This window comes from Allobosea sp. TBD101 (assembly GCF_059817965.1).
In genome coordinates this window covers 770,448-999,547 of record NZ_CM187543.1, presented here as the reverse complement: position 1 = coordinate 999,547, position 229,100 = coordinate 770,448, and the positions used below count along the sequence as shown (strand labels likewise).

205 protein-coding genes, 1 tRNA gene, 2 pseudogenes and 1 riboswitch (2 of these 209 cut by a window edge) are annotated in these 229,100 nt (G+C 64.4%); of the genes and pseudogenes, 134 read left to right on the top strand and 74 right to left on the bottom strand.

The window, feature by feature from the left end; all coding sequences use genetic code 11:
- The 3 genes from AC6RIC_RS04725 to AC6RIC_RS04715 form a co-directional block, all read left to right on the top strand.
- On the top strand, positions 1-1,024 hold the 3' end of the coding sequence (locus AC6RIC_RS04725) for a DEAD/DEAH box helicase family protein (RefSeq protein WP_499735291.1). It extends 1,544 nt beyond the left edge of the window; 1,024 of the gene's 2,568 nt are visible here — the last part of the coding sequence; the start codon falls outside the window, past its left edge; it ends in the stop codon at positions 1,022-1,024.
- Positions 1,024-1,323, top strand: coding sequence for a hypothetical protein (locus AC6RIC_RS04720; RefSeq protein ID WP_499735292.1), 300 nt, complete (start codon positions 1,024-1,026; stop codon positions 1,321-1,323). The genes AC6RIC_RS04725 and AC6RIC_RS04720 overlap by 1 nt, the downstream gene beginning before the upstream one ends.
- Positions 1,324-1,491: 168 nt before the next feature.
- Positions 1,492-2,070 (top strand): recombinase family protein, encoded by a 579-nt coding sequence (locus AC6RIC_RS04715; protein WP_499735293.1) that lies wholly within the window; start codon positions 1,492-1,494, stop codon positions 2,068-2,070.
- Between the two features lie 312 nt (positions 2,071-2,382).
- Here AC6RIC_RS04715 and AC6RIC_RS04710 read toward each other — a convergent pair whose 3' ends face one another.
- The 3 genes from AC6RIC_RS04710 to AC6RIC_RS04700 are packed head-to-tail and all read right to left on the bottom strand — an operon-like array spanning position 2,383 to position 3,664.
- Positions 2,383-2,604, bottom strand: a complete 222-nt coding sequence (locus AC6RIC_RS04710) for a hypothetical protein (protein WP_499735318.1) — start codon at positions 2,602-2,604, stop codon at positions 2,383-2,385.
- Positions 2,601-3,233, bottom strand: coding sequence for a hypothetical protein (locus AC6RIC_RS04705; protein WP_499735317.1), 633 nt, complete (start codon positions 3,231-3,233; stop codon positions 2,601-2,603). Before AC6RIC_RS04705 ends, AC6RIC_RS04710 begins: the two co-directional genes overlap by 4 nt.
- Positions 3,233-3,664, bottom strand: a complete 432-nt coding sequence (locus AC6RIC_RS04700) for a hypothetical protein (RefSeq protein WP_499735316.1) — start codon at positions 3,662-3,664, stop codon at positions 3,233-3,235. The genes AC6RIC_RS04705 and AC6RIC_RS04700 overlap by 1 nt, the downstream gene beginning before the upstream one ends.
- A gap of 191 nt (positions 3,665-3,855) precedes the next feature.
- Here AC6RIC_RS04700 and AC6RIC_RS04695 point away from each other — a divergent pair, with 191 nt between their 5' ends.
- The 3 genes from AC6RIC_RS04695 to AC6RIC_RS04685 all read left to right on the top strand — a co-directional run bounded on the left by AC6RIC_RS04695 (position 3,856) and on the right by AC6RIC_RS04685 (position 5,762).
- Positions 3,856-4,038 (top strand): hypothetical protein, encoded by a 183-nt coding sequence (locus tag AC6RIC_RS04695; RefSeq protein ID WP_499735315.1) that lies wholly within the window; start codon positions 3,856-3,858, stop codon positions 4,036-4,038.
- 261 nt (positions 4,039-4,299) lie between these two features.
- Positions 4,300-4,620 (top strand): YciI family protein, encoded by a 321-nt coding sequence (locus tag AC6RIC_RS04690; RefSeq protein ID WP_499735314.1) that lies wholly within the window; start codon positions 4,300-4,302, stop codon positions 4,618-4,620.
- An 869-nt stretch (positions 4,621-5,489) separates the two neighbouring features.
- Positions 5,490-5,762, top strand: a complete 273-nt coding sequence (locus AC6RIC_RS04685; protein WP_499735313.1) for a hypothetical protein — start codon at positions 5,490-5,492, stop codon at positions 5,760-5,762.
- A 108-nt stretch (positions 5,763-5,870) separates the two neighbouring features.
- On the opposite strand, the gene AC6RIC_RS04680 is transcribed toward AC6RIC_RS04685, so the two are convergent.
- Together AC6RIC_RS04680 and AC6RIC_RS04675 are read right to left on the bottom strand one after the other, a co-directional pair.
- Complete coding sequence (locus AC6RIC_RS04680) at positions 5,871-6,686, bottom strand: class I SAM-dependent methyltransferase (RefSeq protein WP_499735312.1); 816 nt, start codon at positions 6,684-6,686, stop codon at positions 5,871-5,873.
- 550 nt (positions 6,687-7,236) lie between these two features.
- Complete coding sequence (locus AC6RIC_RS04675; protein ID WP_499735311.1) at positions 7,237-8,004, bottom strand: dienelactone hydrolase family protein; 768 nt, start codon at positions 8,002-8,004, stop codon at positions 7,237-7,239.
- A 610-nt stretch (positions 8,005-8,614) separates the two neighbouring features.
- Here AC6RIC_RS04675 and AC6RIC_RS04670 point away from each other — a divergent pair.
- The 6 genes and pseudogenes from AC6RIC_RS04670 (at position 8,615) to AC6RIC_RS04645 (ending at position 15,443) form a co-directional block, all read left to right on the top strand.
- Entirely contained in the window at positions 8,615-10,297 is a 1,683-nt protein-coding gene (locus AC6RIC_RS04670) for a BTAD domain-containing putative transcriptional regulator (RefSeq protein WP_499735310.1), read from the top strand.
- A 104-nt stretch (positions 10,298-10,401) separates the two neighbouring features.
- Positions 10,402-12,415: pseudogene (gene recD2, locus AC6RIC_RS04665) on the top strand (SF1B family DNA helicase RecD2); the annotation flags it as partial.
- Positions 12,416-12,542: 127 nt separating this feature from the next.
- A complete protein-coding gene (locus tag AC6RIC_RS04660; RefSeq protein WP_499735309.1) occupies positions 12,543-13,394 on the top strand; it encodes a DNA N-6-adenine-methyltransferase in 852 nt (283 codons plus the stop codon).
- Positions 13,395-13,533: 139 nt separating this feature from the next.
- Entirely contained in the window at positions 13,534-14,724 is a 1,191-nt protein-coding gene (locus AC6RIC_RS04655) for a hypothetical protein (protein WP_499735308.1), read from the top strand.
- A complete protein-coding gene (locus tag AC6RIC_RS04650; protein WP_499735307.1) occupies positions 14,724-14,963 on the top strand; it encodes a hypothetical protein in 240 nt (79 codons plus the stop codon). The genes AC6RIC_RS04655 and AC6RIC_RS04650 overlap by 1 nt, the downstream gene beginning before the upstream one ends.
- 3 nt (positions 14,964-14,966) lie before the next feature.
- Positions 14,967-15,443: a hypothetical protein gene (locus AC6RIC_RS04645; protein ID WP_499735306.1), complete on the top strand. Its 477-nt coding sequence runs from the start codon at positions 14,967-14,969 to the stop codon at positions 15,441-15,443.
- Between the two features lie 56 nt (positions 15,444-15,499).
- On the opposite strand, the gene AC6RIC_RS04640 is transcribed toward AC6RIC_RS04645, so the two are convergent.
- Entirely contained in the window at positions 15,500-15,760 is a 261-nt protein-coding gene (locus AC6RIC_RS04640; protein WP_499735305.1) for a hypothetical protein, read from the bottom strand.
- 191 nt (positions 15,761-15,951) lie between these two features.
- On the opposite strand from AC6RIC_RS04640, the gene AC6RIC_RS04635 reads away from it, so the two are divergent.
- A complete protein-coding gene (locus tag AC6RIC_RS04635; protein ID WP_499735304.1) occupies positions 15,952-16,161 on the top strand; it encodes a hypervirulence associated TUDOR domain-containing protein in 210 nt (69 codons plus the stop codon).
- Complete coding sequence (locus tag AC6RIC_RS04630) at positions 16,161-16,736, top strand: DUF488 domain-containing protein (RefSeq protein ID WP_499735303.1); 576 nt, start codon at positions 16,161-16,163, stop codon at positions 16,734-16,736. Before AC6RIC_RS04635 ends, AC6RIC_RS04630 begins: the two co-directional genes overlap by 1 nt.
- Positions 16,737-16,796: 60 nt before the next feature.
- On the opposite strand, the gene AC6RIC_RS04625 is transcribed toward AC6RIC_RS04630, so the two are convergent.
- A complete protein-coding gene (locus AC6RIC_RS04625; RefSeq protein ID WP_499735302.1) occupies positions 16,797-17,006 on the bottom strand; it encodes a hypothetical protein in 210 nt (69 codons plus the stop codon).
- A 329-nt stretch (positions 17,007-17,335) separates the two neighbouring features.
- On the opposite strand from AC6RIC_RS04625, the gene AC6RIC_RS04620 reads away from it, so the two are divergent.
- Positions 17,336-17,680, top strand: coding sequence for a hypothetical protein (locus AC6RIC_RS04620; RefSeq protein ID WP_499735301.1), 345 nt, complete (start codon positions 17,336-17,338; stop codon positions 17,678-17,680).
- A 46-nt stretch (positions 17,681-17,726) separates the two neighbouring features.
- On the opposite strand, the gene AC6RIC_RS04615 is transcribed toward AC6RIC_RS04620, so the two are convergent.
- Positions 17,727-17,978 carry a hypothetical protein gene (locus AC6RIC_RS04615; protein ID WP_499735300.1) on the bottom strand — a complete coding sequence of 84 codons (252 nt, stop codon included), beginning with the start codon at positions 17,976-17,978 and terminating at the stop codon, positions 17,727-17,729.
- Between AC6RIC_RS04615 and AC6RIC_RS04610 the strand changes: the two genes are divergently transcribed.
- From AC6RIC_RS04610 to AC6RIC_RS04600, 3 genes are all read left to right on the top strand, one after another.
- Positions 17,977-18,969: a hypothetical protein gene (locus AC6RIC_RS04610; RefSeq protein WP_499735299.1), complete on the top strand. Its 993-nt coding sequence runs from the start codon at positions 17,977-17,979 to the stop codon at positions 18,967-18,969. The two genes, AC6RIC_RS04615 and AC6RIC_RS04610, sit on opposite strands and share 2 nt — an antisense overlap.
- A 483-nt stretch (positions 18,970-19,452) precedes the next feature.
- Positions 19,453-20,616, top strand: coding sequence for a hypothetical protein (locus tag AC6RIC_RS04605; protein ID WP_499735298.1), 1,164 nt, complete (start codon positions 19,453-19,455; stop codon positions 20,614-20,616).
- Positions 20,617-20,719: 103 nt separating this feature from the next.
- Positions 20,720-21,550 (top strand): hypothetical protein, encoded by an 831-nt coding sequence (locus tag AC6RIC_RS04600; RefSeq protein ID WP_499735297.1) that lies wholly within the window; start codon positions 20,720-20,722, stop codon positions 21,548-21,550.
- On the opposite strand, the gene AC6RIC_RS04595 is transcribed toward AC6RIC_RS04600, so the two are convergent.
- The 6 genes from AC6RIC_RS04595 to AC6RIC_RS04570 all read right to left on the bottom strand — a co-directional run bounded on the left by AC6RIC_RS04595 (position 21,544) and on the right by AC6RIC_RS04570 (position 27,372).
- Positions 21,544-21,747, bottom strand: a complete 204-nt coding sequence (locus AC6RIC_RS04595) for a hypothetical protein (protein WP_499735296.1) — start codon at positions 21,745-21,747, stop codon at positions 21,544-21,546. The two genes, AC6RIC_RS04600 and AC6RIC_RS04595, sit on opposite strands and share 7 nt — an antisense overlap.
- Positions 21,748-22,083: 336 nt before the next feature.
- Positions 22,084-22,938 (bottom strand): hypothetical protein, encoded by an 855-nt coding sequence (locus AC6RIC_RS04590; protein ID WP_499735295.1) that lies wholly within the window; start codon positions 22,936-22,938, stop codon positions 22,084-22,086.
- Positions 22,935-23,321, bottom strand: a complete 387-nt coding sequence (locus tag AC6RIC_RS04585; RefSeq protein WP_499735294.1) for a hypothetical protein — start codon at positions 23,319-23,321, stop codon at positions 22,935-22,937. The genes AC6RIC_RS04590 and AC6RIC_RS04585 overlap by 4 nt, the downstream gene beginning before the upstream one ends.
- A 437-nt stretch (positions 23,322-23,758) precedes the next feature.
- Positions 23,759-24,337, bottom strand: a complete 579-nt coding sequence (locus tag AC6RIC_RS04580) for a recombinase family protein (protein WP_499735293.1) — start codon at positions 24,335-24,337, stop codon at positions 23,759-23,761.
- A 168-nt stretch (positions 24,338-24,505) separates the two neighbouring features.
- Positions 24,506-24,805 (bottom strand): hypothetical protein, encoded by a 300-nt coding sequence (locus AC6RIC_RS04575; protein WP_499735292.1) that lies wholly within the window; start codon positions 24,803-24,805, stop codon positions 24,506-24,508.
- A complete protein-coding gene (locus AC6RIC_RS04570) occupies positions 24,805-27,372 on the bottom strand; it encodes a DEAD/DEAH box helicase family protein (protein ID WP_499735291.1) in 2,568 nt (855 codons plus the stop codon). The genes AC6RIC_RS04575 and AC6RIC_RS04570 overlap by 1 nt, the downstream gene beginning before the upstream one ends.
- A 688-nt stretch (positions 27,373-28,060) precedes the next feature.
- Here AC6RIC_RS04570 and AC6RIC_RS04565 point away from each other — a divergent pair.
- From AC6RIC_RS04565 to ltaE, 5 genes are all read left to right on the top strand, one after another.
- Positions 28,061-29,560 carry a M81 family metallopeptidase gene (locus AC6RIC_RS04565; protein WP_499735290.1) on the top strand — a complete coding sequence of 500 codons (1,500 nt, stop codon included), beginning with the start codon at positions 28,061-28,063 and terminating at the stop codon, positions 29,558-29,560.
- 23 nt (positions 29,561-29,583) lie between these two features.
- Positions 29,584-30,744, top strand: a complete 1,161-nt coding sequence (locus AC6RIC_RS04560) for a M20 aminoacylase family protein (RefSeq protein ID WP_488849554.1) — start codon at positions 29,584-29,586, stop codon at positions 30,742-30,744.
- Between the two features lie 10 nt (positions 30,745-30,754).
- Entirely contained in the window at positions 30,755-31,891 is a 1,137-nt protein-coding gene (locus tag AC6RIC_RS04555; RefSeq protein ID WP_499735289.1) for a M20/M25/M40 family metallo-hydrolase, read from the top strand.
- Between the two features lie 351 nt (positions 31,892-32,242).
- Entirely contained in the window at positions 32,243-33,622 is a 1,380-nt protein-coding gene (locus tag AC6RIC_RS04550) for an L-serine ammonia-lyase (protein WP_499735288.1), read from the top strand.
- Positions 33,623-33,701: 79 nt separating this feature from the next.
- On the top strand, positions 33,702-34,745 hold the full coding sequence (ltaE, locus tag AC6RIC_RS04545) for a low-specificity L-threonine aldolase (RefSeq protein ID WP_499735287.1): 1,044 nt from the start codon (positions 33,702-33,704) through the stop codon (positions 34,743-34,745).
- A 24-nt stretch (positions 34,746-34,769) separates the two neighbouring features.
- On the opposite strand, the gene AC6RIC_RS04540 is transcribed toward ltaE, so the two are convergent.
- Genes AC6RIC_RS04540 through AC6RIC_RS04525 form a run of 4 tightly spaced genes read right to left on the bottom strand, consistent with a single transcriptional unit; the run spans position 34,770 to position 38,267 of the window.
- The gene (locus AC6RIC_RS04540; RefSeq protein ID WP_499735286.1) at positions 34,770-35,603 is read right to left on the bottom strand and encodes a metal ABC transporter permease; all 834 of its coding nucleotides are present in this window, start codon (positions 35,601-35,603) and stop codon (positions 34,770-34,772) included.
- Positions 35,603-36,460: an iron/manganese ABC transporter permease subunit SitC gene (gene sitC / locus AC6RIC_RS04535; protein ID WP_499735285.1), complete on the bottom strand. Its 858-nt coding sequence runs from the start codon at positions 36,458-36,460 to the stop codon at positions 35,603-35,605. The genes AC6RIC_RS04540 and sitC overlap by 1 nt, the downstream gene beginning before the upstream one ends.
- On the bottom strand, positions 36,457-37,362 hold the full coding sequence (locus tag AC6RIC_RS04530; RefSeq protein ID WP_499735284.1) for a manganese/iron ABC transporter ATP-binding protein: 906 nt from the start codon (positions 37,360-37,362) through the stop codon (positions 36,457-36,459). The genes sitC and AC6RIC_RS04530 overlap by 4 nt, the downstream gene beginning before the upstream one ends.
- Complete coding sequence (locus tag AC6RIC_RS04525; RefSeq protein ID WP_499735283.1) at positions 37,359-38,267, bottom strand: metal ABC transporter substrate-binding protein; 909 nt, start codon at positions 38,265-38,267, stop codon at positions 37,359-37,361. Before AC6RIC_RS04525 ends, AC6RIC_RS04530 begins: the two co-directional genes overlap by 4 nt.
- A 717-nt stretch (positions 38,268-38,984) precedes the next feature.
- Here AC6RIC_RS04525 and AC6RIC_RS04520 point away from each other — a divergent pair.
- From AC6RIC_RS04520 to AC6RIC_RS04500, 5 genes are all read left to right on the top strand, one after another.
- Positions 38,985-40,199, top strand: coding sequence for an HlyD family secretion protein (locus tag AC6RIC_RS04520; RefSeq protein WP_499735282.1), 1,215 nt, complete (start codon positions 38,985-38,987; stop codon positions 40,197-40,199).
- Positions 40,200-40,255: 56 nt separating this feature from the next.
- Positions 40,256-42,151: a glycosyltransferase gene (locus AC6RIC_RS04515; RefSeq protein WP_454658934.1), complete on the top strand. Its 1,896-nt coding sequence runs from the start codon at positions 40,256-40,258 to the stop codon at positions 42,149-42,151.
- Between the two features lie 509 nt (positions 42,152-42,660).
- Complete coding sequence (locus tag AC6RIC_RS04510; RefSeq protein WP_147020835.1) at positions 42,661-42,867, top strand: hypothetical protein; 207 nt, start codon at positions 42,661-42,663, stop codon at positions 42,865-42,867.
- A 163-nt stretch (positions 42,868-43,030) separates the two neighbouring features.
- On the top strand, positions 43,031-44,191 hold the full coding sequence (locus tag AC6RIC_RS04505; RefSeq protein WP_454654976.1) for an efflux RND transporter periplasmic adaptor subunit: 1,161 nt from the start codon (positions 43,031-43,033) through the stop codon (positions 44,189-44,191).
- Between the two features lie 4 nt (positions 44,192-44,195).
- Positions 44,196-47,330 (top strand): efflux RND transporter permease subunit, encoded by a 3,135-nt coding sequence (locus AC6RIC_RS04500; RefSeq protein WP_454654974.1) that lies wholly within the window; start codon positions 44,196-44,198, stop codon positions 47,328-47,330.
- Between the two features lie 25 nt (positions 47,331-47,355).
- Here the strand turns inward: AC6RIC_RS04500 and AC6RIC_RS04495 are convergent, their stop codons facing one another.
- The 3 genes from AC6RIC_RS04495 to AC6RIC_RS04485 form a co-directional block, all read right to left on the bottom strand.
- Positions 47,356-47,646, bottom strand: a complete 291-nt coding sequence (locus AC6RIC_RS04495; RefSeq protein WP_499735281.1) for a hypothetical protein — start codon at positions 47,644-47,646, stop codon at positions 47,356-47,358.
- Positions 47,647-48,019: 373 nt separating this feature from the next.
- Entirely contained in the window at positions 48,020-48,928 is a 909-nt protein-coding gene (locus tag AC6RIC_RS04490) for a LysR family transcriptional regulator (RefSeq protein WP_499735280.1), read from the bottom strand.
- A complete protein-coding gene (locus AC6RIC_RS04485) occupies positions 48,925-49,800 on the bottom strand; it encodes a LysR family transcriptional regulator (RefSeq protein ID WP_499735279.1) in 876 nt (291 codons plus the stop codon). Before AC6RIC_RS04485 ends, AC6RIC_RS04490 begins: the two co-directional genes overlap by 4 nt.
- 119 nt (positions 49,801-49,919) lie before the next feature.
- Here AC6RIC_RS04485 and AC6RIC_RS04480 point away from each other — a divergent pair, with 119 nt between their 5' ends.
- Genes AC6RIC_RS04480 through AC6RIC_RS04465 form a run of 4 tightly spaced genes read left to right on the top strand, consistent with a single transcriptional unit; the run spans position 49,920 to position 54,199 of the window.
- Positions 49,920-51,446, top strand: coding sequence for an ABC transporter substrate-binding protein (locus AC6RIC_RS04480; protein ID WP_499735278.1), 1,527 nt, complete (start codon positions 49,920-49,922; stop codon positions 51,444-51,446).
- Between the two features lie 43 nt (positions 51,447-51,489).
- The gene (locus tag AC6RIC_RS04475; RefSeq protein ID WP_499735277.1) at positions 51,490-52,425 is read left to right on the top strand and encodes an ABC transporter permease; all 936 of its coding nucleotides are present in this window, start codon (positions 51,490-51,492) and stop codon (positions 52,423-52,425) included.
- 4 nt (positions 52,426-52,429) lie between these two features.
- Entirely contained in the window at positions 52,430-53,242 is an 813-nt protein-coding gene (locus AC6RIC_RS04470) for an ABC transporter permease (protein WP_499735276.1), read from the top strand.
- Between the two features lie 36 nt (positions 53,243-53,278).
- Complete coding sequence (locus AC6RIC_RS04465) at positions 53,279-54,199, top strand: serine hydrolase (RefSeq protein ID WP_499735275.1); 921 nt, start codon at positions 53,279-53,281, stop codon at positions 54,197-54,199.
- 356 nt (positions 54,200-54,555) lie between these two features.
- On the opposite strand, the gene AC6RIC_RS04460 is transcribed toward AC6RIC_RS04465, so the two are convergent.
- Complete coding sequence (locus AC6RIC_RS04460; RefSeq protein WP_499735274.1) at positions 54,556-55,047, bottom strand: hypothetical protein; 492 nt, start codon at positions 55,045-55,047, stop codon at positions 54,556-54,558.
- Between the two features lie 389 nt (positions 55,048-55,436).
- Between AC6RIC_RS04460 and AC6RIC_RS04455 the strand changes: the two genes are divergently transcribed.
- From AC6RIC_RS04455 to AC6RIC_RS04430, 6 genes and pseudogenes are all read left to right on the top strand, one after another.
- A complete protein-coding gene (locus AC6RIC_RS04455) occupies positions 55,437-59,273 on the top strand; it encodes a peptidoglycan-binding protein (protein WP_499735273.1) in 3,837 nt (1,278 codons plus the stop codon).
- 2,081 nt (positions 59,274-61,354) lie between these two features.
- Positions 61,355-65,194, top strand: coding sequence for an SIR2 family protein (locus AC6RIC_RS04450; RefSeq protein ID WP_499735272.1), 3,840 nt, complete (start codon positions 61,355-61,357; stop codon positions 65,192-65,194).
- 344 nt (positions 65,195-65,538) lie between these two features.
- Positions 65,539-65,615 (top strand) — tRNA-Arg (locus AC6RIC_RS04445).
- 546 nt (positions 65,616-66,161) lie between these two features.
- Positions 66,162-68,378 (top strand): ParB/RepB/Spo0J family partition protein, encoded by a 2,217-nt coding sequence (locus tag AC6RIC_RS04440; RefSeq protein WP_499735271.1) that lies wholly within the window; start codon positions 66,162-66,164, stop codon positions 68,376-68,378.
- 123 nt (positions 68,379-68,501) lie between these two features.
- Complete coding sequence (locus AC6RIC_RS04435; RefSeq protein WP_499735270.1) at positions 68,502-68,840, top strand: hypothetical protein; 339 nt, start codon at positions 68,502-68,504, stop codon at positions 68,838-68,840.
- Positions 68,837-69,160: pseudogene (locus AC6RIC_RS04430) on the top strand (DUF2958 domain-containing protein); the annotation flags it as partial. The gene AC6RIC_RS04435 and the pseudogene AC6RIC_RS04430, both read left to right, overlap by 4 nt.
- A 366-nt stretch (positions 69,161-69,526) precedes the next feature.
- On the opposite strand, the gene AC6RIC_RS04425 reads toward AC6RIC_RS04430, so the two are convergent.
- The 5 genes from AC6RIC_RS04425 to AC6RIC_RS04405 form a co-directional block, all read right to left on the bottom strand.
- Entirely contained in the window at positions 69,527-70,798 is a 1,272-nt protein-coding gene (locus tag AC6RIC_RS04425) for an aspartate aminotransferase family protein (protein WP_499735269.1), read from the bottom strand.
- Between the two features lie 51 nt (positions 70,799-70,849).
- Entirely contained in the window at positions 70,850-71,728 is an 879-nt protein-coding gene (locus tag AC6RIC_RS04420) for a LysR substrate-binding domain-containing protein (RefSeq protein ID WP_499735268.1), read from the bottom strand.
- A gap of 63 nt (positions 71,729-71,791) precedes the next feature.
- A complete protein-coding gene (locus AC6RIC_RS04415) occupies positions 71,792-72,775 on the bottom strand; it encodes an extracellular solute-binding protein (protein ID WP_499735267.1) in 984 nt (327 codons plus the stop codon).
- A 23-nt stretch (positions 72,776-72,798) separates the two neighbouring features.
- Complete coding sequence (locus AC6RIC_RS04410; protein ID WP_499735266.1) at positions 72,799-74,451, bottom strand: ABC transporter permease; 1,653 nt, start codon at positions 74,449-74,451, stop codon at positions 72,799-72,801.
- A gap of 11 nt (positions 74,452-74,462) precedes the next feature.
- Entirely contained in the window at positions 74,463-75,530 is a 1,068-nt protein-coding gene (locus tag AC6RIC_RS04405; protein WP_499735265.1) for an ABC transporter ATP-binding protein, read from the bottom strand.
- 123 nt (positions 75,531-75,653) lie between these two features.
- Between AC6RIC_RS04405 and AC6RIC_RS04400 the strand changes: the two genes are divergently transcribed.
- Positions 75,654-75,845: an L-2-amino-thiazoline-4-carboxylic acid hydrolase gene (locus AC6RIC_RS04400; RefSeq protein WP_499735264.1), complete on the top strand. Its 192-nt coding sequence runs from the start codon at positions 75,654-75,656 to the stop codon at positions 75,843-75,845.
- A 334-nt stretch (positions 75,846-76,179) separates the two neighbouring features.
- On the opposite strand, the gene AC6RIC_RS04395 is transcribed toward AC6RIC_RS04400, so the two are convergent.
- A complete protein-coding gene (locus AC6RIC_RS04395; RefSeq protein WP_499735263.1) occupies positions 76,180-76,617 on the bottom strand; it encodes a PAS domain-containing protein in 438 nt (145 codons plus the stop codon).
- A gap of 95 nt (positions 76,618-76,712) precedes the next feature.
- Between AC6RIC_RS04395 and AC6RIC_RS04390 the strand changes: the two genes are divergently transcribed.
- A complete protein-coding gene (locus tag AC6RIC_RS04390; RefSeq protein ID WP_499735262.1) occupies positions 76,713-76,979 on the top strand; it encodes a helix-turn-helix domain-containing protein in 267 nt (88 codons plus the stop codon).
- Between the two features lie 816 nt (positions 76,980-77,795).
- Positions 77,796-78,107 carry a DUF736 domain-containing protein gene (locus AC6RIC_RS04385; protein ID WP_499735261.1) on the top strand — a complete coding sequence of 104 codons (312 nt, stop codon included), beginning with the start codon at positions 77,796-77,798 and terminating at the stop codon, positions 78,105-78,107.
- A gap of 143 nt (positions 78,108-78,250) precedes the next feature.
- On the opposite strand, the gene AC6RIC_RS04380 is transcribed toward AC6RIC_RS04385, so the two are convergent.
- The 3 genes from AC6RIC_RS04380 to AC6RIC_RS04370 form a co-directional block, all read right to left on the bottom strand.
- Positions 78,251-78,532, bottom strand: coding sequence for a type II toxin-antitoxin system RelE family toxin (locus AC6RIC_RS04380; RefSeq protein ID WP_499735260.1), 282 nt, complete (start codon positions 78,530-78,532; stop codon positions 78,251-78,253).
- Positions 78,522-78,767, bottom strand: a complete 246-nt coding sequence (locus AC6RIC_RS04375; protein WP_499735259.1) for a type II toxin-antitoxin system Phd/YefM family antitoxin — start codon at positions 78,765-78,767, stop codon at positions 78,522-78,524. Before AC6RIC_RS04375 ends, AC6RIC_RS04380 begins: the two co-directional genes overlap by 11 nt.
- A gap of 185 nt (positions 78,768-78,952) precedes the next feature.
- Complete coding sequence (locus AC6RIC_RS04370) at positions 78,953-79,153, bottom strand: type II toxin-antitoxin system VapB family antitoxin (protein WP_499735258.1); 201 nt, start codon at positions 79,151-79,153, stop codon at positions 78,953-78,955.
- 459 nt (positions 79,154-79,612) lie between these two features.
- Here AC6RIC_RS04370 and AC6RIC_RS04365 point away from each other — a divergent pair, with 459 nt between their 5' ends.
- The 12 genes from AC6RIC_RS04365 to AC6RIC_RS04310 all read left to right on the top strand — a co-directional run bounded on the left by AC6RIC_RS04365 (position 79,613) and on the right by AC6RIC_RS04310 (position 90,337).
- Positions 79,613-80,809: a DUF932 domain-containing protein gene (locus AC6RIC_RS04365; RefSeq protein ID WP_499736552.1), complete on the top strand. Its 1,197-nt coding sequence runs from the start codon at positions 79,613-79,615 to the stop codon at positions 80,807-80,809.
- Between the two features lie 158 nt (positions 80,810-80,967).
- Entirely contained in the window at positions 80,968-81,930 is a 963-nt protein-coding gene (locus AC6RIC_RS04360) for a DUF2285 domain-containing protein (RefSeq protein WP_499735257.1), read from the top strand.
- Between the two features lie 70 nt (positions 81,931-82,000).
- Positions 82,001-82,231, top strand: a complete 231-nt coding sequence (locus tag AC6RIC_RS04355; RefSeq protein WP_499735256.1) for a helix-turn-helix transcriptional regulator — start codon at positions 82,001-82,003, stop codon at positions 82,229-82,231.
- A gap of 15 nt (positions 82,232-82,246) precedes the next feature.
- Entirely contained in the window at positions 82,247-83,107 is an 861-nt protein-coding gene (locus AC6RIC_RS04350) for a replication initiator protein A (protein WP_499735255.1), read from the top strand.
- 202 nt (positions 83,108-83,309) lie between these two features.
- Positions 83,310-83,945: a ParA family partition ATPase gene (parA, locus tag AC6RIC_RS04345; RefSeq protein WP_499735254.1), complete on the top strand. Its 636-nt coding sequence runs from the start codon at positions 83,310-83,312 to the stop codon at positions 83,943-83,945.
- Complete coding sequence (locus AC6RIC_RS04340; RefSeq protein WP_499735253.1) at positions 83,942-84,217, top strand: ribbon-helix-helix domain-containing protein; 276 nt, start codon at positions 83,942-83,944, stop codon at positions 84,215-84,217. The genes parA and AC6RIC_RS04340 overlap by 4 nt, the downstream gene beginning before the upstream one ends.
- Positions 84,214-84,684: a DUF2840 domain-containing protein gene (locus tag AC6RIC_RS04335; protein ID WP_499735252.1), complete on the top strand. Its 471-nt coding sequence runs from the start codon at positions 84,214-84,216 to the stop codon at positions 84,682-84,684. The genes AC6RIC_RS04340 and AC6RIC_RS04335 overlap by 4 nt, the downstream gene beginning before the upstream one ends.
- The gene (locus tag AC6RIC_RS04330) at positions 84,681-85,241 is read left to right on the top strand and encodes a S26 family signal peptidase (RefSeq protein WP_499735251.1); all 561 of its coding nucleotides are present in this window, start codon (positions 84,681-84,683) and stop codon (positions 85,239-85,241) included. The genes AC6RIC_RS04335 and AC6RIC_RS04330 overlap by 4 nt, the downstream gene beginning before the upstream one ends.
- Before the next feature lie 34 nt (positions 85,242-85,275).
- Positions 85,276-85,605 (top strand): DUF736 domain-containing protein, encoded by a 330-nt coding sequence (locus AC6RIC_RS04325; RefSeq protein WP_499735250.1) that lies wholly within the window; start codon positions 85,276-85,278, stop codon positions 85,603-85,605.
- Positions 85,606-85,864: 259 nt separating this feature from the next.
- The gene (locus AC6RIC_RS04320; protein ID WP_499735249.1) at positions 85,865-86,536 is read left to right on the top strand and encodes a lytic transglycosylase domain-containing protein; all 672 of its coding nucleotides are present in this window, start codon (positions 85,865-85,867) and stop codon (positions 86,534-86,536) included.
- Between the two features lie 221 nt (positions 86,537-86,757).
- Positions 86,758-88,722, top strand: coding sequence for a DUF3363 domain-containing protein (locus tag AC6RIC_RS04315; protein ID WP_499735248.1), 1,965 nt, complete (start codon positions 86,758-86,760; stop codon positions 88,720-88,722).
- A gap of 259 nt (positions 88,723-88,981) precedes the next feature.
- Entirely contained in the window at positions 88,982-90,337 is a 1,356-nt protein-coding gene (locus AC6RIC_RS04310; protein ID WP_499735247.1) for a phospholipase D family protein, read from the top strand.
- Between the two features lie 148 nt (positions 90,338-90,485).
- Here AC6RIC_RS04310 and AC6RIC_RS04305 read toward each other — a convergent pair whose 3' ends face one another.
- The 4 genes from AC6RIC_RS04305 to AC6RIC_RS04290 are packed head-to-tail and all read right to left on the bottom strand — an operon-like array spanning position 90,486 to position 95,452.
- Positions 90,486-91,118, bottom strand: a complete 633-nt coding sequence (locus tag AC6RIC_RS04305; RefSeq protein ID WP_499735246.1) for a hypothetical protein — start codon at positions 91,116-91,118, stop codon at positions 90,486-90,488.
- Complete coding sequence (locus tag AC6RIC_RS04300; RefSeq protein WP_499735245.1) at positions 91,115-94,384, bottom strand: DEAD/DEAH box helicase; 3,270 nt, start codon at positions 94,382-94,384, stop codon at positions 91,115-91,117. Before AC6RIC_RS04300 ends, AC6RIC_RS04305 begins: the two co-directional genes overlap by 4 nt.
- Complete coding sequence (locus tag AC6RIC_RS04295; protein ID WP_499735244.1) at positions 94,371-95,171, bottom strand: hypothetical protein; 801 nt, start codon at positions 95,169-95,171, stop codon at positions 94,371-94,373. Before AC6RIC_RS04295 ends, AC6RIC_RS04300 begins: the two co-directional genes overlap by 14 nt.
- A complete protein-coding gene (locus AC6RIC_RS04290; protein ID WP_499735243.1) occupies positions 95,168-95,452 on the bottom strand; it encodes a hypothetical protein in 285 nt (94 codons plus the stop codon). The genes AC6RIC_RS04295 and AC6RIC_RS04290 overlap by 4 nt, the downstream gene beginning before the upstream one ends.
- A 158-nt stretch (positions 95,453-95,610) precedes the next feature.
- On the opposite strand from AC6RIC_RS04290, the gene AC6RIC_RS04285 reads away from it, so the two are divergent.
- A complete protein-coding gene (locus AC6RIC_RS04285) occupies positions 95,611-96,351 on the top strand; it encodes a hypothetical protein (RefSeq protein WP_499735242.1) in 741 nt (246 codons plus the stop codon).
- A 95-nt stretch (positions 96,352-96,446) separates the two neighbouring features.
- Here the strand turns inward: AC6RIC_RS04285 and AC6RIC_RS04280 are convergent, their stop codons facing one another.
- Positions 96,447-98,573: a hypothetical protein gene (locus tag AC6RIC_RS04280; RefSeq protein ID WP_499735241.1), complete on the bottom strand. Its 2,127-nt coding sequence runs from the start codon at positions 98,571-98,573 to the stop codon at positions 96,447-96,449.
- A 491-nt stretch (positions 98,574-99,064) separates the two neighbouring features.
- Positions 99,065-100,234, bottom strand: coding sequence for an ATP-binding protein (locus tag AC6RIC_RS04275; RefSeq protein WP_499735240.1), 1,170 nt, complete (start codon positions 100,232-100,234; stop codon positions 99,065-99,067).
- Between the two features lie 264 nt (positions 100,235-100,498).
- Between AC6RIC_RS04275 and AC6RIC_RS04270 the strand changes: the two genes are divergently transcribed.
- From AC6RIC_RS04270 to AC6RIC_RS04210, 13 genes are all read left to right on the top strand, one after another.
- Positions 100,499-102,499 carry a conjugal transfer protein TraG gene (locus AC6RIC_RS04270; RefSeq protein WP_499735239.1) on the top strand — a complete coding sequence of 667 codons (2,001 nt, stop codon included), beginning with the start codon at positions 100,499-100,501 and terminating at the stop codon, positions 102,497-102,499.
- The gene (locus tag AC6RIC_RS04265) at positions 102,496-102,984 is read left to right on the top strand and encodes a CopG family transcriptional regulator (RefSeq protein ID WP_499735238.1); all 489 of its coding nucleotides are present in this window, start codon (positions 102,496-102,498) and stop codon (positions 102,982-102,984) included. The genes AC6RIC_RS04270 and AC6RIC_RS04265 overlap by 4 nt, the downstream gene beginning before the upstream one ends.
- On the top strand, positions 102,981-103,952 hold the full coding sequence (gene trbB / locus AC6RIC_RS04260) for a P-type conjugative transfer ATPase TrbB (protein WP_499735237.1): 972 nt from the start codon (positions 102,981-102,983) through the stop codon (positions 103,950-103,952). Before AC6RIC_RS04265 ends, trbB begins: the two co-directional genes overlap by 4 nt.
- Before the next feature lie 134 nt (positions 103,953-104,086).
- A complete protein-coding gene (locus AC6RIC_RS04255; RefSeq protein ID WP_499736551.1) occupies positions 104,087-104,383 on the top strand; it encodes a TrbC/VirB2 family type IV secretion system protein in 297 nt (98 codons plus the stop codon).
- Entirely contained in the window at positions 104,383-104,646 is a 264-nt protein-coding gene (locus AC6RIC_RS04250; protein WP_499735236.1) for a VirB3 family type IV secretion system protein, read from the top strand. The genes AC6RIC_RS04255 and AC6RIC_RS04250 overlap by 1 nt, the downstream gene beginning before the upstream one ends.
- A 4-nt stretch (positions 104,647-104,650) precedes the next feature.
- Positions 104,651-107,083 (top strand): conjugal transfer protein TrbE, encoded by a 2,433-nt coding sequence (trbE, locus tag AC6RIC_RS04245; protein ID WP_499735235.1) that lies wholly within the window; start codon positions 104,651-104,653, stop codon positions 107,081-107,083.
- The gene (gene trbJ / locus AC6RIC_RS04240) at positions 107,080-107,808 is read left to right on the top strand and encodes a P-type conjugative transfer protein TrbJ (protein ID WP_499735234.1); all 729 of its coding nucleotides are present in this window, start codon (positions 107,080-107,082) and stop codon (positions 107,806-107,808) included. Before trbE ends, trbJ begins: the two co-directional genes overlap by 4 nt.
- An 11-nt stretch (positions 107,809-107,819) precedes the next feature.
- Entirely contained in the window at positions 107,820-108,164 is a 345-nt protein-coding gene (locus AC6RIC_RS04235; RefSeq protein ID WP_499735233.1) for a hypothetical protein, read from the top strand.
- 6 nt (positions 108,165-108,170) lie between these two features.
- Positions 108,171-109,520, top strand: coding sequence for a P-type conjugative transfer protein TrbL (trbL, locus tag AC6RIC_RS04230; protein ID WP_499735232.1), 1,350 nt, complete (start codon positions 108,171-108,173; stop codon positions 109,518-109,520).
- Positions 109,521-109,523: 3 nt separating this feature from the next.
- Complete coding sequence (gene trbF, locus AC6RIC_RS04225) at positions 109,524-110,219, top strand: conjugal transfer protein TrbF (protein ID WP_499735231.1); 696 nt, start codon at positions 109,524-109,526, stop codon at positions 110,217-110,219.
- A 12-nt stretch (positions 110,220-110,231) separates the two neighbouring features.
- Entirely contained in the window at positions 110,232-111,224 is a 993-nt protein-coding gene (gene trbG / locus AC6RIC_RS04220; protein WP_499735230.1) for a P-type conjugative transfer protein TrbG, read from the top strand.
- The gene (locus AC6RIC_RS04215) at positions 111,221-112,495 is read left to right on the top strand and encodes a TraB/TrbI/VirB10 family type IV secretion system protein (protein ID WP_499735229.1); all 1,275 of its coding nucleotides are present in this window, start codon (positions 111,221-111,223) and stop codon (positions 112,493-112,495) included. The genes trbG and AC6RIC_RS04215 overlap by 4 nt, the downstream gene beginning before the upstream one ends.
- Positions 112,492-112,752, top strand: coding sequence for a DUF2274 domain-containing protein (locus AC6RIC_RS04210; protein WP_499735228.1), 261 nt, complete (start codon positions 112,492-112,494; stop codon positions 112,750-112,752). Before AC6RIC_RS04215 ends, AC6RIC_RS04210 begins: the two co-directional genes overlap by 4 nt.
- Here AC6RIC_RS04210 and AC6RIC_RS04205 read toward each other — a convergent pair.
- From AC6RIC_RS04205 to AC6RIC_RS04185, 5 genes are all read right to left on the bottom strand, one after another.
- Complete coding sequence (locus AC6RIC_RS04205; protein WP_499735227.1) at positions 112,717-113,598, bottom strand: LysR family transcriptional regulator; 882 nt, start codon at positions 113,596-113,598, stop codon at positions 112,717-112,719. The two genes, AC6RIC_RS04210 and AC6RIC_RS04205, sit on opposite strands and share 36 nt — an antisense overlap.
- An 86-nt stretch (positions 113,599-113,684) precedes the next feature.
- A complete protein-coding gene (locus AC6RIC_RS04200) occupies positions 113,685-115,187 on the bottom strand; it encodes an FAD-binding oxidoreductase (protein WP_499735226.1) in 1,503 nt (500 codons plus the stop codon).
- Between the two features lie 3 nt (positions 115,188-115,190).
- Complete coding sequence (locus AC6RIC_RS04195) at positions 115,191-116,627, bottom strand: aldehyde dehydrogenase family protein (RefSeq protein ID WP_499736550.1); 1,437 nt, start codon at positions 116,625-116,627, stop codon at positions 115,191-115,193.
- A gap of 127 nt (positions 116,628-116,754) precedes the next feature.
- Positions 116,755-117,822, bottom strand: coding sequence for an Ldh family oxidoreductase (locus tag AC6RIC_RS04190; protein ID WP_499735225.1), 1,068 nt, complete (start codon positions 117,820-117,822; stop codon positions 116,755-116,757).
- Positions 117,823-118,441: 619 nt separating this feature from the next.
- Positions 118,442-119,224 (bottom strand): HpcH/HpaI aldolase family protein, encoded by a 783-nt coding sequence (locus tag AC6RIC_RS04185; RefSeq protein ID WP_499735224.1) that lies wholly within the window; start codon positions 119,222-119,224, stop codon positions 118,442-118,444.
- A gap of 508 nt (positions 119,225-119,732) precedes the next feature.
- Here AC6RIC_RS04185 and AC6RIC_RS04180 point away from each other — a divergent pair.
- From AC6RIC_RS04180 to AC6RIC_RS04110, 15 genes are all read left to right on the top strand, one after another.
- Positions 119,733-120,494 carry an amino acid ABC transporter ATP-binding protein gene (locus AC6RIC_RS04180; RefSeq protein ID WP_499735223.1) on the top strand — a complete coding sequence of 254 codons (762 nt, stop codon included), beginning with the start codon at positions 119,733-119,735 and terminating at the stop codon, positions 120,492-120,494.
- A 30-nt stretch (positions 120,495-120,524) separates the two neighbouring features.
- Positions 120,525-121,196 carry an amino acid ABC transporter permease gene (locus AC6RIC_RS04175; protein ID WP_499735222.1) on the top strand — a complete coding sequence of 224 codons (672 nt, stop codon included), beginning with the start codon at positions 120,525-120,527 and terminating at the stop codon, positions 121,194-121,196.
- A 2-nt stretch (positions 121,197-121,198) separates the two neighbouring features.
- On the top strand, positions 121,199-122,440 hold the full coding sequence (locus AC6RIC_RS04170) for an NAD(P)/FAD-dependent oxidoreductase (RefSeq protein ID WP_499735221.1): 1,242 nt from the start codon (positions 121,199-121,201) through the stop codon (positions 122,438-122,440).
- 16 nt (positions 122,441-122,456) lie between these two features.
- The gene (locus tag AC6RIC_RS04165) at positions 122,457-122,816 is read left to right on the top strand and encodes a Rid family hydrolase (protein WP_499735220.1); all 360 of its coding nucleotides are present in this window, start codon (positions 122,457-122,459) and stop codon (positions 122,814-122,816) included.
- 53 nt (positions 122,817-122,869) lie between these two features.
- Positions 122,870-123,949 (top strand): phosphotransferase, encoded by a 1,080-nt coding sequence (locus tag AC6RIC_RS04160; protein ID WP_499735219.1) that lies wholly within the window; start codon positions 122,870-122,872, stop codon positions 123,947-123,949.
- Entirely contained in the window at positions 123,946-125,280 is a 1,335-nt protein-coding gene (locus AC6RIC_RS04155; RefSeq protein ID WP_499735218.1) for an aspartate aminotransferase family protein, read from the top strand. The genes AC6RIC_RS04160 and AC6RIC_RS04155 overlap by 4 nt, the downstream gene beginning before the upstream one ends.
- A gap of 157 nt (positions 125,281-125,437) precedes the next feature.
- Complete coding sequence (locus tag AC6RIC_RS04150) at positions 125,438-126,217, top strand: transporter substrate-binding domain-containing protein (protein ID WP_499735217.1); 780 nt, start codon at positions 125,438-125,440, stop codon at positions 126,215-126,217.
- A gap of 172 nt (positions 126,218-126,389) precedes the next feature.
- Positions 126,390-127,910, top strand: a complete 1,521-nt coding sequence (gene argH / locus AC6RIC_RS04145; RefSeq protein ID WP_499735216.1) for an argininosuccinate lyase — start codon at positions 126,390-126,392, stop codon at positions 127,908-127,910.
- A gap of 113 nt (positions 127,911-128,023) precedes the next feature.
- Positions 128,024-128,950 (top strand): 2-hydroxyacid dehydrogenase, encoded by a 927-nt coding sequence (locus tag AC6RIC_RS04140; RefSeq protein ID WP_499735215.1) that lies wholly within the window; start codon positions 128,024-128,026, stop codon positions 128,948-128,950.
- A gap of 252 nt (positions 128,951-129,202) precedes the next feature.
- Positions 129,203-130,273 carry a D-alanine--D-alanine ligase family protein gene (locus tag AC6RIC_RS04135; protein WP_499735214.1) on the top strand — a complete coding sequence of 357 codons (1,071 nt, stop codon included), beginning with the start codon at positions 129,203-129,205 and terminating at the stop codon, positions 130,271-130,273.
- 716 nt (positions 130,274-130,989) lie between these two features.
- Positions 130,990-131,694 carry a GntR family transcriptional regulator gene (locus tag AC6RIC_RS04130; protein ID WP_499735213.1) on the top strand — a complete coding sequence of 235 codons (705 nt, stop codon included), beginning with the start codon at positions 130,990-130,992 and terminating at the stop codon, positions 131,692-131,694.
- A gap of 371 nt (positions 131,695-132,065) precedes the next feature.
- The gene (tnpA, locus tag AC6RIC_RS04125; RefSeq protein WP_499735212.1) at positions 132,066-132,485 is read left to right on the top strand and encodes an IS66-like element accessory protein TnpA; all 420 of its coding nucleotides are present in this window, start codon (positions 132,066-132,068) and stop codon (positions 132,483-132,485) included.
- Positions 132,482-132,829 carry an IS66 family insertion sequence element accessory protein TnpB gene (tnpB, locus tag AC6RIC_RS04120; RefSeq protein WP_499735211.1) on the top strand — a complete coding sequence of 116 codons (348 nt, stop codon included), beginning with the start codon at positions 132,482-132,484 and terminating at the stop codon, positions 132,827-132,829. The genes tnpA and tnpB overlap by 4 nt, the downstream gene beginning before the upstream one ends.
- A gap of 100 nt (positions 132,830-132,929) precedes the next feature.
- Complete coding sequence (tnpC, locus tag AC6RIC_RS04115) at positions 132,930-134,510, top strand: IS66 family transposase (protein ID WP_499735210.1); 1,581 nt, start codon at positions 132,930-132,932, stop codon at positions 134,508-134,510.
- Positions 134,507-135,139, top strand: coding sequence for a plasmid pRiA4b ORF-3 family protein (locus AC6RIC_RS04110; protein WP_499735209.1), 633 nt, complete (start codon positions 134,507-134,509; stop codon positions 135,137-135,139). The genes tnpC and AC6RIC_RS04110 overlap by 4 nt, the downstream gene beginning before the upstream one ends.
- 533 nt (positions 135,140-135,672) lie before the next feature.
- Here the strand turns inward: AC6RIC_RS04110 and AC6RIC_RS04105 are convergent.
- Together AC6RIC_RS04105 and AC6RIC_RS04100 are read right to left on the bottom strand one after the other, a co-directional pair.
- Positions 135,673-136,965, bottom strand: a complete 1,293-nt coding sequence (locus tag AC6RIC_RS04105) for a tyrosine-type recombinase/integrase (protein WP_499735208.1) — start codon at positions 136,963-136,965, stop codon at positions 135,673-135,675.
- A 209-nt stretch (positions 136,966-137,174) separates the two neighbouring features.
- On the bottom strand, positions 137,175-138,362 hold the full coding sequence (locus tag AC6RIC_RS04100) for a recombinase family protein (RefSeq protein ID WP_499735207.1): 1,188 nt from the start codon (positions 138,360-138,362) through the stop codon (positions 137,175-137,177).
- On the opposite strand from AC6RIC_RS04100, the gene AC6RIC_RS04095 reads away from it, so the two are divergent.
- Genes AC6RIC_RS04095 through AC6RIC_RS04085 form a run of 3 tightly spaced genes read left to right on the top strand, consistent with a single transcriptional unit; the run spans position 138,361 to position 139,373 of the window.
- Positions 138,361-138,528, top strand: coding sequence for a type II secretion system protein GspG (locus AC6RIC_RS04095; protein ID WP_499735206.1), 168 nt, complete (start codon positions 138,361-138,363; stop codon positions 138,526-138,528). The two genes, AC6RIC_RS04100 and AC6RIC_RS04095, sit on opposite strands and share 2 nt — an antisense overlap.
- Positions 138,512-139,009 carry a GspH/FimT family pseudopilin gene (locus AC6RIC_RS04090; RefSeq protein ID WP_499735205.1) on the top strand — a complete coding sequence of 166 codons (498 nt, stop codon included), beginning with the start codon at positions 138,512-138,514 and terminating at the stop codon, positions 139,007-139,009. Before AC6RIC_RS04095 ends, AC6RIC_RS04090 begins: the two co-directional genes overlap by 17 nt.
- Positions 138,999-139,373 (top strand): hypothetical protein, encoded by a 375-nt coding sequence (locus tag AC6RIC_RS04085; protein WP_499735204.1) that lies wholly within the window; start codon positions 138,999-139,001, stop codon positions 139,371-139,373. Before AC6RIC_RS04090 ends, AC6RIC_RS04085 begins: the two co-directional genes overlap by 11 nt.
- On the opposite strand, the gene AC6RIC_RS04080 is transcribed toward AC6RIC_RS04085, so the two are convergent.
- The 5 genes from AC6RIC_RS04080 to AC6RIC_RS04060 form a co-directional block, all read right to left on the bottom strand.
- Positions 139,328-139,996, bottom strand: coding sequence for a bestrophin-like domain (locus AC6RIC_RS04080; RefSeq protein WP_499735203.1), 669 nt, complete (start codon positions 139,994-139,996; stop codon positions 139,328-139,330). The two genes, AC6RIC_RS04085 and AC6RIC_RS04080, sit on opposite strands and share 46 nt — an antisense overlap.
- 216 nt (positions 139,997-140,212) lie before the next feature.
- Complete coding sequence (gene istB / locus AC6RIC_RS04075; RefSeq protein WP_499732768.1) at positions 140,213-140,941, bottom strand: IS21-like element helper ATPase IstB; 729 nt, start codon at positions 140,939-140,941, stop codon at positions 140,213-140,215.
- Positions 140,941-142,440: an IS21 family transposase gene (gene istA, locus AC6RIC_RS04070; protein ID WP_499732769.1), complete on the bottom strand. Its 1,500-nt coding sequence runs from the start codon at positions 142,438-142,440 to the stop codon at positions 140,941-140,943. The genes istB and istA overlap by 1 nt, the downstream gene beginning before the upstream one ends.
- Before the next feature lie 59 nt (positions 142,441-142,499).
- On the bottom strand, positions 142,500-146,747 hold the full coding sequence (locus AC6RIC_RS04065; RefSeq protein WP_499735202.1) for a beta strand repeat-containing protein: 4,248 nt from the start codon (positions 146,745-146,747) through the stop codon (positions 142,500-142,502).
- Between the two features lie 111 nt (positions 146,748-146,858).
- Positions 146,859-148,382 (bottom strand): ShlB/FhaC/HecB family hemolysin secretion/activation protein, encoded by a 1,524-nt coding sequence (locus AC6RIC_RS04060; protein ID WP_499735201.1) that lies wholly within the window; start codon positions 148,380-148,382, stop codon positions 146,859-146,861.
- Positions 148,383-149,522: 1,140 nt separating this feature from the next.
- Here AC6RIC_RS04060 and AC6RIC_RS04055 point away from each other — a divergent pair.
- Genes AC6RIC_RS04055 through AC6RIC_RS04040 form a run of 4 tightly spaced genes read left to right on the top strand, consistent with a single transcriptional unit; the run spans position 149,523 to position 153,002 of the window.
- Positions 149,523-149,918, top strand: a complete 396-nt coding sequence (locus tag AC6RIC_RS04055) for a hypothetical protein (RefSeq protein WP_499735200.1) — start codon at positions 149,523-149,525, stop codon at positions 149,916-149,918.
- A 16-nt stretch (positions 149,919-149,934) separates the two neighbouring features.
- Positions 149,935-150,570, top strand: coding sequence for a L,D-transpeptidase (locus tag AC6RIC_RS04050; RefSeq protein ID WP_454654908.1), 636 nt, complete (start codon positions 149,935-149,937; stop codon positions 150,568-150,570).
- Positions 150,571-150,614: 44 nt separating this feature from the next.
- Positions 150,615-151,640, top strand: coding sequence for an amino acid ABC transporter substrate-binding protein (locus AC6RIC_RS04045; RefSeq protein WP_499735199.1), 1,026 nt, complete (start codon positions 150,615-150,617; stop codon positions 151,638-151,640).
- A gap of 12 nt (positions 151,641-151,652) precedes the next feature.
- On the top strand, positions 151,653-153,002 hold the full coding sequence (locus tag AC6RIC_RS04040; RefSeq protein ID WP_499735198.1) for a porin: 1,350 nt from the start codon (positions 151,653-151,655) through the stop codon (positions 153,000-153,002).
- A 62-nt stretch (positions 153,003-153,064) separates the two neighbouring features.
- Here the strand turns inward: AC6RIC_RS04040 and AC6RIC_RS04035 are convergent, their stop codons facing one another.
- The 6 genes from AC6RIC_RS04035 to AC6RIC_RS04010 form a co-directional block, all read right to left on the bottom strand.
- The gene (locus AC6RIC_RS04035) at positions 153,065-154,003 is read right to left on the bottom strand and encodes a LysR substrate-binding domain-containing protein (protein ID WP_499735197.1); all 939 of its coding nucleotides are present in this window, start codon (positions 154,001-154,003) and stop codon (positions 153,065-153,067) included.
- 195 nt (positions 154,004-154,198) lie between these two features.
- Positions 154,199-154,969: an ABC transporter ATP-binding protein gene (locus tag AC6RIC_RS04030; protein WP_499735196.1), complete on the bottom strand. Its 771-nt coding sequence runs from the start codon at positions 154,967-154,969 to the stop codon at positions 154,199-154,201.
- A complete protein-coding gene (locus AC6RIC_RS04025) occupies positions 154,966-155,829 on the bottom strand; it encodes an ABC transporter ATP-binding protein (RefSeq protein ID WP_499735195.1) in 864 nt (287 codons plus the stop codon). Before AC6RIC_RS04025 ends, AC6RIC_RS04030 begins: the two co-directional genes overlap by 4 nt.
- Positions 155,830-155,840: 11 nt before the next feature.
- Positions 155,841-156,758, bottom strand: a complete 918-nt coding sequence (gene nikC / locus AC6RIC_RS04020) for a nickel transporter permease (RefSeq protein ID WP_499735194.1) — start codon at positions 156,756-156,758, stop codon at positions 155,841-155,843.
- Complete coding sequence (locus tag AC6RIC_RS04015; RefSeq protein WP_488848011.1) at positions 156,755-157,816, bottom strand: ABC transporter permease; 1,062 nt, start codon at positions 157,814-157,816, stop codon at positions 156,755-156,757. The genes nikC and AC6RIC_RS04015 overlap by 4 nt, the downstream gene beginning before the upstream one ends.
- A 3-nt stretch (positions 157,817-157,819) precedes the next feature.
- Positions 157,820-159,415: an ABC transporter substrate-binding protein gene (locus AC6RIC_RS04010; RefSeq protein ID WP_499735193.1), complete on the bottom strand. Its 1,596-nt coding sequence runs from the start codon at positions 159,413-159,415 to the stop codon at positions 157,820-157,822.
- Between the two features lie 249 nt (positions 159,416-159,664).
- Here AC6RIC_RS04010 and AC6RIC_RS04005 point away from each other — a divergent pair, with 249 nt between their 5' ends.
- Together AC6RIC_RS04005 and AC6RIC_RS04000 are read left to right on the top strand one after the other, a co-directional pair.
- The gene (locus AC6RIC_RS04005; RefSeq protein WP_499735192.1) at positions 159,665-160,645 is read left to right on the top strand and encodes an alpha/beta hydrolase family protein; all 981 of its coding nucleotides are present in this window, start codon (positions 159,665-159,667) and stop codon (positions 160,643-160,645) included.
- A 122-nt stretch (positions 160,646-160,767) separates the two neighbouring features.
- A riboswitch (glycine riboswitch) is annotated at positions 160,768-160,864 on the top strand.
- 134 nt (positions 160,865-160,998) lie between these two features.
- Complete coding sequence (locus AC6RIC_RS04000; RefSeq protein WP_499735191.1) at positions 160,999-162,258, top strand: D-amino acid dehydrogenase; 1,260 nt, start codon at positions 160,999-161,001, stop codon at positions 162,256-162,258.
- A 63-nt stretch (positions 162,259-162,321) separates the two neighbouring features.
- On the opposite strand, the gene AC6RIC_RS03995 is transcribed toward AC6RIC_RS04000, so the two are convergent.
- The gene (locus AC6RIC_RS03995; RefSeq protein ID WP_499735190.1) at positions 162,322-164,898 is read right to left on the bottom strand and encodes a bifunctional acetate--CoA ligase family protein/GNAT family N-acetyltransferase; all 2,577 of its coding nucleotides are present in this window, start codon (positions 164,896-164,898) and stop codon (positions 162,322-162,324) included.
- A gap of 146 nt (positions 164,899-165,044) precedes the next feature.
- On the opposite strand from AC6RIC_RS03995, the gene AC6RIC_RS03990 reads away from it, so the two are divergent.
- From AC6RIC_RS03990 to AC6RIC_RS03980, 3 genes are all read left to right on the top strand, one after another.
- Positions 165,045-165,656: an IMPACT family protein gene (locus tag AC6RIC_RS03990; protein WP_454654896.1), complete on the top strand. Its 612-nt coding sequence runs from the start codon at positions 165,045-165,047 to the stop codon at positions 165,654-165,656.
- Between the two features lie 107 nt (positions 165,657-165,763).
- Positions 165,764-166,621: a LysR family transcriptional regulator gene (locus AC6RIC_RS03985; RefSeq protein WP_499735189.1), complete on the top strand. Its 858-nt coding sequence runs from the start codon at positions 165,764-165,766 to the stop codon at positions 166,619-166,621.
- 110 nt (positions 166,622-166,731) lie between these two features.
- Positions 166,732-168,141 (top strand): amidohydrolase family protein, encoded by a 1,410-nt coding sequence (locus AC6RIC_RS03980; RefSeq protein WP_499735188.1) that lies wholly within the window; start codon positions 166,732-166,734, stop codon positions 168,139-168,141.
- Positions 168,142-168,171: 30 nt separating this feature from the next.
- Here the strand turns inward: AC6RIC_RS03980 and AC6RIC_RS03975 are convergent, their stop codons facing one another.
- Both AC6RIC_RS03975 and AC6RIC_RS03970 read right to left on the bottom strand, forming a co-directional pair.
- Complete coding sequence (locus AC6RIC_RS03975; protein ID WP_499735187.1) at positions 168,172-168,558, bottom strand: DUF6455 family protein; 387 nt, start codon at positions 168,556-168,558, stop codon at positions 168,172-168,174.
- Positions 168,559-168,632: 74 nt separating this feature from the next.
- Positions 168,633-169,319: a FadR/GntR family transcriptional regulator gene (locus AC6RIC_RS03970; RefSeq protein ID WP_499735186.1), complete on the bottom strand. Its 687-nt coding sequence runs from the start codon at positions 169,317-169,319 to the stop codon at positions 168,633-168,635.
- Positions 169,320-169,405: 86 nt separating this feature from the next.
- On the opposite strand from AC6RIC_RS03970, the gene AC6RIC_RS03965 reads away from it, so the two are divergent.
- Positions 169,406-170,152 (top strand): sulfite exporter TauE/SafE family protein, encoded by a 747-nt coding sequence (locus AC6RIC_RS03965; protein ID WP_499735185.1) that lies wholly within the window; start codon positions 169,406-169,408, stop codon positions 170,150-170,152.
- On the opposite strand, the gene AC6RIC_RS03960 is transcribed toward AC6RIC_RS03965, so the two are convergent.
- Positions 170,142-173,060: an FAD-binding and (Fe-S)-binding domain-containing protein gene (locus AC6RIC_RS03960; RefSeq protein ID WP_499735184.1), complete on the bottom strand. Its 2,919-nt coding sequence runs from the start codon at positions 173,058-173,060 to the stop codon at positions 170,142-170,144. The two genes, AC6RIC_RS03965 and AC6RIC_RS03960, sit on opposite strands and share 11 nt — an antisense overlap.
- Positions 173,061-173,306: 246 nt before the next feature.
- On the opposite strand from AC6RIC_RS03960, the gene AC6RIC_RS03955 reads away from it, so the two are divergent.
- Positions 173,307-174,500, top strand: a complete 1,194-nt coding sequence (locus AC6RIC_RS03955) for a pyridoxal-phosphate-dependent aminotransferase family protein (RefSeq protein WP_499735183.1) — start codon at positions 173,307-173,309, stop codon at positions 174,498-174,500.
- A 36-nt stretch (positions 174,501-174,536) separates the two neighbouring features.
- Here AC6RIC_RS03955 and AC6RIC_RS03950 read toward each other — a convergent pair whose 3' ends face one another.
- From AC6RIC_RS03950 to AC6RIC_RS03935, 4 genes are all read right to left on the bottom strand, one after another.
- On the bottom strand, positions 174,537-175,286 hold the full coding sequence (locus AC6RIC_RS03950; RefSeq protein WP_499735182.1) for an SDR family NAD(P)-dependent oxidoreductase: 750 nt from the start codon (positions 175,284-175,286) through the stop codon (positions 174,537-174,539).
- Positions 175,287-175,398: 112 nt separating this feature from the next.
- Positions 175,399-177,099, bottom strand: coding sequence for an SUMF1/EgtB/PvdO family nonheme iron enzyme (locus AC6RIC_RS03945; protein ID WP_499735181.1), 1,701 nt, complete (start codon positions 177,097-177,099; stop codon positions 175,399-175,401).
- A gap of 21 nt (positions 177,100-177,120) precedes the next feature.
- Positions 177,121-177,564: a DUF4399 domain-containing protein gene (locus AC6RIC_RS03940; protein WP_499735180.1), complete on the bottom strand. Its 444-nt coding sequence runs from the start codon at positions 177,562-177,564 to the stop codon at positions 177,121-177,123.
- Positions 177,564-178,823 (bottom strand): DUF4399 domain-containing protein, encoded by a 1,260-nt coding sequence (locus tag AC6RIC_RS03935; RefSeq protein ID WP_499735179.1) that lies wholly within the window; start codon positions 178,821-178,823, stop codon positions 177,564-177,566. The genes AC6RIC_RS03940 and AC6RIC_RS03935 overlap by 1 nt, the downstream gene beginning before the upstream one ends.
- A 169-nt stretch (positions 178,824-178,992) precedes the next feature.
- Here AC6RIC_RS03935 and AC6RIC_RS03930 point away from each other — a divergent pair, with 169 nt between their 5' ends.
- Together AC6RIC_RS03930 and AC6RIC_RS03925 are read left to right on the top strand one after the other, a co-directional pair.
- Positions 178,993-180,450, top strand: coding sequence for a caspase family protein (locus AC6RIC_RS03930; protein WP_499735178.1), 1,458 nt, complete (start codon positions 178,993-178,995; stop codon positions 180,448-180,450).
- Positions 180,451-180,499: 49 nt separating this feature from the next.
- Positions 180,500-181,681, top strand: a complete 1,182-nt coding sequence (locus AC6RIC_RS03925; RefSeq protein WP_499735177.1) for an OmpA family protein — start codon at positions 180,500-180,502, stop codon at positions 181,679-181,681.
- Here the strand turns inward: AC6RIC_RS03925 and acnA are convergent.
- On the bottom strand, positions 181,662-184,277 hold the full coding sequence (acnA, locus tag AC6RIC_RS03920) for an aconitate hydratase AcnA (RefSeq protein ID WP_499735176.1): 2,616 nt from the start codon (positions 184,275-184,277) through the stop codon (positions 181,662-181,664). The two genes, AC6RIC_RS03925 and acnA, sit on opposite strands and share 20 nt — an antisense overlap.
- On the opposite strand from acnA, the gene AC6RIC_RS03915 reads away from it, so the two are divergent.
- A complete protein-coding gene (locus AC6RIC_RS03915; RefSeq protein WP_499735175.1) occupies positions 184,264-184,518 on the top strand; it encodes a hypothetical protein in 255 nt (84 codons plus the stop codon). The two genes, acnA and AC6RIC_RS03915, sit on opposite strands and share 14 nt — an antisense overlap.
- On the opposite strand, the gene AC6RIC_RS03910 is transcribed toward AC6RIC_RS03915, so the two are convergent.
- On the bottom strand, positions 184,506-185,420 hold the full coding sequence (locus AC6RIC_RS03910) for a GntR family transcriptional regulator (RefSeq protein WP_454654876.1): 915 nt from the start codon (positions 185,418-185,420) through the stop codon (positions 184,506-184,508). The two genes, AC6RIC_RS03915 and AC6RIC_RS03910, sit on opposite strands and share 13 nt — an antisense overlap.
- Before the next feature lie 204 nt (positions 185,421-185,624).
- Between AC6RIC_RS03910 and AC6RIC_RS03905 the strand changes: the two genes are divergently transcribed.
- The 5 genes from AC6RIC_RS03905 to AC6RIC_RS03885 all read left to right on the top strand — a co-directional run bounded on the left by AC6RIC_RS03905 (position 185,625) and on the right by AC6RIC_RS03885 (position 190,698).
- The gene (locus AC6RIC_RS03905) at positions 185,625-186,407 is read left to right on the top strand and encodes a transporter substrate-binding domain-containing protein (RefSeq protein WP_499735174.1); all 783 of its coding nucleotides are present in this window, start codon (positions 185,625-185,627) and stop codon (positions 186,405-186,407) included.
- 130 nt (positions 186,408-186,537) lie between these two features.
- Positions 186,538-187,248, top strand: coding sequence for a GntR family transcriptional regulator (locus AC6RIC_RS03900; protein ID WP_499735173.1), 711 nt, complete (start codon positions 186,538-186,540; stop codon positions 187,246-187,248).
- Between the two features lie 115 nt (positions 187,249-187,363).
- Complete coding sequence (locus AC6RIC_RS03895; RefSeq protein ID WP_454654871.1) at positions 187,364-188,323, top strand: dihydrodipicolinate synthase family protein; 960 nt, start codon at positions 187,364-187,366, stop codon at positions 188,321-188,323.
- A 121-nt stretch (positions 188,324-188,444) separates the two neighbouring features.
- Entirely contained in the window at positions 188,445-189,686 is a 1,242-nt protein-coding gene (locus tag AC6RIC_RS03890) for an NAD(P)/FAD-dependent oxidoreductase (protein WP_499735172.1), read from the top strand.
- 10 nt (positions 189,687-189,696) lie between these two features.
- Complete coding sequence (locus AC6RIC_RS03885) at positions 189,697-190,698, top strand: 4-hydroxyproline epimerase (protein ID WP_499735171.1); 1,002 nt, start codon at positions 189,697-189,699, stop codon at positions 190,696-190,698.
- Between the two features lie 49 nt (positions 190,699-190,747).
- Here AC6RIC_RS03885 and AC6RIC_RS03880 read toward each other — a convergent pair whose 3' ends face one another.
- Entirely contained in the window at positions 190,748-191,524 is a 777-nt protein-coding gene (locus tag AC6RIC_RS03880; protein ID WP_499735170.1) for a DeoR/GlpR family DNA-binding transcription regulator, read from the bottom strand.
- 140 nt (positions 191,525-191,664) lie between these two features.
- Here AC6RIC_RS03880 and AC6RIC_RS03875 point away from each other — a divergent pair, with 140 nt between their 5' ends.
- The 4 genes from AC6RIC_RS03875 to AC6RIC_RS03860 all read left to right on the top strand — a co-directional run bounded on the left by AC6RIC_RS03875 (position 191,665) and on the right by AC6RIC_RS03860 (position 196,308).
- Positions 191,665-192,459, top strand: a complete 795-nt coding sequence (locus tag AC6RIC_RS03875; protein ID WP_499735169.1) for an inositol monophosphatase family protein — start codon at positions 191,665-191,667, stop codon at positions 192,457-192,459.
- A 71-nt stretch (positions 192,460-192,530) separates the two neighbouring features.
- Positions 192,531-193,589 (top strand): ABC transporter ATP-binding protein, encoded by a 1,059-nt coding sequence (locus tag AC6RIC_RS03870; protein ID WP_499735168.1) that lies wholly within the window; start codon positions 192,531-192,533, stop codon positions 193,587-193,589.
- Positions 193,586-195,226 (top strand): ABC transporter permease, encoded by a 1,641-nt coding sequence (locus AC6RIC_RS03865; protein ID WP_499735167.1) that lies wholly within the window; start codon positions 193,586-193,588, stop codon positions 195,224-195,226. The genes AC6RIC_RS03870 and AC6RIC_RS03865 overlap by 4 nt, the downstream gene beginning before the upstream one ends.
- Positions 195,227-195,309: 83 nt before the next feature.
- A complete protein-coding gene (locus tag AC6RIC_RS03860) occupies positions 195,310-196,308 on the top strand; it encodes an extracellular solute-binding protein (RefSeq protein ID WP_454654863.1) in 999 nt (332 codons plus the stop codon).
- Positions 196,309-196,387: 79 nt separating this feature from the next.
- Here AC6RIC_RS03860 and AC6RIC_RS03855 read toward each other — a convergent pair whose 3' ends face one another.
- From AC6RIC_RS03855 to cyoA, 5 genes are read right to left on the bottom strand one after another with little or no spacing between them, the layout of a single operon-like run.
- Entirely contained in the window at positions 196,388-197,128 is a 741-nt protein-coding gene (locus tag AC6RIC_RS03855; protein ID WP_499735166.1) for an SURF1 family protein, read from the bottom strand.
- A gap of 10 nt (positions 197,129-197,138) precedes the next feature.
- A complete protein-coding gene (gene cyoD / locus AC6RIC_RS03850) occupies positions 197,139-197,522 on the bottom strand; it encodes a cytochrome o ubiquinol oxidase subunit IV (RefSeq protein ID WP_499735165.1) in 384 nt (127 codons plus the stop codon).
- Entirely contained in the window at positions 197,519-198,151 is a 633-nt protein-coding gene (gene cyoC, locus AC6RIC_RS03845; protein ID WP_499735164.1) for a cytochrome o ubiquinol oxidase subunit III, read from the bottom strand. The genes cyoD and cyoC overlap by 4 nt, the downstream gene beginning before the upstream one ends.
- A gap of 9 nt (positions 198,152-198,160) precedes the next feature.
- Positions 198,161-200,158, bottom strand: coding sequence for a cytochrome o ubiquinol oxidase subunit I (gene cyoB, locus AC6RIC_RS03840; protein WP_499735163.1), 1,998 nt, complete (start codon positions 200,156-200,158; stop codon positions 198,161-198,163).
- A gap of 12 nt (positions 200,159-200,170) precedes the next feature.
- Positions 200,171-201,253, bottom strand: coding sequence for a ubiquinol oxidase subunit II (gene cyoA, locus AC6RIC_RS03835; protein ID WP_499735162.1), 1,083 nt, complete (start codon positions 201,251-201,253; stop codon positions 200,171-200,173).
- Between the two features lie 185 nt (positions 201,254-201,438).
- On the opposite strand from cyoA, the gene AC6RIC_RS03830 reads away from it, so the two are divergent.
- A complete protein-coding gene (locus tag AC6RIC_RS03830; RefSeq protein ID WP_499735161.1) occupies positions 201,439-202,764 on the top strand; it encodes an MFS transporter in 1,326 nt (441 codons plus the stop codon).
- Between the two features lie 266 nt (positions 202,765-203,030).
- Here the strand turns inward: AC6RIC_RS03830 and AC6RIC_RS03825 are convergent, their stop codons facing one another.
- Positions 203,031-203,936, bottom strand: coding sequence for a LysR substrate-binding domain-containing protein (locus tag AC6RIC_RS03825; RefSeq protein WP_499735160.1), 906 nt, complete (start codon positions 203,934-203,936; stop codon positions 203,031-203,033).
- 120 nt (positions 203,937-204,056) lie between these two features.
- Between AC6RIC_RS03825 and AC6RIC_RS03820 the strand changes: the two genes are divergently transcribed.
- The 24 genes from AC6RIC_RS03820 (at position 204,057) to AC6RIC_RS03705 (ending at position 225,212) form a co-directional block, all read left to right on the top strand.
- The gene (locus tag AC6RIC_RS03820) at positions 204,057-205,091 is read left to right on the top strand and encodes an ABC transporter substrate-binding protein (RefSeq protein ID WP_499735159.1); all 1,035 of its coding nucleotides are present in this window, start codon (positions 204,057-204,059) and stop codon (positions 205,089-205,091) included.
- A 162-nt stretch (positions 205,092-205,253) separates the two neighbouring features.
- On the top strand, positions 205,254-206,297 hold the full coding sequence (locus tag AC6RIC_RS03815; RefSeq protein ID WP_499735158.1) for an ABC transporter ATP-binding protein: 1,044 nt from the start codon (positions 205,254-205,256) through the stop codon (positions 206,295-206,297).
- Entirely contained in the window at positions 206,294-207,160 is an 867-nt protein-coding gene (locus tag AC6RIC_RS03810; RefSeq protein ID WP_336810417.1) for an ABC transporter permease, read from the top strand. The genes AC6RIC_RS03815 and AC6RIC_RS03810 overlap by 4 nt, the downstream gene beginning before the upstream one ends.
- On the top strand, positions 207,157-207,957 hold the full coding sequence (locus AC6RIC_RS03805; protein ID WP_499735157.1) for an ABC transporter permease: 801 nt from the start codon (positions 207,157-207,159) through the stop codon (positions 207,955-207,957). The genes AC6RIC_RS03810 and AC6RIC_RS03805 overlap by 4 nt, the downstream gene beginning before the upstream one ends.
- A 5-nt stretch (positions 207,958-207,962) precedes the next feature.
- Entirely contained in the window at positions 207,963-209,090 is a 1,128-nt protein-coding gene (locus AC6RIC_RS03800) for an NAD(P)/FAD-dependent oxidoreductase (RefSeq protein WP_499735156.1), read from the top strand.
- Positions 209,071-209,379 (top strand): (2Fe-2S)-binding protein, encoded by a 309-nt coding sequence (locus AC6RIC_RS03795; RefSeq protein WP_499735155.1) that lies wholly within the window; start codon positions 209,071-209,073, stop codon positions 209,377-209,379. Before AC6RIC_RS03800 ends, AC6RIC_RS03795 begins: the two co-directional genes overlap by 20 nt.
- Positions 209,376-210,830, top strand: coding sequence for an FAD/NAD(P)-dependent oxidoreductase (locus tag AC6RIC_RS03790; protein ID WP_499735154.1), 1,455 nt, complete (start codon positions 209,376-209,378; stop codon positions 210,828-210,830). Before AC6RIC_RS03795 ends, AC6RIC_RS03790 begins: the two co-directional genes overlap by 4 nt.
- The gene (locus AC6RIC_RS03785; protein ID WP_499735153.1) at positions 210,827-211,954 is read left to right on the top strand and encodes an NAD(P)/FAD-dependent oxidoreductase; all 1,128 of its coding nucleotides are present in this window, start codon (positions 210,827-210,829) and stop codon (positions 211,952-211,954) included. The genes AC6RIC_RS03790 and AC6RIC_RS03785 overlap by 4 nt, the downstream gene beginning before the upstream one ends.
- Positions 211,955-211,976: 22 nt before the next feature.
- Positions 211,977-212,321, top strand: a complete 345-nt coding sequence (locus tag AC6RIC_RS03780) for a RidA family protein (RefSeq protein WP_047574586.1) — start codon at positions 211,977-211,979, stop codon at positions 212,319-212,321.
- 132 nt (positions 212,322-212,453) lie between these two features.
- On the top strand, positions 212,454-213,611 hold the full coding sequence (locus AC6RIC_RS03775) for an acyl-CoA dehydrogenase family protein (protein ID WP_499735152.1): 1,158 nt from the start codon (positions 212,454-212,456) through the stop codon (positions 213,609-213,611).
- Positions 213,612-213,784: 173 nt separating this feature from the next.
- A complete protein-coding gene (locus tag AC6RIC_RS03770; RefSeq protein ID WP_499735151.1) occupies positions 213,785-214,477 on the top strand; it encodes a Crp/Fnr family transcriptional regulator in 693 nt (230 codons plus the stop codon).
- Positions 214,478-214,625: 148 nt separating this feature from the next.
- Positions 214,626-215,078, top strand: a complete 453-nt coding sequence (locus AC6RIC_RS03765) for a c-type cytochrome (protein ID WP_113587314.1) — start codon at positions 214,626-214,628, stop codon at positions 215,076-215,078.
- Positions 215,079-215,118: 40 nt separating this feature from the next.
- Positions 215,119-216,465, top strand: coding sequence for a cbb3-type cytochrome c oxidase subunit I (locus AC6RIC_RS03760; RefSeq protein ID WP_499736549.1), 1,347 nt, complete (start codon positions 215,119-215,121; stop codon positions 216,463-216,465).
- Between the two features lie 69 nt (positions 216,466-216,534).
- Complete coding sequence (locus AC6RIC_RS03755) at positions 216,535-217,347, top strand: CbbQ/NirQ/NorQ/GpvN family protein (RefSeq protein WP_499736548.1); 813 nt, start codon at positions 216,535-216,537, stop codon at positions 217,345-217,347.
- An 11-nt stretch (positions 217,348-217,358) separates the two neighbouring features.
- Positions 217,359-219,251 carry a nitric oxide reductase activation protein NorD gene (locus tag AC6RIC_RS03750; RefSeq protein ID WP_499735150.1) on the top strand — a complete coding sequence of 631 codons (1,893 nt, stop codon included), beginning with the start codon at positions 217,359-217,361 and terminating at the stop codon, positions 219,249-219,251.
- A gap of 165 nt (positions 219,252-219,416) precedes the next feature.
- A complete protein-coding gene (locus AC6RIC_RS03745; RefSeq protein ID WP_291653205.1) occupies positions 219,417-219,572 on the top strand; it encodes a hypothetical protein in 156 nt (51 codons plus the stop codon).
- A gap of 102 nt (positions 219,573-219,674) precedes the next feature.
- Complete coding sequence (locus tag AC6RIC_RS03740; RefSeq protein ID WP_454654833.1) at positions 219,675-219,983, top strand: DUF2249 domain-containing protein; 309 nt, start codon at positions 219,675-219,677, stop codon at positions 219,981-219,983.
- Positions 219,984-220,007: 24 nt separating this feature from the next.
- Positions 220,008-221,405: a hypothetical protein gene (locus AC6RIC_RS03735; protein ID WP_499735149.1), complete on the top strand. Its 1,398-nt coding sequence runs from the start codon at positions 220,008-220,010 to the stop codon at positions 221,403-221,405.
- Positions 221,368-221,910, top strand: coding sequence for a DUF2249 domain-containing protein (locus tag AC6RIC_RS03730; RefSeq protein ID WP_454654830.1), 543 nt, complete (start codon positions 221,368-221,370; stop codon positions 221,908-221,910). Before AC6RIC_RS03735 ends, AC6RIC_RS03730 begins: the two co-directional genes overlap by 38 nt.
- A complete protein-coding gene (locus AC6RIC_RS03725; protein WP_499735148.1) occupies positions 221,907-222,191 on the top strand; it encodes a metal-sulfur cluster assembly factor in 285 nt (94 codons plus the stop codon). Before AC6RIC_RS03730 ends, AC6RIC_RS03725 begins: the two co-directional genes overlap by 4 nt.
- A gap of 131 nt (positions 222,192-222,322) precedes the next feature.
- Positions 222,323-223,450 carry a copper-containing nitrite reductase gene (gene nirK, locus AC6RIC_RS03720; protein ID WP_454658930.1) on the top strand — a complete coding sequence of 376 codons (1,128 nt, stop codon included), beginning with the start codon at positions 222,323-222,325 and terminating at the stop codon, positions 223,448-223,450.
- 61 nt (positions 223,451-223,511) lie between these two features.
- The gene (locus AC6RIC_RS03715; RefSeq protein WP_499735147.1) at positions 223,512-224,399 is read left to right on the top strand and encodes an SUMF1/EgtB/PvdO family nonheme iron enzyme; all 888 of its coding nucleotides are present in this window, start codon (positions 223,512-223,514) and stop codon (positions 224,397-224,399) included.
- Positions 224,396-224,947, top strand: coding sequence for a cytochrome c oxidase subunit 3 family protein (locus tag AC6RIC_RS03710; protein ID WP_499735146.1), 552 nt, complete (start codon positions 224,396-224,398; stop codon positions 224,945-224,947). The genes AC6RIC_RS03715 and AC6RIC_RS03710 overlap by 4 nt, the downstream gene beginning before the upstream one ends.
- A 4-nt stretch (positions 224,948-224,951) precedes the next feature.
- Complete coding sequence (locus AC6RIC_RS03705) at positions 224,952-225,212, top strand: hypothetical protein (RefSeq protein ID WP_499735145.1); 261 nt, start codon at positions 224,952-224,954, stop codon at positions 225,210-225,212.
- Positions 225,213-225,321: 109 nt separating this feature from the next.
- Here the strand turns inward: AC6RIC_RS03705 and hemN are convergent, their stop codons facing one another.
- Together hemN and AC6RIC_RS03695 are read right to left on the bottom strand one after the other, a co-directional pair.
- Positions 225,322-226,665, bottom strand: a complete 1,344-nt coding sequence (gene hemN / locus AC6RIC_RS03700) for an oxygen-independent coproporphyrinogen III oxidase (RefSeq protein ID WP_499735144.1) — start codon at positions 226,663-226,665, stop codon at positions 225,322-225,324.
- Between the two features lie 109 nt (positions 226,666-226,774).
- The gene (locus AC6RIC_RS03695; RefSeq protein ID WP_499735143.1) at positions 226,775-228,016 is read right to left on the bottom strand and encodes an ROK family protein; all 1,242 of its coding nucleotides are present in this window, start codon (positions 228,014-228,016) and stop codon (positions 226,775-226,777) included.
- Between the two features lie 165 nt (positions 228,017-228,181).
- On the opposite strand from AC6RIC_RS03695, the gene AC6RIC_RS03690 reads away from it, so the two are divergent.
- Positions 228,182-229,100, top strand: partial view of a sugar ABC transporter substrate-binding protein gene (locus tag AC6RIC_RS03690; protein ID WP_499735142.1) — the 5' portion only. The gene runs 341 nt beyond the window's last position; 919 of the gene's 1,260 nt are visible here — the first part of the coding sequence; the start codon lies at positions 228,182-228,184; its stop codon lies off the right edge, out of view.

Sequence of the window (229,100 nt, the reverse complement as noted above, 5' to 3'; positions counted from 1 at the left end):
CGGCACGGCCTTCGCGACGATCTACGACAAAACGCCACTCGGCCACATCGACTACCAGGACGACGACGCCTTCGTCGCCGAACTGCGTCGGCTCCACCAGGATGTGGTGGCGAAGGAAGACGCGGGCCTGTTCGCGCCTGCCTGCTTCGATGCAATCCGGTCGGACGAGACCGCGCGCGGGCTCGCCAATGTCACCTATCTGCGCGGCATCTGGCTCGACAATGACGGCGGCGACCTGACCCCGGACGCCTTTGCCGACCTCTTCCCGTACCTGCGCATCGTGGTCTGGAACACGGCGTCTTCGACGCCCGAGAAGCCGCGCTGGCGCGTGTTCATCCCGACCACCTGCGCGATGTCGGTCGAGGTGCACAAGCTGATCATCGCGGAGATCGTCCGGGTCCTGAACAACGCCGGATATTGGGGCAAGCGGAAGCTGGAGACGGACAAGCGCATCAAGGTGCGCCGCTGCCATGGCTTCGACGAGAGCAAGTTCGTCGCGAACTCGCTGTTCTACCTGCCCTGCCGGGCCAAGCATCCGAAGGGGTCGTTTTTTACTGACTTCAGTGTCGATGATCCGGGGCGCGGGCCGCTCTCCGTCCATGACTGGCTCGACCACGTCATCGGCAAGTGGAAGCCGGAGCCCGAGATCAGCCCGATCCTGCCGCTGACCAACTCCTCGATCGTGCTGCCAGACCCTGCGCCGACATCGTCACCACCCACGAAGCTCCAGGTCATGCGCGAGCAGTTGGAGCAGGATCATCGTCAGAGCATGGCCGGACGCCAGGAGGAGAAGGTCATGCGGGCGATGGAGGCGTGGCGTTCGACACCGCCCGGAATGGGCCACCACAACTTCTTCGTCCTGGGCGCGGCGCTCTGGCGGGCCGGGCTCGAACCGCATGAGGTCAGGCTGAAGCTCCAGGAGGCGGTGCTGTTGGCGAACTCGCCACCGAAGAGGCTTCGCGAGATCAGCGGCATCATCAAGAAGCTGGAGAGGTCAGGGACCTTCGGTCGGAGGGGCGCGTGATGCCGACGCTCTATCGGACCTTCAAGGTCAAAGAGGTTTATGCGGAGTGGGAACGCATCGAGGAAGCCCTAAGGCCGATCGGCGTGCCGGTGGATCAGATATGCTTCCTGGAGGAGGCCATCGACTCGCTCGCCTATGGCATGGTCGAGCGCGCGCGTACGCTTGGGATAGAAGCCCATCTTGCCGCGATGCAGCCGGTCGAGATCGCAGACTGGATATGCGAACCGTTCGAGGTCGATGTGTCGTTCCTCTGTCCCGATGAGACCCAGGCCGTCTTGTTCAGGACCATGGTTCTGTGAAGTTCAGCCCGGCCTGGATCGTCCAGGTCGGGCAAGATCGCCGTCTCACATGGTCAGGGTCTTCTGCGTCGTCGCAGGTCATTCCGAAGACCGTCTCGCACAAATCGTTTGCCAGTTTGAGAATGCATGAGACGCTCAGGTCTTAGGGTTGTGTGAGACGGAGCGGCAATGGCGGGGATACTGGTCGGGTATTGCAGGACAAGTTCAGCCGAACAGCAGGCTGGACTTGAGGCACAGGAACGGGACCTGAAGGCGGCTGGCGTCGAGAAGCTGTTCTCCGAACAGGTCTCGTCGGTTGCGAAGCGCGATAGGCTGGAAGCCGCGATCGACTTCTGTCGAGAGGGAGACACCCTGACCGTCACCCGCCCCGACCGGCTCAGTCGCGGCGTCGCCGATCTCCTCGGCATCATCGAGCGTCTGGAGAAGAAGGATGTTGCCCTCCGCATCTTGTCGTTCGGGGGCGGCGTGCTCGACACGTCCAACGCAACATCGAAACTGATCCTGACCGTGCTGGCCGCCACAGCGGCCTGGGAACGCGCGGTCATGCTTGAACGGCAGCTTGAAGGGATCGCCAAGGCCAAGGCCGAGGGCAAGTACAAGGGGCGCGCCCCGACCGCGCGCAGGCAGGCAGAAACAGTCCGGGCTCTCCACGCCGAAGGAGTGAAGGTTGCCGAGATCGTCAGGCAAATCGGGATCAGCCGCGCCAGCGTCTATCGATGCCTGGGCCAGAACTCCGCTGTCACGTAGACGAGTTCTGACCGCGAGTTCTGCGACATCGTCCGCTGCGAAAATCCCCGACGATCCCGCCCACATCAGCAGCGTCGCGGAAACGACCGTTTGTGAGACGAGGGCGATGAGGGTCGGAAGGGGATGGTTGCTGAAACGGTCCCGGCCACGTTCGGCGATCGTCGCCAGCCCCGTGTTTGCAGGGAATGCAGTGAATATCTGCTGCCCTTTCAAGAAGTCTTGGAGTGGCAGCAGAAAGTGACAAAAGGCCGTAGGCATAAATGTCGCGCTCGTGAAGCTTGTCCGTGGCTGAAACCAGCGGATAGCTCGTTCTTATGAACGGTAGCCCTTGTAGACCTCAACGGCTCGGGCAAAAGCTCTCTGAGCCTCATCGATTTCACGATACGATTCGGTCTGGTGGCAGAACTGATCGTCGTAGACCTCGACCAGGAACGGCTGAGACGGCTCGACTGCCATGTGCTCGCACTCCTCCTGGGTGAGCCGCGACAGCTTGAAATCGAGTTCGCCGGATACAGCTTGGCTGATGATCTTCATTGAACCGTCCTCTCCCTGATCCGGCGCTTGTATTGGCCCGCCCCCTTGAGGGTGATGCTGCGCGCTTCGACGGCTGAATCGATCCGCGCGAGTGCCGCATGTGATTCTGCGTGGGTGTAGCTCGCCTGCGCCACCCAATGGGTCAGCTTGATTTGCTTGCCGTTTTTATTGTGGATGTGCGACGCCAAGATGGTTCCTCGCCCGACCGGCAGAAGCGTGGAGGCGCGAGGATCGCTTTTCCTGATCCAATCCAGACCGGTCAGGAATTCCAGCGTTTCATCATCGTCGGTATCGAAATCCTCCGGCGCGCCAAGGTTCTCGGCGATCCAGGTCTCGCACTCGACCGTGAGGCCGAACGTCGAGCCGTCGTTGAACTCAGGCCACACCATCTCGAAGACGAAGCCTCGTAGCACCAGTTCGTCCATGACCGTCTCGGCGTCCGGCAGGTTCATTTCGAGCCAAGCCCAATCGACGTGCGGGAAAAACGTGTCCACATCGGCTCTTTGGAACCGACCTTCGACGGTGCCGACGAGAACGGCCTTGATGCCGTTGATCAACGCCGGGCCGGGCTCGAAGCCCCACTGAAGGGGCTCCTGGCGCATCTTGGGGCGAAGGTGAAGGGGCTGCATCAGGCGGCCTCCCCATGTGCCTGAGCCATGTAGGCGATGACCCGGTCGTAGTCGTGCTGCGTCCGGCACAGCAGGCGGCGGGAGCGGCCGAGCCCCTTGCCGCGTGGCTGGCTCATCGTGGCTTCACCGAACCCGTCACGTTCGAGGCCGATGTTGTCGAACCCCGGCATGGGCTCCACAACCAGCCACTCTTCTTCAGCCTCGACGATGTTCAGGTGCCCGGTGATTTCGTAGCCGATAACTTCCGACCCCTGACGGTTCACACTCCAGCCGCTAGACGGTTGGAAGTACGCGACCCGGCCATCCTCCATTGTGACGTTGTCGGGGTTGTACCGCTCCAGGTCCGCCTTGGACATGTAGGTCCCCTGGATGCAGTTCGCCCTGACCTGCATGACCTTGCATACCGTCTGCGTTTTCAACTTCATCGCCATATTTCAACTCCATACCGTGACAGACCACTTCGCCTCGTGGTCCTTTGAGACCAAAGATACCCAAAATTATGGAGTCGGCAAGACGATATTTGGTCTGCTTGGTCTGATAGGCGATTACTGGTTAATGCGGATATTGATTGCCTTAATGGGTCTGTGAGGTAAGATCGGTTCAGTCAAATCATGAGGGCAAGATGGCCGAGACAAAGAAGAAGGAACACAAGAACCGCGAGGGAAAGCAGTCTCTGACCGTCTGGATGACGCCGGAGGTCGTAAAGCTCGCGAAGATCGGCGCTCTCCTCGACGACAGCACGATCGAGCAGTTCGTCGAGTTGGCCTTGCGCGCGGAAATCGCGAAGCGCGGCATGAAGCTGTGAGCGCGGTTGTCGGAGGTGTTCGGACGTTCGACTTCGCGCTTTGAAAGGCCCTCGTTCAACTGCTGAACTGCGCTGCGCCTGGGAGTTGGATCGAAACCCTGGCCAACCAGCAGCTATGCCGGAGATATGGAGGACGACCCACGAGCGTCCGCTCAGTCCGACGCTCCAGGCTATACCTGTAGCGAACCGCTGACACGATCCTGTCGGAGATTGCGTTTCCCATGGTAGTTTAAGCGACCGCCAACATGGAGGGCCAACGCCATGCTTTTCGCTGTTTTCCTTCGCGACAACCCCGAGCGCCTGCATCTCCGGCAAGCCCATGTTGACGAGCATCTCGACTATGTGGCTGCTCAGGGCACCAAGGTTCTCGCGGGTGGCGCTCTACGTCCCAAGCCCGAGGACGCACCTCAAGGCGCGCTTTGGCTCGTGAACGCCGAGAACAAGGAAGCCGCTCAGGCCATCATCGAAGGCGATCCGTTCTTCAAGTTGGGTCTGAGGCAATCGGTGGACATCTATCACTGGTCAAAGGGTGTCTGGTCCGAGCCGTTTGCGCAGTGCATGAGTGCTCTCGAAGGCACCTGACGGGCGCATCAAGAGCGCACTCTGCGAGGCCATGCAGTCGTTGCAGGTCTTGGTGGGCATAGTCAAATGTGACTGGCAGACACGCGAGATTTGCCTCTGCCTCGCGCCACAGCCGAACCGCCACGCGGCTTTTTTGCGACGGTCAGAAGCGATACGGCGCAAGTCGTCGATGATTGCCGTAGGCAGCCTCCTCGTCGTCACCCGTTCGACCGCGCCGCTGATCGCCTGATATCGTCCAGCCTAATGGGGCATCCGACGTGGTTGGCTCCGTCCGCAGGGAAATCCCGGATTGTCAAACCGCCGTCAGCAGCGTCGCGGAAACGATCGTTATTGCGAGGGAGGGGTAAGCGGTTGCCACAAATGGTGGCTATCAGGTTGGCCGGGCGGACGGCATTGAGCCAACTGGCAGGCAAACTCTAATGTCAATGTCGCCTTCAACACGGCTATGGCATCCGCGCGCCAGCGCTTTTGCCCGCTTCGAGCGGTTTGATTTGAATGTTCTGGCAGTTTAGCTCGTTGAACTTGCAAGGCGTGTTCAAGACGAGGGTAGACTCGACGCTGATTCACCTCAACCATCCAACGAAGAAGCCCCGGCCGTGGAGGGCCAGGGTTTCTGATCGGGTCTCGTCTTACAACTTGATCCAATTACACCCGGTGCCCCCTCTCTTTCTCCCCCTAAAGAGGTCCCCCCAGACCCCCCTAAGAAATACACCCCCTCTAATCTCACCCAGCAGGAGCCTCCTTCGTCGGCTCCTGCTGCCGGTGGCGAGCCGTTGCCCGCCGATTGGAAGCCCAAGCTCCAACACCACAGCTTGGCGATCCTGATGTGCCGTCGAGCCCTCGGGCCGGAAATCGGTAGGACCGTACCGATGTTCGATGACTTCCTCTGGCGCTTCGCCTGGAGATTCTGCGATCAGCAGGCGTCGCAGTTCGCGGGCTGGGCTCGAACGTGGCCACGCCGAAGCCCAGATTGGGATATGCGTTTCTCGGAATGGCTGCGGCGCGAGTTTTCGGACCTCCGCAAGGCCAAAGACGAGCCGACGCTACGACCCGACCAAAACATGTTCGCTGAGCCGCTTTCACTCAGCCACGCTGCGGCGTGCTTTGAGATGGGGATCGATTTCGACCCGGACGAAGCTTAACTGCTGGAGGCTAAGCGGTGAGCCGGACGCGTGAGCCGGGGAAACCCGCCTCGCTTCATCATATTACTCGCAATCAATTTCCGATCATTCGCGGCTTCAGGCCGACACCTACGGGCGCAGCGCCCAGACGCAGCATTGCGGCGCAGAAATGACCTGAGCGCGCGCGGCCTCGACAGCAGCAAACAACTGCTCCTCTAGTTTCTCTGGATCGATGGTCGGGTAGGCTAACTTCGAATTAGCGATACGCGGCAGCATTGATAGAAACGTCATCGCGCCCCAGCGGATCAACGATGAGCCTGGACCTCCTACGATTGATTCCCAAATCATTTGAGGGGGTGAGAGCCCGGCTTTTTCGAAAACTTCGATCAGACGACCGCCAACGTCATAGCTCTTCAGTTGGTCTCGAAATGCTGCAATCAGGCAGTCCATGATTTGTTTGTAGAGATCAATCTCTGGCACCGTATGCGCCATGACATAAAGCGCGGGCTCATGAAACGCGACGATCCCGCCCGACCGTACCGCTGCTGCGGCATTGCGCACCATGGCCAACGGATCAGGTTGGTGAACGAGAACATATCGACCGATCGCAGCGTCGAAGAGTCGTCCGTTGGGCAAGCGGTCGTCTGATGTCGCTACGAATTCGATCTGAACATGACCTGCTGCGGCTGCCCTAGATTTGGCAATCTCTATCGCGCGCGGCTCACGATCTATGGCGAGAACCGATCCATTCGGGCCGACCACTTGAGCGAGCAGCATCGAGACATCGCCAATACCACAGCCGATATCAAGCACTCGCATTCCTGAGCAGACGCCGCTTTCGCTTAAAAGTCTTCTGGTGATGCTTCCGATCAATTCAGCCTGAAGCTGAAGGCGGTTGAGTTCGAAATCGCTGTGCCCGAGAACATAGCTGGATGCATTGGTCATCGCGAAACCCGCTGAATACAAAAGCCTGCCATGGGTTGAAGGAACAAAGTCAAAGCAAAATTCAAACTCCGATGACTGAGCCCGCGAACCTGTCTGCGTGTCACCGGATCGCGTGACAACAAGACGTTTTCGCATCGGCACCTGACGCCGCGTCGAATCGATCCAGTGCTATTGACCCCATCGGGGAGACTGCGACGGCCCGGCCCTCTGTATCGACCTGCTTAAAGCTGTTTTACGCTAGGGAAGCGACGAATGCCCTCACAAAAGAAGCGTGCGCCAGCATTGAGCCCGGCCTGAATCCTCCGCCATCACCGCGCCGGGGGGTGACGGGAGCTTCGGCGATGATCCGTCTCAATGCCGCACGCCCTCCTCGTCGATCATTTCCACCTTGAAGCTCAGCATCCCCCAGGCTACGCCATGAAGAGCCGCGTTCTTCGTCCGCTTTCGATCGATGCGTGCGGAATTCGACGAGAATAGAGCGTGCAGATGCCGTATTCGGCCCGATGTTGCGAACTGAAGGCATATGGTCCAATCTCCGCCCATCTCGGGGCTACCGGACGAAACCTCCCTGAATTAACATCTCACGAACTGCGCGCCGCGACTGTTCGAGACCGGCAGGATCGTGCCCGACAGTCGTTCCACGCTCGACGCACGGATCAGTCGCGTACGTGAAGGGCTTGTTGGTTGCGCTATTGACGAGGATGCCTCCCTCGTCCTCCCGGATAAGAGGACAATTCCGGGTGGTCTGAGCCTGAGGCACCTTGGTCGGTGTTCCCGAAGGAGCGTCAAAGACGTGGTGCGCGCCCTCGATCTCCAGCATCGTGGCATCCTGGCCTGCGTCGCGCAGCCTAGCTACGAGTTCACGGCATTCCTTGATCGGGATGTAGTCGTCGGCTGTGCCATGGATCACCCGCACCGGACCCGTCAGCTTCATATTCTCTCTGAACTCGCGATTACACGTCGGGTAAAAAGCGATGTACAGCGCATAGCGAGCCTTTGCTCCCTTGGCGTGGATGCGCTGAAAGCGCTCCATTGCGGCCCAATGAGCGGCGCCGCCTCCCCGCGAGATGCCGAGAACGGCGATGTGGGCAGGGTCAATTCTCGGGTGGGCAGCAAGGAGATCGAGTGACCGGTAGGCGTCCACCACCATCGCTAAACGGCTCAACACGTCCTGATCGGCTTGCGTGCTCGCGATGCCGCGTCCCGTAAAGCTATCGACCATGAAGGTCGCGATGCCCATCTTGTTGAGTTCGGCGACCCACGCCTGAATGTTGCCCCCGATCCCTCCAGAACCGTGCAGAAGGACGACGGCTGGCAAGCGGTCGTTTCCGGGGCGCGGCAACCGGAGTTCCCCCGACAGAGTGACCGTGGGAGCGCCTGAAGCACCAGTCAGAAACTGCCGGTCAGTCGGCGTCTCAGAGATCACAGGATGAAGCTCTACCCGCGAGACGAATTGCGCTCTCGCGTATCCCGGAAGCGCAACAATCAAAGCAAGCGCGACAGCGTACCACCTCATGGTGACCTCCCTCTCTCCGTTTTGCGTCGTCAATACGCATAGACAGGGGTAAGCTGCTGCCGTCTGTCGAGCGTCAAAACAACGTCAGAATTCTCCGATGAGCACCACGAAAACGGAGTGCGGGTCCAAATTGGAGGTGTCCCTGCTTGGCCCTCTCGTTTTGGCGATGGGTGGACAGACATTGCCGCCAATCCCGAGGAAGATGCAGGCCCTGGTCGCTTATTTGGCAGCCAAGCCTAGCCGAGTTGTCCCTCGCGAATGGCTTGCCTACCTACTTTGGCCAGACTGTCTGGCCGATACGGGACGGCACCGCCTGAGAACAGGTCTGCTGGCGCTCAGAACTGCGCTCGGTCCAGCATCTTCGCAATTCATCGCGTCTGATGCTGATGGTCTTGGACTTGCGCGAGGATTCGTGAGTGTCGATCTCGACCAGTTCGCTCGAAGCGTTAAGTCGTCGAAACCAGACGAGCTTGAAGCTGGCGCAGAACTCTACCGGAGCGATTTTCTCGCTCAGTTTCCTGCCATCTCGCCCGCGTTCGATGAATGGGCGCAGTGTCAGCGCGCTTCATACGCCGAGGGCGTCACAGGGCTGTTGACGCGCCTCTGTCGATTGAAGAGCGAAGCTGGTGAACATGGAAAGGCGACGGAATTAGCGCTCCGGCTTCTTAATCTCGATCGCCTCTCTGACGAAGCATATCGCGTGCTGATGCAGGTGCTGATGCGAGCCGGTCGGCATGCGAGCGCCCTCCAGCACTATCGGGATTGCGTGCGCCTGCTGCAACATGAATTGGGCGTTTCCCCATCGCCAGAAACCGTCTCCCTTGCTCGACAGATCGAAGCAGCCGTCAACCGCACGGAACACGACGAGGCTATTCGCGGCGCGGCGCGCGAAGGCGTTCATCTATGCGGGTCGCCTAAGCCGTCGATCGTCGTACTTCCATTCATGAATATCGGCGGAGATCATGGCCAGGATTACTTCGTCGATGGGATGGTCGAGGAGATCACGATAGCGCTCAGTCGGTCCAAATGGCTGCTAGTAGCCTCCCGAAACTCGGCTTTTCGATATAAGGACAATACAGGCGATCCGGCACGGATTGGTCGCGAACTAGGTGTTCGTTACGTTCTGACCGGCTCCATGAGGCGAGACAAAGAGCGGCTGCGGACGACGGTTCAACTCGTCGAATCTGAAACAGGCGCGCATGTCTGGGCCGACCGGTTCAACGAGACGACCGATGACGTGTTCTCGCTCCAGGAGAACGTGGCCCATGCTGTTGTCGCCGCAATTGAACCGCGTTTGCAGCAGCATGCAATGAACGCGGTAGCCTACCAGCCAACCGCCAACCTCAACGCTTATGACAAGTACCTGCTCGGCCTTCATCGACTGTACGCAGGAGGTAAGGATGATCTCCGCGCCGCATTGGATCATATGCTCTCCGCCATTCACGAGGACCGGGGCTTTGCACTCGCGAAAGCTGGTGCGGCTCGTGTTGTCATGATGCGCTTCAACCAAGGATTGGCGGACGGTGCTGAAGTGCAACTTGGGACCTCGCTCGCCGTAGAGGCAATACGAGAAGGGAACGACGACGCAGGCGCGCTTCGAAGTGCGGGTCATGCCGTTGCTTACCTGTCCGGCAACAGAAGCCTCGGTCTGGAGGCAGTGCGACGTGCATACGCTTTGAGCCCGTATTCTGCACAGGTATGCTACAGCAGCGGTTCGGTTCACTATTACTCAGGACATGATGACATCGCGATTGAACATCTCAGCCGTTCATTGCGCCTGAGCCCTCGCGATCCCGAAGTTCACTACATTCACGCCATGCTCGGATGGGCGCATCTAGCGCGAGGACAGTTGGAATCAGCACTCGGCTGCGCGGAACAGGCGATCGCGCTGAGCCCGGCCTATACTACCGCTTATCGGGTCCGGTGTGCCGCCCTTTCAATGCTTGGGCGGGGGCCTGAAGCGCAAGCATCGGCGCTGAAACTCAGGGAGCTTGATCCGACCTTTCGCTTATCGAAACACCCGTTCCCAAGGTGTGACGACGACGCGAAGAGGAGCTTAATTCTTCACCTGCGGCTTGTTGGGCTACCTGAATAGAGCGGCACAGCGCAGCCGGACGCACATAAGTAACCTGCGCTGGCCCCGCTGCCGGTCCACCCAGACCTCCTGCCTAGTCCCGGCAGAGGGATGTGGCAACGTTCGACGGTCACGCCGCGACGATCGGTGCGGGCGAGTTCGTGACGGCCTCGGGCACCTGGATCACCGATCGCACCCATGGCTTGCAGTTCAAGGCGCAGGTCATGAAGGCCAAGCCGCCAACCGAAGAAATACCTCGCATCCGGGCAGATGCGGGGAATCGGCCCGGCGATGGCCAAGCGGATCGTCGCCCTGTTCGGCGACGCCACCTTCGACATCATCGAGGCCCAGCCGGATCGGCTGAAGGAGGTCGTCGGGATCGGCCCGAAGCGGGCCGAACGGATCGTGGCGGGCTGGGCCGAGCAGAAGGCCGTCCGGGAGATCATGATCTTCCTGCATGCTCACGGCGTCGGCACGGCGCGGGCTGTCCGCATCTTCAAAACCTACGGGCATGACGCGATCGCGGTGATGACCGATGATCCCTATCGGCTCGCCCGTGACATTCGCGGCATCGGCTTTCGCACGGCGGACTCGATCGCGGCGAAGCTCGGCATGGAAAAGACCGCGCCGCAACGCTTGCGGGCTGGCATCTCCTTCGCGCTCCAGGAGGCGATGGATGAAGGTCATTGCGGCCTACCGCAAGCTGACCTCGTCAAACTGGCCGAAAAACTCCTGGAGGTCGATGCTTCCCTGATCGAGACCGCGATCCGGGTCGAGTTGGAGCGTGGCGACATCGTCCCGGACACGATCGAAGACGCGCGCTGCATCTTCCTGAAGGGCCTGCACGCCGCCGAGCAAGCGATTGCGCGGCGTCTTCGCGATCTCGCGGCTGGCGCAGCCCGGTGGCCCGCGATCGACCTCGACAAAGCCATGCCCTGGATCGAGAAGCGGACCGGGAAGGCCCTGGCTCCCTCCCAGATCGACGCCGTCCGTCTGGTTCTCGCCAGCAAGGTCGCGGTGATCACAGGCGGCCCCGGCACCGGCAAGACCACCCTTCTGGACGCCATCCTGCGCATCCTGATCGCCAAGGGCGTGCGGGTTCTGCTGGCCGCTCCTACTGGCCGCGCCGCCAAGCGGATGACCGAGCAGACCGGGATCGAGGCCAAGACCCTGCATCGCCTGCTGGAGGTTGACCCGACCAATGGTGGCTTCAAGAAGGGGCTGGAGAGCCCGCTCATCTGCGACCTCCTGGTGGTCGATGAGACCAGCATGGTGGACGTGCCGCTCATGAACGCGTTGCTGAAAGCGGTGCCACCCGGCGCGGGCCTGCTCCTGGTCGGAGACGTGGATCAGTTGCCATCGGTTGGGCCGGGGCAGGTCTTGAGCGACATCATCGCATCCCAGGCGCTTCCGACCGCCCGCCTGACCGAGGTGTTCCGGCAGGCCGCGACCAGCCGCATCATCGTCAACGCCCACCGGATCAACCAGGGGCAGATGCCGGAGAGCGCCGCGCCCGGCCAGGATAGTGACTACTTCTTCGTTCAGATCGACACGCCCGAAGTCGGCGTTGCGAAGATTCAGGAGATCGTGCGCGACCGGATTCCGCGACGGTTCGGGCTCGATCCGATTGCCGATGTGCAGGTGTTGTGCCCGATGAACCGGGGCCTGCTCGGCGCGCGGAACCTCAATGTCGAACTCCAGCGGCTGCTCAACCCGAACCCCACGGCCTCGGTCGAGCGCTTCGGCTGGACCTTTGCGGTCGGCGACCGCGTCATGCAGACGATCAACGACTACGACCGCGAAGTGTTCAATGGCGACCTTGGCAGGGTCATCGGCATCGACGACGAAGAGGGCGCACTGACCGCCGAGTTCGACGGACGCGTCGTATCCTACCCATTCGGCGAACTGGACACGCTCGTGCTGGCCTACGCCACGACGATCCACAAATCCCAGGGCTCGGAATACCCCGCCGTCGTGATCCCGGCCACGACCCAGCACTACATGATGCTGGCCCGCAACGTCCTCTATACGGGCGTGACACGCGGAAAGCGGCTGGTCGTCATCGTCGGCCAGAAGCGCGCCCTGGCGATGTCGGTCAGGGCTGGCGGAAAGCGCCGATGGACGAAACTGCGGGAATGACTCGGATCGGATTGACCGGGGCGAGAGCACCTGCTCTAGCGACCGAAAGTCGGCGCGATCATCGGAAGAAAAATACCGGAAAATGAGGATCGGTGATGTGGTGCGCGACGCCCGGAAGTCGCAAGGCATGACGCTGTCCGAATTGGCCCAGCGTTCGTCGTGCAGCGTCTCTAGCCTGTTTGAGTTGGAGACGAACGGGCTGGGCACGGTCGCGCTGATGGAACGCGTCGTGAAGGTCCTCGATCTGAAGTTCGTCGGCTTGCCGGGTCACGGTCCGGTGTTCGAACGCCTTCGCCTGCGCCGGGAATCCCTTGGGCTGACCAAGTCGGAAGTCGCTGCCCAGGCAGGCGTCTCACCTGACGCGCTCGCACGTCTAGAGCGCGGCGAAGCCCGCATAGCGACGATGGAGCGTGTCGCGAAACGACTCGCGCCGAAATTGCGGCCCCGAGCGCCGGAGATTTCCCGATATGGCGGTGGCGTCAGGAATGAGCGTTTGACCGATCACAGCGTCTGGCAGCGGATCGAACAAGCCATCGGTGTGTCCCCGATCGACCTCGACCCCTGCGGCCACGCGCTCTCGCCTGTCCGTGCAAAACGCCGATACTCGGTCGAAGACGATGGGCTCAAGCAGCAATGGGTTGCCGATTGGGCCTACGTGAACCCGCCCTACGCATTCACCGCCGCCTTCATCACCAAGGCCGTCGCGGAATGGCAGGCAGATCGCCTCAAGAACGCGATCTTGCTGCTACCCGCGAACACGCAACTGGCCGTTTTTCACGACAGGCTCGTCGGGAACGCGGATATTCTGCTGTTGCGGTCACGGCTTCAATTTCTCGATGAGACCGGCCAGCGGCTCGGGAAAATCCCGTTCGGCCACTATATCGCGATGCTAGGCGGCACAGGCGAAATCCTCGACCGGCTCATGACAGGCTTCCCATCTGTCCATTTGCCCAGGAATGCGCGCCGGACATTTGGCTGACCTTTGCTATTCTCCGCCGCCATGATTCTGGGATTGCATTAACGACCGAGTGATGATGTCGGCCCGGTTCGCCAACATTCGTTCGACAAAACTGGAAACTCCTTCAGGATTTTCTCCACGCAGGCAACGTGGAGAATGCATGGGACAACAGATCGAGCAGCGGCCCTTTCGGGTTCAGGAATTCCGTGGCTACGCGCTGAATTTTGCGGCGCGCCTTGAAGCCAGCGTTCCAACCACCATCCTGAGGCTCCTCCAGGCGAGGAGTCACCTGAGCCGACAGGTGTTTTTCGCCGCCGCCGCCGAGATTGACCTCGACCGTCCCGAAGCCTTCCTGGCTCAGATCGAGGTGCGCGCAGCCGATGTACTGGCTGACTTCCACGGCCTCGCGCCAGATGCGCGGATTGCGCGGGCGTTGGCTTTGATGACGCCCCGAAGGACGCTCGAATGCGTCTTCGGGGCATGCCCGGATGGCCTGTTGGGGCTTTTCGGCAGGCTCGGAAGTCAGCCCCTGTACGGCCCGGAAAGCTACAGGCTGGCCTTCGAGTTGTTCTCCCGGCCCGAGCACAAACGTCGTGCAAAAGTCCTCGGACAGCTTCCTGGGCAAGTGCGTCCCGAGCATCTCTTCGTGGTGGCCGGGCTTGCCGACGTTCTGGTCCATCGTGCGACGGCCGAAAGAGTTCGGCGCAGCGAAGTTCAGGCTCTGAACAGCTTCGCCACGATGATCGCGGACCTGTGCGATGCGACGCCGCCCGCGATCAAACAGAGCCTCGATGCGCTGGCGGTCGGAACCCAGGGCGTCAAGATGACTGAGTGGGTCCAGAACTGGCTTGCCCGTCAGGTTCGCCTTCCCGTCGATCCGCCGATCCCGGCGGACGATCCCGATTTCCGGCTGCGGATCGGTAGCGATCTGAGTTCCCTGGGGCGTCGTTTCCGCAATTGCGCCGGTCAACGTCTGGGCTTCACGCTCGTTGGTGACCACCTGATTTTCGAATGGAGCCGCGATGGCGAGCAGGCCCTCATCGAGTTGGTGCGCCTGTCGTCGGGCGCAGAGGTCAGATGGTACTGCACTGACGCCCTGCGGGCTCGCAATCGCCGTATCAGCCCGGCCGTGGCGATTGCCATCCAGGAGAAGCTCGATCAATACGGCATCCTGTATCAGCCCCTGATGCTGCGCCCGAGCCCGCAGAAGCCCCTCCACGATCTGATCGATTACTACGTTCGACCGGCATGGGACGAGCATTTCGGCGCGGCGCAGGAAGCTGGCGACGACGATCTCGACCGGATGCTCGATGAACTCGACGACGAGGTGAACAGCCGGGAGGCCGCCTGATGGACGCGGCCATTGTTCAGGTCCAGCAGGCTCCTGCGCGCGAGGTCGTTCGAGATCGCGGTGGAGTGATCATCGGCGTGATCGAGCGCCAGCATCTCGTTGGCAGGCTGATCGCCCGCGATCGCCACGGCAGCGTCGTCGGAGCTTATGACGAGCGCTCGCGGACGACGCGCGACGCGCATGGTCGGCTGGTCGGGCAGGCCAACCTGCTCCCGGTGTTGCTTTTCCAGGGACGCTGATCGATGCGGACCCTTCTGGTCCTCGCTGCCCTGGGCTGGGCGATGTCGCTGCCCTGGAGCGCCCTGTTCGGCTACCTCGCCCTGATCGTCGCTGCGATCGTGGTCCTGTGGTTTCTCTCGATTTCGATAGAACGCCACGTCGTCTCGCCGAGGCGCGATCGCAACATCATCGACCACCACTACGTCGCGGCGCTTGAGAGCATGGTCGCCGAAACCGAGGCGGAAGTGGAAACAATGCGAGGCGAGATCGAGCGGCTTCGTTTGGCTGCTGCTGCTTCGGAGCCTGATCCGAAGACTGCCCTTTACGGACGGGTAGGACTCAGCCCTTCCGCACCGGAATGGCTTGTCGCGGCGGCACGCCGAGCCTATCGGGTAGCGCTCCACCCTGATCGTCATCCCGTGCATTGGAAAAAGGAGGCCCAGCATCGCTTCCAATTGGCCGAGCGCGTCTTCGACGAGATAACCGAAATCGGTCTGTAAAGAGCGAGAGGTTGCGAGGCACATCGCTTGGGGCGAGCCGTGTCGCAACTGAGTTTTTAGCTGTTGCTGGCGTTTCCTAGTGCCTCGATTTTGGACACGACAAATTCATAGGTCTTCGATTCCTCCAGAAGCGCCATGTCGATATCGCCGTTCCTCAAGGCTTCCAGCATCTTGGCTTTGAATGTCGCCGCAGATGCTTCGCCTTCCTGCTCGGCTATGTGCTTCATTGCGAACGCAAGGCACAAATAGATCGAGTTCAAGACGATCTTGATCTGCTCCATACCTGTTCCGCTGACGTTTTCGGTCTCATCGGCCATTTTTCGTCTCCATTGAGAATTCTGCAACTGAACGCAGGAGCAAACTTTCTCCCGCTCGCATCACTCCCGAGCATGGTAGCCAACGAGCGACTTCGCCGAACTGTTCCTCCCAATCCCACACCGCTGTTGCGCGCCGAAGCTCCCGGAACAACTGCTCCGACGCCGCATTTTCTCAACGAAGGCAGGGTGTCATGATGAAGTTCAAGGTGGGCGATCACGTCCGGTGGAATTCCGAAGCCGGGTTGGTGAGCGGCAGGATCACCAAGGTGCATCACTCCGATTTCGACTACAAAGGCCATCGGCATCACGCCTCCGAGGATAAGCCGCAATACGAGATCAAGAGCGACAAGACTGACCATGTCGCCGCCCATAAAGGTACCGCTCTGACGAAGATCGGCTGATGGTTGCTCAGTTCACCACCATCGGCCATTCCAATCGCACCTTTGCCGAGTTCTCGACGATGTTGCGGGAGGCCGATGTCAATCTGCTGGTCGATGTACGCGCATTTCCGCGATCGCGAACCAACCCGGCCTTCAACATCGATCGGCTGCCGGACGACCTGGGGCGTTTCCAGATTGGCTATCGCCATATGCCGGAACTCGGCGGGCGAAGGCCGAAACAGAACGCCGTGGAGGACGACATCAACGGGTTGTGGCGCGTGCAGAGCTTCCACAACTACGCCGACTACGCGCTGGGCGACGAATTCGGCGATGCCTTCGAGGAATTGCTTCACCTCGGCGTCGATCGCCGTTTGTCGTTGATGTGCTCGGAGGCCGTCTGGTGGCGCTGCCATCGTCGGATCATCACCGACTACCTGCTGCTGAACGGCCAACCTGCTGATCACCTGATGGGACCGGGTCAGGTCGAACATGCCACGCCGACGCCGGGAGCCCGAAGAGCCGCCGAGGGAAAGGTGATCTATCCGCTACGAGAGCCCGACGACGAGGGCAGTCCGAAGGCGGACCTCGACCGTTGACGATCGCCGAGCGTGTCGAGATCGCGCAGAGGCAGATCACGACGAAGAGCGGCTCTGCGATCAATGAACTTCAGGCCGAGGAAATACTCGCGTCCCGAACCGCATGATGAATTCGAAGGCGTCGTAGTAGCTCCCGAACCGGTATTCCTGCCCTTCTCCTTGCGAGAGTTGATCGAAGGCCACGGACCCCGAGCATTTCGCTTTGATCCAGAGACGGCGCTCCGTATTCATGGCGTGGAAATGGTCCTCTCCCAGGTTCAGACGGGTCATGCCCCTCTGCTCCACGACGTAGGGATGGCGAAGGTCTTTCTCGGCTTTGAGAGTTGCGGCAAGCTGGCGCAACGACTGTCTGAACGCGTTTGTCATCCCATATTTAGTTTAGGGGGCTCATCGCCAATAAATAGATCATGCCCAACTCATGCTGTTCGGCCCATCGGTGCCAAAAGGTCTCGTGCCCTGGTTGCGCGTGGCGTTACGCGCTTCATGTCTCTCGCCGCATCCTTGCCTGCGAGCCGCAGCGGCTCCACGCACTGACGGTCGAGCGAGCAGTCCTTGGGCCGCACGATATCGACCGATTGAGGAGGTCGGCGCATAACGCCGTGGCCTATCAGAGGCGTCGCTACCGAGGGTGGCGCGGCGTTGGGGTATGGGGCTGGTACGGGGATGCCGATTTCCACGGCATCGTTGAGCTTGGTTCGATTTCGACCACCGAGTTCGTGCACACGTTCCGGCGACGCGGAGAGGTGCGGCTACGGCCAATCGAGATCGAGAACATCCGTACTGAAGTTTATGCGGCGGCCCTGTCGGTCTCGACTTCGACTGCCGGTGACAAAGGCCGATATCAGCCTCTGAAGGTCGCCATCGAGCCCGTGGCGACGACCAGGAAGGCTGCTGTGCCGGTCATCTATGATGTGATGGTCGAGGCCATGCCTGTACTCGTATGAGGGCGACGAGTTCCGCCAGTCGCTCACCCACCATCACAGCCAAAGTTCAGAGCATCTGTGGGCCGGGCCGTGGTACCGAGCTTTGAGAATTGAACGCGGCGACCGCTCGCTCGACGATTGGCGCGCCAGGATCAGCCCTCCACATGGCGACGATAATCTCGCCCAGCCGGTTTTGAGCAGCCAAGCGATATGGCGGTGCGATCGGCGTGGAATGGTTGATTTCGATCCACGCGGCGTCGAACACCTCGACCAGATTGGTCATATCCTCTTCATCGGCGACAAGGGTTCGAAACGGCATGCAGTCCGCCTATGACGGCGGCGTAGGTCAAGCAAGCCCTCCACCTTTCGACCAAGGTCGAAGACCACCTTGCGCGCTTGCCAGCGGAGCAAGAGATAATTTCCACGCATTGCATGTGACATGGATGTTGAGACTGCGTCAGGGCGTCGCCTATCCTCCTGGCGTGACCTCGATCCCTCCCTCCTGGGCTCACCTTCAGCCCGCATCGGTCAAGGCCCTGCTGGAGCCCCCAGGCAGGCTGCCAAAGGCGTTGCGGATCACGCCCGACGACGTGCCGGTAGAGATCGCGCTCGCGGTGCCGATGGTGATCGCGGCGCGGCTGCTGCTGGAACTGGCGGTGAAGCAGGGCGGGCTGGTTCTCACCGCCGCTGGTTTCCTGAAGCGTGCCGATGTCTGGCACGTCTTCGACCAGACGGAATGGCCGGGCTCCAACAAGACGCTCACGCTCTCGATGAACAAGGTCATCAACGAGCAGGACGCCCTTGGCGTCTTCTTCACCCGCATCGCCTTGCAGGTGGCTGGGCTGCTGCGGAAACGCGCCGGGGTCCTCAAGGCGACCAGAGTGGCGAAGTCCATGCTTGCCGAAGAGGCCGCTCCCGCGCTGTTGGGCGAATTATTCCAGGCCGTCTTTTGGGAGATGAACCTCCAGGATTTCGACCGGAACCCGCTGATTTTCTGGCCGCAGCACCATGTTGGTCTGGTTCTCTGGTGCCTGTCGGTGACGGCCCATAAATGGTCAAGCGCCGAGCATCTCACCCCGATTTGCACAATGATGGAGACCATCGACGAGCCGGTCGCTCGCGACCTTCCCGGTTTCGCCATGGTCACCCGTGTCCTTCGGCCTCTGACGTGGCTCGGCCTCATGGAAAGCCGGACCCAGAAGCGTGTCTCGGGCTGGGTTTACGACGAGGATTTCCGAAAGACGCCGCTCTTCGACCAGATGCTGAGCTTCAACGTGGAGATGATCGACGACGCGGACGTGCGGCATTGAGCCGGATGTTGGCAAGATGCCGAGCAACAAGAACCCCACCTTTGTTGGAGCGGGGCAAGGTGTTAGAGGAGTTCGTGAGTCTCGAACCGATGCAACCTGAGACGGATATTCCGGTGGGTCAAGCGGGCGGCCGCATCTTTGAGGTCCGCTGCTAGGCAGCCTTGAACATCCATTGGTCGGGCTTGCGGTTTTCGCTTCCCTGGTCGAATTCGCGCGCATTCAAGAACCTTCGTGCGGCCAATTTCCGCCCCAAACCCCTGCGATGGAAAGCTGCCTCATCCGGGGCGGTGCGGCGGTCAAGGCCACATCTGGAAGCCGTCTCGGAGCCGCAATTTCCGAGGCGGCTTTCTCGTCAGCGATAGATCAGCACCGCCACGAACGCTTCTCCCTTCTCAATGGCTTGATGGCCGAGGCGGTCCTCTACTCAGGATGCTCTGCATTCCACACTTCGGTATACTGCGTGAACAACCGGAGAAGTGGCTGATGCTGTCGCCCTCGATCGTCAATCGCCTGATGTTGAGCCGATTTCTGTTCAACAATGCGATGGAGCACGCCCGCGCTCACAACCAGTTCGCTCCATTCATGACCGCCAACTTGCTTCAGGACGCTTTAGAAATTTTCCTCCTGGCGGCTGCTGAGCACGTGAACGCAAAGGTCGCGAAATCGAACGACTTCTCGACCTACCTAGACAGGATCGACGAAAAAATCGCGCCGAAGGCCCTGCCGTTTCGGCTCCGCCTGATCCAGCTAAACAAGATCAGAGTGAATTCGAAGCACGACGCCATCGCACCAGACCCGAAGGAGATTGAGGGGCTGACGACCGTGGCGCACGAGTTCCTCCGCGAGGCCACCGATCTGGTGTTCGGCGTCGATTACACCTCAATCAATCTAATAAGCCTGATCGAGGATACTGAGACCAAAGCGCTGCTCGAAGAAGCTGATGTCGCGTATCAAAATAAGGAATTCAAGGACACTCTGATTGCCTGTCGCAAGGCGTTTTACGTGATGTTTGAGAAGCGGTACGATATCAGGAAATTCGAGACGGGTGACGACATGTGGCTCAACCTCGGCTCGGACGCGCCTTACTACGCTCGGTCGAAGCAATACATCGACGAGAGCGTGAGGAACCCCTTTGACTACATTGTCCTGGACATTTCGAAGATTGACAACGACCTCCTCAAGGACCGCATTGACCCGGTCATATTCTGGAATATTTGGCGGCTCACGCCATCGGTGTATCGACCGGAAGGCGGCGATTGGCTGGTCAAGAACGACCTGGACAAGTTTCACGGCGCGCTGGAGCAGAACGCCACGTACGTCCTTGAAAACCTTGTGGAAATCATTCTTAGGAGACAGGAACGGAACAAGTCATCGCGCTTCGCTAAGGACGCGCCAAGGTTTTACCTCGGTGTGAAGACAAAGAACGCGAAGGTTTACAAGAAGGCCGATAGCCAATGCGAGACATTCACCCTACTTCCCGACGATGCGACGGAAGTCGATGTGTCATCGTCTGTGCCTTCGTTACGCGATGGCGACGGCTATTTCTGGGAGATTACCTACTTCAAGAATAAGGCGTTCATCATGGGCTACATGTCCGAGGGCGATCTTGACTTCGAGCCTGCCCCGCCCCCCCGTGTCGAATGCTGACGACAGCCCTGCGCGACGCGCTCGGAATGGAAGACCCGTAGCCTTTGACGATCGGCAATTTCTCCACGATATCGGACGTGAATTATCAGGATACGATTCTGTGATGAAGCGTTTCTTCCATTGGATGTCTGAGCATGGTGAGCGGTTGCTGTTCAGCCTGCTCGGACTGATCTTCATCAGTTTTTCAATCCTGACGCTTTGGCAGCGCGACATCACGTCAGCTTCAGCCTCGTTCGGATTGGGCTTCCTTAGCTTTATCTACGCCAACGTTGCCCGCTTCAAGAAATTCAAAGGCTTTGGTTTTGAAGCAGAGCTTTGGGAAGACAAAAAGAAGGAAGCCGAGAATTTGATCGAGCGACTGAAGGCGGTCGTTTCGATCTACACCCAGAAAGTCGTCATGGCGAAGGTTAAATCCGGTCGCCTCGGCGGTGGCCCTGAGTGGGAGCAGCGCTGGAAGCTATATGATGAACTTGTGCAGCGCCATCAAGACCTTGGCCAAACCATCGATTTCTCTGAACTCAAGCGAGATGTGGATACCTATTTCATTTTCGATATGACGATGCCACAGTATCAGAAATGCAGGCATTCATTGCAGGCCGCTGCCGGAAGAGCGCGAGAGGCGATCAATAAGAAATTCGGGAGCCCAGTGGTTGATAACATCGGCTACAGCGCAGAGTTTCAGAAGCTTCGGGCAATCGAAGTCGAGATCGACGATCCATTCACGATATCGCAGCGAGAAAATCTCGCAGAGCACATAATGAATGTTGTTATCGAAGCGAAAGATGCTTTCCAGCGCGACTTCGACGTGCACCTCACCATAGACAGCGCAGTGCTGGACCGGCTGGAGGTTATTTCGAAGGTCTACGAGAACCGTCCCATCAAAGTTACTCCGCAACTCATTGGGTGGGCCGACAGGACCGACGAAGGTCACTGACAGCGCTGGATGCGGCTATGCTGCGGCGAACGAGCACCAGCGCTGCGGATGAGGTTGCTCAGCAAGGCGTCCACAAAGACTTTGGTGTCCTCAACGACCGCAGCGGCCTGCTCGCCTGGGGCCTCTGATTGGACCACGGCGAGATCACGCTCGACACCATTATAGCGATGGAGTTCACCCTCGCGTTCCGGCGACATGGAGAGATTCACCTGCGGCTGATCCGCGATGACGATGTCCGCATCGAAGTGTATCGGGCGGTGCAGTCAATTCGGCGACCCGAGCGTATCACAGATCGGGCCGGTATCAGTCGCTCAAGATTGCGATCGCGCCGATGACGACGAGGAGGCGTTCCATTCCAACGGTAGCTCCCCTCGTCATCGCCCCTCTCCCTATTCTCCTGTTCTGGTCTGACGGTCGCACCTTGGCGATGCATCGGTTCGATTAGCCTTCGTTGCGAAGGACCCGCATCGCCTTCTTATCGTCGGCGCGCCTCGCTTGCTCAGGGAGGTAATAGCAGAAGGGCACCTTGGACATCAGCGGAACCTCATCTTGAACCAGAATGCCTTATCAGCGTCCCTGAACGCGTAGAGTTGCTGAGCCGGATGGAGATGGCGGTGCCATCCCCATACTTTTAGGATTTCGAACGACCTCCACGCCGTCGCGTCTCGGTTCCCGTCCACGATCACGTCGTAAAGGCCACCGTTTTCGGTGAAGAATGCGTCTAGGTCTTCGCGGTGCCGTCTTTCATGCTCGTCCGTCATCTCGACGAGATGCGAGTAGCCCCAATGCCGGGCAAAAGACCGCCATTCGTCGATGGTGGCGAACATCGCCACTCCGAACTGCTTGCTGAACTCTTCAGCCTTTTCCGGATCGCGGAAGGCGACGGTTTTGTATCGATTGACCCCCGTAGAGAACCAATGCCAATCCCGGCCTTTCACGAGCCGGTTGACCTTCATCCACTGCTTGTCTTCTTCGTTGATCGGGCTTCGCCGAGACGCGACGTGATAAGGCATCAGGCGCTGAAGGAGGCGCGCCTTGAACGTCGCTTTGAGTTGGTTACTAACCCCGAGAGTCCTGATCTGCTTGAGGAGTTCGAGGCCCGGTTCGAATCCGATTTCCAGCTTGTCAGCCAAAATCATCGCGAAGTCGTCCGCCTTTTTCTCAAACAAGCCGTGCTCAACACAGTCATGTATGGTTTCGAGTAAAGAGAAAACCTGATCGACCGCAGGCACGAATGCGGGGGCATCGTTGAAGCGATACTCTAACAGAGCCCAAGTGCGCCCGGTCTCTCTCCCGCACGCCTCCGAGGAAATCAGGCCGTTAATATGGGCGGTATGGTGGCTCTTTACGACCGCAATGGCCTCGTTCAGGGCAAGCAGTTCGGTCATGATGACACCGCATCAGTTTTCGAGAGCGGCTGCATCCTCAGCGCGCCGATACGAGGCATAGGCTTGCGGCGCGGATATTGGCGCATGATGTCCTGAAATTCGGCGCGCTTCTCGATCCACCATTTTGCGCTGATGCGATTTTGACTTTCCGCTATCCAAGATTCGATCTCAACAATCTTATCCCGCAGTGGCCGACAATGTTCGGCGATACCTTCGGCCGTGCCCGGCCATTTTTGGCGAGCCTCGACACCGGATCGAAGTTCGTCTTGTGCGCAAGCCAGATGCCAGACGAAGTCGGCCCGAATGTCGCGCGCCCAATCCTCCCGTGCATCGGACCCGGTAAGCCGACCGAGCGAATGCTCGCGCTCGATGAAGTCGCGCATTTCATGACTTAGGCCCATCAGAACACCTATTTCGCCCGCAATTGAGTGGCGAGAAGGTACCGGATGCGGCCACCCGCTCTATCGCTACCGACCAATCCGGGGCAGAAACTGGCAGGTAGGGAGAGAGCCGCTTGGAGCCTGAAAGGCAGAAAACGATATGTTGTCAGACAGTTACTGCTGCTCGGCCGTCGAGCAGCCTTAGGGGTGTTGTAGGCGACGACGAGGATGGCGTTTTCGATCGGGCGGCGCGATTTGCCGCGCAATTGCTCTCGAACAATGCCGCGTCGCTAACATGCCGAGTTCGTGTTTAGGACCACGCCCTGAACTCTCGCCCCACCCTCGCAATAACGGTCGTTTCCGCGACGCTGCTGATGTGGGCGGGATCGTCGGGGATTTTCGCAGCGGACGATGTCGCAGAACTCGCGGTCAGAACTCGTCTACGTGACAGCGGAGTTCTGGCCCAGGCATCGATAGACGCTGGCGCGGCTGATCCCGATTTGCCTGACGATCTCGGCAACCTTCACTCCTTCGGCGTGGAGAGCCCGGACTGTTTCTGCCTGCCTGCGCGCGGTCGGGGCGCGCCCCTTGTACTTGCCCTCGGCCTTGGCCTTGGCGATCCCTTCAAGCTGCCGTTCAAGCATGACCGCGCGTTCCCAGGCCGCTGTGGCGGCCAGCACGGTCAGGATCAGTTTCGATGTTGCGTTGGACGTGTCGAGCACGCCGCCCCCGAACGACAAGATGCGGAGGGCAACATCCTTCTTCTCCAGACGCTCGATGATGCCGAGGAGATCGGCGACGCCGCGACTGAGCCGGTCGGGGCGGGTGACGGTCAGGGTGTCTCCCTCTCGACAGAAGTCGATCGCGGCTTCCAGCCTATCGCGCTTCGCAACCGACGAGACCTGTTCGGAGAACAGCTTCTCGACGCCAGCCGCCTTCAGGTCCCGTTCCTGTGCCTCAAGTCCAGCCTGCTGTTCGGCTGAACTTGTCCTGCAATACCCGACCAGTATCCCCGCCATTGCCGCTCCGTCTCACACAACCCTAAGACCTGAGCGTCTCATGCATTCTCAAACTGGCAAACGATTTGTGCGAGACGGTCTTCGGAATGACCTGCGACGACGCAGAAGACCCTGACCATGTGAGACGGCGATCTTGCCCGACCTGGACGATCCAGGCCGGGCTGAACTTCACAGAACCATGGTCCTGAACAAGACGGCCTGGGTCTCATCGGGACAGAGGAACGACACATCGACCTCGAACGGTTCGCATATCCAGTCTGCGATCTCGACCGGCTGCATCGCGGCAAGATGGGCTTCTATCCCAAGCGTACGCGCGCGCTCGACCATGCCATAGGCGAGCGAGTCGATGGCCTCCTCCAGGAAGCATATCTGATCCACCGGCACGCCGATCGGCCTTAGGGCTTCCTCGATGCGTTCCCACTCCGCATAAACCTCTTTGACCTTGAAGGTCCGATAGAGCGTCGGCATCACGCGCCCCTCCGACCGAAGGTCCCTGACCTCTCCAGCTTCTTGATGATGCCGCTGATCTCGCGAAGCCTCTTCGGTGGCGAGTTCGCCAACAGCACCGCCTCCTGGAGCTTCAGCCTGACCTCATGCGGTTCGAGCCCGGCCCGCCAGAGCGCCGCGCCCAGGACGAAGAAGTTGTGGTGGCCCATTCCGGGCGGTGTCGAACGCCACGCCTCCATCGCCCGCATGACCTTCTCCTCCTGGCGTCCGGCCATGCTCTGACGATGATCCTGCTCCAACTGCTCGCGCATGACCTGGAGCTTCGTGGGTGGTGACGATGTCGGCGCAGGGTCTGGCAGCACGATCGAGGAGTTGGTCAGCGGCAGGATCGGGCTGATCTCGGGCTCCGGCTTCCACTTGCCGATGACGTGGTCGAGCCAGTCATGGACGGAGAGCGGCCCGCGCCCCGGATCATCGACACTGAAGTCAGTAAAAAACGACCCCTTCGGATGCTTGGCCCGGCAGGGCAGGTAGAACAGCGAGTTCGCGACGAACTTGCTCTCGTCGAAGCCATGGCAGCGGCGCACCTTGATGCGCTTGTCCGTCTCCAGCTTCCGCTTGCCCCAATATCCGGCGTTGTTCAGGACCCGGACGATCTCCGCGATGATCAGCTTGTGCACCTCGACCGACATCGCGCAGGTGGTCGGGATGAACACGCGCCAGCGCGGCTTCTCGGGCGTCGAAGACGCCGTGTTCCAGACCACGATGCGCAGGTACGGGAAGAGGTCGGCAAAGGCGTCCGGGGTCAGGTCGCCGCCGTCATTGTCGAGCCAGATGCCGCGCAGATAGGTGACATTGGCGAGCCCGCGCGCGGTCTCGTCCGACCGGATTGCATCGAAGCAGGCAGGCGCGAACAGGCCCGCGTCTTCCTTCGCCACCACATCCTGGTGGAGCCGACGCAGTTCGGCGACGAAGGCGTCGTCGTCCTGGTAGTCGATGTGGCCGAGTGGCGTTTTGTCGTAGATCGTCGCGAAGGCCGTGCCGCTGAGAGGCGATATCGGTGTAACGTAATCCCTTTCTATAGAAGCAATATCGTTACAGCCGAACGCACCTGGATTGAGATCGGGATAGCCGTTCATGGCGAAGTCGGTCCCGTTGAGCCGGTCGAGTTCGGCGAGAAGGGCTTTGTGCTTCTCGTCCCGGCAGGACTTGGTCCTCTCGCTGCCGCTCTTGTGCTGGCGAGGCCGTCCGGCCTTGCCCTTGCGCGGCACCACATCGAGACCGGGCAGCGGCGCGACGGTCGCGCCGGGGAAGAGATCGGCGAGCCATTCGGCGGTGTCGCGATCCATCACCACGACCCGCTTCGCGGTCTGATCCGCCGGGTTGCGGATCGAGGAGCGCATCACCGCCTGATAGACCGCCGTCCGGTAGTGGGCGGTGCGGACCTCGTCGCCATCGATTCCAAACTCGGCCAGGAAGCGGAAGTGCTGCGGCGGCGGGTTCAGCGCCGAGATCACCACGATGTTGTGGAAGTGCTGATACTGGTTCAGGCCATGCGGCGTGTTCGGCAAACGCTGAGCCCCGGCGACCCCGAAGAAGCTGTCCTTCACGTCCTTGTTGCCCATCCAGAGGAAGGGCTCGTCCCCGAACTGGTCGAGGACCGCGATCCCGACCTTGTCGCCGAGCTTGATCGCGCCGCCTACGCCGTCCTCGACCTGCTTGTCGCGGAAGCGCTTCGACCACGCCTCGTCGCAGGCATGGAAGATCGTGATCCGGCTCCCGTGCTCATGCCGGGTATAGCGAAGATCGCGAAGCAGACGCCCCGCCACCGGCTGCATCTTGCAGCCCTGGGCCGCGAACAGCTTATAGGCCATGGTCTCCTCGATACAGGCCGAGGCCAGGATCACCCGCTTGAAGCCCGCAAAGATGCTCGGCTTCAGCACCGCGTAGGTGTTGAGGGTGCTGTCGGTCTTCTCGCCCCGGATCAAGCGGCGGTACTGCTTCTGATCGACATGGACCTGCCAGTGCTCCGAGACGAGGCGGCGCGCCAGGGGCTGGAGCTTCTCCAGCAGCACGTCGCCATCCTCGTTGTCGGCAATCTTGCCGATGACCTTCGCCGCGTTGTCGTCGCGGCACCTCAACCGGGCATGGGCCGGACCACGCGGGTCCAGGACCAGATGGCTGGTGATCAGCGAATGGGTGACGGGGAGTTCGTACGGGTCGAACACATCGACCGCCGGGACCTCGTCGAACAGCAGCACCCAATCGTCGGGCCGATGCACGTAAGGCAGCCTGATGAACGCCTCGTGCGTGATGAACACGATCTCGCCCTGGTCGGGCTTGGCTTGCCTCAGGTGCTGCACAACCGCGCCGACTACAAAGCCGGAGCCCCTGCCGCCGTGGAAGCGTGTCACCGGATAGCTCGGTCCGATCTGCTCAAGCTCGTCTGCGACGGTGTTGTCGATGAGGTCCTTCGTCGGCTGGACGATGAGGGTCTTCAGGCCCTTCCGGGCAAGGCGGTCGGCATAGCGCACCAAGGCACGCGTCTTGCCCGCCCCCGCCAGGGCGTTCAGGTAATGGATGGACATAAAAACAACGATCCTAAAATAAAACCCGCGAGGGGTGGCGGCACCTCGCGGGTTCAGTGGTCAAGGATCGTTGGCGACACGCACGAACTAAGGTCGGGCGGCAATTGCCCGACAGGTATATTTAGCGTCGCCACAACACTCGACCCCGCCAGGGGCCTGAGCGGCAAATCCGCTCTGTCCGTACTTATCCATGAAGCGGCTTCGCCCTGGCAATAAACTTCGCTCAACGCTCAAGCGCGGTCTCCGCCATCACGAAGCCAACGCCTCGCCCGGTTGACCGCAGCCCATTGCGCCGCGCTCTCGCGCCCGGCATAACCCTCTGAACTTGCTCGCTCAGCGAGGAGGCAGGCAGGCGTCGGAGATTTTCGGGCGCGCCATTATCATCAATCAATTCAATTGATCAGATTGAACCCTGAGACAGGCTCGGGGTTTTTTCGTTTCGGGGAACGGCAAAAGACGCTTTGCCCTCAGCAACGACGGCGCGCATCGACACCCCCGTCGCCTTGGCATGCCTCGCACCTCACGCCCGAGGCGCGGCCACGCCCGCTGTATGTTTCGCGGACCTTTCCCGAGCACCAGCCAAAGCCAAGCGCAGTCCCGCCATTTCACCATGGCCGGCCCGGCGCTTTTGCGTGTTGGAGAGCGCTGCCGCCTGTGATTACCTCGGCAGCAACCGGGGAGGGAACGGATGCCACGCCGCATCGCATTTGGTGGTTTTCTGCACGAAACCAATACCTTCGCGCCCAGCAAAGCGGGGATGGAAGCCTTCCTGCAAGGCGGTGGCTGGCCGCCCCTGGCGCGGGGCGAGGCGATCTTTGCAGCCGTGAAGGATGTCAATGTCAGCGCCGCCGGCTTCGTCGACAGTGCCCGCGGCCGGGATTGGGAGCTCGTGCCGACGCTCTGGTGCGCGGCCAGCCCCTCCGCCCATGTCACGGCCGAGGCCTTCGAGGCCCTCGCGGGCGAACTGGTGGAGCGCATCGCCGCGGCGCTGCCGCTCGACGGCGTCTATCTCGACCTGCACGGCGCCATGGTCACCGAGAATCACGATGACGGCGAAGGCGAATTGCTGCGGCGGGTCCGCGTCGCGGTCGGGCCGGATGTTCCGCTGGTCGTGAGCCTCGACCTGCACGGCAATGTCACGCCGCTGATGATGGCGATGGCCGACGCGCTCGTCGCCTTCCGCACCTACCCCCATGTCGACATGGCGCTGACCGGCCGCCGCTCCGCCGAGGTTTTGGCGCATCTCTTCGAGACGGGGGCTCGCCCGGCCAAGGCCTTCCGCCAGGTTCCCTACCTCATTCCCATCGCCTGGCAGGCGACAGCGATGGAGCCCTGCCGCACCATCTATGCCGAGTTGGCCGCGCTCGAAGGCGAGGCGGTCCCGACCCTGTCCTTCCTGCCCGGCTTTCCGGCCGCGGATTTCCCCGATTGCGGCGCGACCGTCCTCGCCTATGGCGCGACGCAGGCCGATGCCGACCGCGCCGCCGATGCCGTCCTTGCCCGGGTCATGGCCAGCGAGGCCGCGTTCAAGGGCCGGGTCTTCTCGCCCGAGGACGGCGTGGCGGAGGCGATGCGGCTCGCCGGGACCGCGACGAAGCCGGTCGTCATCTCCGACACTCAGGACAACCCCGGCGCCGGCGGCGATTCCGATACGATGGGCATGGCGCATGCACTGGTGCAGGGAGGCGCCGCGCGTGCGGCCATCGGCGTCATCGTAGACCCCGCGGCTGCCGCTGCCGCCCATGCCGCTGGCGAAGGCGCGACGATCTCGCTGTCGCTCGGCGCAAAGTCGGGCATCCCCGGCGACCGGCCGCTGACCGGCGCGTTTCTGGTCGAGACGCTGTCGGACGGGTGTTTTGTCGCGCCGGGTCCGTTCTACGGGGGCTCGCGCATGAATCTGGGCCCGAGCGCCTGCCTGCGCATCGGCGATGTCCGCATCGTCGTCGGCTCGCGCAAGGCGCAGATGGCCGATCAGGCCATGTATCGTCAGGTCGGCATCGAGCCGACCGAGCAGGCCATCCTCGTCAACAAGAGCTCGGTGCATTTCCGCGCCGATTTTGAACCGATCGCGGAGACGATCCTCGTCTGCGCCGCGCCGGGGCCGATGCCGGTCGACCCCGCCGCCCTGCCCTGGCGCCGGCTGCGTCCGGGCCTGCGCACCTCGCCCCTCGGCCAGCCCTTCGCCTGAACCATCCGATCCCTGGAGTCGTCATGCCCGCCCTGCCTGAGATCCTGTCCTTCACGGACGAACTCGTCGCCATCCGTCGCGATCTCCATGCCCATCCCGAGATCGGCTTCGAGGAGGTCAGGACCTCGAACATCGTTGCGGAGAAGCTCGCCGCGTGGGGCATCGAGGTTCATCGCGGCATCGGCAAGACCGGCCTGGTCGGCATCCTCCACGGCACCGGCGGGCCCGGCCGGCGCATCGGCCTGCGTGCCGACATGGATGCGCTGCCGATCCAGGAAATCACCAATCTGCCCTGGCGCTCGACCGTCGCGGGCAAGATGCACGCCTGCGGTCATGACGGGCACACGACCATGCTGCTCGGCGCGGCCCGCTATCTCTCGGAGAATCGCGGCTTCAAGGGCACGGCGGTCTTCGTCTTCCAGCCGGCCGAGGAAGGGCTTGGCGGCGCGCGCAGCATGATCGCCGAGAAGCTGTTCGAGCGTTTTCCCTGCGACGAGATCTACGGCTTGCACAACTCGCCCGATCTCGATCCCGGCCAGATCTCGATCTTCCCCGGCCCGGCCATGGCCGGCGCCGATTTCTTCGACATCAAGATCACCGGCCGCGGCAGCCACGGCGCGATGCCGCATATGGGGCGCGATCCGATCGTGGTCGCGATGAGCCTCGCCAATGCGCTGCAGACCATCGTCAGCCGTAACGCCGACCCGCGCGAGGCCGCCGTACTCTCGATTACGCAGATCCATGCCGGCTCGGCCTATAACGTGATCCCCGAGGAGGCCGTGCTCGCCGGCACGATCCGGACCTTCTCGCCCGAGATCGGCGCGCTGGTCCGCGAGCGCATGCGCGAGATCGCGGCCGGCACGGCGGCGAGCTTCGGCGTCACCATCGAGGTCGACATCCGCAACATCTTCAACGTGCTGGTCAATCATGAGGCGCAGACCGACGCCGTTCTCGCCGTCGCCGCCGAGATCGTCGGCGCCGAGGGCGTGCTGACCGACGGCAAGCCATTGATGGGCAGCGAGGATTTCGCCGATATGCTGCGCGTCGTGCCCGGCGCCTATGCCTGGGTGGGCCATGCCGGCACCGTGCCGGTGCACAACCCGGCCTATGTCCTCGACGACGGCATCCTGCCAGTCGGCGCCAGCCTGCTGGCCCGGCTCGTCGAAACCCGCGCCGCCGCCTGAGGCCGATACGATGGACCTCGCCAGCCTGCCGCTCGACACAGAGGCCCTGCTCGCAGGCCTGCGCCCCTGGATCGAGTGCGAGAGCCCGACCTTCGACACCGCTGCCGTCAACCGGATGATGGACCTCGCTGCGGCCGATACGGCGGCTGCCGGCGCTGCGATCACCCGCATCCCCGGGCCGAAGGGGCTCGGCGACTGCGTGCGTGCCGCCTTTCCGCATCCGCGCCAGGGTGAGCCCGGCATCCTCGTGATGTCGCATCTCGACACGGTGCATCCCGTCGGGACGCTGGCGAAACTGCCCTTCCGCCGCGACGGCTCGCGCTGCTACGGCCCGGGCATTCTCGACATGAAGGGCGGCGCCTATGCCGGCTTGCAGGCCATCGTGGCCCTGGCGAAGGCCGGCGTCGCGACGCCGCTGCCGGTCACGGTTCTCTACACCTCCGACGAGGAGATCGGCAGCCCCGGCACGCGCGAGCTGATCATGGAGGAGGCGCGCCGTCACCGCTATGTGCTGGTGCCGGAACCCGGCCAGCCGGGCGACGGCGTCGTCACCGGGCGCTATGCCATCGCCCGCTTCAACCTCTCGGCCGAGGGCCGGCCGAGCCATGCCGGCTCGCGATTGAAGGACGGACGCTCCGCCATCAGCATGATGGCGCGGCAGTTGCTCGCCATCGAGGCTATGACCGATGACGACTGCACCTTCTCGGTCGGCGTGATCCAGGGCGGCCAGTGGGTGAACTGCGTGCCGACATCGTGTCGGGGCGAGGCGCTCAGCATGGCCAAGCGCCAGCAGGACCTCGATCGTGGCGTCGAGCGCATGCTGGCTTTGTCACAGCGAGAAGCCGACGGCACCGGTTTCACAGTCGAGCGCGGAGTAACCCGCCCGGTCTGGGAGCCCGACGAGGGCACGATGGCGCTCTACCGGCAGGCGCGCGGCATCGCCGCGGAACTCGGTTGGGACCTTGGCCATGCCTCGGCCGGTGGCGGCTCCGACGCCAATTTCACCGGTGCGGCTGGTATTCCCTCGCTCGACGGCCTCGGTTTGCTCGGCGCCGGCTATCACACGCTGGAAGAGCATATCGAAGTGGACAGCCTGGTTCGGCGCACCCGGCTGATCGCCGGGTTGCTTGCTCGGCTTGCGGACTGAAAGGCCGGACCGCGGGAGCAGCGCCGTCGCGCTGCCCCGTACGCGCAACCTCGGCGGCCTCCGCTTTATCTGCAACGGCATGACGAGCCGCTTCAACCCGCATCCGGGCGTACCGCCGATCGCGCCCGGCAAGCGCCGCGCATCGCCATCGGCGCGCCCACCCGCTATGCGATGGCATCGCATGGCAGGGCGATCGCCGTTTGAGATTCCCTCCGAAACGGACAAGAACATGTTCAAACGCGGCGGATAGCGGTTCGCCTGAAGAAAAAGCGATAAAACGGCAACAAGGAGCGCTCCGGCATTTGGCAAGCCGCGGAAGCGCTCCACGCCGGGTTCGGCGGGGGGGTGGACATGTTCCTGAGCGTATTTGACGTCTTCAAAATCGGCATCGGCCCGTCATCCTCGCATACGATGGGGCCGATGACCGCGGCAGGGCATTTCCTCGAGCTGCTGCGCCAAGCCCCGTCGCGCGACCGGGCCGCGGCCGTGAAGGCGACGCTCTATGGCTCGCTCGCCTTCACCGGAAAGGGCCATGCCACCGATCGGGCCGTGGCGCTCGGCCTGCTCGGCTGGACGCCGGCCGCCTTCGATTTCGACGCAGCCGAACGCCAGCTGGAAGAGCTCGGCCGCAGCCACCTGCTGCGCCATGACGGCCTGCCGCCGCTGGCCTTCGATCCCGCGAGCGACATCGTCTTCGACTACGGGCCTCCCCTGCCCGGCCATGCCAACGGGCTCGTCTTCAGCGCCTGTGATTCAGCCGGGACGGAACTCCTGTCCGAGACTTATTATTCGATCGGCGGCGGCTTCGTGGTGACGGCGCAGGAGCGCGAGGCGCCGGCCGCGGCGACCGAGGCAGCCTCCTGGCCCTACCCGTTCGCCAATGCGGCGACGATGCTGCGCATGGCCAGGGAAAGCGGGCTCTCCATCGCGGAGATGAAGCGCGCCAACGAAGTTCATCGGCTGTCGCCTGACGAGGTCGAGCGCGGCCTCGCCCGGCTCTGGTCGGTGATGAACGACTGCATCGAACGCGGCATGAGCTATGAGGGTGAATTGCCCGGCGGCCTGCGCGTGCGCCGCCGAGCGGCGCGGATTTACCAGCAACTGACCGCCGAGAAGCTGGCCAATCGCGCGCAGCCGCACGCCTCGACGGACTGGCTCAGCGTCTATGCGATGGCGGTGAACGAGGAGAACGCGGCCGGCGGCCGGGTCGTGACCTCGCCGACCAACGGAGCGGCCGGGGTCGTTCCGGCGGTGCTGCGCTATTATCTCGACCATTGCGTTGGCGCCGAGCCCGGGAAGGTCGCCGATTTCCTGCTGACGGCCGCCGCGATCGGTGGGCTGATCAAGCACAACGCCTCGATCTCCGGGGCCGAGGCCGGGTGCCAGGGCGAGGTCGGTTCCGCCGCCGCGATGGCTGCGGCCGGGCTCTGCGCCGTTCTCGGCGGCTCGCCCGCCCAGATCGAGAACGCCGCCGAGATCGCGCTGGAGCACCATCTCGGCATGACCTGCGACCCCGCGGCGGGGCTGGTTCAGGTACCCTGCATCGAGCGCAACGGCATCGGTGCGATCAAGGCGGTGGCGGCCGCGTCGCTGGCGCTGCGCGGCGACGGCTCGCATTTCATGCCGCTGGACAATTGCATCGAGGCGATGCGCCAGACCGGCGAAGCCATGAACGAGCGCTTCAAGGAAACCAGCCTCGGGGGGCTCGCCGTCAACCTGCCGGAATGCTGAGCCCTCCCCTTCGATTTTTGCATGATGAGCTGGGCGCGCGTTGGGTAGGTTGAACGCATAGCCTGCAAGGATCGGATCGATGATCGTGGATGACTTCCGCTCGGATACGGTGACGCGCCCCGGCGAAGGGATGCGCGCCGCCATGGCCGCGGCCGAGGTCGGCGATGCCGTCTATGACGATTGCCCGACGACCAAGCGGCTGGAAGCGATGACCGCCGAGCGGCTCGGCAAGGAAGCGGCGCTCTTCTTCCCCACCGGCACGCAGGCCAATCTCGCGGGTCTGATGGCCCATTGCGAGCGCGGCGAGGAATACATCGTTGGCCAGATGGCCCATACTTATCGATTGGAGGGCGGCGGCGCGGCCGTGCTCGGGTCGATCCAGCCGCAACCCCTCCCCAACGAGCCGGATGGCACGATCGCACTCGACGCCATCGCCAACGCGATCAAGCCGAACGATTTCCATTTCGCGATGACGCGGCTCTTGGCGCTGGAGAACACCTTCAACGGCCTCGTCCTGCCCGATTCCTATCTGGAAGCCGCCACCGGGCTCGCCCGCTCACGCGGCCTTGCGACCCATCTCGACGGCGCCCGCCTGATGAACGCGGCCGCGGCCAGCAACCGGGACGCCGCCTGGATCGCCGGACAGTTCGACACGGTGTCCCTCTGCCTGTCCAAGGGCCTGGGAGCGCCGGTCGGCTCGATCCTCGTCGGGCCGAAGGCGTTCATCGAAAAAGCCCGCCGCATCCGGAAGATGCTGGGCGGTGGCATGCGCCAGACCGGCGTGATCGCGGCAGCGGCGATCTACGCGCTGGAGCATAACGTCGCCAGGCTCGGCGAGGACCACCGGCGGGCAGCGGCGCTCGCCGAGGTATTGGGACGTTTCCCCGAGCTCGGCGCGGGACCGGCGCGCACGAACATGGTGTTCATGGCGCCGAAGGCGCTCGATACCGCAGCCTTCGCCGCATTCCTGCGCGAGCGTGGCATCGCCGTCAGCGGGCGCTACGGCACGTTGCGCTGGGTGACCCATCTCGATGTTGACGACGCCTCCGTCGCGCGCGTCGCCGAAGCCTGCGAGCGCTTCTTCGACGGGCAGCAGGCGCCAGCCGCGAAGGCCCGGGCCTGATACGCAAAAGCGCGGAAGCGGCGGCTACGCTGACATTGCCGGTTCTCTCCGGCTTGCATGCAGAAGCGCCATGACGAAGACGAGCGACAGTAAAAGCACGATCGTCGGCGCCGGCGCGCTGTCGAGGAAGAACGAGAGATAGACGCCCAGCAACGAGCCGCTCACGGCGATGGCGACCGATGCCAAGAGCATCGTGGCGAAGCGGCGGGTCAGCAGGAAGGCGATGGCGCCGGGCGCGATCAGCATGGCGATGGCGAGGATGATGCCGACGGCCTGCAGCGCGCCGACGATCGTCAGCGAGATCAGCCCGAGCAGGCCGTAATGCAGCAGCTTGACCCGCAGGCCGACCGCCTGTGCCTGCGCCGGGTCGAAGGCGTGCAGCAGGAAATCCTTCCACTTGACGGCGATCACTGCCGCCGTGAACGCGGCGATCGCTGCCGCTCCGGCAATATCCGCCCCGGACACGCCGAGCATGTCGCCGAAGAGGATATGGTCGAGATGCACGTCGGACTGGATCTTCACATAGAGCACGAGGCCGAGCCCGAACATGCCCGAGAAGACCACGCCCATCACGGTGTCCTGCTTGATCCGGCTGTTGTCCTTTAGGAAGCCGGTGGCGGTGGCGCAGATCATGCCCGCCACGAAAGCGCCGATGGCATAGGGAAAGCCGAGGATATAGGCGAGCACCACGCCGGGAAACACGGCATGGCTGATCGCATCGCCCATCAGCGACCAGCCCTTGAGCACCAGGAAGCAGGACAGGAGCGCCATCGGCACGGCGACGATCGCCGAGATCACCAGCGCGTTGATCATGAAGTCGAAGCGGAAGGGCGACAGCAGCGTCTCGATCAGGATCATCAGCCAGCCTCCAGCTCGCAGGCGGCGCGGCGGCGGGCGGCCAACAGGCCGTGCTTGGGCGCGAGGAAGAAGGCGGTGAGGAAGATCGCCGTCTGCAGCACGACAATGATGCCGCCGGTGGCGCCGTCGAGAAAATAGCTGACATAGGCGCCGGTGAAGCTCGTCAGCGCGCCGATCGCGACCGCGATCATCAGGAGCCGCGGGAAGCGGTCGGTCAGCAGATAGGCGGTGGCGCCGGGCGTCACCACCATGCAGATGACGAGGAAGGCGCCGACCGTTTGCAGCGCCGCGACCGTCGAGGCCGAGAGCAGGGTGAAGAACATCAGCTTCAGCGCCGTCGGGTTGAGGCCGATCGAGCGCGCATGGCTCTCGTCGAAGAAGGTGACCATCAGGTCCTTCCATTTGACGAGCAGGATGGCAAGCGAGACGAAGCCGATGGCCGCAAGCTGGATCGTATCGGCCGGGGTGATGGCGAGCACGTTGCCGAGCACGATCGTCTGGATGTTCACCGAGGTCGGCGACAGCGACACCATGAACAGGCCGAGCCCGAAGAAGCTGGAGAAGATCAGGCCGATGATCGCGTCTTCCTTCAGCCGGGTTCGCTGGTTCAGGAAGAGCATCGCGCCGGCCGCGAGCCCGCCGGAGAAGAAGGCGCCGACCGAGAAGGGCAACCCCAGCATATAGGCGCCGGCCACGCCCGGCACGATCGCATGCGAGAGCGCGTCGCCGATCAGCGACCAGCCCTTCAGCATCAGATAGCAGGACAGGAAAGCGCAGACGCCGCCGACGAGGGCCGAGACCCACATCGCATTGCGCATGTAGCCATAGGCGAAGGGCTCCAGCAGGATGGCGGTCATTCCCGCTCTCCGTCGGCTGCCTCGGCCTCCCGGCGGGATGCCTTGCCTTCGCGCAGGATCAGTGGTCGCTCGTCGTCGGTGAACACGCCGACCGGCGCCTGCCCGCCGCGGCCGGGCTCGTTCAGCACGAAATGACGCAGAACGCCGCCGAAGGCGCGCTGCAGGTTTTCCTGCGTGAAGGTCTCCGCCGTCGGGCCATGGGTCAGCACCGTTCCCTTGATCAGGATGGTGCGGTCGCAGAACTCCGGCACCGAGCCGAGATTATGCGTGGAGACCAGCATGACCCGGCCCTCGGCCCTGAGCTCGCGCAGCAAGGCGATGATCTGATCCTCGGTCTTGACGTCGACCCCGGTGAAGGGCTCGTCGAGCAGAATGACCCGGCTGTCCTGGGCGAGCGCACGCGCGAGGAAGACGCGCTTCTTCTGTCCGCCCGAGAGCTCCCCGATCTGGCGCTTGCGAAAGGCGCCCATGTCGACGCGCTCGAGCGCCGTGGCGACAGCCTCGTGATCGGCAGCCTTCGCGATGCGCATCATGCCCATATGGCCGTAGCGGCCCATCATCACGACATCCTCGACCAGGACGGGGAAGGTCCAGTCGACCTCTTCGGCCTGCGGCACATAGGCGATGAGGTTGCGGCGCAGCGCCTCGTGCACCGTCATGCCGAGGATGCGGATGTCGCCCTTCGCAAGGCGCACGAAACCCATGATCGCCTTGAACAGCGTCGACTTGCCGGAGCCGTTGACGCCGACGAGCGCAGCGATCGTGCCTGTCGGGATGCGGAAACTCGCATCCCTGAGAGCGGTATGGCCGTTGCGATAGGTCACCGTCGCATCGGTCACCGCGATGCCCGCACCCTGCTCAACAACGGGCGGAAGCGAGCGATCGTCGACGGGAGCGTTCACCGCGTCAGGCCCTTCGCGATCGTGTCCGCCGTGACCTTGAGCAGATCGATATAAGTCGGGACCGGGCCGTCCGTCTCGCTCAGCGAATCCACGTAGAGCACGCCGCCATAGTTGGCGCCGGTTTCGCGCGCGACCTGCTGGGCCGGCTTCTCGGAGATCGTGCTCTCGGAGAAGACCACGGTGATCTTGTTCTTCCTGACAGCATCGATGACCTTCCGGACCTGCTGCGGCGTGCCTTGCTGATCAGCATTGATGGGCCAGAGATAGAGCTCCTTCAATCCGAAATCGCGCGCCAGATAGGAGAAGGCGCCCTCGCTGGAGACGAGCCAGCGCTTCTCCGCCGGGACGGAGGCGAGCTCCGCCTTGATCGGCTCGATGACCGCCTTGATGCGGGCCTTGTAAGCCTCGGCATTGGCCTTGTAGGCCTCGGCGTTCTTCGGGTCGTGCTTGGCGAAGGCGTCGCGGATGTTGTCGACATAGATCAGCGCCACTGCCGGCGACATCCAGGCATGCGGGTTGGGCTTGCCCTTGTAAGGACCCTCGCTGATCCCCATCGGCTCGACGCCCTGCGAGACGACCACGCTCGGGACATTCCTGAGGTTCCGGAAGAATTTCTCGAACCACAATTCGAGATTGAGGCCGTTCCAGAGGATGAGCTGCGCGCCCTGCGCACGCTGAATGTCGCCCGGCGTCGGCTGGTAGTTGTGGATCTCGGCGCCCGGCTTGGTGATCGACTCGACCACGGCGACGTCGCCGGCGACGTTGCGCGCGATATCGGCGATCACCGTGAAGGTCGTAACGGCCTTGAATTTCTCCTGCGCCGCAGCGGGCGCCGAGCCGCATGCGACGACGAAAGCGGCGCCCAGCAAACCGATGAGAGCCGACCTGCGCGAACCAAGGGCCATGAGGCTTCCTTATTGATAATGAATTGCAAAAGCGCCTCATTGCTAACCCGAAGCCTGCATGCTTTGCAAGTGCGATTGATTGGCAAATAGAGGCCCTGTCGGTCGTCCCGCTCACGCGGCCGCACAACGACTGAGGAGTTGAGAACGCTGCCGTTCATAGGCAACGCTTCGTAGCCGCGAGCGATCAGCTGTCGGCCCAGTCGCGCCACGGTCGACAGGGCCGGCACGATTGGAAATCATGCTCCCCTCAAGATCGGGGGGGGCATGTCACCCCTTTATCCTGCGACTTCACGATGAGATGTCCGGCTTCTTGGATACCGACGAGTGGCTGAGGAGCCTGAGCGCGCTCGGCGGCCCGTGCAAAATGAATGACAAGTTCAGCGACTCCGATGCGCCCGTTTCATCCTTTATTTCCGCTGTTCTTGCGTTCGCTTGGCGAACGACCCGGACTTAAGCTTTAGGAAAGTGCTCTGCCCAATCGTCCTTTCGATAACCGGGACGAAGCAAATGCCGCCTAAAGCTCTGGAATCCGAGAAATCAGTCGGCTTTGAAACGAGCGACGCGAAGCCGGATCAGGTTTCGGTTTCGGCTGCGGTTCGCGAGGCTGTTTCTCCAGCCACCTCTGCCAACGGCCCGGAACCTCAGGACGCGCGCGCCCTGCAGAGCAGGCTGAAACGATATGTCGACAGCGGCGAGCCCAAGCCGGAGGCCGGAAGCATGGCACCGCAACCGGCCAGGCGGTCTTTGCTGACGCCTGGCGTCCGGCGGGCGGGCAAGGTTCTGCTGGGGGCGGCCGTTGTCGCCGTTTTTGGGCTGGTGCCGTTGCGCACGCTGCTTCAGACCTCCAGCGTCGAGGCCGTCGTCAATGCACGGCTCATGACGCTGCGCTCGCCCATCGCGGGTGAGGTCGTCGCATCGACGACGGACCTGGCTGCGTCCGATGCTCTTGCGCAAGGCTCGACCTTGCTCCGCATCGTCAATCCGCGAGCGGATCGCGGCCGGCTCGACGAGTTGGAGCAGACCCTTGGCAGGCTGGCGAGCCAGCGGGCGACGTTGAGCAGCAAGCTCGCCAGCGCGCAGACCGCCGAGGCCGATCTCGACCGGCAGGCCGAGGCGTTCAGGCTGGGCAGGATCGAGCAGTTGACCGCTCGCGCGGCCGAGCTCGAAAGCCAAATCACCGTCGCCGTCGCCAGGCGCGAGGAGGCGACGGCTGCCTATGCCCGGGCCGAGACATTGGCGCGGACCGGGAACGTCACGGCTGCGGAATTCGACCGCCTGTCGCGCGAAGTCACGATCGCGAAGGGGACCGAAACCTCGACGCGCCATCGGCTCACGGCCGCGACCGTCGAGCTTGCAGCGGCGCGCAACCGGATATTCCTCGGCGACAGCTACAACGACCGGCCGAGCTCGGTGCAGCGCGGCGACGAGATGCGCCAGCGCATCGCCGATCTCAGCTCGGAACTGGCTGGCCTCGACGCGGAAACGAAACAGCTGGAAGCCGCGCTCGCCACGACGCGTGCGCGCTATCAGGCCCAGTCGGACGTCGCCATGACGCTTCCGGTGACCGGACGCATCTGGGAGGCGATGGTCTCTCCCGGCGAGCAGGTTCGTGTCGGCCAGGATCTCGCCCGGTTGATCGATTGCTCGACGGCGGTCGTGACGGCGAATGTCACGGAGTCCGTCTATAACCGCCTTTCGGTCGGCAGCTCCGCCCGCTTCGTGCCGGCCGATGGCGGCAGTGACCTGCAAGGGAAGGTCGTCAACCTGACCGGCCGTGCCACTGCGGCGGCGAATCTCGCGATCGAACCTGCCGCCCTGAGCAAGGAACCCTACCGGGTCACGGTTTCCGTGCCTGATCTCGGCACCGGACAGGTCTGCGCCGTGGGACGCACCGGCCGCGTCGTGTTCGGCGAACAGGCCTCGGCGCCGTGACGCACGATCTCCTGACCGCACTGGCGCCGGGCCTCGCTGCGGCCGGGCTTGCCGTCATGCTCACCCCGTTGCTGAGGCATGACCGGACACCCGCGCGCATGCTGATGGTTGGCGTCGGGCTGCTGCTGCTGCTGCGTTATTTCCACTGGCGCGTGACGTCGACCCTGCCGCCGGTCGGCTGGACGGCCGATTTCGCGGCTGGCAGCATTTTCCTGGTCGCGGAAGCGGCGTCGCTTTCGGCGGCGATCCTGGCCTCGATCTTCCTGTGCCGGACGCGGAACCGTTCGCCCGAGGTCGAGGCGAACAAGGCCTGGCTCGCAAGCCTGGAGCCGCCGCTGGTCGATGTCCTGATCTGCACCTACAACGAGGAAGAGGCCATCCTCGAGCGCACCATCATCGGCGCGACCGGGATGAACCACGGCAATTATCGCGTCTGGGTGCTCGACGACGGCCGCCGCCCCTGGCTCGAGGAACTGTCGCAGCGCTTGGGCTGCCGCTATCTGACCCGGCCGGACAACAGCCATGCCAAGGCCGGCAACATCAATCATGCTCTGGCGCATCTGGCGACCCTGCCGGATCCTCCTGCGTTCATCTCGATCCTGGACGCGGATTTCGTCCCGCTCCCGGATTTCCTCCCGCGAGCGCTGTGCCTGTTCCGGGATCCGGGCGTCGGCCTGGTGCAGACGCCGCAGCATTTCATCAATCCCGACCCGATCCAGACCAATCTCGCCGCCGCCCATGTCTGGCCGGACGAGCAGCGCTTCTTCTTCGATGTCGTGCTGGCCTCGAAGGATGCCTGGGGCGCGGCGTTCTGCTGCGGCACCTCTTCCGTCATCCGCTTCGAGCCGCTGATGCGGATCGGCGGCTTTCCGACCGATTCCGTCACGGAAGACTATCTGCTGACGCTGCGGCTGAAGGAAACGGGCTTCACCACCGCCTATCTGAACGAGCCGCTCACGCTCGGGCTCGCCCCCGAAGGCCTCAAGGAATACATCACGCAGCGCGGCCGCTGGTGCCTGGGCTTCATGCAGATCACGCGTGGGCGCAGCGGCCCGTTCTCGCGCACATCGAGCCTCACCTTCATCGATCGCCTGTCTCTGGTGGACACCTTCCTCAACTGGACCGCCGTCTACATCGCGAAGCTGCTCGGGCTGCTCGTCCCGATCGGCTACCTGCTGTTCGGCATCCATACCGTCGATGCCAATCTCTACGACCTGCTCGGTTATTTCCTGCCGTTCTTCCTGTGGCACTCGGTCACGATGAGCTGGATCTCGCGCGGCCGCTCGCTGGTCTTCATGACCGACGTGTCCCAGTTCATCGCAGCTCCAGCGATTCTGAAAGCGGTCTTCACCGGGCTTCTGCGGCCGCGGAACCAGAAGTTCAAGGTCACCGCCAAAGGTGGCGACCGGGGCCAGCGCTTCATCGAATGGCCGCTCGTGAAGATCTACGGCAGCATCATTCTCCTCACCCTGGCCGGGCTGGTCTATGCCTTCGCGATCCATGTGCGCGGCGACAGCCTGACTTCGGGCGGCCTGGCCTTCGCCTGGAGCTGGTATAACCTGATTGTCCTCATCATCGTCTGCTTCGTCTGCATCGAACAGCCACGCCGCCGCAAGGCGGAGCGCTTCGCGACCGACGAGGCGATCATGCTCGAATGTGCCGGGCAAAGCCTGATCCTGCGGCTGACGGACATTTCCATCACTGGGGCTGGGCTGCGCGGCGAACCTCCTGCGCCGCTGGGCACGGCCGTCATCTGCACGATCGGCGGGCGCGCGGTCCGCGGCACGATCGTGCGCAAGCTGGCGGACGGTTTCGCGATCAAGTTCGACGAGGAGCTGAAGACGCGCATCGAGATGATCCGCGGCTTCTACGCCGGCAACTATGTCAAAGCCTTTGCGCAGGTCGCGACATTGGGCGTGACCACCGCCGTCGTGCGCCGGCTCTTCGACTGAAGCGACCCCAAAAGTGGAGCGTGGCAGAGCGATCGGTCGCGGCTGTCGGTATTCTCAACGCCCGCGAAAGTGACGCATGTCCCGAGCGCGAACGACATCAGTCCAGAAGCGTTCGAGCGCGCTTCGGCGTGATGCTCGGCTTTGACCACGAAACCGGGAACCGTCCAGATAGGTCGGCGGTGTCTAACGGACCGGGCGCGGTCCCGCGTGACGGGACGCATTCAAGCCGCGATCTCGCGAACGCCCTGCGTCGCTTCCTCAGCAAACCGACGGTATGGGGCGTGCACATGGGTTGGCACGTCGATAATCGACCCATCGACAATCGAGCAGGCTTACGTTGCGATTGGGTGGCCGAATCTAGGCGATCTGCGGAATCATCCAAACAAGGAAGCCTTCAACGCTGCCCTAGCCGCACACGTGGCCGAGGGCCAAGCGGGCGCTGATCGTGCCAGACAAGGCGCAGCGCGTCCACCGATTCCACGCCAATACGCTGCACGCGCTGGCCGAACATGCTGACGGCGGCCGGCCTCATCCATCCCGAAGAGCTCGGCCCACGCCGTCTCGTGCGCCGCGTCAGCGCCACCGAGATTCGCCTGTTCTCCGATCTGCACGTCTTCCTGCAGCCGTGCGAATTGCGGACCGGGCTCTGCGAGCACACCTTCCATCGCCGCAACGGGGACGTCGCCCGCACCGACAGCTTCGACAGATTGTCGTGAGTGCATTCCCGCCGGGACAATGATGGAAGCCGGACACGCAACGCAGGCGCGCAATAAGACCGTAGCGTTTTCGGAGGAATGTGCCCAGTATCGATCCAGCTATGAATAGCTCGCCCTGTACCTTCCGATTGAACGGGGCGAACAATGGCTAAGGGGTGAACAAATGTCTGAGCAGTCTCGGATGGCGCATGCGCAGCGGTTCTCCTCGGCCTTGCGCCTTTCCTCCACAACGCTCGCGGCGCTCCTCATCTTCGGCCTCGGCGCGGGCGCCCTCGCCCAGCAGCCGGCGCCCACCGCCGTTCCCGTCGGCACCGTGATCGCCGAGAAGCGCGCCATCACCCAGACCGCCGATTTCGTCGGGCGGATCGAGGCGGTGAACCGTGTCGACATCCGCGCCCGCGTCACCGGCTATCTCGAAGAGGTCCTGTTCAAGGACGGGGCGACCGTCGCCGAGGGGGCTCCGCTCTTCCGCATCGAGCGCAGCCCGTTCGAGGCCGCGGTCGAGCAAGCGCAAGGCGCGCTCGAGAAGGCCCAGGGCGCCCTCCAGAACGCCACGGTGCAGCGCCAGCGTGCCGAGGACCTGCTGAAGACGAATGCCGGCTCGGTCGCCATCCGCGACCAGCGTGTCGCCGACGAGAAGGGCGCGCAGGGCGACGAAACCACGGCCGCCGCCAACCTGAAGACCGCCCAGATCAATCTCGGCTACACCGAGATCAGGGCGCCGATCGCCGGCCGGATCGGCCGCACCAAGGTGACTATGGGTAATGTCGTCGGCCCCGATACCGGCGTGCTGGCCCAGATCGTCAGCGACAACCCCATGTATGTCACCTTCCCGGTCAGCCAGCGCGAATTCCTGGCGCTGAAGACGAACCGGTTGCCGGCGGACGGACAGGCCCCGCTGGTCAGCCTCAAATTCTCCGACGGCTCGACCTACGACCAGAAGGGCCGTGTCGACTTCGTCGACGTCTCGGTCGAGCGCACCACTGATACCGTGCTGGTGCGCGCCACATTGCCCAATCCCGCCGGCAAGCTCCTCGACGGCACGCTGGTGCGCGTCGCCGTCCAGGCCGACAAGAGCGAGGAAAAGGTGCTGGTCCCGCAATCGGCGCTGATCGCCGACCAACAAGGCTCCTATGTCTTCGCCGTCGAGGACGGCAAGGCGGTGGTGAAGCGGGTCAAGGTCGGCGCCGAGGCCGGCTCCTATGTCGCGATCGACCAGGGCCTTTCCGGCAACGAGCAGATCGTTATCCAGGGTCTGCAGAATCTCCGGCCCGGCGTGCCGGTGCTGGCTTCGCCGGTGACCCTTACGACCGGCCGGAGCTGACGTCATGCTGAGCTCCGTCTTCGTTGACCGGCCCCGGCTGGCGATCGTCATAGCGCTCATCACCACGATCGCGGGCCTGATCTCGCTGTTCGCGATTCCCGTCGCGCAATATCCCGACATCGTGCCGCCGCAGATCTCGGTCCGGGCGTCCTATCCCGGCGCCTCGGCCGCCGTGGTGGAGCAGACCGTAGCCCAGCCGATCGAGGCCCAGATCGTCGGCACCGACAAGATGCTCTACATGAAGAGCGTCAGCGGCAACGACGGCAGCTACTCGCTGCAGGTCTCCTTCGAGCTCGGCACCAATCCCGACATCAACAACGTCAACGTCAACAACCGCGTCCAGCTCGCCTTGTCGAAGCTGCCGCAGGAGGTCCAGCGCAGCGGTGTCGTCGTCAAGAAGCAGTCCTCGGCCCTTCTCGGCGTCATCGCCGTCTATGCGCCGAAGGGCAACTACAACCAGCTCTTCGTCTCGAACTACGTCACCATCAACCTCCTCGACGCGATCAAGTCCACGGCCGGCGTCGGCGACGCCGCGCTCTTCGGCGCCCAGGACTACGCCATCAGGGCCTGGGTCCGCACCGACAGCCTGACCGGCCTCAACATCACCACCGGCGACATCATCGCCGCGATCCAGGGCCAGAACGCGCAGGCCGCGGTCGGCCGCATCGGCGCCCGCCCGATCTCCGACGACCAGCAGCTCCAGCTCAACATCCAGACCAAGGGCCGCCTGACCTCGCCGGAGGAGTTCGGCAAGATCGTGCTGCGCACCAATGCCGACGGCTCGGTCCTGCGGCTCTCGGACGTTGCGCGCCTCGAGCTCGGCGCCGCCAATCTCGACCGCGACACGCGCCTGAACGGCGGCCCGGCCGTGCTGATCGGCGTCTACCAGGCGCCCGGCGCCAACGCCCTCACAGCCCTCGAATCCGTCAAGAAAACGATCGGCGATCTCGAGAAGTCCTTCCCCGACGGCCTTGCCTGGAAGGTCACCTACGACCCGACCGCCTTCGTCACCGCCACGATCCACGAGGTTCAGAAGACGCTGATCGAGGCCTTCGCCCTCGTCGTGCTTGTCGTCTACATCTTTCTCGGCAATCTCAGGGCGACGCTGATCCCGACCGTCGCCGTGCCGGTAAGCCTGGTCGGCGCCTTTATCGTGCTCAACGCCATCGGTTATTCCGCCAACACCGTCTCGCTGCTCGCGGTGGTCCTCGCCATCGGCATCGTCGTCGACGACGCGATCGTCGTCATCGAGAACGTCGAGCGCGTGATGGAGGAACATCCGGAGCTCTCGCCGGCCGAGGCGACCAAGCGCGCCATGGGCGAGATCGTCGCACCGATCATCGCGATCACACTGGTGCTGCTCTCGGTCTTCGTGCCGGTCGCCTTCATCCCGGGCATCTCCGGCGAGCTCTTCCGCCAGTTCGCCGTCACCGTGGCGGTCGCGATGGTGCTCTCGGCGATCAACGCACTGACGCTGTCGCCCGCGCTCTGTGCCATCCTGCTGAAGCCGCATCACGGACCCCGGCGCGGCCCGATCGGCCTTATCATGCGCGGCATCGACTGGACGCGCGACCGTTACGGCAACGGCGTGGCGCGCCTCGTGCGCATCTCGGCCATCAGCCTTGTTCTGACCGCGGCCTTCGGCGCCGGCATCTACGCCATGAGCCGGGTCACGCCGACCGGCTTCCTGCCGGAGGACGATCAGGGCGCCTTCTTCGTCGTTGCGCAGTTGCCCGACGGCGCCTCCATCGGCCGCACATCGGCGCTCGCCGCCGAGGTCGAGGGCATCCTCAAAACCGAGAAGGCGATCGCCGATTATTCCACGGTCATCGGCCTCAACTTCATCGACAATTATTCCCAGCCCAATGCCGGCTTCTTCGTCGTAACCCTGAAGCCGTTCGACCAGCGCACCAGCCCGGAGGATTCGGCCTCTGCCGTCATCGCTCGGCTCGCCCAGAAGTTCCGCAGCGTGCGCGACGGCAATGTCGTCCCGGTCGCGCCTCCGCCGATCATCGGCCTCGGCAGTGGCGGCGGCTTCAGCTACGTGCTGATGGATATGGGCTCTTCCGACGCCAAGGCGCTCGGCCAGGCGCTGCGCGGTCTGACGGTTGCCGCCAATCAGGACCCGCAATTGCGGCGGGTGTTCTCGACCTTCTCGGATTCGGCGCCATCGATCTATCTCGACATCGATCGCGAAAAGGTCCAGATTCTCGGCGTCGCCCTAAGCGACGTCTTCCAGGCCCTCCAGGCCTCGCTCGGCGGCTATTACGTCAACGACATGAACCTGTTCGGCCGCACCTGGCAGGTCCAGGTCCAGGCCGAAGGCACCGACCGCGCCTCGGTCAACGACATCTACCGCATCAACGTCCGCAGCAAATCCGGCGACATGGTGCCGCTGCGCTCCTTCGTCGAGGCCAAGGTCGTGGTCGGCCCGCAGGCGCTGATCCGCTACAATAACCGCCTGGCGGTGACGCTGCAGGGCTCGCCTGCCCCTGGCGTCTCCTCGGGTCAGGCACTGAAGGCGATGGAGGCGGTCGCGGCCAAGACGCTGTCACCCGGCTATCGCGGCGAATGGACCGATGTTTCCTTCCAGGAGAAGCGGGCCGAAGGGCAGACGGGGATCATCCTCGCCTTCGCGCTGCTCTTCGCCTATCTCTTCCTGGTCGCGCTCTACGAGAGCTGGACGATCCCCGTGCCGGTGCTGCTCTCGGTAGCGGTCGGCGTCCTCGGCGCCTTCATCGCGATCGTCCTGGCGAAGCTGACGCTCGACCTCTACGCCCAGATCGGCATCGTCGTGCTGATCGGCCTCGCCGCCAAGAACGGCATCCTGATCGTCGAGTTCGCCAAGGAGCTGCGCGAGAAGGGCCACCCGCTGCTGCACGCGGCGACCGAAGGCGCGCGCCTGCGCTTCCGTCCGGTGATGATGACCTCCTTCGCCTTCATCCTCGGCCTGCTGCCGCTGGTGATCGCGGAAGGACCGTCGAAACTCGCGCGGCGCGATGTCGGCACCCCCGTCTTCGGTGGCATGCTCGCAGCATCCTTGATCGGCATCTTCGTGATTCCGGCGCTCTATGTGATCTTCCAGTCCTTGCGCGAGCGCCTGCGGCCATCGACCCGCCCCAAGGAGGAGCAGGTCTGAGACGAGTCCCCTCATCGACGGACCGTCACATCGGTCCGTCGATGAGGGTGCAGTCCTGCCCCGCGGCGGCCAGCGCCTGCAGCTGAGCCAGCGCGATCCGAAGCAGCTCGGGACGAGCGCCGAAGCGGAACCGGACGAGACGCGGCAGCTGCAGCAGCCAAGCGCCTTCCTCGCTCAGCACGAGTTCGACATGGTCGAGACACGCCGCCAGCCGGATCACCTTGCGGCCGTCGCAGGCCAGACCTTGGTCGGTGCGTTCGAGGTAGAGCAGGCCTTCGACCCCGACGGCTGGTGGCGGCCGGGTTGCCCGCCACACGCGACATGCAGGATATCAAGCGGATCCCCGCCGCCGCGAAGCGAGTGAGAGCACGAGGAGGTCGCGTCTCCGGTGAAGACCTCCTTGATCTCGAAACCATCCACTCCGTTCTCCAAATCGGCGGGTCATATGGGGCACCCTGGCGCGGGATCAGTCCATTTCGGAGAACTGCGCCTCATCCGAAATCCTGCATTGCCGAAGCAGTTGGGATCGGCTATCCAGCCTGCACGGTTAGCGCCCGTAGCTCAGCTGGATAGAGCATTGCCCTCCGAAGCTGGGAATCGCGACGGTCGGGCCCGCAAATAACGTAATATTTTCAAATGGTTCGTCGACAAGACGCCGGCCTGAACGTGCATTGCCGCTTCGGGCGGCACTAGCGCGCCACAGCTATCGCCTCTCGATGGCTGTCGAGGTCCGTTATGATCTCAACAAAGCGCGCCGCCAAACGGGTTAAAGGGCGGCTCCGCACGGTCATAAGGCATATGGTGATTGGCAGCTCCGGCGTGACGTCCAGTCTGACGAGGCCCTCAAAGCGTTGGACCTGCGTCAGCAGGCTATCGATAAGGATGACGTCTCCCTGCCGAGCGAGCAGATGCGCGGCCGAAATGCTGTATGGCACTGTCATGAAGGGCGCATAGTCGAGCCCAGCCTGCTCGTAGGCGCGAGCGATGAGCCAGCCCAGTGGCGACTTTGCTCGATCGAAACAGATCAGGCGCCGCTCCCGAAGCTCAGCCAAACCAATCGTTCCGCGAACGGCGAGCGGGTCGTCTTCGCGAACGAGAGCGATGATTGACGCTTCAGCGAATGGCGTCAGGGCAATGTCGTCTGTGACGCGCGGAGAGAACATCACACCGAGATCGGCCGTGCCATTCGACAGCTCGGTCGGCGCGTCGCCCATGATCAACTCGATGCGCGCCTTTGGATACTCGGTGACGAGCCGGCGGATGGCCTGCGCGATTAAGCCCTGTCCAATACTCGGCGTCGAGGCGATGCGCAGCGGGAGCGCGCGTCCCGAACGAAGGTCTCCAACGGCCTCGCGCAAGGAGCGCCATTCGTCCTCGACCGCGCCGAGTGCCTGCATCAGGGAACGCGCCTGCGGCCGCAGGACGAGGCGGCCGTCGCGGCGGTCGAAGACCGCGATGCCCAGGCTCGTCTCGCTGCGGGCGACTATCTTGCTGACGGCCGATTGCGTGAGATGCAGCTGCCGGGCGGCCTCGACGGTGGTGCCGCAGCGATCGACCGCGCGCAGCACGCTGGCGTGAGATGGCATCAGCGGCTTCATGCGCCCTCTCCAGCGAGCATTTCCAGGAGGATGAGCGCGGCGCTATCGAGTGGCGCGCCGTCGCGGTGATGCGCATAGGCAGTGACCAGCGGGCTGCCGTCGAGCGGGCGGACCGCGAGCCCCTCCGTTAGGCCGCTGCTGATGACGAAGCCGTCGACGACCGCGATGCCGACGCCCTCCCGCGCCAGGTGGCAGGCCGTGTCGGTGTGGCGGACGGTGATGGCGATATGGTCGGACAGCCCGCTGCGACCGAGCGCATCCTGAAAGCTGTCTGCCAGGCTGAACCCGTCGGGCCCGTAGCTGATCAGGCGCTGGCCCGCGAGGTCGGCGCGTGTCAGTGCATCGCGACCGGCGAGCGGGTGCGCTTTGTCGAGCACGCAGACCAGCGGGCTGCAGCGCAGGACGAGGTCCTTGAGGCCGTTCGTCGCCATTGGGCCATAGGAGATCGCGAGATCGACCTCATTGGCGCTGAGATGGTCGCGGACATGGTCGAACATCACCTCCACGGCCGCGCGGTCGTCCAGGGCGAGGCGCGCGCCGGCGATGGCGGGCGGCAGGATGCTGTGTGCCAGCCCCGGAACGGTGGCAATCCGCAAACGGTCGGCCATGCCGACGCGGATCATGTCTGCCTCGTGATGTGCTCGGCGTAGGACGTCGAAGGCAGGCCGCGCCAGCCGGTTTAACTCGAGCGCCTCAGGCGTCGGCGTCAGGCGCCCCTGGACGGTGGCGACGAGGCTGAGGTCGAACTCCTGCTCCGCCAGGCGCAGCGACTTGATGACGGCGGACTGGCTAACGCCCAACCCCTGCGCCGCCTCGCCGGTGCCGCCCAGCCGGACGAAGGCGTCGATCACGTTCAAGGCGCCGAGCTTCATCCAGGCTATTCCATTTAGTCGAAGATCATGCCGAATGTTTCATTTGCGAGACTAGGCCGGCACATGGGAGGTTGCAACCGCCGCGGCGCAGGCAAAGCGGCCAAGATCAGGGGATTTCCATGACCACATTCCGTTCCATGGTGTCGGCCGCCGCACTCGCGCTCTCGGTGCTCGGCCCGGCGCTGACCATCACGCCGTCGGCCGCCTTGGCGCAGGGCGTCCTGAAGCTGGCGCAGACGTCAGACCTCGTCTCGCTCGATCCGATCGCGACCAGCGACAATCCCTCGATCCATGCGCAGCTCCTGATCTACGACACCCTGCTGCGCCCGAGCACGGACGCGACCAAGCTGGAGCCCGGCCTTGCTGAGAGCTGGGTCGTCAGCGATGACGGGCTGACCTACACACTCAAGCTGCGCCAGGCGAAGTTCTCCGACGGCACGCCCGTCACCGCCGCCGACGTCGCCTTCTCTCTGAAGCGTGCGGGCAGCGACGCCTCGAACTGGAAGCGCTTCTTCGCCGGCATCGACGCGATCGAGACGCCCGACGAGCGCACGGTCGTGCTCAAACTGAAGACCGTCTTCACCCCTCTGCTGAACAACCTCGCGCTGTTCTCCTCTGCGATCCTGCCGCAGAAGGCCTTCGAGGCCGCGCCCGACAAGTTCTTCGAGAAGCCGATTGGCTCCGGCCCCTTCACTGTCGCGGCCTGGAACAAGGGCCAGGGCCTCTCGCTCAAGAAGAACGCGCATTACTGGCAGGCTGGGAAACCCAGCCTCGACGGCGCCGAGATCCTGGTCCTGCCCGAGGGCAACAGCCGCGTTCTGAAGCTGCAGGCCGGTGAGATCGACGCCGCGCTGGAAATCCCGTTGAACCAGATGCAGAGCCTCGGGCGCTCCGGCGCGATAAAGACCGAGGTCGCCAACGTGCTGCGCACGGATTTCGTGCTGCTGAACACCAAAAAGAAGCCCTTCGACGACGTGCGCGTCCGTCAGGCCCTGAACTACGCGGTCGACAAGGAGGGGCTGATCAAGGCTCTGCTCTTCGGCGCCGGCAAGGTCTCCAACTCGCCAATGCCGCCGATGGCTTATGCCGATCCCACGCTTAAGCCCTATGCGCATGACATCGCCAAGGCCAAGGCCTTGCTCAAGGAAGCGGGATATGTCGACGGCTTCAAGACGTCGCTGCTCGTGCATTCCGGCCGGCCGCTTCACCGTCAGGTGGCCCAGGCGCTGCAGAGCGCATTGGCTCAGATCGGCGTCACCGCCGAAATCAGGCTGGTCGAAGGCGGAACCCACTGGTCGACGACCAAGGCCGGCGACTACGAGATGGCCGTGTCCTATGCGTCCAGCGATACGATCGATCCCGACCAGATGGCGGGCTTCCTTATCGTCAATCCCGAGCGCGCCAACGCCTATCACACCGAGTGGAAGAGCGAGCGCGTCAACGAGCTCTACGCCAAGGAGCGCGCCACCAAGGACGGGCCGGAGCGCGGCGCGATGTTCCAGGAGATGGTCAAGCTCGCCCATGAAGGCGCGCCCTCGATCTTCCTGTTCTATCCCGGGACCTCCTATGCCCACCGCAGCAATGTCAGCGACTTCGAAGTGCTGCCGACCGGCAACTTCCGCCTCGAAGACGTCAAACTGAAGTGAGGGACGGGCGGCCTTGAGGCCGCCTGTTCCCCGGCGTGCCTCCATGCTGACCTACATTCTCAAGCGTCTCGCCCAGCTCGTCCCCGTGCTGTTCGGCATCACGCTGGCCTGCTTCTTCCTGCTACGCGCGTTGCCGGGCGACCCGGCGACACTGCTTCTCGGCGCGCGGGGCGGGCCGGAGGAGATAGCGGCGATGAAGCAGCGGCTCGGGCTCGACCTCCCGCTGTGGCGGCAATACCTGCTCTTCCTTGGCGACATCCTTTCCGGAAGTCTGGGGCGCTCCGTGGTCTACGGCCAGTCGGTGACGAAACTGGTGCTGGAGCGCCTGCCGGCGACACTCTGGCTCGTCGCCTACTCGACGATGATCGCAGTCGTGATGACGATTCCACTGGCGCTGTGGTCCGCGGTCCGCCGCGACCGGACGCCCGACCTCCTGATCAAGCTCCTTTTCACGGTGCTGCTCGCGATCCCTTCCTTCTGGCTCGGGCTGGTGCTCGTCCTGGTCCTCGCCATCTGGGTGCCGCTGTTTCCGACCTCGGGCTATGGCAACGGCGCGCTCGAGCGACTGCATCACCTGACGCTGCCGGCCTTCGTCATCGCGCTGGCGACCGCGTCGCTGACGATCCGCAGCCTGCGCAGCGGCATCCTCAACGTGCTCGGCTCGGACTACGTCACCACCGCCCGCGCCAAGGGCAACGCCACGGCCCGCACCATGCGCGTCCATGTCCTGCCAAATGCACTGATCAGCTCGATCTCGGTGCTCGGCGCCCATACGAGCTGGGTGATCGGCGGCACGGTGGTGATCGAGACCGTCTTCGCCCTGCCCGGGCTCGGCTCACTCTTCGTCGAGTCGATCTTCGCCCGCGACTACCCGATGATCCAGGGGCTGACGGTCGTCTTCGCCGTCCTGGTGGTCCTGATCAATCTCGCGACCGACATCGCCTATGCGCTGGCCGACCCGCGCATCCGGTTGGACTGACGCCATGAGCAAGCGCCGCCTCGATCCGACGCTTCTTGTCGGCCTCGCCATGCTGCTGCTGCTTTGCCTGTTCGTTGGGCTCGGGCAGTTCTGGACGCCGCACGACCCGTTCCTGGTCGACTATGGCAACACGCTGCAACCGCCCTCGGTGCAGCATTGGTTCGGCACCGACGATCTCGGCCGCGATGTCGCCTCACGCGTCATGGCCGGTGGGCTGGTCGACCTGCGTGTCGCGTTGGTGTGCGTCGTGGCCCCGGCCATCCTCGGCATCGCGATCGGCGCGCTTTCCGGCGTCGTCGGCGGGCGGGTCGACACCGTGATCATGCGTATCACCGACATCTTCTGGGCCTTCCCCTTCCATGTGCTGGTGATCGCCATCGTCGGCGTTCTCGGGCCCGGCGAGGCCAATCTCTACCTCGCCTTCCTGCTGGTGAACTGGATCTCCTTTGCTCGCATCACCCGCGGCGAAGTCCTGGTGCTACGTGAGCTCGAATATGTGCAGGCGGCGCGCAGCTTCGGCTCTACCGACCGCCGCATCGTCCTGGCGCATATCCTGCCCAATGCGGTGACGCCCGCGATCGTCTTCGCCATGGCCGACGTCGTGCTGACGATCCTGGCCGTGACCTCGCTCTCCTTCCTCGGCCTTGGCATCCAGCCGCCGACACCGGAATGGGGGCTGATGATCGCCGACGGACGCCAGTTCCTGTTCGACGCTTGGTGGATCGCGACCGCCCCCGGACTCGCCATCATCTACACCGGCGTCGCCTTCGCCCTGATCGGTGAGGGCCTCGACACCGCGCTCCGGCCCAAGGGCTGACGCGCTTTCTCTTCCGCACTGCATCGCGAGACGGCCATGAGCTTCTTCACCGACAATGCCGAACTGCAGCGGATCGGCGCGCTGCTCGAGGCCCATGCCGCCCCGATCTACGCCGCGCGCGGCGTTCCTTTCGAGCAATTCGCCTATGTGCTGCTACAGCCCGGAGCGGAAGGCGCCAAGCCAGAAGGCGCCGCGCGGCGTGCCGACTGGCGGGCCTATCCCTGCTCGCTGGTGAAGGTGTTCCACCTCGTCGCCGCGCAGCTGCGGCTCGAGGACGGGCGGCTTACCGCCCATGCCGAACTCGACCGCGCGATGCGCGACATGATCCTGTGGTCGTCCAACTCTGCGACGAACTACATCATCGACCTGCTCACCGGCACGACCGGCGACACGCTGCTGAGCGACACGGAGATGAACGTCTGGTGCGAACGCCGCGGGGAGATCAACCGAATCTTCGCTGGATTGGGCTGGCCGGAACTCGCCGGCATCAACCTCAACCAGAAGCTGATGGACGATCTGCGCTACGGCCGGGAGAAGATCGCGCTCGACCGCTCGGCAGCCGGGCACAATTGCCTGACGCCGATCGCCATGGCGCGGCTGATGCACGAGATCTTCAGCGACTCCGCCCTGTTGCCGCCGGCTCGCCGCGTCGTCATCCGCGACCATCTCGCCCGCGACGCAAATTCTCCGGACCGCGGGCGTGGCGCCTATCAGCTGCTCGGCTATCTCGGCGATTCACTGCCCGCGAACACGCAAATCTGGTCGAAGGCGGGCCGGACGCGCTGGCTAGGCGACGATCGCGCCTCGTTTCGTCGGCATGACACGCTCAGGGCCATCTTGCCGCAGGGGCAGGAATTTCTGCTTACCGCTTTTACCCAGGGCGAGACCATCGCCGAGGATGATAGCTTCTTACCGGCGATCGGCTCGCTGGTCGCTACCGAACTTTCTCACACTTGATGTTCGCGGGGCTAAGAGCATTGCTCTGAGAAGGGCCCTGACCATAGCGCTGCTGTTGCGGAACTCCTTGGCCGGCCAGGCTTCCTGTCGCCTTATCGCGCTGCTGGACCGGCGACCGGCATCGCCAGGCGCGCGCCGCCTAAACCCGTCGCAGGCGCTTCCACGGCAGCGGGCCTGGCCGACGGGGCTATGGCTTGCGCAGGGCTCGAGAGGAGGAGATCTTCAAGAAGCCGATCCAGCGCTTTCATGGCAGCGTCGGCGATATGGTGCTCGTCGGTTGCAAGACTCTCTGATGCCCTCTGTCAATCAGATCCTCGTTTAATGAAATTCTGCCGGCTTCTCAGTTGATCCCGAATTTATTGGCAATCCAGCCGGCCTGCCGCGCTCTGCAATTCCCCAAATTCTTTGTGTATTGTCTTAAGTTCATCAGCTGATTTCTGGAAATCTTTCTTACGCTTGCGATCCTCTAAGAATTGATACCAACGGGCAGCAATCTGCGATTTTCGAGCTGGGTCCGCGGTTGACTGGATATCCTTGACGTGTTGGTTGGCCTGATTACCAAACTGAGCAACCTCAGCGTCCTCGATTTTACGTCGGTGCTCTAGGACCTGATTCAAACTCTTGCTGATGTTTGACTGCAGCTCTTGGAGCTCTCCGACTCCGAAGCTCTGGCACCACGCCGTATTGTCCTTCATGCCTTCGATGAGGAGGCGATAGCAGGCGATGGCAGACGCGGCGTCTAGGTGGATCAGGCAGGCGCGCGCCGTGTCCGATGCTCTGGCATGGCCTGATTGGCAGGTTGCCAAGGCTAGCACGACGAGGAACCGTGAGAAGCCCGCTCTGGACATAATCGGACGATGCTACAGGAGCCAAGTCGACCGTCAATCCTCACAGCGCATGTGTGCAATTTGTCGCCCGAAGGGTGATTCAGATAAAAATGCCACGCTATCTGGATCATATTCGAGGCGTAAACGAACTTACTCTCGGATTAAATTCCAATAATACGGATACAATATTTTACATTTTACCCAATTTAGTGCGAGATAATATGTATAAATCTCTCAATCTGATCAGGTTATATTTCATAAAAAACTGCAATATTTACATTTACTTATATCTTAATTCACACTGACCCTACCGGACTGACTGAACTTGATCTCAAGGCGAAATTGCGACATTTTCACTAAATTAGAAACTATCGACGGTCCGCATTGTATTCCAGCGCTGGAGGTCTACGATGCCTCAGTTCGCGCCTGCTTTTCTTGCCTTCTTACTGATAATCATCCCCCCTTTCGTCCATTCTGTGCGTCATGGCGCACGAGCAGAGGACTGGCTCCTGTCGCACCCGCGTGTCGGACAGGACGGCGTTTCGCTCTTGCTGGCACAATACCGCGATGAGGGGCTTGCTGAAAGCAACGCGAGTGCGGTCTTTGCGGCCCAGTCGATGCTGGCGCGCCTTGGCTACGCCGTTGGTGAAGCGGATGGGGAAATGGGCCCCCGAACGCTTGAAGCAATCGTCGCCTTCCAGCGCGCTCAAGGAATGCCCGCCAATGGCCGCATTGATGCCCAGCTGATCACGCAGTTGCAGGCCGCAATTGCTGCGAATTATAGAGCGCCGGATCGGAGCAATGGCGCTGGAGGGGCGGCGGCGCAGCCAAGCGATGCGTCCAGCGACCGCGCCAGCTTCGACTGCTCCAGGGCGAGACGGCCGGATGAACGCGCCGTATGCTCCTCGCCCGAGCTGCGTCGTCTTGACCGCGAACTCGCGCAACTCTACCTGCCGGCCTCCCGCGAGCGCGCCAATCGAGACCTGCAACAACGCTTTCTCGCCGAGCGGGGCGAATGCCGCAGCAACATCGATTGCCTGCGGCAGATCTACGGGCTTCGTCTGGCGGAACTTCGGCGCGCATCAAGCTTACCTCCTGCCGCGTCATCGCCCGATCTCGCAGTGCCGGCCTCACTCAGGGAGATGCTGCCGGAGCTTCGTCTGCATCAGGGCCATCCCGCCACCGACAAGTATGCTCCGAACACACGGCGCGGCATCAGCCATCTGCTGAAGTTGGTGCGCTTCAACGAGAATCGGAGCCTGCTCGATGAGCCGCGCACGGCCCTGACCTTCGCCCAAGCCTTTCTGACCGCCCCACGCCGAACCGAGCTCCTCCGCTACAGCAACTGGGCCGGCAAGAACGAATTCGAGCAGGACCGCGCCTACAAAGCGTTTATCGAACGCGATGCGCCGGCGCTGCTCCAGGCTGCCCCCAGGCTGCCCATGCAGATGGTCATCATCGATGATTTCCAGGTCGGCCGCTATGACCAGGCCCGCAAGGGCTTTCCCATGGCGGGGTTGCGGCTGGAACTCGATGGCGTTCCTGCCCAATTTCCCATTCCAGACTTCCTGCCCATGGACGAAGCCGCCGCAGAGCAGGCCCTGCGGCAATTGGGGGACAGCCGCCGTTTCCAGATAGCGGCGACGATCACCCTGACGCGTGTCGGCTCGGCGGGGCGTGATCTATCCTATCGGCTTGTGCGGTTGATTGCCTATTCCGATGATGCTCTTCGCTCCGTGCTTCATCAGTTCCCGACCGAACAAGCGCCCATCTCTGCCGCAGAGGGTCAGTCCGTCACTCATCGGCTGGAGAGCGCAGATGTAACGGCCGAGACGATCCTTCTGGCCCAACTCAAGGCCGGCCTTGAGCCGGAATCGCCTCTGGACTGGGCTGGCGAGGCGAGGGCGAGACAGCAGCTGGAGCAGAGGATCTACGCCAGCAACACCGGGGCGAACTGGAAGGCGCACGATCCCTGGGGGCCGTTCTTCTCGCGCTCGGCCACGCTGCCGGTCGGGCGCCAGGAGGCCTTTGTGGCCTGGACCCGCGAACGGGCGAAGGCCCTGCCTAACCGACTGGTGTTGCGATCGCGCGGTCATCTCACGGCCGATGGAGGGATAGAGAACACAGGCCTGCACGGCACAGCTGGCATCCCGGCCGTGCTGCCGGAGATCTTGCTCTCCAGCTTCTCCGGGCTGGATGAGAACAGCAGTGCCGTGGCCTATGCCGGCGCGCAGATCAAGGGTTTGGACGAGCTCATCGGCCGCAGCGTCGGCGGAACCGCGAATCGGCTGGTTCTTATTGGACGAGAGCGCCCCGATGAACTCAGGGCGCTGCTGTTCGAGCAGCCGGTCACCGATTACCGCATCAAGGTTGACGTCCAGGCGCTGCAGGCGCAAGCCAACCGCATCCGGGCGGCCCATGGCGACGCTCGCCCCGAGGTTCGGCTTAGCCTGAGCTATGACCCTCCGAGACGGCTCACGGCGGACCGGCTGAAGCTCGTAGTGCTCCCGGTGAAAGGCCTTACGGCCTCGCTGCTGCTCGGCGGCCGGGAGGTCGGCAACGCTTCCTTCGAGCACCAGGCTTTGCCCGCCTATGGCGCTGGGGACCGCACAATCGAACGGCCCACCGAAACGGTCCTACCACTCGATGCGGAAACGCTCGATCTGCTGCTGGTCAAGCATCTCCCCGCCTCCCTGAACGACGCCGACTGGACCCGGATGCTGTATGCGCGGTTCGCGCTCGAGAAGCGGCCGATGCCAGGGCAGACGGTCCGTTGGGGGCGTCATTTCAGGAATGTCAGCCTGGAACCGGAGGCGAAGGATCTCCCCCGGCTGCTCGAAGGCTTTAAGGCGTGGTCGCGCGCGCGCGCAGACATGCTCCCGGCAAAATTCCAGACTCAGTTCGCGCGACCGCAGGAGGCACTCGTTCGCTTCAGCAGCGCTCTGTCCGAACCCATGTCGGAACAAGGGCTTCGATCGGTGCTCGCGGGTTGCCGGCAGGACGTGAATAGGGAGCCAGCCCAGTGCGACCGCTTGGAAGCCGCCGTCATTATGCAGGACCGGCTGACGCCAATACTGAGCTCGCAAGGGTGGCAGAGCTTCGGCCTCAGGGTCCAGTGCACCTGGAACGATGCCTACTGCGCAAAATCGGTGGCGCTCTGGCCCAGCCAGCCCGATGGCTTGACGTTGAACACCCTGTTTGAGCTGTCCCAGCAGGTAGTGACGCGGCTGCCCGTGCCGGACGGACGCCCCGCGGATCTCGTCTTCATCGTCGAGGTTACCGGCGCGCGCATCGCGGATCGGCTACCGGAATCGGAACGTGCAGCAGCGGGTTTCAATCTTCGCAAGCCGCTGGTTAAGCTCCCCGTTACGGTGCTCAGCCTCACGCTCACAAAGGCCGACATGGTCGATCCGACCACGAAGCAGGTGCGGCTTCCCTTGTCGCTGGAGCCCATTCAGCCGCAGCCCGTGAAGCCCGCGCCGCCCAAAGTGTCCGCTGGACGCTATGATATCATCGGGATCAGGCTGGGCCAGAGTTTCGTGGAGGCCGAGAAGCTGATCCGAAGCCATATGGAGGTGGGCCGGGTGCTCAAGGGCACAAGAGCACGCTCTGACAGTCAGCTCATCACGCCGGCAACATCAGGCAAGCTCTTCATCTCGGCGGATGGCCGCGAGATCATTGCCTTGATCGACGAGCCGCCCGCCGCGCCGGACCGGGTGCTTGCCGTCTGGCGTCGAATCTATTCCGAGGCCGGCCAGGTTCCCGTTCAAGAAGTCTTGCAGGCATTGCGCCAGAAATATGGGCCGGCCAATTCCGGGCAGGTCCACGAGAACTTCAACCTCTGGACGGAAAACGGCGCTCGCTGCGGATGGTCCTCATATTCCTACGGCGGCCAGCAGATTGCCCTATCGACGAACTGGCTGAATGATCAGGCGAGCCCGCCTGTCAACCTTCCGGACGGCCAGGTCGTTCCCGATGTCCGGCTTCCGATCGGCATGCTGGACCCGCTGGACCGTCGGAAGGTGCAGGGCACATGCGGCGAGGCGCTCAGCATCAACGTCGAGTTCAGCGCTTCGCGCGGCTTGCGCGCGGGATTTCCGACCAAGAGCCTGGACTGGGTGGAATCTATCCTCAGCGACGTCGAACCCTATGCCGAGGCATTCGCAAAAAGCCGGAAGGCGGCTCAGGACGAGGGGAAAAGCGCAGTGACCGACTCATCCGGTCGTGTGCCGGGGATCAAATTCTAGATCGTCGGATCGTCTGCCAGGCCGTTTGACCCTGCGGGAGGATCATCATGCAAAGCAGCGGGCGAATGATCTCCAGCATCGCACTAGCGGCGGTTTTCGCGCTGTCTGCGCCCCTAGACACCCAGGCCCGAGCGGAACCGTGGGTCGGCCGCTGGGGAGCGCCGCACTGCGGCCCGGGGCAAACGGAGATTGTCCTAAGTCCGTCGGCGCTCGACCTGACGACCTTCGAGACAGCCTGTCGGGTCAGGAGCGTGCGCCAGAATGGGCCTAGGTTTGAGATCGAGGCCGATTGTAGTGGCGAGGGCAGGCAGCGCCGGGTTACGTTCTACATCGAGATCTCAGGCTCAGTTTTGACATTCGTTGCCATGCGAGGGTTCGACTTTGACCCAAAGCACTTTCAGAAATGCGCTGCTCCAGTCCCGAATACACGTTGGCCAACGGCCGCAATCTCGCCATCACAAGGTTCATCGGGAATCCAACTGCCGCTTCCGCGAGGTTACTATGTTGCGGACGATACCCCCTGCCGCCTTGCCTCCAATGGCACACTCAGCCTTCTTCGGCGCGATGCAATGGGAGCCGGTCGCGAATTGTGTCAGTTCCAGTCGATCGAACGACTGAGTGGGTCGCGCTACCGAGTCCGAGAGAACTGCCAGGAAAACGGTGAGCAGATCGTTCTCTACGAAATTCTTGGGCAAGACCGCTATCGAAGAACCAGCCCGACGGGACTAGCCTACGCCGCGCGCTATTGCCCGCAAAGCCAATTGCCTCCGCCGTGGAAAACCATTCCGATCGATGATTTGATCCGCTGAGGCTCGCATGCCCGCTCCACTACCAATAGAGCACTCGCGCAAAGCAACGAAAGTCATAACTCAGTAAATATTTACGAAGAGGCAGGCCATGCTCTGGTTATTTCTCAAGATGACTATGGCCATTTCGATACTTGTGGGCTCCGGACTATGGACGCCGGCAAAAGCAGATTCTTGGACAGCTGTTCCGCGCAAGGGAGCACCAGCTGTCACCGTCAGTAAGACAGCGACCGACGGGCGAACCGTATTTCGCGGCGGCTGCAATAAGCTTTTGGGGCCGGGATTGACGGGCTCGTTCGAATCCTACTCAGGAAATGCGCTGCAAAAGGTCGACGATCGGAGTGAGCCCGTCAGCTTTGAGATAAGCGGCGATGCGGGCACAGAACGTTTCGCTGGCAGCATGCATTATGTCGCCAGAGAGAAGACCTGGGTTATCACAGGCCTGCTGCCGCCGGCTATCATAGGCGCTCTGGGTCGTGGCGACAGGCTTACGGTTCGCAACGGGCAGGGAACCGCCGCGTTTGCTTTCACACTTGAGGGCGCCGCGACCGCCGCTGCAACCATGCAAAAGAATTGTGGTTTTGCGGGCGCGGAGCCGCCCCAGATGAGGAACAAGGAGCCTTCAATCGCAAACGGGTCCTCGGGGTTTAAGCCGGGAGAGTTCGAGAGGAAGTGCATCGCGTGCCTGAAGGAGGCCCACAGCTTGGGGCGCAGCGTCGGCGGCTTTTGCCCTGTTCACTGCGCCGATGTTTACGGGAGAATGGTCTGCGACAGGAATGGATCGTGCCGGCCTGGCCCATAGCAGGGCGCTGCCCACACCTACCCGCCTATGGCGCGACGCTTCTAGGGGTGAGCGTCGGCGCAGAGCAAGCGCTAGTCGCGCCGTTTATCTGAGCCATGATCGGTCACAGCCACGATACGCTCCAGAAGACCCCCATGCGGAGCCTGCAAGCTGCCTGCTTTGCCAACAGACAGAGCATTGCCTACCGAAGGTGGCCCTAACCACAGCGCCGCTGTTCCGAAACTCCTTGGCCGGCCAGGCATCCTTTCGCCTGGTCGAACCGCTGGGCCGGCGATCGGCACACCAGCGCCACATCCAGCTTGGATTTATCCGCGCCGCGTCCGGAATCCTCCTTGGCCCCGAACGGCTGGCGTCCTCTAGTCTTTTGGACAGAGAGGCGCGATCCGCAATGGCGACCATCAGAAAACTTCGAGGCAGATGGCAGGCGCAGGTGCGTCGTCGTGGAATGGCCGGGCAGGGGTAAGTGGCGAGCAATGCGGTTTTTGGCCAATGGCCCTTCGATTCCAGATGAATTGCTGGAAGCCCGCGACCAAGGGCGCGTAGTCTTTTTCTGTGGGGCTGGGGTATCAAGAGCCCGAGCCAAACTTCCCGACTTCTTCGGCCTCGCGGAAAAAGTGGTCGAGCGGCTTCGCGTAGCCAAAGATAGCCCCGTCAATAAGCTGATTCAGGAAGCTCGCGAGATCGATAAGCGCGTCGGCGTGTCTGGCGTCATATCAGCGGATCGCGTATTCGGCCTACTAGAGCGAGACTTTGACTCTAAAGATATTGAAGAGGCGGTGGCGAGCGCATTGAGGCCACCACCGGCCTGCGACCTGAGCGCCCATAATATGCTGCTCGATCTAGCCACGACCCCGGACGGCGCAATTAGATTGGTCACGACGAACTTCGACAGGTTGTTCGATGACTGCGGGCGAGGCCTCAGCATCTGGCAATCGCCACGGTTACCGGACCCACAGAGGCCGCGAGAGATGAACGGGATCGTTTATCTCCACGGCAGAGCCACGGAAAATTATGATGGCGCAGAGGGTGATGGATTCACTCTATCCAGTTCAGAATTCGGGCGCGCATATCTGCCTGACGGCTGGGGCGTAGATTTTTTCCGTGAAGTATTGCAGAGATATATTGTTGTATTTATTGGCTATACAGCGGACGACCCTCCAGTTCAATACTTGCTAGAAGCGCTGCGTAAAACTTCTGGTAAGATAGAAGGTGCTTATGCATTTCAATCCGGGGAACGCGAAGACGCTGCGGCGCGATGGAGACATAAGGGCGTCGACGCAATTCCTTACGAAGCCGACCGCGAGCATTCCGCTCTGTGGCAATCGCTAGAGAAGTGGGCAGAGCGCGCTCGAGATCCGCAAGGTTGGCGAAATCGAGTTATAGGTCGCGCAAAAGGTGGCCCGGAAGATTTGCAACCTCACGAGCGGGGGCAGGTCGCGCACATAGTGTCGACCTACGAGGGCGCGAAAGTTTTCGCCGAAGGCGACAATCCCCCGCCCGCTGAATGGCTCTGCTGTTTCGATCCTCAGCGGCGTTTTGCTAAACCGGGTCACATCGGACACCTTTGGAAGAAGGGACCTTATTTTGACCCGTTTGATTTCTATTCAATAGATTCGGACGTCGTTCCAAATAGGATTGAGGCGAGCGATTTCTCGGCGAATAGGGATGTTCCCAATGGATCTTGGGACGCATTTAGAATCAATCGTCTAGATCGAACCCCGATACGCGATGAGCATCTCGGTTCTCTTCGCGGCTACTCGTCATCCAATGCATCGCAATTGGTGCCGCGCCTGTTCGTCTTGGGGTCGTGGATTGCAAAAGTCAGCGGCCAACCCGCGGCAGCTTGGTGGGCCGCGCAGAAAATTTCAATTCATCCATCATTGCAGCAGTCCATATCTTGGGATCTAAACCGAAAAGATTCAAAAATACCCATTGAGATGAGGAGTTGCTGGCGGTTTTTGTTTGAGGTTTGGTCCAGGCCGAAAGACGACCTTTCGCGCGATTGGCATGAACTTCGTTCAGAAATCATGAGAGATGGATGGAATAGTTCCGTCGTCCGGCGGCTTGGCAATGTATTCCGCCCGCATTTCGTTGCGGATGTCGCATATTGGGGTGGGCCAAAGCCTCCTTCAGCTTCTGATCTGTCTTTCGCCGAGCAAATTTTGCGGCGCGATGTCAAATACCCCGAAGCGCACGAAGAGATTGAAATTCCGAAAGAGTGGCGAATCGAGGTGATGAGGTTTTTGCGTCAGAACCTCGAACTGGCCGTTTCTCTTGAGAGGGAGATTGGCGGATACGGCCTCGATAACCTCAGCCCAATACGACCGGATGATACGCCCGGAATAGATAGGCTCGACAGAGCGCACGGTCTCTCTGCGGCAATGCTTCAATTCGCTGAGCAGTTCTCCCTCCTAATGGACGAGGATGTCGAAGCTGCTCGAAGAGAATTTGCGGCTTGGTCGCCGCGCGACGATTCCGTATTTGCCCGGTTGAGGATTTGGGTAGGCGGTTTCGAGAGCATAGTCAGCGAGCAAAAGTTCCCAGGGCTTATCCGTGAGCTCAACGATCGTGTCTTTTGGGGAGAGCGCCATCAACGGGACCTGCTGCTCGTTCTCGCCGATCGTTGGGGCCGTCTATCAATTCGTTCCCGCAAACAAATTGAGAGGCGATTACTGAGGGGCCCGAAGCGCTGGAAGCAAGAAAGGCCTGCTGACTTTAGAACGAGAAGCGCATGGTCGATCCTCAATCGCGTTCATTGGCTGTCGAGGAGAGGATGCGAGCTTTCTTTCGACGTCGAGGAGCCTTCCCAGGGCCTCTGCATTCTAGCTCCTGATTGGAAGCCGGAATACGCGACGAAAGCATCCGAGTCGCTGGAGAGTCGGAGCGGTTCGGTTAGAACCGATGACAGTCACGACGCGTTGACCGGCGCACCCTTGCCATCGCTGCTGGCCATCGCCAAGGGAGGAACGGGACGATCACCCGATTTCTTGGTCGAGAGCGATCCGTTTGCTGGCTTTCTAAAGAGATACCCGGTCAGAGCGCTGGCCGCACTCAAGCTCGGCTTCAAGAACGGCGATTTACATGAATGGGCTTGGGATAGCTTCCTCTCTAACGAGGCTCGGCAGTCCGATAAGCCGCGATTTGCCCGCCTGATCGCCGAGCGCATTGCCAGCTTGCCTGTGCTCGACGTTGCAACCATTGTCGGGGCGGCCTCAAGGTGGTTTGCCAAGGCGACGAAGCAAGTCCCTGTAGATTGTATCGATACTTACGATAGGGCTGCAAAGGTCCTAACTGATGCCCTGCATGCCCGGCCTAGACTCGGTCGATCCGGCATCGTTCGAGGCAGTCGCTCGCCAGATTGGACCACGGAAGCGATTAACTCTGCGGCGGGGAGCGTCGCAGAAGCCATGTTCAATGATCCTCGCAAGGACAATCTGAATCGGAATGAGGGACTTCCTGATGAATTTAGGCGTAATGTAGAGCGCCTTCTTAGCTTAACGGGCGATCTGCGCAGATATGTTCTCGTCATCTTATTTCATCAGTTAAACTGGTTCTACGCCATTGACCCCAAATGGTCTGAAGATAATCTACTCCGAATATTTAGAGGCCGAAGCCGTAATGATAAGGATGCGGCATGGTCCGGCTTCTTCTGGAACGCTCGAACTCCCGACGCGGCACTCTATTTCCGCTTGAAGGACCATCTTCTTAAACTGGCAGTCGATCCGTTTCCCTCGCGCCGATCTTACAGCGAGGTCATCGCCGGCATGATTCTGGCGGGGTGGGGAAGCAGAGATAAGGCGACAGGCAAAAACTTCGTTTCTGATGACGAGATGCATGATCTCCTGATCACGGCGGGTGACTCATTTCGATCTAGGATCCTTTGGCAGATAGAGCGTTGGGCGAGAAATGATAAGCCAGGTGCGGGTGACAAGTGGGCTGAGCGCGTGCCCCAGCTACTGAAAGTCTGGCCTCGGCAACTCTCGGCGCGCTCACCCAACACCTCTGCCCGACTGTGCGAACTAGCGTTCTCAAGCGACGACCGCTTTCCCGAGATTGTTGATCTCGTTCTACCCATTGTCACCACGATCGAGCGAGATCATTTGATGTTGCCGGAACTTCGCAGATCTGGTCCCAACCTCGTTGATCGCTATCCGGAAAGGGTGTTGGCGCTGCTGCACGCTGTGCTTCCAGACAGTGCCGCTGCGTGGCCTTACGGAATTGAGGGAACGATCGAACGCATCGGAAATGCGGATAAGAAGCTGCTGACAGATGACCGCCTTATCGCACTACAGCGCCGATGGGATGCGAGGTGATACCCGACGAAGTCCGGCCTCAAACAACGATTTGGTGCCTGCAGCATAGTCGTTGGTGTCCGCGATCACGCGGTCAGCCGCGCCCCGCGCAGCACGAGCTGTGGTCGAGGCGGCCGCGATGATCTGCTCTTCCAAGAAGCGGCTGCGCTTGATGAACCGGTCCTCTCAAAGGACCAGAACGAACTTCAAATCGGATTAGAGATGAGGGGCAACGTTAGAGCGCCACAGCCGCGGCGCGTCCGACACGTTTCGAACGTGTGACCTTTGCCTTCGGAGAACTGCGCGCGATCCAAAATCCCGCATTGCCGAAGCAGTTGGGATCGGCTATCCAGCCTGCACGGTTAGCGCCCGTAGCTCAGCTGGATAGAGCGTTGCCCTCCGAAGGCAAAGGTCACACGTTCGAATCGTGTCGGGCGCGCCAATAAAATCAACAACCTAGGAGCTTCCCGCCTCTCCAGCGAAACGCCGCAGGAAGCATATAGGAAGCAAGCGGCGGCAAATTCCCTCCGCAAAAAATTACGAATTTTTAGCTGCCCTCTCTGATGTGGCTCGGTCGGGGAAGCCCCGCTCGCTAAGAGCCGGTCTGCGAATGATGGGCACGCACCACGGAACGACTCTCTACGCCGTGGCACTTCTCCAACCCCTTTGCCCATCATTTCCACATCGACGGCGAGCTGCGCTCCGGTCTGTTTTGATCGGCTGCGGCTGTCGCCTTGCCGATCGCGAGGGGAAGCCAAGGGGCCTTGCCCCTTTCTCCCCTCAAGTGCCGCCTGCGCATGGCAGGGCCGCGCACTCTCAGGACGGCCCATAGTCCTCACCGTCTCGACCTTTCCCATCCGCCCCGCTCGCTGCGCGGCCCGGCCACGCTCGCCGGCATTTGTCCCCTCCCATCCTTGCGCGCTCGCGCGCCCCCGGAAGGCATGCCGAGGGGCATGCCTTCGGCATTTACGGAGAAAGGATCGGAACAATGGCTAGGACATCGAGGAAAGTGAATCCTGCCACGGTCGAGGCCGTGGATGTGATAGCGGATGTGGAAATCCGCAACGTAGCGGAAACGGCCGGTGCGGTTAGCGCGCTGCCCGCGCCGGAGGCGGTGGATCCCACCCTTGCGGCGGCGAGCGGCGAGACGGTTTTCATTCCGCTCAACAAGCTCAAGAAGTCGCCGCGCAATGCGAGGAAGACCCCGCACAGCGAAGCGACCATCGAGGCGCTGGCGGCCAGCATCGCCGCCAAGGGGCTGCTGCAAAACCTCATCGTGGAGCCCGAGATTGACGCGACCGGCGAGCCAACCGGCAGTTATTTCGTCACGGTCGGGGAAGGCCGCAGGTTGGCGCAGCTTCTGCGCGCCAAGCTCAAGGAGATCGGGAAGACCGAGCCGCTGCGCTGCGTCATCGACACGGCGAACGATCCCCACGAAATCAGCCTCGACGAGAACGTCACTCGCGAGGCGATGCACCCGGCCGACCAGTTCGAGGCGTTCCGCGAGCTTGCTGAACATCGCGGATGGGGAGCCGAGGACATCGCCGCTCGCTTCGGCGTCACCGCGCATGTCGTGCGCCAGCGCCTGCGCCTTGGCGCTGTCAGCCCCAAGCTGATGCAGGTTTACCGCGACGGCGGCCTGACGCTGGACCAGTTGCAGGCATTCGCGATCACCGAAGATCACGCCCGGCAGGAGCATGTTTTCGCGAAGCTCTCCTATAACCGTGAGCCGTGGATCATCCGCCGTGACCTGACGAAAACCAATGTCCCGGCGACGGATCGGCGCGCGATCTTCGTCGGCGCGGAAGCCTATGCCGAGGCGGGCGGCAGCATCATCCGCGATCTGTTCGCCGAGGATCGCGGCGGTTTCTATGAGGATACCGCGCTTCTGGACAGGCTCGCCATCGCGAAGCTGGAAGGCATCGCCGCCGAGGTTCAGGCGGAAGGCTGGAAGTGGGTTTCCGCCCATATCGACTTCCCCCATGCTCACGGCCTGCGCCGCGCCTATCCGCAGCCGGTCGACCTGTCCGAGGAAGACGAAGCTGCCTATGCCACCGCGCAGGAGGAATATAACCGCCTGTCGGATGAATGGGACGGCGTTGAAGAACTTCCCGACCATGTGGATGCGCGGTTCGGGGAGCTTGAGGCGGAGATGGAGCGCATCGACGCGCTGCGCCACGCCTACGCCCCGGACGCCATCGCACGCGGCGGCGTTTTCGTCGTGCTCTCCCATGAAGGCAAAGCCCGGATCGAGAGCGGTTTCATCCGCCCCAAGGACGAGGCCCCGGAACCGGAGGAACCCGCAGCGGGCGGGGACGGCAGCACCGTCATCGACGGTGTGCGCGTCAACGGCGACGGCGAGGTGATCGCAGATGACGAGCATGACGAGGACGGGAACCATGTTTCCGAACTCGAGCCGGATAGCGAGGAGGCAGAGGAAGAGGGCAAGCCGCTGTCCGATCTGCTCATTCGCGACCTGACGGCTCACCACACGCTCGGCCTTCGCCTTGCGCTTGGCGAGCAGCCGGACATGGCCTTGATCGCCGTCACCCATGCGCTCGCCGCGCAAACCTTCTATCGCGGCGTTGATGCCCACTGCCTCGAAATCCGGCCGAGCAGTCCGCACCTTGGCGGACACGCGGACGGCATCGAGGACACTGCCCCGGCGAAGGCGCTGGCGGATCGCCATTCCGGATGGGCGTCCGACATGCCGCGCGATGTGGCCCATCTTTGGGGCTTCATCGCCGGGCTGGATCAGGCCAGCGTCATGGCGCTGTTCGCACATTGCGCTTCGCTCACCGTCAATACGGTGAAGCAGCCTTGGGAACGCAAGCCTCGTGCCCACGAGACGGCGGACAGGCTGGCGACGGCGGTTGCGCTCGACATGACAGCGCATTGGACGCCCACGGCGAGGACCTATCTCGGCCGCGTGACCAAGGCTCATATCGTCGCCGCCGTGCGCGAGGCGCTTGGGGACGAGGCAGCGGATCGGATCGCTGGCATGAAGAAGCAGGCCATGGCGGAAGCCGCCGAGCAACTTCTCGCTGGAACCGGCTGGCTCCCGCCGCTGCTACGCACCGAGCGGCCGGCATGGCTGGACGCGCCACCAGAGCCTGACGCCGACGCGATCACGGATGCGCCGTACGCTCCAAAGAATGCCGGCACAAGCGAGGACGGAGCGGCCTTCCAGCACGCCGCCGAGTGAAGCGCCATGGCCGGAGCCGCCCCACGCGGTTCCGGCCAACCTCCCGACAGCAGTGAGAGTTTTGCGGCCGCGCCGAACCGGCGCGGCCGGAGACCTCGACCGCACAACACCAGGAACCCCATCATGAAAAGCCATATCGAGCAGCGGGCCGCTCTGGCTCGCATGGAGGCGGCGCGCGTCGAGACCGAGCGCCACCTTGCCATCATTGAACGGCAGATCGCCGGCCGCGCCGAGCGCGTCACGACCAGCCTGCATGCCAGGACCTGCCATGTCGGGCGCTCTTCCTCGCGATGGAGCCGCGCCGACGAGCGACGCTATCAGGAATCGCTCGCCGCCCTGCGCTTCGAGCGACGCGGCGAGATCGACGCGCTCGCCCGCAAGCTGGCGCGGCAGGTCCGCGCTATCGCAGCCCTCCGCCTTCGCCACGGGCTTGACCCGGTAGCGGAGGAACTGGCGTCATGACGCGACAATTTCCCCGCAACGAGCCTCTGATCCCCGATGCTCCGCGCGACCGCCTGATCGAGAACGGCCGCATAGGGGAGGAACACTGCGACTTCGATCCGTTCCCCATCGTTAAGCTGTTTACGCCCGACGCTGGAGCAACGTGGCTCTTCACCGAAGCCTTTCCCGAAGAGGGTGATCTGCGACTGTTCGGCCTCTGCGACCTCGGCCTTGGCAGTCCCGAACTCGGCTACGCCGTGCTCTCCGAGATCGAGGCGGCCGGCGGCAAGCTCGGCCTGCCGATCGAGCGCGACCTCTATTTCAAGGCCGAGCACTGCCTCAGACCCCGACTCGAAAAGAAGTCAGCGATATCCATACCTTGCCAGCCGTCGCGTGATGCGTCTCCTAGCATCGTGCTTCGGCCATGGCTGTCTCCGTTCACAAGCGGCAAAGCCGAGAGGTTACGCCTGCTGGGGAGACCTGCAATGAGGGTTTTCCCTCACCCGCGCAGGTGCTGAGTTCAAGGCTGGAGTCGACCCGTTTTTGTGGCTGAGTGGATCAAACCCGTGCCGCATGTTCGACAGAGATCGCGAACATTCAACGCCTAGGGTCCTATAGACTGGTGAACGTCGGATGGTGCCCGGCCGCCGGAGCCCGGATCTTGCCGATCGTGATCGAATGCGCTCCGGCGGCCACCGGATCTGGAATCAGCCAGCTGCCAAAGCTCGGTCGAGGACCTCGACGAAACGCCCGACATGCTCGGCCTTGAAAGCGAGCGGTGGCCGGATCTTGAGAATGTTCGCGGCCTTGCCGCAGGTTCCGACCAGCACGCCGTTCCGGCGCAGCTCGTTGACCAGACGGCCAGCCCCATCCGTCCATGGCGCCTTGGTCTCCCGATCGGCCACGAGTTCGACGCCGAGATAGAGACCGCTACCACGCACGTTGCCGATGCAGTCGTGGACAGTAGCCAGCTTGCACAGCTCGGCCTGCAGATGAGCACCGACGCGCGCAGCCGACGCCAGCAAACCCTCGTCTTCGATCACGTCGAGAACGGCCATCCCTACGGCGGCGGAGACAGTGTTGCCGCCGAAAGTGTTAAAGTAGCGGCGCTTCTGCCCGAAAGCGGCGACAAGGTCGGATTTGACGATCATTCCGCCGATCGGATGACCGGCGCCCATCGGCTTGCCGAGCGTGACGATGTCGGGAACGAGACCGGCCTCGCGCTCGAAGCTCCACCATGAGCCCATCCGCCCGAAACCTCCCTGGACCTCGTCGGCAATGAACAGGCCATCCGCCGCCCGGATGGCGTCGGCGCCAGCTGTCAGCACACCCGGGGCCGCGAATATCCCGTCGCTGGCGAAGGTCGTGTCGACGATCAGCGCAGCCGGAGCGTGGCCCGCCGCGCGCAGGCTCCCGGCCGCCTCGCTGACATCGGCGGCGAAGCGTGCGGCGAGATCGGTACCCTTCGCGGCGCGGTAACTGTCCGGCGCACGGATCGTGCGGACATGCGGGCCGATCGGCTGCAGCGAAGGCGAGATGTCGGCCAGCGCCACCGTGACGCCGTGATACGCGTTTTCCGTGACGATCAGGCCGCAGCTACCCGTTACCTCGAAAGCGATCCTGAGCGCGAGATCGTTGGCCTCGCTGCCGGTGCAGGTAAACATCGCCGTGTCGAGCGCGTCTGGAAACGTCCCCACCAGCCGCTCGGCATAGGCGACGATGTCGTCCTGGACGTAGCGGGTATGTGTGTTGAGGATCGCCGCCTGCCCGGCCAGCGCGGCGACGACGGCGGGGTGACAATGCCCGACCGACGGCACGTTGTTATAGCAGTCGAGATAGGCCTGCCCCTCGGCATCATAGAGCCAGACGCCCTCGCCCCGCACCGGCAGCAGTGGCTCCTCGTAGAAATGCCGGTAGGCCGGACCGAGCACCGCGCGGCGCCGGTCCATCAGGACGGTTGTGGCAGCGAGGTCGGTCATCGCGAGAGCTCCGGAAGGCATGTCAAAACGAGTGGGGACAAGGCAAAAGCTTCAGGAAGCCAGGCATTCGAGAAGCCTGCGCGCCAGCTCGGGCGGGACCTGATCGTCCCTGATGAAGGCATAGAGCCCCGGCCGCGCCAGCCGCGGCTTGTCGAACAGGGTGACAAGCCGTCCCGCCAGCACCTCTCGCTCGACGACCGACCAGGGCAGGATGGCGATCCCCATGCGATTGATCGCAGCCTGCATGCACAGGAATAGGTGATCGAAGATCGGACCCGGCAGGCGCTCGGGAGTCTCCTGCCCAGTGAGCCGCAGCCAGTCGGCCCAGTCGGAACGGCCATCGGTCGTATGTAGCAGCGTATAGCCGAGGCAGTCCATCGGCTGCTGGATCGGCCGGGAGGCAGGAAAGTCGGGCGCTGCGACGGGCAGACAGAAATCGTCCTTGAAACGAACCGCGGAGAAGCCCGCCAGCTCGGCGGGTCGGGTCCCGATGATAACGTTCTGCAGCCGCATTTCAGGATCGCCGCCATTGCGGCTTGCCGTCGAGACGCGGATATCGGTATCGGCCAGCGCAGCGGACAGCTGCGCCATGCGCGGGATCAGCCAGTGCATAGCCAGCGACGGACTGGTGGCGATGACGAGGCTCTCCCCAACCTCCACCGCGCGCAGCTGCGCCGTCGCGATCGCGATCGCTTCGAGGCTTTCATGGACCGCCTCGTGATAGCGGCGTGCTGCCGGCGTCAGGGTGACGCCGCGCGCCTCGCGCCAGAATAGCGGCTTGCCGATGAAATCCTCGAGTATGCGGATCTGCTGGCTGACCGCGCCGGGCGTGAGGTGCAGCTCCTCGGCCGCCGCCGTGAAGCTGCCGCTGCGCGCGGCCACCTCGAAGACGCGCAGCGCCTTCAGGGGCGGGAGGCGTTTGCCGGTCATGCGCAGCCGGGCCTCGGCATGGCGACGTTCCTCGAGCGCGTGAAATCAGGGGGAGAAATGGCCTTACTGTTTCACGATCTCGTTCCACAGGCGGATGACCGACTCGTAGTCCTTCGCGGCCTCCTCCTGGTCGAATTCGATGGTCTTCATGTCCTTGAGCTCGGGCAGGCCTGCCAGCTTCGAGACCTCGATGTCGGAGCGCAGAGGCCGGTAGAGGCGCTTCTTCAGCAGTTCTTCCTGCGCCGCCTTGCTGAAGAGCTGGTCGTAGAGCGCCCTAGCCGCAGCGGGATTTTTGGCGCCCTTGATGATCGCCATGCCCTCGGGCGAGAGGATAGCGCCTTCGGTCGGGTAGAACAGCTTGATCTCCTTCTGACCGCCATTGACATATTCCTGCGCGGCGTATTCCAGCGTGAAGCCGGCGACGTACTCGCCTGCCGCCACGCCCTTGTAGGTCGTCGCTGAGGTGCCGGTGATCACGGCGTTGTTGGCGAGCTTGGCGAGGCCTTCCCTGCCGAGTTTCTTGTAGAGGCCGTAGACGATGGCATAGGCGACCGAGCTCTTCGCCGGATCCGTGAGGGCGAACTTGCCCTTCCACTGCGGGCCCATCAGGTCGGACCAGGTCTTCGGAGCCGGCAGGCCCCGCAGCCGCCGCTCGTTCACCATGATGACCATGACGTTGACATGGGTGCCGATCCAGAGATCGCCCGGGCCGTGGAACTGCGCGGCGACCTTGTCGCCTTCCTTAGGCTTGTAAGGCTCGAAATAGTCCTTGTAGGCGCCAAGCGTTCCGAAGCCGCCGGTCCAGAAGACATCGCCGTTCGGGTTCTGCGCTTCAGCCTGGATGCGGCGCATCAGCGTGCCGGTCGGCCCCGTGACGGTCTGGATACCGAGATCGGGGTCTCCGGCCTTGGCGGCATCGGTCGCCGTTTCGATCGCGCCGACATTGTTGGACGAGTACAGCACGACCTTCTGCGACTGTGCGCCAGCCGCCGAGGCAATCGTGACGAGGGCAGCCGCGAGGGCGCCCCGGAGTAGTTTGAAGTTCATATCCACCTCTTTTGTTTGCTGTTTCAACTTCTGGAAAACAGGTTCAGTCGGAACACCTTCACGGCGACAACGATCGGCAAGAGAATCAGCGCCATCAGCACGGCGCCATACGCGGAGGCCGTGCCGAGCCGGCCGCCGTCGACCTGTCGGAATATCTCGATCGGCATGGTCTCGAGCCCGCCGGTGTAGACGACGATCGACGCGGACAGCTCCGAGATCGTCGTGACCCAGATGAGGATCGCGGCTGAAGCGATCGAGCCGCTCATTGCCGGCAATATGATCTTGACGAAGGTCTTGAGCGGCGAGACGCCGAGGCTGATCGAGGCTTCCTCGATCGAAACGGGAATGTTGAACAGCGTCGACGACGCGTTGCGGATACCAAAGGGCAGCTTTCGAACGGTGTAGCAGAGCACCATGATCGCAGCGGTACCGCTGAGCACGATGGCGCCGGAATTGAAGGTCTGCATCAGCGCGATGCCCAGCACCGTGCCGGAGATGGTCAGCGGGATAACCGTGATATAGTCGAGCATCTTCGTCAGGACGCTCTTCTGCCGGATGATAAGATAGCTGACGACGACTGCGATCACGACGCTGACCAGCGTCGCCATCGAAGCGAATTTCAGCGAGTTCCAGACCGGCTCGGGCGCGCGCCGCAGCACGTGGAAGAGATTGTCGAGCGACCACTGGCCCCATTTCATCACCGGACCGCTGGTCTCCGTGAAGGCGCCGACGACGACCACGATCAGGGGCAGCATCGAGAGTGCGACGATCAGACCCATGAAGCCGGTGAAGAGAAGCGCCGCCCAGGAGCGAACCGGCTCGGCCGCAGGCGCACGCCCCTGTGTCATGGTGTAGCTCTTGCGCGCGATCACCTGTCGCTGGACGAAGAGCGCGAAGGCGACGACGGCTATCGAGACCACCGACATGGCGCTCTGCGCCGCGGGGTTGCCGCCCATTTCGCTCAGGAAGGCATTGTAGGTCATCACCGACAGCAGCGGCACGCGACTACCGAGCAGGATCGCCAGCGAGAAATTGCCGATGACCAGCGTGAACACGAGCAGCGCATTGACGATGATCGCCGGCATGATCACCGGCAGCAGCACCCTGAGTTTGGTCTTCAGCGGAGCAGTCCCGAGGCTCAGTCCCGCCTCCTCAAGCTGGCCGTCGAAGCCGCGCAGCGCCCCCAGCGTGCCGAGATAGATGTAGATGTAATAGACCAGCGTCATCGAGAAGATCATGCCGGTCCAGCCGTAGAAGGAAGGCATCTCGATATCGAGTTCGTAAAGCGCGTTGGTCAGGAGCCCGTTGTTACCGAAGATCAGCAGCCAGGACTGGCCGACGATGATCTCCGGGATGACGATGACCAGGATTGGCAGGAGCGAAACGGTGCTCTTGAACGGGAAGTCGTAGCGCGCGACCATGTAGGCGAAGGGCACGCCGATGAGCGTCGCGAAGACGGTGACGCTGCCGCCGAGCAGGAGGCTGTTCACGAAGGCGCGGCGATAAGAACCGTCCGCCGCCAGGTTCACGAAATTGATCAGCGAGAAATTGCCGGCATTGTCCCGGACGCTGCTGATGAAGATCGAGGCCAGCGGATAGACGAGGAAGAAGGCGAAAAGCGCGAGGCAGGACAGCGTCAGCGCGCCCCAGGGCCAGAGCTTGAAACCGAGCTTCATGGCACCCGCCGTCAGGCCGAGACGACGCGGCTGCTGGCGGGAACCAGCACCTGCACCCGGTCGCCCGGCTGGAACTCGGCGACCATGTTGCCGGCATGCAGTTCCACTCGCAGCTCGCGCTCGTCTTCCAGCCTGATGTTGTAGGCTGTCTTGAAACCGAGATATTGCCGACGAAGCACGGTTCCCGGCAGCGCATTGGGCACCAGCGGCGAAGGCAGCATCAGCGAGAGTTCCTCCGGCCGCGCGATCAGGTGACCTGCCCCGTTCAGGGTGCCGTCGCCGCTGACACCCTCGAAGCGCCGCTCGCCCACCCGGTAGAAGACGCCCCCGCCCTCCGCCTTTGCCTCGACCGCGACCGGCACGACGTTGGCCGAGCCGATGAAGTCCGCGACATAGCTGTTTGCCGGCTTGCCGTAGAGCCCTTCCGGGGTGCCGATCTGGGCCACCTTGCCGTGATGCAGCACGGCGATATGGTCCGACATCGCCAAAGCTTCCTCCTGGTCATGGGTGACGAAGACCGTGGTGATCTTCGCCTCGCGCACGAGATCGAGGATCACGTTGCGCATGTAGATGCGCATCTTGGCGTCGAGATTGGACAGCGGTTCATCCATCAGCAGCACGCGCGGGCGGATGACCAACGCACGCGCCAGAGCGACGCGCTGGCGCTGGCCGCCGCTCATCTGAGCCGGAAAGCGACCGCCGAGATCGGCGAGCCCGACCTTGTACAGGGCATCCGCGACACGATCCCTGATCTCGGCTCGGGCGACGCCGCGGGCCTCGAGCCCATAGGCGATGTTCTGATGCGCGGTCTTGTCGGGGAAGAGCGCGTAGTCCTGAAAGACCATGCCGATGTCGCGCTTGTGCGGCGGGGCATGGGTAACGTCGTCGGCGTCGAACAAGATGCGTCCGCCATCGGGGACGTTGAAACCGGCGATACAGCGCAGCAACGTGGTCTTGCCGCAGCCGCTGGGGCCGAGAAGCGTGAAGAAGGAGCCGTCGGGTATCGTCAGTGACAGACTCTCAAGAACGACATGGCCTCCGAAATGCTTTTTAACTCGATCGATAGTGATCGACGCCATCGCTGCTCTCTCCCGCTCGAAAGGATGATAGTGCCGCGCACAAATCGCCAACCAGCGAAATAATCTGACGGCTCCTGTTAGGATTTCTGCGGCTTCGGACCTCATCGGTGTCGCTACGCGGACATGTACCAAGAGATGGGCCTCGGTAAGATCGGTCACCACCTGTCCTGCAACCGGGACTACGGCTTCATCGAGAGGTACGATCCCCACGCGACGCTGACCCGCACGATGACCCTGATGGGCGGGGGATCCTGCTGCTATTTCCGGTACGCGAAACGCGTGGCCGAGGGGACGACGGATGTCGAGGTTGGCTAGCCTGGGCGGCACTATGGCGGCCTGAAAGGCAGTAGCCATGATCATGTTCGATCAACAAAAGGCAAACGCGCGCGGACCTCGTGTCGGAACGTGACTGCCGGATTGGTTTCTCTGGAAGTCGTCCACAATCGTTCAAACGCTCTTGCAAATGCTTTGGGAGGCGCTCAAGCTAAATCAAGCGTTAGATCGGGGGCGGCTTTCAGCACGTATGCCACGATCGCCCGCTGCGCCGGCATGATCATCACCTGAGACCTTGTCCGGCACGGCGCGATGATCGCCGCGCCGGACCGCAAATAATACCCGCCCGGTTTCTGGAAACCCGATTTCCCGGCTTTCAGGAAACTGTGACGATGCCTGCCATGATTGCCACAACCTGACCGGCCGCATCGGCAAGCGGCAGATAGAGCCGGGCGATGCGCGTCGCGCCGCCCGCAAGCTCGACCTGATCTTCCAGCATCAGCGTGCGCCCCGTCGCAAAGACGACCGCCACTTCATTCTCCGCATCCTCGCTCATCGGCGTCAGCCGTCCGACCGGCTCGCCAGCCAGCGCGCATCCATATAGCCGGTCGACAAGCTCGCCGCTGCGCCCGATTCTCGGCACCTCACCGGATTCGGTCGGGCATCGGATCTCCACGATCACATCATCCAGATCGGCCAGCCGCCCTGCGATGTTCTCGGCAGGCGGCATGGCCGCGCCATCCCTGCTCGCCAGCCAGATACGATAGAGCCGGCCGAGCGCCGGATGACGGTCGGCTATCAGTCGAGAATCCATGCAGGCTCTCACCGTGTCACGGTCAACCAGATTTTCTGGTTATCTGTATTTCGGTTTAATTGGTCTGCCGGTTTCGTCAATGGCCGGCAGCGCCTATGCAGAAAACCCTTCGGTCGCCTCGGCATATGCGTCTCGTCCAGCTCATCGTCGACAAGCGACGGGAAGCCGGCATGAGCCAAGCCGGCCTTGCCGAAGCGCTCGACCGATACCAGTCCGTTGTGGCTGCCATCGAATCCGGCGGGCGACGCCTCGATGTCGTCGAATTCCTTGAGCTTGCCGAGGTGATCGGCTTCGATCCCCACGAAGTCCTCCGCAGCGTGGCGGAAATTTCTCAGTCCCACAAAGCAACATCCAAGCCGTAATAGTCAAACTCCATGGCGGTCTGGGATTGCCGGCATCGACATAGTGTTTCGGGCGTCGCCCTTCGGGCCGGGCTCTACTCGCGGCCAGCCGCTCCCCGAACCGGCGAAGCCGTCTCGGCCTTCGGTCACGATCCCTGACGCTAGGGGCGGTGGCGGGCATTCCCATGGAAATCCCCACCTTGCGGCGGACCTCTCCCTGGGGCCGGAGCCAGCCGGCCACGCGGCGACCAGATCAGGGCGAACTCGGCGTCGGCATCGCCCTCGACCAGGCTCGCACAGATCGGAATGTGGTGGAAAATGATGGGCCGTCGAGCCTGACGGAGAGATAGGCGCGGCCCTCACGGGAGCGGTGCCATTCGTCCGACGCCGCCCCGAACCCGATGGAGCCAACGAAGACGGGCCGGCTGCAAGCCCCTTTTCGTTGTCGCCTTCAGCGGGGAATGGCGAGCGGCCCGCCTTGACGTTGAGGGTGAGGGTCTTGACCACACCCCTCGGAGAATCCCTTCACGGTGGTGGTAAAAGCGTGGTCCCGATGGCGGCCATTGCAGCGGCTCCTTCCGTTTGCCCGAGTCAGGCCACGCCCATCACGTCCTCGATCGGTGTGGGTCTGACCGAAGACCAGCGACGCTGAAGCATCGCATCGATCTTGAACCCACAACGCCCGCCTGCGGCTTTTTTCCGCCGCCGGCCAGGGCCGGCTTTGCATCGCCACACAAAAAAGTCCTCGCCGGGCATTGCAGGCCGATCGTCCCCGGTCGGGCGACCCCCATCGAGGGCGCGATGGGCGCGACCCGATCAGCATAAGGAACCACCGCAATGGCCACCATCGGTACTTTCTCCACCACCGCGAAGGGCTTCAAGGGCGCGGTCAAGACCCTCACCCTCAACGTCAAGGCGGTCGAGTTCATCCCCGCCGAAGGCGACAATGAAAAGGGGCCTGACTTCCGCGTCTTCGCCGGAGCCACCGAGTTCGGAGCGGCGTGGAAGAAGACCTCCCGCGAGGGCCGCGCCTATCTCTCCGTCAAACTCGACGACCCGTCTTTCGCCCATCCGATCTATGCGAGCCTGGTCGAGACCGATGCCGACGCCGAGTTCGCCCTGATTTGGTCGCGCCGCGCCGCCGACTGACCCCGGTCCCACGGGGAGCCCCGCCGCAAGGCGGGGCTTCACCATGCTCGTGCCCGCCGCCGCCCGAAGATGATGCGGTGAGCTGTGCTCCGGCTGTTCTGATCGGCTGCGGCCAGAGCCTTGCCGATCACGGAGCAGGATCATCAACGCTTCTTCGCCGTCTCGTAGACCTCGGAGCGCTCGCGCTTCCCGACGGCAATCACGACCACCGTGACCCGTTCGTCCTCGACCCGGTAGACCAGCCGATAGCCGGCGGCACGCAGCTTGATCTTGTAATGATCGGACAGTCCGCGCAGGGCATCGGGCGGTACGCGAGGGTGTTCCAGTCGCTCAGCCAGCTTCCTCTTAAACTGCTCGCGCAGGGTCGCAACGAGCTTGTCCCATTCCTTCCGCGCCGACGGCAGGAACTCCAGCCTAAAGGTCATCGAGGCTGACCGGCACGCCCTTCTCGCCGGCCCGCGCCTTCGCGATCTCGACAAGCGCCTGATCGTCGAGCGCGTCCATCATCGCTTCATAGGTATCGGCCGGGACCATATAGGCCATAACCCGATTATGGTTCAGGATCGCGACCGCGCTTCCCCGCGCGCCATCTACGATGGCGGTCGGGTTCTTCTTCAGGTCGGAGACGCTCACGGCGATCTCGGCTTCGACACGCTGCATGGTTTTCCCCTCGAAAAAAAGGCTCGAAAATCAGGTCAAATTTCAGAGCCAAGTTACGATCTATATAATTCGCCTCCGTAAGCCGCGCCAGAGGTGTCGAGAGGCGCGGGCTGGCCGCATTCATCCGCAGCGACGTCGTCTCGGCACGGCGAAAATGATCAATCAAGACCAACCTGCCTGCGAGATTACGTCCCAGTCTCACCGCGCCGGCGCGGTCCAGTCCCGGCGCCGGGCATCGTCCCGCCAAGGGCGATCAAGCGCTTGCCAGTCTCGACGTGCAGAAGGGTTTCGAGCGCTTGCCGGACGATGGCGTTGATTTCCCTGATGCCGGTCAACGACCGGGCCTTCTCCATCAGCCTGTCGTCGATGTTGATGGTGGAACGCATAGGCTTGTTCCTTATGTTGCGTCAGAAGGGCAGCCTCTGATGCCGATTTCAACGCCACCATAGCCATGCGGGAGCGACGAGTGGCACTGCGCGACCTGTTGCATTGAAGCCGCTTGGCCTCCCGAAGCAGGGCTTCGCCCCTACTGCCCGAAGATGATGCGGCGAGCTACGCTCTGGTTGTTCTGATCGGCTGCGGCTGAAGCCTTGCCGATCGCGAGGGGAAGCCAGGGGCCTTGCCCCTTTCTCCCCTCAAATGCCGCCTGCGCGATGGCAGGGCCGTCGGCTCGCAGGACGGCCGAAGATCGTCATCCTGCCGACCATCGTCACACCGTCCCGCTCGGCCCGGCAGCCCGGCCATGCTCGTCGGCATTTGTCCCCTCCCATCCCTGCGCGCTCACGCGCCCCCGGAAGGCATGTCGGGGGACATGCCTTCGGCAGTTCAGGGAAAGGATCAGGACCATGAACGTCATCAGCAGCAGCCAGCACAGCCAGCCGGTCAACAAGGGTTTTCGCGTCGACATCTCGCGCGGCGAGAATATCGGGCGGGTTTCGTCGGAATGGTTCTCGCGCCCGGACGATGAGCGCTATTTGTCGCTCACCGAGCTATATGACGCCGTGAAGGTGCGCGCGGATCGGGCGAAGGCCCGCACCGTGGAAAGCGCCGCCGTGCGCGTCGAGGCGAGCCGGGAGAACGCGGAGCGGCTTTCGCTTATCGTCCCCGGACAGGATGCCCCCATCGCCCCCACGCATTGGAGCTTCGGACAGTTGTGCAGCCTTGTCGGCGCACCCGCGACCTATCTGCGTCAGCTTCCCGCGCCGCTGGCCGGCATCAACCTACAGCACGGCTTGCTGTCGCACCGCGCCGAGCTTGTGAAGACGCTGGAAACGGATGACGGCCGCATCGAGCTTCGCGCCGTGACCGGCCCGGATTATGGCCGCATCTGGGACCATGAGCTTGTCGCCGCCGTCATGCGGATCGCCGGCAACGGCATCGGCGATACCATGTGGAAGGTGCCCGGCGTGCTGGACTGGGCGACCATGACGCACAATCCCTTCGTGGACGTGACCAAGGACACCACCACGCTTTACGCCAGCGACCGCGACGTTTTCCTCTTCCTCGTGGACGATACGCACCCCATTGAGGCCGGGCGCCTGCCGAATGGCGACCCCGACCTTTATTTCCGAGGTTTCTATTGCTGGAATAGCGAAGTCGGATCAAAGACCCTCGGCATCGCCTCTTTCTATCTCCGGGCGGTTTGCATGAATCGCCACCTTTGGGGCGTGGAAGGCTTCGAGGAAATCAACATCCGGCACAGCAAGTTTGCGGCGCAGCGTTTCGCTCATGAGGCGGCCCCGGCGCTGACCAGCTTCGCCCATTCCTCGCCTGCGCCCTTCGTTGCCGGCATCCGGGCCGCTCGCGAGCGCATCGTCGCCCGCACCGATGAGGACCGCGAAACCTTCCTGCGAAAGCGCGGATTCAGCAAGGCCGAGACCAGCAAGATCATCGAGACTGTCTTGCAGGAGGAAGGCCGCCCGCCGGAAAGCATCTTCGATTTCGTCGCTGGCATGACCGCTCATGCCCGCACCAAGGCGCACCAGGACAACCGCCTCGAATTGGAGGCGAAGGCTAAGACCTTGCTGGAGAAGGCCGCATAATCGCCAAAGCCGCGCAGCCGGAAATCCGGTTGCGCGGCTCTCCGCTTTTCAGGTTTTCCGGTTCCCCGAGTTTTCTGCCGATCCGGCGGCGCGGCCATCACCGAAACACGGCCGCCGCTCGCCGGGCTGCGCCCGGCTCGCGATTCCACGGCCCAGTCATGGCTAAACCCAACAAATTCTTGGGTAATCCGCCAAATTTTGTGATTTCAGCCTCTCGCCCCGCGGGGGCAGACTGGTTCTTTGCGCAAGCAAGTGGATCACATCGAGCGGAGGAAACATGCCCGGAGCTCAAGCCTGGCTGGCGAACGCCGCCTACCTCTACACCCTTCTTCTCGATCGTCCCGCCATCGCCTGGGAGCACCTGCGGCGCAATCCCGGCTATCGCGACGACTGGCTTCGCTTCGGTTTCCGCCAGCGAAAATCAACGGCGACGCAGGCGCAAGCATGGGGGCTGCGATTTCTTCGAGAACCCTGAATACGACGCCCGCGACGCTCTGCCGAGCTGGCGACCCAGCCCCGACATCGCTCTATCCGTCCTGCCCGACGAAGACCCCGAGGCCGGGGCACCGATCTTCGATCTCTGGGCCTTTGCTGGCCACAAGGCGATTTGCCACGACGGCAGCCGCCTCGCATTGAAGCTCACACGGCACGGGCGATCGTATCGAGTCCAGATCGCCGGGACGCTGGTAGCAGGCGATCCCTTCACCTTCGCGATCGCGCCGGACGAGCGGGCCGAAGCTCGCCTGCATGAGGCGACGCAGATGCTCGCAGCGATCTCAGGCCACCAGCCCGGCTTTGTCGGCGCACGCCGCTCGGCCGAGCCAATCATCGCCATGCAATCCTTGCAGGCACTCGATGGTCATCTCGCCGGGGCCAGCGAGCGCGAAATCGCCATCACGCTTTTCGGCGAGCACGTCGTGATAGAGAAATGGCACAGCGATAGCGAGCTGCGCGCCAGAGTCCGCTATCTCATTCGGCGCGGCCGCACCATCATGAACGGCGGCTATCGTCGGATGCTCTGGGGCAAGGCCGCGCGCCGAGCCAGTGAGTTTCCGATCCCTGCCACCCTGTCAGCAGGGAGAAAGTCGGCCCACCAGGATTCTCCATCCGCAGCAGGATAGGCTTTGCCCAAGCTGCCTCCGAACCGCTGGACCGAGCCCCGCTCGGCCAGTGTGAGACGGAGGCCGCTTCGTGGATCATCTCGAATCCAGACCCGCCAGCCGCTACCTCACCAATGAGGAGGCGGCCGCCTATCTCAAGCTTTCGCCGCACACCCTCAACAAGAAGCGCGTCGTCGGCGGCGGTCCGAAATTCCGCAAGCTCGGCTCCCGCGTCGTCTACGCGATCGACGACCTCGAAAGCTGGATGGAGGCGCGTGCCTGCGACACCACCTCCGATCCCCGTTACGCCCAAGCTCGCTGATCGCCGATGCGACACATGGCGCACAGGCACGCTTCCGAGCGCAACCAACTCGAACTGTTCCGATCGCGCCCCGGCGACATGGCCCCTCGCGATGCGCAGGATATCATGGCCTGGCCATTCTTCTCCCTTGCCAAGTCGAAGCGCATCCAGCCGATACGGTTCGAGGCGGGCGACGTCGTAATCCATGTCGAGGCCCCTGCCGAGTTCGGCCTCGCCACGATCTGGGATGCCGACATCCTGATCTGGGCCGCGTCCCAGATCGTAGATGCGCGCGATCTCGGCCTGCGCACCTCGCGGCTGATGGCCACGACGCCCTATGAGATTCTGACATTCATCGGTCGCGGCACATCCGTGCGCGACTATCAGCGCCTCAAGGCCGCGCTCGACCGCTTGCAGGCCACCACGATCGCCACCTCGATCCGCCAGTCCACCGAGCGACGCCGGCACCGCTTCTCATGGATAAACGAGTGGAAGGAACGGGCCGACGAAAAGAGCCGGCCGCTCGGCGTCGAACTGATCGTGCCTGACTGGTTCTATCAGGGCGTCCTCGACAACGCCCTGATCCTGACCATCGACCGGGACTATTTCGACCTCACCGGCGGGATCGAACGCTGGCTCTATCGGCTGGTGCGCAAGCATGGCGGTAGCCAGCCCGGCGGCTGGAGCTTCGATTTCCGCCACCTCTACGCCAAGTCCGGAAGCCTCTCGCGCTTCTCAAACTTCGCCTGCGATCTCCGCGACATCGTGCGCCACCAGCCCTTGCCCGGCTACCGGCTGCGCATCGACCGGCTCGACGATGGGCGCGAGTTGCTCTTCTTCGCGCCGAGCGCGCCACGCCTGTCCGCTCTTTCAAGGGAGGCTGGGGAAAGGTTGTGAATCATCTCGTGCTATCAAAGGCATCCGGCCTCGTGCTATCGGAGGCATCGCACTCGTGCTATCAAAGGCACGAACAGGGTCTAACCATTTGCGACGCTTCGCAAATCGGCTCCCCTAACTTATCTAACAAAGAATCTAACTCTTCTTTTGGGATCGGCGGCGATGTGGAAAACATCGCCTTCGGGCTGCCGAGGGGCGCGGCATGATCGTCGCGCTCCTCAACCAGAAGGGCGGAGCCGGCAAGACCACGCTCGCCACCCACCTCGCCGGCGAGCTGGCATCTCAGGGGGTGCGTGTCGCCGTCATTGACGCCGATCCGCAGGGCTCGGCTCTCGACTGGTCGCAGCGCCGCGCCGAAAGCGGCCTGTCACGCCTGTTCGGCGTGATCGGCCTGCCGCGCGAGACCCTGCATCTCGAAATCCCCGACCTGGCGCGCAGTGTCGATCACGTCGTCATCGACGGGCCGCCGCGCGTCACCGCGCTCGCCCGCTCCGCGATCCTCGCCGCCGATCTCGTGCTGATCCCGGTCCAGCCCTCACCCTATGACGTCTGGGCCAGCGCCGAGATCGTGGCACTGATCGGCGAGGCGCGGCTATTCAAGCCGCAGCTCCGCGCGGCCTTCGTCGTCAACCGCCGCATCGCCGGCACCATCATCGGACGCGACGTGCGCGCCGCACTGCCCGAGGACCTGCCGGCGCTCGCGGCCGACATCGGCCAGCGCATCGTCTTCGCCGAGAGCGTCGCTACCGGCCGGCTGGCGTCCGAGCTGGAGCCCGGAGGGCCGGCGGCGCGGGAGATCGCCGCGCTCGCCGCCGAGATCATGGGAGGCGCCCCATGAGCGGCAAGCGCATCAGCTTCGGAGCCAAACCCGCGGCGCCGACCGCCGATGCCTGGGTGCAGCAGGGTGACGGCGCCGGGAAGGCTGCGCGGCCGGAGCCGCAAGCCACTGCGGCGAAGGCCGACATCTACACCGCCCGCCTCACCATCGACGTGACGCCGGACCTGCGCGCCCGCGTCAAGGTCGCGGCCTTCCGGCGCGGCATCACCGTCGCCGAGATGATCCGCGATCTGCTCGAGGCCCGCTTTGCCGACGACGGAGCCGACGCATGAGCACGCGCCGCTACACCAGCGCCATCACCACCTTCGAGCCCGGCCGCGTCAATGTCTGGCTGCGCTTCGCAAGGCCGGTGCGCAAGCGACGGCTCGACCGCCGCCGTGGCCTTGCGCTGTTTGCGCCCGAGAGCGTCTTTGCGCTTCTGCGGTGGGAGCGCGGGCCTTACGGCACCGCCATCTCGCACATCTATATCATGCGCGCCGTCGCGCCGGGCGAGACGTGCTGCATGTGGCCCTATGTGCATCCCGGCGCGGAAACGCTCCTGTTCGTCTCCGGCTGGCACAAGGTCGAGCGCGCCTTGCAGGCGATCGACGCCGTGGAAGCGCTCGGCCTCGATCCGGTTGACACCGCGCCGGATTACTGGCGGCACGTCCACAACCGTCTCTGGGTTCGCCAGCCGCCTCATCCCTATTCGGCCGAGCAGCATCGCGCCTGGCTGCGCCGCCGCGAGCTGCTGTCATGACGGTGCGCGGCCTCACCCTTGCCGTCATGGCCGGTGGCCTCCTGCTGATCGCCGCGCCGATCTGGTCGCGGCACGCACCGTGCTTCATCTGGAACGCATCCGCCAGCCTGCCACTCGGCCTTTATCGCGTCGAGTCGGCGGCCGGCATCGCCGTCACCGACATCGCCATCGTCATGCCGCCGGACGAGCTGGCGGCTTTCCTCGACGAGCGCCGATACCTGCCGCGCGGGCTGCCACTCCTGAAGCGCGTGCTCGCCCTCGGCGGCGAGACCGTGTGCCGCCATGGCCGCGACATCTTTGCCTACGGCACTCGCTATGGCGTTGCCCGCGAGCGCGACCGTAGCGGTCGGCCGCTGCCGGTCTGGCAGGGCTGCCGCACGCTCCGCGACGGCGAAGCGTTCTTCATGAACTGGGACGCGGCGGATTCCTTCGACGGCCGCTATGTCGGCCCGCTCCCTGTCACCACCATCGTCGGCCGCGCGGTTCCTGTCTGGACCCATGACGGCGCCGATCCGGCCTCCGCGGCCCCCGCGGGACCGGCATCCGCCGGGCCATGACGGCCCGGTTCATCGCCCATCACAGGAGGACGACATGCCCCAAATCGGAACCTTCACGAAGACCGCGGCCGGCTATGCCGGCCACGTCAGGACGCTCCTCCTGGATATGGAGCTCACCATCCGACCGGCCGAGAAATCCGACGATGAGAACACGCCGGATCACCGCATCTATACCACCGACGATCTTGAAGTCGGAGCCGCATGGAACCGCACCGGCAAGAGGGCTGGCGACTATCTCTCGGTAGCCATCGATGATCCGAGCTTCACACTGCCGATCCGTGCCGCGCTGTTCCAGTCGGAAGCCGACGACGAGGTCTGGAATCTCTTCTGGGGCCGGCACACAAAGCGTGACGAGAGAGGGTAAGGCGATGTCCGCGATGCCTCGATTCCGATCAATCATCATCCCTCTGATCGGTCGGATCGCGGATCATCCCTCCGACCCGATCGCCTTTCAGGCGGCCGTCGCGCGCAGCGCAGGTCAAGGGCGGCCGCGTTGCGGCCGGCGCAGCCTTGCCCTTGGCCGGGGTGAGCACGATGGCAGGCTGACGGCGTTCGGGCGGGGCGCTCCGCCGTCTCGGCGTTTCGCCTTTCCGCGCATCATGCCGGCATGTGTGGCCGGCATCATGATCGTGCTGTCCGGCGTCGCGGGCCGGGCCGAGCCCGCGTCCATACGGCCGCCCGACAGTGCGCCCTCCGAGCGTCATGACGTCGCCGATCCGTGGGCGGCTTCGATCACCGAAGCGTCACGCCGCTTCGATATCCCAGAGCACTGGATACGCGCCGTCATGCGCGTTGAAAGCAATGGCGACACACGCATCGTCTCGCCCAAGGGTGCGCTCGGCCTGATGCAGATCATGCCCGCGACCTGGGGCGAGCTGCGCGCGCGTCATCGGCTCGGCGATGATCCGTTCGATCCGCATGACAACATCATCGCCGGCACCGCCTATCTGCGCGAGATGCGCGACCGCTACGGCATGCCCGGCGCGCTCGCCGCCTACAATGCCGGGTCGGCGCGCTACGAGGAACACAAGCTCCTCGGCGTGCCGCTTCCAGGCGAGACGATCGCCTATCTCGGCAAGCTCGCGCCGATCTTCGGCAACGTCGCTCCGGGCCTCTTTGCGGGCTCCGGCACGCAGGCTGCCGGAGCGCCGGGAACATCGCTGTTCGCGATCGACGCCACAGCACGATCGCGTGCGTCGGCCTCAGCGACGAAGAGCCTGTTCGCCACCGACAAGCGGCGCGACAGGCAGGCAGAAGCAGCGGATGGCGAGAGCCCTGACGTGCAGACGGAGTGATCCGATGGCCATGGTGAAGCATCCGCACGGAGCGCCATGGGCGCAGGGCAAGATAAAAGCGGACGGCACGCGGCCGTCCGGAATGTCTTGTCTGCACGTCGGTTGGGGCGGCACGCGCCGGGTTGGCCCGCGTGCCGGTGCGCTGGTCAAACCCTTGATAGCACGACATCATTCGCGTGCTTCGTCGCATCGGCTTGTCCGGGCTTGCCGGGAGCACAGCCATGGCGGGGCGTGACGGCGACCGCTTCCGGCCGCGGGTCGCGCCGCCCAAATCGCGCGGCAGCGCGCGGGCTGCGAAGTTCACCAGCCGCGCGCTCAAGGCTGCGTCCAAGGCGGGGCCGGCTGGCGTCCGCGCACTCGGCAAACCGCCGTCGCGATCCGGCGCCCGCTTCGGCCGAGGCCATGTCGCGGCGAAACTCGCCGGCCAATCCCTGCGCGGCACGGCCCGCCGCGTCGTCATCAAGACCCGCCTAATGAATCTGGAGAAGGTCGGGGCGCGCGCGGTGGTCCAGCATCTGCGCTATATCGAGCGCGACGGCGTGACGAAGGACGGCAGCGAGGCCCGCGCCTACGGCGCCAACACGGACAAGGCCGATCTCGACGAATTCGAGCGGCGCGGCCGAGGGGACCGGCATCAGTTTAGGTTCATCGTCTCGCCGGAAGATGCCGCCGAGCTGGACGATCTGAAGAGTTTCACCCGCGCGCTCATGGCCCGCATGGCGGCCGATCTCGGGACCGGGCTCGATTGGGCGGCGGTTGATCACTGGAATACCGACAACCCGCATGTCCATATCGTCCTGCGCGGCCGCCAGCCGGGCGGGTCGGATCTCGTCATCGCCCGCGACTACATCGCCAATGGGATGCGAAGCCGCGCCTGCGAGGTGGCAACCGAATGGCTCGGCCCCCGCACCGAGATCGAAATCCGCAATAGCATGTTGCGCGAGGTCGGACAGGAACGCTGGACCGGCCTCGACAGGATGATCCAGCGCGAGGTGCGCGACGACGTCGTCGACCTGCTGTCCGAGTCGCCGGACGCCCCGGCCCGGTTCCGCCGCACGGCGATGATCGGCCGGCTCCAGCGGCTGACCGAAATGGGCCTCGCCGAGCAGACCGGCCATTGCGCCTGGACACTTCATGCCGATGCCGAGGCCACCTTGCGGCAGATGGGCGAGCGCAGCGACATCATCCGCACCATGCAGCGCGCCATGTCCGGCCTGAAGCGGGAGATGGTCATCCTCGACAGCGCATCGTCGCCCACCCCCATCGTCGGCCGCATCATCGGCAAGGGGCTCGCCGACGAGCTTCATGATCGCGGCTATCTGATCGTCGACGGAATCGACGGCCGGACCCACTACGTTCCGCTTGCCACGGGCACCGAGCTGGAGGCTCTGCCGATCGGCGGCATCGTCGAGACCCGCAATGTCGCCGAGCGGATGGCCGACAAGACCATCACCGGCCTTGCCGCCGACGGTATCTATCGCACCGAGCATCACCTTGCGGCCGAGCGCGCCGAAGCGAAACCGGACCACGATCCCGACGGCTTCGTCGCGGCTCATGTCCGCCGGCTCGAAGCCTTGCGTCGCGCCGGTATCGTCGAGCGGATCGAGGATGGCGTGTGGCGCGTGCCGGATGATCTCGCCGAACGCGGCAGGGCCTATGACGTGCAGCGCCTCGGTGGCGTCGATGCGGAGCTGCGCTCTCATCTGCCGATCGACCGGCAGGCCCGCGCCATCGGCGCGACATGGCTCGACCGCCAACGCTTCGGCGATCTGTCCGGACTCGCCCAGACCGGCTTCGGCGCCGAAGTCCGCGACGCCATGCGCGACCGGGAGGATTTTCTGGTCGATCAGGGCCTCGCCAAACGCGATAGCCGCGGCGTCTTCTTCGCCCGTAACCTACTCGCCACGCTGCGCGGCCGCGATGTCGCGGTGGCAGCGAAGAAGATCGCCGACGAGACCGGCTTGCAGCATCGCGCCTTTCAGGATGGCGAGCAGGTCGGCGGCGTCTATCGCCGCTCCATCATGCTCGCCAGCGGCCGCTTCGCCATGCTCGACGACGGCATAGGATTCAGCCTCGTGCCCTGGCGGCCGGTGCTGGAAAAGCACCTCGGCCAGACGGTCGAGGGCATCGCACGCGGCAACAGCGTGTCATGGCAGTTCGGACGGAAGAGAGAGCTGGGCATATGAACGCGACCGACGCATTGACGTCAGACGGTTGAATTTGGAGATGACTTTTGTGCGCCACTTGCTGACGTTGGGCGCTTGTCCGCAAGCGGACATAAACCGATGATCTAGCAAAGGCGGCGGAGTCGAGTTTCCATAGGTGGAACCCTTGCGGGAATAGCAAGCTCATGGCGAGGTTCGGGTCCCCCGCGCTTCACCGCTCGCGCTGCTAGCTTCAAGCGGAGCCCGGACAGAAAACAACAGGCGCTGGGGGAAGCGTGTCTTGCAATTGCTTTTGAACGGAATAAACGGGAATTATCTGCGCAATATCCTTCTCAACGCTGCCGAGCACACTGAGCGTGTTGACGCAGCAGTCGCCTATGCGAGCGACAATGATCTGTTGTTCGACTGGTGTTGGGACAACAAGCTGCCGCTTCGCTTCTGGGGGCGGTTCGACGAAGAAGTTCCAGTCAGCATTCCGGTGCTGGACAGATTCTTGAGCCACAGGTCGGGCCGCTACGTCTGCAAGCTCGTCAGACGGTTTCATCCCAAGGTTATCTGGTGGCGCGGCTATGGCGCTTACATCGGTTCGGCCAACCTCACCCAGAGCGCTTGGTGGAACAATGTCGAGGCCGGCGTCTTCCTCAGCGAAGTAGAACTGACCCAAGGAGGCCACGATCTTGAACTGGAGCATCTGTTCGTCGAGATCGATAAACATGCCGCACCGTTGACGCAGGAGCTGTTCGACCTCCTCTCGGCCAGGAACAAGGAGCTGACACGACGCAGGATCGCTCAGAAGGATGCCGACGAAGCAATGCTTGGGAGTGAGCTTGTTCCACACTGGGATGGCCTTGCCCGATCGAGTGCCAGATCGGCAACGGATCAGCGGCGCCAAGCCTTTCTCGACGAATGGAACAGCACGCTCCAGATCATTCGCGACATCGCCGCGAAGATTTCGAAAGAGGAGAACAGGCCGTCATGGGTCGGGCCGTCCGCACCGCTCGGCGCGCAGGCAGACCAATTTTTACACGCTCACTATTATCAGCGCACCTTTGATGGTCGGCGGGCGGACTTCGAGAGACATTTCGGACGTAATCGCAAGGATCCCGACGCCGCCGTTGATGCGGCTATCCGCTGGTGGCAGAAACTCCCTTCCAACTCTGCCGAAAACAGAATGCTCAACAAGACGGCGCCCGCACTGCGAAAAGCGTTCTCGGAGGAGATTCTGCCAGTTCTGACTGAGGACCAGTTCGTCAAGGTGCTTGGCCGCGTCCACGCAGCGAGGGAATACGCGCGACGCGCGCCCAACCGGTTCGTCGGCCTAAAGGATGGACGCTCCTACGAGATCCCGGAGAAGGTGGATGCCCTCGCGAGACACATCTACCGTGCACCTCAGCGTGGCGGAGTTTCGGCGCTCGAGACCTTGGCCTTCATCCTTTATGGCGGCCGGCCGGACGAGGTGCCGCAACGATTGTGGGAGGCGCTTGCCGATCCCAAGCGTAAGATCGAGATGCTCGGAGTGAGCGCACTGGGGGAAATCGTCGGCTGGGCGTTGCCGGAGCGCTTTCCACCTAGGAATGGGCGTACGAGCAAGGCCTTGCGCTCCCTTGGCTATGACGTGACGGTTCACGTCGGCTGATCTGTCGCCTGCTGGATTAATATCCAGCAGGGTGCGCTCTTGTAGCGAGCCCCAGGCGACATCCCGTTCGTCGCCACCTCTTCCCAAGGGTCGAAATAAAGGCGGAGCGCCGTCTCTGCGAGCGCGGCGGCATCGGACAGATTGACAATCATTGGAGCGGCGCCTCGGCAGGAAACTCGGAAAGGTAGTCCCGATAAGCGAACATGATTAGGTCTCGAACAAGTTCAATGAGACCGCTTGTGGGCAGTCCGTCGAATGGGTCGCCGTGGGCGAGCGCGTTACGGCGCTCGTCCAGGCTAGGTGAGGTTTCACCGGTCAGCTGGCCGATCGCCGTGCCGCCGCACCGGTCAATCATCGGGATCTGGGCATCGGTAAGCGCTTCCCCATCGACTAGGTGCTTGAGCAACGCCTTGAACGAGTAGCGGATCGGCTGCGCCATCATCGCCTTAGGGGATGATGGAGCGATCTTCTTACCCGGAATACGCGGCACGACATGGCCGAAGCGGTCCTTGAGCGCGAGTTCCAGGGCGGTCAGTGCGACAAGCTCGGCGCCTTTCATGAGGTCGACGTCGAGCCATCCAAGGAGGAACAACTTCTGGGCGCGCCCAAATTTCAGGCGGGGGATGTCGGGTATGCGAGGATCGAGCGAAAGGCGGGAAACAAAGGCCCGCCACTCGTCCGGCGCAGCGAAGCTCCAAAAGGCAACGGGATTGCCTTCGTCGGGCCATATAAGGACCAATGGCTCGGACCGAGGCGGCAGCTCGAAGTGCGGCAGCGTCATTTCCCATCCCCGGTGTTCGGAGGGAAGATCGTCCGGAGATCTCCGAATGCAAGGTGGGCATCGATCGATCGCAAGATCGTCTGAAAATCGGCGCCCAGTAGATCCTGCCGGTTCAGAATACGCTCGGCATAGGCTTGATGTAGGACGACGCGCGAGCGGATCGTGGTCGAGCGGTGCGCGAAGGCGACCTTCTCGGGCGAATCGAGCCCCTTTCGGATCGCCACCGCGAGGATTTCGAGAGCCGCCGGGTTCGCCGCGACCTTGCCTGCCTCCTGAAGTGCGTTCTGGACCAATGCGGTGAGCGCGCCTGCGATCATGTAGAGGCGGCGGTTCATCAACCTAAGCACGAAATCCCGTGTGCGCTTGCAGGTCTTGATCTTCGCTTGCGGGACCCCGAGCGCCGTCTCGATCGCGGCAAACGGCGCGCCGCCTAGCCAAGCGCGGAGCGCCGGCTTGAGGAGGGCCATCTCAGCATCGGTGCTGTCGCCCCCGGTCTTCTTACCGCGGGTCACAGCTTTGACCGTCTCGACGTCATTGCCGAAGAGAAGCGCATAGTTGGCGCGATCGGAAATCAGGAAATCGATCAACCAATCGCACCATTCGAGGACCGTCGTCGGCAGCCTGTCGATCTCTGCGGCGATCTTTGTTGCAAGCGCGGCAAGTGGCTCGAGCTGCATGCCGCTGAACGCGGCGATCTTGACGGTCACGACTTCGCCCGCAGCAGCATCGGTAGCTAGGGAGCCCTTCAGGGATGCGAGCTTGGTCTCGAACGCGGCCTCTTCGCCCGCCTTGCGGGCCTGGAAGGCTGCAAACGACCGGTTCATCATCTGGATTGGCCCGTCGGGATCCGCCTCCTCGCCCTCGCCGGCCCGGAGGCGACTGAGGAAATAGCGGACCTCGGGGCCATTCACGTCGCCGAGTTGGATCCGGTCAAGCAAGGTCGTAAGCGGATCGTCGATCTGAACGCACTGGTCGTTGGTAGGCAGGACCTTCGCGAGCATATCGAATGCTGCTGGAGTTGGAGCCCAGTTGGCATCGAAACTAACCGGCGGCTCTGGAATTAGGAGCACGGTCCCGTTGGCAAGGTGCCCCGCTCGTCCAGCGCGGCCCGCCGCGTTCAAAATCTCGTGGCCTTTAAGTTCCTCGCGGCCGCCCTCGTCATGCCGCATGGTGCCAGCGAGGATGGCGACCTCGGCGGGAAGGTTCATGCCTTGGGCGAGGGTCGGCGTGGCGACGATGACGCTTGCGCCGTCGCGCCGGCGAAAGAGAGATTCGGCCATGCGGCGCTCAATGGCGATCATGTCGCCGTTGTGCGGCAACGCCGGCGCCTTAGGATCGAGAAGCGAATGCTGCGCTCCGCCCAGTTCGGCTACAATATCGGTCCAGAGATCGTTCTCGAATTCGGTAAGATCGCCGACGGGGGCAAGCCCGGCGCGGATCTTGCGGGCGGTCGTTGGGGCATGGTCGGCCTGGTTGACGAACATGATCGTCTTGAGGCCAGCGCGCGCGGCACTGGTCGCGAAGGAGGCGCCGACTTCGTTGGAATTCGGCGCTGGGCCTGCTGCCCCGTAGTTGAGGCGGACGTTTCCGTCGGAGAGACGGACGATCCGTCGATCGGTAGGCGCGTTGCGCGCCCACGCGTTGGTCAGACCGAATAGAGCGAATGGCACCAGATCGAGCGGCGGGTAGCTCGCCGGCTGGCCATTGCGCTTGGCGAAATTCGCGGCGCGGACAGCCCGACGCGCCCAATCAAGCTGGTTGTGGGCGTAAGTGACGACGCCGCGCGCCTGACGGCTGGGCTTCCACGGATCGAGAAAACTAACGCAGGAGCGGCCCGAAAGCTCGGCAAGCCACGCGGCTACGTCAGGGGCATTCTGCAGCATGGCGGACAGCAGCAGATAATCGGCTCGCGGTGCGCGGCGCAGCGCATGGAGCAGGCAAAGCATCGCGTCGACGCTGCGCGAGCCGCCACCGGCTGGACTCAGCAAGTGACACTCGTCGAAGACGATCAAGCCTAGGTCGGCGACATCGGCATCGGCGAAGCTCAGAACCGCGAGCAGGCGCTCGGGTGTCATCACCTCTATCGCACCGAGTTCGGGCCCGGAGATGAAGGCAACGAGATCGCCATCGGCACCGATTTCGTAGTTGGCGAGGCTCTTCGGGAAGCTTTCGGCGAGGTCGTCGCGAAGCTGGTCGACTAGCGCCAGCGTCGGCACCAGGAATATCACCTTGCGGCCAGCGCTCAGCGTCGCGGCGATCTTGAGCTCGGACAACGTGGTCTTGCCGGCGCCCGTCGGTAGCACCAGCACCGCCGAGGTCCCGACGTCGAGGAAGCCGGTCGCGACCGCTTTCCGGTGGTTGGGCCAGAGGGTGGGCTTGGTGAGCGCGCGGTGGTGCAGCCATCGGCGCCAAGCGGGTTCGGCGGTGCCCACCGGCGCTCGCAGGTTCGAGATACCCGCCCCTTCCAGCCCGTCGGCGACGTGCCGCAGCAAGCGCGCAAGGTGGCGTGGTCCCGCATAAGCGGACACGAACCTCGCGCCCTCCGCGGTCGGCGCGAGCTCGGCGGTGGCCAGCTGGGTGACGCGGTCGAACAGCAACTGGGGCGACTCGCCCAGGGGATAAGCGAGCGCGGGCGGCGGCCGATCGAGCAAGCGCGCGACGAGATGGACGAGACCCGCCCAGCAGAGGCCGTAGAGGCCCTGGGTCGCCTGTTCGGTCAGGTCGTCGTCGGCCGAGGGCTGCAGGCGCGCGAGACGCTCGGCGCGCTCGAGGATCGCGGTGAAGCGCTCCTGAGCGAGATCCTGGATGCTTTCAAGCAGGGCGCCGCGGTGAATATCCTCGAGCCGCCCGACTCCGAGACCGCGCGCCGCTTCTCGGGCATCGGGGCTCTGTTCGGCGATCAAGAACAGGAGCGGTGCTGCGATGCGGGGATGGATCGCGCCGGCGCTCAAATAGCCGGCGCGATTGGGTGACAGCGGCATCACGCGGCCGAGGATCTGATAGGCGGTCCCGGCGACGAAGGCGGCGGCACGGCGAGCTTCGCCCTCGATTGTGTCGTCGACCTGGGCCTCATAAACCGCCGCGATCCGCGAGAGGCGTTCGATCTGAGCAAGATAGTCGGGCGCGTCTGCGAGCTGGGTTGCGCGCAGGCGAAGGCCGGCAAGTTCCGCATAGATGGCGGTCAGCTCCTGCGGGAGAAGCCGGGGATCGACGCCGCGGAGCGGCGGCGCCGCGCGGATCAGGGCCGCGGTTTCAACGTCGAACATCGAACGCCTCGATCTTCGTCCAGACGAGCGCTGCGAAAGTCGAAAACCAGGCCCGGACATCGTCGAGCGGCATCGTATTGCCGCCACGGCTCGCGATATTGCCCGCGATTGCGTCGTAACCGGTGAAGAGCGCGAGCCGCTCGGCGGCACCGAATGTACTCGGCGCGACGGTCAGCGACGCCTGAAAAGCGAGCGGCCGAGCTCGGACCAGCTCGTCATAAGCGGCATCGCGCTCGTCGTCGGTCAAACCGAGCCCGATCAATAGAGTGATGGCGGCCTGCGCGAGCTGATGGTCGCGCTCGCCCGAGACATATTCGCGGAAGGCGGCAATCACGTCTTGGGAGAAGAGCTGGCGCCAGTTGGTCGTGCATTTATATTCGTAGACGGTCGCCCGGGTGAGGGTGCGGGTGGCCGGATCGATAGTCACCTTGACGCAATCGGTCCCCTGATTGGTCGCCTTGAGGTGCGGATCGGAGATGGCTTCGTTGGGGGTCGCCGAAAGGCGTGCTGCGACCCAGCTTATGATCTCGAAAAGAAGGCCGTCGCGATGCCAGGTCTTGGGGTCGCTGGTTGGGTGGAGCTCGTTCCACAACTTGTCCTTGAGTGCTTGACTGATGATCGGCGGCGTTCCGGTTGGCCGCGTGCCGTCGAGGATTCTCGCGGCATGAAGCGCCCGCCCGATCATGATTTGCGCGCAGACCTCGGCCAGCGCATCGATGTCCGCGACCGTCCAATCTGCGCCGAGGCATTGCGGCGCGGTCGCTGTTGGGAAGAGTGCCAGGGTCATTCGTCCGGCCGATCAGCGGTTGGCCGCTTGCGGCGACCGGCGGCGACCGCATCATCGACCATATTGTTGACGTTGATCCCGATGCTGGCAACGTTCGGCTGGACCATGATCCAGCGAGGGAACGAGCTGATGTTGTTTGCGCGCGGGATCGCGCCACGCCTCGCCCATCGTGTGGCCCGGCAGATGATCGCAACAGCATTCGCCGAATTTCTTGCCTGCTCCGCACAGGCATGGGCCAGTGCGGCGGGGGGCTCCAACGGCCGAGTCATGGCGAACGTCATGTAAGCGCGTTCGCCATCGGATGTCCGATGCCGGTATGCGCTGTGGCATCGGCGTCAAGCTCTTCCATAGAGGGCAGCATACACATCGCTAAGAAGCTATCAGGGGCGTAACCGCCGCGAAAGGCGCGACTGCACCGATCATGATAGGGGGAGCCTACGTGGAAGGCCATTATCTAGGTTTGTCCAATAGCGAACTGGACCAGCATATCTATCGGATCATGCGAGAGGATTATGTGGTCGCGCTGTTCGCTGATCGGCAGAATGTGCTGAGCCAGGTCCAAAACTGGAAGGACAAGTTCGAGAATTTCCAGCTCAAGCTTGGCGGGATGCTCGACGGAGAGCGTTTCGAATATGGATTTCGGGACGATTTCGTTGGGCAGTGCTGGACCCGCGAGAGCCTCTCGGAGGCGATGTGGGGCATTTACGCAAACGATCCGCAGGTCCGCTTCGTCCGGATTCGGTCGACGCCGCGGAAGTTGCTGCGGGGGCTCGTCGCGGCACATCCGAAGATGCCACAGGACACCTGCTTCATTGGCAAGGTTGAATATAAGCGGGAAGCAGAGCTTGAGGCCTATGCGCGGAACGGCGGTCAATTCGAGTTGCAGACGCAACGCTTCGCCGAGAGTTTGCTGTTGAAGCGGCACGCGTTCGCGCATGAGAGCGAAGTGCGCCTGCTCTATTTCGGCGACGCGAAAGATTATGCGGCGGACGGGCTTTATAGGTATGCAATTGATCCGCATGCGATGATCACGCAGATCATGGCTGATCCAAACCGCGATCGCGCCAAGTGGCTGGCAGATAAGGCCTATCTGCAGAAGGCAACGGGGTTCGCCGGCAAGATCAAACGTTCGAAAATCTACGATCCGCCGGAATGGGATCTGCCTGCCTTCACGAGTTGAGCGTCATGTGGATATTACTCAGAAGCGCCATTAACCTTGAACCCCCACGGGATGCGGTCGTCGGACCACATGGAGTCGGGCGGTCGCCGTGCCCTCTACTTTTTGGAAAAGTCGATCCGCAACTTGTCTCGATAGACCCCGATGCGCTTGCTGGCACGGTCGACGACATCGTCGTAGAAGAGGGTCTCGGCGTAAAGTTCGCCGAGAATCCGTCCGCTTTCGGGATCCTGCAGGTCGCTCGTTTGGAAATAGCTGCGTCCTGAGGCGAACTTTTTCCAGCCGAGCATTCCAAGCGGATCCAGCGTGTCACCGATGAGGTATCCATAGAACTTCTTCAGGCGGCCGTTCGACTTGGCGGCGAGCAGGTGGGCGTAGCGGGATAGGTCGCCGACGTGCTCGTCCATGCTGACGCCCGGAGCTTTGAACTCGATGATGATCGCCGAGCCCTCCTTCCCGAAGATCGCAATGTCCGGTCGCTTGGCGCCGTACTCCTGTGTGCGGCGGCGCAGGGTCGCGGCCATCTCGGCGTCGATGCCCGCATCGAAGAGCTTCTCACCCTCCTTCCACTCGATCTGGGCTAGCGGCTTATCCGACGCGATGTAGTCGTAGTATTGGTATTCCTCGCTCAACAGCCAGATGTCATGGTCTGACGTCTCGTGACTGTCCCTCTTCATCGGGAAGAAGATGCTGTGGATGATCTGCTCGTCCTTGCGGCGTTGGCCATCCGGAATGGTCTGCATCGCGAGCCCACGCTTGCATGCCAAGCCGAGGATCTCGACGATGGCGGCTCGCCGCACCACGAGCTGCGACAGGTTGGCCATGTCGAACGTCTTGAGCGACGAGGTGTATTTCCAAGATAGTTCGTGGATCTTGTGTCTGAAGTCGGCGGTGTGCGGTTCGGCACTCTCAATTTCCGCCCTGAGGTCGAAAATCTCCGCGGTGTCGGCGATTATGCGCTCCTGATACTTCTTCAGGACGCGCTCCGCGACGGTCTTCGCGCTGTCTCCATAGACGACTCTCGTGTCGGTGTCGGTCAGCATCGCCGGGATGACGCCGAACTTGTTGGTCACGTCCTTGATGACGTCGTCCTTGCTCCATCCAGACGGCGTGACCATCTCCTCGATGATTGGGTCGATCTGTTCGAAGATGCTAGCGAAGGACACGGTCCCGTCCGTGAAGAGATCCGTGACCGGAATCTCCTCGGGGATGTCGTCGAAGCCGTCGCGCTGCTCGTTTACGCGCCTGTCGAGGAGTTCCCCCTCGACCAGCACGATGTGGTGGAACCCCTCGACCGGGCGGTTCTGCTCCGCAACTGTGCGCAGGTAGCGTCTGGTAATATCGAGCACGGGCGACGATCGGGCGCAGAATGAGATGGCGTTGCGCGGCAGGTCGTAGATTTTTGCATCGAGCCGGTAATGCGAGAGGGTGAATTTCTTCGTCTTCCCCAGCGGGCTGCCCGACTGGGGATCCCGCTCATCTACCTCCGCCGACTTGACGGCCGTGACCTGCGGAAGGTCGGCGGCGCTCAGACTGCTCCGTCCGATGCGGCCGTTGGGATATCGCGTTTCGAACTTGATCACGAACTCGCCAAGCTGAGTCTTGAGGCCGACGAGCCGCTGCAGGAAAGCGATCAGCATATTGCGCCGCATATTCGTCGCCGAGAAGACCTCGCCCAGCGGCTCCGACTTGTAGAGGCGCGTGCGGGGCGCCTGCTTGAGGCCCTCGAGCCGGATCGTGGTGCCGATGTCGTCCGCCCTGCCGTCGGTCACGTCGAAGTCGGCCAGGTCGATCTTCTTCCTTCCCGCCGCGAACGGCAGTGTGCGGGTGTGGACGACCTCGCCACTACGGTAGGTGCTGCGGATTCCGACGCGCTCAAAATGGTGGAAATACTGGATGCGGCCCGCCCCCTTGCACTTCCCTATGCCAGCAATCGAGAGGTCGTCCTTGTAGGACGTGTCCTTTGTGAGGAAGGCGTCGGTTTGATCATCTCCGAAGCCGCAGCCATTGTCGGTGCAAGCGATCGAGATGTCTGCCCCGTCGCCAAAAAGTCCGGATACAGTAACTTCGACCTCTATCGAAACTTCGAGGCTACGCTTCGTGGGATCGAGATGCTGCCTTATCAGGAAGGCGTCGATCGAATTGGAAATCAATTCTTCAATGACGACGTAACCGTCCGAGCTGATCTTGGTGTTTTTCAAACTTCCGCGAATGTCGAGCGTCATATTTAATCCATCGGAAGTTTTGTCTCGGGCGAAGATTCCTGGCGGAGCATCCCCTCCGAAGTCAAGAATGTTTCCGACGGAACTGCTCTTCGACGTGGGCGTCTCAGCCCAACTGCCGGCGGCTTGCAACAGGCCGAAGAGCTCGGTCCAGCGTCGGTCGACGCTCGACATTAAGCCGATTTCTGAGCAAGCAACACAGTTACATCTGAAATGCCGAAGCCGGCGGGTTATCGAAGGGCAGCTATCGCCAGTCTGTGGCTAGCACCTGCCGGTCCGCAAACCGCACCCTTTCGGTCGCTTGGCTCGGGGCAACCAAAGCTTCAGTATCCGCGATGGGCCAGCTTGGGCCGTGGCGAGGCTGCGACAGCTAGAATGCCAGAAAGCGGACGCTCCAGACGTCAGCTAGGGGCCATTTGGCCGATCTATCACACCGTCGTGTGTGGCTCGTAAGGGCAACGTTCTCGCAGGTGCGTCACTTGGCCGACGCATTGCTAGGAGCCAGGCGCGAGAAGGTCGCGACCTAACTCATGCAAAGGCAAGACCTCAATGCCATCGGCCAAGGGGAACCGCTCGGCTCCGGGATAGACGACGATACGCCGCTTCGGCCTTAGGTCCTCGCAGGCGTGATGGAAGCCGCGTTCCACCTTGGGCGAGAGGCTGCGTTTGACCTCCACGGCCCAGCGCTCTCCACCCGGCAGCGTCAGAACCAGATCGACCTCGGCCCCGCCGCCACTGCGATAGAAGTTCGCCTGCGTCCCGGCTGGCATGGCTGCATGGGCGGTTTCGATCACCATGCCTTCCCAACTCGCCCCGGCGACGGGATGAGCCAATAGGTCGTCGAGGGTTACGAGACCAAGCAGCGCATGGACGATGCCGCTGTCGCGAACGTAGACACGCGGCGACTTCACCAGCCGCTTTCCGGCATTGGAATGCCACGGCTCGAGGCGACGGACGAGCAGCAGGTCCACCAGCAGGTCAAGATAGGATGCCACCGTCTTGCCGTCGATGCCGAGGGCGCGGGCAAGCTCTGCCGCGTTCAGCAAACCTGATTGGCGGTGCGCGAGCATCGTCCAGAAGCGCCGCAGGGTTTCCGCGGCGATGCGCGGCCCCAGCATCGGAATATCCCGCTCCAGATAGGTGCGGATGAAGTCCTGTCGCCAGCGCAGGCTGGCCCGATCACTCGCAGCGAGGAAACTGTCGGGAAACCCGCCGCGGACCCACAGGCGATCGAGATCGGCTGCTGGAACTTCCAGCGCATCGATGGGACCGAGCTCGGTATAGGCGATGCGGCCCGCTAGCGTCTCGCCGGACTGCTTCAGCAACTCGATCGACGCCGAGCCGAGTAGCAGGAAACGGCCGGTGCGCAGCCCCTTGCGGCGGCCGCGGTCGATCAGGCCGCGAAGGTTCTGGAACAGGTCCGGTAGACGCTGTACCTCGTCGAGAATGACGAGCTTGTCTTCGTGATCTGCAAGGTACAACTCGGGCTCGGAGAGCTTCGCCCGGTCTGCGTCCGATTCGAGATCGAGATAGAGCGACGGGCGCTGCTCGCCGATCTCATGGGCGAGCGTGGTCTTGCCAACTTGGCGCGGGCCGAGCAGGGCGACGGCGGGGCTTTCATCAAGGAGCCTTGCGAGCTCCGCAGCTTTTCGACGTGGAATCATCCTTGCAATTATGGAGTTTATATCCCGATTTGCAAGGATATTCGCCTATCCCGCTTTTGACCGCCTGTCGCGTGTCACATCGTCGCAATACTGACTTGTCATCACGTATACGCATAAATAAGAATTTATATTGAATCGTATTGAGATCATTTGCGCTGCCAGCCGCAACGGAAAAGGTCTTTGACTTAGCGTCTTCTCGCAACAAGCCTCGCCTACGTCCGGCATCTTGCGCGGACCGGTTTTCGGAGCTGTTGCGGAGCGCGCATGACGCCGACGAAGGTGCTCTTCGGGCAAATGCTGGTCGTGTTCGGCATCGCGCTTGCCGGAACATGGGCCGCAACGCAATGGGTCGCCTTCCAGCTTGGCTTTCAGCAGCGTCTCGGTGCGCCCTGGTTCGTCGTTGACGGCCTGCCCTTCTATTACCCGTGGCGGCTGTTCGAGTGGTGGTATGTCTATGAAGCCTATGCGCCGGACATCTTCCGCACCGGCGGCACCATCGCCGGCGGTAGCGGTGTCGTTGCCGCACTCTCAGCCATTGTCGGCTCCGTCTGGCGCGCGCGGCAATCCAAATATGTCACCACCTACGGCTCCGCCCGCTGGGCCGATCGCAAGGACATCGCCGAGGCCGGGCTGAGCAAGCCATCGGGCGTTTTTCTCGGCCTGATGGCAGGCGCCTATCTGCGCCATGACGGTCCGGAGCACATCATGGCCTTCGCCCCGACCCGTTCGGGCAAGGGCGTCGGCCTGGTGATCCCCACGCTGCTGTCCTGGCCGCACTCCGCGGTCATCCACGACATCAAGGGCGAGAACTGGTCGCTGACCGCCGGCTGGCGCGCGCAGTTCTCCCATTGCCTGCTGTTCAATCCGACCGATCCGAAAAGCGCCGCCTACAACCCTTTGCTGGAGGTCCGCCGCGGCGTCCATGAGGTCCGCGACGTCCAGAACATCGCCGACATCCTCGTCGATCCCGAAGGCGCGCTGGAGCGGCGCAATCACTGGGAAAAGACGTCTCATTCTCTGCTGGTCGGCGCCATCCTCCATGTCCTCTACGCGGAAGAAGACAAGACGCTTCGCGGCGTCGCCAACTTCCTCTCCGACCCGGCCTACCCCTTCGAGAAAGCATTGTGGTCGATGATGACCACGTCGCATCTCGGTGAGGCCGGACCGCATCCCGTCGTGGCGAGCGCCGCGCGCGAGGTGTTGAACAAGTCCGAGAACGAGCGCAGCGGCGTCCTCTCCACCGCCATGTCTTTCCTCGGCCTCTACCGCGATCCCACCGTCGCCGAGGTCACATCGCGCTGCGACTGGCGCATCGCCGACCTGATCGCCGCCGGGCATCCGGTCTCGCTCTATCTGGTCGTGCCGCCCTCCGACATCTCGCGGACCAAGCCACTGATCCGGCTCATCCTCAACCAGATCGGCCGACGCCTCACCGAAAGCCTCGACGGCTCGGACGGCATCGCGCGGAACCACAAGCTGCTGCTCATGCTCGACGAGTTCCCGGCGCTCGGCCGGCTGGATTTCTTCGAGAGCGCTTTGGCGTTCATGGCCGGTTACGGGCTGCGCTCCTTCTTGATCGCTCAGTCGCTCAACCAGATCGAAAAGGCATACGGGCCGAACAATTCCATCCTCGACAACTGCCACCTGCGCATCGCCTTCGCCTCCAACGACGAGCGCACGGCCAAACGCATTTCCGATGCACTCGGCACGGCGACCGAATTGCGCGCCCAGCGCAACTATGCCGGACACCGCCTCTCGCCCTGGCTCGGTCATCTCATGGTCTCGCGGCAGGAGACAGCGCGGCCGCTGCTTACGCCTGGCGAAGTGATGCAGCTCCCCGACCATCTGGAGATCGTCATGGTCTCCGGCCACCCGCCGGTCAGGGCGACCAAGATCCGCTACTACGCGGACAGGAATTTCACGACCCGCGTCCTGCCGGCTCCGGTCCTCGGCGACGGTGCCTATGCTGATCGGCCAACCGCCCGTGCCGACGATTGGTCGCCACTCCCACCATTGGGGAGGCCGGCGGCGCCGGCAGCGGCTCGCGCATCCGGCGAGGACGAGGGCGGGCATCAGATCGTGCCGCAGCTCGACGGCGCCGAGATCGTCCGGTTGCATGAGGGGCCGCGTGACGATCTTGCCGTGCTGGACGACGAGAGCGACGATCCCGGCACCCGCGACGGCCGCTTTCCGCAACCGGCGCAGCAGTTCCGCCGCATGGCCCGGCTCGCCTCTCTCGATCCGGATGACGGGATGGCGCTATGAGCAAGGCGCGTCTCAACGTCTTCATCGAGCCCGACCATGCAAGGCGGCTGCGCCGGCTCGCGGCGATGAAGGGCGAAACGCAATCGGCAATCGTCGCGGCCGCGCTGTCTTCCTTCCTGTCGGCGGATGGCGCCGACAGGCGCGAGGCCGCCATCATCGCCCGGCTCGACCGCCTCTCTGGCCAGTTCAACCGGCTGGAGCGCGACCAGACCATCCTGATCGAGACGCTCGCGCTGTTCGTTCGCTACACGCTTTCGGTTTCCGCGCCGCTTCCGGAAGCGCACCAGAAGGCCGCACGCGCGCAAGGCCGCCTCCGCTTCAACCAGTTCATCGAGCAGCTTGGCCGCCATCTCCAGCGTGGCAACAGCCTCGTGCGCCAGGTGCATCAGGAGATCACACCCGACGAGAACAGCTTCCTCGGCCTTGCCGACGAGGACGATGAAGCCGATGCCGACCGACCGGCGACGGAAGTGGCGTCATCATGAGCGTCGCCCTCTCGCGCTCGCCTGCCCGGATCGTCAGCGACCGCCAGATTCGCATGCTACGCAGCGCGATGGGGCCGGTGATCATCCGCGCGCTGGACGATCCCGATGTGGTGGAAGTCCTCCTCAATCCCGATGGGCGCCTCTGGATCGACCGCCTCGGCTCCGGCCGCGAGCCGACCGGCGCCTCCCTCTCCGCCGAAGATGCGGCCCGCATCATCAAGGTCGTCGCCAACCATGTCGGCCTTGAGGTCGACCGCGACCATCCGATCCTGTCGGCCGAGCTGCCGGAAACCGGCGAGCGCTTCGAGGGCGTCTTGCCGCCGATTACCTTCGCGCCCACCTTCGCCATCCGCAAGCGCGCGGCCGGCGTGATCCCGCTCGCCCGCTATGTCGGCGACGGCATCCTGACGGCAGCGCAGGCCGCATTCCTGAAAGCCTCCGTCCTCGACCGCCGCAACATCATCATCGCCGGCGGCACGTCGACGGGAAAGACGACGATGGCCAATGCGCTCTTGCAGGAGATCGCCGCGACTGGCGATCGGGTGCTCGTACTCGAAGACACGATCGAGCTGCAATGCGCGGCCGACGACCATGTGGCGCTACGCACCAAGGCCAACACTGTTTCAACCGCCGACCTCGTGCGCTCAACGCTGCGCCTGCGGCCGGATCGGATCATCGTCGGCGAGGTGCGCGGCGCCGAGGCGCTGGATCTCCTAAAAGCGTGGGGAACCGGGCATCCGGGCGGGCTAGCCACCCTTCATGCCGGCTCGGCGCTCGGTGCGCTCATCCGCCTTGAGCAGCTCATTCAGGAAGTCGTCGTCACCGTGCCGCGCGCGCTGATCGCCGAGGCCGTCGACATCGTCGTCTTTATCGCCGGGCGCGGCCGGAAACGCCGCGTCGAGGACATCATTCGCGTCACGGGCCTCGACGGCGATGCTTACGCGATCGAGCACGTCACCGGAGAATAGTGATGCCCTTCCTCAAATCCGCAATTGTGCCTTTCCTCAATTCCGGAACAAAGCAGAAACACAAATCCACAAATCCGGATTCCCGCTTTTCCGTAGATCCGCTTCGGCGTCTTTGCGGAAACCTCCGGAACCGGATTTCCGGATCGGCGGCTTTCCTGTTCACCGCCTTTCTGGTTTCCCCGGTTTACGCCTCCGGCTCCTCGATGCCGTGGGAAGCGCCGCTCCAAAAGGTACTGGAATCTATCGAAGGCCCCGTCGCGAAAATAGTCGCGGTCATCATCATTATCGTGACCGGCCTGACGCTCGCCTTCGGCGACGCCGGCGGCGGCTTTCGCAAGCTGATCCAGATCGTATTCGGGCTCAGCATCGCGTTCGCGGCCAGCTCCTTCTTTTTGAGTTTCTTCAGCTTCGGCGGCGGAGCCTTGATCTGATGGCCGCGCATGTCGACGGCTTCGAGGTGCCATTGCACCGCTCCCTGACCGAGCCGGTCCTGATGGGTGGCGCCCCGCGATCGGTGGCGATCCTCAACGGCACGCTCGCGGCCGCCATCGGCATCGGCCTGCAATTGTGGATCGGCGGCGTGCTGCTCTGGATGGCGGGCCATGCGTTCGCCGTCTGGGGCGCGAAGGCCGATCCGCAATTCGTGGAGGTCTTCTCCCGCCACCTGAAGCACCGCGCCTTCATGGAGGCATGATGCGATGATGAGCCTTGCCGAATATCGCAGGCGTCCCGCCTCTCTTGCGGACTATCTGCCCTGGGCCGGACTGGTGGCTCCAGGCGTCGTGCTCAACAAGGACGGCGCCTTCCAACGCAGCGCGCGATTCCGGGGTCCCGATCTCGACAGCGCGACGGAAAGCGAGCTGGTCGCGACGACGGCGCGGCTCAACAACGCGCTGAAACGTCTCGGCTCCGGCTGGGCGCTGTTCGTCGATGCCGAGCGGCGTATTGCCGACGGCTATCCCATTTCCCAGTTCCCCGAGACCGCCTCCTGGCTGGTCGAGGAAGAACGGCGCGCGGCCTTCGAGGAAGGCGGCACGCATTTCGAGAGCGCCTATCACATCACCCTGGCCTTCCTGCCGCCGTCCGAAGGCAAGGCCCGCGCCGGCCAGCTCCTCTATGAGAGCACCGAGCGTCGCACGGTGAACTGGCGCGATCATCTCGCCGCCTTCATCGCCGAGACCGACCGCTTCCTCGCCTTGCTCGATGGCGTCATGCCCGAGATCGGCTGGCTCACCGACGACGAGACGCTGACCTATCTGCATGCCTGCATCTCGCCGCGCCGGCATCCGGTCGCCGTTCCCGAGGTGCCGTTCCATCTCGACGCGCTCCTGCCGGATAGCGACTTCACCGGCGGCCTCGCGCCGATGCTCGGCGAGCGGCATCTGCGGGTGCTCACCATCCGCGGTTTCCCGCCCTCGACCTGGCCGGGCGTGCTCGACGACCTCAACCGCCTCGGATTCGGCTATCGCTGGTCGACACGCTTTCTCTCGCTCGACAAGACGGAGGCCGAACGCGAGCTGACCAAGCTGCGCCGCCAATGGTTCTCCAAGCGCAAGGGCATCGTCACCCTGTTGCGGGAAACGATCTTCCAGCAGGAAATCCCGCTGGTCGACTCCGACGCAGCCAACAAGGCGGCCGATGCCGACGAAGCCTTGCAGGAGCTTGGCGCCGATGCCGTCGCCTATGGCTATGTCACCGCGACCGTCACCGTCCTGGACGAAAGCCCGGACCTTGCCGACGAGAAGCTGAAAGCGGTCGAACGGATCATTCAGGGGCGCGGCTTCGTCACCATCCCCGAGACGATCAACGCGACCGAGGCGTGGCTGTCCTCGCTTCCCGGCCATGCCTACGCCAATGTTCGCCAGCCGCTCGTTTCCACCCTCAACTTGTCGCATATGATGCCGGTTTCGGCGGTCTGGGCCGGCCCAGAGAAGAACGCCCATCTCGACGCGCCGCCGCTGATCGTCACCCGCACCGCCGGCGGCACGCCGTTCCGCCTCGTCACCCATATCGACGATGTGGGTCACACCCTGATCGTTGGCCCGACCGGAGCCGGTAAATCCGTGCTACTGTCGATCCTCGCGCTCCAGTTCCGGCGCTATGCCGGCTCGCGAGTCTTCATCTTCGACAAGGGCGGCTCCGCCCGCGCCACCGTGCTCGGTCTCGGCGGCGAGCACTACGACCTCGGCGCCGCGGACTCGATCGCCTTCCAGCCGCTCGCCGCCATCGACGCGGAAGAATCCCGTGCCTGGGCGGCGGAATGGGTCGCCGGGCTCCTCGGCCATGAGCATGTTGAGATCGCTCCCGAGGTGAAGGATGCCGTCTGGTCGGCGCTGACCAGCCTCTCATCGGCACCGCGAGAGGAACGCACGCTCACCGGCCTCTCGACTCTGCTGCAATCGAACCGGCTGCGTCAGGCAATCCAGCCCTACACGCTGGCGGGTCCGCATGGTCGCCTTCTCGACGCCGACAGCGACCGCCTCGGCGCCGCCGATGTGCAGGGCTTCGAGATGGAAGAGCTGATGCACACGGCGAGCGCCGTGACCCCGGTGCTCACCTATCTCTTTCATCGGCTGGAGCAGCGCTTCGACGGATCGCCCACCCTTATCATCCTCGACGAGGCATGGGTGTTCCTCGACGATCCGGTCTTCGCCGCACGCATCCGCGAATGGCTGAAGACGCTCAGGAAACGAAACGTCTCCGTCGTCTTCGCCACCCAGTCGCTCGCCGACATTCAGCGCTCGGCCATCGCGCCGGCCATCGTCGAGAGCTGCCCGGTCCGCATCTTCCTGCCATCGCCGCAGGCCACCGAGCCGCAGCTCCGCCCTATCTATGAAGGGTTCGGCCTCAATGACCGCCAGATCGGCATCATCTCCCGCGCTCAGCCACGGCGCGATTACTACTACCAATCCCGTCTCGGAAACCGGCTGTTCGATCTCGATCTCGGCCCCGTCGCGCTCGCCTTTGCCGGCGCCAGCAACCCCGACCATCAGCGGCTCATGGATGAAATCCTGCGCGGGCACGGCGCCGCCGACTTCGCATCGGCATGGCTTTCTGCCCGTGGCCTCGGCTGGGCCGCCGACCTCATCCGCCAGTTCCCGCTTCCCCACGAACAGGAGACCACGCCATGAGGAAGTCCCTTCTGCTTGCCGGTGCCTGCGCCCTCGGCTTCGCCATCGCCACGCCGGCATCCGCCTATATCGTCTTCGATCCGACCAACTACAGCCAGAACCTGCTGTCGGCGGTCCGCGCGCTGGAGCAGATCAACAACCAGATCACCTCGCTCCAGAACCAGGCGCAGATGCTCATCAATCAGGCGAAGAACCTGACCAAGTTCGACTTCTCCGCGCTCAACGAGCTGAAGCAGACCATCGCCAAGACCAAGAGCCTGATCGACCAGGCCAAGGGCCTGAATTTCGACCTCTCCTCCATGGAGAAGCAGTTCCAGCAGCTCTTCCCCAAGGAATACGCCGCCGGCGTATCCGGAGATCAGATCCTCGCCGACGTCCGCAAGCGCTGGGAGCAATCCCGCAGCGCGCTCGAGACGGCGATGAAGGTGCAGTCGCAGGTTTCGGAAAACCTGTCCTCCGACGAAAGCACCCTCAGCGATCTCGTCAGCCGCAGCCAATCGGCCGGCGGCATTCTCCAGGCGACCCAGGCGACCAACCAGCTCCTCGCGCTTCAGGCCAAGCAGGCGATCGACGCCGCGCGCCTGAAGCTCACCCAGGATCGCGCCACCGCCACGGAGCAGGCGCGCACCGTCGCCGAGGAGGAGCGCGCCCGCGAGGTGCGCCGCCGCTTCATGGGCGATGGCACCGGCTACACGCCCGCGACCGTCCGCGTCTTCCGCGACTGAAGGAGGCCGCCATGCTCGGGCCGTTCCTGCGCCTTTGCGCCGTCGCCGCCATCGGCGCTGGCGCCATTCTCCTCATTCGCTCCGCCCATGCCGGCGATACGGTCGACAGCCTTGCCGCCGATCCGGAGCGGCTGCGCGAGGTGCAGCGGCTCTGCTCGCAGGACTGGGCTGGCACCGGCGAGGAGCTATGCACCGCTGCGAGTCGGGCCCGCCGTCAGAGATTCATGGGCTCGGGCGCGACGCGCTACACCCCGCAGCCGGTCGAGCTGTTCCCCTCCTTGAACGAGGACGGGACTCCGAAGCAGAGCGGCAATGCTCCCGCGTCATCAGCGGCTCCGACCGCAGGCGCGGAGTGAGCCGGCGTGAACAACCTCTCGGTCATCGACCGCTTCACCGACACGTTCTCGCAATATATCGACAGCGGCTTCGGTCTGCTCGGCAGCGAGGTCGCCTATCTCTCGGCCACGCTGATCGCTATCGACATCACGCTTGCCGGCCTGTTCTGGGCCTTTGGCGCCGGCCATGACGAGATCCTCGCCAAGCTCGTCAAGAAGGTGCTCTATGTCGGCGCCTTCGCCTACATCATCAACAATTTCAACTCGCTCGCCGGCATCATCTTCAAATCCTTCGCCGGGCTCGGCCTGAAGGCCGCCGGCTCCGGACTCTCGCAGGACGATTTCCTGCGTCCCGGCAAGCTCGCTTCCGTCGGCATGGACGCCGGCCGGCCCATTCTCGAGCAGATCGGCAACCTCTCCGGCTTCACCTCCGTCTTCTCCAACATCGACACGATCGCCGTTCTGTTCCTCGCCTGGCTCGTCGTCATCGTCAGCTTTTTCGTGCTGGCCGTGCAGCTCTTCGTCACCCTGCTGGAGTTCAAGCTGACGACATTGGCCGGCTTTATCTTGGTCCCCTTCGCGCTCTGGAACAAGACCGCCTTCCTCGCCGAAAAGGTGCTCGGCAACGTCATCTCCTCCGGCGTCAAGATTCTCGTGCTCGCGGTCATCGTCGGCATCGGCAACGGCCTCTTCGCCGAGTTCCGCACAGGCGCCGGCACCGAGCCTTCCATCAACCATGCCCTGTCGATCATGCTGGCTTCGCTGGCCATGCTCGGCCTCGGCATCTTCGGCCCCGCGATCGCCACCGGGCTCGTTTCTGGCGCCCCGCAGCTTGGCGCCGGCGCAGTCGCGGGAACCACACTCGCCGCCGGCGGCATGGCGGTCGCAGGTGGCGCTGCCACTTTGGGCGCGGCACGTCTCGGCGGCGCAACGATGGGATCGAGCGTCCGCGCCGCATCCACCATGGCAGGCGGAGCCCGCGCCGCCTACGACTTTGCCGCGGCGACATCGGGCGTATCCGGCCGGGCGGCTCTGGGCGTCGGCCTCGCCGGCGTGGCGCGAGCCGCCCCCGGCTCCGTGGTCGTTGCAGGACGCGCCATCGCCTCACGCGCTGCCAGACCGATCCGGGAGGCCGCGGCCCGCGGCGGGCGCGGAGCCTGGGCCGCGACAGGCGGCAAGCCGACAGAGTCAATGCGCGAAGCAGCGAACGACGCTTCCTTCGCCCAAGCTGGCGCTGCGCCGGCATGGGCCAACCGCATCCAGCATGGATCGCGAGCTCAACAGGCTGCGCACGGTGCGACGATGGCCGCCCACACGCTGCGCTCAGGCGACCATGGCGGCTCGGGCGCCAACCCTTCACTACGACAGGAGGATTGACCGATGCGCTTCCTACGCGCCGGCGTGCGCTATTCACAGACACCGGAGCCGAGCACTCCCTATCAGGTGGCGGGCCAGCTCTGGGACGACCGCATCGGTTCGGCTCGCACGCAGGCCCGCAACTGGCGGCTGATGTCCTTCGGTTGCCTCGTGCTCGCCATCGGCATGGCCGGCGGGTTGCTCTGGCAGGCGGGACAATCGACCGTGACGCCCTATGTCGTCGAGGTCGACCAACACGGACAGGTCAAAGCCATCGGGCCGGCTGCCGAAGCCTATCGGCCGACCGATGCGCAGATCGCCTATGCGCTTGCCCGCTTCGTCCAGAACGTCCGGGCGCTTTCGACCGATCCCGTCGTCGTGCGCCAGAGCTGGCTCGACGCCTATGACTACACCACCGATCGCGGCGGTGCGGCCCTGAATGACTATGCTCGCGCGGCCGACCCCTTCGCCAAGGTCGGCAAGATCTCGGCGGCTGTCGAGGTCACGAGCGTCGTGCGCGCATCGGACTCGTCCTTCCAGATCCGCTGGATCGAGCGCCGCTACGAGAACGGCCAGCTCGCCGGCACCGATCGCTGGACCGGCATCCTCACCATCATCCTGCAACCGCCGCGCACCGAAGATCGGCTGCGCAAGAATCCGCTCGGAATCTACGTCAACGGCATCAACTGGAGCCGCGAACTCGCCTCCAGCGGGTCGTGAAAGAGAGGCATCATGACCCTGGCATTCTCCCTTCGCGTGCTCCTCCTGTCGTCGGCTGCCCTGCTCGCCGGCTGTGCCGGCAAGACGCCCCCGCCGGAAATCTCGCTCGACGAACCGCAGGAGGCGAACCCCGTCGTCGAGCCGACCGGCCCTGTCGAAGTGATCGCGCTGCCGCAGCCCTTGCCTCTGCCCGGCCAGTTGAAGCCGCTGCCCGGCAGGGCGTCTACGGGAGAGATAGCCGATCCGAAACAGCGCGTGACGACCGCCAATGCGGCCGCGCGTGTCCAGCCGACGCGCTCCGGCTATGTCAACGCCACGCAGGTCTGGCCCTATGCCGCCGGCGCACTCTATCAGGTTTATTCAAGCCCGGAGAAGGTGACGGACGTCGCATTGCAAACCGGCGAGGAGCTGGTCTCGGTCTCGGCCGGCGACACCGTGCGCTGGGTGATAGGTGATACCACCAGCGGCTCCGGCAACGCGCAGCGCACGCATATTCTCGTCAAGCCGACGCGGCCCGACCTCAGGACCAATCTCGTCATCAACACCAACCGGCGTACCTATCTCGTCGAGCTGACCTCGACGCCGCAGACCTGGATGGCGTCCGTTTCATGGGATTATCCGCATGATCGGCTCATGGCGCTCGAGCGGCAGAACCAGCGCGCGGCAACCGCTACCCCCGTCGCCAACGCTGTCGCGCTCGATCGCGTGAAATTCCGCTACGAGATCACCGGCGACAATCCGTCCTGGCGCCCGGTCCGGGCTTTCGACGACGGTGAGAAGGTCTACATCCAGTTCCCGGCGGGAATCGCGCAGGGGGAGCTTCCGCCCCTCTTCGTCGTCGGCCCCACCGGCGAAAACCAGCTCGTCAACTACCGGGCGAAGCCGCCCTATTACATCGTGGATCGTCTGTTCGGCGCTGCCGAACTGCGGCTTGGCGGCGAAAGGCAACAGGTCGTTCGCATCGCGCGGACCGACGGCAGAAGCAAGGGGCTGTTCGGGATATGACCACGTCACCCAAATCCCCGCCGCCGAACCTGGCGATCCGTGCCGCGCCCCAATCGGTCACGCGGCTCAACCGCTGGACCCTGATCGCGCTCGCCGGCGTCTCATCGGCCGCCGTGCTCGGCGCGATGGTCTGGGCGTTGCAAGGCAGGAATCGAGGCGGCCAGTTTGGCGAGGAGCTCTACAATACCGACCGCGTCAATCCGGCCGAAGGTCTCCAGACGCTGCCGCGCGACTACAGCCAGATAAAGCCGCCGCAGCTCGGCGCGCCCTTGCCGGGAGAGCTGGGCGGCCCGGTTCTTCGCACAGAGCGCGAGACCGGCATTCCGCCCCAACCGGAGCGGCCGAGCTTTCGGCCCGATCCGGAGGAAGATGCGCGCCGCGCCGCACGGCTGCGAGAGCAGCAGGAAGCCGAGGCGGCCGCCAAGGCCGCCGTCTTCTTCCAGTCGATCCGGCCACGGCAGGACAGGCCCACCACCGCGGCGGCATCGCCCGAGCCGAACCGCCTCGACCTGACGGCGCTTTCCGCTCAGACAGCAGGGGCGGCCGCTGCGCCACCCGTCGACCCGGTCACGACCCAGAACATGCAGGAGCGCAAGCAATCCTTCGTCGATCGTGCCGCCGACCAGAATATCTATGGCTCCGGCACGCTCCAGACGCCGCGCTCACCCTATCAGGTCATGGCAGGGACCATCATTCCGGCCGCTCTCGTGACCGGCATAAATTCCGACCTGCCGGGCCAGATCATCGGCACCGTCACCGAGAATGTCTACGACACCGCGACCGGCCGGCACCTGCTCCTTCCGCAGGGCGCCCGGCTGATCGGCCAATACGATTCCGGCGTCGCCTTCGGGCAATCGCGTGTCTTGTTGGTGTGGTCCCGCATCATCATGCCTGACGGCTCCTCCATCGTGCTCGACCGGCTGCCGGGCGTCGACACCGCCGGCTATGCCGGGCTGGAGGATGAGGTCGACAACCATTGGTTCCGCCTGATCGGCGGCGCGGTGCTCTCCTCCCTGCTCGGCATCGGCGCCGAGCTGGCCGCGCCGCAGAACAGCGGCGGCAATGGCGATCGCGTTATCATCGCTACCCGCGACGGCGCCCAGGACACGATCAACGAGGTCGGCCAGCAAATCATGCGCCGCAACCTCAACATCCAGCCGACCTTGAAGGTGCGCCCCGGCTTCCCGGTCCGCGTCATCGTCAACAAGGATCTGGTCCTGCGCCCCTATCAGGCGACGCCGCTCACGGCCAACATCAGGAGGGACGATTGACCCGTAAGCTCAGCCTCGGCCCGGTGCCGAAATCCGAGTCGGTCAAGCTGACCATCACCATCAGTGCCCGGCTACGCGATGATCTCGACCGTTATGCCGCGCTCCATTCCGAGCTTCACGGAACGCCGGTCGACATCTCGACGCTGGCGCCGCTCATGCTCGAAACCTTCGTTGCGCGTGATAAGGGCTTCCGCGCGGCGCGCGCCGGCCGCAGCCGCACATCACAGAATCCGACGCGCAACCTCGATGAGGCGTGACAGCGGCTCCGAAGGCGCTTCATCGCGTATCATCAGCCAGGTTTTCACCCCATCCGGCGCATCCTGCAGCGGAAGAAGCGCGAGCTCTCCCGTGCCGATCGCCTCGAGTTGCGCCGCCGTCGCGATCCCGATGCCGTAGCCGGCGATCACGAACATGACGAGCATGAACAGCGTGGTGGCGCGCTCGACGATGTTCGGTGTCGGCGTCGCCGTCCTCATGATCTGCTCGATCTGGCATTGCTGGCCAAGGCCCGTATCGGATCGACACAACACGAGGGGTTCCTGAACGACATCGCAGAGCCCGAGCCGTTCCCGTCTGGTCAGGGGATGATCGCTTGGAACGACCGCCACCGGCGCATCGCTCCATAGCGCTTCAGCGGTAATGCTCTTGCCGTATCCGCTCTCCGGCGCGAGTGCCGCATCGAGGAAGCCGCTCCGCAGCTCATGGACCTTCCGGACCATCGGCACTTCATGGACATGCACGCTGATATGGGGGCTCGACTGCCGCAAGGCCGCGAGTAACCGAGCGACACGCGGCAACGGCACGCCATCGCAAATCCCGAGATGCAGGTGGCTTGCCCCGTTCTCGCCGGCCAAGCCGACGTCAACCCGCGCTTCGTCGGCCGCCGCCAGCAGCGCTCGTGCATGAACGAGAAGGCGTTCGCCGGCCGGTGTCAGTCTCGTGGATCGTTTGGTTCGTTCGAGAAGCCGCACATTCAGCCGCGCTTCGAGATTTCGGATGGAGCGTGACAAAGGCGATTGCTCGATGCCTGCCCGCTCGGCCGCCCTGGTGAAATGCAGTTCCTCGGCAACGGCCACGAAATGACGAAGATGGCGCAAGTCCAACGGTTCCTCCTTCTGAATTTATCAAGCGGACTTAATTTTTATCCTCCTTAATTTATTAGTTAGAACCTTCTGAAATTAAATCAAAACTAGATTTTTGATCCTATATTCATAATATACTTTGGATCAAAAGCATTCTTCAATTTATTCATGAGTTCAATTTCAACATCATCCTTGATTGTCATAATTTTACATTTTTTTAACCGACCAACGCCGTGTTCGGCGGCAATTGAACCGTTGAGTTCAACAACGATGTCATGGACTGCATCGTTCACTGCATGCGAACGCGACAGGAAGGCGTCCTTGTCCATCCCGACAGGTTGACTGATATTGTAGTGGACATTGCCATCGCCGAGATGACCGAAGGCAAGGGTACGTCCGCCTGGAACCATGGATTCGATTATGTCGTTGGCGCGAGAAATGAAGTTGGGGATTTCGTGCAACGGAATTGAAATGTCGTGCTTTATCGAAGCTCCTTCGTAGCGCTGAACATCAGCGAGTGCCTCTCGCAATCGCCAAAAGGCGGCGCGCTGATCCAGCGAGCTAGCCAACGCGGCATCGACGATCAGCTCTTTCTCCAGCGCATCAGCAAGAAAAGCCGCGACCGCCTCACTCAGCCCGGCTTCCGATTGCCCTGAGACCTCCATCAGCACATACCATGGCGAAGGAGCGGACAGCGGATCCCGCGAGCCAGCCGCGTGGCGCAGCACGAAGTCGAGGCCAATGCGTGGGAGCAATTCGAAGGTTGTCAGTGTTCCGCCAGCACCAGCGCTCGCGGCGTTAAGCAAATCGAGCGCCGCTTCGGGATTCGATACCGCCACAAAGGCGGTTGATCGCGCGGTCGGGATCGGAAAAAGCTTCAGCACCGCCGCGGTGATAATTCCCAGCGTGCCTTCAGCACCAATGAAAAGGTCTTTGAAAGCGTAGCCAGTATTGTCTTTTCGCAGGTGACGCAGGCCGTTCCAGATTCGGCCATCTGCGAGCACGACCTCCAAACCGAGGCAGAGATCCCGGGCATTGCCGTAAGCAATGACGGCTGTACCGCCGGCATTGGTCGAGAGATTGCCGCCAATCGTGCAGCTTCCCTCAGAGGCGAGGGAGAGTGGGAAAAGGCGGCCGACCCTATTCGCAGCCTGTTGGGCCGCAAGCAAGGTTACGCCGGCCTCTACGACCATCGTGTTGCTGTTGGTGTTGGTCTCGCGGATCGTGTTCAGGCGCTGTAAGGACAGAACAATCTCCTGCCCATCCCCGGTCGGTATCTGGCCGCCGACAAGCCCTGTGTTGCCCCCTTGGGGAACGATTGTAGCTCCCACCTCGCTGGCGAGTTTCACGACTGCAGCGACCTCGTCTGCAGACCCTGGCCGGACGACGGCGCGGGCTTTGCCGACGAACAAGTCGCGCCACTCACGCAGATAGGTCTCCATCGCGCTGGCATCGGTCAAGACGTTGTTGTTGCCTACTATTTCGACCATTCGTGAAAGAATATCGGAAGACATGGCAAAACTCTCAACGGTGCCGAAGCCCGACAATTTCTGCGGGGTTTCCCGGAAGGAGGCTTTATGCAAGGTTGGAAGATTGGCGCTGCGCGCCAACCTTCAGGCGGTCATATAAGCGGTCTTGATGGTCGTATAGAATTCCGCTGCATATCGGCCCTGTTCCCTAGGACCATAGCTGGAACCCTTGCGGCCCCCGAAAGGCGCGTGAAATTCTGTCGCGGCCGTTATCAGGTTCACCATGACCATGCCCGCCTCGGCGTTGCGTCGAAAATGAGTCGCATGTTTGAGGCTGGTCGTGCAGATTCCAGCAGAAAGGCCGTAACCGGTATCATTGGCTATCACCAGCGCTTCATCGTAGTTCTTGGCGCGAATGACGGCAGATACCGGTCCGAAAATCTCCTCCCGACAGATACGCATGTCGTTCGTCGCTTCGGTGAACAGAGCCGGCTGGAAATAGAATCCAGGCGTTTCGCGATCCAACCTCTGACCGCCACAGACAAGCTTCGCCCCCTCGCGCTTGCCGATTTCGATGTAGCGCTCATCCTGGGCAATCTGCTTGGCGTCGACGACCGGACCGACCTGAACGCCGGGCTTGAGGGCGTTGTCGACGACGAGTGCCTGCATGCGGTTCACCACTGCGTCGATGAACCTGTCGTGAATACCTTCCGTTACGATCAGGCGGGAGGACGCGGTGCAACGCTGCCCCGTGGAGTAGAACGCGCCGGTGACCGCGCACTCCACCGCATTCTCTAGATCGGCGTCGTCGAGGACCACGAGAGGATTCTTCCCGCCCATTTCGAGCTGAAAGCGCCGAAGCTGCGCGGCGCTAGCTGTGGCCACGCGCCGGCCGGTGGCAACCGAGCCGGTGAAGCTGACGGCATCCACGTCGGGGTTGTCCAGAAGGGCTTGGCCCACGACGGAGCCTTCGCCCATCACCAGATTGACAGCGCCTTTGGGCAAGCCGGCCCGGCTGAGAATCTCGACAAGGGCCCATGCGCAGCCAGGAACAAGTTCGGCCGGCTTGAAAACTACGGTGTTTCCATAGCAGAGTGCCGGGGCCATCTTCCAAGCAGGGATCCCGATTGGAAAGTTCCATGGCGTTATCAGCGCCACCACACCGAGAGGCTCACGCGCGATAGCCACTTCGACGCCCGGGCGCAGCGAGGCGAGCGTTTCCCCGGAGAGGCGAAGGGTCTCACCGGCGAAAAAATCGAAGATGCTTGCTGCTCGCGCCGCCTCTCCGATTCCCTCCGCAAGGGTTTTGCCTTCCTCACGGGAAAGCAGGTGCCCGAGTTCCTCTTTCCGCGCCAGCAGCTCCTCGGATACCTTTTTCAGGACCGCGTGCCGCTCGAGCGGGCTGGTTCGGGACCAGATGGGAAAGGCGGCCTTGGCGGCCGCCACGGCCTCTTGGGCCTCGGAGGCTTGCGCCTGCGAATAAAGGCCGATGATGTCGTTGGTATCGGATGGGTTGATGTTCGGGACAGAATTCGAACTTTCGATCCATTCCCCACCGATAAGGTTTGGATGAATTTTCATCATTTATTCTCCAGGAGAGATTTATTCTAAAAGCCGGATACGTTGATTTTTGTTCTATTTTGTAATCGAGACGAGGGGGGTCGGAAAAAGAAGGAAGGAACTACTTGTTTTATTTCCCTCTGATGCATCAACCGCCAAAGGTCGGAGGAACGTCCCCACCGACCTCGGCGGTAAGTTCGGCGAGCCTTTTCCAAGTTGCGCTGTCCACGGGGACACCGTCCTTGAGCCGAGCTGCCATTTCGATCTTCTCCGGGTCGCCCGGTGCGAGGACCTTCTGCCCGTCGACGCCATCGGAGCCCCTCAGGGTGGCAACGAGATTCGTCGATGTCTGCACAAGCGCCCCGAAACGGGAGCTGTCGATAGCCATAAAGAAATGGCCTAGGGGGCTTGGTGCGCCACGGCTCACATCGTCGAACGGCGGCAGGGTTGTTGCCGCAGCCGTACCGGTGAACATCGTGCAAAGCAGCTCCACCATCGCCGCCAGGCCGGCCCCTTTGTATCCGTATGCCGTACCGCCGAGAGGCAGGAGCGCGTGCGCCTGCTGGGCATCGGTCGTCATGCGGCCCTCCGCATCGACCGCGACGTCCGGCGGGAGGGGGGCACCTGTGTCGCGGCGCAAGTAGACACGATTCAAGGGAATGGAACTGGTCGCCATATCGAGGAGCATCGGCTCCTCTCCGGACAGCGGAACCGCAAAGGCAATCGGATTGGTGCCATGGATGGGGGATCGTCCACCATGTGCGACAACCCCGGGCCCGGATTGGGTGAAACCGAATACCACACAGCCCTTGCGGGCACCGTGAAGGGCGTAGGTCCCGGTCGCGCCATGGTGCGATGTGGCGTGCACGGCGACAACGCCAATGCCCGTTTCAGAAGCCAGCGCAACGGCTTCGTCAACGGCACGGTAGCTGGCGGGATGACCAAGGCCGCCATCGGCGTTGACGATTCCAACTGAAGCCGCAACTCGCTCGAATTTGATCTCTGCACCAGCGTTCAGCCGCCCACCCTTGATCCACTTCACATATAGCGGGAGCAGTCTCACGCCATGGGTGTCGACACCGCGAAGCGAAGCTTCGGAAAGGGCGCGGGCGCAGTCGGCGGCGGCCGCATCTCGAATGCCAAAGCGCGTAAGCAATCCCGTGCAGTAGGATTCCAGCCTGGGCCGGTCAATTCGCACTCCTGAAAACGCTTCCATATCCCGCCTTCGTTTAGTTTGATTGGTGTGCTTATTCTCGGATATAATATTTAAGCTAGGCATATATACTAAGAAAGAATTCAATAATATTAAAATTATCTGAGAGACAATGGCGTTTATCGACGTTTATGTCGATTTAAACCTCATCCCTACATCTCTTTCTCTAGCAATATACCGATATATCGATATGTCAATCCGCAATTTGCCGATACTCGGCCGCGGACCGAGGGGGCGATGGATCGCCTGCGTCTCTCTGATCGCGAGGGCTGGGAATACGCACACGTGCCCGCATTCCCATGCCCGGGCCAAGTGGTCGAACCAATGCCGTGCGTTGTTCGGAGGCTTCGAGCTGTCGGATCGCCGGTAGAAAAACCCTCGGCGCCTTCTCGCACAAGGATTTCATCTTGCAGCGGTTCAGAAATTCGGGCACGCAAACGGCGTCGTGGCCGGCCCTCTCTCTGCGTGATGGCCAGGTTCAAATCGCCCGGCTATCGCTCGGCTGTGTCGTCGGCGGGCGCCCCAGGCACAAACCTGATCCTGGCGCAGGAGGTGGGCGGAAACCGCCGAGCGACTATCGTAAGATCACGCTGTTCAGCCTGCCGGCCGAAAGAGTGCGACGTCACCGTTTCCCGTTGGGGGCTTTCTGGAAGGACTTCACCAGGGCATCCGCGCCCCTGACGAGCAGCCCGAGGTCGGTCCCGACCGCGACAAAGCTGTAGCCCCACTCGATGTAGCTGCGGGCATCAGCCTCCGATGCCGTCAATATCCCGGCCGGCTTTCCCACGGCGACAAGGCGCCGCCCCGCCGAGCGAATGGCTTCCCGCACGTCCGGGTGATTCGGCTCGCCTATGTGGCCGAGCGACGCCGAGAGATCGGCTGGGCCGATGAACACTCCATCGATGCCGTCGACGGCGGCGATGGCCTCGAGCTGTTCAAGGGCCTCGGCGGTTTCGATCTGGACGAGGACGCAGATCTGCGAGTCGGCTTTCTCAAGATAGTTTGTAACGCGACCAAAGCGGCTCCCTCGCCCGGAGGTCGTGATGCCCCGACGACCGGCAGGCGGATATCGGCAGGCCGCGACGGCTTGGGCCGCCTCCTCGGCGTTCTGGACGAATGGCACCAGAATGCCCGTCGTGCCGATGTCGAGCAGGCGTTTGATCAGAACCGGATCATTCCAGGCAGGGCGTACGATCGGCGTCGCGGTGCCGGCCTGCATCGCCTGGAGCTGTGCCAGTACGGACGGCGTTTCATTAGGGGAGTGCTCGGTATCCACCAGAATCCAGTCGAAGCCGCTGTGCGATACGGCCTCGGCAACGATGTTGCTGCAAAGCGAACTCCACAAACCGATCTGCAACTCACCGCGGCTCAGTGCGGCTTTGAAGGCGTTGACCGGAATATCCATGACGTTTCTCTCCTCTGAACGAGCTGTGATCCGGACAGTCGGCAAATCGAGCTGTTACCGGCGTAGAACTGCAGTGTGGATGAGCCGAGCCATAAGAAGGCGGCAAAGGCGGTTCTTTGATCGTGTCACCAAACAGATTGGCCGGCTACGAGATGTGAGCTTGGCGGTCGGCGGCGGACCGGGATATGCGGCTCTTCCATCTGTTAGTCGCAAGCGTATGCGTCCCATGCGGCTCCTGTGTCACCAGCGCGGCATAACACGCTTGACACATCGATATATCGGTATATCGATGCTTTTCAAGCCAGACGCAAAGGTCTCGCACGCCTCTTTGTGCGGGAATGGGGAAATCAATCTGAATGGCTGACGCTTAGCTGTTGCCGATAGTCCTGTTCCGAACCGGACAGCCAGCAACGCGCCGCCGAATGCCATTAGACCGTCAAGCGGCGGGTGGAGGCTTCATTGCGGAGGCCCCGAGCCCTTGTTGGGTGCGATAGGAACTGAGGGTGCAATGGCATTGCTAGAGATTACCGGGCTGCAGAAATCCTATGGCAGCCTGGAGGTTCTGAAGGGCGTCGACCTCAGCATCGAAGCCGGGAGCGTGGTCGGCCTGATAGGGGCCAGCGGATCGGGAAAATCGACTCTTCTACGTTGCCTGAACCATCTGGAAATCCCCACTGGCGGGGATATCAGACTGGATGGCGAATTGATCGGATTTGCCGACGTCAAGGGCAAGCGCGTGGCGTGCAGGCCCGCCGATCTCAGCCGCCAGCGTCGGAAAATGGCGATGGTGTTCCAGCAGTTCAATCTGTGGCCCCACAAGACCGCGCTGGAAAACGTCATGGAAGGCCCCGTGGTCGTGCAGCGGGTGCCGCCGCAACTTGCCCGGGAGAATGCCATCAAGGCTCTGAGCCGTGTCGGCCTGAAGGACAAGGCGGACAGTTATCCAAGCCGTCTTTCGGGAGGACAGCAACAGCGCGTCGGTATTGCAAGGGCATTGGCTCTTGAGCCGCAGGTCATTCTTTTCGATGAGCCGACATCCGCGCTCGATCCCGAACTCGTCAATGAGGTTCTTTCAGTGATCCGGGGTCTGGCGGAGGACGGGATGACGATGGTCATCGTCACCCACGAAATGCGTTTCGCGCGCGATGTGTGCGGACATGTCGTCTTTCTTGAGAACGGGCGCATTGTCGATGCCGGCACGCCGGATCACATTTTCGGAACGACAGAAAACGTCAGAACAAAGGAATTCGTACGAAGCTACTTCGGCTGATCGAGCGAATTCTGAAACTGAGGGGACGTTATGGATTACGAGTGGAATTTCCAAGTCATATGGGAATATCGCGACGTATTGATGAGTGGTCTGATTCATACGGTTTTCCTTGCCATCATCACGATCGCTGTCAGCATCATTTTTGGGCTCGGCCTCGCTTTGCTGCGGGGGGCAAAGATAACGGCGATATATACGGTTGTTTCGACCTTAATCCAGCTTGTTCGCGCCGTTCCAGTGCTCGTTCTGCTGGTCTGGATGTATTATTGCCTGCCGATCGTGACGGGCCTCAAGCTCGACCCGTACACGACCGTCATCACGGCCCTTTCGATATATAGCTCAGCCTTCTTCGCCGAGATCTTCCGAGGCGGCATCCAGTCGATTGATCGGGGGCACGTGGAAGCGGCCTATGCGGTCGGCATGACCCGCGCGCAGGTGTTCAAGCGGATCGTAGGGCCTTTGGCCTTCCAGAGGATCTTTCCGCCCCTTGTCAACCAATGCATCCTCGTCCTCAAGAACACCACGCTGGCAGGATACGTGGCCGTTCCGGAGCTGCTCTACCTCGGACAGCAAATCAGCGTCAGAACGTTCCGGCCGCTCGAATTGCTGACCATCGTCGCGGTACTCTTCATCGTCACGATCGTTCCGCTCACCTTCGCTGCCGAGTATTTCGAGAAGAAGTATCACAACCGGTACTATCGCTGATCATGACGGAGCGATATGACATCGTAATCGTGGGCGCCGGCGTGGTGGGGCTTTCGGTCGCAACCCGGCTCGCATCGGACGGCCTCGGGGTCGCTGTCGTCGATCCGCTTCCCCCCGGTGGCCGGGCGTCATACGGGAATGCGGGCATCGTCAATCCGGGCGCTGTGGTGCCCATGTCGATGCCGGGAATGTTGAGGAAGGTTCCCCGCTGGCTCACCGATCCGCTGGGGCCGCTCTTTATTCCTCCCTCCTACTTCCCCCGCATCTTGCCCTGGCTGTTGCGCTACCTGCGTGCGGGGCGCCCGGAGCGAGTCCGCCAGATTTCCGAGGCGATGCACTATCTGCATCGAGGCTGCTTGGAAGGCTGGAACGAACTTCTCGGAGAGGATTTTGTCGCGGCGAACATGCGTTTTCACGGCCAGCTTCAACTCTGGTCGGGCAGCGCAAATGGCAAGGGGCAGCAACTCGCCAGCGAACTTCGGACCCGATATGGCGTGGCGGGAGAGCATGTGTCCCGGGACGAATTGCGGGAGCTCGCTCCCGACGTGACACAAGAGATCGCGCACGGGCTGTATATCAAGTCCGGCGGTTTCACGCTCGATCCGGCGGCGCTATGCACCCGCTTGGCATCGGAATTCGAGCGTCGTGGCGGGAAGATCCTTCAGCACTCGGTCGATAGCATCGTGTCCGAAGGGCCGGGCCGATATATTCTGGTCACCAATACGAAAGCCGTTCGCGGTGCTCGCGTCGTCGTCGCGGCGGGAGCCTGGTCCGGGCATCTTCTGTCGCCGCTGGGCATCCGCCTGCCACTCGAAGCGGAGCGTGGATACCATGCGATCCTGCCCGATCATAACCTGAGCCTTGAGCTTCCAATCGGCTTCAAAGACCGTGGTTTCAGCGTGACCCCGATGACCTCCGGGTTGCGTGTGGCGGGCACCGTCGAGTTCTCGGGATTGAATGCGCCTCCCGACATGGAGAGGGCCCGGCGCCTGGTCCAGCACGCGGCCGCTCTCTTCCCCGGCATCAAGCATGGCGAGCCGGAACTCTGGTCCGGCTATCGCCCCTCGACCCCGGACAGTCTTCCCGTCATCGGGCCGGCAAATGACGCAGGCGACCTCCTGCTGGCGTTCGGCCATAGCCATTTCGGCATGACGGGAGCTCCGGGGACCGCTCGCATCATCAGTGACCTTCTTCATCACAAGCGCGAAGCCGGGCAGGCCGCGTTTTCCGCCGCCCGCTTCTAGACCTGGAGTCTGTTTCATGGAAGTTCAACGCAAGCACGTGGCGAAGCGCTACAGCCGTCTCACGATCTATAACGGCACTGCTTATTTCGCCATGACCCCGCTGTCCCCGTACGATGCCACGGACAGCATTATTCCTCAGGCAAAGCAGATCTTCGAGCGCGTAGAGGAACGCCTGAAGGATTGCGGCTCCACCAAGCATGACCTGCTTTTCGTCACTGTCATCCTGTCGGACAAGCGCTATCTGAGCGCTTTCAACGAGCTCTGGGATGCATGGGTGAGCGAGGTCTCCCCGCCGTCTCGCGCCTGCTTCTTTGCTGAGCTGACCCACCCCGACCTCAAGGTCGAACTCATCATTCAAGCGCGGGCTCAGGTTTGATGGCTCCGCCTGATGCCAGTCCAGTTTGCGCTGCCCCTGCGACCTCTTCTCTCATGTCTGCTCCCGTGATCCCATTCACCGAGATATTCGGACGCAATCTCTCGGCCAGCGCAGCGCCAGTCGCTGCGGATCTGGCTCGCGCAATCGTCCGTGAACGCTATGGAATCGATGTTGCGGACATCCAGCAGCTCGCGGCGGAGAAGGATGCCAATTTTCGAGTGACGGCGCCTTCCGGTGCTTCGATGCTTCTACGTGTCGCGCACCCGGACGAAGATCCGTCCACCTTCTCCTTACACAGCGATGTCCTGTTACATCTGGCACAGCGCGCGCCGGAGTTACCCGTGCAGCGCGTGTTCCGAGACCTAGAGGGCGCCAGCCATTCCGTATGGTCCGATCCGGCCGGGCAAGCTCGACAATTGCGCCTAGTGAGCTTCCTACCCGGCCCGCCGCAGCGAACCATGTCCCGTAGCGCGTCCCAGCGACGCGCCATCGGCGAGATTCTTGGCAAGCTCCAACTTGCTCTGGCGGATTTCAGGCATCACGCGGAACGGCATCGAACCATATGGGATATCCAGCACGCGGGGAGCTTGCGACCGGTGCTGGCGATTTTCGACGATGTTTCGACCAGGACTATTCTGGAGCAGGCGCTGGATATCTTCGACGATCGCGTGGCTCCTACCCTGCCGTCGCTGAGACGCCAGATGGTGCACAACGACTTCAACTCCGACAATATCCTAATCTCGCCGTCGAACACGGATGAGGTTTGCGGGATCATCGATTTCGGAGACGCCGTAAATACGGCGGCGGCCATCGACCTCGCTGTGGCGTGTGTCTATCAGCTACACGACGATGATGACCTGTTGCGGCCTGCCTTCGACGTTTTGTCGGGCTTCGTTTCCGTCAAGCAGCTCACCGAAGTCGAGATGTCGACCCTGTACGACCTTTTCCTCGTACGGCTGGCGGTCCGCGTCTTCATCGCCTTCTTTCGGGCGCAACGGTCTCCCGAAAACCGGGCCTATATCCTCAGGAATACATCGCAAGCCATCGCGCAACTGCACCGCTTGCTCACGCTTCCGCCAGGCGCCGTGCGCGAACGCATCTTCAACACTTGCAAGGAAAGCCGCATCTCATGACCACCGGTACGCAAATGATCAACGGCTTCGATCCTGCCAGCCTCGACACGCTGCCGGCGGTCGAGCGCGACATGGTCTCCAGGCGCGCGAACCTGCTCGGGGAAGCCTACAAGCTCTTCTACGACCGTCCTATCCAATTCGCGCGCGGCGAGGGGGTGTGGCTCTATGATGCTGACGGCAAACCATATCTCGATGTTTACAATAACGTACCTCAAGTCGGTCACTGCCATCCGAAGGTCATCGAAGCCGTCACCAGGCAGATTTCGACGCTCAACACGCATACGCGCTATCTGCACGACGGCATCCTTCGCTATGCGGAGGACCTGCTCGCGACCTTCGATACCGGTATTAACCGCGTTATGTTCACCTGCTCTGGCAGCGAGGCCGTCGACCTAGCTCTGAGGGTCGCGCGCTACGAGACCGGCGGCACCGGCCTCATCATCACCGAGAACGCCTATCATGGCCTTACGACGGCCGTCGCGGCGATTTCCCCCTCGTTGGGACCGAATGTTCCGCTCGGCAAGGAGGTCTTCACGGTCCCGGCGCCGGACTCTTATCGTGCCCGCGTGGGCGAGGATATCGGTGACACGTTCGCCGCCAATGTCGCAGCCGTCATCGCCCATATGAAGCGGCGAGACATTCGGCCCGCGGCCCTCGTCCTCGACGGTGTCCTGTCGACCGACGGCGTCCTAACGGACCCGCCCGGATTTCTGGCCAAGGCCGTCGATGTCGTCCACGCCGCCGGCGGATTGTATATCGCCGACGAGGTACAAGGCGGCTTCGGCCGGGCCGGCCTCGGCATGTGGAGCTTCTCGCGTCACGGCGTCACCCCCGACCTCGTAGTGATGGGAAAGCCGATGGGCAACGGACTGCCGATCGCGGCCATGGCCGCCCGCGCGGAGGTACTGGAGAAATTCGGCAGGGATATCCGCTACTTCAACACCTTCGGCGGAAATACGGTCAGCATCGCCGCAGCCCAAGCTGTGCTCAATGTCATTCGCGACGAAGGCCTGATCGAGAACGCGCGGGTGATCGGCGACTATATGGCCGACGGCATCCGCGACCTGTCGCGCCGCTTTCCCGCGATCGGGGACGTCCGCAACGCCGGCCTCTTCATCGGCGCGGATTTCGTCACCGATCCTGACAGCAAGGCACCGGATGGGGCCAAGGCACTGCGCATCGTCAATGCTCTGCGTCGTAAGCAGGTCCTGATCAGCGCGTCCGGCAAGACCGGTAACGTGCTCAAGATCCGCCCCCCTCTGCCGTTCAATCGCGAGAATGCGGATCTATTTCTGGAGCGGCTTGGCGAAGTTCTCGCTGAAGACCAGTGAATTCACCCACAGAAATGAGAGGAAGTCGGAATCCACAATTGAGGTTGTTCAAATATCCGGCAGCGAATTATTGTGATTCTTTCAAACAAGATTCAAGATAGTTCCGCCGTGAATATTAACTCAAACATGGGAAAGAAGGGGAATAATGATGAATATCTTGAAAAAAATCGCAGAAATCGCTTGTGCACTCGTGATGATGGGCGCTGCGGCGGCTCATGCCCAGCAGAATGATTTCGAGCGGATCCTGAAGGAAAAGGTGGTCCGCATCGGCGCCGTCGACTCGTTTCCATCCTACAGGAAGAATCTCTCGACTGGAAAATGGGATGGCATCATGCCGGAGATCGCCGAGCTCGTCTTCGGCAGCATCGGGGTGAAGGTCGAGTACGTCGACGCGGAATGGAGCAGCGCCGCAGCGGGGTTGCAGTCGGGCCGTTTCGACATCATCGGTGGCTTCTCGGCTACGCCCGCCAGGGCTCTCGTCGTGTCCTTCACCGATGAGTTGGCGCGCACGGATATCGGCGTGGCCTCCGTCGATCCCGCCAAGTCCTTGGTTCAGAGCTGGGCGGAGATCAACAACCCGAACGTGTCGATCGCCGTCGCGGATGGAAGCGGCTCGATGAGGACCGCCGAGCGCATGGCTCCCAAGGCCAAGATCGTCGCTCTCAAGAACGAGGCGGCTGCGATCATGGAGATCGAAAGCAAGAGGGCCGATTATTTCCTAACCAATTCCAGCAGCCTCTCACGATACCAGGCATCCAGGGGCGCCGACAAGGTCAAGCTCTTCTACCCTGCGCCGGTCGTCTACCAGCCGGTCGTCTTCGCCGCCCGAAAGGATCAGGATGCCCTGATCAAGTGGCTCAATATCGCCTTCGGGTATTATGTGTCTGATGGGAGCATTCCTTCCATTCGACAGAAATACCTCAGCATGGCGAACTGATCGTCGATACGATACCCAGGGAGGCGGTGGTATCACCGCCTCCCTGGCGTAAAAGCCGCGCGACATCAGGCGCGGATCAACCAGCTACACAAATCGTCAGTGCCATCCATGTTTGCCGGTCACCTCGCATGGGGGCATCCGGCGCACCGACCGCCTTATGAAGGAGCGGGGAATGAAATCCGAAGTGAGCGCCCGGCTGGATGCCGCGATGCATCCCATCCTGTCTCGGCACATTTACGAAGGCAGAATATCTGGGGACGTGCTAGCCACTTTCACGTATATGGGTCTGGTCAACATCGCTCACACTTTGATGCTGGCGAAGAAAGGGCTGATCGAACCTTCGGTCGCGTCCGTCATCATGGCAGGAATACTGGATATTCATGCCGGAGGATGGGAGGCCGTTCCGATCGACCCGAGGAAAGAAGACGCCTACTTCAACTACGAAGCCTATCTGATCAGCAAGGTCGGCATTGAGGCCGGCGGGCGGATGCATATCGGGCGCAGCCGGAACGACCTTGGCGCGACCATGGAGCGACTGCGCGCAAGGGATCGACTGCTGGAGCTTTCCGGGCTGGTCCTCGACGTGCTGACCCCCCTTCTTGAGAATGCATCGACGTATGCCGACGTCATCATGCCGGGTTACACGCATCTTCAGCCCGCGCAGCCGATCACGTTCGGGCACTATCTGTTCGGAATATTCTGCGCGCTCGAGCGCGATTTCATCCGACTCCAGTCGGCGATGCTGCGGATCAATCTCTCCCCGTTAGGAGCCGGCGCCCTGGCGACCACCTCGTTCGACATCGATCGACCGTGGCTGTCGGACATCCTGTCCTTTGACAAGCCCATGGAGAACTCGCTGGACGCCGTGGCGTCGCGCGATTTCGGCATCGAGACCTTGTCGGCGATGTCGCAGCTCGCGGTCACCTGGAGCCGACTGGCGCAGGACTTCTACGTTTTCGCATCCAACGAATTCGATCTCATCCGGTTTCCCGACAGCGTCGCCGGAACGTCGAGCATCATGCCCCAGAAAAAGAACCTCTTCGTTCTGGAGCACCTGAAGGGCAAGGCGGCCCAGTTCATCGGGCTCCTGTCCGCGTCGATGGCCGCGTCGAAAGGGACGAATTTCACAAATACCGTCGACGGCAACAGAGAAACGATGAAGGGTCTCTGGGACGGATTCGAAGAGATGAACAACTGCCTCCCCTTGCTGAAGCTCGTCGTGGAGACAGCGGCCCCCAACTCCGACGTCATGAACCGCGCCGTGAATGAAAGCTTCTATATGGCGACGGACCTTGCCGACCTTCTCGTCAAGAAGGGGGGCCTCTCATTCCGGGAGGCGCACCATGTCGTCGGCCGCCTCGTTGGGGATCTCCTTAAGGCAGGCTCGCTGTTGGGAGAGGTCACGCCCGAGCAGATCACGGCCTCGTCGCGGGAAGTCGCGGGCAAGGTCGTGGTTCTGGCTGAGAATGATCTGCGACAGGCAATCGACCCGGCTGCCGGCGTCGCGGCGCGCAATATTCCGGGGGGGCCGGGTCCCGAGGCTCTGCGGAAGGCGATCGCCAACGGCCGCGTGCGCCTGGACAGGGCCGTCGCGGAAACCAGCGCGATGCGTCGGAGGTTCGATGCGGCGACCGCGGAGCTGTTGGCGCTCGGAAGAACGCTGGCCGACTCTCCCCAAACGGCAAAGGTCTAGGGTCCCGAGCACGGCATCACATCACGACAGGCGGTTATCTGGTGGTTCCCCCAAGACCTATCCTCTTGGCCGCCTGTCGGATCTCAACTCTCTAAGCTACGACGCGGTGTGTGATGGCCTTTTATTGCAACGCAGACGAAGTGCGTGCCCGCGCAATTCGGGACTGTTTTTCCAAAGAGCTTCCGGATTTGCGCTTTGTCACGGCCGGCCAACCGTTCGAACCCGAAGAGATTCAGTACATTCTGACCTGGAAAGTCGTTCCGGAGCTTCGCGAACGCTATCGCAAGCTTGAGGTCGTATTCTCTCTCGGCGCCGGCGTTGACCAGTTTCGTTTCGAAGAGCTGCCGCAGCAGGCGAAACTAGTACGGCTGATCGAGCCCGGCATTGTCGCGCTGATGCAGGAATATGTGGTCATGGCCACCCTTGCCTTGCATCGCGATCTAGCAATCTACCTCGGACAACGCGCTGAGGCCGAATGGGTCAAGCATCCTATTCGTCCGGCGTTCGGAGTTCGCGTCGGAGTTATGGGTCTGGGCCAACTCGGCCAAGCCGTACTGCGTGCACTCGCTCCGTTCGGCTTCGAGCTCGCAGGGTGGAGTCGTACGCCGCGCGCTATCGAAGGCGTGTCTAGTTTCGCGGGTGACGAGGAACTGGCGCCGTTCCTGGCCCGAACTGATATCTTGATCTGCCTGCTGCCCCTGACTGAAGCGACGCACGGCATCCTGTCGAAGAGGCTGCTGGCGCAACTTCCGAGGGGGGCGGGACTCGTTCATGTGGGACGCGGGCAGCATCTCGATCAGGACGCCCTGCTCGAAGCGCTCGGATCCGGACAATTGCGTGGTGCCGTGCTCGATGTAACGGATCCGGAGCCTCTCCCGAAAGGGCATGCGATCTGGAATCACCCGCGGATTCTGCTGACTCCCCACATTGCGTCCACAGCTCAGACGGATACGGCTGCCCTTGCAATCGTCGAGAACATTCGGCGGCACGGCAGGGGCGACGAGATGATCGGCGAGGTGAAGCGAGACCGTGGCTATTGATTGTGGCATCTACGGAGCGGTGATGCAGCGCGCTACCTTACGAACCTCTGGAAGCCGACAGGGCGGAGATGCAGCCTGGCTTGGAGGAAGGTCGCCCAAGCTGCCGTGTCGGCTACAAGGCTTGCTCTGTACGCGCCCGCGCACCCCTGAGCTTCCATACCTGGCTTCAGGTAAGGCGTGGCCGCGGCCCCATTTGTTTTGGCGGCCTGGCTGGTTAACCGGCGCTGGCGCCAACTCTTTAGGAGAATGAACGTGACGAACCGGTCGGCGAAACCGTGCATTGCGATCCTCTATGGGGGGCGCTCGGCGGAACGTGACGTTTCGGTGATGTCGGCTAAAAACGTTATTTTCTCGCTCTCGCCCGAAAAATACGCCCCGATGCCCATCTACGTGACACGTGACGGGAGATGGGTTCTCGGGCGGCTTGAGGACGGGAATCTCGCAACTCCAGAGCGGGGCACGGAAATCTGTCTGGTCCCGGGCGGCGGCGGCCGCCTCCTTGCTATTTCGGAAAGTGGCAGGCTGGCAGAAGGGGGAAGAATCGATGCGCTCTTTCCGGTGCTCCATGGGTTGCATGGCGAGGATGGCTCCGTGCAAGGGCTTGCCGAGGTCGCTCGGGTGCCGCTTGTCGGCTGCGGGATTCTTGGCTCTGCAGTCGCTCTCGATAAGGTGGTCACGAAGTGCCTGCTCCGGTCCGCCGGATTGCCCGTGACGCGCTCTGTTACGATTCAACAAGGATCGGCGCCGTCGTTTGCTGCTCTAGAGACCGAGCTCGGCTTGCCGATGTTTATCAAGCCGGCCCGTCAGGGCTCGTCGGTTGGGGTCCGAAAGGTACATGCGAGTCAGGAATTCGCTAGTGCCTTGGCGGAGGGGTTCAAGCACGATCGAAAGCTGCTCGCGGAGGCGTTCGCCGACGGTCGTGAAATTGAGTTCGCCGTACTCGAGGATTCTGCAGGGAACCTTCTCGTGTCACGACCCGGAGAGATCATTCCGGCAGAAAAGCACGACTTCTACAGCTACGAGGCAAAATATATCGATGAGAATGGCGCCGCCCTGAAAATCCCTGCCGACCTTCCCGAAGATTTGGAAGGAGCCATGCGCGACATAGCGGCCAAGGCTTTCCGCGCTGTTGGCTGCGATGGTATGGCGCGCGTTGATTTTTTCTTGATGCCGAACGGTCTATTTCAGATAAACGAACTCAATACGATACCAGGATTTACCGACATCAGCATGTATCCAAAATTAATGGAATTCAGCGGAGTGTCTTACGAAGAGTTGCTGAATCACTTAATATTACAAGGCATTAGTCGAAATATTCTATAATAATTTTAATTTCAAGTTAATCTTCTGCCGACGGATTATTTGGCTATCGATTTATTGAAATAATATTTCATTAGTGGATACAGTTACCCGCAGGGATACGAAAGGCTGAGCAATTGCTCCTTCTCAACGCCATCTTCGGAATCCTTGCGGGCATTGAGCGAGCAGCATCCCAGGCGTTGTCGGCGTGCCTGTTGAGTGCCGGATGATGATAGAGTGGGCGGCCAATGAATTTGCACTGAGGCGCGGCTACAGCGATTCGTCGAGATATGCCGGGCCATGGCACGATAAGCTCGACCGAGCTTTCGAAAAGCAATGTGTGCCGTCCGGACGTAACGACCGAAAGCGTCTCGTTCGAGCGTCGGTCGGTCTGCACGAGGATGGAAATCCTTGCTGGCGACCGCGCACGCTGGCGGACCGACAGTTTCATCAATCTTCTGCGAGGCCTCACCGTTGCGGCTACTCAATTTGCGCGGCCTCGGTGCAGTTACCGGTCGAGCACCATATTGCAAGTGGTTCGTCTTGCAGTTGCATCTTCTGCCACCTATCGGCTCAAGTTGTAGCGCGGAACGCAACAGAGCGCAGGCAAGTTCAAGCGAGCGAGACACCGATACCGTTGTGGCTGGCGTCGGAAGTCGTGCTATGGCGGCGATGCCTGCCCGGTATGAGCGATCGTGGTTTGGCCTGAGGATTAGTTAGGCTAGAGGAAAACACATATTATGCTGCAAGGGCGGACCAACCTTCCGAAGGCTGTCCAGATTTACCAACTGATCCGTGATGAGATTATTTCTCTCAAGCTTCAGCCTGGAACTGTAATCAACGAAAAGGAAATAACCGCTCGCACCGGCGCCTCTAGAACGCCGCTGCGCGAAGCGTTGATTCAGCTTGTTCAGGAAAATCTGGTCGTTGTCGTCCCCGGAGATAAAACATTTGTGAGTAAAATTCGCTTAGAAGAAGTTATGGAAGGACAGCTCCTGCGAGACACTTTGGAATCTCGGGTAGTCAAGCTCGCTGCGCGAAATTACGATAACAAATTTGAACCTTTGTTTGACATGAATATGCAGCTGCAGGCTGTTGCAGCAAAGAACAAGGACGTTGATTTATTTTTCAAGTTTGATAATGAATTTCACGAGCTTATTTGTGCCTGCGCAGGTCATAAAAATATCTGGTCTCTTATCCGTAGGGGAACAGCGCAGCTCGACCGGATCAGGCGTTTTTCGTTCGTCTTGGAAGATAGCTTCGATACAGTTATGGATGAACACAGGGAAATGGTCGATAATATAAAATCAAGAAACCAAGACGGAGCTGTCAAGGTTTTCCATATTCAGATTGATAGTATTGTCGAATCGATTAAGATTCTACTCTTAAGGAGATCTGATCTTGTTGAAGGTCATATTGATTTGAGCTTGGATTCAATCCGATAGTTGAGTAAAATATAATTTCAGCATGATATTATTAAATTACTATTTTGGTATCGATCATTGGAAATTTATTCGAGTCGATCCGGTTAAACTAGATCGTTTTCCGCTCAGTCTGGGTCGTAGCCTGCAGCTTTGAAGAGGTTTGCAAATTCGGCAGGCGAGAAGAGCGGAATTATGTCTGCAATCCTGCTCCAGAGACTGTCGCGCGTTCGCTCTGGCACCTTACGCAACAGGGCTTTGAGCTTCGAAGGGCGTTTTCAATCGGGTGAAGTCGAGGCTGTATGGCCGGAGGCAGGTAACCGTCCGGTCTCGGCCGCCTTGCGCGGTGGGCGGCATTTCCTGAACGGTGTGACCTTAAGTCTAGCTTTAAGGTCATGGCGATGGTTCGGGCGGAGGTTCTGGGCGCGATCGAGCGGCGGCGGCGCTGGCACTACGGCGACAAGGTCCGGATCGTCGAGGAGAGTTTCGCTGCTGGCGTGACGGTGACGGATGTCGCGCGGCGCAACGGCGTCGCGGCGAGCCTAGTTTTCACATGGCGTCGACAGGCGAAGCTGGGGCAGTTGGGAGGGGGCAGCCCGGCGCCGCTTCTGCTGCCTGTCGAACTGGCTCCTGTCGTAACCGACATCACGCCCACGCCGGTTGCCGAGGTCGCCGTTGCGGAGCCCACGCGTCGGAGCCGTCGTTCGTCCGGCATGATCGAGATTGCGCTCGGCTCGGGCCGCAGGCTGCGGGTCGATCGCGATGTCGACGCGGACGCGCTGCGGCGGGTGCTCGACGTGCTGGACCGGCGATGATCGCGATCCCCGCCGGGATGCGGGTTTATCTCTCCATGGGCCCGACCGACATGCGCAAGGGCTTTGACGGCCTGGCGGCGCTGGCACAGGGCGCGCTGAAGCAGGATCCGTTCTCCGGTCACCTGTTCGTCTTTCGCGGTCGCCGAGGCGATCTTCTGAAGGTGCTGTACTGGGATGGACAGGGCTTCTGCCTGTTCGCCAAGCGGCTGGAGAAGGGCCGCTTCATCTGGCCTGTGACGACGGACGGCGCGGTGCGGCTGACGCCGGCGCAGCTCTCCATGCTGCTGGAGGGGATCGACTGGCGCGCGCCGATCCGAACCGATCGCCCCAGCCTGGCGCTGTGAAGCGAAGGGCTTCGAGCCGATTCAGGACTGTGGCCCGCGGTCAAGATCGACCATGATTCAATGGCTTGGCCGCCGGTCTCGCGATAATCTTAAGACCATCATGGCGAGCGCCTCCGCAGACCTTCCCGATGACGTCGCGACGCTCCAGGCGCTGCTGATCGCGGCGCGGGCGCAGAGCGCCGCCCATCTGCTCATGATCGAGAAGCTGAAGGCCCAACTGGCGAAGCTGCGCCGGATGCAGTTCGGGCAGTCGTCGGAGAAGCTCGATGCCGCCATCCACCAGTTGGAGCTGGCGCTCGAGGATGTCGAAGAGGGCACGGCGGCGCGGACGGTTCTGGAGCGCGCGGTCATGCCGGCAGCTCCCGACGCCCGTCAGCATCCGGTTCGTCGTCCCTTGCCCGACCACCTGCCGCGCGAGGAGATCGTGCATTGGCCAGCGGGCATCGCCAGTGGCGATCTCGGCTGTGGTTGCCAGGCTTGCGGCGGACAGTTGCGCCGGCTCGGTCAGGACGAGACCGAGGTGCTGGAGCGCGTCACCCTGTTCAAGGTCGTTCGGCATATCCGCCCCAAGATCGTCTGCCGCCAGTGCGAGGCGATCGTGCAGGCGCCGATGCCCTCCCTGCCGATCGAACGCGGGCGGCCAGGTCCGGAATTGCTCGCCCATGTGCTGGTGGCCAAGTATGCCGACCACCTGCCGCTTTACCGACAGTCCGAGATCTATGCCCGTGAGGGCGTCGAGCTCGACCGTTCTACCTTGGCCGATTGGGTCGGATCGGCGGCGGCGCTGCTGACCCCTCTGGCCGAAGCGATCGGCAAGCATGCCATGGCCGGGCCCGCGCTCCACGCCGACGATACCCCCGTGCCGGTGCTCGCTCCCGGGTTCGGCAAGACCGCGACGGGCCGGCTTTGGGTGTATGTCCGCGACGAGCGCCCCCATGCCGGTGATGCAGCGCCCGCCGTCCTCTATCGCTACACCCCGGATCGCAAGGGCATCCGCCCGCAAGGCCATCTCCAGGGCTTTGCGGGATATCTCCACGCCGACGGATATGCGGGCTTCGACAAGCTTTATGCCGACAGCCCCGGTAAGCGCACCGCGATCACCGAGGTCGCATGCTGGGCCCATGTCCGGCGCAAGTTTTTCGATATCCACAAAACGAACGCCTCGCCGGTCGCTGCCGAGGCCTTGCGCCGGATCGGAGAGCTCTACCAGGTCGAGGATGCCGTCCGCGGTCGCCCGCCTGACGAACGGCGACGATCACGTCAGGAGCACGCCCTTCCACAGCTCGCCGATCTGCAAAGCTGGCTCGACGCGACGCTGTCCAAGCTGTCGGGCAAGAGCGAACTCGCCAAGGCGATCCGCTACGGCCTGTCGCGCTGGCCGGCTCTGACCCGCTATGCCGATCACGGCGGTCTGGAGATCGACAACAACGCCGCCGAACGCGCGATCCGGCCGCTCGCCATCGGCCGCAAGAACTGGCTCTTCGCCGGCTCCGACAGCGGCGGCGAACGCGCCGCCGTCATCTACACCCTGATCGAGACGGCCAAGCTCAACGGCCTCGATCCGCAGGCCTATCTCCGGGACGTCCTGGCTCGCATCGGCGACCATCCCATCAACCGGATCGGCGATCTCGCGCCCTGGAACTGGCAGACGCCACGAGAGGCCGTTACGCTGGCGGCATGACCTCGGCCGCTTCCCATGTCGATCGCATCGCCTGCATCAAAATCGTGCTCGACCATGTCGAGCCGGCCATCTGGCGGCGCGTCGAGGTTCCCCTGACGACGAGCCTGAGAGGCCTTCACGAGGTTATCCAGGCCGTCATGCTGTTCGAGAACTATCACCTCTTCGACTTCACGATCGAGATCGACGGCCAAAGCAGGCGCTACGGCATCCCCGACCCGGATGGGTGGATCAAGCTCAGCGACGCCAAGAACACCAAGCTCGGCCCGCTGACCGATCGCGGTCTGAAGCGCTTCGCCTACACCTACGACTTCGGCGACAACTGGGAGCACACGCTCACGATCGAGGCCATCGGTGATGCCGATCCCGGCGTCGACTATCCGCGCTTTGTCGACGGCGCCCACCGCGCTCCGCCGGAAGACGTCGGCGGAATCCCCGGCTTCGAGGAGTTCGTCGAGGCCATGGCCAAGCCCAGACATCCCGAACGCAAGCGCCTGATCGAATGGTACGGACGGGTCTTCAAGCGAGAGGACATCGACCTTCCCACTGTCCAGGCCAACATCGCAAAGCTGGCCCGACGCCGCGCCATCGGAAAGGCCGCCTTCGCCAAAAGCCGCCCATCAGAACGCTGAAAGGGCCGACACCGGACGGTTACGGAGGCAGGCTCGCCCCTGCGGCCTCAACGGCCGCGCGGACACCGGCGTCCTTATATTATGTGGGAACCGAGGTTATCCATAACGACGATTCGCCATGCTTCAGCTCCTACACGAACACCTGATCGAGGCTCTTTCGATGGCAACCGTCTTCCGCGCCATCACACCCCGTATGAATCGGCTGATGTCGGCTTTTGTAAGATCGCGGACTAGCCTCATGCCGAGAAGCGGAACGATGTGGCGATTGATCCGGCCACGGTCGACGTCGAGCGTGCTCGCTTTCTTGGGCTTATTTCCTTTTGGCATATTGCAGGTGGATCAAATTCAGCGGAAGTGGAGCACCATGTCCTCCCCTTTCGATGTCGTGGTTGCAATATGGTTGCAACGCCGTTCCGACGAGAGGAGGCCAAGGAGGTCTCGCACCATATCTTATCGAAATCATTGTAGAATTTTGCGCCCCGTTACGATTCGAACGTGTGACCTTTGCCTTCGGAGCACCCGCTAGGCTATGCTCAGCTCTGGCTAGGGGCCTGTGATCCACCTATTAAGAACTCCTCCCAGTGAGAGGTGTCTCTGCGCCTCTCATATACTTGATCTTTCAGCATAAAGTCGCAAATCGTTCTAGCCACCCGATCAGCGGCGGCCAACAGGACGCTGTCGAGATGATGGACGTACTTACTAGTGACCGTGCCGGCGGCATGGCCGAGCATAGCGCCGATGGTCGACTCGCTGTAGCCGAGATCGCCCGCGACTGATGCATAGGAATGCCGCAACGTATGCGGCGTCACTCCTTCCAGCTTGGCCTTCTTGATAATGCGCTCGAAACCGGACGGCATACCACCGAAAGCTCCATCGCTTCTGGCGGCCGGCAGCACAAACGGACAGTCCTTGCGTTTCGCGAGCCGATCAAGCGTGTCGAAGGCAGCGCGGCCGATCGGCCGAACCGATGCCCCTTCCTTGCTGTCCACAAGGCGGAAGCAGCCGTGCTCGGAATCAACCTCGCTCCATTTCAGAGCTTCGATCTCGCCCAGACGGCAGCCCGTCAGAGCAAGCAGCCACACTCCCTGGACGACCTGTTCGGTTTCCAGTTCCTCCACGGCAATCAGCAGCGCGTTGCCGAGCCGACGGTATTCCTTCTGGTCCAGCCTACGAGCACGGCGACCATCGGCTGGCCGCTTCACACCCTGGGCTGGATTCACGGAGATGGTGCCTTCCGACACCGCATAGGAGAGGATTCCGCCGAGCAGCCCTGTCGTTCTGGCGGCCGTGCCGGGGCCGCCTTCGACGACCGCCTTGCCGCGCTTCTTCTCTGTCTTTTCGATGGCAGCCGTCCTTCCCGTCATCACATCTCGCATAAATCGGCTGATGTCGGCCTTCGTAAGATCGCGGACCAACCTCATGCCGAGGAGTGGAATGATGTGGCGATGGATTCGCCCGCGGTCGACGTAGAGCGTGCTCGCTTTTTTGGGCTTATTTCCTTTCCCCATAATCAAGCCGCGCTCGGCCGCTGCGAGATAACTGTCGCACAATTCCTTCACGGTAAGAGAATTGCGTTTCGTGAGCCGCTCCTCCGCCGGATCTTCGCCTCGCGCCACATCGCCGAGGATGGCCTTTGCTTCCTTCCGGGCCTCTTCTACGGTCAAGGCGCCATGAGGACCGATCTTTATCCTTCGAGTACGGCGCCCGGCTCTATACTGTGCCATGTAGACCTTCTTTCCGGTCGGCCACACACGAACGCCGAAGCCGGAGAGATCGTCATCCCATACGAAATAGTCGCTGACCTCCCCGCCGAGACCGTCGACCAAGCGCTTTGTAAGCCTCGCCAAAGGGGACCCCTCCGTGCTGCTACAGGAAGCATATAGGAAGCGGCAGGAAGCAAATTCAGGCCAAATCCATCCTAACCGCTGCCTTCAAGAGCGGGAATATAATGCTCTATTTTCAATGAAATAGCAAACTCAAGCTAAGCGCAGGAAGCTACGTAAAAAGGCTCACGGCAATCCTCCGAAGGCAAAGGTCACACGTTCGAATCGTGTCGGGCGCGCCACTTCGGTACACATCTGCGAACACCACCGTCAGCCGCGAGCGTTAGCCCGGCGACGGCCTGTTCCAGGGTAGCCTTATCCCCGACAATGCGGACGACGCCGTCGTCGACCTCGACACGGTCAACCACGGCCCGGATGTACGCCTTGCGAAACGGCATCTCGCCCGTGGTGATGTTCTCGCGCATGACGCGCCCAAAGCTTTCGATCACGGCAGGGTCGAACGCCGTGGGCGGAGCTGCCTGCGCCCTGATGCGGTCGAGCGTTGTGCTGGTCCTCTCGCGATCCAGCTTGAGGCTGGCGATCCGGTCCTTGAGGATGTCGTCGAGCTCCGCGATGCCGTCTTCGACCATCTTGTAGAGACGTTTCAGCTTCGCCTCGGTTTCCGTGAGTTCGGACTGGAGCGCGGCGACACGCTTGTCGATTTCAAGCGTCTGGGCGGCCCGGCGCTCCGAGACCGAGGTCGGCAGCGCGGTCAGGTGCCTGGGCCCGAAAAGATGATCGACGAGGCTGTTGGTCACGAGGTCGTCGAGTTTGGCCATCGGGATCGAGCGTCCCTTGCAGGCCGTCTTGCCCTGCCGGGCGCAGGTCGAGCAGGTGTAGTAGCGATGCGTCGTCCCCGATTTCGAGGTTCCGGTTCGCAGCGTCATCGCGCCATCGCAGGAGGCACAGACGGCAAGTCCCGTCAGCAGGATCGGACCGGTGACGGCGCGCGGCGCGGCAACACGGGGATCGCGGCTTTTCAGCGAGGCGGCAACGGCTTCGAATTCCCCGCGCTCGATGATGGGCAGCACGCTGACGACAATCCGCTCGTCCTCCGGCTTGTCGCGCAGGGTTTTGGAGCAGCGTCGGTTGAACACCCATTCGCCGACATACACGCTGTTGGTCAGGATGGTGTGGACAGCGCTGACGCCGAACCGCCCGGCCGAGCGCGTCCGATAGCCATGCTCATTCAGCCAGCAGGCGATGGCCTTGACGCCCATCGGGCCGGACTTGCCGGTGCCGATCCGGTAGAGGCGGTAGATAAGCCGGATGGTTTCCGAATCGACCGGATCGACGACGAGCTTCTTCTTGACGCGGACACCGCGCCTCTCGACCTCCTGGGTCGTGTATCCTAATGAGGCAGAAGGCTTGAAGGCGTTGCTGGAGCGCCCCGCCAACATGGAGGGTTGGCGCGGTCCTTACCTGAAAACCGATAGGGCCCTGATCGATCCGTGGGGACGTCATTACCAGTATGCCCGGACAGCCGAAGGCGGCGAGTTTCGCATTCGGACACTTGGAGCCGATGGCGTTCCCGGGGGAACCGGCGAAAATGCCGATCTACCGTAAAGCCTACGCCGATCGCATCAAGAGCCGGATCGGCAAGCCGTCGGTATGGAGCGACGAAGGCTTCACTATCCTCGAAGTTCTCGTAACCCTCGCCCTGGCCGCAACGGTGACGACAGGTCTCGGAATCGCACTGCAAGCGGCCTCGCGGCGATCGACGCTGGATCAAGGCCTTTCGATCTTGCGCAGCATGACGGCACTTGCTCGCGCGGAAGCGCTGAGTTCCGGTGACGTCGCCACGCTGACGATCGATCCCTCCCGGGGGGCATTGCAGATCGGTGCGCGCACTCGCCATGCAGCATTGCCTGCCGGTATCTCGCTCAAGGTCACAACCGCCAAGGAAGCCGCCATCGATGGCAAAGCGATAATCGCGTTCTTTCCAGACGGATCTTCGAGCGGAGCAGAATTCCAGCTGATATCCGGAAACGCATCGGCGAGCGCCTCTGTCGCCTGGCAAAATGGCCGGTTCCAGCATGCTCCGTAGAACTTTTGCTGGACAAGGCGGCTTCACCAGTCTCGAAGCTACGATTGCCCTTGCCATCGGTGCGGGTATTATCGGCGTTGCCTTGACGGCGTTTTCGACTTGGTCGCAGCGCGTCGCGGAAGCAGAAATGCGCCTCCTTGCCAGCAAGACGGCCGAGTCCTTGATGGCACGGGTCGGTCTCGATCTTCGCCCTGTCGCTCAGCGCCTCCAGGGACGGCAATCCGGCTTCATCTGGGAATTCGCTCTGGCCTCGCCGCCCGCTTCTTCAACCCTGACACCAATGTTGCAGGCACGCTATTCGAAGCCAAAAGCTATGGCTCAGGGTGCCGGAACGCGTTGGTTCACCGAAGGTGGTTCGATCTGACCGGATATCGTCCATTCATAGGCGAGATTGCTCGGTCGGATTGAACCCAGTCGTGGCGAGGCCAAGTCGAGCACGAGGGTGACGACCGATGTCAGCATGGCCATCAATATGATCGGGAGTATGAGCTGCCTGTCCCTTCGCTGCCCGAGATGAAAGCCGAGCGCAGCCAGCGCAGTCAAAGGTAACACGAGCACGAGCCAAAAGATTTGCGGAGGTATGGGCAAAGCGAATGCGAAGCGTTCTCCAGTTGATCGGTCGAACATATCATTGAGTGCTTTCATCAATTCTGCGACGAGGGGGTCCTTTCGCTCTTGGGCGATTACCGTGAAATTCTGCCAGATTGCGGATTGAAGCTGCCCGGTGCGCCGGTTGAGTTCGCGCAAATCGGCGGATTCCGCGTTTGCCCGCACGAAGGCGAGACGCGTTTTCGCGTAGTCCCTCAACTGCAAGGAGATCTCGTTACCCTTGTCGTGGCCGATGGCGCTCGACCGCAACCAGGCGGTGCCGATCGCGTTGGCCTCGCCGATCGTGCCCTGGCGGCGTTCCTCGAAGCGGGCGCTGGCATGGGCCAGTGTCAGGGCAAGCACGAAGCCAATCAATCCAAGCATGCTGCCGATGACCATGCTGCTGCCCTCAGCAGAATCGTCTCCCACCGGGCGCTTCCGGCCGAGCCAGCGTCCCCCTTCGAAAGCCAGAATGTCAAACGGCCCGCAAAGTTGCCCCCCGATCGGCGTCCAATGTTGACCCCTTGAGTATGCTTCGCGGCGAGGAGGCGGCGCGGCGGAGCTGGTCTGGATTGCGCAGCCGCGCCGACTCCGGATCGGTGGTGTGCGGGGAACTCAGAGCCTGTTCTTGAAGCGCCAGCTCTCGTTGCCGGTCTCGACGATGTCGCAGTGATGGGTGAGCCGGTCGAGGAGCGCGGTGGTCATCTTGGCGTCGCCGAAGACGGACGGCCATTCGCCGAAGGCGAGGTTCGTGGTGACGATGACGGAGCTCTGCTCGTAGAGCTTGCTGACCAGGTGGAAGAGCAGTTGTCCGCCGGACTGGGCAAAGGGCAGATAGCCGAGTTCGTCGAGGACGATGAAGTCCATGCGTGCGAGATAATCGGCCATGCGGCCCTGGCGGCCGGTGCGGGCTTCGGCCTCGAGCTTGTTGACGAGATCGACGACGTTGAAGAAGCGGCCTCGAGCACCGGCACGGATGCATGCCCGGGCGATCGCGATGGCGAGATGGGTCTTGCCGGTCCCAGTCCCGCCGACGAGGACAACATTGCGCTGGTGCGCCAGGAAGTTGCCGCCGGCGAGATCATGAACGAGGGTCTCGTTGATCGGGGTTCCGTCGAAGGCGAAGTCGGCGACATCCTTGGCGAGCGGTAGCTTGGCGATGGTGATCTGATACTTGATCGAACGAGCCTGCTTCTCGGCGATTTCGGCGGCGAGGAGGTCGCCGACGACGCGCTGCGGCTCGTGCTGGCGCTTCACCGCCGAGGCGATGATCTCGTCGTAGGCGGCCTTCATGCCATAGAGCTTGAGCTCGCCCATGGTGGCAAGAATCTCCGAGCGTTCCATCACACGGCTCTCCTGAGGCTGTCGTAGCGGGCACAATCGGCGGCAGGCTCATGGTGCAGGCGCAAGGCATCGGGCGTCATGATCGTGATCGCTGCCGCCGGCTCGCGGCGCCGGGCCAGGATGTTGATGATCACGTCGGCGGAGTGGACGCCTTGCCGCAGAGCATCCGCGCAGGCGGCTTCGACGGCGGACAATCCGTCGCTCAGCACCGCGGTGAGGATCTCAACCATCTGCCGGTCGCCGTCTTGAACGGCCGCGAGCTTGCGCCGGACCCGGTCGATCGCACCGGGCAAGACCCAGTCCTTGAAGGGCGCTCCGTTCCGCAGGGCGCCCGGCTTGCGAGCCAGTACCGGGACATAGTGCCAGGGATCGTAGATGGTCTGGTCGCGGCCATAGCAGCGGGGATGCTCGCCGACGATACGCCCGTCCTGGCGCAGCTCGATCCGATCGGCATAGGCGCGGATCTCGACGGGGCGCCCGACCGCACTCGCGATGACCGAGTACTTGTTGTTGTCGAAGCGCACGAGACAGGTCTTCGACACCGAGGCTGGCAGTGAGTGGAAGCCGTCGAACCGCCCCGCGTAAGGCACCAGGCTCGGGCGCTCGGCTTCGAACATCTCCCAGATTGTGCGGTCACGTTGCTCCGGATGGCGGTGGGCCTTGGCGTAGCGAAGCACCTGATCCAGCAGCCAGGCGTTCAACTCGTCGTAGTTCTTGACCCGCAGGCGCGGGGCGAAGAAGCGCTCGCGCACGAGCCCGACCTGGTTCTCGACCTGCCCCTTCTCCCAGCCCGAGGCTGGCGTGCAGGCGACAGGGTCGACCAGATAGTGGCTGCACATCTGCTGGAAGCGGCGGTTATAGGCCCGCTCCTTGCCGACGAAGATCGTCTCCACAGCGGTCTTCATGTTGTCGTAGATGCCGCGCGTGCAGGCGCCCTTGAAGAAGGCGAAGGCGCGGTCATGGGCGTCGAAGACCATCTCCTGGCTCTCGCGCGGATAGGCCCGTACGAACAGCATGCGCGAGTGACAAAGCCGGACATGCGCCACCTTCACCTGGGTCGTGGCGCCATTGATGACGACGATCTCGTGGCTCCAGTCGAACTGGTAGGCCTCGCCGGGCGCGAAGCTCAAAGGCACATAGGCGTCGGCTGTGACGGCGGATTGCTCGCGGCGCCAGCCTCGCGCATAGCGACGAACGGCATCGTATCCGCCCTCGTAGCCGAGATCCCGCAGCTCTTCGAAAAGACGGATCAGCGTCAGGCGCTCGCGGGCCGGCTTGCCGTCGTTCGCCATCAGAAGCCGATCCAGCTCAGGGCGCCAGGGCCCTATCTTCGGCTGCGGCTGAACCTTCCGCTCATACTCGAACGACGTCGCGCCAGAGCGCAGCACCTTGCGCACCGTGTTCCGAGAGACGTGCAGCTCGCGGGCGATCTCCTTGATCGTCTTCCCGCGGATCGAAAACTCGCGCCGGATCCGCGCAATCGTATCCACGCCCTTCATCCCCCGCCCGCCCATCCGAAACCAGGACGGACAGTCTCACCGAAACCGGCTCAAGGGGGTCAAAGTTGGACGCCGATCCCCCGCCTCATGGGGTCAAACTTGCACGCCGAAACACAGTTCGCGCCAAGCGTGAGCGAGCCCTGACCGATCGCATAATGGCCGACGTTCTCGCCGGCCGCACGGCTCAGCGCGCCGGAGAAGGTATCCGCTCCGACAAGGCTGCCGGCCGTCATCGAATAGGTCAGCGCCGTATCAACATCACCATAGGTCTTGCCGTGCCCAGCCGTCGCCGAGACCGTCACCGATCGTGGCGTGATCCCGAAATTCGAACCGGCATAGCTCAGCGTATAGTTCGCGTTCAGCGCCAGCGAGCCCTGGTTGATCGCGTAGTTACCGACGTTTTCGCCGGCCGCGCGGCTCAATGCACCGGAGAAGGCATCCATTCCAACGAGGTTACCGACCGTTACCGTATAGGCCAGCGCTGCGTCGGCATTGCCATAGACCTTGCCCTGTCCGGCCGTCGCGGAGACCGTCACCGCGCGCGGCGTGATCCCGAAATTCGAGCCGACAAAGCTCACCGCATAGTTGGGGTTCGCCAGCGTACCCAGGTTGATCGCGTAGTTGCCGACATTCTCACCGGCCGCGCGGCCGAGCGAACCGGAGAGCGTATCGGCTCCGACCAGGCTGCCGGCCGTGACCGCATAGGTCAGGGTCGGATCGACATTGCCGTAGACTTTGCCCTGCCCGGAAGAGGCCGTCACCGTGACCGCGCGCGGCGTCACCGTCAGCAGGCCCGCGCTGTTGAAGGCGAGAGCATAACCCGTGCTCGCACTCAGCGACCCTTGCGCGACCGTGATCGCATAGGATGATCCGGCCACGCCCGCCGCGGCGGATGCGCCGGTCGAGGTCACGCTCGCCGAACCGGAAACGACGCTGCCGAGCGTATCGCCGAGATACGCATTAGCGACACCGGCATTGAGGCCCGACACGGTATAGGCCGAAGCTAGGGAAGCGGCGGCGGCGTCGCCATAGGTCTTGGCGAGATCCGTCGAGGTATAGGTCAGCGTCGGCCGGTAGGCGAAGAGATAGCGGTTGCCGGTCTGCGCCACGCTGCCGGGCGCCAGGGTGGCATAGGAGGCGTTCCAGATCGCCCGTTGGCCGCTGTCGAGATTGCCGAAGCTCGCCGTAGCCGGAGCGTCGGAATAGACCAGCCAGCGCCCGCCGCCGGTGAGCGACAAGGCCCCGGCGCCGGCATTGTTGGTGAAGGCGCCGTTGGAGGCGAGGACGACGGCATCGCCGGTGCCGCTGGCGGTCACGGTTCCGTCGAGCGTCAGGCCGCCGCTGGCCGAGCTGTTCACGGCGCTGACCTTGCCGGCCGTGACCGTGCCGAGCGTGATGGCGCCCGCAGCCGTGTTGGTCTTGCCGGCGCCGTCCCGCAGCTGGACATCGACCGTTCCGGTGCCCGCATCGACTGCCGCTCCCAGCGTGATCACGGCTGCCCCGGCATCGCGCTGGGCATCGACGACGCCATTGGCGAGGCGGTCGTTGCCGATCAGCGTCAGGTTGCCGTTGTCTGTGGTGATCGCCGCGTTGACGAGAATGCTGCGTCCGGCCTGCAAAGTGAGATGGCCGCCATTGCCCGCCGGATTATTCGCGGTGATCGCGCTGTTGACGGTGATGTCGTTGGAGGCTTGCAGGGTCAGGGCCGAGCCCGCATTGAGCTGGCGCGTGATCGCATCGCTGCGGATCGTCACGTCCTGCGCCATGACGCGGTCGAAGGTCAGCGCGTTGAGATCACCGAGGCCGACATAGACACGGCCGGATGTCGAATCGTTCGCGGAGCTTGCGATGAAGACGTCGTTCGTGTCGCCGGCCGTCCTGAAGCCGAGGGAGCTGCCGTTGGTCGAAGCGATGAGGCTGTTCGATGACGAGACCACTCCGACAGTGGCGCCCATCGCGCCATTGCCCCAGGTCACCGCGCCCTTGTTGCCGCCCCATGTTGGGGTGCGGACGACATAGTTGCCATTGCTCAGCGCGATAACGGGTTGAATGCCGACATTGTCGCCTGCCGTCGAGCCGACGAGGCTGTTCGACGACGAGATAGCGCCCGAGATACCTGCCGTCCCGCTTCCCCAGGTCACCGCGCCCTTGCCGCCGTTCCAGTTGTCGGTCCGGACGACATAATTGCCGTTGCCCAGCGTCGTGATGACGTAGCTCCCGACCGCGTCACCGATCGTGGAGCCGACGAGACTGTTCGATGACGAGACTGCACCGACGATCCCCGTAGCGCCGGAGGCCCAGGTCACCGCACCCAGGTTGCCGCCCCAGCCACCGCTGGCGACGAGATAGTTGCCGTTGCTGAGCACGGTGATGCCGTTGCCGCCGACACTGTCGTTCGCGGCCGAGCCGACGAGGCTGTTCGACGACGAGACCGCCCCCGATACGCCCGTCGCCCCGCTCCCCCAGGTCACCGCGCCCGTGTTGCCGGTCCAATTGGCCGAGCGGATGACGTAATTGCCGTTGCTCAGAGTCGTGATGCCGCCATTGCCGACGAAATTGTTCGCAGACGTTCCGGTCAGCGTCGAGATCAGCGCGCCCGTGACGGTGTCGTAGAGATAGACCGCTCCGGCCCCGTTCTGCCCGCCGATCGCGGTGCCGTGGGCCGTGACGACGGTCTTGCCGACGCCCTGAAGCTGGGCGACGTTCGAACCGAACTGGTTGTTGCCGGCACCCTGTAAGGGATCAATGAGCTGATACTGCGGATATTTCCCCGTCGCGTCGTCGATGACGATGTTCTTGGGGTCGAGCAGGACGGTGCCGCTCGTGCCCAGCGGCGCATTGACCGCGGCCGAGCCGCCGAACACCAGATCGCCCTTCGAGGAGACCTCGACCAGCCCGCCATTACCGCCGGCCTGTCCGCCGCGCGCGCTGATCGCGCCGTAGAAATCCGTTTTCGCGCTGGACCAGACCACGACGCTGCCGCCGTTGCCGGCCTGGGTCGCGTCAGCCCGGATCGTCGTCGCGGGGCTGATCGTCGTCGTCACGGCATGCGCCAGCGTGCCGCCGCCCTGATAGTCGCCGCCGATGCGCACGGCGCCGCCGCCGGTCGCGCCCGACGCCAGGACCATGCCGGACGTCGTCTCGACATAGCTCTGCGACCCGCGGGCCGTGAAAGCGCCGCCGGCGCCAGCAACGCCCTGGAGGTTCCAGACGCCGTAGCTGCCGATGCTGATCCCGGCGACGTCGATCGCGCCGCCGCTCGCGCCGGAGGCGTCGACCGTGCCGCTGTTGTTGACGATATCGCCCTTGAGCGCGAGCGATCCGCCCTGGCCCTGCTCACTGCGCGCCTTGACGGAGGCTCCCTTGGCGACCTCGACGACGCGGCCGGAGATTGCGACCCGGCCGGCGCCGTCACGTCCCGAGGCGGAAACGCGACCCGCGACGCGCACGGTGCCGCCATCGCCGCCGCCCAACACGACGGAGCCGTTGCGGCCGGAAATCGAGCTGGCCGAAACCTTGCCGGACACGTTGATCGCGTCGCGCACCGCGGCCTGCGCGGTCGCCGCCTTGATCTCGACCCGGCCGCCATAAGCGGAGACCTTGCCGGACACATCGATCAACGCCTTGCCGTCGGCAGTGGTCGTGCCTGATGGCACGGCGACCTGCAGAAAACCGTCGCCGGTCGGATCGAGCGTCGCCTGTGCCGCCGCACCGAGGCCGACGCGGCCAAGCGGGACGCTGATCGTGCCACCGTTGGAGACCACGCTGCCGAGCAACCCGACGAAGCCGCCCGAACCAGCGGTGATCGCACCGTCATTCGACACGGCTGCCGGGGCCGATCCGCCATTGAATTGCAGGCGCCCGGCCATGAAATCCCGGTCCTCGATACCCAGCGTCGAGGCGACGAAGCCGCCGCCGACCTTGACCGTCCCGGTTGCGGTGATGGCGATGCCGTTCGGATTGACGAGGAAAACCTGACCATTGCCTGTGATCTGCCCGGCGATCGTGGAGGACGCCGATCCGGTCACGCGGTTCAGGATCGCCGAGGACGCCGAGGGCTGGGCGAAATGCACGCTGTTCGGCTGGCCGACGGAGAAGCCCTGCCAGTTGACGATCGCCCGCTGGGACCCCTGGGTCACCGTCATCGCGGGGCCGGATGCGCTGATCGTGACCGAACCGGCGGCGACCTGGCCACCCGTCGGCAGGGCGGTTTGCGCGGAGACCAGAGCCGTCGAGGCCAGCAGGGCAGCCGTCGTCGCCGGAGCCAGCCTCAGCCTGTTGCACCGATTCGCAGTCTTGATCGTCATCTGTCCCGCCCCCACGCGACGAATGCCCGAGACACCCACCGCGATCTCCCCCACGCCCGCCGGACGCCTATTCCCGAAAACCTTGTCGCGGCGCCCGATCGGGCGCCGCGCTCAGAACCGCACCGACACCGCCAGATTGCCGCGCCAGCCTTCGCGCTCGCCTGCGACGGTGGAGAAGCTGCGCCCAACCTCCGCGCTGATGATCGGCTTCACTGCGCCATCGGCGACGTCCCCGGCGATGCGCAGGCCGACACCCAACGCCGCCGCGCTGATCCAGGCACGCTCGACAGCGGTCGGCATCAGGATCTCGCCACGCCCGCCGCTGGCGAAGAGGTAAGGCGTCAGCGTCGCGCCCCAACCGTCCTGGGAGACGCCGAACGAGCGCCCCAATTCGCCCCGCAATGTCGCGCCTTGATCAACGTTGAACGTCCCGGCCGCGAAAGCGGAAACCTGATCGAGGCCGTCGAGAGAGAACTGCTCCGAGCTCAGCATCGGCTGGTTGAACGCCCACTGCGCCCTGGCGGTCAGATCGAACTGCATCGCCCAGGGCAGCGACTGGACGACGCGCACACTTGCCGCGAGCTTGGAGAAATCAGGGTCGCCACCGAAACGCGACAGCGGAACCAGGGATGCCGCCACATCGGCCCGGTCGCGTCCGCCGAGACCTTGCGAATAGGTCGCATTCGCCTGGGTCGTCATGCCCCAGGGGAATGCCGTCCCATAGGTCGCCCCGGCTCTCAGCACGGCGTAGCGATCGCGGCTCAGGTCGACCCCGAAACCCAGAGCCTCGGTGCGCTGCCGGATGGCTTCCAGCGAAACGTCGACATTCAAGGCCTGCGTGCGCGTGCGGATCAGCGGATAGGAACTGCGCAGGGCCAGGCGCTCGAATGTCCCCCGGGTCGCGGGAGCTCCCGGCAGCGGGGTCGGCTGCGTCTGGCTATGGGTGTATTCCGGGTTGATGGTCCAGCCATCGGAGCCCAGCGGAATGACGGCACCGCCACCGAACAGCCGGAGCCTGGCCTCGGCGCCGAAAGCCTGCCCGAGATCGGTGCCGGAACCGACCGCACCGTAAAACTGCTCGCCGAAGCCGAAGGGGCTGTTCAGCGCGAGATTGCCGTTGAGCTGCCACCGGCCGAGCGTCGCGTCGAGTCGGTTGTCCGCGCCGATGCTGCCGCTCAGCAGGCGATGCGTGCCTTCCAGCACGAGCCGCGTTCCGCCGTCGCGCTGGCCGCGTATCAGCGTGCTCTTCAGGCGGACGCCCGGCGCTCCGCCGGCGATCAGCAGGCGCCGCTCGATCTCGGCGAGCGTCAGGCGCGGCACCCCGACGAGGCTCGCCGTTCGGCCCGCGACGACAGCACGAACCCGCTCGGGAACACCCGAAACGTCCACGGCTTCGATCTGGCCGTCGATCACCAGCAGGCGGATCGGGCCGCCGTCGCGCAGATGCTGCGGCGGCAGGACGACGCGGGCCAGGACATAGCCCGCAGCCGCATAGACCTGCTCGACCGCATTGGCGAAAGCATAGATGTCCGCGACGCTGACCCGCCGCCCCTCGACACGCGGCAGCAAGGCCCGCGTCGCCTCCGCGAGGCCGGGGAAGCTCCCCCTCGACAGCGACGCGTCCGACCCTGACATGAAGCCGCTCCGCACCTGTCGGCGCCCGCAGCTCCGGCATTGCCGACAAAGCAATGCCGCCTCCTGCACCCCGCGTCGAAGGGCGCAAAGTCTCCGGCGTGACCTGACTCGGGGCAATCTGCGCAACAACCAATGACGGCGGGGTCATCGGCAGGAGCACGATGAAGGCCGAGGCGAAATGCTTACGATTGAAGAAGCCGCGGCCGCGAACGCCCCGACCCAAAACTGTACATGCCTCCGGCCAGCCGGAAGTGACGAATCTCATCAACCGGCCCCAAAAGCCATAGTAATTCGAATAGATCTACCAAAGATGCCCTAACAACGTCAGCTAAAAATCTGACATAATAAAATGTATCTACCGAGATTATTCAGATATACACATCGCATTACCGCTCAACAACATGTGACATAAAATAGTTATATTTCACCAAACCCAATGTCATAAAAATCGAAAGTATGCTGCGGCGAAGTATTTGATATTGGATCGACATACAATAAATTTCGGCATCAAATTACGGCAAGATAGATTATGAGATCTTCCCGATACCGTCGAAGACCGTTATCCGGATTCCGCCGCCGGTCGCAATCGAGCAGCTCGCGCCGTGCTGTGCGCCCGGTCCGCCGACGATGCGCCTGCGCGGGCCTCGTGCAGGCGCTGTCCATCCTCTCCGAGAAAGGCGCGCCAGCCCCGGCGTTCCATAGCCGGCTAGCCGCCCCTGTCCTTTGCCGCGGCGATAGGATCCAGCGAGGTCCGGCTGGCTTGCGGCACACATTTCAGTACCTTCGAAGCGCGCTGCTGTGCGCGGACACCGTCCGGCTTCGGAGGGGCCCCGTGTCTTTCGCTGCACCTTCCCGCTTCCGGCGCGACTGAGACGCCGCCGAACCATCTGAACGAAGGGGCTTGATCACGATCTCATTTGCGGATGTCCTACGGGGGTTCCGATCGCGCCTTCGAGGCCAGACGGACACGGTCTGGCGCTCCCGAGGCTTCACGGCCGGCAACGATGCCGGAACTTGCGAGGATGGAAGATGAGACAGAGACCCGGCAGCCCCCGGCATGGGAAAGACTTTTCGTCCGGCGTCCTGGCTTGCGGCCTTGTGCTGCCCCTGATTTTAACCGCTTGCGGCGGTGGCGAGAGCTTGCCGTCATCGGCAGCCGTCGCGCCGAGCGCGCCCGCCCCGGCAGGTCTCTCGCGCGATGCCCTGATCGGGCGCTGGGGCATAGCCTCCTTCCACACGGAGAAGGACCGCAAGCGCACCGAAACGGAAGCGAAGGCGCAATGCGGCCAGCCCTATACGATCGCCAAGGGTCCCGGCGACGGCGTCATGATGCATGTCGCTGACGACCCCAAGGCCTACGAGCTCCGGTTGAAGGCGGGAGCCGGCGGCAAGACCTATGTCGGCTTCGAAGCACCGGCCGGCGACCCGCAGGATCGCGAACTGCTTTCGGTGAAGCCGAGGGAACTCGTGATGCGGTTCGTCGATGCCGATGCGCATCGGCGCTACGGCACCTTCATCTACATCCGCTGCGGCTGACCGGAGTGAACGGGACATGAGCACCATCGATCACACCCTGCGCGGCCTCCTGCTCTCTGGTCTCGGCCTGCTGCCGCTGCTCGCCGCGCCGGGAGCGACCATGGCCCAACCGCGCCCGCCGGCGGCGACCCAGGAGACGATGGAGGTCGGCGACGAACCCGGCCGCGTCTCAACGGAAGAGGTCAGCATTACCGAAGGCCCCTATGCCCGCCAGATGGTGCTGTTCCGCTCGAGCGAGGCGCCGGGCACTGTGGTGATCCATTCGGCCGAGCGCTTCCTCTATGTGGTCCAGGGCAATGGTCGCGCGCTGCGCTATGGCATCGGCGTCGGGCGCGAAGGCTTCACCTGGTCCGGGCAGGTCACGGTCAGCCGCAAGGCGGAATGGCCGGATTGGCGCCCGCCGCCGGAGATGCTGCAGCGCCAGCCTTATCTGCCCCGCTTCATGGCGGGCGGCCCCGGAAATCCGATGGGCGCGCGCGCGCTCTATCTCGGCTCCACCGTCTTCCGCATCCACGGGACCAACCAGCCCGAAACGATCGGCGAGGCGATCTCGTCGGGTTGCTTCCGGCTCGCAAACGGCGACATCGCCGATCTCTACGAGCGCGTTCCGCTCGGGACCAAGGTGATCATCCGCCACAAGGCCACGCTGTAGCTCGCCCAACCGCCTCCGACGATCTGCAAAAGGGACTGACAGACATGTCTAAAGCCTCCTGGATTCGCCTTGGTGGTCTCGGCCTCGCCGCCGTCTTCGGCTTCGCTATTCCGGCCGGCGCCGGAACACTTGACGCCGTGAAGCAGCGCGGCGCCCTCCAATGCGGCGTCAGCGAGGGCGTGGTGGGCTTCTCGGACAAGGACGCTCAGGGCAGGTGGAGCGGCTTCGATGTCGATTTCTGCCGTGCCGCCGCCGCAGCGATCCTCGGCGACGCGGACAAGGTCGCCTTCACCCCACTCTCGGCCAGCCAGCGCTTCGAAGCGCTGAAGGGCGGCAAGGTCGATCTGCTCGCGCGCAACTCGACCTGGACGCTCGGGCGCGAAGCGGAGCTCGGGCTCGCCTTCGCCGGCATCACCTATCACGACGGGCAAGGGTTCCTGGTGAAGCGCTCGCTCGGCGTCGACAACGCGCTCGCACTCGACAAGGCGAAGATCTGCGTCGAGGCCGGCACCACGACCCAGCTCAATCTCGCCGATTTCTTCCGGGCCAATTCCATGACCTATGAGGAGAAGGCTTTTCCGAGCGCAGCGGAGAGTCTGTCCGCCTTCCAGTCCGGGCAATGCGACGTGCTGACCCGCGATCAGTCGGCGCTGCACGGCGAACGTCTCAAGCTGGCGAAGCCGGCCGAGGCGACCGTGCTGCCGGACGTGATCTCGAAGGAGCCGCTCGGCCCGGTCGTGCGCAGCGACGACTTCGCCTGGTTTACCGTGATGAAATGGGTGAACTTCGCGCTGGTGAATGCCGAGGAGCTCGGCATAGCCAGGGCCAATCTCGACGAGGCCATGAAATCGGCAAAGCCGGACGTGCGCCGCTTCACGGGGGCGGAGGGCGGCTTCGGCAAGGCGCTCGGCCTCGATGCCGACTGGGCGGTCCGCGCCGTCAAGGCCGGCGGCAACTATGCCGAGATCTACGAGCGCAACCTCGGCACCGGCTCGAAGCTCGGCATCCCTCGCGGCCTGAACCAGCTCTGGAACATGGGCGGCGTCCTCTACGCACCGCCCCTGCGCTAGACCGCGGACGCCATGGCCATCGGGAAACGCACAGCGCTCGACGACCATGGCATATCGCCGGCCTCGATGCTGGCCTGGATGTCCGTTCCGGCCCCCGTCATCGGTGCGCGTGGTTCCGTCGCGCTGACCGCCCTCTGCATCGCCGCGCTCGCATGCCCTTCCGCGCAAGCCGCGAGCAAGCCTCCACAGTTCCTGCGCAGCTGCACGATCACCCCACCCGATCCAGCACCATTTTTTTCCCGGCCAGCCGCCCCGAAACCCGCAGCGGCAAGCGACGACGAGGACGACGACGAGGATGAGGACGACGATGAGGATGATGAAAGCCCCCGCGGCTTCATCTCGCCGGGCACCGGCACCTGCATCGCGGTATCCGGCACGGTCAATGTCGGCGTCCAGCACGACGGCTACAGGGCGAGTGATCTCGCGCGGATGACCGGGCTGGTGCCGCAAAATGCCCTAAGCTCCCCTCTGAGCACGACCTTCCGGATCGAGACCGGGCAAATGCTGGCGGAGGGCCGGTATCTCGCGAGCGCCTTCGAGTTTTCGGTGGACGCAACCAGCGAAAGCAGCGAACTCACGATGAGCGAGGCCAGCGTCACGTTCGGGGCATTCGCCTTCGGACTTGCGAGCTCGCGCTTCGACTTCTGGACCGGCGACGATTTCACCTTCCTCGGGCGGATTCCGAACCGGACCGTCGCGCTGATCGGCTACGAGCGGCAATTGACCGATGAGCTCGGCCTGTCGCTGTCGCTCGAAGACGTCGACGCTGACCGGCGCACGGTGGTGCCGCCGACGGGAAAGCGCCTCCCCGACGGCGTCATACGCCTTCTCTATGAGCAGGACGGGCTGACGCTGCACGGGGGCGTCGCGGTGCGGGATGTGCAGGGCGCCAGCGGTTCGTATCGCGTCGGCCGCGCTGCGATTCTCGGCGCGACCTGGGAGAGGAAGGTCCTCGACCGGCCGCTGACCCTGACGGCCCAGATCGCAGGTGCCGTGAACGCAGCTCCCTATCTCGGCTCGAAGCTCGACCAGCGCACGGCCTTTTCGGTCCTGGCCGGTGATCCGACGACACGCGGCTGGTCCGGCGTGGTCGCGCTCGGGCGCGAATGGACCGATGAATGGTCGACCAACGCCTATGTCAGCCGATACCGGCTTTCGGTTCCGAATCCGTCCGGGTTGGCGGGCCGGATCCAGATCGACCGCGTGGCGGCCAACCTGATCTGGACACCGATCGACGGGTTGCGCCTCGGTCTCGAGGGTTCACTGGCGTGGCAGAAGCTCGAACTCGCCGGCAACGCACGCGCGACAAGCCTCTCCGGCCGGCAGAGCTCGGCGCAGCTCTTCGTGGAGCGGACCTTCTAGCCTTCGCGTTGCAGCGCCAATGCGGCCCTTTCGCAGCGCCCTTCCCGGATCCCGACAGACCGTCAGCAGCGGGCCAGTTGCGGTTTGACGCCTGCCGACCCGTGTTCCTCTGTGCTGACGATGTTCCAGAATTGCTCCACCACGGGGCGAGCATTCGACAGAGAGCGATAAAGCCTGATGTCGACCGTCAGATCCCAGCTGGGGTCGGCTGCGCGCACGAGTTGCCCGCCGGCAAGGTCGAGCCGCACGATGCTCTCCGGTATCCAGGCCAGTCCCCAGCCGGCCAGCGCCATCGCCTTCAGGCCCTCGGACATCGTGTTCTCGTGGATCGTGACGCGCTCGAGTGATCTGCTCGCGAACAGATCCGCCAGCGCGTGGCTGAAGAACGACCCGGTTCCATAGGCAAGATGGCGTGCCGGCGCCGCTCCCGGCTCGATCCGGTGGATGGGGCGGCCGTTCGCATCGGGAGCCGAGACCGGAATGACCCGCTCGTCGCCCAGGCGCGCATGCGTGATGTCGCTGTCGCCGATGAAGACGGGCACGGCGCTGTGCGAATACATCAGCAGGAAATCGCTGCCGCCCTCCCGCAGCAACGTCACGAGGGAGTCGATCCCGTTATTGTCGGCGCTCACCCGCGTCCTGAGCCCGCCGCAGCGCGGCTCGATCCGTCGCAGCCATTGCGGGAAGAAGGTCAGCGACAAGGTGTGGAGCGCGGCGAAGGTCAAGGTATTGGCGCGCAGGCCCTGTTTCTCGCGCAGGCTGTCCCTGGCGCGCAGCAGATCCTGCAGCAAATCCTGCGCCGTCCCGCGAAAACTCTCTCCCGCCGTGGTCAAGCGGACCGGATAGGTAGCCCGGTCGATCAGGGGCAGGCCGACCCAATCCTCAAGCTGCCGGATACGGCGGCTGAAGGCCGACTGGGTCACATGACGCTCGGCTGCGGAGCGCGAGAAGCTGGCCGTGCTCGCCAGGCTGAGGAAATCCTCCAACCATTTGACCTCCATCGCTTCCCCCCAGAGCATTTTCGAGCGAAGTGGGCACCGGTTCGCGTGAAGAAAATGCGATAAAACAAAGGCCTAGAGCAATTCTGCAATCCGAAGAATTGCGGATTTGCTCTAGCTCGTCAGGATGGCAGCACGCGGCAACGTCCGGTGACAGTGCCCCGCCGGCATCGCCCTCTTCCGCCAACGCAAGGCGGGTTAATCCGAATCGAGGCTGACCAGCGCGCGATCATAGCCCGTGCTGGCTGCGATCAGCCTCTGCGTGTAGCCGCTATGGGCCCGGCCCGACATCAGGTCCGCGACGCTCAGTTCCTCGACCAGCTTGCCCTGGTTCATCACGGCGAGCCGGTTGCAGAGATTCGCGACCACGGCAAGGTCGTGGCTGACGAGGACGCAGGTGAGGCCCTGCTCGACCTGGATGTCGCGCAGCAGGTTGAGGACCTCCGCCTGGACGGAGACATCGAGCGCCGAAGTCGGCTCGTCCAAGAAGAGGATACGCGGCTCGAGGATCAGCGCCCGTGCGATCGCCACACGCTGACGCTGGCCGCCCGAGAGCTGGTGCGGGTAGCGGAAGCGGAAGCTCTCGCCGAGTCCGACCTGGGAAAGGACACGAGAGACGCGCATGCCGATATCGGCGATGCCGTGCACCAGCAACGGCTCAGACAGGATGGTGTTGACCGTGTGCCGGGGATGCAGCGAGCCGTAAGGGTCCTGGAACACGATCTGGGCCATCCGGTAGAAGGCGAGATCGCGCACCGGCCCGACAGCCTTCCCGTTGACCCTGATCGCGCCCGACCACTGCCGGTTGAGGCCGCAGAGGCAGCGCAGGATCGTCGTCTTGCCGCAGCCGGATTCTCCGACCAGCCCATAGACGGTCGCTTCCGGGATCGTGAAGGAAACGTCGTCGACGGCGATGGTCTCGTTTTCATCCGCGCCGAAAGTGACGCGCAGCTGGCTGACTTCGATCATGCTTCCGCCGGAATGGGTTCGTCGCGCCAGGAAGGGTCGCGCTCCAGCACCCGCAGGCGCTTGTGTCCGTCTTCGAGCCGGGGCAGCGAGGCCAGCAGGCCGCGCGTATAGGGATGCTTCGCCCGGTGAAGCTCCGCGGCGGGGCAGCGCTCGACAATGCGCCCCGCATACATGATCAGCACCTCGTCGCAGAAGCTCGAAACCAGGTTGAGGTCATGGCTGATGAACATCAGGCCGATGCCGCGCGTGGTCACGAGATCGTCCAGAATGGCCAGGACCTGAAGCCGGACGGTGACGTCGAGCGCCGAGGTCGGCTCGTCCGCAATGATCAGCTCGGGCTCCGGGATCAGCATCATCGCGATCATGATGCGCTGCCCCATGCCGCCGGAGACCTCGTGCGGATAGAGCGAGAAGACGCGCCTAGGCTCGCGGATGCGGACCGCAGCGAGCATTTCCAGCGCCCGCTCCTCGGCCTCGGCCCTGGAAGCGCGATGATGGACGCGGAAGGCCTCGGCGATCTGGTGCCCGACCCGCATGACCGGATTGAGCGAGTATTTGGGATCTTGCAGGATCATCGAGATCCGCTTGCCGCGGATGCCCAGCATCTCGCTTTCGCTCAAGCCCGCGAGATCGGTGTCTCCGAGCTTCATCGATTTGACGGTGGAGGTCGCACCGCCCGGCAGCAGCTTGAGGATGGCGCGGCCGGTCATCGACTTGCCGGAGCCGGATTCGCCGACAATGCCGACCTTGTTGCGGCCGATCGCGAAGCTGATGCCGCGCACGGCTTCCACCGTGCCGCGCGGCGTCGGGAAGCCGACGCGCAGATCCTCGACCGTGAGGATGGGACTGTTCGGGGTCATCACCGTCTCCCTCAGCTGCGCGGGTTCAGCATGTCGCGCAACCCGTCGCCGAACAGGTTGAAGGCGAGGCTGACGGTCAGGATGGCGAGGCCCGGCATGGCGGCGAGATACCAGTGCTCGAGCAGGTATTGCCGGGCGGTCGAAAGCATCGCGCCCCATTCCGGCGTCGGCGGTTGCGCGCCCAGGCCGAGGAAGCCGAGCCCCGCCGCCGTCAGCGCGACGCTGGCCATGCTGAGCGTCACCCGCACGACGACCGAGGGCAGGCACATCGGCATGACGTGCTTGAAGATGATCCGCGGCGTCGAGGCGCCCATGACGCGCACCGCGTCGACATAGTCGCTGGAGCGGATCGTCAGCGTTTCCGCCCGGGCGAGGCGGGCGATGCCCGGCCAGGACGAGAGCGCGATCGCGATGATCGCATTGTCGAGACTGGGGCCGAGCGCCGAGACGAAGGCCAGAGCCAGGATCAGGCTCGGGAAGGACAGGAAGATATCCGTGATCCGCATCAGCAGGGCTTCGACCCAGCCGCCGAGATAACCGGCGGTCGCGCCGATGCACAGGCCGATCGGCCCGACGATCACGGCGACGAGGCCGACGATGTAAAGCGTGGTCCGGGCGCCGTAGACGATGCGGCTGAAGACATCCCGGCCAAGCTCGTCGGTTCCCAGCCAATGCGCCGCGCTCGGGCGCTGGAGCCGCTCGGCCAGGACCTGCTCGAAGGGCGAGTGGGTGGCGATCCACGGCGCCATCAGCGCGACTAGCCCGACCGCCAGCAGGACGATCACGCCGAGAACCGCCAGGGGGTTCGCGGCCAGGCGCAGCCAGGCGAGATAGAAGCTCTGCGACCAGGCCTGGAAGCCGGATTCCGGCGCTTCGGCGAGAAGCCAGGATCGCAACGGGGCGCTGCGCTCGAAAGATTGAACCGTCATCGGGTGCGCGGGTCCAGGAAGCGATAGAGGAGATCGGTGATCAGGTTCAGGCAGATGAAGACCAGCCCGACGATGAGCGTGCAGGCGAGCACGGCGTTCATGTCGCCGATCATCAGCGCGGTGGTCAGGTACTGGCCAAAGCCGGGCCAGGCGAAGACCGTCTCGGTGAGCACCGCCCCTTCGAGCAGCCCGCCATAGGAAATCGCGACGATGGTCGCGAGCTGGACCAGCACGTTGCGGAAGGCATGGCCCCAGACCACGCGCCGCCGCGACAGCCCCTTGACCCGCGCCGTGGTGACATATTCCTGCCCGAGCTGGTCGAGCATGAAGCTGCGGGTCATGCGGCTGATATAGGCCATCGAGGAATAGCCGAGCAGGAGCGCCGGCAGGATGATGTGCCTGAACGCACTGACGAAGACGTCCCAGTCGCCGGCCAGCAGGGAATCGACCAGCAGCATGCCCGTCCGCCGCGGCACGGCGTCGAGATAGAAGATGTCGACCCGCCCGGAGCCGCCGACCCAGCCGAGCCAGGCGTAGAAGATGATCAGCCCCATCAGGCCGAGCCAGAAGATCGGAACCGAGTGGCCGACGAGCGATAGCAGCCGCACGGCATGGTCGATCGGCCGTCCTCGATAGACCGCCGCCGCGACGCCGAGCGGGATGCCGAAACCGCAGCCGATGATGATGGCGACGGTGGCGAGCTCGACCGTTGCCGGGATGACGTGCCTGAGATCGTCGGCGACGGCATTGCCGGTGAAAATCGCCCGCCCGAAATTCCCGCTCAGCATGTCGCGCAGGAACAGGCCGAACTGGACATAGAGCGGCTGGTCGAGCCCCAGTTTGGCGCGGACGGTCTCGTAGACGCTGGCGTCGGCCTTCTCGCCGACCACCGCGGCGATCGGGTCGAAGGGCAGTACGCGGCCGATGAAGAAGGTCAGGGCCAGCAGGCCGAGCAGGGTCAGCGCGATGGAGAAGCTGCCGCGCAGGGCGGGGAGCACCCAGCGCGGCCGGCGCGAGCGGACAGGCCGCGGCGGCGCGAGATCGGTCAGGGAGCTCACGGCTCAGTCCTTCTGGATCGTGTCGTAGAAGATCTCGGCGCCGTTGTAGTCGAAGCGCTTGACCCGCTTGTGCAGGGCCATCGCGCCCAGCCGCTGGAAGATGCCGATGATCGGCGATTCCTGCATGTGGCGGCGCTGCAGCTCGGCATAGAGCGCCAGGCGCTTGGCCGGATCGCGCTCGCGCTGGGCGGTCTCGACCTGTTCCTTGAACCAGGTGCTGGGCGCCCAGGCCGCACGCCAGGCGAGGAAGTTGGTCGCCTTCGCAGCGTCGCTGTTGTCGGGGTTGTACGCCATCCGCAGGGCCATATCGTTGGCGTCAGGATAATCGTAATCGTAGACCGCCATCAGCATCTGGAAGTCGCGGCTGCGCATCAGCGTGTAGAGCTGCGCCGTCGCCATGGTCCGGACCTCCAGCGTGACGCCGGCCTTCGCGGCATTCTGCTGCAGGTTCTGCGCCAGATCCGGGAACGGGTAGTTCGTCATCGTCAGGATGGTCTTCTTGAACCCGTCGCCATAACCGGCTTCGGCGAGCAGGGACTTCGCCTTGGCGATGTCGAGCCGATAGGGGTTCTCGCCTTTCGGCAGCGCCCCGAACACGCCGGCGGGCACGAAGCTCTGCCGGATTTCGGCGCGCCCCTTCTGCACCGTCTCGCTCAGGCCCTGATAGTCGATCAGGTAGCGGAAGGCCTCGATGACCTTCGGATTGGTGAGGACCGGGTCCTTCTGGTTGAGCGCGAGATAGACGCTGTCGAGCCGCGGCTTGAACTGGAAGCGCAAGTCAGGATTGGCGACCATGGCCGCCAGCGACGAGGCTTCCACCGACTTGGCGTAGTCGATGTCGTTCTTCTCGAGCAGCAGCCGCTGCGCGCCCGGTTCCGGCACATGCCGCACGATGATCCGCTTCATCGTCGGCGCCCCACTCCAGAATTTCGGATAGGCCTCCAGGATCACGACTTCCTGGGCGCGCAGCGTGTTCAGGCGGTAGGGGCCGTAGCAAGCGACATTGGTGTTCAGCCAGCCGGCACCGAGATCGCCGTCCTTCTCATTCGCCATCACCGTGTCGCGGTCGAGCGCCGCTCCGAGGCGGTGATTGGTGAAGGCGAAAGGCGTGATCGACGGGGCGAGATCCTTCGTCAGGGTAATGACGAGCGTATGGTCGTCCGGCGTCGCGATCTGGTCCGGCGAATTCAACCCCCAGTCGCGCATCAGGCTGGCGGTGACGAGGTTCAGCTTCATCGACCGGCGCATCGACCAGGCGACGCTCGACGACGTTACCGGCTTGCCCGAGGCGAAGACCATGCCGCGCCGGATGGAGAAGGTCCATGTCTTCCCGTCCGGGGAGCTCGACCATGTCTCGGCGATGCCCGCGACCACCTTCGACGGATCCTGATGGTCGAGCGACAGCAGCGGCGTGCACATCTGCCGCAGCAATTCATTGGGAAACGACTCGTTGGCCGCGGCCGGGTCGAAGGTGATGAAGGTCGTAAGGTCGCTCGCCATGACGAACACGTCCTTGGGCGTCGCGGCCTGCCCCGATGTCACGGCACAGCCGAGCAGGAGCGAGCCCGCCAGAGCGGCGCGGGCAAATCGGATCAACATGTCGGATATCCCTCCCAAGCGGATCGAAATCGACATCGAGGTCGCTTCGATCGCGATATTGTTGGAAGAAGAATGTTGTTAATCGCCGAAATCATCAAGCATAAGATTATGCTTTAAATGCATAATCAAAATACTTTTTTGAATACATCACAGATACGGTCAAAATTACCTTGATGAAACGCAATATCACTTGACTCGAATTCGTAAAACTACTTCTTTTAATAAAATCAACAGAGGTGGAATACGAATATGTCTCTCTTCGCATCGGGCATCGTCTCCGCCAGCGATTGGATCATTCCGCTGAAATATGCCGCTGCCGCCTCGGTGCTGGCGCTGGGCCTGGCTCCATCGGCGCAGGCAGCGCCCACCAATCCCTGGGAGGCTGTCGAATACCCGCGGCCGGGGCGTCTCTCCACCGACACCGAGCGTTCCGGTGAGCAGGCCTGGTTCGTCCCCGTGGGCAAGGACGCCGAAGGCATCGACATCCTGCTGCCGGCCCGCGTCTTCGTTCCGCCCGGTCCCGGCCCCTTCCCGCTCGCGGTCGTCAGCCACGGTTCGCCAGCAAACGCCGCCGCGCGCAAGACGATGGCACCTCCCGAATACCGGGCAGGCACGGACTGGCTGCTGTCCCGCGGCTACATGGTCGTGCTGCCGCTGCGCCGTGGCTACGGTGCGCGCGGCGGCGTCTGGGTCGAGGCCTATGGCCCCTGCAGCAAGCCCGATTACGTCGGCGGCGGGCTGGCGACCGCGGACGACATCCAGAACGTCGCCCGCTATTTCGCGACCCTCGATACGGTCCAGTCAAACGACATCTTGCTGGTCGGCCAGTCGGCCGGCGGCTGGGGTTCGCTGGCCGCGGCGAGCCGGGCTCCGGCCGGCGTGCGGGCGATCATTAATTTCGCCGGCGGCCGCGGCGGCTATGCCGGCGGCAAGCCGAATCAGAATTGTTCGCCGGACAGCCTGGTCGATGCCGCAGCGACCTTCGGCCGCTCGTCGAATATCCCGACCTTGTGGATCTATACCCGCAACGATCGCTTCTTCGACAGCGTCCTGACCGCCCGCATGGCGCAGGCCTATCGCTCGGCCGGCGGGGATGCGGAATATCACCTTCTGGACTCCTTCGGCGAAGACGGGCACAGATTGTTCCCGACGGCGGAAGGCCGCGCGTTCTGGCAACCTCATGCCGATCGGTTCCTCGATCGGATTGCGGGAGCGGGCGCGAAGCCTTGATGCTGAAGTGCGGAGGCCGGCCCTGCCCGGCCTTCCGACCCGATCGAGGAGAACCAGGGAACGGCCGGCGTCAGGAAGGACACGCTCCTGAAGCTGACGAACCCAGCACCGTGTGACGACCATAGGAATTCGCGGGAGAGATCGTCTCGGGTCATCCGAGAAGGCGCCGACGGAGCAACCGCCCCGGAAACTCTCAGGCAAAAGAACCGCACCCGAATTGAAACTCTGAAAAGCGGAGCAGTCGCTCCCGCCGACGGTGTAAGTCTGCCGCTCGATGATGAGCGCCGGCGAAGCTCTCAGGCCAATGACAGAGGGGGCGCCATCTCCGCAGGGACTGCGGAAGGAGCGCCTTCTTGTCGATAGAAAACCTCAACATCGCCGTGATCGGCGCCGGGATCACCGGCATCACCACCGCCTACAACCTTCTCAAACGCGGCTGCCATGTCACCGTGTTCGAGCGGCATCCCTATGCCGCGATGGAGACCTCCTTCGCCAATGGCGGCCAGCTCTCCGCCTCGAATGCCGAGGTCTGGAACAGCTGGGCGACGATGCTGAAGGGCATCAAATGGATGTTCACGCCGGGCGCGCCGCTGCTCGTCAGCCCGCGGCCGGGATGGCACAAGCTCTCCTGGATGGCCGAATTCGTTGCCGCCATCCCGCGCTACGAGGAAAACACCATCACGACCGCCCGCCTGGCGATGGAGGCACGGCACCACCTGCGAACGATCGCGGCGGCGGAAGGCATCGACTTCGACTGCGAGGAGCGCGGAATCCTGCACGTCTATCGCGGCAGGAAGGATTTCGAGGCCGCCGCGCGGGTGACCTCGCTCCTGGCCAAGGCCGGGCTGGAGCGGAAGGCGGTGACTCCGCAGGAAATCCGGTCGATCGAGCCCGCCCTGCATGGCGACTTCCATGGCGGGTTCTATACCCCTTCGGACTTCACCGGCGACATCCACAAATTCACGGCCGGCCTGTCGCGTGCCTGCGAGCGGCTGGGCGCCGAGATGCGGTTCGGCGTCGATGTCCTCTCGATCACGCCCGGGACGCGCTCGGTCGAGATCGGCTTCAGCCTGTCCGCAGCGGAACCGCGCGCGCGGGAGGCGCAGGTCGCGACCTTCGATTCGATCGTGATCTGCGGCGGTGTCGGCTCGCGCCAGCTCGCCGCGAAGGCCGGCGATCGGATGAACGTCTATCCGGTGAAGGGCTATTCCATCACGGTGGAACTGCCGGAAAAGGCCGACCAGGACGCCGCTCCCTGGACGAGCCTGCTCGACGATCAGGCCAAGATCGTCACCAGCCGCCTGGGAGCGTCGCGCTTCCGCGTCGCCGGAACGGCGGAGTTCAACGGCTACAACAAGGATATCCGGGCCGCGCGCGTCGAACCCTTGATCGCCTGGTGTCGCCAGCATTTCCCGAAGATGAGCACGCGCCAGGTCATCCCCTGGGCCGGCTTGAGGCCGATGATGCCGGATATGGTTCCACGCGTCATGCACGGCCGAAATCCGCGGGTGTTCTACAACACCGGCCACGGCCATCTCGGCTGGACCTTGTCGGCGGCCACCGCCGACGCCGTCGGCGCGCTGGTCACGCAGCGTCCCAACAGCCTGTCATAGAAACGGGCTACCGGCGCGGGCCGGCCGGCATTCCGGCTGGCCCGCATCGCAAAGGTCGTCACGCTATCCGCGCCGCGGCCGGCGCTTTGCGGGCCGTTTGCTGCCAGTCGCGCTCAAGTCGAGCGCGACGCGCTTGACGGAAACATCGTCGGGATCGAGCGTGATCTCGAAGCCGAGATCGCGGCAGAGCGCGAGCATCGGCCCGTTCTCGGCCAGGACCTGGCTATGGACGCGCTGCAGCTCCTCGGCCTTGGCCCAGTCGATGATCAGCTCCATGAGCGCACGGCCAAGCCCGATGCCTTTCAGGTCGGAGCGCAGCAGGATCGCATATTCGGCCTCGACATGGCCGGGATCGGCATGCAGGCGAACGGCGCCCGCCGCGTCCCCGCTGCCCTCCTCGATGGCGATGAAGGCCATCTCCCGCGCATAGTCGAGCTGGGTCAGGCGAGCGAGAAAGGCGTGGCTGAACGATTTCAGCGGCGCGAAGAAGCGCAAGCGCAGGTCTTCCGCCGTGACCCGGGCCAGCATCGCGCCGATCAGCAGCTCATCCTCCGGCTTCATCGGGCGGATGAAGAAGCGCCGCTCACCGAGCACGAGCTGCGAGCTCCAGCTGCCGGGATAGGGCCGGATCGCCGGCCGGCGCCGCCGTGCCGGGTCCGGTTCCAGCACGACGCGCGCATCGACCGTGACGACGCCGTTCGCATCGGCGAGGATCGGATTGAGATCCATCGCGCGGATCTGCGGCAGCGCCGAGGCGATGTTGCCGAGCGCCACCAGGACGGCGGCGATGGCGCGCCGGTCGGCGGCTGGGACGTCACGATAGGCGGCAAGGATGCGGGAAACCCGCGTCCGGGCGATCAGGCTCTCGGCCGAGGCGAGATCGAGCGGCGGCAGCGCCACATGCGTGTCGGCGATGAGTTCGGCCGCCGTCCCCCCGCGGCCGAAGACGATGACCGGGCCGAAGCGCGGGTCGACGGAAAAGCCGGCGATCAGTTCGCGAGCCTTGGCGCGATGCGCCATCGGCTGCACCATGAAACCCGTCAACCGCGCCTCGGGACGCTGCTGCCGCAGGCGCTCGGTCATCCGGCCGGCGGCTTCCCGCACGGCCTCCTCATTGGCGAGATCGAGCTCGACGCCGCCGACATCCGATTTATGCGCGACATCGGGCGAGACGATCTTGAGGGCGACGGTGCGGCCGGCCGCGAACTGTGCCCTGGCGGCAGTGGCGGCTTCGGCGGCGTTTCCCGCGATGACGAGGCCGAGCGCCGGAATCCGGAACAGGGCGAGCAGCTGTGCAACCTCGTCGGGCTCGAGCCAGGCTCGGCCTTGCGCGATCGCCCGCTCGACCAGAACGGCGGCAGCCGCGATGTCCGGCTGATCGCCTTCGTCGAGCACGGACGGCGTCGCCATCAGCTCCTTGAGCAGGCGGGCATGCCGCGTCAGGTGCTGGAAACCGACAATCGCATCCTGCTCCGTCACGAAAGACGGAATGCCGGCCGCCGCGAAAATCCCCGCCATCTCCTCGCCGCCGCCGACCCAGACCGCGAGCACCGGCTTGGGTCCCGGCGAGGCCGCGCGGGCCTCGGCCAGGGCGCGCGCGCAATCGGCGGCATCGTCCGGCGCGAGCGGGGCATTGAGCGCTAGGACGGCATCGACATCGCTCTCGCCCAGCAGGCGAGCGACCGCTTCGCGATAATCCCGCGCCGTCCGGACGATCGCCGGCTCCCGGAGCTGCCGATCCATACCGCCCGCCTGCCGCAGCCGCGCCGCGGCCAATGCCGCAAGCCCTTCGCCATTGCTGACGATCGCCAGCCGGCCGGCATCGGCCGCGCGTGCACGCCCCAGCGTCTCGGCCGCCGCGAAGAGCTCGTCGAGATCGCTGACCCGCAGCAGCCCGGCCCGGTGGAAGGCGGCATCATGCGCGGCGTCGCCGGTGACGATCAGGGCCGAATGCGTCAGGGCCGGCCAGGGCGGCTCGTAATGCGGCGGCTTCAGGACCAGCACCGGCTTCAGCCGCGCCGCAGCGCGCGCCGAGGAGAGAAAGCGCGCGGCATCGGTGACGTCGTCGATCGCCAGCAGAATCGTCCGGGTCGAGGGATCGGCGCCGAAATGATCCAGGCAATCGGCGATATCGACATCGGCCCCTTCGCCGAGGACCACGGCACCGGCGAAGCCGATCCCGCGCCTGCCAGCCCAGGCCAGGATGCCGGCCGCCACGGAATTGGACTGTGCGACGAGAGCGAGCGAACCGGCAGCGAGATGCACGGGGACGGCGGTCGCATTGAGGCCGAGGCGCGGCGCGGCGAGGCCGAGCGAGGACGGTCCGAGCAGGCGCACGCCGGCGGCTCGCGCCGCGCGCCGCAGGCACCCGGCATCGGCGGCCGTCCCGTCCGGCACGAGCAGCCCGGCACAATCGTGCCCTGCCGCAGCCGCCAGTACCTGCTCCGCGGCCGCTGCCGGAGCGATGAGGAGATCGGAGGGCGGCAGCGCTGCGGGAACATCCCCATCCGAAAGCACCGTGAGCGCGCCACGATACGGCTCCGAACGGATCTGTGCCACCAGCACATCCGTTTCAGGCGAGCCGGCGATGGCCGTCACCGTCATCGGTTCAAGCGCGCGTCTGAGCAGGGCGAGCGTCATGGGTCGGCCGTTTCCGTCTGGCGTCAGACCAGCAGACGCGATTCTCCGCGGTCAGGCCAGACATGTTCTATGGGCGCCCGGCCTGCGCTGCCAGTCATCCCGGACGTTTCCTTGAGCTTTTAACCCGGTTCCTCTTCGAGCAGAGCATGTTACAGGGACGCATGGTCGCGCGCCTTACCCTCGTCGGGGTCTCGTCAATCCGGCAGGAAATCAAGAAGAGCCGCTTCATCGCGGTTGCCGGGCCCGTTGCCGACGAGGCGGCGGCCAGGGACTTCGTCGCCGCGCAGTCGGATGCTGCGGCCAATCACAATTGCTGGGCCTGGCGCTTCGGCCAGAGCTATCGTTTCAACGATGACGGCGAGCCGAGCGGCACCGCCGGCAAGCCGATCCTCGCGGCCATAGACGGGCAAGGGCTCGATCGCGTCGTCGTCGTCGTCACGCGCTGGTTCGGCGGCGTCCTGCTGGGCAGCGGCGGCTTGGTCCGGGCCTATGGCGGCAGCGCCGCCCAGTGCCTGCGCGAAGCGGCGAAGACGCAGCTCATCGAGACGGTTCCGGCAGCCATCACCTGCGGCTTCAGCGATCTGGCTCTTGTCGGCGCGCGGCTTGGCGCCCTGCCCGGCGTAACGATCAGCGATCAGGCCTTCACCGATGCAGGCGCGGTGCTGTCGGTCTCCGTTTCGAAGGCCGAAGCCGATGACGTCGCACGGCTGGTGACCGATCTCACCAGCGGGCGCGCCACGATCGATTGGAACACCTAGCCGCGAGGTCCGCTTCAGATGTGTCGCCACACGCGTTCATTGCGGCGGCGACGCATGTCGCGATAATCACGGGGATCGCGACACGTGCATCCCGGAGCGACGAGCGCATGAATCGCTATCCGATGTTCAATCCGCAGGTGCTGATCAGCTTCGTCGCGGTCTGCGAGACCCTGAGCTTCACGCGCGGGGCCGATCGGGTCTCGCTCTCCCAATCCACCGTCAGCCTGCAGGTCAAGCGCCTTGAGGACCTGCTGGGCTGCCCGCTGCTGGAGCGCTCCTCGCATCAGGTCCAGCTCACCGAGGAGGGCGAGCGGCTGCTGAGCTATGCGCGGCGCATCATCGCCCTCAACGAAGAGGCCCATGATGCCCTGACCGGCGCCTGGCGGGACGGCGTGCTGCGGCTGGGCATGCCCGAGGATTTCGCGGTGCCGACCATCGATCTGCTCGCCGAATTCAGCCGGGAGCACCCGCATCTCAGGCTCGACGTCAGCAGCGGGTTGAGCGCCGATCTGCGCGCGGCCTATGAGCGCGAGGAGCTCGACCTCGTGCTGGTCAAGCAGCGGCGCGGCCAGCCGCCGCGCGCCGCCCGGCGCGAACCCCTGCTCTGGCTCGACAGCCTGGCGCATCCGGCGATCGAGCGCGCCCCGGTCTCGCTGGCGATGTTCCCGCTCGGCGGGCTCTATCGCGACGAGCTGTGCCAGGCCGTCGACGGGCTCGGCATGCGCTGGCGCATCGGCTATTGCAGCGGCAGCCTGGCGGCGTTGGCCGCAGCCTCCGCGGCCGGGCTCGGCATGACCCTCCTGCCCGCCGGGTGCCGCCTGCCCGGTCACAGGGTCCTCGGCGCCGCCGAAGGACTTGCCGAGATCACCGATTTCGAGCTCGCGCTCTATCACCGCGACGATGCACCGGTCTCGACCGCGATCCTGGCCGAGCGGCTCGCCGCTTTCTGCCGGCTGGAAACCTAGGCCGTGGCGGCAGCATTGCCGGCCGCAATCGCCGGCATTGCCAAATATCGCTGCCAAATCGCCGGCATCACGCTTATGGCGTCCGCAACAATCACAAGGAGGCGGCGACCATGGAACTGGCACATCATCAGAGCAGGCGTTCGTTCATCGGCCGGACGGGTGGCCTCGCCACCGCCTGCGCCGTGATGGCGGGATTGCCGGGCGGGGCCGCGAGGGCACAGCCGGCCGCAGCCAAGTCCGCTTCCGCCAAGCCTGCGGCCGAGGCGAGCAAGCGCATCCCGACCGAGCCGCACTATCTCCTGACGGATGTCCGGCTCGAAGAGGGCTTCGTCTATGACGGCGATGTCGTCACGGGCACGCGCTCGGGGCTCCACACCCTGGAGATCAAGGCCGGCAGGATCGCCGCGATCCATGCCGCCGGCGCCGCGCTGCCGGCGGGCGTGCCGAGCTATCAGGCCCACGGCCAGCTCGCCCTGCCCGCGATGCGCGACATGCACATCCATCTCGACAAGACCTTCTATGGCCGCCCCTGGCAGGCGCCGCTGCCGCGGCAGGGCAAGACCATCCTCGACATGATCGCCCGCGAGGAGAAGCTGATCCCGCAATTGCTGCCGGATTCGCAGGCGCATGCCGAGCAGCTCATCGCCCTGCTGCATTCCAAGGGCACCACGGTTGCCCGCAGTCACTGCAATATCGACCCGGTCAGCGGGTTGAAGAGCCTCGAAAACCTGAAGCGCGCGCTGGAGAAGCATCGCGCCGATTTCACCTGCGAGATCGTCGCCTTCCCGCAGCACGGCCTGCTGCTCTCGAAGGTCGACAAGCTGATGCGCGAGGCGATGAGCATGGGCGTCGCCTATGTCGGCGGGCTCGACCCGACCAATGTCGACGGCGCCATGGAGAAGTCGCTCGACGCGATGTTCCAGATCGCGCTCGACACCGGCACCGGCGTCGACATCCACCTGCACGAGTCGAGCCCGGCCGGCGTCGCGGCGATCCAGTACATGATCGCGACCGTGGAGAAGAACCCGGCGCTGCGCAACAAGGTCACGATCAGCCACGGCTTCGCGCTCGCCACGATGTCGCCGGGCGCCCTCGACGAAGCCGCCACGCGCATGGCCGCGCAGGGCATGAGCGTCGCCTCGACGGTGCCGCTCGGCGCCTCGACGATGCCGCTGCCGCAACTGAGCGCCAAGGGCGTGTTCGTGATGACCGGCACCGACAGCGTCACCGACCACTGGTCGCCCTTCGGCCGTGCCGACATGCTCGAAAAGGCCAATCTCTACGCGCAGCTCTATCGTGGCAGCGACGAGTTCCGCCTGTCCCGCGCGCTGGCGATCGCGACCGGCGGCGTGCTGCCGCTCACCGACAAGGGTGAGCGGGCCTGGCCCAAGGCGGGCGATGCCGCCGATTTCACGCTGGTGCCAGTGAGCTGCTCGGCCGAGGCGGTGGCCCGTCTGCCGGAGCGCAGCGCGACCTTCCATCGCGGCCGCATGGTCTTCGGCGGCGTCGGCGCGGCCTGACGCCGTCGGGCCGTTGCAAGGCGGCCGGCATCACGACGCCGGCCGCGAGCCCTGATGCAGGGCCTCGATGGTTTCCGCGTTGGGGCAATAGCGCCCATGCGGCAGCGGCCCCTCATGCCGATCCAGATCGCGCCGGCAGCGGCGCGTCATCGCGCATCCCGCGCAGACGACCGCCATGTCCCGCATGACGCCCGCCTGATTGCGGGCCAGGCCGTCCGGATCGACGCCGACCCGCTGGAGCAGCCGGCGGACCAGAGCGGAATCGGTGTCGGTGCGGGAGGCGATCCGACGGAGATCGGCCTCCGGGAGGGCATTATCCCGCGCCAGTTCGGCGACCGTCGTTTGGTCGAGGTCCTCGAACGCCCTCAGGAGAGATTGACCTCGCCACCATTGGCGAACGGCTTCGGCGATATGCATGGCCACCTCCGCATTTTCGCGTGACGATCGGCCGATCGCCAGAGGTTGTCGTTGCGGCAGCTCAAATTACGGAGCTAGACGCTCGCCGCGATCGCTTGCGCGATGACCTGAAGATGGCGGCGCATGGCGTCTTCGCTCCGGGCATGGTTTTGACCGGCCATCGCTTCGACGACGACCGCGTGCTGGTCGCAGTGAAGGCCGGTGAATTCCGACGCCCCGATCCGGCGATAGGTCCGGTCCCATTGCTGCTGCCAGGCCGCGCGGCGGCGCGCGCCCGCGAGATAGTCGAGCAGGCCGAGCAGGATCGGGTTGCGTGCGATCTCCGCGACGGCACGATGGAAGGCCGCATCATGCCGTTCGCATTCGGCGCGCGAGCGGGCGCGCCTGCCCTCCGCCACGATATGCCTCAGACGATCGAGATCGGCCGGCGTCGCCACCCGTGCCGCCTCGGCCGCGATCGGCGGCTCGATGATCAGGCGCGCCTGCATGAGCTGCAAAGGCGATGTCGCCTGCAGCAGCACGGCCTCCCGGATCGGGTGGCCGTCCGGTCGGGGGCCAACGAAAGTCCCCTGCCCGACATGGCGCCAGATCGCCCCTTCGCTTTCGAGCGTGAACAGCGCCTGCCGCAGCGTCTGGCGCGAACATCCCAGCGCAGCCGACAGTGCGCGCTCGTCGGGCAACTGCCGGCCGGGTGTCATGTCCCGCGCTTCGAGCATCGCCCGGAGACGCGCGAGGATCGCGGCCTTGTTCTGTCTTGGCATGGGGTGATCGGTCCGCCGCTGTCGAACAGACCAATTTGCAGACCTTTCCGATTTCGGCAATCCAGCCGCGGTCCGAAGGAGATCTCATGGAATCGAACATCGTTCTGGTCGTCGCCGGCCTGGCTGCCGGAGCGCTGAACGCCGTCGCCGGCGGCGGCACGTTCCTGTCCTTCCCCGCCCTGGTCTGGATCGGCGTGCCGCCGATCATGGCGAACGCCACGGCGACCCTGGCCGCACTCCCCGGCTATGTTGGCGGCGCCTGGGGCTTCCGGAAGGATATCCGAGCGAGCGGCCCGATCAGCCTTGCCTGGACGATCGCGATGGCAGCGCTGGGCGGATTGCTGGGCGCGCTGCTGCTTCTGGTCACGCCGAAGGAAACCTTCTCGACGCTGGTGCCCTGGCTGCTGCTTGCCGCGACCTCGATCTTCGCCGCCGGCCCTGCCCTGGTGCGCCGCGTGCTGCGCAATGGCGGTGGCCTGCCGAAGCTGCCGGCCCTGCTGCTGCTATTGGCCGTCTCGATCTATGGCGGCTATTTCAACGGCGGCCTCGGCATCATGCTGCTCGCGGCCTTCGGTTTCGTCGGCCTCACCAACCTGCATGAGATGAACGGGCTGAAGAGCCTGATGTCGGCGATCCTCTCGGCGGTCTCCGTCGCGACCTATTCCGTCGCAGGGCTGATCGACTGGCGCTCGGCGCTTGTGCTTGGCGTGTCCTGCGCACTTGGCGGCTTCGTCGGAGCCCATCTGGCGCGGCGTATCTCCAATATGCTGGCGCTGCGCATCTTCATCACGCTCACCGGGCTCGGGATGGCAGCCGCCTTCTTCATGGCCTGAGCGCCGAATCCAGCACCCGCACGACATGCAGCGCCTCGCGCTGCGCGCCATCATGGATCTGGTGGCGGCAGCTCGTGCCGTCGGCAACGACGAGATCGCTCGGACCGGCCTTGCGCACGGCCGGCAGCAGCGAGAGTTCGCCCATCGCCAGCGAGACGTCGATCGTCGCCGCGCCGTAGCCGAAGGCGCCGGACATGCCGCAGCAGCTCGACTCGATCGGCTTGACCTCCAGGCCCGGCACCGCCCGCAGCGTCTTCTCGACAGCCCCCATCGCGTCGAACGCCTTCTGATGGCAGTGCCCGTGCAAATGCGCGACGCGCCCGCCCTGATCGTGCAGCGGCAAGCTGGTCCTGCCCGCCGCCATGTCGACCGCCAGCAACTCCTCGATCAGCAGCGCGGCCTTGGCCAAAGGCTCGACCTCGGCCTTGGGCAACAGCGCCGCAAACTCGTCGCGAAAACTCATCAGGCAGGACGGTTCGAGCCCGACGATGCGCACGCCCTTCGCGACGAAAGGCGCAAGCGCATCGACCGTCCGCCTTGCCTCCGCCCGTGCCTCCTCGACCAGCCCGGCCGAGAGGAAAGTGCGCCCACAGCATAGCGGCCGGCCTCCGTCCTTCGCGACGACACGGTGCAGGCGGTAGCCGCCCGCCTCCAGCACGCGCTGCGCAGCCTCAAGGTTCTCGCGCTCGAAATAGCGATTGAAGGTATCGCCGAAGAGCACGATGTCGCGGCCGTCGCCCCGCACGGCCGAGACATCCGATGGCGCAGCCGCCTCCCGCCAGGGCTTGCGCCAGACCGGGAGCGAGCGCCGCACCGAGAAGCCAAGCCAGCGTTCGCTCAGCTTTGCCAGCGCCGGAATGCGGTCGCGCAGATTCATCAGCGGCGCGAGCTTGGCAGCAAAAGGCGCATAGCGCGGCAGGAAGGCAATCAGGCGCTCCTTCAGCGGCAGGCCGTGCTTGGCGTGGTAATGATGCAGGAACTCGACCTTCATCCGGGCCATGTCGACGCCGGTCGGGCAGTCGCGCTTGCAACCCTTGCAGGAGACGCAGAGATCGAGCGTCTCCTTCATCTCCGGCGAGGTGAAGGCGTCGGGGCCGAGCTGCCCGGAAATCGCGAGCCTGAGCGTGTTGGCCCGGCCCCGCGTCACATGCTGTTCGTCCTGCGTCGCGCGCCAGGACGGGCACATCGTGCCCCCAGTCATCTTCCGGCAGGTACCGTTGTTGTTGCACATCTCGACCGCGCCACCGAAGCCGCCCCAGTCGGACCAGTCGAGCGCCGTTCGCGCGGGTACCGGCGTGGCATAGCCCGGCGCGAAGCGCATCAGGTCGCGATCGTCCATGTGATAGGGGCGGACGATCTTGCCGGGGTTCAGGCGGTTGTCGGGATCGAACCCGTCCTTGACCGCCTCGAAGGCGCGGGTCAGCGGCGCGCCGAACATCGGCTCGACGAAATCCGAGCGCGAGATGCCGTCGCCATGCTCGCCCGAGAACGAGCCCTTGAAGCGGCGGACGAGTTCGCAGGCCTCCTCGGCGATGCCGCGCATCGCCTTGACGCCGGCGTCGGTCTTCATGTTCAGGATCGGGCGCACATGCAGGCAGCCGACTGAGGCATGCGCATACCAGGTACCGCGCGTGCCGCGCCTCTCGAACAGCGCCGTCACCGCATCGGTGTAATCCGCGAGATGCTCCAGCGGCACCGCGCAGTCCTCGATGAAGGAGACCGGTTTCCCGTCGCCCTTCATCGACATCATGATGTTGAGGCAGGCCTCGCGGACATCCCAAACCGGCTTCTGCCGGGTGGGCTCGATCACCTCCACCACCGCATCGGGGAAGCCGAAATCGGCCATACACTGGTCGAGCCGCTTCAGATCGCGCTTGAGATCGGCGAGATCGTCGCCGGCGAACTCGACCAGCAGCAGGCAGTTCGGCTGGCCCCTGGTGATGTCGGCGAGCGTGCGCACGAAGAGCGGGATATCGGCGCCAAGCACCAAGACATTGTTGTCGACGAGCTCGACCGCGACCGGGCCGAGCGCGACGATATGCCGGGTCGTCTCCATCGCCGCGCGGAAGTTCGGGAAATGGCAGACGCCCATGACGCGGTGCTGCGGCAGCGGCGAGAGCTTCAGCGTCGCTTCCGTCGTGATCGCGAGCGTGCCTTCCGAGCCGACGAGAAGATGCGACAGGTTCGGCCGCGGCATGATCAGTTCGTCGAGATTGTAGCCGCCGACGCGCCGCTGCACCTTGGGAAAAGTCGCCTCGATCGCCTCACGATGCTCCCCGGCCAGCGCCAGCATCCCCGTCATCAGGTCACGGGCGCGCGGCGAGGCATTGTCGCTGATGGCGCCCTCGCCCAGCGCGAAGGGCTCGCCATCATGGAACATCGCCTTCAGCGCGAGGACATTGTCGACCATCTTGCCGTAGCGCAGCGAGCGCGCGCCCGACGAGTTGTTGCCGGCCATGCCGCCGATCGTGCAACGGCTCGCCGTCGAAGGCTCGACCGGGAAGAACAGCCCGTCCTTGCGCAGCCGGGTGTTCAGCGCCTCCAGCACGAGGCCGGGCGCAACCGAGACGGTGCGCGCCTGCGGGTCGTAGTCGCGGATCGCGTTGAAATGCCGGCTCAGGTCGAGCACCAGCCCGTCGCCGATCGGCTGGCCGTTCTGCGAGGTTCCGCCGCCGCGCGCGATCACCGGCACGCCATGCTCGGCCGCGATCGTCAGCGCCGCAGCGATATCAGCCTCGCTCTTCGGAAAGGCCACGCCCTGCGGCAGTATCTGGTAGATCGAGGCATCAGTCGCATAGCGGCCGCGGGTAAAGGCATCGAAGCGGACGTCACCCTCCAAAGCCTGAGCGAGCCGGCGCTCGAAGCCGAGATTGCGGCTATGCGATCGGGAAAGTGCCGTCTGGTTCATTCCGCAGCCTCGGCCGTTTCAGGGTGTCACGCCCAAGCAGAGCCGCGATCAGGGCGCACACCGCCCCCAGAAGAGCAGGACTAGGGCCAGCTCGACAAGGGTCTCGACGTGACCGTTCACGCATGGCAGCCCGGCACGGTCGGGGAGGATTCCGGTGTTTGATCTTCAAAAAAGCGAAGGCAAGATGAAGCCGGCGACGGCGCATCGCTTGCCGCAGGCCGAATGCCGAACAAGGACAACAGCATCATGCAGGGTCGTCACTTTCTGCACATTCCCGGCCCGAGCCCGATCCCGGACCGTATCCTGCGCGCGATCGCGATGCCGATCATCGACCACCGCAGCGCCGAATTCGCCGCGCTGGGCAGGCACGTCCTGGAAGGCAGCAAGGCGATCTTCAAGACGAAGCAGCCGGTCGTGATCTATCCCTCCTCGGGCACCGGCGCCTGGGAGGCGGCGATCGTCAACACGCTCTCCCCCGGCGATACCGTGCTGATGGCCGAGACTGGCCATTTCGCCACGCTCTGGAAGCAGATTGCCACGCGCTTCGGCATCGAAGTCGAGTTCATCCCCGGCGACTGGCGCCATGGCGCCGACCCGGCCGCGATCGAAGCGAAGCTCGCCGAGGACAAGGGGCGCAAGATCAAGGCCGTCATGGTCGTCCATAACGAGACCTCGACCGGCGCGACCAGCCGCATCCCCGAGATCCGCAAGGCGATCGATGCCGCCGGCCATCCGGCCCTGTTCATGGTCGACACCATCTCCTCGCTCGCCTCGGTCGATTACCGCCACGACGAATGGCAGGTCGACGTCACCGTCTCCGGCTCGCAGAAGGGCCTGATGCTGCCGCCCGGCCTCGGCTTCAACGCCATCTCGGAGAAAGCGCTCGCGGCGTCGAAGACCAACGCACTACCGCGCTCCTATTGGGACTGGCAGGAGATGGTGAAGATCAACGCCACCGGCTTCTTCCCCTATACGCCCGCGACGAACCTGCTCTACGGGCTCAAGGAAGCGCTCGCGATGCTGCAAGAGGAAGGGCTCGACCACGTCTTCGCCCGGCACAACCGTCTTGCCACGGCCTGCCGCGCCGCGGTCAAGGCGTGGGGGCTCGAGGTGCTCTGCCAGAACCCGGCCGAGCAATCACCGGTCCTCACCGCCGTTCTGATGCCGCCGAGCCATGATGCCGACCGCTTCCGCAAGATCGCGCTGGAGAGATACAACATCTCGCTCGGCTCGGGCCTCGGCAAGGTCGCCGGCAAGGTCTTCCGCATCGGCCATCTCGGCGAATGCAACGAGCTCAGCCTGCTCGGCGCGCTCTCCGGGGTCGAGCTCGGCCTGTCGGCGGCCGGCGTGCCGCATCGCAGCGGCGGCGTCGCCGCCGCGATGGCGAGCTTCGAAGGGCAGGATCACGCCAACGAGAAGGCGGCCGCCGCCGGCGCCTGAGCTGTTCCAGCCGAGGCCCGGCGGCTCCGATCAGGCTTACGGCCCGACGAGCTGCCCGCCATCGACGACGATGCTCTGGCCGGTGACCCAGCTCGCCTTGGCCGAGGCGAGGAAGAGCACGACCTTGGCGACCTCCTCAGGCCTCCCCATCCGCCCGAAAGCGATGGACGCCAGCGTCGCGTTGTAGAGCTCGGGATTGGAGGTCTTGCGGTTCTCCCAGGAGCCGCCGGGGAACTCGATCGAGCCCGGCGCGACGCAGTTCACCCGGATGCCCTTGCGCGCCAGCATCTTCGCCTGGCTGCCGGTATAGTGCATCACCGCCGCCTTGATCGCGCCGTAGGGCGCCGAGCGCGAGGACGCCCGCAACGCCGAGATCGACGAGATGTTGACGATCGACGACCCCGGCTGGAGATGCGGAATGGCCGCATGGCTGCCGCGCACCACGGCCATCATGTCGACGCTGAGCGAGGCGGCCCAGCCATCCTCGTCATCGGTCTGGCCAAAGCCGGAAGCGTTGTTGACGAGGATATCGAGCCCGCCCAGCGCCTTCACGGCCTCCGGCACATAGGTTGCGATCTGGTCGGCATCGGCAAGATCGACACTGGCCGCATGCGCCGTGACGCCGATTGCCTCGATCTCCTTGCGCGTCGCCTCAAGCGGCCCGGCGCCTCGTGCGCAGATCGAGACCGCCGCCCCGCCCGCGGCGAAGCCGAGCGCGATCGAGCGGCCGATGCCACGGCTGCCGCCCATCACAATCACGCGCTTGCCGGTGAATTCCTTGGCCATGCGGGCCTCCCCTTCCTGATTGATTCCCGGTCCTTATTGCCGGTGGGAAGGGCCGAGCTTCAAGGCGGGCGGCACGCATGCCGCCCCTGCGATTTCAGGCAGACCGGCAACGCTACCGGTCGCGTGCGACACGGAATCCGTTGGTATAGAAGCGCACGTCGGCCTCGTATTTGAAGCGCGCGGCCGAACGCAGATAGCGCGGATCGTTATTGAAGGAGCCGCCGCGCAGCACTCGCTCGCGGCAGCCGCCGACGGTATAGGCGCTGCCATCGCGAGGCGCGCTGCGATAATTCTCGCTCCAGCAATCGGCGACCCATTCGGCCGCATTGCCGGCCATGTCGTAGAGCCCGAAAGCATTGGCCGGGAACTGGCCGGCCGCGACAGCGCTGCCGCGTTTCTGGTCGTTGCAGCCGAGGCAGTTGGCGCGCTCCTTCACCAGGGTCTGGCCCCAGGGATAGGTCGTCACCGTGCCGGCGCGCGCCGCGTATTCCCACTCGCTCTCGGTCGGCAGGCGATAGGGCTTGCCGGTGCGCGCCGAGAGCCAGGCGAGATAGGCATTGGCATCGTTCCAGTGGATGTCGGTGACCGGCCGTTTGCCGCGGCCGAGGCCACGATCGTCCGGCCGGTAATTGCAGCCGCCCTGGTCGATGCAGAGATCCCATTCCTCGAAAGTCACCTCCCGCGCGCCGAGATAGAAGCCGCGGATCGTCACCGGATGTACCGGCTTCTCGAACTCGTAGAAATCGTTCGAGCCCATCTGGAAGCTGCCGGCGGGGATCGCGACCAGCTCGGGGCAGCCCGCGCAATCCCGCTGCGGCACACCGGCGGCCGGCTGGGACGCTGCCGGCGGCGTCGCGACCGCGACAGCAGTGGGGGCAGGCGCGGCCGGGCTGGCGCGGTACTCCTGCTCGCGCGTGCGGGCGAGCGAGGCGAAACGCCCATTCGGATAAGCGTCGAGATAGGCCCGGTACTCCGCGGCATTGCGGCTGTTGCGGATCGATTCCCAGAAGGCGAGATCATAGGCGGCGTCCTGAGTCACGCCCGGCGTCTGGGGTGGCGGAATGACGGCGCGGCTGCCCTGCGCCACGGCGACCGGCCGGACGACGGGTGTGACGACGAGCCCTTTCAATGGCTCCGCCGAGAGCCAGACCTGCTGGCTGCGCCGGCTCTCGCGCGCGACCGTGTCCCGCACCTGCTTCAGCGCCTGCTCCATTTCCAGCCCCGGCGTCCGGATCGCCTTCAGCCAGGCATCGACGGCGCGGTCGGGGCCATTTGGCAGAGCCTTGCCCGGCGCCGACGGGAACAGCACGGCGATGCCTTCCATCGGTTCGAGCGGGAGCAGCCCCCTCGCCTTGCCCTGCCAGGGATTGTCGCGCCCGGCATTGAGGAACAGCAAGGCGCCAGCCGGCCGAGCGACGATCAGCGGATCGATAATCTCGTCGAGATCGACAGCCCCCTCTGTGCCGTTCTGCGTCGACAGCAGGAAATTGCGGTTTCGCTGCTGGATGGCGTGGCCGCTAAAGAACACCACGACCTGCGCGCCGCGCCTGAGCTTGCTCGCGAAGCCGGCGATCGCCTGTCGCATCGCGTTGCGGTCGGCATTCTCAACGGCGACGACATCGAAGCCCCCGGCGCTCAGGGCTTCGGCGACAGCGCGCCCCTGCTGGGCGGCGCCACCGATCGGCGCCTCCGGGTAGGCCTCGTTGGCGATGACGAGGGCGACACGCGCAGCGTCCCCCGGCTGCTGGGCGAAGCCGGAAGCAGCCAGCATCGGCAGCAGGAGAGCGGCAAACAGGACGCGCAACCAGATCATCGACAGACACACCCCTCGCGACTAGCGGACATTGACCGTGATCTTCGGCGACATCACAGGCGGATTGTGCGGGATATGCATGTGGTCGCCGAGCAGCAATTGCAGCGTATGCCGGCCCTTGGGCAGCGTCACCACCACCTCGGTCTGACCGTTGCCGAGATGAATGTTGTTGTAGTCGGATGGAACCGGCTGGTCCGGCGGGCCGGGATCGGTATCGATCAGCAGGTGGTGATGCCCGGTCCGCGCATGGTTGATGCCGGCCGGCGCGACGCCCATGCCGCGCAGGCCGATGCGCACGGTGAAGCGCTCAGGCACGCTCAGGCCATCGATCGGATAGTGGAAATAGACCTGCGCTCCAGCTGGCGCCGGCTGGCGCGTCGGCGCCTGCGCCGCAGCCTCCGGGGCGGTGCCCTGCCAGGCCATCAGAGCGAAAAGACCGGCTGCTGCGATGCGGGCTTGCGACATCACCGGCGCCTCCTCGCATGCGGACCGCCCGGCGCCACGATCACCGTGATGCGCTCCGAAATCACCGGCGGATCATGTGGCACATGGTTCTCGTCGGCGAGCAGGAGTTGCAGCGTGTGTCGCCCATTCGGAAGCGTCAGCTTGTATTCGGTCTGGCCGCCGCCGAGATGGATATGGTTGAGATCGGCCGGGATCGGCTCGCCGAAAGAGGGCGGCTCGGTATCGACCAGCAGATGGTGATGCCCGGTATTCGGCTTGGCGACGCCAGCCGGCGCCACGCCCATGTTGCGCAGGCCGAAACGGATCGTCGAGGTCGGATAGATCCGGTCGCCGTCCCGAGGATAGACGAAATAGACGGCGGCATCGTTGGGCGACGCCGTGCGGGCCCTGCCCGCGCCGTGAGCGTGCGGCGACGGCGATGCGGCAACGGCGGTTTGACCATCGGCGACGACGCGGACCCGGATACGCGGCGAGACCACGGGCGGGTCGTGCGGCACATGTTCGTGATCGCCCAGCAGCAATTGCAGCGTGTGCTCGCCGGGCGGCAGCGAGAGCTCGACCTCGGTCTGCCCGCGCCCGAAATGCAGGTGGTTGAAGTCGCTGGGAATCTCGCGGTCGAGCGCCGGCAGCTCGGTATCGACGAGGAGATGGTGGTGGCCGCCATTCGCGCTGGTCGTCCCGGCCGGCGTCACGGTGATGCCCTCCGTGCCGAAGCGGATCTTGGCGCGGCTTGGGATGGTGGCGCCATCCTGCAGGTCGATGAAGAAGACGCGCGCGCCGGGCGCCGCGGCGGAACGCGGCTTCTCGGCGGCCGTCGCCGGAACCTCCACCGTGATCCGCTCCGACACGATCGGCGGATCATGCGGCACATGGTTGTGGTCGGCGAAGAGCAGTTGCAGCGTGTGCCTGCCTGGCGTCAGCGCGATCTCGGCCTCGGTCTGGCCGCCGCCGAAATGGATATGGTTGAAGTCGCTGGGGATCGGCTGGTCGAGCGGCGGCAATTCGGTATCGATCAGCAGGTGGTGATGCCCGGCATTGCGTGCCGCTTGGCCGGCGGGAAGGACCTCCATGCCGGAGATCGCGAAACGCACCGTGAGCTTGGCGGGGACCTGCGCCTTGTCGGCGAGCCCGACGAAGGAAAGACGGGCGGTTGCCGGGGCCGGGCTGCGCTGCCGGGCGCGCTCCTGTGCCGAGGCCTCGGCGAATGGGATCGCCACGGCAAGAACCGCCAGCAGAAACGCCTGCGTAAGGCGAAGCATCAGCATCTTCCTTCCGCGAGAAGATGAGGCGAAGGCTACCAGCGCCGACTGGCGCCTTCAAGCAGAACGCCATCCCGTTTCGGTGAGGATCATGCATTGTTCTGGAGGTGGCCGGGATCATGCATTAGCATGACGCAGAGGCTGCCGGCAGCCTTTAGGAACGTGAGCCATGACCCTCGTCGCGCGCCTCTGCGGCCTGTTCCTCGTGCTGCTGTCCGGCCTTGCCCTGGCCGAGACGCCGCCCGAGCGCCGCGTCGCGCTGGTCATCGGCAATTCCAGCTACCGCAACGCCCCGGTCCTGCCGAACACGGTGAACGACGCCCGCGACATGGTCGTCGCCCTGCGCAAGGTCGGCTTCGAGGTGGTCGATGGCATCGATCTCGACAAGCGCGGCATGGATGCGGCGCTGACACGCTTCGCCCGGATCGCGCAGGATGCGGACGCTGCGATGTTCTATTTCGCCGGCCACGGCTTCCAGTTCAACGGCGAGAACTATCTCGTTCCGGTCGAGGCGAAGATCGAGGACGAGGTCGGCGTCCAGTACGAGACGACCCGGCTCAACGACGTCGTCACCGCCCTGAACTACGCGAAGGGCGTCAAGATCATGGTGCTCGACGCCTGCCGCAACAACCCCTTCGTCGGCTTGCTTGCCAAGCGGCAGGCGACGCGCGGCTTCTCGGTCGGCTCCGGCCTTGCCCCTGTCCAGCGCGCACAGGGCATGGTCATCGCCTATGCCACGCAGGCGAATGACGTCGCCGCCGACGGCGCGGGCCGCAACAGCCCCTTCACCGCCGCTCTGGTGCGCGAGATCGACCAGCCCGGGTTGGAAGTCGCGACGCTGTTCCGCCGCGTGCAGAAGAGCGTCTACGACACGACCGCCGGCAGGCAGACGCCGGAACTCTCGCTGTCCCTGCTCGGCGATTTCTACCTCAACCGCGAGGAGACGGATGCCGATGTCTGGCGCCGTATCCGCGCCAGCGACGACGCCACGGCGCTGCAGGCCTTCATCCGGCGCTATCCCCAGAGCTTCTTCGTCATCGACGCCCGCACGCGGCTCGACCTGCTCGAACGCCGCTCCTCCGTCTCGAGCGAGCGCGACAGGCTCGTACGCGAATTCGCCGAACGCGAGCGCGCCCTGCTCCAGCGCCTCGAACGGGCGGAGCAAGGCCGGCGGCAGGCGGCCGACGAGCTCGCACGCACGGATATCGGCGGTGCGGTCGGCGTCCCTCCACCTGTGCCGGCTCCGGGCTCGGCCCCTGTCGCGGCTGCTCCCGCCCCGCCCGCGCCGCGCGCCCAGGACAAGGCGGAACGGGCGCGCCTCGCCGACGAGCTCGCCCGCCGGGAATCCGAACTCGCAGCGATCGAAACGGAAAAGCAGCGCCTCGCCGACGAGCGCCGGACGGTCGAGCAGGCGCTGGCGGCCCGGCTCGGCGCCCCGGGGGCTCTATCGCCCAATCGATCGACGCAGCCCATCGCACTGCCAGGCGCAGCCCCCCGTCCGGTGGAAGTGGCTCCCGGAGCAGCGTCGAGAGGGCGGACCTCCGGCGAATGTGCCGAACTCCTGATGCGGGCGCAGCTCGGCGAGCTGACGCCCGCGGGACGCGAGCAATTGCGGCAGTGCCGCTGATGCAGGGTGGTCGTGGCGGCAAGCCCGGCCGAAGCTGGAAAGGTGAGGCATGACGGACCTGACCCGTTTCAAGATCGCCATCATCGGCCTGGCCTTGCTGGCGGGCGCCATATCCGCCGGCGCCCAGACCGCGCCGCCCCCTCCGACGCCCACGCCCTTCGCCGAGGCGCTGCGCAAGGCGGCCGACGACCTGTTCAGCAAGGCGGCTGTTTCCGGGGACAAGATCAACCTCGTCATCGACCCGCTGATCGATGCCGCCTCGGGCGCGCAATCGACCGCGACGCGCTCGATGCAGGCGACCCTGATGGAGCTCGTCCGGACGAGCTACCCGCGCTTCACCGTCCTGCCCTTCGCCAGCGAGGCTTTGGCGAGCAAGCCGGTCGTGCTGGTCGGCACCTTCACCGCCGTGAACAACCAGGGCGTGGCGGACGGGCCGCGCGATGCCTACCGGATCTGCCTGACGCTGGCCGATCTCAAATCCAACAGCGTCGTTTCCAAAGGTGTCTCGCGCGCCCGCACGGAAGGCGTCGACACGACGCCTACGCCCTATTACCGGGACTCGCCGCTCTGGGCGAAGGACCAGGCGACGGAGTCCTACATCAAGGTTTGCCAGGGCACGAAGCTGGGGGACCCCATCGATCCCGGCTATGTCGAGAAACTGACCGCCAATGCGCTGATCAATGACGGCATCCTTGCCTATGAAACCCAGCATTTCCGCGAGGCGCTCGCCTTCTACCGGACAGCGCGCAAGCTGCCCGGCGGCGAGCAGCATCGTGTCAGGATCGGGACCTATCTCGCCGCCAGCAAGCTCGCACGGCGCGAGGATATGGTCGACGCTTTCGGCGACCTGATCGATTACGGCCTTGCCACCGACCGGCTGATGGTGAAGCTGCTGTTCAAGCCCGGCACCACGCAATTCATCGACGATCGCCAGATCACCGATCCCTACCCGATGTGGCTGAGCCAGATCGCGACACGCTCGCGCCAGAAGGGCGCCTGCCTCGAGGTCGTCGGCCATACCTCGCATACCGGACTGCCGCAGGTGAACGACCGGCTCTCCGCCCTGCGGGCACAGTTCGTCATGGACCTGCTGCTGACCGGCGCGCCCGACAATCGCGGCCGCCTGATCGCAACCGGCCGCGGTTTCAGGGAGAACCTCGTCGGGACCGGCAAGGACGATGCCAGCGACGCGCTCGACCGCCGCGTCGAATTCAAGGTGATCGGCTGCTGAGAAGCCCGCCGAGAACATGCGGGATCAGCCCACCCGATTTCAGCAGGGTGATCTCCAGCGAGGTCTCGATCGCAGCGCGCAGGGTGATGGCGACGTCTTCGCCGGAGGGGCGGATGATCGTCAGCGGAACCGCGCAGCGCGGCGTCAGGCGATCGGGTTCGAGGTCGATCGCGAACAGGTCGCCTGAGCCGATGTCGAGCGTATCGGGATGGACGCCCTCCGGCAGCAGGAGCGGCAGGATGCCCATCCCGATCAGGTTGGTGCGATGGATGCGCTCGATGCTCGCGGCGATCACGGCGCGGACGCCGAGCAGCGCCACGGCCTTGGCCGCCCAGTCGCGCGACGAGCCCGTACCGTACCGCTCACCCGCCACGAGCACGAGCGGCGTCTTCTCGCTGGCATAGCGTTCGGCCGCCTCGGCCAGGGATACGATTTCCCCTGAAGGCTCGTGCCGTGTGAATCCGGCCGGCACACCCGCTGGCAGCAGGCGGTTGACCGCCATCCGGTTGGTGAAGGCGCCCCGGATCATCACCTCGAAATTACCGCGCCGCGAGGCGAAGACGTTGAGATCGGCGGGATCGCCACCCTGGGCGATGATATGCCGGCCGGCCGCGCTGTCCGGGCGGATCTGGTTCGCCGGCGAGATATGGTCCGTGGTCACGTCATCGCCCAAGACGATCAGCGGCCGGGCATGCCCCGCCATCGATGACTGTCCCTGCGGTTGGACGAAGGGCGGCCTGCGCAGATAGGTCGAGACCTGATCCCACGGAAAGCGCGCGCCATCCGGTGCGTCGAGATCGACCCAGAGCGGGCGGGTCGCGGCCTCCTGATAGGCGGCGTCGAAATCGGTGACGTCCCAGCCGCTCGCCACGGCCGCGTCGATCTCGGCGCCCGTCGGCCAGATCTCTTCGAGCATCACGGGCTGTCCCACCTCATCGAATCCGATCGGTTCCCGCGTGATGTCGATATTGACCGTACCGGCAAGCGCGAAGGCGATGACCAGCGGCGGCGAGGCCAGGAAACCGTTCTCGAGATCGGGATGGACGCGGCCCGGAAAGTTGCGATTGCCGGAGAGGACCGCGACCGGGCGAAAACCGTCCCGGCCAAGCTCGGCCCTGACGCTGTCGAGCAGGGCCCCGGAATTGCCGATGCAAGTCGTGCAGCCATAGCCGACGATGCCGAAACCAAGCCCTTCGAGGTCATCGAGCAGGCCGGCTCGGCGCAGAAAGCGCTCGGCCGTCGGCGATCCCGGCGCCAGCGAGGTCTTGACGTAGTCCGGCGGCCGCAGGCCGCGGGCGCGGGCCTTGCGGGCGAGCACCCCGGCAGCAGCGAGCATGCTGGCATCGGATGTGTTCGTGCAGCTCGTGATTGCCGCGATCACGACCGCGCCATCCGGGATAACGCCGTCGCTCCCAGCCGCAAGCGGCGGTGTGAAGGCCGAGCGGGTCGTGCCGGCGGCAAGCCGATCCTGCGGGCGACGAGGCCCGGCGACACCGGGCTCAATGGCGTCGAGATCGACGGTGATCACGCGCGTAAAGCGCGGCTGCGCCTCGGGATCGAACCAGAGCCCGCTCGCCCTGGCATAGGCCTCGACCAGAGCGCAGTCCGCCGATGACCGGCCGATCCGCGCGAGATAGGCCAGCGCCTTGTCGTCGATCGGGAAATACCCGGTCGACGCCCCGTATTCCGGCGCCATGTTGGCGATCGCGGCGCGCTCGCCGACAGACAGCGCCTGCACGCCCGGCCCGAAGAATTCGACGAAATCGCCGCTGACGCCAATGGCGCGCAACGCGCGGGTCACTTCCAGGGCGAGATCGGTCGCCAATACGCCATCGCGCAACCGGCCCGTGAGCTTCACCCCGATCACATCGGGAATGCGCAGGACGACGGGGACGCCGAACAGCGCTCCTTCCGCCTCCAGCCCGCCGACGCCCCAGCCGAGCACGCCGAGTCCGTTGACCATCGGCGTATGGCTGTCGGTTCCCAGCAGGGCATCCGGGAAGGCTCGGCGCTCGCCCTGATGCATCTCGCTGATGACCACCCGCGACAGCCTCTCCAGGTTGATCGTGTGCATGATGCCCGATCCCGGCGGATGCACCCGCATGCCCGGCATCGCCGCGGCCGCCCATTTCATCAGGCGGTAGCGCTCGGCATTGCGCGCGAATTCCTTCTCCAGATTGCGCTGGAAGGCATCCGGTCGGCCGAAGACATCGACGCCGGAGGAATGGTCCGTCGAGACGTCGACGGGAATGCGTGGCATCAGCAGGCCGGGGTCGCGGCCGTTCTCGGCCAGCACGTCGCGCATCGCCGCGATATCGACCAGCGCCGGGCCGCAGGTCGTGTCATGCATCATGATCCGGTTCGGCAGGAACGGGATCTCGACGAGGCTCGCCCCCTCGCGCAGCCACTCGCGAAACGCCTGCGGCAGATATCCCGTCTCCTCCGCGTGCGCCGAGCGCATCGCATTCTCGAACAGGATCCGCAGCACATGCGGCAGGCGCCGGAAGTCCTGCCCCAGAAGCGACGCGACATCGAGGCGGAGAAAGCTCTCGCCCGCCGCTGTGAAGGATGTCCATTCGGCCTTGTCGTTCAACATCGCGGTCTCATCCGGGCCTGAAGCCCGTTCTGTTCGGAATGCCGGCCCGACCATCGCTTTCGGTCAGCCAAAGCGGGCGCCGTGGCTTTCCGACCGCGGCATCGAGCTTGTCGCTGCCGCCCAAAACCTAGAGGCCAAGATTGGTTTTATCAATCTGCAAAACCACAAAAGCCCGGATATGGATCGCCTCGCCGAAGAGCGGCGCTGCCGCAAGGCTTGCCGACGCAGTCAGATGGCGTGACCGGTGCCGTCGGTTCGCGGGTGCACGACCGGCGATTTCGAGGCGAGCGCCCCGCTGAGATGCCGGCGCATCAGATGCGCCGCCTCCAGATTGTCGCCCTTGGCGAGGAGGTCGAGAATCTCCAGATGCTCGCGGCTCTGCACCGCAATGCGCTGCGGGTTCAGCTTGAGCCGGTACTCCGCCAGCCGCCGCAGCTGATTGGCGCGCTCCAGCGCATGAAGGAACATCGGATTGCCGGACATCTTGATGATGCCCTCATGGAATTCCACACCGGCTGCCGCCATCGCTGCCGGCGCCAGCCCGTCGAGTTCGCCCGAGGCCAGTCGCTCCTGTGTCCGGCGCAGCGACGCAGCGACCGCCCGGTCCAACCGGAAGCCAGGCTCGAGCAGCGCCGCCGGCTCGATGACCGCGCGGAAACGGTAGATGTCCTCGAAAGCCTCGGCCGTCTTGGCGACCTGACGCAATTTCCAGCCATAGCCCGGCTTCGGCTCTGCCCAGCCCTCGCGAGATGCGCGGGACAGGAGGTCCTGAGCCTGCGAACGCGTCAGGTTGTAGCGATCCCGGATCGCCTGCTCGGTCTGGTCGGCGCCGATCCGGTCCTCGAGCCAATCCTCCGCCAGTTCGTAATAGGGGTCGCTCTCGCGCTGGCCCACAGGCTCCAGCCCGGCCTCTCCCGCTTTTCGTCCCGCGCTCGGCAATACGAAGAAGCCGCGATTCCGGCGGTTCTCGATGACGCCTTGGCCCAAGAGAATGGCCAGCGCCTCACGGACCGGCGAGCGCGAAACCTCGAAGCGTTTGGCCAAAGCTTCCGTCGCCAGATGCGAGCCCGCGCCGAATTCTCCCATGCCGATGCGCGTGATGATGTCATTGGCGATGCGCAGAGCGAGAGGGCTGTGGGGCATGTCTGACGCCGTTCAATCGCGCGAGTGGTCGCAAGCAGGGCCATGATAGCGGATCAACAGGGCACCTTGACCGATCATTGGTCTTACACCATGCAATAGCCAATACCGAAATTGCTGGCGCCGGAGCAGAGCCGATATGGAAATCCTCGCCCTCCCCTGCAACGGTATCGGCCCCGAGCTGGTCGCCAAGACTCCGCGGACGGCATGACGATGGGCGAGGACGCACGACGGATCCGCGCGATCATCGGGGAGCCGCCGCAGGCGGTTCGCCAGGCGCTCTCACGCCATGGCGTGCTGCGGGCCGGCATCAACCTGTCGAACTTCCTGCTGGTCTCCAGCCGCACGGCCGATGGCGGCCCGGCCGGCGTCTCGCCCGACATGGCGGCGATCCTGGCTCAATGTCTCGACCTGCCGCTCCGATACGTCCCCTATGATTCGCCCGGCCCGCTCTCGGATGCGGCCGAGCGCGACGAATGGGATGTCGCCTTGGTCGGCGCGGAGCCGCAGCGCGCCGCCGTGATCGCCTTCACGCCCGCCTATACCGAGATCGAGGCGACCTATCTGGTGCCTGCGGGCTCGGACCTGCAATCCGTGGCGGAGGTCGACCGGAAGGGCCGGCGCATCGCGGTTGCCGCCCGCACCGCCTATGGCCTCTGGCTCGAACGCAACATCCAGGCGGCCGAACTTGTCGCCGGAGAGGGCTTCGACGGAGCCTATCGGCAGTTCGTCGACGGGAAACTGGATGCGCTTGCCGGCCTGCGGCCCAAATTGATCGAAGATGAGAGGACGCTGCCGGGCTCGCGCATGCTTCCCGGCCGCTTCATGGCGGTCCAGCAGGCGCTGGGCACGCCCAAGGCGTCCGGTATCGCTCTCGCATATCTCACGAGCTTCGTCGCGGCCGCCATCGGCAGCGGCATCGTCACGCAATTGATCGCCAGGCATGGCGTCACCGGCCTCTCCGTCGCCGGGGTGGATTCCGGCCGCTGATCCGGTCGAGCGTGGGCCTGGACACCGGCACGGGTGGGAACGGGCATAAGACCATCGTCGCCGTCGTCCGGTAATCGATTGATCAAGCGCTGCGCCGCCCGTACTCCTCTTGTCGACAAGAGGATTCCCCATGAAAGCCACCAAGACCAAGGCAGCGCCTGCCCCGGAACGCAAGCGCGGCTCGGGCGTGAAGTTCGTCTACGACCTGCTGCGCGACGAAATCCTCGATCTCGTCCTGCCGCCCGGCAGCCCGATCGACGAGGTGCAGCTCGCCGAGCGCTTCAGCATGTCGCGCACGCCGATCCGCGAGGCACTGGTGCGGCTGGCTGGCGAAGGGTTGATCGATACGCTGCCGAACCGCTCGACCATGGTGGCTAATCTCGACTTCCTCAACATGTCGCCGTTCTTCGATGCGTTGACCCTGATGTACCGGGTGACGACCCAGCTCGCCGCCCAGAACCGCCGGTCGGAAGACCTCGTGGCGATCCGCGCCCGGCAGGCGGAATTCGCCGCCGCCGTGAAGGCGCAGGATGCGCTGGCGATGATCGCGACCAACGCCGCCTTCCATGCCGCGATCGCGGATGCCGGGCGCAACCCCTATTTCAACAACCTGTTCAGTCGTCTTCTCGACGAGGGCCGGCGTTTCCTGCGGCTCTACTACCAGTCCTATGACGACCGGTTGCCGCAGCAATTCGTCGACGAGCACGAAGCGATGATCGCCGCGATCGTGGCGCGCGACACCGCTTTGGCCGAGCGCCTCGGAAAGGCGCATGCCGAACAGATCGTCCTGCAGATTCAAAAACTTATGATCGGAGAGGAGAGGCTGGACATCTCCCTCTGAGCGCCACTGTCGAATTCTTGTCGACAAATAATATGCAAAGCTCTATACAGGGCTCGGGAGGGGCGCACCGCCAGGGCGGCGTCTCCGCAAGAACGACAGCCAGAAGGAGAGCGAGATGAAGGCCAAGATTTTCTCCGGCGTGATCCCCGCGCTGATGACCCCTTGCAAGCCGGACCGCACGCCCGATTTCGACGGGCTGGTGCGCAAAGCCAAGGAGCTGATCGCCACCGGCATGTCCGCCGTGGTCTATTGCGGCTCGATGGGTGACTGGCCGCTCCTCACCGATGCCCAGCGCATGGAAGGCGTCGAGCGCCTGGTGAAGGCCGGCATCCCGGTCATCGTCGGCACCGGCGCGGTCAATACGGCGTCTGCCGTCGCTCATGCCGCCCATGCCCAGAAGGTCGGCGCGAAGGGCCTGATGGTGATCCCGCGCGTCCTCTCCCGCGGCTCGGTCATCGCCGCCCAGAAGGCCCATTTCAAGGCGATCCTGACCGCCGCGCCGGACCTGCCGGCCGTGATCTACAACAGCCCCTATTACGGCTTCGCCACCCGCGCCGACCTGTTCTTCGCGTTGCGCTCCGAACACCCGAACCTCATCGGCTTCAAGGAATTCGGCGGCGCCGACGACATGCGCTATGCGGCCGAGAACATCACCAGCCGTGATGACGACGTCTCGCTGATGATCGGCATCGACACCACCGTCGTCCATGGCTACGTCAATTGTGGCGCGACCGGCGCGATCACCGGCATCGGCAATGTCCTGCCAAAGGAAGTGCTGCATCTCTGCCAGCTCTCGGTGGCTGCTGCCGCCGGCGATGCCACGGCGCGCCGCCAGGCGCAGGAGCTGGAGCAGGCGCTGGCCGTGCTCTCCTCCTTCGATGCCGGCCCGGACCTCGTCCTGTTCTTCAAGCACATGATGGTCCTGAAGGGCGACGCGGAATACGCGCTGCACTTCAACGAGACCGATGCGCTCAGCGACAGCCAGCGCGGCTATGCCGAGGCCCAGCTCAAGCTGTTCGACGCCTGGTATGCCGATTGGTCGAAGGCGAACGTCGCCCGCAAGCAGGCGGCCTGATCATGCGCCCCGCGCGGCGGAAGCCCTTCCGTCGCGCGGGAGCAAGCTCCATGCTGGTTGTCCCGGCCGATTATCGGCCCGGACCAAAATCGCAGCACGCATTCGCGAAACATACCCGCTGATGGCCAGTCCCGATGTCATCGTCATAGGCGCCGGCATGGTCGGCCTCTCCGCCGCGATCGCGGCGCAGGGGCGCGGCCTGTCGATCGTGGTGCTGGACAAAACCGGGCCGGCGGCAGGTGCTTCCGCTGGCAATGCCGGCGCCTTCGCCTTCACCGACATCCTGCCGCTGGCCTCGCCCGGCATCCTGCGCAAGGCGCCGAAATGGCTGCTCGACCCGCTCGGGCCGCTCTCGGTGCCGCCGGCCTATGCGCTCAGGATCACGCCCTGGATGTTCCGCTTCTGGCGCGCCTGCTCGCCCGCCCGCGTCGCGCATTCGACTACGGCGCAAACCGCCCTGATGGACCTGTCCAAGGCGGAGCTGGAACCCTTCCTGCAGGAGACCGGCACCTTCGCCATGTTGCGCAAGGACGGCAATCTCCAGGTCTATGAAGGCAAGGCCGAGCTTGAGGCGTCCCTGCCCGGCTGGCAGGCCCGCGCGGAACACGGCATCGAATTCCGCCATCTCGACGCTGCCGGCATGGCCGAGATCCAGCCCGGCCTCGCGCCGCGCTTCACCCATGGCACCTTCACGCCCGGCTGGTATTCGATCGCAGACCCGCAGGGCTATACGATCGCGCTGGCCGAGCATTTCCGCGCCCGCGGCGGAACGATCGAGCGGCTGGAGGTCGAGAGCCTCGCGCCATCCGACGGCGGCGTCACGATCCAGGCCCGCGGCGGCCAGACGCGGCAGGCGAAGCAGGTCGTGCTCGCGGCCGGCGCCTTCTCCCATCGCATCGCCAAGAGCCTCGGCGAGCGCATTCCGCTCGAAACCGAGCGCGGCTACAACACCACCCTTCCGCCCGATGCCTTCGACCTGCGCACGCAGGTCACCTTCGGCGGTCACGGCTTCGTCGTCAGCCGGCTCTCGACCGGCATCCGCGTCGGCGGCGCCGTCGAGCTCGGCGGGCTCGACCTGCCCCCGAATTTCCGCCGCTCGGAAGCGATGCTGGCCAAGGCCCGCGCCTTCCTGCCCGGCCTCAAGCCCGATGACGGCGTGCAATGGATGGGTTTTCGACCCTCGCTGCCCGACAGCCTGCCGGCGATCGGCCGGGCGCGTGCGACGCCGCGCGTGGTCTATGCCTTCGGGCATGGCCATCTCGGCCTGACGCAATCGGCCGGCACCGCCCGGCTCGTCGCCGATCTCTTGACCGATCGCCCCCCAGTCATCGACATCGCTTCCTTCTCACCGCAGCGCTTCTGAGAGTCGGACCATGGCCAGCCACACCTTCTCCTGCATCGACGGCCACACCTGCGGCAATCCCGTGCGACTCGTCTCCGGCGGCGGCCCGCGCCTCGAAGGTGCGAACATGCTGGAGAAGCGCGCTCATTTCCTGCGCGAGTTCGACTGGATCCGCACCGGCCTGATGTTCGAGCCGCGCGGCCACGACATGATGTCGGGCTCGATCCTCTATCCGCCGACCCGTCCCGATTGCGACGTCGCCGTGCTCTTCATCGAGACGTCCGGCTGCCTGCCGATGTGCGGCCACGGCACCATCGGCACCATCACCATGGCCATCGAGAACGGGCTGATCACCCCGCGCGAGCCGGGCAAGCTCTCGATCGAGGCGCCCGCCGGCAAGGTGGATATCAGCTATCGTCAGGAGGGCCGCTTCGTCGAGGAGGTCCGTCTGACCAACGTGCCGGGCTTCCTCTATGCGGAGGGCCTGACGGCCGAGGTCGATGGCCTCGGCGAGATCGCGGTCGATGTCGCCTATGGCGGCAATTTCTACGCCATCGTCGAGCCGCAGAAGAATTTCCGGGACATGGCCGACCATACCGCCGGCGAGCTGATCGGCTGGTCGCCGAAGCTGCGCGCCGCGCTGAACAAGAAATACGAATTCGTCCACCCCGAGCATCCGCAGATCACGGGCCTCAGCCATATCCAGTGGACCGGCAAGGCGACGAAGCCGGAAGCCCATGCCCGCAACGCCGTGTTCTATGGCGACAAGGCGATCGACCGCTCGCCCTGCGGCACCGGCACCTCGGCCCGCATGGCCCAGCTCGCCGCCAAGGGCAAGCTCGCTGTGGGTGACGAGTTCGTGCATGAATCGATCATCGGCTCGCTGTTCAAGGGCCGCGTCGAGGCCGCGACGACTGTGGCCAACCGTCCGGCAATCATCCCTTCCATCGCCGGCTGGGCCCGGATGACCGGCTACAACACCATCTTCATCGACGACCGCGACCCCTTCGCCCACGGCTTCGTCGTGACGTAAGGGGCCTCGGCGGCTCGCTTCCCTTCAAAGAGCGCTTCCGTTCGATGCCTTAGGCATCGGCGACGATGACGCGTCCGACGACGTTCGAAAGCGCGGCCAGAGCCGGCAGCCGCCTCGCCTTCCGATCGGTCACAATCGCGGAAACCCGATCGAGCTCGCAGAAGCGGACGCGGCTTGTGACGCCGATCTTGGAGTGGTCGGCGATCAGGACGACGCTGGCCGAATTGGCGACCATCGCCCGGGCGATCTCGGCGGTGTGCTCGAAGAAATTGGTCGCCGCGCCGTCCACGTCGACGCCGAAGGGCGACAGCAGCGCCACATCGGCCTTGAAGCGATAGATATCGTTGATCGTCGATGCACCGCCGGTCTCCGGCGGCTCATGCACGATGGCACCGCCGAGCAGAAAGACGCGGCTGCCCATCCTCTGCTGGGTCGAGGCCATGCTCGTTGCGACCTGCAGCGAGTTCGTGAGGATGTTGAGTTCGGGAACGCTCTTCAGCTCCTCCGCCAGTGCCGCCGTCGTGGTTCCCCCGTCGAGGAACAGCGTTTGGCCGCTTTTGATCAGGGCCAGCGCAGCCAGCGCGATGGCGCGCTTTTCCTGCAGCCGGACCGCGGAACGGGCCCCGTAGGATGCGTCCTGCTCCGCGGGAAGGCTGACCGCACCACCATGGACGCGCCGCAACCGGCCGTCCCGTTCCATGGCAACGAGATCGCGGCGGATCGACTCGTTGGAGACATCGAATTCCTGGGCGAGCCGCTCGACCGAAACGCTACCGAACGTCTCGAGAAGCGTGCCGATGCGCTGCTTTCGATCGCCTTGCCACATGTGCAATCGCCTCCTCCGAAGCGTTCATGGCACCGCTCAGGGCGGCACACAACCGAAGCTCGCGCGAATTACACATAAATACACATTGCCACAGATATCCACAAATGCTAAGCCGCCTCCAGAGTAGACGGGGATGGCGAATGCACGCCGGGAACGATCAGAGCGAGTGGCTGGCTTTCGCCCTCCAGCTAGCGACGGAGAGTGGCAGGATCCTGCGCGAGGCAGCGACCGTGCGCCCCGATGTCGAGGTCAAGCCCGACAAAAGCTTCGTCACCGCGCTCGACGCCCGCATCGAGAGGCGCATGCGCGAGATGCTGGCCGACCGCTTCCCGAGCCACGGCATCATCGGCGAGGAGGAAGCCCCCTCCGATGGCGATGCCGACCTCGTCTGGGTGCTCGATCCGATCGACGGCACTGCCGCCTTCATCGCCGGCCTGCCGGTCTACGGCTCGCTGATCGCCCTGATGCGGGAAGGCGAGCCGATCCTGGGGATCATCGACCATCCGATCACCGGCGACCGCTGGATCGGCGTCAAGGGCAGCCCCACCACGCATAACGGCCGCCCTTGCCGCACCCGTACCTGCGGCGCGCTTGGTGAGGCCATCCTCTCCGCCAGCAATCCCGACTTCTTCGACGCGGAAGAGATCCCCGCCCTCGACGCCATGCGTGCCGCCACCGCCTGGCGCATCTGGGGCGGCGCCTGCATGAGCTTCGGCCTGCTCGCGAGCGGGCGCACCGACGCCGCCTTCGACACGCGCCTGAAGCTCTGGGATTTCGCCCCCTTCCGCCCGATCATCGAGGGCGCCGGCGGCGCCATCACCGACTGGGAAGGGCGGCCGATCGACCACCAGACGGGCAAGCGCATCATGGCGGCCGGCGATCCCGCCCGCCACCGCGAGATGCTCCGGCTGGTCGAAGCCGCGATGAAGCGCTAAGCCGACTACGGAATATTCGCTCCGAGACGGCGTCGATCCGCCGGAGCTTCCAGTTTTGAGGGGACGACGAGATGGGCATTGCGATCGAGGATCTGGCCGTCGCCTATGGCGGGCAGCGCGTCATCGACGGGCTGGCGCTGACGATCGAGCCGGGCACGTTCTTCACGTTGCTCGGCCCGTCCGGCTGCGGCAAGACCACGCTTCTGCGCACCATCGCCGGCTTCGTGCCGGCCGAGCGCGGCCATATGCGCTTCGGCGGCACCGAGGTGACGCATCTGCCGCCGCACAAGCGCGATATCGGCATGTGCTTCCAGGACTACGCGCTCTTCCCCGACAAGACCGTCTTCGACAACGTCGCCTATGGCCTGCGCGCCCGCAAACAGGCGGAAAGCGCGATCAAGCTCAAGGTTCAGGCGGCGCTGGAGCGTGTCGGCCTCGGCCATCTGGGCGCCCGCCATCCGGCCGCGCTCTCCGGCGGCCAGCGCCAGCGCGTGGCGTTGGCACGCGCCCTCGTCATCCAGCCGAAGGTGCTGCTGATGGATGAGCCGCTCTCCAATCTCGACGCCAAGCTGCGCCTCCAGGTGCGCGAAACCATCGTCGAGCTCCAGCGCGAGGCGAAGATCACCACGGTCTTCGTCACCCATGATCGGGAGGAAGCGCTCGCCATGTCCGACCGGATCGGCGTGATGAACCAGGGCCGGCTCGAGCAGGTCGGCACGCCCGCCCAGATCTATCGCGAGCCGCGCACCGGCTATGTCGCGGACTTCGTCGGCGGCGCCAACATCATCGCGGTCGAGACCGCGGCGCGCCAGGCCGGCGAGGCCGCGACCATCGCGCTCGACGGCGCCACCATCACGGCCCGCGCGCCGGCCGCCCTCACAGCCGGCAAGGCGACGCTGGTCGCGCGACCCGAGGACATCCTGCTGGCCGAGCCTGGCACGGCCGGCACCCTGCCGGGCAGGATCGCGCATCGTCAGTATCTCGGCGGCAAGACCAGCTACAAGGTCGCGCTCGACAGCGGCCGCGTGCTCGCGGTCGACCTGCAGAACGGCGCGCATGACCGTTTCGAGCCCGGCGCCAGCGTCGGCCTCGGCTTCGATCCCGCCCGCACGCTGGTGCTGGCGTCATGACTCGCCAGTTCAGCTCGATCTGGTTCTGGTTCTCCGTGCTGGCGCTGGCGATCCTGGCCGTCTTCCTGCTCTATCCCCTGCTCAACGTGCTGACCGGCTCCATCGGCAGCGGCGGCCGCAATGGCTGGGTGACCTTGGCCGGCGACCCCAAATATTTCGCCGCCATCCTCAACACCATCGTGCTCGGCATCGCCGTGACGCTGACCACGACGCTGATCGGCGTGCCGCTCGCCTATTTCACGGCGCGCTTCGACTTTCCCGGCAAGGGCATCGTCGCGGTTCTGCCGCTGATCACGCTGGTCATTCCCGAGGTCATCGCCGCCCAGACCTGGCTGATGATGCTCGGCAATAACGGCTTCATCACCCGCTGGCTCGGCGGCCACGGCATCGACATGCCGAGCTTCTACGGCTGGCCCGGCCTGATCACGGTGATGACCTTCACCTACTACACCTACATCTATATCGGCACGCTCGCTGCCATCCGCGGCTTCGACGTCCAGCTCGAGGAGGCCGCGCAAAGCCTCGGCACCTCGCCGGCCCGCTCGCGCCTCAACGTCATGCTGCCGGTGGTGCTGCCCTCCGTGCTGGCGAGCGCGCTCCTGGTCTTCACGCTGGTCGTGGGCAATTTCGCCACCGCCACCATTCTCGGCAGCCGCGTGCCGCTGCTCTCGGTCCTGACCTATCAGGCCGCCGTCGCCGAGGGGGGCTCCGACCCGGTGATGCAGTCGACGCTCGCCACCGTCTCGATCGCGCTGGTCATGATCGTGCTCTTCGTCCAGCGCTGGATCGTCTCGCGCGGCCGCCACGAGGTCACGCAAGGCCGCGGCGCCCGCGCCGAGAAGCTGCGCGGCCTGCCCGGCCTCTTCATCGGGCTTGCCGCCGGGCTCCTGGTCATCGTCTCGCTCTTGCCGCTGGGCTCGATCGTGATCGGTGCCTTTACCGTGTCGCGCGGCCCGGTCATGCGCTGGGGCGAGTGGACCACGGCCCATGTCGAGCGGCTCGTGAAGATCGCGCCCGATCCGGTGATCAACACCCTGCTCTACTCGGCGGCGGCGACCGTGATCGGCATCACCTTCTCGGCAATCGTCAGCTATCTCATCGTCAAGAAGCGCAACATCCTGACGCCCGCGCTCGACTATCTAACGGCGTTGCCGCTGGCTCTGTCGGGCACGATCATCGGCATCGGCCTGATCATGTCCTTCAACACCGGCTTCTTGCCGCTGACCGGCACGGCCAGCATCATCGTGCTCGCCTATGTCGTGCGCCGCCTGCCCTTCGGCATCCGCAACTCCTCCTCGACGCTCTACAACATCCCGAACTCGATCGAGGAGGCCTCGATCAGCCTCGGCGTGCCGCCGGTCTCGACCTTCTTCAAGGTCGTGCTGCCATTGATGCTGCCGGCCGTCGCCGCCGCCGCCGTGCTGACCTGGACGACCACCGTCGCCGAGCTCTCGGCCTCGATCATCGTCTATTCCGGCGGGCGCGAGACCATGCCGATCCAGATCTACAAGCTGATCGACTCCAACCTGATGGCACAGGCCTCGGCCTATGGCCTCGTGCTGGTCGCGGTGATCCTGATCCCGATCATCGTCGCGACCCGCGTCTTCAAGATCGACCTGTTCTCGTCGAAGAGCTGAACCACCCGAACCAGACGACAAGGCCGGGCCGGCGCCGCCTGCCGCCCGCGCTCAGAGGGGAAGGCGGAATGAAAGGAACGACCATGACCCACCTGATCGACCGCCGCACCGTGCTCGCCGGCCTTGCCGGCATGGCCGCCGCGCCCGCGCTGGCCCAGACCGCCTCGGGCACCGTGGTGCTCTACACCTCCAACAATGCGCAGTCCGTCGACGCCGTTCTCGGCGTCGCCAAGGAGAAGCAGCCCAACCTCAAGATCAGCACGATCACCGGCGGCTCGGGCCAGCTGCTGCGCCGCATCGAGGCCGAGGCTGCCAAGCCCCAGGCCGACCTCTTCTGGAGCTCCAGCGCCAACACGCTCGGCGCCTTCAAGCAGCTCTTCGAGCCCTATGCCTCCCCGGCCGCATCGGCCATTCCGGCAGCCCTGCGCCACCCCGAAAACCTCTGGACCGCCTCGAACGTCCACCTCGTCGTGGCGATGATCAACAAGAACCAGCTTGGCGGAAAGCCGGCGCCGAAGACCTGGAAGGACCTGATCGACCCCGCCTTCAAGGGCAAGATCATCATCGCCGATCCCGCCAACAGCTCGACCGCCTTCACCATCCTCTGGGGCGTCGACAAGCTGATGGGGCCGGAGGGCCTGAAGGCCCTCGCCGCGAACCTGACCGTCTCCAGCGCCGCCTCGACCGTGCTGCGCGCCGTCGGCCAGGGCGAGTTCGCCATGGGCCTGACCTTCGAGTCGAACGCCTATGCCTATGTCGCCGGCGGCCAGCGCGAGATCTCGCTGCTTTATCCGGCCGAGGGCACCTTCTCGACGCCGGAATTCCAGGTTCTGGTCAAGGGCGCCCCGGCCGGCGCCACCGCCAAGGCGGCCTATGACCTGATGCTGTCGAAGGAAGCCCAGATCGCCCTGCTGGAGAACGCCTTCCGCCGGCCGAGCCGCAGCGATATCGATGTCTCCAAGCATGTCGAACTGCCGGCCATCGACAGCGTCAAGGTCTTCGCCATCGACGAGGAGGAAGCCGCCGCCAAGCGCGACGAGTTCCTCAAGCGCTGGCAGTCCTACGGCACCTCGACGAAGTAAGCGCGACGGTACCCAAGCAGTCATCAGGCGCCTCCGGGCGCCTGATTTCGTTTGAGGAAACGGCCCGGTCGAAGCCGCTTCAGGGCGCCTCCTCACCGCCCCGGCGGATCAGGAAGATCGCAGCCCCCGCGCTCATCAGCGCGAGGCAGAACCATGTCAACGCATAGATCAGATGCGTGTTGCGGAAGCTGACCTGGGTCATCCCGCCTTGCGGCAGCGGGCCGGGTTCGGCGGCCGCATCTACATCGACGAAATAGGACGCTACCTTGCCCAGCCCGCGCGCAGAGGCGATCGCGGCGACATCGCGGGAATACCAGCGCCCCGCAGCGGGATCGTTGCTGCGCAGGAAGCCACCGCCGGGCTCGCTCAGACGCAACAGGCCGACCACCCTCATGTCCCCGGTCCCCGCCGCTCGCCGCTCGCTCGCGTTGCGCCGGTCCTCCGGCACGAAGCCGCGATTGACGAGCACGGTGAAGCCGGCATCGCTGCGGAACGGGGCCACCACCCAAAAGCCCGGCCCGCGCTCGGTCACCGCCATGGTCAGCGTTTCCGGGGCATCGAGATAGCGGCCCTGCAGCACAACGCGGCGATATTCGTCGGTCGCCGCACCGATGCTGGTCCATGCATCCGGCCCGGGTGCCGCGACCGGAGCAGCATGAATCCGAGCCTCGACCCGGGCGATCAGATCGAGTTTCCAGCTGCGACGTTCGAGCTGCCAGATACCGAGTCCGGCGAAGACCAGCGTGAACAGGCCGAGCGCGGCGGCAAAGGCAAACCGGGCAAAGCCACCGCGTTTGCGCCCTCCTGCGTCGACCGGCATCGCCCCGGCCTCACATCCTGTGAATGTCGGGCATCATGTTGCTGTTGAGGTGGAACATCACCCAGAGCGAACCGGCGAGCACGATCGCCACGATGACGATGGTGAAGATCAGCCCCATCATGTTCCAGCCGCCCTCCGAGTGGCCGTTCATGTGCAGGAAATAGACCATGTGGACGACGATCTGCACGGCCGCGAAGGCCATGATCACGATCGCCGTCAGCGTCGCATTCCCCAGCACATCGTTCATCACGAGCCAGAACGGGATCGCCGTCAGGACGACCGAGAGCAGGAAGCCGGTGACATAGCCGCGCAGGCTGCCATGCGGGGCATGGTCGTCGCCATGGGCACCATGCGGTTCGGCGTGCGGGTCGACGTGGCCTGGGGAACCGCTCATTTCAGCACGCCCATCAGATAGACGAAGGTGAAGACGCCGATCCAGATGACGTCGAGGAAGTGCCAGAACATCGAGAGGCACAACAGGCGTCGGCGGTTGGCCTCGATCAGCCCGCGCTTCGAGACCTGCACCATCAGCACGACGAGCCAGATCAGGCCGAAGGTGACGTGCAGACCATGCGTACCCACAAGCGTGAAGAAGGAGGACAGGAAGGCGCTGCGCATCGGCGTCGCGCCCTCACGAATGAGATGCGCGAACTCGTAGAGCTCGATCCCGAGGAAGGCGAGGGCGAAGAGCCCGGTGATGAGAAGCCAGCGCTGCATCAGCGCCTGCTTGCCCTTATCCATGGCCAGCATGGCAAAGCCATAGGTGATCGAGGAGAACAGCAGCATCGCCGTGTTGACCGCGACCAGCCTGAGGTCGAACAGGTCGGCGCCCGACGGCCCGGCCGCGTAATTGCGCCCGAGCACGCCATAGGTCGCGAAGAGGACTGCGAAGATCAGACAGTCGCTCATCAGATAGAGCCAGAAACCGAGCATGGTCGAGCCGCCGGAATGGGCGTGCTCGTCCCCGGTGACGTAGAAAGCCGGAACACTCGCGGCCCGTGCCTGTGCTTTCGCCTTGGCCATCATCGCCCCTCAGGCCCGTCCGAGCTGTCGGCTGCGTGCTTCCTCTGCCCGCACGACATCGTCGGCGGAGATGTGGAAGTCGCGGTCGTAGTTGAAGCTGTGGATGATCACGGTCGCGATCACGGCGACGAAGCTCAACGCCGCCAGCCACCAGATGTACCAGATCAGCGCGAAGCCGCAGATCGTCGCGAGCCCGGCGATGATCACGCCTGCGCCCGTGTTCCTGGGCATATGGATCGGCCGGAAGCCGCCGAGCGGGCGCCTGAAGCCGCGCTTCTTCATGTCGGCCCAGGCATCGAGGTCATGCACGATCGGCGTGAACGCGAAATTGTAGGCCGGCGGCGGCGAGGAGGTCGACCATTCCAGCGTGCGCCCGTCCCACGGGTCACCGGTCGTATCACGCAATGGCTCGCGCCTGATGATGCTGACGGCGATCTGGATGATGAAGCAGAGGATGCCGAGCGCGATCAGCACGGCGCCCACCGCGGCGATCACGAACCAGATCTGCAGCGACGGGTCCTCGAAGCGGCTGAGGCGCCGCGTCACGCCCATCAGCCCGAGAATGTAGAGCGGCATGAAGGCGACGTAGAAGCCGATCACCCAGAACCAGAAGGACAGCAGCCCCCAGAACTTGTCGAGCTTGAAGCCGAAGGCCTTGGGGAACCAGTAGGCGATGCCGGCGAAGACGCCGAAGACCACGCCGCCGATGATGACGTTGTGGAAATGGGCGATCAGGAACAGGCTGTTATGCAGGATGAAATCAGCCGGAGGCACCGCCAGCATCACACCGGTCATGCCGCCGATCACGAAGGTGATCATGAAGGCGAGCAGCCACAGCATCGGCAATTCGAAGCGGATGCGGCCGCGATACATCGTAAACAGCCAATTGAATATCTTCGCGCCCGTCGGGATCGAGATGATCATCGTCGTGATGCCGAAGAAGGAGTTCACGCTGGCGCCTGAGCCCATCGTGAAGAAATGGTGCAGCCAGACGAGGTAGGACAGGATGGTGATGACCACCGTCGCGTAGACCATCGAGGCATAGCCGAAGAGGCGCTTGCCGCAGAAGGTCGAGGCCACCTCCGAATAGACGCCGAAGAGCGGCAGGATCAGGATGTAGACCTCCGGGTGACCCCAGATCCAGATCAGGTTCACGTACATCATCGGGTTGCCGCCGAGATCGTTCGTGAAGAAATTCGTGCCGACATAGCGGTCGAGCGTGAGCAGCGCGAGCGTCGCCGCCAGGATCGGAAAGGTCGCGACGATCAGCACGTTGGTGCAGAGCGACGTCCAGGTGAAGACCGGCATCTTCATCATGTCCATGCCGGGCGCGCGCATCTTCACGATGGTCGCGATCAGGTTCACGCCGGACAAGGTCGTGCCCACGCCTGCGATCTGCAGGGCCCACAGATAGTAGTCCATGCCCACCCCGGGCGAGTAGGCAGCCCCCGAGAGCGGCGGATAGGCGAGCCAGCCGACCTTGGCGAATTCGCCGATGAACAGCGAGGCCATCACCAGAACGGCGCCGCCGACCGTCATCCAGAACGAGAAATTGTTGAGGAAGGGGAAGGCGACATCGCGCGCGCCGATCTGCAGCGGCACGACATAGTTCATCAGCCCGGTGACGAAGGGCATCGCCACGAAGAAGATCATGATGACGCCATGGGCCGTGAAGATCTGGTCGTAATGGTGCGGCGGCAGGTAGCCTTCGTTGCCGGCAAACGCGATCGCCTGCTGCCCGCGCATCATCAGCGCGTCGGCGAAGCCGCGCAGCAGCATGATCACGCCGAGGATCATGTACATGATCCCGATCTTCTTGTGGTCCACGCTGGTGAACCACTCATGCCAGAGATAGCCCCAGAGCCTGTAGCGGGTGACCAGTGCGACGAGTGCAAGCCCGCCGAGCACGACCGCGGCGAAGGTCCCGATCAGGATCGGCTCGTGATAGGGGATCGCCTCGAGGGTGAAGCGCCCGAAGATCGGCTTCCACCAGTCGGGATAGGTCATCGCTCACTCGCCTCAGTTGGCGGCGCGAGCGGTGACGCCCGCGGTGCCGTAGACGTCGGTCGGCGTGCAGATCGCCGTCACGAAGGGGCGTGGCGGCATCGGCTGCCCGCCGCGGCGCACGCTCTTGTCGTATTCGAGCTGCGCGACGATATGGATGCCCTCCTTGCCGCCGCCGCCCTTGGCGTCCAGCGCCATCATGTCGCGCGTGCACATCTTGGCCCGGTCGACGCACATGTTGAGGATGGCGCTGAAGAGATCGGACGGGATGTCGCGGAAATAGCGGACCGCCTCGCGCTCGCTCGGCCGCTCCAGCACGAGATATTCCTCGCGCCCGAGCGTGCTGCCGTTGCGGATCGCACCCTGCACCCAGTCGCCGAAGGCCTTGTCTTCGACGCCGCGGAAGCGGAAGCGCATGTCGGAGAAGCCGGCGCCGCTATAGTTGGCCGAGAAGCCCTCGAATTCGCCGGCATGGTTGATCACGGCGTTGAGCTTGGTCTGCATGCCCGGCATCGCATAGATCTGGCCGGCGAGCGCGGGAATGAAGAGCGAGTTCATCACCGAGGAGGAGGTGATGCGGAACTCGATCGGCTGGTCGACCGGCGCGACGACCTCGTTGAGCGAGGCGATGCCCTGCGCCGGGTAGAGGAACAGCCATTTCCAGTCGAGCGCGACGACCTGGATGACGAGAGGCTCCTTGCGGACGCCGTTGCCGCCCGCCTTCGCCTCGACCGCCGGCTTGCCGGCGCTGATGCGGTCGAGCGGGCGATAGGGGTCGAGCAGATGCGTGCCCATCCAGGTCATGGCGCCCAGGATGACGATGATCAGGAGCGGCACCGACCAGATCACCACCTCCAGCGGCAGCGAATGGTTCCAGTCCGGGTCGTAGCTGGCCTTGGCCGAGGCGCGATAGCGCCAGGCGAAGAAGATCGTCAGCGCCATCACCGGCACGATCACCAGCAGCATCAGCCCGGTCGAGGCGAGCAGGAGGTTTCGTTGTTGCAACGCAACATCACCGGACGGGCCCAGGAGGACCATCTGGCAGCCGCCGAGCAGCGCCAACAACGGCAGAATCGATAGAATTCGAAAGATTCTCAAGAGACTCGAGACCTCCCTGATCCGGGAACAGCCGTTCTCTATTCCTATTCTTTCGCACCGCACATAAGACAATCTGTCCCATTGCGATGGTTTGACGGGTAGCTTCTATCCACCGTATCCATTTGTATGAGGTGCGGGCAAGCCCGGTCCTGCCGGCTCCGCCTCCTAACGAGGAATTCGCGGTCATGAGCACTGACGCGGCGAGCCATTCATCGAGACATCCGACGGACGAGCATGGCCGCGACCACGTGTCGCCGGCCGATATCGCGCTCGGCGTCATCATCGGCCGGACCTCGGAATATTTCGATTTCTTCGTCTTCGGCCTCGGCTGCGTGCTGGTCTTCCCCGAGCTGGTCTTCCCCTTCGTCGACCGCCTGACGGGCACGATCTACGCCTTCGGCATCTTCGCGCTGGCCTTCGTCACCCGCCCGATCGGCTCGGTGCTGTTCTTTGCGATCGACAGCCAATATGGCCGCGCGACCAAGCTCACCGCCGCCCTCTTCCTGCTCGGCGGCTCGACGGCGGGCGTCGCCTTCCTGCCGGGCTATGCGACGCTCGGCATCTGGTCGATCGGCATCCTCGCGGGATTCCGCCTGCTGCAAGGCATCGCGCTCGGCGGCGCCTGGGATGGCTTGTCATCGCTGCTGGCGCTCAATGCCCCGCCGAACCGCCGCGGCTGGTATGCGATGCTGCCACAGCTCGGCGCGCCCTTCGGCTTCGTCCTCGCCGCCGGTCTCTTCGCCTATTTCGAGGGCGCGCTCTCGAAGCAGGATTTCCTGAGCTGGGGCTGGCGCTATCCGTTCTTCGTCGCACTGACGATCAATGTCGTCGCGCTCTTCGCACGGCTGCGCATGGTCGCGACCCATGAATTCGCCGAATTGATGGAAACGCGCGAGCTGGCGCCGGTCCCGGTCGTCGAGCTCATCCGCGTCCATGGCCGGACCCTCGTCCTCGGCGCCTTCGTGCCGCTGGCGAGCTTCGCGCTCTTCCACCTCGTCACCATCTTCCCGGTGAGCTGGATCAACCTCTTCACCGATCGCTCGGTCTCCGAGTTCCTGCTGGTGCAGGGGGCCGGCGCCGTGGTCGGCGCCGGCGCGATCGTTACCTCCGGCCTGATCGCCGACCAGATCGGCCGCCGCAACACCCTGCTGCTCTCGGGTGGGATGATCGCGCTGTTCAGCCTGTCCAGCATCGTCGCGCCGCTGCTCTTCGGCGACAGCCTGGCCGGGCAGACGATCTACGTCATCATCGGCTTCGGCCTGCTCGGCCTCGCCTATGGCCAGGCTGCCGGCGCAGTAGCGTCCAGCTTCAAGCCGCAATACCGCTACACCGGCGCCGCCCTGACATCCGACTTCGCCTGGCTGATCGGCGCCGGCTTCGCCCCACTGGTGGCGCTGACGCTATCAAGCAGCTTCGGCCTCGCCTGGGTCGGCCTTTACCTGCTGTCCGGTGCGCTCTGCACGCTGGCGGCGCTGTGGATCGATCGACGGCTGGAAGCACGCTACGAATAGGGCGCTTCCCTTCCCGCTTGCGTACGGAATGCCTCCCGGTCCCTGTCAATGGCCGATGCCCGTCACAGGATCGAACTCTGGAGAAAGGAGTGCAACGACGGCAGGCCATGCACCGCGCTCGGCCGCCTGACCCCGAACACCCCTGCAAACCAGGCTTTCAATGCCCGAACGCTTGCATAGCGCCTGGACCACAAAACGGGGCAGGACCAGGCCAACCGTCCAACAACAATCACCTTGGACCTCGTGGCGGAGGCGGATGACGCCTTTCAACCGGGCCCCTCGCCAGAGAAGTTTCCGACCGCAGCCCGGACCCGCTCAACGAAATCCAACGCGACAGCGGACCGAAAACGGCCGGCACCCCAGATGATCGCGATGTCGAACACCGCCTGCGGCTTGAGCGGGCGTATCTCGATACCCCTGCCGCGATACTCCGCCGCCGTGAATGGATCGACGACCGCGACTCCGGCACCCGCGGCGACCAGCCCGCAGGCGATCATCGACAAGGGCGTCTCGACGCGCGTCAGGCGCGTCACGCCATGGGCCGAGAACAGCGCGTCGATGCGGTAGCGCAGCTGCGTCGACTGTTCGAGCGAGATGAACGGCTCCCCGGCGAAATCCTCCGGCACCAGCTCGGCCTTGACGGCCAGCCTGTGCCCCGTTGGAAGCACCGCGACCTGCGCGATCGGCGGCAGCATCTCGATATCGATCCCTGGGAAATCGAGCGGCATCTGGGCGAAACCGAGTTCGCAGAAACCCGACGTCACCCAATCCACGACCTGCGAGGAGATGCTGCCGTAGAGCGCGATCTCCAGATCCGGCTTCTGCTTAAGATAGCTGCCGACGACTCGCGGCAGAAAGCCGACATTGAAGGCCGGCAGCGCCGCGACGCGCAGCGAGCCGGCGCGCCCCTCGCGCAGGTTGCGGGCCGCGTTCTCGATGCGCTCCAGCCCGACGAACTGGCGCTCGACCTCGCGATAGAGCGACAGCGCCTCATTGGTGGGCACGAGCCGCGCGCCACGCTTCACGAACAGCGGCAGGCCGAGCGCATATTGCAGATCCTGGATGAGGCGCGTCACCGCCGGCTGCGTGACGTTGAGCGCCTGCGCGGCGGCGGTGATGCCGCCGGTCACGATCACGGTCCGGAAAGCCTCGATCTGGCGCGGATTCAGCATGCTCATCCCTCCCGAGACAAACATAACATTTCGGCATGGATTGCGCGAAACATTCGATTTGACCAGTTCCAGATCAGCACCGAACCTAACGGCATCACTCGAAAACGAGGAGGGGATCCCGTGAAACTCGCCATCACATTCGCTCTGGTTGCCGGAACCGCGCTCGCCGGCTCCGCCGCTTTAGCCCAGCAGAAGACGCTTTATGTCGCCGGCTATGGCGGCTCCTACGAACAGACCATGCGCAAGGAGGTCATCCCGACCTTCGAGAAGCAGGCCAACGTCAAGATCGAATACGTCGCCGGCAACTCGACCGACACGCTCGCCAAACTGCAGGCGCAGAAGGGCAACCAGCAGATCGACGTCGCGATCGTCGATGACGGCCCGGCCTATCAGGCGGTGGCGCTCGGCTTCTGCGGCCCGCTGACCGACGGCGCGGTCTACAAGGACGTCGCGCCGGTGATGAAGTTCAAGTCGAACAAGGGCGTGGGGCTCGGCCTCGTCGGCACCGGCCTGTTCTACAACAAGAAGGTCTTCGACGAGAACAAATGGCCGGCCCCGACCTCGTGGACCGACCTGAAATCGAAGACCTACGGCAAGAAGATCGTCAGCCCGCCGATCAACAACACCTATGGCCTGCATGCGCTGATCGCCTTCGCGCAGATCGGTGGCGGCGGCGAGGGCAATATCGAGCCGGGCTTCGAGGCCTTCAAGAAGGACATCAACCCGAACATCGTCGCCTATGAGCCCTCGCCGGCGAAGATGACCGAACTCTTCCAGAACGGGCAAGCGGTGCTCGGCGTCTGGGGCTCGGGCCGCGTCAAGGCCTTCGCCGATACCGGCTTCCCGGTCGAGTTCGTCTATCCGAAGGAAGGCGGCTTTGCGCTCGGCGTGGCCGCCTGCCCGGTCGAGGGTTCGAAGAACGCGGCCGAGGCCAATGCCTTCATCCAGTTCATGCTCTCGCCCGCGATCCAGAAGGTGATGGCGACCGGCGCCGGCTTCGGCCCCGCCAACATGACGGTGACGCTGACGCCCGACGAGCAGAAGGGCCTGCCCTATGGCGAGGACGTGAAGAAGCTCAAGGCGGTCGACTGGGACATCGTCAACGCCAAGCGCGAGGAATGGACGAGGCGCTGGAACCGCGAGGTCGAGCGGTAACAGAGTCCGCCCTCGAACCTCACCGTCATCCCGGACGTAGCGAAGCGAAGATCCGGGATCCATGCCTGACCCTTCTTCGGAAGCGCTCCGGAATGGATCCCGCGTCTAGCCCGGGATGACGGCGGTGTTTCGGCTACCTCCTTCACGAAGCGCGCAGGATCCATGTCCCATCTCGTTCTCGAAGGCCTCGGCAAGTCCTACGGTACGGCGGTCGCCGTCGAGGGGCTCGACCTTTCGGTCGCGCGCGGCGAGTTCATCTCGCTGCTTGGCCCCTCCGGCTGCGGCAAGACCACGACGCTGCAGATGATCGCCGGCTTCGTCCCGGTCGATCGCGGCCGCATCCTGCTCGACGGCGGCGATCTCGGCGGCGTCGCCCCCAACAAGCGCGGCCTCGGCATCGTCTTCCAGAGCTATGCGCTCTTTCCCCATATGACGGTGGCGCAGAACATCGCCTTCGGGCTGGAAATGCGCGGCGTCGAGAAGGCGGAGCGCGAGAAGCGCACGCTGGAGGCGATGGCGCTGGTCGGGCTGAAGGGCTTCGAGGACCGCTATCCCCGCCGGATGTCGGGCGGGCAGCAGCAGCGCGTCGCACTGGCTCGTGCGCTGGTCATCCGGCCGTCTCTGCTCCTGCTCGACGAACCCCTCTCCAATCTCGACGCCAAGTTGCGCGAGGAGATGCAAGGCGAACTGCGCCAGATCCAGCGCTCGATCGGCACGACCACGATCCTCGTCACCCATGACCAGCATGAGGCGATGGCGCTCTCGGATCGGATCGTCGTGATGAATCGCGGCCGTGTCGAGCAGATCGGCGCGCCCGATGCGGTCTATGGCGCGCCCGCTACCGCCTTCGTCGCGAATTTCCTTGGCAAGACCAATGTCCTCAATGCGACCGGCAACGGAAGCGGCCATGTGACAATCGAAGCCCTCTCCGTGCCGCTCGCTGGCGCCGCATCGAGCCCACTACGCATCGCGGTCCGTCCCGAGCGCCTCGGCTTCGCCGCGGAGGGCGCGCCCGGCTTCACCGCCCGCATCACCTCGCGCGTCTTCCAGGGCGCGCATTGGCTGCTGACCGCCGAGAGTGCCGCCGGCCCGGTCACCCTGATCCGGCACAATGACGGCACACCCGTCCCCGGCGAAGGCGAGAGCGTGAAGCTGAGCTTCGGCCCCGGCGACGCCGCGCTGCTTGCGGAAGGGTCAGGTACATGAGCCCGGACGCCTCAGCCCGTGCGACGCCCTATTGGCTGACGGGACCTGCGCTCGCCGTCTTCCTCGGCCTCGTCATCATCCCGCTCGGCATGACCGTGCTGCTCGCCTTCTACGACTGGGGCCAGTACAAGGGCATCGTCGCCGAGTTCACCCTGAAGAATTTCCGCGAGATCTTCAGCGACAGCTATTTCCTCGAAGTCTTCCTGCGTACCTTGCGCATCTCCGTGCTGGTGACGCTCTTCGCCATCCTGATCGGCGTGCCCGAGGCCTATATCCTCAACCGCATGTCGCCCGCCTGGCGCGGCCTCTGCCTGCTCGCGATCCTCGGGCCGCTGCTGGTCTCGGTCGTGGCGCGCACGCTCGGCTGGGCGCTGCTGCTTGGCTCGAACGGCCTCGTCAATCGCGGGCTGATGGCGCTCGGCCTGATTGGCCAGCCGCTCGAATTCATGTTCACCGAGACCGGCGTGGTGATCGCGCTCGTCCATGTGCTGATCCCCTTCATGATCCTCGCGGTCTGGGCCTCGCTGCAGCGGCTCGACCCGCAGATCGAGAACGCCGCGCTCTCGCTCGGCGCCTCGCGCCTCACCATCTGGCGCCGCGTGATCCTGCCGCAGATCGTGCCGGGCATCCTCTCGGGCTCGATCATCGTGTTCGCGCTGGCGGCGAGCGCGTTCGCCTCGCCGGCGATCATCGGCGGCAGGCGGCTCAAGGTCGCGGCGACGCTGGCCTATGACGAGTTCCTGAACACGCTGAACTGGCCGCTCGGCGCCGCCGTCGCCGTGTTGCTGCTCGCCGCGCTGGTCATCCTCACCGTCGGCGCCAACCGGCTGGTCGAGCGGCGCTATTCACAGGTGTTCGAATGAGCCGCAACGGTCCCTTCGCCATCCTGTTCCACACGCTTTTCGTCGTCTTCATGCTGGCGCCGCTGGTGGTCGTTTGCCTCGTCGCCTTCACGCCGGAGGGCTATCTCTCGCTGCCCGGCCGGGTCTGGAGTCTGCGCTGGTTCAAGGCGATCCTCGACTATCCCGAGTTCCTGCGCGCCTTCCGGGATTCGCTCTGGCTGGCGGCGCTCTCCTCGACCGTCGCGATCGGGCTCGCAGTCCCCGCCGCGCTCGCCATCGCGCGCTATCGTTTTCCCGGCCGCGAAGCGATGACGGCGCTGTTCATGTCGCCATTGATGGTCCCCCATGTCGTCTTGGGCATCGCCTTCCTGCGCTTCTTCACGCAGATCGGCTTGTCCGGGACCTTTCTCGGGCTGGTGCTGAGCCATATCATCGTGATCATTCCCTTTGCGCTCAGGCTCGTGCTCGCCGCCTCCTACGGCATCGACCGGCGCATCGAGCACGCCGCGATCTCGCTCGGCGCGAGCCCCGCCGTCGTCTTCCGGCGGGTGACGCTGCCGTTGATCCTGCCCGGCGTCGTCTCGGGTTGGCTGCTCGCCGCGATCAATTCCTTCGACGAGGTGACGATGACCGTCTTCATCGCCTCGCCCGCCACCACCACGCTCCCCGTCCGGATGTTCCTCTACATCCAGGACAATATCGACCCGCTCATCGCAGCCGTCTCCGCCTGCCTGATCGCCCTGACCGCCATCCTGCTGATGGCGCTGGACAGGCTGTTCGGGCTCGACCGGCTGTTCGTCGGAACCGGAAAAGGCTGACGCCAGTGTCCACCACCATCAGAGAACCGGATGTCGCCGTGATCGGCGGCGGCGTGGTCGGCGGCGCCATCGCGCTCGGCCTTGCCCGCAACGGCGCCAAGGTCGCGATCCTCGACGAAGGCGATACCGCCTTCCGTGCCTCGCGCGGCAATTTCGCGCTGGTCTGGGTGCAGTCCAAGGGTTTTGGCATGCCCGATTACGCACTCTGGTCGCGCCGCTCCGCCGATAGCTGGCACGAATTGGCCGCTTCGCTCGCCGGCGAGACCGGCATCGACGTCGCCCATAGCCAGCCGGGCGGCTTCATGCTCTGCCTCTCGGAGGAGGAGCTGGATAAGCGCGTCGACGCGATGCGCCGCCTCCATAACAGCCGGCCGCTGACCGATTTCCCCTATGAGGTGCTCGACCATGACGAGACGAAGCGGCGCCTGCCCGCCATCGGCAAGGATGTGGTCGGATCGCTCTATTCCCCGCTCGACGGCCATGTGAATTCGCTGAAGCTGTTCCGGGCTCTGCGCGAGGCGACGGTCCGGCACGGCGTCGACTACCGCCCGAACAGCCCGGTCGAGAACATCGTGCCGAAGGATAGCGGCTTCGCCATCACCGGCCCCTGGGGCGAGATGCGGGCCGGCAAGGTCGTGCTCTGCGCTGGCCTCGGCAATGCGCGGCTGGCACCCATGGTCGGGCTCGACGCTCCGGTGAAGCCGAGCAAGGGCCAGATCATCGTCACCGAGAAGACCGAACCCTTCCTGCACAATCCGATGGTGACGGTGCGCCAGACCGACGAGGGCGGCGTGATGATCGGCGACAGCCAGGAGGATCGCGGCTTCGACACCGTGGTCGGCCAGCCGATCCTCTCGACCATGGCGGAGCGGGCGGTGAAGATGTTCCCGCGCCTTGCCGGCCTCAACGTGGTCCGCACCTGGTCGGCCTTGCGCGTGATGAGCCCCGACGGCTTCCCGATCTACGACCAGTCCGAAACCCATCCCGGCGCCTTCGTCGTCACCTGCCATTCTGGCGTGACGCTCGCCGCCAATCACGCCCTGACGCTCGCTCCCGCGATCCTCGCCGGCACCTTGCCCGAGAGCGTCGCAAGCTTCACCGCACGGAGGTTCCATGTTCCGGCCTATAGCTGACCTTGCCGCGAGCGGGGAGCTGAGCTTCACCTTCGACGGCCGACCGATGACGGCGCGTGTAGGCGACACGGTCGCCGCCGCCCTGCTCGTCAACGGTATTACTGCCTGCCGGGAGACACCGGTCTCCGACACGCCGCGCGCGCCCTATTGCCTGATGGGCGTCTGCTTCGACTGCCTCGTCGTTATCGACGGCATCGGCAACCGGCAGGGCTGCCTCATCCCGCTCGCGGAGGGCATGCGCATCGAGACCCAGCATGGCCGCCGCCATCTCACGGAGGCCTCGGAATGACTCCGATCGCCAGCATCGAACAGCTCGCCGAGAGCTATGACCTCCTCGTTGTCGGCGCAGGCCCGGCCGGCCTCTCCGCCGCCGCCCGCGCCGCCGAGCTCGGCCTCTCCGTCCTGCTCGCCGACGAGAACCCGGCGCCGGGCGGCCAGATCTACCGCGCGGTGACCACGACGCCGGTGAAGAACCGCGCCATCCTAGGCGATGACTACTGGCGTGGCACCGGCATCGTCGCCCGTTTCGAGCGCTCGCAGGCGGCCTATGTCCCGCGTTGCACCGTCTGGTCGATCGGCCCGGACGAGACCGCGCCCGGCACTTTCGAACTCGGCCTCTCGCTCGACGGCAAGGCCCGCATCATCGGCGCGCGGCAGGTCATCCTCGCAACCGGCGCGCAGGAACGCCCCTTCCCGATTCCGGGCTGGACCTTGCCCGGCGTGATGACGGCCGGCGCCGCCCAGATCGCGCTCAAATCTGCCGGCGCGATTCCCTCCGGCCGCACCGTCATCGCCGGCTGCGGCCCGCTGCTCTACCTGCTGGCCGGCCAGCTCGCCGCAGCCGGTTGCCAGATCGCCGCCGTGCTCGACACGACGCCGAACGGCAACTGGTCAAAAGCCCTCGCCGCCATCCCCGACTTCCTGCGCTCACCCTATCTCGCCAAGGGCCTGAAGCTGATGCTGTCGACCAGGCGCAAGCTCCGCTTCGTCTCCGGCGTGGCCAGTCTCACGGCAACCGGCGATGGAAAACTGGCGACGGTGCAGTTCGAGCAAAGCGGCCGCACCGGCACCATCGCCTGCGACACGTTGCTACTGCATCAGGGCGTGATACCCAGCGTCAACTTCTCCAATGCCGCCGGCTGCGCCCATGATTTCGACACCGAGCAGCACGCCTGGGTGCCGCGCGTCGATGCCTGGTTCGCCTCGACCGTTCCCGGCATCGCCATCGCGGGCGACGGCGCCGGCATCGGCGGCGCGGAAAGCGCGGCCCTGCGCGGCGAGATCGCGGCCTTCGGCGCAGCATTGCGGCTGGGCAAGCTCACCGAGGCCGAACGCGACCGGCAAGCTGCCCCGATCCGCGCCGAACTGGACAAGAAGCTGCGCGGCCGGCGTTTCCTCGACCTGCTTTACAAGCCGGCGCCGCAATTCCTGGCCCCGCCCAGGGACGAGACCATCGTCTGCCGCTGCGAGGAGGTCACCGCCGGTCAGGTCCGCGATGCCGCCAAGCGCCTCGGCGTCACCGGCCCCAACCAGATGAAGGCCTTCCTGCGCTGTGGCATGGGGCCCTGCCAGGGCCGCCTCTGCGGCCCGACGGTGGTCGAGCTGATCGCCGAGACACGCGGCACGACCCCGGCCGAAACCGGCTATTACCGCCTGCGCCCACCAATCAAGCCGGTAACGCTGGCCGAGTTGGCGGCCCTGCCGCAGACCGAGGCCTCGGTGAAGGCGGTCGTCCGGTGAGTGAGGGCAGGCGCAGCGCCGATGTGATCGTCATCGGCGGCGGCATCCATGGCTGCTCGACCGCCCTGCATTGCGCCATGCGCGGGCTCTCGGTCATCCTGATCGAGAAGGACCATGCCGGGCGCCACGCTTCCGGCGTCAATGCCGGCGGCGTGCGCCAGCTCGCCCGCCATGTCGCGGAAATCCCGCTCTCCAACACCTCGATGGCGCTCTGGCACAACATCGCCGATCTCGTCGACGACGATTGCGGCTTCACCAGCGACGGGCAGGTACTGGTCGCCGAGGACGAGGCCGATCTGGAGGGCTGTCGCGCCCGCGTCGCCGACCTGACGCTGCGCGGCTTCCACCATGAGGAGATGATCGACGCGAAGGAGCTGCGCTCGATCGTCCCGGCTGTATCCGAGACCTGCCCCGGCGGCGTGATCTCGCGCCGCGACGGCGCCGCCATTCCCTTGCGCGCAACGCAGGCCTTCAAGCGCAAGGCCGAAAGCCTCGGCGCCATCATCCGCGAAGGCGTCCGCGTCACCAAGGTCGAGCAGGACGGGCCGAACTGGCGCGTCGTCACCGACGCCGGTGACTTCCTCGCCCCCCGCATCGTCAACGCCGCCGGTGCCTGGGCCGACCGGATCGCCAGCGATCTCGGCGAGCCCGTGCTGTTTGATGTGATTGCGCCGATGCTGATGATCACCGCGCCGCTGCCGGCCTTCATCAAGCCGGTCGTGATCCTGCGTGGGCGAAAACTCTCCTTCAAGCAGTTCGACAACGGCACGGTGCTGATCGGCGGCGGCCATCTCGGGACACCCTTGCGCGACGAGAACGTCACCCTGCTCGACTGGAAGAAGCTCGCGATCAGCGCCGGCACGGTCTGGGACCTTTTCCCGATCATGCGGGGCGCGCCGGTCGTGCGCGCCTGGGCGGGCATCGAGGCTCGCATGCCGGACGACCTGCCGGTCTTCGGCAGGAGCGCCAAGCATGACGGCGTCTACCACCAGTTCGGCTTCTCGGCCCATGGCTTCCAGCTCGGTCCCGGAGCTGGGGCCGTGATGGCGGAGATCATCGCGACCGGCCGCTCGAACGTGCCGATCGACGGCCTCGGCATCGCCCGTTTCACCACCACCCACTGAGTTTCAACGCAGGAGAAGACCCATGGCCATCAAGCGTTCCATCCGCACGCCCATCCAGAACCGCATCGTCGAGACCGGCAATCTCGTCTTCGTCGGCGGCGTCATCGCCGACGACACCACGCAGTCGATGGGTCCGCAGACGCAGAACATCCTCGGCAAGATCGAGGGCTATCTCGGCGAGGTCGGGCTCGACCGCAAGGCGATCGTCGCCGCCCAGATCTTCGTCACCGACCTCTCCCAGAAGAAGGAGATGGATGCCGCCTGGACCGGCTTCTTCGGTGAGGACATGCCGACCCGCGCGACCGTCGGCGTCGCCGATCTCGGCGGCGGCGCGATCATCGAGATCGTGGTCACCGCCGCGCGCTGAGGGCGTCGGCATAGTACAACGCTATAGGCGCAGCGTCGCGCCTGTAGCCCATCCTTGGAAAGCGGAAACGGGGGTGCCCAACCTTCCGGTGCTGGCATAGGGTCGCCACCTGACGACTGCCTCGAGGTCCGCATGCAGCACCCTTCCGACCATGCCGAGATCCGCGACGCGATCGCCCGGCTCTGCGCCGGATTTCCCGGCGAATACTGGCGCAAGCTCGACCGCGAGATGGCCTATCCGACGGAGTTCGTGACGGCACTCACGGACAGCGGCTTCCTCTCGGCGCTGATCCCCGAGGAATACGGCGGCGCCGGCCTCACGCTCTCGGCTGCCGCCGTGATCATGGAGGAGATTCAGCGTCAGGGCTGCAACGGCGCCGCCTGCCACGCCCAGATGTATGTAATGGGCACGGTGCTGCGCCATGGCAGCGAGGACCAGAAGCAGCGCTACCTCCCGAAGATCGCCTCGGGCGACCTCAGGCTGCAGGCTTTCGGCGTCACCGAACCGACCAGCGGCACCGACACGACCGCGCTCCGGACGACCGCCCGCCGCGATGGCGACCACTATGTCGTCAACGGCCAGAAGATCTGGACCAGCCGCGCCGCGCAATCCGACCTGATGCTGCTGCTCGCCCGCACCACGCCGCGCGACCAGGTCGCCAAGCGCACCGACGGGCTCTCGGTCTTCATCCTCGACATGCGCGAGGCGCTGAAGGACGGCCTGACCATCCGGCCGATCCGCACGATGATGAACCACGCCACCACCGAGGTCTTCTTCGACAATGTGAAGGTCCCGGCCGAGAACCTCGTCGGCGAGGAGGGCAAGGGCTTCCGCTACATCCTCTCCGGCATGAATGCCGAGCGCATCCTGATCGCCGCCGAATGCGTCGGTGATGCCAAATGGTTCATCGACAAGGCCTCGACCTACGCCAAGGAGCGCCATGTCTTCGGCCGGCCGATCGGCCAGAACCAGGGCATCCAGTTCCCGATTGCCAAGGCCTACGCCAATATGCGCGCCGCCGAACTGATGGTGCGCGAGGCGATCCGGCTCTACGAGGCCGGCGCCAATCCGGGCGCCGAAGCGAACATGGCGAAGATGCTGGCGGCCGATGCCTCCTTCGAGGCGGCCAATGCCTGCGTGCAGACCCATGGCGGCTTCGGCTTCGCCGAGGAATACGATATCGAGCGCAAGTTCAGGGAGACGCGGCTCTATCAGGTCGCGCCGATCTCGACGAACCTGATCCTGTCCTATCTCGCCGAGCACGTGCTGGGCATGCCGCGCTCCTACTGACAGCGCAGGCACTCGCCACAACCCTTTCGAGTCTTCTTTGCCATAGTGCAAAGAAGGCTCGACCGATCCTGCCTAATGTCCGCTCATGGCATCGTCCCTGCATGACCGCAGGCCGGCGCCCGCACCTCGAACGCCCACCCGCTGGACTTGCGAGCAGGCCGACCCGGACGACCATGAGCATTGATGCCGACCTGCTGCGCGGGGCGCCCCTTTTCGCATCCCTCGCAACGAGCGCGCGGAAGACCATCGCCGCGGCCGCTTCCCTGCGCCATCTCGCCGCCGGCGACAACGCCTTCACGCAGGGCGAACCGGCCGGCGAACTGTTCCTCCTGCTTGCGGGAGGCCTGAAGCTGGCGCGGGCCGGCTGGGACCGGGAGCCGGTGATCCTGCGCCTCGTCCATCCCGGCGAAGTCTTCGATCTCGGGCATGGCCCGCATCGGCTCCGGCACGATGCGACGGCAAGTGCCCTGCGCGACAGCACGCTCGCCGTCTGGCCGCTCGCGTCCTGGCAAAGACTGCTGCATGAGCTGCCGGCCCTGCCCTTCGGGCTGGTGCGGGCGCTCGGCCTCGAACTGGCGGAGACGCAGGGGCGCTTCCTTGAGATCGCCTCGCTCGACGTGCCCCGGCGCCTCGCCCATGCGGTGCTGCGCCTGATCGACCGGGCCGGCCGGCACGAGGAGGACGGCATGCGCATCGATGTCCCGCTCTCCCGGCAGGATCTCGCGGCCATGACTGGCACCACCCTGCACAATGTCTCGCGCATCCTGACGCGCTGGGAGCGCCACGGCCTGATCATCGGCGGCCGGCGCACGCTGCTGGTGCGCGATATTCCGGCCCTGATGCGCCTCGCGACGGCGGAAGCCTGACTGCGCGCCTTACGCCTGCGTACTGTTTGCCAAAGCGCAAAGAAGGACCTCCGGCCCCTCGCTATCACCGCCTTGTCCCCTGCCGCCGATCTGCGGGGGCTCTTGAGCCGGCGTCGCCGGCGCGCACGCGCAACGGAAGGGTGAACGCATGGCCGAACGTCTGACAAAGGCGGGAGCCCGAAATGTCTTCTATGGCGGATCGATCTTCTTCTTCGCCATCTTCGTCGGGCTAACCGCCCATAGCCACTGGTTCATGCGGACGCAGTCGACCGACGAATCGACGCTGACCCCGGCCGTCGCCCGGGGCAAGCATGTCTGGGAGCGCAACTCCTGCATCAACTGCCACACGCTGCTCGGCGAGGGCGCCTATTTCGCCCCTGAGCTCGGCAATGTCTGGAAGCGCTATGGCGGCGACAAGGACGCAGCCGGTGCCCGCGAGAGCCTGAAGGCCTGGATGGCGGCCCAGCCGACCGGGATCGAGGGTCGGCGCCAGATGCCGCAGTTCAACCTGACCGAGCAGGAACTCAACGATCTCGCCGACTTCCTGGAATGGACGAGCCGGATCAAGACCCAGAACTGGCCGCCCAACGATGCCGGCTGAGACATCGCGACAGGAGAGAGCCATGCCAGGCTACAATACGATGAGATACCAGACCCAGAGCGTCGCGATGCTCTATTTCTACGGCGCGCTTGTGCTCTTCGTCGCGCAGGTCGCCTTCGGGGTCGTCGCGGGACTGATCTATGTCCTGCCCAATACGCTATCCGAGCTGCTGCCCTTCAACATCGTGCGGATGATCCACACCAACGCCCTGGTGGTCTGGCTGCTGCTCGGCTTCATGGGCGCGACCTATTACCTGCTGCCGGAAGAGGCGCAGACCGAGCTCTACAGCCGCAAGATCGCGGTGGTGCAGTTCTGGCTGTTCTTCGTCGCGGCGGCGATCGCCGTGGTCGGCTATCTCTTCCGCATCCATGAGGGGCGGGAGTTCCTCGAGCAACCCTTCGCGATCAAGGTCGGCATCGTCGTCGTCGTGCTGATGTTCCTGTTCAACATCACCATGACCTCGCTGAAGGGCCGCAAGACCACGGTCACCAACATCCTGCTCTTCGGCCTCTGGGGTCTGGCGCTCTTCTTCCTCTTCGCCTTCTACAACCCGGCCAATCTCGCGCTCGACAAGATGTACTGGTGGTACGTCATCCATCTCTGGGTTGAGGGCGTCTGGGAGCTGATCATGGCTTCCGTGCTGGCCTTCCTGATGATCAAGCTCAACGGCGTCGACCGCGAGGTCGTCGAGAAATGGCTCTATGTCATCGTCGGGCTCGCCCTGTTCTCCGGCATCCTCGGCACTGGCCACCATTATTACTGGATCGGCGCGCCCGGATACTGGCAGTGGATCGGCTCGCTGTTCTCGACGCTGGAGGTCGCGCCCTTCTTCACCATGGTGATCTTCACCGTGCAGATGACCTGGAAGGCCGGCCGCAACCATCCCAACAAGGCCGCCCTGCTCTGGTCGATCGGCTGCTCGGTGATGGCCTTCTTCGGCGCCGGCGTCTGGGGCTTCCTGCACACGCTCTCCTCGGTGAACTACTACACCCACGGCACGCAGGTCACCGCCGCCCACGGCCACCTCGCCTTCTTCGGCGCCTATGTGATGCTGAACCTCGCGATGATGGCCTATGCCATCCCCGAGCTGAAGGGCCGCGCGCCCTACAACCAGTGGCTCTCGATCGCGAGCTTCTGGATGATGTGCACGGCAATGTCGGTGATGACCTTCGCGCTGACCTTCGCCGGCGTCGTCCAGGTCCATCTCCAGCGCGTCCTCGGCCAGAGCTTCATGGACGTGCAGGACCAGATCGCCCTCTTCTACTGGGTTCGGCTCGGCTCCGGCGTGGTGGTGGTGATCTCGGCGCTGATGTTCGTCTGGGCCGTGCTGGTGCCCGGCCGCGAGCGCAGCGCCGATCCGGTCGCCCTCGCCCAGCCGGCGGAATGACGCTTCAGCCCGCCGGCCACCCGGCCGGCGGGCTTCCGTTTCCTTGCCCTACGGATTTTCGCGATGAACATGATTCCGCGCCCGCCGATCCTGGCTCCCGCCTGCGTCGACATCCCCGCCTACACCGCCTCCGGCAACGAGCGCTTCCTGTTCGAGAAGGCTTGGGAGAGGCGCCTGCCGCTGCTGCTGAAGGGCCCGACCGGCTCGGGCAAGACCCGCTTCGTCACGCATATGGCCGCGACGCTCGGACTGCCGCTCTACACGATCGCCTGCCATGATGACCTCTCCGCCGCCGATCTCACCGGCCGCCACCTTCTCAAGGGCGGCGAGACCGTCTGGGTCGACGGGCCGCTGACGCGGGCGGTGCGAGAGGGCGGGCTCTGCTATCTCGACGAGATCGTCGAGGCCCGCAAGGACGTGGCGGTGGTGCTGCATCCGCTGACCGACGACCGCCGCATCCTGCCGCTGGAACGCACCGGCGAGCTGCTCGCCGCCCCGGCCTCCTTCATGATCGCGGTCTCCTACAACCCCGGCTACCAGAACCTGCTGAAGAACCTGAAGCCCTCGACGCGCCAGCGCTTCGTCTCGATCAGCTTCGACTTCCTGCCGCGCGAGCAGGAGATCGCCGTGGTCGCGCAGGAAAGCGGGCTCGACGAGGCCGCTGTCGCACCGCTTGTCGACCTCGCCCGGCGCCTGCGCACGCTCAAGGGACAGGATATCGAGGAGGGCGTCTCGACCCGCCTCGTCGTCTATGCCGCGAGCCTGATCGCCGCCGGCCTGCCGCGGCAGGAGGCCGTGATGGCCGCCATCATCGAGCCGCTGACCGACGAGCCGGAAATCCGCGCCGGGCTGGTCGAAATCGCCCGCGCGGTTCTCGTCTAGGGAGCCCGACGATGCTGGACTTCCTCGAGCTGGAAGAGACGGTCGGGCGCTTCTGGCACCGACTGGTCGGCGATACTGCGAGCCTGCCGTATCACCCGCAGGCTGCGGTGACGCTGGCGAGCATGGCGCCGACGCTCGCCGTCTGCTTCCGCGGCTTCGGCGGCGAGCCCGGCGTCAGGATCGTCCCGGCCCGCGAGCGCACAGCCGGCCACCGGCTCAATCTGCGCCAGCGCGTCGGCCTCGGCGAGGAAAGACTGGCCCAGGCGCTGCGTACGCCGGACAGCCTGCAATTGCCGGCAGAGATCGCGCTCTTCCCGCAGCCAAGGCTCAACCGCGATCTCTATGTCTGGCTCGCCGCCTGCATGGCCGCGATGCCGCCGCGGCCGTCCACCGAAACCGATCCGCTCCGGCGCGACCTCGCCTTGATCGCCGCCGCGCAGCGCCTCGTCGCGCGGGTCCTCGCGGCTTTTCCCGGTCTCAGCCCTACCTATCGCCGATTGGCCGACGCCCTGCTTGCGAGTCGGCGCCGCGAGGGCCTGCCCGCGACCGAGGCCAAGGTCGAGGCCTTGATCCGTGCCTTGCTCGGTGGCGAGGCCATCGAGATCGCCGCCGAGGACTGGCTCGCCAAGGCCCCGGCCGGCTATCTGCCGGCGCTCGGCGTGCCGCTCTGGCCCCTGGCGAGCGCATCTGCCCCCGCCCGCACCCGTCGCCGCGACGAGGACCAGCCGCCGCCGGCCTCGGCGAAGGCCGAGGAGCAGATGAAGGCCTATACCGCCAGCCGCGACGAGACGGCCGAGGACTGGCGCGAGCGCAGCCCCTTCGCTCTCAACCGCTTCGAGACGATCCTGGCGATGTCGGAGATGGTCGCGGTCGACCGCCCCTCCGACGACAGCGAGGAGCACGAGCCCGAGGCCGCCGACGAGCTCGACGACATGGTGCTGAGCGAGCGCAAGGGCCGCCCGGCCTCGCGCTTCCGCTTCGATCTCGATCTGCCGCCTGAGGCGATGGACGAAACCGCGCTGGCCGGCGCCCTGACCTATCCGGAATGGGATTTCCGCAGCGCAAGCTACCGCGACGACCATTGCCGCGTGCTCGCCGGAATGGCGCAGCAGGAGCAGGCCCCCCCGGTGCAGGATGCCGCGACGCGCGCGCTGGTGCGGCAGGTCCGCCGCCGGTTCGAGGCCCTGCGCCCGCTGCGCGAGCCGCAGCGCGGCCAGATCGACGGTCCCGATCTCGATCTCGACGCGGTGGTGCGCCGCCAGGCCGATCTCGCCGCCGGCGGCTCTGGCAGCGACCGCATCCATCTGGCGAGCCGGCCGCAGGCGCATGACCTCGCCGTGACCACGCTGATGGATGTCTCGCTCTCGACCGATTCCTGGTTCGACGACCTGCGTGTGCTCGATGTGGAGAAACAGGCATTGACCGTCTTCGCCCATGGGCTCGCCGCCTGCGGCGACCGCCACGAGATCCTGACCTTCACCTCGCGCCGGCGCGACTGGGTCAGGATCGAGACGGTGAAGCGCTTCGACGAGGCGATGGGGTCGGCGGTCGAGGCGCGCATCGCCGCGCTCAAGCCCGGCTACTACACCCGCATCGGCACCGCGATCCGCCATGCAGCAGTGGGGCTCAAGGCCAGGCCCGACCGGCGCAAGCTGCTGCTCGTCCTGACCGACGGCAAGCCCAACGACATCGACCATTACGAGGGCCGCTTCGCCATGGAGGATACGCGCATGGCGGTGATCGAGGCGCGCCGCGCCGGCATCTGCGTTTTCGCCGTCACCGTCGACCGGGAGTCGCGCGCCTATATCCCGCATCTCTTCGGCCGCAACGGCCATGCCGTGGTCTCACGGCTCGAACGCCTGCCGGCGGCCCTGCCGGCGATCTACCGCGCGCTGGCGGCTTGAAGGTACTCATTTTAAACGGAACCACGTGGGCCATCCCGGCCGGAGCGAAACGCAGAGCCGGGATCCATGCCTGAACCTGGATCGGAAGCGCTCTGGCATGGATCCCGGGTCAAGCCCGGGATGACGCCGTGGTTCGATGGACAATCCCGCTCCGAGGAGAACGCCATGACCGACGCCCAGATGGGTCTTGTCGTCGCCACACCCGCGATCATCGTGATGGCCCTGCTGCTCTACCGGATGGGCGTGCTGCAGAAGGGCGGCGTGGCAGCCGCCATCATGATGTCGCTCGCCATCGCCGTCCTGCTCTTCCTCGAACAGTGACCCGGGCAAAGCGACGCTGTTTGCGTTTCGGCAAATTGCCGCCGGGGCACCTTCGCTAGGCTGAATAGCCGCCCGCATCGGGGCCGCAACCGGAGCCGAACCATGACCACCCAGCCCCTCGAGCCGCTCGACGTGCGCACCATTCCGCCGGTCGTGCGCCATGCCACGATCTTCGGCATCATGGAGCGGCTCTCGCCCGGCGACGCCTTCAGGATCGTCAACGATCATGACCCCGCGCCGCTGCGCCGGCAGATCGAGGCACGTTATCCCGGCTCCTATTCCTGGGATTACATCGTGCAGGGCCCGGAGATCTGGCAGGTCGAGATCGGCCGTAACGAAGCCGGCGAGGATGGCCACGCCGCCGATTGCGGCGGCCACGACGAAGGCCATTCCTGCACCTGCGGCCACTGAGCCGCCTCTCGGGAGATCGCAGCCATGCCGATGGCATCGCTGTCCCGCTGGACGATGAGCTATTTCGCGACCGCGCTGGCTTTTCTGCTCGCGGCCGAGGCTCTCGCCGTCGCCGGCATCGGCTATCCCGCTGCCGGCCTCGCCGAACCCGCGACGCTCGTCCTCGTCCATCTCGTGGCGATCGGCTGGCTCAGCCTCGCCATGGCCGGTGCGTTGCTGCAATTCGTGCCGGTTCTGGTCTCCCGCCCCCTCGCCTTCCCCCGTATCGCCCTGCCGGCGCTGCTCGCGCTTATCATCGGCCTCATCCTGCTCTGCGCTGGCTTCGCCACGTTGGCCGGCTGGATCGAGGCCTCGCTCGACCTGCTGCCGCTCGGTGCCGCCTTCCTGCTCTCAGGCTTCTCGCTGCTCGGCCTGATGCTGGGCGCAACGCTCCTGAGCGCGCGCCCGATCGTCCTGTTCGCCCGCTTCGTCCTCACCGGCCTCATTTGCCTGGCCGCCACGGCGCTGAGCGGCACCGCCTTCACGACGCTCCTGTCGGGACGCGGCGACTGGCTCGGCACCGTCACTCTATTGCCCGATGGCCTGCCCTTCCACGCCCTGCTCGGCCTCGGCGGCTGGCTCGGGCTGATCGCCATCGGCGTCAGCTATCGCCTCTTCATCATGTTCATGATGGCGCCGGAGCCGCCGGCCCGCCGGGTACGCCCGGTGCTGCTGTTCGCGAGCCTGGGGCTCGCCCTCGCCTTCGCCGGTCTCATGGCGCCCTTCGCCGGCATCGAAACGGGCGCCGGGTGGATCGCTGCAACACTCGTTGTGCTGATCATGGCCGGCCTGTGCTACGGCCGCGACATCCACGCGCTCTATCGTGCCCGCCGGCGCAAGGCGCTGGAGATCAACATGCGCGCCAGCATCCCGGCCTTCGTCGCGCTCGGCCTCGGGTTGGCAGGGCTGCCGGTCGCCATCGTCGCTCATGCGGGCGACGGCTCGATCGCGGCACTCGTCTTTCTGATCGCTTTCGGATGGCTGGGCGGCTTGACGCTGGCGCAGCTCGTGAAGATCGTCTCCTTCGTGACCTGGCTCGAAACCTATGCGCCCCGCCTCGGGCGCGGCCCGGCGCCGCGCGTCGGCGATCTCGTCGCCATGCCGCGAACCGGCTGGTGGTTCCTGCTCTATTATGGCGGGGTCGTGCTGGGGGCTGCCGCGCTGGCCATCGCCGCGCCGACCAGCTTCCGCCTAGCCATGACGCTCTGCCTGGCCGGGACTGCCGGCCTCGTCGCCGAACTCGTCCGCATCCGCCGCTTGTCGCAGATCAAGGCCGCCGACAGGCCGCCGGCGCATGAATGCCCCCGGCTGCTGGCCGCGCGGGCCGAGGAAAGGAGACCCAACCATGTCGAAGCCGGAAGCATCGCCCATCCGCGAGCTTGACGTCCGCCCGATGCTGCGGGCCGGCGCGGAGCCGTTCCAGGCGATCATGGAGGCGGTCAGCGCCCTCGCGCCGGGCGAATCCTTGCGCCTCATTGCACCCTTTCGGCCGGTGCCGCTGTTCTCGGTCATGGCCAATCGCGGCTTTTCCGCCAGCGATCGCCCGCTCGACGGCGGCGACTGGGAGGTCCTGTTCTCACCGGTCGCCGGAATGCAGGCCGAGGCCGGACTCGCCACGGGCAGCAGCCCCTCCGCCCTGTCCTGGGGCAATCCGATCGAAGAACTCGACCTCGTCGATCTCGAGCCGCCCGAGCCGATGGTACGCATCCTGGAAGCGCTCGAGGACCTGAAGCCCGGCGACGTGCTGTTCGCGCTGCTCGCCCGCGAACCGGTCTTCCTCTTCCCCGAACTGGCCAAGCGCCAGCACGAATGGGCCGGCAATTTCGATGCCTCCGGCACGGCCTATCGCTTGCTCGTGCGCCATGGCGGCGAGAGGGCGCACGGATGAGCGTCAAGCTGGAACGCCTCGTCGAGATCGCGCTGCGCGACGTGCTCGATCCCGAGATCGGCCGCAGCGTCGTCGATCTCGGCCTGATCTACGCGATCACGGCAGCGCCGGATGGCAGCGTCGCGGTCACCATGACGACGACCACGCGCGGCTGCCCGCTGGCCGGCTTCCTGAAGGAGGCCGTTGCCATGGCGGCCGGCGCCGTCGAGGGTGTCGCCGGGGTCACGGTGACGCTGACCTACGAGCCGGCCTGGGAGCCGGCGATGATCGCTGCCGAATGACGATCCCGGCCAGGATCGTCGGAAATGTTGTGCTGCAACAAAGACCGATTTCGCCAGGCTCCTAGAGTGCTCACGACCGGGCGAACTCCGGTCTTCTGGCAAGGAGACAGGCCATGGGCCAAGGGCTCAAAATGGGCGAAGAACTCAAACTGACCCGCCGCAGCATTCTGGCGGGAGCGGCAGCCACGGGGGCGATCGTCCAGGCGGCTTCCGCGCCGGCTCAGGCGCAGGCCGTGATGACCAAGGCCAGTGCCACCGACATCGCCAAGCTGCCGCGCGTCAAGCCGAAGCTGGTCGATCCCCCCTTCGTGCATGCGCATGAGCAGGTCGCGACCGGCGGGCCGAAGGTCGTCGAGTTCACGATGACGATCCACGAGAAGAAGATCGTCCTCGACGATGCCGGCACCGAGACCTACGCCTTCACCTTCAACGGCACGGTGCCCGGCCCGCTGATGGTCGTGCACGAGGGCGACTATGTCGAGCTGACGCTGATCAATGCCGAAACCAACGAGCTGATGCACAATATCGACTTCCATTCGTCGACAGGTGCGCTCGGCGGTGGCGGCCTGACCGAGGTCAACCCCGGCGAGAAGGTCGTGCTGCGCTGGAAGGCCACCCGGCAGGGCGTGTTCGTCTACCACTGCGCCCCTCCCGGCATGGTGCCCTGGCACGTCACGGCGGGCATGAACGGCGCCATCATGGTGCTGCCGCGCGACGGACTGAAGGACGGCCAGGGCAAGGCCCTGAAATACGACAAGGTCTATTATGTCGGCGAGCAGGACTTCTATGTGCCGCGCGACGCGAACGGCAAGTTCAAGCGCTATGCCAGCGTCGGCGAGTCGCATGAGGATGTCGTCAAGGCGATGCGGACGCTGACCCCGACCCACGTCGTGTTCAACGGCAAGGTCGGCGCGCTGACCGGCAAGAATGCGCTCACCGCCAAGGTCGGCGAGACCGTGCTGATCGTCCACTCGCAGGCCAACCGCGACACGCGCCCCCACCTGATCGGCGGCCATGGCGACTATGTCTGGGCCACCGGCAAGTTCCGCAACCCGCCGGAGCGCGACCTGGAGACCTGGTTCATCCCCGGCGGCTGCGCGGGCGCGGCGCTCTATACCTTCCTGCAGCCGGGCATCTACGCCTATGTCAACCACAACCTGATCGAGGCCTTCGAGCTCGGCGCCGCCGGACACTTCAAGGTCGAGGGCGAGTGGAATGACGACCTGATGAAGCAGATCCTGGCCCCGGCCGGCATCTGACGTGTCCCCGCCTCCCCGCCATTCGGCGGGGAGGCCCTTCTTCCCGATAGGGATTCCGATCATGGCCACCACGCTGCGCCCGACGCTGCCGGGGCTGACGACCTCGCTCGGCCTCATGCTCCTTGCCGGAGCTGCTGCCCTTCTGCTGGCCGCGCCAGTTCGCCGGCCTGCCCCCGCCTTTCCGCTGCCGCAAACGGCGATCGTGCCGCCCGCGACACTGCTGCACCGGCTCGACGGAGAATACAGCCGCGCCGGCCGCCCGGTCGATGCGCCGCGTGTTACGGTCAGGATCACACAGCCCCTCGAAATCATGCGCTATCAGGTGAGCGCCGCCGATTACGCGCGCTGCATCGCGGCCGGCGCCTGCAAGCGCCTCGACAGCCCGGCACCACGCGGCGACCTGCCCGTGACCGGCGTCAGCCATGCCGATGCCAGCGACTATGCCGCCTGGCTGACGCGGGAAACCGGCACGGTCTGGCGCCTGCCGACGGACCGGGAATGGGCCCATGCCGCCGGCTCGCGCCTCGTCGACGATGCCCGCGGCTTCGATGCCGATGCGAACAATCCGGCCCAGCGCTGGCTTGCCGATTACGAGCGCGAAGCCAACCGCAAAGCCGCGAGCGACCCCGCCCCACGGCCTGTCGGCAGTTTCGGCGCCAATGAACATGGCGTCCACGACATCGCCGGCAATGTCTGGGAGTGGACGCAGACCTGTCTGCGCCGCGTCTCGCAGGACGCTGCCGGCCGCACGACTGGCGAGACCAGCAATTGCGGCATCTATGTCGTCGAGGGCCAGCACCGCGCGCCGATGACCTTCTTCATCCGCAACCCGAAGAGCGGCGGCTGCTCGGTCGGCACCCCGCCCGACAATCTCGGCTTCCGCCTCGTCCGCGAGCGGAGTTGGCGCGACCGCCTGCCGGCCGGTCTGAACCGGCTGCTGCCGGCATGACCGTCGCGGTTGCCAGCGGCAGCCTCGACGGTGCGAAGCCGGTTCCCGAAACCGGCATGGAACTCCTGCTCTGGATCCTCGTCTGGAGCGAGTTCGTCGTCTTCGGCGCCCTGCTCGGCGCCCTCCTGCTGATCGCCTGGCTAGACCCACCGGCACACGTCGCGTTCCACCGCGAACTCGACTTGCCGCTGGCCAGCGTCGCGACGGCGACTTTGCTGACTAGCGGTTTCTTCGCGGCTCTGGCCGCATCAGGACGAGCCCCGCGCCGGAACCTCATCTTCGCGGCGCTAGGTGGCTTTGCCTTCTGCGCGCTGAAGCTCGCCGCCTTCAGCCATGAATTGCCGGTACTGGCCACAAGCGAGAACCGATTGTTCGAGCTTTATCTGCTGATCACCGGCTTCCATCTCGCGCATGTCCTGTTCGTCGCGATCCTGCTCCTCGTCGTCGCCTGGCGCCCGGCGCCGCGACCGGTCGAGACGGTCGCCACGATCTGGCATCTCGTCGATCTCGTCTGGCTGCTGATCCTGCCGGTCATCTATCTGGGCTGAGACGATGCCGGCGCGCGACCTCCCCTTCCCTGCCATCCTGTTCGCCTTGCTTCTCGCCACCGGCGCGAGCCTGCTCGCGGCAACGCAGCTGCCGGCCGGGCCGCGCGGGTTCGCCATCGCGGCGCTTAGCCTGATCAAGGCCGGACTCGTCGTGCTTGGCTTCATGCGCCTGCATCGGGCGAGCCCCGGGCTTACGATCGCGCTGATCGGCTATGCGGCGGCGTTGAGCGCGCTGGCAGGATTGAGGATCGCAATCGCCGGGTGATGCTGATCGCTGCTCGGCGCTGCGTCTTGTCATTCCGGGGCGCGCCATAGGCGCGAACCCGGAATGACAAGGGTGGTTCCGATCAGGAGCGCTTCAGAAAATCCCTACCCTAAACCGCCCGGCTGTACTGCCGCGGCAGCTGATCGAGATGGGCGTCGAAGGCCGAGGCGACCTTGCGCACCAGCAGGCGCGCTTCGTCCGGCAGCGAGACCCGGTGGCCATCGAGGCGCACCACGCCCTCCTGCGAGAGCTGACCGAGCCGCTGGAAGGAGCTTTCGAGGATGCTCGGATCGGCCCGATGCCGCGCGCAGACCGCATCGATATCGACAGTCAGATCACACATCACCCGCTCGATCAGCTCGGCGCGCAGGCGATCCTCGGCGGTGAGGCGATAGCCGCGCGCCGTCGGCAGGGCGCTGTCGGCGATCTGCTCGGCATAGCGGCCGATCACCACCTCGTTCTGGACATAGCCTTGCGGCAACCGCCCGATCGCCGAGGCGCCGAAGCCGATCAAGGCCTCGCAGCGGTCGGTGGTGTAGCCCTGGAAATTGCGATGAAGCCCGCCATGAGCCAGGGCGCGCGCCATCGGATCATCCGGTAGAGCGAAGTGGTCGAGCCCGATGCGAACATAGCCGGCCGCCACGAGCCGCTGCGCCATCGCCTCGGCCTGCTCGTGCCGCGCTTCGCCATCCGGCAGTTCGGCGGTGGCGATGCGGCGCTGGTGCTTCTTGAATTCGGGCACATGCGCGTAGCCGAAGATCGAGAACCGGTCGGGCCGCATCGCCAGGCATTGCTCGACGGTGTCGAGACAGGACTGGAGCGTCTGCCGCGGCAGCCCGTAGATCAGGTCGAAGCTGACCGCTGCGATGCCGGCGCCGCGCAGGCCGGTGACGACCGCCGCGGTCTGCTCGACGCTCTGGATGCGGTTGATCGCCTTCTGCACGGCGGGGTCGAAGCTCTGCACGCCGAGGCTCGCGCGGTTGACCCCGGCCTCGGCAAGCGCGGCGATCATGCCGGGTTCAAGCCGGCGCGGATCGATCTCGACCGCGATCTCGGCGGTCGGATGCAGCAGGAAATGCTGCCGTAGCAACGCGACCAGCGCGACGAAATCCTGGGGGTCGAGGATGGTCGGCGTGCCCCCGCCGAAATGGACATGGCGCACATCGAGCGGAGCGGAAAGCCTTTCGGCGACCAGGGCGATCTCCCCGCGCAAGGCCGCGAGGTAATCGACGATCGGCCCGTTGCGCAGCGCGACCGTGGTGTGGCAGCCGCAATACCAGCACATCGAACGGCAGAACGGCACATGCAGGTAGAGGGAGGCGGTGGTCCCCGCCGTCAGCTCCTTCAGCCAGCCGGCATAGCTCTTCGCATCGACGGCAGCGCTGAAATGCGGGGCGGTCGGATAGCTCGTATAGCGCGGAAGCCGTTCATCTCGGTATGGCGCGGCCTGCATCGGTCAGCTCCGGGCTGTTGTCCTGGAGCCCGCTGACTAGCTGGTTTGGCCGGTTGCTTCCTTGATCGAGGGCAAACAGCATCCCCGGTCCGTGAACGCAGGAGCCTCGTCAGCCCGCGGGTGAGGCAACCGCTTCCGGCGCAAGACTGACGCGGTCGAGCTTTGGCGTCATCGTGTCGAGCAAGGGCAGCGCCGCCGCACCGAGCGCCGCCGTCAAGCGCCCGGTCGCGCCGCGCTGGACGCGCGGGATCGTCCGCCCCGGCCGATTCGCCACCGAGATCGGCAGAGGTGACATCGCCGCGATCAGCGCATCGATCACCGTGTCCGGCATCTCGCCGCCGAGGATGACGGTCTCCGGGTCGAACAGGTTCTCCAGCATCGCCACGACCGGCGCCAGCAGCCCGGCTGCTTCCGCGATCCAGCCGGACAAGGCGGGATGGCTCTGCCCATGCAGGCGCGCGACCTCCTCCGGCCCAACCTCGGCGAGCCCGGCCTCGCGCAAGGTCTCCGCCAGCGCATGGAAGGAGGCGTAACGTTCGAGGCAGCCATGCCCGCCGCAGGCGCAGGCGCGCCCGTCGCGCACCACGGGAATATGGCCGATCTCGCCGGCATTGCCGAAGGCCCCGCGATAGGGCTGGCCGGCGACGATGACACCGAGGCCGAGGCCCGCACCAAAGTAGATCTGACAGAAATGACGCAGGTTGCGGCCGAGCCCATGGAGATGCTCGCCGACCGCCGCCGCATTGGCGTCGTTCTCGATCACCACCGGCGTGTTGAGAACGTCCTGCAGAAGCTGCGCCGCATCCTGCCCGGCCCAACCGGGCAGCGGCGAGGTCCCGACCGAGTTCATGCCCTCGATCTCGAAGGGGCCGGGCATCACCACCCCGCAGCCGAGCAGGCGCTCGGGCAGGCCGGCCTCGCGCCTGACCGCTGCCAGCTCTGCCGCAGCCGTCTTCTGCACGCCCGCGACGGTCGTGTCCGCGAGAGGCGCGATGCGCTGCGCCCTGATCCGCCCGGCGAGGTCGACGAGGACGGTGGTGACGTGATCGGCCGCGATTTCCATGCCCGCCGTCATCCCGCCCTCGGGATTGACCGCGAATTCGACCGGCGGCTGGCCCCGCGCCGTCCGGCGCCGGCCGAGCTCGGTCAGGAAGCCCTCTTCGACCAATTCGGCGACGATGTTTGAGACCGCCTGCGCGGTTAGCTTCGTCAGGACCGCGATATCGGACCGGCCGAGCTGCCCGTGCTGGCGTACGGTTTCCAGCACCACCCGTCGGTTATGGCTGCGCGTCCGCTCGGGGTTGGTGCCGACGGCGACGCTGCGGGAGGGAGGGACGGAACGGTTCGGCATAGGCTGTCGCGTTGGATCGGGTCGACAGCCTGCTCCGGCAATTAATCCAACTCAAGTGAATTAATTGATTGACAGTCGCCGGCCGCCAAGACGACGATATCGGCGAGCCTCCCGAATGCCGTCCGCCGGCAGGGACGGAGGACGCTGAAATCAGGGGAGAGGGTCATGCGCGGCTTACGCGGGATGCTGTTGGGTCTGATGGTCTCGGTCGGCGCGGTCGCCGGCGCGAAGGCGCAGACCGTCGAGATCGAGTACTGGCAGTATGTCTTCGACGCGCGCGTCAAGGCGATGACCGAGCTGATCAAGCGCTTCGAGGCCGCCAATCCGAATATCAAGGTCAAGCAGACGACCTTCCCCTATGCCGACTACCAGACCAAGATCGCCGCAGCGATGCCGGCTGGCCAGGGCCCGGATGTCGTGCAGCTCTTCTATGGCTGGCTCGACAATTTCGTCGGCGCCAAGTTCATCCAGCCGCTGCCGCGCGACGCCTTCCCGCCCGCCGCGATCGAGAAGGAATTCTACCCGATCGTCTCGGCGATGAAGCGCGACGGCGAGTATTACGCGCTGCCGACGGCGGTGCGCTCGCTCGCGCTGTTCTACAACAAGAAGCTCTTCCAGGAGGCGGGGCTCGACCCGAACACGCCGCCGAAGACCGTCGAAGAGCTGCTCGACTTCGCCAAGAAGACGACCAAGCGCGACGGCGCCGGCAACATGCTCTCGGCCGGCATCACGCTCGACTTCCCCGGCCAGGACTACCATTGGTGGCGCGAGACGCTGCTGCGCCAGAATGGCGGCGCGCCCTATAGCGACGACAACAAGACCGTGACCTACAATAGCGAGGCCGGCGCCAAGTCGCTGAACTGGTATGCCGATCTCCAGCGCACCCACAAGGTCGGCCAGGTCGGCTTCATGGACGAGGGCCAGGCCGCCTTCCGCGCCGGCCGCGCCGCGATGACGATCGACGGCTCCTTCCGTCTCGGCGCCTTCGGCGGCATCAAGGCCTTCGAATGGGGCGTCGCCGAACTCCCGGCCTCGGCCGACGGCAAGAAGGCGAATTTCGCCAGCTACTGGGTCAACGCCATCA

Bases quoted from the DNA above. Each gene is read 5' to 3' on its own strand.
- AC6RIC_RS04625 (WP_499735302.1), bottom strand. From the start codon at position 17,006: ATGACCCGTCTGAACCTGGGAGAGGACCATTTCCACGCCATGAATACG.
- AC6RIC_RS04350 (WP_499735255.1), top strand. From the start codon at position 82,247: ATGGCGCACAGGCACGCTTCCGAGCGCAACCAACTCGAACTGTTCCGA.
- AC6RIC_RS03945 (WP_499735181.1), bottom strand. From the start codon at position 177,099: ATGATCTGGTTGCGCGTCCTGTTTGCCGCTCTCCTGCTGCCGATGCTG.
- AC6RIC_RS04295 (WP_499735244.1), bottom strand. From the start codon at position 95,171: ATGACCCTGGCACTCTTCCCAACAGCGACCGCGCCGCAATGCCTCGGC.
- AC6RIC_RS04470 (WP_499735276.1), top strand. From the start codon at position 52,430: ATGAGCAAGCGCCGCCTCGATCCGACGCTTCTTGTCGGCCTCGCCATG.
- AC6RIC_RS04605 (WP_499735298.1), top strand. From the start codon at position 19,453: ATGCTGTCGCCCTCGATCGTCAATCGCCTGATGTTGAGCCGATTTCTG.
- AC6RIC_RS03880 (WP_499735170.1), bottom strand. From the start codon at position 191,524: ATGTGGCAAGGCGATCGAAAGCAGCGCATCGGCACGCTTCTCGAGACG.
- AC6RIC_RS04585 (WP_499735294.1), bottom strand. From the start codon at position 23,321: ATGCGCGACTTCATCGAGCGCGAGCATTCGCTCGGTCGGCTTACCGGG.
- AC6RIC_RS03985 (WP_499735189.1), top strand. From the start codon at position 165,764: ATGAATCGCTATCCGATGTTCAATCCGCAGGTGCTGATCAGCTTCGTC.
- AC6RIC_RS04380 (WP_499735260.1), bottom strand. From the start codon at position 78,532: ATGACCTTTAGGCTGGAGTTCCTGCCGTCGGCGCGGAAGGAATGGGAC.
- AC6RIC_RS04170 (WP_499735221.1), top strand. From the start codon at position 121,199: ATGACGGAGCGATATGACATCGTAATCGTGGGCGCCGGCGTGGTGGGG.
- sitC (WP_499735285.1), bottom strand. From the start codon at position 36,460: ATGACCGCCATCCTGCTGGAGCCCTTCGCCTATGGCTACATGCGCAAT.
- AC6RIC_RS04610 (WP_499735299.1), top strand. From the start codon at position 17,977: ATGCAGTCCGCCTATGACGGCGGCGTAGGTCAAGCAAGCCCTCCACCT.
- AC6RIC_RS04195 (WP_499736550.1), bottom strand. From the start codon at position 116,627: ATGAAAATTCATCCAAACCTTATCGGTGGGGAATGGATCGAAAGTTCG.
- AC6RIC_RS03930 (WP_499735178.1), top strand. From the start codon at position 178,993: ATGACCCTCGTCGCGCGCCTCTGCGGCCTGTTCCTCGTGCTGCTGTCC.
- AC6RIC_RS04520 (WP_499735282.1), top strand. From the start codon at position 38,985: ATGGCACCGCAACCGGCCAGGCGGTCTTTGCTGACGCCTGGCGTCCGG.
- ltaE (WP_499735287.1), top strand. From the start codon at position 33,702: ATGATCGTGGATGACTTCCGCTCGGATACGGTGACGCGCCCCGGCGAA.
- AC6RIC_RS04505 (WP_454654976.1), top strand. From the start codon at position 43,031: ATGTCTGAGCAGTCTCGGATGGCGCATGCGCAGCGGTTCTCCTCGGCC.
- AC6RIC_RS03890 (WP_499735172.1), top strand. From the start codon at position 188,445: ATGGCCAGTCCCGATGTCATCGTCATAGGCGCCGGCATGGTCGGCCTC.
- AC6RIC_RS04390 (WP_499735262.1), top strand. From the start codon at position 76,713: ATGCAGAAAACCCTTCGGTCGCCTCGGCATATGCGTCTCGTCCAGCTC.
- AC6RIC_RS04365 (WP_499736552.1), top strand. From the start codon at position 79,613: ATGAACGTCATCAGCAGCAGCCAGCACAGCCAGCCGGTCAACAAGGGT.
- AC6RIC_RS04695 (WP_499735315.1), top strand. From the start codon at position 3,856: ATGGCCGAGACAAAGAAGAAGGAACACAAGAACCGCGAGGGAAAGCAG.
- AC6RIC_RS03725 (WP_499735148.1), top strand. From the start codon at position 221,907: ATGAGCGTCAAGCTGGAACGCCTCGTCGAGATCGCGCTGCGCGACGTG.
- AC6RIC_RS04405 (WP_499735265.1), bottom strand. From the start codon at position 75,530: ATGGCGTCGATCACTATCGATCGAGTTAAAAAGCATTTCGGAGGCCAT.
- AC6RIC_RS03775 (WP_499735152.1), top strand. From the start codon at position 212,454: ATGCAGCACCCTTCCGACCATGCCGAGATCCGCGACGCGATCGCCCGG.
- AC6RIC_RS03795 (WP_499735155.1), top strand. From the start codon at position 209,071: ATGTTCCGGCCTATAGCTGACCTTGCCGCGAGCGGGGAGCTGAGCTTC.
- AC6RIC_RS04570 (WP_499735291.1), bottom strand. From the start codon at position 27,372: ATGTCCATCCATTACCTGAACGCCCTGGCGGGGGCGGGCAAGACGCGT.
- AC6RIC_RS03710 (WP_499735146.1), top strand. From the start codon at position 224,396: ATGACCGTCGCGGTTGCCAGCGGCAGCCTCGACGGTGCGAAGCCGGTT.
- AC6RIC_RS03765 (WP_113587314.1), top strand. From the start codon at position 214,626: ATGGCCGAACGTCTGACAAAGGCGGGAGCCCGAAATGTCTTCTATGGC.
- AC6RIC_RS04085 (WP_499735204.1), top strand. From the start codon at position 138,999: ATGCTCCGTAGAACTTTTGCTGGACAAGGCGGCTTCACCAGTCTCGAA.
- nirK (WP_454658930.1), top strand. From the start codon at position 222,323: ATGGGCGAAGAACTCAAACTGACCCGCCGCAGCATTCTGGCGGGAGCG.
- AC6RIC_RS04440 (WP_499735271.1), top strand. From the start codon at position 66,162: ATGGCTAGGACATCGAGGAAAGTGAATCCTGCCACGGTCGAGGCCGTG.
- AC6RIC_RS03965 (WP_499735185.1), top strand. From the start codon at position 169,406: ATGGAATCGAACATCGTTCTGGTCGTCGCCGGCCTGGCTGCCGGAGCG.
- AC6RIC_RS03825 (WP_499735160.1), bottom strand. From the start codon at position 203,936: ATGCTGAATCCGCGCCAGATCGAGGCTTTCCGGACCGTGATCGTGACC.
- argH (WP_499735216.1), top strand. From the start codon at position 126,390: ATGAAATCCGAAGTGAGCGCCCGGCTGGATGCCGCGATGCATCCCATC.
- AC6RIC_RS03760 (WP_499736549.1), top strand. From the start codon at position 215,119: ATGAGATACCAGACCCAGAGCGTCGCGATGCTCTATTTCTACGGCGCG.
- AC6RIC_RS04155 (WP_499735218.1), top strand. From the start codon at position 123,946: ATGACCACCGGTACGCAAATGATCAACGGCTTCGATCCTGCCAGCCTC.
- AC6RIC_RS04395 (WP_499735263.1), bottom strand. From the start codon at position 76,617: ATGGATTCTCGACTGATAGCCGACCGTCATCCGGCGCTCGGCCGGCTC.
- AC6RIC_RS04010 (WP_499735193.1), bottom strand. From the start codon at position 159,415: ATGTTGATCCGATTTGCCCGCGCCGCTCTGGCGGGCTCGCTCCTGCTC.
- AC6RIC_RS04275 (WP_499735240.1), bottom strand. From the start codon at position 100,234: ATGATTCCACGTCGAAAAGCTGCGGAGCTCGCAAGGCTCCTTGATGAA.
- AC6RIC_RS04540 (WP_499735286.1), bottom strand. From the start codon at position 35,603: ATGATCCTGATCGAGACGCTGCTGTCGCCCTTCCGCTTCGACTTCATG.
- AC6RIC_RS04235 (WP_499735233.1), top strand. From the start codon at position 107,820: ATGCTCGGGCCGTTCCTGCGCCTTTGCGCCGTCGCCGCCATCGGCGCT.
- AC6RIC_RS03960 (WP_499735184.1), bottom strand. From the start codon at position 173,060: ATGAACCAGACGGCACTTTCCCGATCGCATAGCCGCAATCTCGGCTTC.
- AC6RIC_RS04040 (WP_499735198.1), top strand. From the start codon at position 151,653: ATGGCCATCGGGAAACGCACAGCGCTCGACGACCATGGCATATCGCCG.
- AC6RIC_RS03895 (WP_454654871.1), top strand. From the start codon at position 187,364: ATGAAGGCCAAGATTTTCTCCGGCGTGATCCCCGCGCTGATGACCCCT.
- AC6RIC_RS04425 (WP_499735269.1), bottom strand. From the start codon at position 70,798: ATGACCGACCTCGCTGCCACAACCGTCCTGATGGACCGGCGCCGCGCG.
- cyoD (WP_499735165.1), bottom strand. From the start codon at position 197,522: ATGAGCGGTTCCCCAGGCCACGTCGACCCGCACGCCGAACCGCATGGT.
- AC6RIC_RS03810 (WP_336810417.1), top strand. From the start codon at position 206,294: ATGAGCCCGGACGCCTCAGCCCGTGCGACGCCCTATTGGCTGACGGGA.
- AC6RIC_RS03830 (WP_499735161.1), top strand. From the start codon at position 201,439: ATGAGCACTGACGCGGCGAGCCATTCATCGAGACATCCGACGGACGAG.
- AC6RIC_RS04575 (WP_499735292.1), bottom strand. From the start codon at position 24,805: ATGCCGACGCTCTATCGGACCTTCAAGGTCAAAGAGGTTTATGCGGAG.
- parA (WP_499735254.1), top strand. From the start codon at position 83,310: ATGATCGTCGCGCTCCTCAACCAGAAGGGCGGAGCCGGCAAGACCACG.
- AC6RIC_RS04685 (WP_499735313.1), top strand. From the start codon at position 5,490: ATGTTCGATGACTTCCTCTGGCGCTTCGCCTGGAGATTCTGCGATCAG.
- AC6RIC_RS03770 (WP_499735151.1), top strand. From the start codon at position 213,785: ATGAGCATTGATGCCGACCTGCTGCGCGGGGCGCCCCTTTTCGCATCC.
- AC6RIC_RS04065 (WP_499735202.1), bottom strand. From the start codon at position 146,747: ATGACGATCAAGACTGCGAATCGGTGCAACAGGCTGAGGCTGGCTCCG.
- AC6RIC_RS03815 (WP_499735158.1), top strand. From the start codon at position 205,254: ATGTCCCATCTCGTTCTCGAAGGCCTCGGCAAGTCCTACGGTACGGCG.
- AC6RIC_RS03705 (WP_499735145.1), top strand. From the start codon at position 224,952: ATGCCGGCGCGCGACCTCCCCTTCCCTGCCATCCTGTTCGCCTTGCTT.
- AC6RIC_RS04600 (WP_499735297.1), top strand. From the start codon at position 20,720: ATGAAGCGTTTCTTCCATTGGATGTCTGAGCATGGTGAGCGGTTGCTG.
- AC6RIC_RS03750 (WP_499735150.1), top strand. From the start codon at position 217,359: ATGCTGGACTTCCTCGAGCTGGAAGAGACGGTCGGGCGCTTCTGGCAC.
- AC6RIC_RS04580 (WP_499735293.1), bottom strand. From the start codon at position 24,337: ATGGCGGGGATACTGGTCGGGTATTGCAGGACAAGTTCAGCCGAACAG.
- tnpC (WP_499735210.1), top strand. From the start codon at position 132,930: ATGGCGAGCGCCTCCGCAGACCTTCCCGATGACGTCGCGACGCTCCAG.
- AC6RIC_RS04465 (WP_499735275.1), top strand. From the start codon at position 53,279: ATGAGCTTCTTCACCGACAATGCCGAACTGCAGCGGATCGGCGCGCTG.
- AC6RIC_RS04305 (WP_499735246.1), bottom strand. From the start codon at position 91,118: ATGACGCTGCCGCACTTCGAGCTGCCGCCTCGGTCCGAGCCATTGGTC.
- AC6RIC_RS03755 (WP_499736548.1), top strand. From the start codon at position 216,535: ATGATTCCGCGCCCGCCGATCCTGGCTCCCGCCTGCGTCGACATCCCC.
- AC6RIC_RS03730 (WP_454654830.1), top strand. From the start codon at position 221,368: ATGTCGAAGCCGGAAGCATCGCCCATCCGCGAGCTTGACGTCCGCCCG.
- AC6RIC_RS04490 (WP_499735280.1), bottom strand. From the start codon at position 48,928: ATGAAGCCGCTGATGCCATCTCACGCCAGCGTGCTGCGCGCGGTCGAT.
- AC6RIC_RS04715 (WP_499735293.1), top strand. From the start codon at position 1,492: ATGGCGGGGATACTGGTCGGGTATTGCAGGACAAGTTCAGCCGAACAG.
- AC6RIC_RS03695 (WP_499735143.1), bottom strand. From the start codon at position 228,016: ATGCCGAACCGTTCCGTCCCTCCCTCCCGCAGCGTCGCCGTCGGCACC.
- AC6RIC_RS04565 (WP_499735290.1), top strand. From the start codon at position 28,061: ATGCCACGCCGCATCGCATTTGGTGGTTTTCTGCACGAAACCAATACC.
- AC6RIC_RS04635 (WP_499735304.1), top strand. From the start codon at position 15,952: ATGATGAAGTTCAAGGTGGGCGATCACGTCCGGTGGAATTCCGAAGCC.
- AC6RIC_RS04100 (WP_499735207.1), bottom strand. From the start codon at position 138,362: ATGTTGGCGGGGCGCTCCAGCAACGCCTTCAAGCCTTCTGCCTCATTA.
- AC6RIC_RS04330 (WP_499735251.1), top strand. From the start codon at position 84,681: ATGACGGTGCGCGGCCTCACCCTTGCCGTCATGGCCGGTGGCCTCCTG.
- AC6RIC_RS04140 (WP_499735215.1), top strand. From the start codon at position 128,024: ATGGCCTTTTATTGCAACGCAGACGAAGTGCGTGCCCGCGCAATTCGG.
- cyoB (WP_499735163.1), bottom strand. From the start codon at position 200,158: ATGACCTATCCCGACTGGTGGAAGCCGATCTTCGGGCGCTTCACCCTC.
- AC6RIC_RS04475 (WP_499735277.1), top strand. From the start codon at position 51,490: ATGCTGACCTACATTCTCAAGCGTCTCGCCCAGCTCGTCCCCGTGCTG.
- trbF (WP_499735231.1), top strand. From the start codon at position 109,524: ATGCGCTTCCTACGCGCCGGCGTGCGCTATTCACAGACACCGGAGCCG.
- AC6RIC_RS03855 (WP_499735166.1), bottom strand. From the start codon at position 197,128: ATGCCGGTCGACGCAGGAGGGCGCAAACGCGGTGGCTTTGCCCGGTTT.
- AC6RIC_RS04025 (WP_499735195.1), bottom strand. From the start codon at position 155,829: ATGACCCCGAACAGTCCCATCCTCACGGTCGAGGATCTGCGCGTCGGC.
- AC6RIC_RS03875 (WP_499735169.1), top strand. From the start codon at position 191,665: ATGCACGCCGGGAACGATCAGAGCGAGTGGCTGGCTTTCGCCCTCCAG.
- AC6RIC_RS04710 (WP_499735318.1), bottom strand. From the start codon at position 2,604: ATGAAGATCATCAGCCAAGCTGTATCCGGCGAACTCGATTTCAAGCTG.
- AC6RIC_RS04185 (WP_499735224.1), bottom strand. From the start codon at position 119,224: ATGGATATTCCGGTCAACGCCTTCAAAGCCGCACTGAGCCGCGGTGAG.
- AC6RIC_RS04510 (WP_147020835.1), top strand. From the start codon at position 42,661: ATGCTGACGGCGGCCGGCCTCATCCATCCCGAAGAGCTCGGCCCACGC.
- acnA (WP_499735176.1), bottom strand. From the start codon at position 184,277: ATGTTGAACGACAAGGCCGAATGGACATCCTTCACAGCGGCGGGCGAG.
- nikC (WP_499735194.1), bottom strand. From the start codon at position 156,758: ATGACGGTTCAATCTTTCGAGCGCAGCGCCCCGTTGCGATCCTGGCTT.
- AC6RIC_RS04320 (WP_499735249.1), top strand. From the start codon at position 85,865: ATGATCGTGCTGTCCGGCGTCGCGGGCCGGGCCGAGCCCGCGTCCATA.
- AC6RIC_RS04090 (WP_499735205.1), top strand. From the start codon at position 138,512: ATGCCGATCTACCGTAAAGCCTACGCCGATCGCATCAAGAGCCGGATC.
- AC6RIC_RS04660 (WP_499735309.1), top strand. From the start codon at position 12,543: ATGACGCTGTCCGAATTGGCCCAGCGTTCGTCGTGCAGCGTCTCTAGC.
- AC6RIC_RS04655 (WP_499735308.1), top strand. From the start codon at position 13,534: ATGGGACAACAGATCGAGCAGCGGCCCTTTCGGGTTCAGGAATTCCGT.
- AC6RIC_RS04190 (WP_499735225.1), bottom strand. From the start codon at position 117,822: ATGGAAGCGTTTTCAGGAGTGCGAATTGACCGGCCCAGGCTGGAATCC.
- AC6RIC_RS04005 (WP_499735192.1), top strand. From the start codon at position 159,665: ATGTCTCTCTTCGCATCGGGCATCGTCTCCGCCAGCGATTGGATCATT.
- hemN (WP_499735144.1), bottom strand. From the start codon at position 226,665: ATGCAGGCCGCGCCATACCGAGATGAACGGCTTCCGCGCTATACGAGC.
- AC6RIC_RS04180 (WP_499735223.1), top strand. From the start codon at position 119,733: ATGGCATTGCTAGAGATTACCGGGCTGCAGAAATCCTATGGCAGCCTG.
- AC6RIC_RS04160 (WP_499735219.1), top strand. From the start codon at position 122,870: ATGTCTGCTCCCGTGATCCCATTCACCGAGATATTCGGACGCAATCTC.
- AC6RIC_RS04525 (WP_499735283.1), bottom strand. From the start codon at position 38,267: ATGGCCCTTGGTTCGCGCAGGTCGGCTCTCATCGGTTTGCTGGGCGCC.
- AC6RIC_RS03860 (WP_454654863.1), top strand. From the start codon at position 195,310: ATGACCCACCTGATCGACCGCCGCACCGTGCTCGCCGGCCTTGCCGGC.
- trbE (WP_499735235.1), top strand. From the start codon at position 104,651: ATGATGAGCCTTGCCGAATATCGCAGGCGTCCCGCCTCTCTTGCGGAC.
- AC6RIC_RS04705 (WP_499735317.1), bottom strand. From the start codon at position 3,233: ATGCAGCCCCTTCACCTTCGCCCCAAGATGCGCCAGGAGCCCCTTCAG.
- AC6RIC_RS04555 (WP_499735289.1), top strand. From the start codon at position 30,755: ATGGACCTCGCCAGCCTGCCGCTCGACACAGAGGCCCTGCTCGCAGGC.
- AC6RIC_RS04265 (WP_499735238.1), top strand. From the start codon at position 102,496: ATGAGCAAGGCGCGTCTCAACGTCTTCATCGAGCCCGACCATGCAAGG.
- AC6RIC_RS04515 (WP_454658934.1), top strand. From the start codon at position 40,256: ATGCTCACCCCGTTGCTGAGGCATGACCGGACACCCGCGCGCATGCTG.
- AC6RIC_RS04480 (WP_499735278.1), top strand. From the start codon at position 49,920: ATGACCACATTCCGTTCCATGGTGTCGGCCGCCGCACTCGCGCTCTCG.
- AC6RIC_RS03745 (WP_291653205.1), top strand. From the start codon at position 219,417: ATGACCGACGCCCAGATGGGTCTTGTCGTCGCCACACCCGCGATCATC.
- tnpB (WP_499735211.1), top strand. From the start codon at position 132,482: ATGATCGCGATCCCCGCCGGGATGCGGGTTTATCTCTCCATGGGCCCG.
- AC6RIC_RS04280 (WP_499735241.1), bottom strand. From the start codon at position 98,573: ATGACGCTCGACATTCGCGGAAGTTTGAAAAACACCAAGATCAGCTCG.
- AC6RIC_RS04250 (WP_499735236.1), top strand. From the start codon at position 104,383: ATGGCCGCGCATGTCGACGGCTTCGAGGTGCCATTGCACCGCTCCCTG.
- AC6RIC_RS04595 (WP_499735296.1), bottom strand. From the start codon at position 21,747: ATGTCGCCGGAACGCGAGGGTGAACTCCATCGCTATAATGGTGTCGAG.
- AC6RIC_RS03735 (WP_499735149.1), top strand. From the start codon at position 220,008: ATGCCGATGGCATCGCTGTCCCGCTGGACGATGAGCTATTTCGCGACC.
- AC6RIC_RS04640 (WP_499735305.1), bottom strand. From the start codon at position 15,760: ATGGCCGATGAGACCGAAAACGTCAGCGGAACAGGTATGGAGCAGATC.
- AC6RIC_RS04215 (WP_499735229.1), top strand. From the start codon at position 111,221: ATGACCACGTCACCCAAATCCCCGCCGCCGAACCTGGCGATCCGTGCC.
- AC6RIC_RS04455 (WP_499735273.1), top strand. From the start codon at position 55,437: ATGCCTCAGTTCGCGCCTGCTTTTCTTGCCTTCTTACTGATAATCATC.
- AC6RIC_RS04325 (WP_499735250.1), top strand. From the start codon at position 85,276: ATGCCCCAAATCGGAACCTTCACGAAGACCGCGGCCGGCTATGCCGGC.
- AC6RIC_RS04410 (WP_499735266.1), bottom strand. From the start codon at position 74,451: ATGAAGCTCGGTTTCAAGCTCTGGCCCTGGGGCGCGCTGACGCTGTCC.
- AC6RIC_RS04360 (WP_499735257.1), top strand. From the start codon at position 80,968: ATGGCTAAACCCAACAAATTCTTGGGTAATCCGCCAAATTTTGTGATT.
- AC6RIC_RS03885 (WP_499735171.1), top strand. From the start codon at position 189,697: ATGGCCAGCCACACCTTCTCCTGCATCGACGGCCACACCTGCGGCAAT.
- AC6RIC_RS04630 (WP_499735303.1), top strand. From the start codon at position 16,161: ATGGTTGCTCAGTTCACCACCATCGGCCATTCCAATCGCACCTTTGCC.
- AC6RIC_RS04340 (WP_499735253.1), top strand. From the start codon at position 83,942: ATGAGCGGCAAGCGCATCAGCTTCGGAGCCAAACCCGCGGCGCCGACC.
- AC6RIC_RS04175 (WP_499735222.1), top strand. From the start codon at position 120,525: ATGGATTACGAGTGGAATTTCCAAGTCATATGGGAATATCGCGACGTA.
- AC6RIC_RS04650 (WP_499735307.1), top strand. From the start codon at position 14,724: ATGGACGCGGCCATTGTTCAGGTCCAGCAGGCTCCTGCGCGCGAGGTC.
- AC6RIC_RS04415 (WP_499735267.1), bottom strand. From the start codon at position 72,775: ATGAACTTCAAACTACTCCGGGGCGCCCTCGCGGCTGCCCTCGTCACG.
- AC6RIC_RS04290 (WP_499735243.1), bottom strand. From the start codon at position 95,452: ATGACGTTCGCCATGACTCGGCCGTTGGAGCCCCCCGCCGCACTGGCC.
- AC6RIC_RS04335 (WP_499735252.1), top strand. From the start codon at position 84,214: ATGAGCACGCGCCGCTACACCAGCGCCATCACCACCTTCGAGCCCGGC.
- AC6RIC_RS04435 (WP_499735270.1), top strand. From the start codon at position 68,502: ATGAAAAGCCATATCGAGCAGCGGGCCGCTCTGGCTCGCATGGAGGCG.
- AC6RIC_RS03995 (WP_499735190.1), bottom strand. From the start codon at position 164,898: ATGACGCTCGCCCTGCTCAGACGCGCGCTTGAACCGATGACGGTGACG.
- AC6RIC_RS04165 (WP_499735220.1), top strand. From the start codon at position 122,457: ATGGAAGTTCAACGCAAGCACGTGGCGAAGCGCTACAGCCGTCTCACG.
- AC6RIC_RS03805 (WP_499735157.1), top strand. From the start codon at position 207,157: ATGAGCCGCAACGGTCCCTTCGCCATCCTGTTCCACACGCTTTTCGTC.
- istB (WP_499732768.1), bottom strand. From the start codon at position 140,941: ATGGAACGCTCGGAGATTCTTGCCACCATGGGCGAGCTCAAGCTCTAT.
- AC6RIC_RS04560 (WP_488849554.1), top strand. From the start codon at position 29,584: ATGCCCGCCCTGCCTGAGATCCTGTCCTTCACGGACGAACTCGTCGCC.
- AC6RIC_RS03925 (WP_499735177.1), top strand. From the start codon at position 180,500: ATGACGGACCTGACCCGTTTCAAGATCGCCATCATCGGCCTGGCCTTG.
- AC6RIC_RS04050 (WP_454654908.1), top strand. From the start codon at position 149,935: ATGAGCACCATCGATCACACCCTGCGCGGCCTCCTGCTCTCTGGTCTC.
- AC6RIC_RS03990 (WP_454654896.1), top strand. From the start codon at position 165,045: ATGTTACAGGGACGCATGGTCGCGCGCCTTACCCTCGTCGGGGTCTCG.
- AC6RIC_RS04315 (WP_499735248.1), top strand. From the start codon at position 86,758: ATGGCGGGGCGTGACGGCGACCGCTTCCGGCCGCGGGTCGCGCCGCCC.
- AC6RIC_RS04615 (WP_499735300.1), bottom strand. From the start codon at position 17,978: ATGCCGTTTCGAACCCTTGTCGCCGATGAAGAGGATATGACCAATCTG.
- AC6RIC_RS03740 (WP_454654833.1), top strand. From the start codon at position 219,675: ATGACCACCCAGCCCCTCGAGCCGCTCGACGTGCGCACCATTCCGCCG.
- AC6RIC_RS04720 (WP_499735292.1), top strand. From the start codon at position 1,024: ATGCCGACGCTCTATCGGACCTTCAAGGTCAAAGAGGTTTATGCGGAG.
- AC6RIC_RS04110 (WP_499735209.1), top strand. From the start codon at position 134,507: ATGACCTCGGCCGCTTCCCATGTCGATCGCATCGCCTGCATCAAAATC.
- AC6RIC_RS04550 (WP_499735288.1), top strand. From the start codon at position 32,243: ATGTTCCTGAGCGTATTTGACGTCTTCAAAATCGGCATCGGCCCGTCA.
- AC6RIC_RS04645 (WP_499735306.1), top strand. From the start codon at position 14,967: ATGCGGACCCTTCTGGTCCTCGCTGCCCTGGGCTGGGCGATGTCGCTG.
- AC6RIC_RS03935 (WP_499735179.1), bottom strand. From the start codon at position 178,823: ATGCTTCGCCTTACGCAGGCGTTTCTGCTGGCGGTTCTTGCCGTGGCG.
- AC6RIC_RS04300 (WP_499735245.1), bottom strand. From the start codon at position 94,384: ATGTTCGACGTTGAAACCGCGGCCCTGATCCGCGCGGCGCCGCCGCTC.
- AC6RIC_RS04680 (WP_499735312.1), bottom strand. From the start codon at position 6,686: ATGACCAATGCATCCAGCTATGTTCTCGGGCACAGCGATTTCGAACTC.
- AC6RIC_RS04375 (WP_499735259.1), bottom strand. From the start codon at position 78,767: ATGCAGCGTGTCGAAGCCGAGATCGCCGTGAGCGTCTCCGACCTGAAG.
- istA (WP_499732769.1), bottom strand. From the start codon at position 142,440: ATGAAGGGCGTGGATACGATTGCGCGGATCCGGCGCGAGTTTTCGATC.
- AC6RIC_RS04690 (WP_499735314.1), top strand. From the start codon at position 4,300: ATGCTTTTCGCTGTTTTCCTTCGCGACAACCCCGAGCGCCTGCATCTC.
- AC6RIC_RS04400 (WP_499735264.1), top strand. From the start codon at position 75,654: ATGTACCAAGAGATGGGCCTCGGTAAGATCGGTCACCACCTGTCCTGC.
- AC6RIC_RS04500 (WP_454654974.1), top strand. From the start codon at position 44,196: ATGCTGAGCTCCGTCTTCGTTGACCGGCCCCGGCTGGCGATCGTCATA.
- trbJ (WP_499735234.1), top strand. From the start codon at position 107,080: ATGAGGAAGTCCCTTCTGCTTGCCGGTGCCTGCGCCCTCGGCTTCGCC.
- AC6RIC_RS03780 (WP_047574586.1), top strand. From the start codon at position 211,977: ATGGCCATCAAGCGTTCCATCCGCACGCCCATCCAGAACCGCATCGTC.
- AC6RIC_RS04270 (WP_499735239.1), top strand. From the start codon at position 100,499: ATGACGCCGACGAAGGTGCTCTTCGGGCAAATGCTGGTCGTGTTCGGC.
- AC6RIC_RS03870 (WP_499735168.1), top strand. From the start codon at position 192,531: ATGGGCATTGCGATCGAGGATCTGGCCGTCGCCTATGGCGGGCAGCGC.
- AC6RIC_RS04370 (WP_499735258.1), bottom strand. From the start codon at position 79,153: ATGCGTTCCACCATCAACATCGACGACAGGCTGATGGAGAAGGCCCGG.
- AC6RIC_RS03975 (WP_499735187.1), bottom strand. From the start codon at position 168,558: ATGCATATCGCCGAAGCCGTTCGCCAATGGTGGCGAGGTCAATCTCTC.
- trbG (WP_499735230.1), top strand. From the start codon at position 110,232: ATGACCCTGGCATTCTCCCTTCGCGTGCTCCTCCTGTCGTCGGCTGCC.
- AC6RIC_RS03980 (WP_499735188.1), top strand. From the start codon at position 166,732: ATGGAACTGGCACATCATCAGAGCAGGCGTTCGTTCATCGGCCGGACG.
- AC6RIC_RS04460 (WP_499735274.1), bottom strand. From the start codon at position 55,047: ATGTCCAGAGCGGGCTTCTCACGGTTCCTCGTCGTGCTAGCCTTGGCA.
- AC6RIC_RS04485 (WP_499735279.1), bottom strand. From the start codon at position 49,800: ATGAAGCTCGGCGCCTTGAACGTGATCGACGCCTTCGTCCGGCTGGGC.
- AC6RIC_RS04035 (WP_499735197.1), bottom strand. From the start codon at position 154,003: ATGGAGGTCAAATGGTTGGAGGATTTCCTCAGCCTGGCGAGCACGGCC.
- AC6RIC_RS04420 (WP_499735268.1), bottom strand. From the start codon at position 71,728: ATGACCGGCAAACGCCTCCCGCCCCTGAAGGCGCTGCGCGTCTTCGAG.
- AC6RIC_RS03905 (WP_499735174.1), top strand. From the start codon at position 185,625: ATGACGATGGGCGAGGACGCACGACGGATCCGCGCGATCATCGGGGAG.
- AC6RIC_RS04700 (WP_499735316.1), bottom strand. From the start codon at position 3,664: ATGGCGATGAAGTTGAAAACGCAGACGGTATGCAAGGTCATGCAGGTC.
- AC6RIC_RS03865 (WP_499735167.1), top strand. From the start codon at position 193,586: ATGACTCGCCAGTTCAGCTCGATCTGGTTCTGGTTCTCCGTGCTGGCG.
- AC6RIC_RS03940 (WP_499735180.1), bottom strand. From the start codon at position 177,564: ATGTCGCAAGCCCGCATCGCAGCAGCCGGTCTTTTCGCTCTGATGGCC.
- AC6RIC_RS04060 (WP_499735201.1), bottom strand. From the start codon at position 148,382: ATGTCAGGGTCGGACGCGTCGCTGTCGAGGGGGAGCTTCCCCGGCCTC.
- AC6RIC_RS03900 (WP_499735173.1), top strand. From the start codon at position 186,538: ATGAAAGCCACCAAGACCAAGGCAGCGCCTGCCCCGGAACGCAAGCGC.
- AC6RIC_RS04095 (WP_499735206.1), top strand. From the start codon at position 138,361: ATGGAGGGTTGGCGCGGTCCTTACCTGAAAACCGATAGGGCCCTGATC.
- AC6RIC_RS04130 (WP_499735213.1), top strand. From the start codon at position 130,990: ATGCTGCAAGGGCGGACCAACCTTCCGAAGGCTGTCCAGATTTACCAA.
- AC6RIC_RS03955 (WP_499735183.1), top strand. From the start codon at position 173,307: ATGCAGGGTCGTCACTTTCTGCACATTCCCGGCCCGAGCCCGATCCCG.
- AC6RIC_RS03715 (WP_499735147.1), top strand. From the start codon at position 223,512: ATGGCCACCACGCTGCGCCCGACGCTGCCGGGGCTGACGACCTCGCTC.
- AC6RIC_RS04450 (WP_499735272.1), top strand. From the start codon at position 61,355: ATGCGGTTTTTGGCCAATGGCCCTTCGATTCCAGATGAATTGCTGGAA.
- AC6RIC_RS03970 (WP_499735186.1), bottom strand. From the start codon at position 169,319: ATGCCAAGACAGAACAAGGCCGCGATCCTCGCGCGTCTCCGGGCGATG.
- AC6RIC_RS03790 (WP_499735154.1), top strand. From the start codon at position 209,376: ATGACTCCGATCGCCAGCATCGAACAGCTCGCCGAGAGCTATGACCTC.
- AC6RIC_RS03910 (WP_454654876.1), bottom strand. From the start codon at position 185,420: ATGCCCCACAGCCCTCTCGCTCTGCGCATCGCCAATGACATCATCACG.
- tnpA (WP_499735212.1), top strand. From the start codon at position 132,066: ATGGCGATGGTTCGGGCGGAGGTTCTGGGCGCGATCGAGCGGCGGCGG.
- cyoC (WP_499735164.1), bottom strand. From the start codon at position 198,151: ATGGCCAAGGCGAAAGCACAGGCACGGGCCGCGAGTGTTCCGGCTTTC.
- AC6RIC_RS04080 (WP_499735203.1), bottom strand. From the start codon at position 139,996: ATGGTCATCGGCAGCATGCTTGGATTGATTGGCTTCGTGCTTGCCCTG.
- AC6RIC_RS04590 (WP_499735295.1), bottom strand. From the start codon at position 22,938: ATGACCGAACTGCTTGCCCTGAACGAGGCCATTGCGGTCGTAAAGAGC.
- trbB (WP_499735237.1), top strand. From the start codon at position 102,981: ATGAGCGTCGCCCTCTCGCGCTCGCCTGCCCGGATCGTCAGCGACCGC.
- AC6RIC_RS04030 (WP_499735196.1), bottom strand. From the start codon at position 154,969: ATGATCGAAGTCAGCCAGCTGCGCGTCACTTTCGGCGCGGATGAAAAC.
- AC6RIC_RS03950 (WP_499735182.1), bottom strand. From the start codon at position 175,286: ATGGCCAAGGAATTCACCGGCAAGCGCGTGATTGTGATGGGCGGCAGC.
- AC6RIC_RS04045 (WP_499735199.1), top strand. From the start codon at position 150,615: ATGTCTAAAGCCTCCTGGATTCGCCTTGGTGGTCTCGGCCTCGCCGCC.
- AC6RIC_RS04385 (WP_499735261.1), top strand. From the start codon at position 77,796: ATGGCCACCATCGGTACTTTCTCCACCACCGCGAAGGGCTTCAAGGGC.